We start from the raw sequence: 226,980 nt of genomic DNA on the forward strand, positions 1-226,980 counted from the left end.
ACCTGTTACTGTTTTCGGTTCTTTCGAACCGGTCGCTCACTCAAAGCTGACAGGAATATGAATCACTTCATAAACCTGACTTACTTTAGTGTGAGACTCTTGATACTTTCGCTATCTGATCCGAAGATCAGCTCGCTTCCATCAAGCGCCCACACTTATCGGCTGTTAATTTTTAAAGAGCATTTCTGCGAGGAACTTCGCGTTTCTCAGCAGCGCTGCGTTTTCAGCAGCAGAGAAGCGAGATTATCAACCGTTTTTTAAAACTCGTCAACAACTTTTTTAACTACTTCGTTGCGACGACTGCGGTTTTAAATCCGTGTGCGGTGGGGCTCTACAACCTGCCATCAACCGCACTGCTTCCCTTCTTTTCCCCCGCGCTCCGTTTCCGTTAGCGCGAAAGAGGCGTGATTCTATGCACCCGGACCCGTCTCTGCAACCCTTTTGTGAAAATTTTTTTACAAGCCGGGCCCGGGGCCCGTCGAGGCGCCCCAACCGGTCATGAAAGGAAAGCGGCTCGGCAGAGGCTGCGCACGATAAACCATGAACAACCCCGCCGGCGTCGGGCGTCCCCTTCCGTCGCTCACCTTCCCACCATCGCTCTCACTACCCCATCCCGCCGGATCAATCCGTGATAGAGCGCCGCCCCAAAGTGCGCGAGGAACGTCAGGAAGAACAGGTAAGCCAACACACGGTGGGCAACCCGGAGCCAGGCAAACGTCACCGGATCAGCCGAGACCAGCGCCGGCAACTGCACGCCGCCGCCCAGCGTCACTGGATACCCGCCAGCGGACAGCATCGCCCATCCGATCAGCGGCATCGCCAGCATCAGCGCATACAGCACCAGATGCGACCCATGCGCGGCAACCTTCTGCCACCACGGCAGATCCGCCGGCAACGCCGGCGGCTTCGACACGAACCGCACCACGATCCGCACACACACCAGCACCAGCACGGCAATCCCCAGCGGCTTGTGCAACGCCACCAGGAAATCGTGTCGTTCGGAAACCGATGCCACCATTCCCACGCCGACGAACAGCATCGTGAGAACCATCGCGGCCATCACCCAATGCAACACCCTCGCCGGCAAGCTAAACGTCGTAGCAGCTCTCATCACCGTCCCTCCGCACTCAATCGCGCCGCGCCGGCCACGCCGGCCTCTTCACTCGTCCTGCGCAGATACGAATCCGCATATGCCGCGGAGCGCGCCGCCAGCAACGGATCGCCCGACACCTGAATGCCCTGCGGGAGCACCGTCGGGTCGTAATTCACGTCCCGGCACGGCCCGCTGTCCTGCGGCGCCACGCGATCGAGCACGAGCGTGCCCGCGTCGATCGTCGTCCGCTGCGCGGGCCAGGTCTTCGTCGCGTCGTCCACCGGGTCGCCGGGCTCGGCCAGCGTGACCAGCAGCTTCCACTTCTGCGCACCGTCCGCGATGCGCCGCGTCAGGTCCTGCTGCAATACGTTCGGGTCGGCAGCCGTCGCGACGGCGCCGGCGCCGGCCGTCTGCTCCGGCACGACGCGCCACCGCACCGCCTGGCGCTTGCCGGCCGCGTCGACGAAGTAGAACGCGTTCAGCCCGTAATAGCTTTCGGTGACGTAGCTCGCGCTCGGCTTCGCACCCTTCACCCAGGCGAGGAACGCGGCCGTCTCCGGATGCGCGCCGAAAAACGCCTTCACCTTCGCCGGATCGGGCTTGCCCGTCGCCGGATCCGGCCGGGTCGCGAGCACCTGCGCGTAGAACGCCTTCGGCGTCGCCACCGGAAACACCGGCATCGCGTTCATCCCGGTCCGCCACTGCTGGCCGTCCGGTGCGGTGAGTTTCAGCGCGAGGCTGCGGATCGGCACGCTGCTGTCCGGCGCATACGGATTCCCGCCCGGCAGCGCGAAGCGGCCGACCACCGGCGTGCGCACCGCCTTGAAGAACGGCGCGACCGAATACGCGCTCGCCGCGCCGTTGCCTTCGAAGTAGCCGGTCACGCATACGCCCTTCGCGTGATTGCGCCGGTAGCCCGGATGCTCGCCGCCGGCCGTCTGCAGCGCGTCGACGAGCCGGTGCGGGGTCAGGCGCGCCGGCGCGAGCCAGCCGCCGACATACCCGAACGCCACGGCCACGCCGGCCACCGCGCCGCCGATCACGGCCCAGCGCCACAGCCCGCGCCCGGGCTCGCCCGGCGGCGAAGAAGAGGAAGGTTGCTTCATGGATGCACTCCCGATCGTCAGATCATTGTCGAACGCACGTAGGACGCCAGCCGGGCCACTTTATTCCATGAAGAAATTTTTTGTATGCTGAAGGAATAAGCAGCGCCGACCGGCGTCCTACGCAGCATCTCCACGCTTATCGGCTCGCGCCCCCCGGCCATGCCCTCAAACGCCCCCGACGACGACGCATTGCGCGAACTCATTCCGAGGCTGCGACGCTTCGCGCTCTGGCTCGCGCGCGACGTCCACGCGGCCGACGATCTCGTCCAGTCGACGCTCGAGCGCGCGCTGTCGCGCTGGACGAGCCGCCGCGACGACGCATCGCTGCGCAGCTGGCTCTTCACGATCCTTTACCGGCAGTTTCTCGACGGCAAACGAAGTGCCAAGCGCTACGCGTGGCTGCTGGGCCGCATCGGCACCGACGACGAGCTGCACTGGCCGTCCGCCGAACGCGAGGCGACCGCGCGCGCAACGCTCGAGGCGTTCGGCCGTTTGTCCGACGAGCAGCGCAGCTTGCTGTTGCTCGTCGCGGTCGAGGGCTTTACGTATCAGGAAGTCGCCGACCTGCTCGACGTGCCGATCGGCACCGTGATGTCGCGACTCTCCCGGGCGCGCCAGGCGCTGCGTCAGCTCAGCGACGGCGAGCTCCCCGCTCCTTCTCTCCGCTTGATGAAATGAACACCCTCCGTCCCGACGAACATGATCTCCAGGCCTATGTCGACGGCCAGCTCGACGACGACGCGCGCGCCGCGGTCGAGCGATATCTCGCGCTGCATCCGGAGAGCGCGGAACAGGTGAAGCAATGGCAGCAGGACGCGCAGCGATTGCGGGCCGCGCTCGAGAGCGTGCGGATGCCGGGTGAGAATCCTGAGCTCGATCCGGCGGCGATTCGGGCGCGGCGCGCGGAGCGCTCGCGGATGCGGTTCGCGATAGCGGCTTCGTTCGTGTTCTGTATTGGGTTGGGGACGTTTGGTGGGTGGCAGGCGCGTGGGTGGAACGCGCCGCCGGCTATCGCGCCAATGAGCGATGCGGTCGAGGCTTACCGGATGATGGTGGTCGATCAAACCGCGAAGGTGGATTTTCGGCCGACGAGTGCGGGAGATCTGCAGGGATGGCTCACCCGGCGCGTGGGGGCTTCGGCGAGGTTGCCGGATTTGAGTGCCGCCGGGTTCAGGCCCGTTGGTGGGCGGTTGTTTACGACGGATAGTGGCGCTACGGCTGCAATGGTGCTCTATCAGGACGATGCCGGACGGACGCTGAGTTTCTATCTGAGGCCCGCGGAGTCGAAACATCGGCTGCTGCCGGCCGGGCAACGTGTGGACGGGTCGTTGCTCGCGCGGTATGGGTCGGCGAATGGGCTCAACTTCGCGATCGTCGGGCCGGCGGATAGTCTCGGGCAAGGATCGGTCGTGCGGGCGCTTGATCAGCAGACTTGAGTGGAACTATGTGCGGCCTGCGGTCCGGCCGCTGCGGCTAGACCAGCCGGAAAGCGCTCGCGCTCACCGTTCAGGTCCACAGCGTTTGGATTCGCTTTAGTGGTGGTTATCCACATCGCGAACCTCGTCGCGGTGCGTTCGCAAATGGGCGTACCCTCTTCGGTTCCAGCGACACAGGGTTTGGTGTCGTTTGGATGCAGGATATCCACATCGACCGCAACGACTCGGCATGCCGTCGCATGTCGAACCGCTCACCTCGGATTCCACAGCATTTCGAGTGGCTTCGGGTGGTGATATCCACACCGTTCTCGTCGGGCCGATGCACAGAATTTCGATTTAGGTTGCGTTCGAGTTGTTCACATACGCGTGAGCAACCCTCATTGATGCTCACCGGTAAATTGCACAGCGTTTCTGATTGTTTTGCGTGCCGGTTATCCACACTCGAAGGCCAAGCGCTACGGCGACACGGACGTCACTTGATCGAGTAAGTCCAGAGAATCTCGCCGGTTTCCGGGGAAACCAAGTACTTGATCGACGTCCCGCGCAGGCTTGCATCGGCGAGCCCGCGCGGACGTCGGCCATCCGCCCGTCCTTCCGTTTCCATACTACGTACGCTTCACCAGACGCCACGTCACCCAGTGCACCTTGAGCTCGCCCAGATTGTCCCTGACCAGCATGTCCGGCATGGCCGCCCCGGCTTCGATGCGCAGCGTCTTGCCGCCGTATTCGTCCGTCTGCCATTCACCGGAAACCGGGCAGATATCGCCAGTGCGGACCTGCGCAACGGGGTCACGGTTTGGCGCCGGCGCTGATGGCGGCTCGAGGAAATACTGCGATTCGTCGGGGATGACGCCGTCCGCGTATCGCTTGTCTTCCCACAACAGTCGCCAGTGCGTGTTGACGGGCGTTCGCGTCTCGTCGTCCCTGAGGTTCGGCGCGCGAATGTCCCGAATGAAATAATTGAAGCAGCCGTTGTTGCGCAAGCTGCGATTGCCCACCGGCACGACGCCCAGCAACTTCGATTGCTCGACGGCAACGGGTTCCCAGATGCCGTCGCAAGGCACTTTGTCTCCGGACTTGATTACCGGTCCGACTGGTTCCGGAACCTCGGGCAGGTTCTCCGGAAACACCGGATACGGGAGCGTGTAGAAGGTGTATTCGTATGCTCCCGGTGACAGCAGCAGCCCTACCGAACGCAGTTGTGCGAGGTCGTTGTTCAAACTCGACGGCTCTAACGGAGCATTCTCCATCTGGTATTCCGATGCGTGCAGCAGTTGGGCCAGCGCATCGATCTTCGCCGGGTAGGCAGCCATCTGCGCACCGCGCTCCCAGAAATCCGCATGCGGGAAGAAATACGCGTTCAAATAGTCATACCGATCAATCGCGTATTCCAGCGGCTCGCCACGCTGCCACACGAATCGATACCCCCGAGCCAGTTCCGCCAATCCTCGATCGTAAGAAGCGAGGATTTCGAAGATGGTCGGCAAATGGTCTGCGTGCACGCGCTCGGGATCGTCTTCCGGCCAAGTCTTCACCGCGTTTTCATACTCGTTCGCGAAGATCGCAAAGGCATCGCGCTTGCGCTTCCAGAGCGAAAAGCTGGTCAGCCGTTGAAGCAGCCAGAAAATCCTGCGCCGCGTCGTGTCATCCGTCATGTCGTATTGCTTGATCGTCTTCGTCATCGCTGACCTTCATAACTCGCTGCCGATCGCGTCGTTGCGGTCACTTTGCTGTTGGTCGTCTTGGTCTGGATTTCGTCACTCGCCAGCCGGCGTGTCTTCGTCGAGTAGTGGATGTCGTCCTCGTACTTGCTGTAGCCGTAGACCTTCTCGACATTCTCCCAGTTCGTCTTGTGGAACTCGATCTTGACGCCATCGAACTCCCGCTCGACGTGCACATTCGCATGCCCGGTGAAATTCTCGAATTCCTTCTTGATCTTGTTTCCTTCTGCGGTCACATATTCCGACAGTTTGCCGAAGTCGACGACCAATTGATCGGCGCCGCCTTCAAGATATTGAACGGGCGTCACTGACCCATACTGCTCGGCAATCTTCCCTGCCCACGCATTGGCTGTCGGCATACGCTCGCCGAAATCGTGCGGCAACTGCATGACCACGATGAACCCGTTGCCGTTCCATGCATCCAGCACCGCACAAAGCCTGCGCCACTCCTCCGCGGTCTTCGGCGGCTCGCCAAATCCCCAGAACGCGGGGCTTCTGCCGCCCGCCGAGCTACCACCCGGGTACATCGCCAGTTCGGACGGGTTGCCAAAGACGCGAAACACCTTCTTGCCCGCGAGCTCCTTTGCAGTCAGTGCCTTGATCTCACCGCTGAACGACGCGACATCGGTAAAGACCTTGTCTTTGCCGAACATTGGCATCTTGCCTATCTTGGCAAGGATGTCCGGCCATCCCTGGGCAATTTTCTCGCCGTATTTCGCTCTAAGCCACGCCTCGACCTTACCTTCGTCAGCCAGGCATTGCGCCGACGGAAAGCGACCCCGACGAATATCGCGCGCAAGCCTGCGCTCCTGCAGATACGCCTCAGCCTCACGCTGGAGCTTCGGCACGCCGCCTGTCGCGATTTCATGCACCTCGCCGCGATAGACCATGTTCTGCAGCACCTTGAGCTTCGCGTTCAGCTCTTTGATCGCCTCCGGTACGATCTTGTCGGCCATGTCCTGAATCGCGTGGAAGCCGCTACTGACACGCTCAAGCGCGGCCCGCCACTTATCCGGCAGCATTCGACCGACGCGCGCATTGAGCGAACGCTCGATGGCCACGCGAACCGTCGCGCAAAAATCCTTCAGGCGGGAAATCGCTTGCGCCTGGTACTTGGCCAGGTCCAGTGCCTTCAACCACTTCGGTGCGTCGCCGTGCCCCATTCGATTCAGGAATTGCACGACCGCCTTCAGCAGCTCGGCATCTTTCGCGACATCCCCGGTGACCTTCAGCAGCAAACGCCCGACGCCCTTGATGACCCCGCCCACCACCGGAATCAGCGCAAAGATGAGTACGACCAGCAGCACGCGCTGCATCGTATCGTTCCGTTTGACCGGATCCTGACTCATACCAATGCTGACTGCCAGCAGATCCCGAACGGCGGTTGCGTCGCCCACGAGCGGAATCATGCCGATCACCGCATCGACGATGATCTGGCTGATCGTTTGCTTTTCGTTGAATGCTCCTTCCAGCGTTCCCCAGCACCACTGCCCGACTTCCAGCGACGTTGCCCTGAAATCCTCGATCGTCAAGCTCACGCTCACGCTCCCCCGTGCTTGTTGATGATTGAATCGATATCGGCGTCGGACAGGCTTTCTCCCTTGTAGTCGGGATTGGCGGTCGTATCCTTGCGCGCATACGCGCGCGCGTCCGGTCCGAGTTCAACCTTGATGGCGCCAGCCGGCACGTTCTCCAGATGCATCCGGCCGTGCGAATCGAGCACGCCCTCGCGCGTGGTGCCATCGGGCAGCGTCGCAACATACTTCGCGCCCTGAACGGGCTCGTTGTCGTGATACTGGTATTGCAGCGCCGCCGCATGCGTGGAAGTCGGCATTGCCGGCAGCGGATATGCCATGCTCGTCGGCCCCGCGAATGTATGCGATGCCCCTTTGATGTCGACCTTGCCGGGCGCATGAACCTCGACGTTGCCATCCTTGATCCGGATGTATGCGCCGCCGCTTGTCAGCACGATCCCCTGATCGGCTGCGATCTCGATCCTGTCGGTTGCGGACACAACCTTCACTGCCTTCTGCGCGGTCACCTCGATGTTGTCCGACTGCGCCTGGATCTCGACCTTGCCTTTGCCCGCGAACAGCTTCATCCCCGCGTTCTGCACGAACAGACTCAGCTTCTGCCCGATGCTGCCGATCAGCGACTTGCCCGTCGCGACATGCACGCTCTGCCCGCTCACGACATTCACGTGATCGTTCGCAACCATGTGCAGCGACTGCTGCGCCGACATACCGATTCCCGACGGGCTGCCGAACAGCATCACCGGTTCCTTGAACGCATTCGCGCTGCCCGTGCCGCCGCCGGCCGTCCGGCCGCCCGCGGTGCTGCCGGATACGTTGTTTTGCGTTGCGTCGGCAAATGCGCGCATCGTGTCATGCGCGTCCTTCAGGCTTTCTGCCTGATGCTGCTCGCTCACGCCCGATAGCGCTTCGACCAGGCTCTCGCCCGTCACGAGCTGCCGCTGCGCTTCCTTCACGTCGAGCGGCTGGCTGTTCACTGCCTTCGGATGCGTGGTGAAGTACAGGCCCTGGCTCGCCCGCACCGCGCCGTACGCGTCCGACCGCAGATCGAAACCGCTCCCGAGATACGACCCGCGCGAATTGCCGTTTTGGTCGATGATGTAGCCGAGATGCAGCAGGCTGTTCGCGCTGCTGCTCATCAGCTGCACGCGGTTCTGCCCGGTCGCGTCGTCCATCACGAGATGGTTGTAGCCGCTGCCGGAATACTCTTTCGATCGATAGCCGGAGAGGATCCCGTCGCTATGCCACTGCGGCTGGTTCGCGCCGTTGTACACGCGTCCGACCGCCAAGGGCCGGTCGCAGTCGCCGCCGACGTAGTCGATCAGCACTTCCTCGCCGATACGCGGCACATGCACGCCGCCATAGCCGCCACCGGTGTCCGACTGCACGACCCGCACCCAGCACGACGCATTCTCGTTGCCCGGGTTCAGGCGATCCCACACGAACTGCACGCGAATCCGGTTCAACTCGTCGGTATAGACTTCTTCGCCCTGCGGCCCGACGACGATCGCCGTTTCGAGATGCATCTCGGGCTTGGGATGTTCGAACGGGCTGCGATACGGGACGCTGGAGCGCTGCGCCTCGACCTCGACGAGGTAGAAGCCGACTGAACCGTCGTCATGCGGCACCCGCAGTCCAGGCGTGTTTTCGTATCGCGCACGTGTCCGGTCCAGCACGCGCGCCAGGCTATGCGGGAAATCCGAATCGGTGCCGGGTACCGGCAGATTGTTCTCGATCCACCAGGCGACTCCGATCGCGGCAAACTCGCGCTGCTCAGCGGTATCGCGATCGTGCTCGGGATGCTCTGCCAGCGTAAAACGCCGGCCGGCATCGACGCCGCGCACACCGCCCGACCCGAAGAAGCGCTTCGCCTGTGACTCCCATCCCTCCATCCGGATCTTCGACAGGTGATCGCCGCGCGACTGGTCCAGATACGTGTAGCCGCCCGTGTACTCGTACACCTCGAGTTGGTCGGGCAATGCCCCTTGGCCACCCATCGTCGGCAACGACGTACCCTTCGGGTTCGCGGACTGCGCCGGATTCTTGTAATCGAACGTACGTGTCGTCAGCGTCACGCTCTGCAACGTGCGCGTGCCGGACCATTGCGTGAACGCGTCTGCTTCACCCGCCGCGCCGCCGCGAAAGAAGCGCACGGTTTCCGGCGACATCGGCGTGAACGCCCGCAGGTTGTCGGTGATCACGAGGGTATGCGACTTGCCGTCGTCGGCCTGCTGCCACGCGCAGTAGAGTCCCTCGTCTTCCATCAACCGATGCACGAAGTTCCAATCCGTTTCGCTCTGTCGCGTGAACGACCGGTTCGGCAACGGTTGCGACAATACAAAGCGGAACTGCCCGCGTGCTTCCGGATGCGTGCCCAGCACGTCGGAAATGATGTCCTCCGCGTTCCGCTCGATCCAGATCTTCTCGTCCCGACGAAACCGCAGCACGTGCATCCACGCGTGCAGGTCAAGCTGATAAGTCGTCAGGCCGCCGTTCGCACCAAGTCGACGTGCGGTGTACAAGTAGCCGCTGATGGGCCGATACGAATCGTCGGCCTGCTGGATCCAGAGCGTCGCAGGCTGCGCGATCAATTTCTTGAGTTCGAGACCGTCGTCGCTCGAAATTACGTCGAGCGTAAACGAATAGTCTCGGCCGATCCGAGATCGGCCAACCGCGCGCTGTACGGCAAGTGCATTGGCGCCCAGCGGCGTATCCAATTTGAGCAAACGGTTCTGCTGAAGCAAGCCACCGCGAATCGCGGCGCCGATGTCCGGCATGTTCATTATCAGGCCCTTTTTTATTTCAGCACCCTCGGATGGTGTCTGTCTCGCTATCGCGCGGGATTTTACCGGTTTATCAGGGCTCTACCATTAATCATCATCGGCTGGAATGTTGAGAATCTTGAATTGGTGTCGTGCCTCACGCGTTATCGAGGGCCCCTGCGGTTTCGCTATTGGCCGGAACAAATTCGGCGACTCGTCGGGAATGACGCTGGCGTTTCATCGACGGCGGCCACGCTTCTTTCGCGAGCCACTCGACAATTTTCGCGATGCTCTCGCCGGACAACTGGTCGACACGCTCGACGAACACCCCGTAGTCGAGATCGAACTTCACGTTGAATCGCTCGCCCTTGTACCGACAACACAGGACTTCGGCTTCGGGTAGCGACACGCGTTGCTCGAACACCATGTTGCCCGGGTGTCGTTGCATTCGACGCGCGACGGCGTCGATATCGAGTACGTCAAGCCGGGGCGATGAGGATCACTCATCTGGTCATCCGGGCCGTCGGACTGCGCATCCGGAATCCCCGCGATTCTACAGACCAATCCTTTCTCTGATCGCCTGCCTGCCTGCCTCACAGCCCGCCGATCTGATTGTGCGCTCGTCGCACTTAGTGCATATCCTGCCCGGATCACAGTCGCCGGACTGTGCTTATCCAAAGGTGTTAACAGAGTTCGTATACATACGTAGTGATAGTTAACAAGCACGCCGCCTCACAGTGGATAACCTCCGTAACCTGCTGAATTTTCAGCGCGAAGCGGAATGCATAACCCCCGGCAATGCACAGGCAAATCTCTGTGGAGCACAGAACAACTTTTCGTCGATTCGCCGCCGCGCCAACATATCCTCAATCGTTCCACTGTGAATCCAGAGGCTTGCCGGACGGTTATCCATAGAGGGCTGTGGATAAGTTGCAGCGCAAAGTCGATTTGTCTAACGAACCATGGCGACGAGATACAACCCGCCGAGGATCATCGCGACGCCTCCCCATTGCACATACGACACACGCTCACCGAAGAGCACGATTCCGGCCAGAAAGACGAGCACGAACGTGAGTGCGGTAAACGGATACACGACGGTGAGCCCGGCCTTGCTCAATGCGAAGATCCAGAGCACGGTTCCCGCGCCGTAGCAGAGCAGCCCGAGCGCGACCCACGCGTTGATGAATTCGGCGAGTGCGTGACGACCGTCGGCGCCGACCTTGAACGCGACCTGGCCGGTCGCAGCCAGGAACACGCCGGCCAGAATGAGAACGTAGACGGACAGTTTCACCGGCCTTCCTCGCTGCGCTTCAATCGGTTGGCGACCATGCGGCTCTTCAACATGGCGATGCGGGTCTTCACGCGTACCGGCAGCCAGCGCAGCAGGAACTTGCGCGCCTTGTAGCCGATAGGCGATACATCCGATATCTGCGAACGGCTGTCAACGCGGTGTTGTCTGATGGCGTCCGGCAGCCGTTCCACTTCATCGGCGGCAACGAAAAAGAGCAGGTTGTAGCGGTACCACGGCTCGATGCGCGTGTCAGCGGCGACAAGCGGCCGTACGAAATCGAACAGCTGGTAGCCGCGGCGCGCGAACAGGTCACGCCAGAACCCGTAGCCCTGTTCGTTGATGTGGTTTTCGCCGCCCTGGCCGGGCACGGCAGCGGAAAACAGCACATGCTTGCCATGCCGGACGAGATTGTCGACGAGTATCTCGCTGGATGTCTTCGGTACGTGCTCGCCGACTTCGAGGCACTCGACGAGGTCGAATGTCCGACCGAGATCGAAGCGCTTCGAAATATCGGCCGGCACGAAGCGGGCGCGGTCGAACAGCAACACCGAACGATCCACGTAGTCGCCGTCGATGCCCGTCACGTCCTGCACGCCGAGCTCGCGATGCACGCTGAGCCATGCTCCGGCGCCGCAACCGACGTCAAGGATGCTCGCAGGCTTCAGCACTGCATTGACGCTTGGCAATACGCCGCGCGCGGATCGTACCGATCCCTCGCGCTGGTACCGGTAGAACGTCTCGTCATACGGCCGCGGCGTGTCGTCCGCGATGAATCCAGGTGGCATCGCAATCTCCCGATGGCGCGATCGGTGCATGGCATGGCGCGACGCTTCGCACCTCATGCGACGGCCGTGCAATCAATCGCCCCGACAAGCCTGCTTCTCATACACTGACCATTCGCCCGCCGTCTTCACGCGCACGACGCGACAGTCCGGATTGGCGAAAAACGCGTCCGGCAGCGGTGTTTCGGCGCGGACGAAGAAGTACCGGTACAGGCGCCCCTGGTGCCGCTGCCAGTTGAAGTGCTGGTACAACTGCTGCGGCGAGACGTCGGACGGCCCCACGCCGGGCAGCCGGTCGAGCCGGAAGCGGACGATCTGCGGCGGGAACCGTGCGGCATTGAAATCGACGAACCCGCGATGCTCGGCCTGATACCAGACCGGAAAGTTCTCGTAGACGAACGGATTATCCGCAGCCACGCTCGCCCGGTCGACGATGATCCCGAGGCCGCGCTGCGCCGGTTCGATCGTGTTGGCGACCAGGTCGAAATCAGCGCTCTCGTCGGCGAAGCGCAGCACGCGCACGCCTTGCTGCGCGACGAAGCCGGCGCAGATTCCGGCAAGGATCAACTGCGCCGTCAGCGCGAGCCATGGCGTCGCCCCTCGACCTGGCTCCGCCGGCATGGGCGCCCGGAACATCAATGCATAGAACGGAAACAGGAACAGCGCGAAGCGCGGAAACAGGAAGAACGTATTGATCGCGAACAGCGGCACGCCAAACCAGACAACGGTCAGGACGGTTGCCGGTACATAGGCGGTGACGTGTCGGTTTGCCCTCGACGCCATCAGGAACGGTGCGGCAACGATCAACAGGAAGGCCAGCAGCGTACCGTCGTCGGCGGTAATACCCCACGGATAGAACACGGCGGCAATCATTCGGGCCAGTGGATTGATGGTCCAGATCACGGTGAACGGATACATCGGGGCCAGATCGACGTCACGATGCAATAGCGCGTACAGCACCGTGACAAGCGCGAGCACCGCATACGGCCACGCGGCAAGCAGTGCGCGCGGAAACGTGCGGGGCCGGCGCACAAGCAGGAACAACGCGCCGATCGCGTTCGCGAACACGAAGATCAGCCCGTGCGAGAAAAACAGCGCAAGATTGACGAGCGTCAGTACAGTGCCGCGGCGAGCGGTCGGCTGCTCGGCATAGTCGAGCGCAAGCGCAATGAAGATCATCGCGACCGGCGCGGCGACCAGATACGAATAGAGGCCGAATTCATACGCGAAGCCGAAGAACCCGGGCACGCACAGCCAGTCGAGGCGCGGGTCCGTACCGAGACGCCGGCGTAGCGCGATGTACGCGGCGACGAAACCGTAGAACGACAGGGTCAGCATGACCTTGAACGCGGCAGTGACCGGCATCACGAACGACAGTGCGGCCGCCGCGCCATAGCCGAGCAGGTAGGGTGTAAAGAGGTTGATCCGCAGCAGCGGCGCCCAGGGCGACTGGCCAAGCAGCATGTCGTGCAGCGTGGCGACCTGTGCCGCATGTTGCGGAAGATCGACCATCGGCGGGTGCGGCGCGAGCCAGAACAGCAGGCCGGCCGCCGCGACCGTCGCAACGAACAGCGCCCGCAACGCACGATCCACTGCGCGATATGGCCACGCGTGCGGCAGGCGGCCGCTTACCGTGCTCTCATCCATTGCGCGAGTCCCCCGCGTGAGATACCGACGTCGCCGGCCACGTGCCGGATCGTTGCGGTACAGGACCGATTGCCCGTCATAGCGTCTTCTCGACGATGAAGCGCGGGCGTTGCTTCGTCTCCGAATAGATCTTCGCGACATAGCCGCCGATCACGCCGAGGAACAGCAGCTGCAGGCCGCCGAGAAAGTACATCGGGATCACGGTGGACGCCCAACCCGGCACCGAACGGTCGGTGAACAGCCGGATCGACAGTGCCCAGACGCCAAACACGGTCGAGGCCAGCGCGAGCAGGGCGCCAACATATGCGCTCCATTGCAGCGGCTTCGTCGAAAACGACGCGACACCGTCCGATGCGAGCAGGATCATCCTCGCCAATGGATATTTGCTTTCGCCGGCGAAGCGCGGCTGCCGGTCGTACCGGACGATCGCCGTCCGGAAGCCCAGCAGCGGCACGATGCCGCGCAGGAACAGATTGACCTCGCGGAAGCCGCGCAATTCCTCGATCGCCCGGCGACTCATCAGGCGGAAGTCCGCGTGATCCGGCAAGATGTCGACGCCGAAGCGGCGCAGCAGCCGGTAGTAGCCGCGCGCGCTGACGCGCTTGAAGAAGCCATCGCTGTCACGACGCTGCCGCACGCCGAATACGATCTCGGCGCCGGATTGGTATTCGCGCAGCATGCGCGGGATCGCATCGAGGTCGTCCTGGAGATCGGCGTCGAGACTGATCAGCACGTCGCCGTTCACCTTCATGAGGCCGGCGAGCAGCGCATTCTGGTGCCCGTGGTTGCGCGACAGCTTTAGGCCATGGATACGCGGATCGGCGGCATGGAAGCCTTCGATGAGCGACCAGGTCCGATCATGCGAACCGTCGTCGATAAACGTCACACCGCTCGCGCCGTCAATGACGCCTTCTCGGGCAAGCTGATCAAGCAGGATCGTGAGCCGGCGTACGGTTTCCGGCAACACGGCTTCTTCGTTGAAGCAGGGAATTACCAGATTGAGCGCGACCATACCCACCCCGATATCGTTACGCGTACGTTGCGGTCTGCCGTCGTCACGAGGGGTACTGGTTAGTGCAATGTGGCCGGCGCGTGGTGCGTCACGCGCGCCTGTTCCCCGTGGCTGGATCGGGCCGGTTCCTGCTCTTGATTATCGTTCGCGATCCCGGCCTGGATTCGCGACGAATCCATTATGACGGAACGTGCTCCGGCCCGGTGAGACGTCGCAGTGAGGATGAACCCGGATGCGATCGCGATTTGCTTTGCACACCGGGCGGTCCCCCTGGACACACGCTCGATTCAAAAAATTTTCACAAAGGGGCTTGTGCTCCTCAAAAACCCTCTCTATAATTCGCGGCTTCTTAGGCTCGTAGCTCAGTTGGTTAGAGCACCACCTTGACATGGTGGGGGTCGTTGGTTCGAATCCAATCGAGCCTACCAACGAACAAATGAAGGGGTCCGGCAGCACGCATTGCCTACAGGCAATCCGGCTCGCCAACATACAAACGCCACGCGGCAACATCGCGTGGCGTTTTTCTTTTTGCGGCCCAAACCGCGCATGCACGTGTCGATGAACGTGCGGGTCGCGCATGGCGAGCAGCGGCCGGCAATCGGCAAATCAGCACGCAGAGCAGGGGACGCGGGCGCCAGAAGCCCACCCGCCACCTTCAATGCAGATGCTTCAACTTGTCAGGATTCCGCACGACATAGATCGCGACGATCTTCCCGTCATCGATCTCGAGCGCCGTGGTCCGCAATTCTCCATCGGCTTCCAGCGTGACGAACCCCGGCAACCCGTTGATGAACCCCGCCCGCACGAGCTTCGACGCATGCGTGGCGAACAGCTCGGCCAGGTACGCGTGCACTTTCATCACGAGATCGAAGCCGAGCACCGGCTTGCCCGCAGCCGCGCGCTTGCCGCCGCCGTCCGAATGCAGGCTCACGTCCTCGGCAAGCATCGCGCCGAGCGCGCGCATGTCGCCGCTGCGTGACGCCGCGAAGAACGCCTCGGCCAGCTCGATCCCGCGCTGCTTCTCGACATGGAAGCGCGGCCGCGCGTCGCGCACATGCGTACGCGCCCGCGCGGCGAGCTGCCGGCAGGCGGCCGGGTCGCGCTGGATCGTCGTCGCGATCTCGTCGAACTCGAGGCCGAACACGTCGTGCAGCAAGAACGCCGCGCGCTCCAGCGGCGACAACCGCTCGAGCGCGAGCATCAACGGCAGCGTGACGTCCTCCTGTTCATCTTCCTCGACGACCGGCTCGGGCAGCCACGGGCCGATGTAGGTCTCGCGCAGGTGTCGCGCGGACTTCAGCTGATCGAGGCACATGCGCATCACCATGCGGCGCAGGAACGCCTCCGGCACGCGGACCTCGGTGCGATCGACGTCCATCCAGCGGATGAACGCCTCCTGCACCATGTCCTCGGCGTCCGCGACGGAACCAAGCATCCGGTAGGCGACGCGAATCAGCGTGCGACGCAGCGGGTCGAAACTCGACGCTGCATCAGCACGGTCCGCGGCGTTGCCGGCGCCCGAATCGACGCTCGTCATCAGGAGACCATCTTCGCGGCAGCGGCCTTCGCGTCGGCCGGATCGACCCACAGTCCGAAGCCGACGGCAAGCCGGTTCCAGCCGTTGATCACATTGATCATCAGCGTGAGTTTCACCTGTTCCTCCTGGCTGAAGTGATCGTTCAGCGCCGCATACGCGGCTTCGTGCGCACCGTGGCCCTCCGACAGCCGCGTGAGCGCTTCGGTCCAGCCGAGCGCCGCACGTTCGCGGTCGGTGTAGCAGGGGGCTTCGCGCCAGGCGGCCAACAGGTTGATGCGCTGCTCGGTCTCTCCTTGCTCGCGCGCCTCGACGGTGTGCATGTTAAGGCAGTTCGCGCACGCGTTGATCTGCGATGCGCGGATCTTGACCAGCTCGATCAGCGTCGGCTCGAGGCTCCCGGCAGCGGCGACCGACACGGTCATCCAGTTCTTCATCAACGCGGGGGCGGCGGCAAACGGATTGAGTTTCGCAGTCATGGTTCCTTCTCCTTTGGCGTGGGTTTCGCTGATATGACGAGCGAGCACCCCGCGCGTGTGACATCGACACGAAAAATTTTTCAAAGGCCGGGAAGGGTGTGGAGGGAAGGGCAGCGGAGCGTAGTGCCAATGCACCATGAGACCCGCGCGTCCGACGCAGCCAGTATTCGCACATGACGCCGTGCTGCCGCCGAGCCCCGCACCATCGACCTTTCATTGGCTCCGCGTGACTGTCATCGGGCGTCAGCAGTGCGGCCGCGTAGGCATGCGCATTGCTGTCGTCGGCCGAGCCCCGCCATGACGGGCATCGACAGCTCGGCATATCGCCGAAGCCCGCAACGCGCATGCTTTCATTTTTCTTTCGCCTTTGTTTCACCCGAAATCGGATTCGCGACGTTTACATTTCTGGCCCATACTGTTCTGCACGGGCAGATGAAGTGACGCCGCCTCAGCGGCCCGGCGCGCGCCGGCTGCCCGACGACGCAACAACGAAGGTCGCACGTCAGCCGCGCGCATTCGAGCGCAAGGCTTTCCCTTTTCCGGCAACGCAACGCAGCGAATCGCGACGTGGACGGTAAACCGATGAGCCTCCCTGCATCCCAGCTTCAGCGCCGTTTCCAGGACGTGCGCGCCCATAGCGTCGCGTTGACCGCGACGCTATCCGCCGAAGATCAGGCCGTGCAGTCGATGCCCGACGCGAGCCCGGTGAAATGGCACCTCGCGCATACGACCTGGTTCTTCGAAACCGTCGTGCTGATGCGCCGCGTGCCCGGCTACGCGCCGTTCAACGACACGTTCCAGTTCCTCTTCAATTCCTATTACGAAGCACTCGGCCCGCGCCATCCGCGGCCGCAGCGCGGGCTGCTCACGCGTCCGTCGCTGGACGAAGTGCATGCGTACCGCCTGCATGTCGACGAAGCGATGCTGCGCGCGCTCGATGGTGCCGATCCGGCATTGCTCGCCGCGATCGCGCCCGAGATCGAACTCGGCCTGCATCACGAGCAGCAGCATCAGGAACTGATCGTCACGGACATGCTGCATGCGTTCTCGTGCAATCCGCTGAAGCCGGCCTTCCGCCCGCGCAGCAACGCCGATACGCACACGGCACTGGCCGCCGGCGATGCCGGCCCGCTGCGCTGGCTGCATCAGCCGGGCGGGCTCGTCGAGATCGGTCACGACGGCGATGCGTTCTCGTTCGACAACGAACGGCCGCGCCATACGGCGCTCGTGCGGCCGTGCGAGATCGCGAACCGTCTGGTGACGAATGCGGAATTCGCGGCCTTCATCGCGGACGGCGGCTACGCGCGCCCCGAATACTGGTTGTCCGACGGTTGGGCGACGGTGCAGCGGGAAGGGTGGCAAGGGCCCGCGTACTGGATTCCCGACGATGACGGTGATCCGGCGACCGCCCACGCATGGCGCACGTTCGGCCTGCACGGCGTGGAACCGCTCGCGCCCGATGCGCCGGTGTGCCACGTGAGCTTCTACGAAGCGGCCGCGTATGCGGAATGGGCCGGCGCCCGCCTGCCGACGGAGTTCGAATGGGAAGCCGCGTTCGGCGCGGAAGGAATTCAACAGATGCTCGGGCACGTGTGGCAGTGGACGCGTTCGTCCTACGAGCCGTATCCGGGCTTTCGGCCGCTGGCCGGGGTCGCTGCCGAATACAACGGCAAGTTCATGGTCGGCCAGCAGGTCCTGCGCGGCAGCAGCATCGCGACGCCGCCGGGGCACGAACGGCCGACGTACCGCAATTTCTTTCCGCCGGCCGCGCGCTGGCAATTCACGGGGGTGCGACTTGCGCGAGACGTCTGACCTGACGGCCACGAGCGGTGGCCTGCAACCCGCCCGCGACACGCGGCCGAGCGCGTTCGAGCGCGACCTGATCGACGGACTGTCGCGCACGCCGCGCAGCATCCCGCCGAAATACTTCTACGATGCGGCCGGCTCCGCGCTGTTCGACCGCATCTGCGAACTGCCCGAGTACTACCCGACACGCACCGAGCTCGGCATCCTGCGCGATCGCGCAGCCGAGATCGTGCGGCGCGTCGGCCCGCATGCGGACATCGTCGAATTCGGCGCCGGCTCGCTCGAGAAGATCCGCGTGCTGCTCGACGCATGCGCGGACAACTACGCGAACGCGCCGGCGCGCTACGTGCCGATCGATATCTCCGCGGACTACCTGCACGGCGCGGCCGCGCGGCTGCGTGCCGCGTATCCGTGGCTCGACGTCGCGCCGATCGCGGCCGACTACACGAAGGCGGAGCAACTGGCCGAGCTGACCGAGACGCCGCGGCGGCGCATCGGCTTCTTCCCGGGCTCGACGATCGGCAACTTCTCGCCGGAGGAAGCCGACGCGTTCCTGCGCGACGCCGCGCGGCTGTTGCGCGGCGGCGGCCTGCTGGTCGGCGCGGATCTCGTGAAGGACGAGCGCACGCTGCATCACGCGTACAACGACGCGCAGGGCGTGACCGCGCAGTTCAACCTGAACCTGCTCGCGCGCGCGAACGCGGAGCTCGGTGCGGATTTCGATCTCGACGCGTTCTCGCATTGCGCGTTCTACGATCGCGAGCGGCAGCGCATCGAGATGCATCTCGTCAGCGACATCGCGCAGACGGTTCACGTGCGCGGCCACGCGTTCCGCTTCGAGGCCGGCGAGCGCATCCATACGGAGAATTCGCACAAGTTCACGATCGACGGCTTCCGTGCGATCGCAAGGCGGGCGGGATTCGAGCCCGACACCGTGTGGACCGATTCGGACAACCTGTTCAGCGTGCACTGGCTGCGCAGCGTCGACGACATCCGCGCGTAACGGCGTGGCGCGCCGCTCGCACGGGGTGCGGCGGTGCGGCCGACGCGTTCTCCGGCAAAAATTCCCGCTTTCACCGTATCGACACGCCGTTGCAACGACGTGTCGATTCACGCGTCATCCTTGTCCTGCAAGGCGCTACGCCCGCCCGTAAACGACCGTTACCGCTCTCGCACACCGGTTTCACCTGTGTCTGCCTCTGATGCCTACAGTGGGAACCGTAGTCACATCAAGCACGCCACGTGCAGGGAGTCGCGAAATGAGCAAGAAACTTATTCTCGGTGCAGTCCTCGGTGTAGCGGCGCTGGCCGCGTCGGGCGTCGCATCGGCCCACGTCGACCTGTCGGTCGGGATCGGCGTGCCGGGTGTCTACGCGGCGCCGGAACCCGTCTACGTCGCGCCGCCTCCGCCGGTGGTGTATGCGCCGGTGGGCTATCGCGATGACGACTGGCGTGCGCGTCAATGGCGCGAACACGAGTGGCGCCGCCGTGAATGGCGCGAGCACGAGTGGCGTGAGCGCCGCGACCACGGTGGCGGCTGGCGCGGCCGCTGGGACTGAGGCACGTGGCGACCGGCTGACGACGCGTACACGGATCACCACGGACAAAGGAGAGTGATCGCATGAAGCCCATTCGACATCTCAGGTTGTGTGCGACGGCTGCTGTCGTTGCGCTCGCAACCATCGGCAGCGCGCACGCGGCGGGCTGCATGAAGGGCGCGGTGGTCGGCGGCGTCGCCGGCCACTACGCGGGACATCACGGCGTGGCCGGCGCGGCCGGCGGCTGCATCGTCGGTCATCACATGGCGAAGAAGCACGAGAAGGAACAGGCCGCACAACGCAAGGCTGCGCACGACGATCAGGCGTCGCAGTAAGCGCACTCCCTGGCGGAACGGCGCAACGGCGCCGTCTCCGCCTCTCATCTTCATTGCCGGCCGACCACGGCCCCGCAGTTCACCACCGCGTACCGAATCCCCGTAAATTGATCTGACGAATGAGTGCCCCGCGTGCCGTTACGATCATTTACAACGCCGGATCGCACAACGCCCGCGCACTCCTAAAATGCAGTCACTCGAACGCGCTCCAGGGAGCAAACAATGAAAACGCAACGATATCTTTCCGTGCTCGCAGCTGCGCTGCTCGCACTCGGCGCCGTTTCCGCGAATGCGGCGGCCGGCGGCAATGGTGGCGGTGGCAACGGCGGCGGCCATGGTGCAGGTGGCATGGGTGGCAATGCGGGCGGCATGTCGGCCGGCCACATGAGCGGCGAAGCGCTGAGCAATTCAAACGGCATGCACGCGGGCGACCGCGACAAGGGCCTGGCACGCGCGGCCGACCGCTCCGATTCGATCGCCGACCGCGCCGGCGCGCAGCCGGGCCGCGGCCACGGGCGCTCCCATGGGCACACCGCCCACGCGTCGACGTCCACGCATCACGGGCATCGCAACGCATTCGGCCGCACGCTGTAAGCGCGGCGCACGCATGCGAAAGCAGGGCGCTTCGGCGCCCTTTTTTCATGGCCGTGGCGAAAAGTGCGTACGCAGCGTGTCGCACGCGAGCATCGCATCGACCCCGATTTGCAACCAGCCGTAACCGGGTTTGCGCACGCGCGAGGCTACGAATCGCTTTCACTCGAATGACAGCAGGATTCACCGGCGTCGAGACGGGGATCGCCGCAGCGTCGCGGCCCCTTCAATGAAAAAAGGGTGGCTCGTCGCCACCCTTCATTTCAGCGTCCCGTGCCCGTCAGCGGCGCGATGGATGCGCCGGGCTCGAACAACGCATCGGCCTGCCTGACGCGCACGAATCGCGCCGCGTCACCTCCATCCACCAGCGCGCGGAAATGCGCTTCGCCGCACGCGAGCTTCGCGCGCTCGTGCTCGCTCGTCACGTCGCCATCGGCGTTCGGCGTATCGACGACGAAGTACAGCCGCTCGCCGCCATCCTGCTCCGCCAGCACCGCCCAGTCCGGGTGATAGCTGCCGAGCGGAGTCGGCACGCGGAACCAGGCCGGCAGCTTCGCGTACAGCTTCACGCCGTCGTGCGCTTCCAGCGCATCGGCGAACGCGCGTTCCGCGTCGGTTTCGCATACGACGGCCTCGTGGATCGACTTGCGCGCATCGAGCCGCAGGTTGCGCAGATAGCCGGTCAGCGCCTCGTTCTCGAACGATTCGAGTGCATGCACGTGCCGTTCGCCGAGCTTGCGATACGCGATGCCGGCGACCAGCGCGAGCCGCTTGCAGCGATTGATCGCATCGGCGGCCAGCGCGATGAACTGCTGCGGATTCACGCGGAAATCGTCGAGCCGACCGCTGTCGGCAAGGATCGTCGCGAGCGAACGGCGCGTGAGTTGCGTGCGGTCCTGCAGTTCGGTGAGCAGGTCGGGCAGCGGCAACTCGCCTTCATCGATCAGCACCGTGCCGGCGCCGGCCACTTCGACCGCCTCGATGCCGGCCTTGCCGATGTCGATCTCGGCCTTGCGCCACTGCAGCCGTGCGCGCGCGATGTCCGGCGCGGCGCGCAGCGCGGCCGTGCAGTCGCGCACGAGCTTCGCGTTGTCGAACTCGACGCTGTACACGGTGCGATGGCGGATGCGGTCCCACAGCGCGCGGAAGTCGTCGCCGAACACGACGGCCTTGCCCGACGCGTCGCGCCGCAGCGCGATCGCGCGACGCTCGTCCGCATTGCGCACCGCGAAGCGGCCCGACAGCTTGCGCAGCGTCGCGACGATCGGCGCGCGCAGCGTCTCGAACGCTTCAGGCAGCACGAGCGCGCTCTGGCGCAGCGCATCCTTCAGCCGGTCGAGCACCTTGCCCTGCGCGTCGACGTAGCCCTGCTCATGCAGATGCGCCCACAGCACGCGCGACAGCTCGATGCCGAGCGCGTGCGCGGGCCCGTCGCCTTCCTGCACCGGCAGCGCCGCGAACTGGTGTTCCTCGACGATCCCGAAGCGAATGCCGGTGTCGGCCTCGATTTCCTTCTGCAGATTCTCGGCGAACGACTCGTAGCGCTCGGTCGCGATCACGGTGAGCGTGTTCACGCCCGGATCGCGCACGCGTTCGCCGTCCTGGTCGACGGCGAGGCGCAGCCCGCGGCCGAGCGTCTGGCGGCGCTCGCGTTCGGTCTGGATGTCGCGCAGCGTGCAGATCTGGAATACGTTCGGGTTGTCCCAGCCTTCCTTCAGCGCGGAGTGCGAGAAGATGAACTTCAGCGGCGTGTCGAACGACAGCAGCGCTTCCTTCTCGCGCATGATGAGGCCGTACGCACGCTCGGCGTTCTCGCGCGCCGCGGCGCTGCTCTCGCTCGTGTCGGTCCAGCCGCCCTTGCGGTCGATCGAGAAGTAGCCGTTGTGCGCGCGCTCGACTTCCAGCGCGACGTCGACGCCGTCGAACAGCGCACGGTAGGCCGGCACACGGGCCGCGCGCGCATATTCCTCTTCGAAGATCAGCGCGTAGTCGCCCTTCACGGGCATCCCGTTCTCGTCGTAGCGGCGATAGCGTTCGACCGAGTCGACGAAGAACAGCGACAGCACCTTCACGCCGCGCTCGGCAAGGCGCAATTCCTTGTCGAGATGCTCGCGGATCGTGCGGCGGATCATCTCGCGCTGCACGGCCAGCGTGTCGATGTCGCCGAATGCTTCGCCGAGCGACAGGAACGCCTCGCCTTCCGGATGGCGCAGCTCGACGTACTCGGCACCCTTCACCGCATGCACTTCGCCGATCCGCAGCCCCGCGTACAGCGCGCGTTTGGTCAAGCGCTCGAGATCGTCGCCGTCGGTCGCCGACACGATCTGGCGCTTCACGCCTGCCGCGGTCGCGACGTCGAGCTCGATGCGCGCGCTGATCGCGCCGCGCCGGTTCGACACGCCGACGAGCCGCACGTACGGCTTGTTGTGCGCATCCTCGACGATCGCCGATGCGATCTCGATCTGCTTGACCAGCTTGCGCTCGTACGCGTCGACCGCATCGAGCCGGTACACCATGTGGTGGCGGTCGACGTGCGTGGCCGAATAGCGCAGCGTGCAGAGCGGCGCCATCGCGGCGAGCGCTTCGCGCCCGCGCCCCTCGAGCCCGCCGTCGACACTTTGCGGCTCGTCGACGATCACGATCGGCCGCGTCGCGCGGATCAGGTCGATCGGCTTTTCGCCGCCGGTCTTCTCGCTGTCCTTGTAGAGATTGTTGATCTCTTTCTTGTTGATCGCGGCAACCGTCATCACCATGATCTGGATCGCCGCGCTCGCCGCGAAGTGGCGCACCTGGCCGAGCTTCGCGGAGTCGTACAGAAAGTAGTCGTACGGCACGCCCGCGTACAGCGAGCGGAAATGATCCTCGGTGATCGCGAGCGTCTTGTGCACGCCTTCCTTGATCGCGATCGACGGCACGACGATCACGAACTTCGTGAAGCCGTAGCGGCGGTTCAGCTCGAAGATCGTGCGCAGGTACACGTAGGTCTTGCCGGTGCCGGTTTCCATCTCGACGGTGAAGTCGCGCGAGCCGGGCAGGCCGGACGGCGGCAGCCCGCCGCGCAGCTGCACGTCGGCGAGATTGCGCGCGAGCGCGTCGTCGGTCAGCGACAGCCGGTTGCCGACGCCTTGCTCCGACACCGCGAAGCCGAGCGAGCCTTGCGCGGCGGCCGTGGTGCCGGGCGCGGCGTTCGCGAGTACGCTGAAGTCGCCGCGATACGATTCCTGACCGCGAAACAGGTCGCAGACGGCGTCGATCGCGTCGCGCTGATAGTCGAGATCCGCTTCGAAATGCAGCCGCATCACAGGCTCCGCACGCGCTTCACGCCGTGCTGTTCGAGCAGCGCGGCGAGATTGAGCTTCGCGACGTCGTCGACGAAGCCGCTGTCGCGGAACAGGCACGTGACGTCATGCGACGCGCCGGTCGCATCGAGCAGCTCGACGATGCCGTCGGCGAGCGGGCCCGCATCGTCGCGCGAGATGCGCGCATCGAAGCACGCGACGATCGAGCGGCCGATCAGGTGCACGGTCTTGCCGGCCACCGGGTGATGCTCGACCGGCGTGCACAGATCGAGGCCGAGCTTCAACGTGAGCTCGGCGAGCAGGTCGTCCTCGGTGCGGCCGGTCTTCACGTGCTCGACGGACGCGAACAGCGCGTGGTCGAAGTCGTCGCGGCGCGGATCCCATTCGATCACGTTGGTCGTGTCGAGCCGGTACACGCGGAAGCCGAGGTCGCCATAGCTTTCCGGATAGTCGCGCGCGACCTGCTGCGCGGTGCGGCGCAAGCGCTCCTTCGTGATTTCCGCGAGCGTCAGCGGCTTCTTCAGCTTCGCGCAGAACTCGGCGGCCGCCAGCTGCGTCTTGTCGCGGCGGTCGAGCGCCTCGGGCAGCTGCACGAGGATGTAGCGGCGCGCGCCGCCGTCGGTCGCGTTCACCTGCATCACCGCGTGCCCGGTCGAACCGGAACCGGCGAAGCAGTCGAGCACGATGTCGTCGCCGCGCGTGCACCAGCCGATCACGGCCGCCGCGAAGTCGACCGGCTTCGGCTGGTCGAACGGGATGCCGAGCGTCTTCAACAGCGCGTCGTCGGAGCCGGCGAACGGCAGCACCGACGGCACGTTCTCGTACATGTTCTCGTCGAGGTAGTAGATCCGCTGCGGCTGCGTGGTTTCATCCGGGCCGAATTCGATCTGGCCGCGCTCGATCAGCGCCTGCATCGTCGCGGGCGGATTGCGCCAGCCGCGCGCCGGCATCGCGCACGGCTTGCCGGTGACCGGGTGGAGCAGCGGCGTGAAATACTCGTCCGGCGCCTTCTTCTTGTTCGGCCACGCCATCGACACGAGACGGTACACGCGGCCTTCCGCCGACAGCCGGTCGTACATCACCTCGCCGCCGGACAGGTTGGTCTGCGCCTTCATCCACGCGCGATACGCCTTCTGCGCGTCCTTCGCGTTGCCGCTGCGGTACACCGCGTCGTGCGCGGCATCGAGCATGCGCTGCGCGTTGCGCTTCGGGCGCTTCAGCGGTGCCTGTTCGAGCAGCGTCTCGGCGTTGCGCGCGAACAGCACCAGCGATTCGTGCTGGTACGCGACGCCGCGCGCGTCGCCCTTCGGGTTGCGCTTGTCCCACACGGCGACGCCGAGCTCGTTCTCCTCGCCGAAGATCTCGCGCAGCATCAGCACGAGCGCATGCACCTCGTGCTCGTCGATGTGCACGGCGATCAGCCCTTCGTCGGACAGCAGCGCGTGCGCGAGCTTCAGGCGCGGATACATCATGTTCAGCCAGTCGGTATGGAACCGGCCGTTCGCCTCGGTATTGGTGCTGCGCTTCACGCCGGCGTCGGTCTGGCCCGTCATCGCCAGGTAGTGGCGGATGCTGTCGCTGAAGTCGTCCGGATAGACGAAGTCGCTGCCGGTGTTGTACGGCGGGTCGATGTAGACGAGCTTCACCTTGCCCGCGTAACTCTTGTGCAGCAGCTTCATCACGTCGAGATTGTCGCCCTCGATCACGAGATGGCGCGTGTCGTCCCACGCGACGCTGTCGCCGGGGCACGGGCGCAGCGTGCCCGTCGACGGCGTGAGCGCGGCCTGGCGCGCGCTGCGCTTGCCGTGCCAGTGGAAGCCGTAGCGCTCGTCGGCGTCGCCGACGGTGCGTTCGCCGACCAGCGCCTTCAGCACGTCGACGTCGACCGACGCGCCGTCCGGGCCTTCGGTCACGAGTTCGGGGAACAGCGCCTTCAGGCGCGCGACGTTGTCGGCGGTGAAATCCGTCGACATCGCCTGCGGGTTCGCCGCATCGAGTTTCTGCATCGTCTTTTCCATCGGAGCCCGGCCGCGTGCGCCAGGACGTCGGGCGCACTCACGGCTGCGGTGGCAACGGCCACCCGGGCAAACCCGAAACGCTAGCGAGTCGGTCGGCGCAGGTCAAGCACCGATGTGAGGCGATCGTGCGCGCATCGGCCGCGATCGCCCGCCCGACGGGCCGCAGGCGGCTTCGGGCCGCGTGTCGCGCGGGCCGCCCGGCGGGTGTTCCCGGGCATTCCGGTACGCGGCGGAGAAGCCGAAAAAAGGACGAAAAAAAGGGCACGGTCGGCGCGGTGCGCCGGCGTGCCCGTATGGAGAATCCCGGATGGAGGATGCGGCGGGGCTCGACGAGCCCCGCTGGTGGTCAGAACCGCGTACGGATGCCCGACGTCAGTTCGAGCTGGTTCTTCGCGCCGAACGTCGACGACACCGTGTAGCCGCCATGCAGCTTCATGTAGTCGCCGGCGAGGTACACCTCGGTGCGCTTGCTCAGGTGGTAGAACACCGACCCGTAGATCGTCTCCTTGAAGCCGTTGGCGACGCCGTTGGTCAGGCTGAACGCGCCGAGGTTGGCGTTCGGCGTGAAGCCGTCCGCGTTATTCGCGGCGTTCTTGATGCGCATCTGCTGGTAGCCGAGCTCGTAGTCGAGCGCGCCCTTCGGCGCGATCTTCATCGACACCGTCCACGAATCGTCGTGACGCTGGCCGAGCGGGCCCTGGTCGCCGTTGTAGCGGAAGTAGCCGGCATTCAGGCGCACGATGTCGAACGTGTAGTTGCCGCCGACCGAGAACGTCTGGTTCCGGAAGCCGTTGTGGTTCACGTGGTTGTAGAAGCCCGACACGGTGAACGGGCCACCGTTGTAGCCGAGCGCGGCCTGGTAGGCGGAGCCGGTCGCGAACGAGGTCGAGTTGCTGAACTGGTAGCCGGCGCTCGCGAAGATGCCGTTGCTGAACAGCTTCTTCCACGCGACGCCGTTGTTGTAACGGGTGCCGGTCGGGCCGGCCGCGTAGAAAATCATCTGCTTGAAGTTGTTCGAGTTGGTCCAGCCGCCTTCCTCGGTCGTCAGCTTCGACGAGCCGTACGCATCGCCGTAATTCGCCGATGCGTCGCGCGCGATCGTGTTCTGGAAGCCGGCCGTCAGCTTGCCGAAGCGCTCGTCCTCGACGCCGACCCACGCGTCGCGGTCGAAGATCTGGCCTTCGTCTTCCATCTGGCCGTTCGCGACCACGAATTCGCTTTCGAGGCGGAAGATGATCTTCGTGCCGCCGCCGATGTCTTCAGCGCCTTTCAGGCCCCAGCGGCTGCCGCTGAACCACGGCTCGCCTGCGTTACCCATCCCGATCACGTGATTGCCGTTCGCATCGGCGTGGGTCCGGTAGGTCGGAAAACTCAGGTCCATCAGGCCATAGAGCTGCACGCTCGACTGCGCGTACGCCTGGGTGCCGGCGCACAGGCCTGCCGCCGCGATGGAAAGGGCAAGGGTTTTTCGTTTCAAGATCGTCTCCTCCGAACTGCCGCATTTGAAATCTGTTTGTTGGCACTACGTAATGTGTGCCGAATAGTGCCGACCACAGCGAGAGGGCCGACGCATAGCATCGTAGAGGGTGCAATCCTTCACGCCGCTTTCCCGGAGGAAAGAATCGGATCGGTGAAAACACCGAACGCGCAACAATCGCGAATCGGGCTGGCGCGCCGGCAAGCGCGCGGCGCGCCGCGTCAGTCCTGGCTGCTCTTCGCGCGCAGGATGTAGCCGAGCCCGCGCAGCGTGATGATCTCGGCCGTGCTGGGCGCGAGATGCTTGCGCAGCCGGTGGATGTAGATGTCGATCGCGTCGGCGCTCGGCTCGTCGTCGAGCGCGAACACGCTGTCCATCAGCCGCGCCTTCGACACCGTCTTGTTCTGCTGCAGCATCAGCGTCTCGAGAATCGCATGCTCGCGGCGGCGCAGCGCGAGCACCGCATCGCCGCAGCGGAATTCGCGCGTACCGAACGCGTAGACCAGATCGCCGCACATGAGCTGCGTCGTGCCGACGCCAGCCTGCCGGCGGATCAGCGCACGGATGCGCGCGACCAGCTCGCGCGATTCGAAAGGCTTGACCACGTAGTCGTCGGCGCCCGCGCCGAAGCAGTCGACCTTGTCGTCGACCGAGCCGTGCGCGGTCAGCATCAGCACCGGCACGTTGTCGTTGCGGCGCCGCAATCGCGCGAGCACTTCCTTGCCGCTGATGCCGGGCAGCCGCATGTCGAGCAGCACCGCGTCGTAGTGTTCAGTCTTCAGCACCGTGTCCGCACGCTCGCCGTCGCCGACGCAGTCGACCGCGAAATCCTCGCCGCGCAGCAGGTTCACGATCCAGTGCGCGAGTTCGGCGTTGTCTTCGACCAGCAGGAGTTTCATGACGACATCTCTTCATTCAAAGGCGGGCAGCCGCACGGTCACGACGATACCGCGATTGCCGGGGCCCGGTGCGAGCGTCACGCTGCCGCCGTGCGCCTGCGCGATCTCGCGCACGATCGCGAGACCCAGGCCCGAGCCTTCGGTGTCGGCCGACACGCGGTAGAACCGCTTGAACACGTGCGGCCGCGCTTCGGCCGGAATGCCGGGGCCGTTGTCGATCACCTCGAGCACGACCGCGTCGCCGTCGCGCCGCGCGGCGACCGTCACGCAGCCGCCCGGCTGCGTGTAGCGCACCGCATTGTCGACGAGGTTCATCACCAGCGCGGTGAGCAGGCTGTCGCTGCCCGCGACGTCGAGCCGTTCGCCGAGATCCGCGCCGAGGTCGATGTCGCGCCGCTGCGCGAGCACGATCGTTTCCTCCAGCACGCTCGACACGACGGCGGCGAGATCGACGCGATGCGTGAGCAGCGTCGACGGCGTCGCCTCCGCATGCGCGAGCAGCAGCAGCTTGTCGGTCACGTCGGCCATCTTGCGGCTGCTGCGCTGCATGCTGTCGAGCACCGACGAGAGTTCATAATCGTCGTTGCCGCGCTGCTGCGCGTACTGGATCTGCGTGTCGAGCACCGCGATCGGCGTGCGCAGCTGGTGCGCGGCGTCGGCGATGAAGCGTCGCTGCGTGGCCGTGTGCGTATTGAGCCGCGCGATGCACTGGTTGATCGCGTCGACGATCGGCCGCAGCTCATGCTGGAGGCGCTCGGGGCGGATCGGCTCCAGTTCCATCGGCCCGCGGTCGGCGACGTCGTCCTTCAGCTTCATCAGCGGGCGCAGCTCGAGCGTGAGGCCCAGATAGACGAGCACGATCGCGAGCACCAGCATCAGCGACAGCCGCATGAGCTGCGGCCGCCAGATCGTCGCGACCATCGCGTCGTACGAGCGCGTCGTCTTCGCGACGATCACCGTGACCGGCTCGACCTGCCCCTCGTCGTACAGCTGGCGGTCGTAGGCCACCGCGCGCAGCGGCACGTCGTCGAGCGACGTGTCGTACAGCGTCGGCTCGACGCCGTGCTGGGCCGGTACGTCGAGCGTCGGGTTGCCGGCGAGCAGCCGGCCGTGGCCGTCGATCACCTTGTAGAACACCGAATCGCGCGACGGTGATTCGAAGATCTCGAGCGCGGCGGGCGGCACGTCCGCGGCCGGCATGCCGTTGCGCCACTCGACGTCCTCGCCGATCGTGCGCGCCGACGCGATCAGCGCGCTGTCCTGCACGAGCGCGGCCGTGGTCCGCGCGGTGCCGTACGACATCGCGCCCGCGATCACCACGAAGGCCGTGAGCGGCAGCAGCAGCCACCACAGAAGCCGCCCGCGCAGGCTGTGCGCCATTCCTTCTCCTCAATGCCGAACCGCGCCGGGGGCTGACCGGCGCGGTTCGGGTGGGTGATCCGATGCTGCGTGCGACGCTCAGAAAGCGGCGGGGCGCCACTTCAGCAAGCGCTTCTCGATCCGGGTCAGCAGGTAGTCGGCGGCCAGTGCGACCACGGCCAGCACGATCATCGCCGCGAACACGCCGCTCGCGTTGAACGCACCCTGGGCGGTGGAGATTAGCAGGCCGATGCCCTGCTTGGAACCCAGGAATTCGCCGACCACCGCACCGACCAGCGCGAAACCGAAGCTCACGTGCAGGCTCGCGAGAATCCAGCTGAGCGCGGACGGAATCACGACGGAGGTGGTGATCTGCCGGCGCGACGCGCCGAGGATCTGCGCGTTGGCGATCAGGTAGCGGTCGGCTTCGCGCACACCCTGGAACGCGTTGCCGAACACGACGAAGAACACCATCACGACGGCCAGCGCGATCTTCGACGCCATCCCGAGGCCGAGCGCGATCACGAACACCGAGCCCAGCACGACGCGCGGAATCGAGTTCGCGATCTGGATGTACAGGCCGAACACGTCGGCCATCAGCTTGTTGCGGCCGAGCACGATCCCGCAGATCACGCCGGCGACCGAGCCGATCAGGAAGCCGATCGTGGTCTCCTCGAGCGTCACCCAGACCTGCGTGAGCAGCGGCCCTTGCGACGTGCCGTTGACGAACCAGTCCTGGATCTGCGCGAAGATCAGCGTCGGCTGCGAGAAGAAGAACGAATCGATCCACTTCAGGCGTGCAGCGAGTTCCCAGCCGCCCAGCACGAAGACGAGCACGGCGATCCGCAGGCCGATGATGAGTTGCCGGCGGCGGCGCAGCCGGGTTTGAGCGGCGCGCGACTCGTCCTCGAGCGTCGTCGCCGGAAGGGCGGTGGGGGGTAGCGTCATGTCGGTCATGCTCCTGTCCTTGCTGTTTGTTGCCGTGGCTTGCGTGCGGCGTATGCGTCAGCCGATCTGCACTTCTTCGCGCAGGTCGTGCCAGATGTCCTTGGAAATCTCGATGAAGCGCGCGTCGTAGCGCACTTCCGACATGACGCGCGGGCGCGGCAGGTCGATCTCGTACACGCGCTTGAGCGTCGCGGGGCGCGCGGTCAGCACGAACACGCGGTCGGCGAGCGCGATCGCCTCTTCGAGATCGTGCGTGACGAACACGACCGAGCCCTTGTTCGCCGACCACAGCTGCAGCAGTTCGTCCTGCATCAGCGTGCGCGTCTGCATGTCGAGCGCGGAGAACGGCTCGTCCATCAGCAGGATTTCCGGCTGGTTGATGAAGGTCTGCGCGAGCGCGACGCGCTTCCTCATCCCGCCGGAGAGCTGGTGCGGGTAGTGCTTCGTGAACTTGTCGAGGCCGACCTTGCGGATCCATTCCTCGGCCTGCGCGTACGCGACGTCCTTCGAGCGGCCGCGGAACAGCGGGCCCGCCGCGACGTTGTCGATCACGTTGCGCCACGGGAATACGGCGTCGGCCTGGAACACGAAGCCGATGCGCGGGTCGATCCCGTCGACCGGGCGGCCCATCACGCGCACCTCGCCCGACGCCGGCTTGAGCAGCCCGGTGATCATGTTCAGCGTGGTGGACTTGCCGCAGCCGGTCGGCCCGACGATCGCGATGAACTCGCCGCGCGCGACGCTCATGCTGAAGTCGCGCAACGCGACGGTGGCCTTGCCTTCCGGCGAAATGAAGCGGCACGACACATTGCGAAACTCGATCGCCGGTGTGCTCGGGGAAACTGCCTGGTTCATTGCATTCGTCCTGCGGGTGAGGAGGGCGTCGCGTCGTGGCGCCGCCGGGCCGGTCAGCCGGGCCGGAACGGGGAACGCGCGGCGGCGGGATCGCCGCCGCCGCGCGTTGCGGCTTACTTCGCGTTCACGAAATCGTTGGTGTAGGTGCGCGCCAGGTCGATGTGCTTGCCCTTCACCGACGGGTTGAACGCCGACAGCACCTTCAGCACGGTTGCCGGGCCGTCGGCCGGCATCTTCGCGTCGGCGGTGTACATCGGCAGCGATGCCTTCAGCGCGGACACGTACAGCGCCTTGTCCTTCTGGTAGTCCGCCGGCATCTTCGCGGCAATTTCCTCGGCGCTGTGCGTGTGGATGAACTGCATCGTCTTCGCGAACGCGTGCGCGAGCTTGGTGGCCTCCGCCTTGTGCGAATCGGCCCATGCCGACTGCACGTACAGGCTCGCGGCCGGGTAGGTGCCGCCGAGCGCGGCGCGCGTGCCTTCCAGCGTGCGCAGGTCGACCAGCACCTTCGCGTCGCCCATCTTCTCGAGCGCGGACACCGTCGGCTCGGTCGTCATGCCGGCGTCGATGCGGCCCTGCTTGATCGCGGCGATGAAGCTCGCGTCGGCGCCGACCGGCAGCATCGTGTACTGCGTCGACGGCACGCCTTGCTGCAGCGCGAGGTATTGGGTGAGGAAGCTGGTCGACGAGCCGAGGCCCGTCACGCCGAGCGTCTTGCCCTTCGCGTCGGCCATCGACTTGAAGGTCGGCGCCGCCTTGGTCGACACCAGTTCGACCTCGCCCGGCACCTGGCAGAGTACGGCGATCGCCTTCACGTCCTTGCCCTTGCTCTGCAGGTCGACCGCATGGTCGTAGAAGCCGACGACGCCCTGCACGGCGCCCGCCAGGAGTTCGTTCTCGGCGTCGACGCCGGCCGGCTGCGACAGCAGCTCGACGTCGAGCCCTTCGGCCTTGAAGTTGCCGAGCTCCTGCGTGAGCCGCGCGGGCAGGTAGATCAGCTTCGCGATCCCGCCGACCATGATGGTGATTTTGCCGTCGTCGGCGAAAGCGGGGTGAGCGGCGAGCGCGCAGCTGAGGCTGGCTGCAACGGCGAGGGTGCGCAGGATGGGTCGCATCGGGGTCGTCTCCTTCGTTGTATTCGTATGGCGCGATGCTTGCTGCATCGTCATGACGAGTATAGGGAGGCGAAACCTTCCGGTACCTTTCGCGGGCGGCCGATTCCTTTAGGGGTTTTCCAGCAAGCGGGCGCGCAGGCGGCCTAGCGCCACGCCAGCAGCACCCGCCCCATCGCGTCGAGCCCCATGTCGAACAGGTGCGACACGAACGGCACGAGGTTCGGGATCATCAGTTGCACCAGCAACAGCCCGACCAGCATCGTGACCGGGAAGCCGATCTGGAAGATGCCGATCTGCGGCGCCGCGCGGTTCAGGATCCCGAGCGCGAGGTTCGCGATCAGCAGCGCGGCGACCACCGGCAGCGCGAGCAGCAGCCCCATCTCGAACACGGTCGCGCCGAATGCGGCGAGCGTGCGCCAGCCGGGCGCGTGCAGCAGGTCGGCCGATACCGGCAGCGTCTGGAACGACGCGGCCAGTGCCGCGAACACCTGCAGGTGGCCGTCCACCGCGAGGAACGCGAGCATCGCGATCGCGTTCAGGAAGCGGCCCATCACCGGCGTCGCGCCGTTCGAATGCGGATCGAAGAAGGTCGCGAAGCCGAGCCCCATCGACAGCCCGATGAAGTCGCCGGCCGCCTCGACGGCCGCGAACACGAGTTGCATCGTGAAGCCCAGCGCGATGCCGATCAGGAACTGCGTGACGACGATCCAGATGCCCGGCGCGGAGAACACGGTGACACCGGGCATCGCGCCGAGCGTCGGTGCAACGACGAGCGCCATGAACGCGGCGATCGCGATCTTCACGCGCACCGGCACCGCCGCGTGGCCGACCACCGGCGCGGTCGCGACGAGCGCGAGCATCCGCACGAACGGCCACAGGAAGGCGGTCAGCCAGCCGTTGAGCTGTGCGTAGGTAACCGAGAACATCGCGGGGAGACGGAGCCGGGCGCGTCGCTCAGCCGGCGCCGAGCGTCGCGACGTGCAGCAGCGTCTGCCGCAGGTAGTCGAGCATCGTCGTCAGCATCCACGGGCCGGCGATCACGAGCGTCGCGGCCACCGCGAGCAGCTTCGGGATGAACGACAGCGTCGATTCGTTGATCTGCGTCGCGGCCTGGAACAGGCTCACGACGAGGCCGACCGCGAGCGCGACCAGCAGCAGCGGGGCGGCGAGCAGCAGGCCGACCATCATCGCCTGGTGCGCGAGCGTCATTACTTGTTCAGGCGTCATCGGGGCGCGTCCTCCGCTTACGTGAAGCTCTGCGCGAGCGAGCCGATCAGCAGCTGCCACCCGTCGACCAGCACGAACAGCATCAGCTTGAACGGCAGCGACACGGTGGACGGCGACACCATCATCATCCCCATCGACATCAGCACGCTCGCGACGACCATGTCGATGATCAGGAACGGGATGAAGATCGTGAAGCCGATCTGGAAGCCGGTCTTCAGCTCGCTCGTGACGAACGCGGGCACCAGCAGCGACAGCGGCACGTCTTCCGGGCCCTGCATCGGCGCGGCCTTCGAGATCTTCGCGAACAGCGCGAGATCGGTCTCGCGGGTCTGCTTCAGCATGAAGGTCTTGAACGGCGCGACGCCGCGCTGCACGGCCTGCTCCATCGGCATCGAGCCGTCGGAGAACGGCTTGTAGCCGTCGGCGTACGCACGGTCGAGCACCGGCGACATCACGAAGAAGGTGAGGAACATCGCAAGGCCGACCAGCACCTGGTTCGGCGGCGTCGTCGCGGTGCCGAGCGCCTGGCGCAGCAGCGACAGCACGATGATGATGCGCGTGAAGCTCGTCATCATCAGCAGCATCGCCGGCAGGAACGACAGCATCGTGAGCAGCAGCATCGTCTGCACGCTCAGCGAATAGGTGGTGCCGCCGTTCGGGCCGGGGCTCGTGTTGAACGCGGGCAGGCCGGCCGCCTGCGCGCACGCAAGCGCCGGAGCGACGCCAAGGATCAGCACGGGCGCGAAGCGCGCCGCGCGACGCAGGAATTCGTGTTTCATCGGAATGCAGAGACGGAATTGGGGCGCGACGCCATGTCAGCGGTCCTTGCCGCGCCCGAAGCGCTTCGCGGCTTCGCCCGCGAGCGCGTCGCGAAACCGCGCGCCGAACGTGCCGGGCTGGCCATCGGCCGAAGCGTTGCCGGTGCCGGCGGCGGTGTCGGTCGAAGCCGACGTCGGCATCGTGGCGGCTGCCGAGCCGGCCGGCAGCGTATGCAGCAGCCGCACGTTGCCGGGCGCGACGCCCAGCACGAGCCAGGTGTCGCCGATCTCGACGATCGTCGCGCTTTCCTTCGCGCCGAGCCCGACGCTCGATACGACCTTCAGCGGGCCGCCGCGCCGCGCGGGCTGGAACCCGAAGCGGCGCGCGAGCCACGCGCAGCCGAACACGAGGCCGATCACGACCGCGAGCCCGACCAGCGTCTGCAGCACCGCGCCGACGCCGAGCGACGGCGCGGCCGAGCCGACCATCACGCTCGACGCGATCGAACCCGCGTTGTTCACCGCGTTCATGTCGGCGGCGCCGGCCGGCGCGCATGCGAGCGACGCGGCGACGGCGACCCCCGCCGCTGCAGCGTTCGCGAGAACGTACGCGCGGCGGCCGGACTTCGCAACCTTCATCGATTCAGTTTCCGGATACGTTCGGCCGGCGTGATGATGTCGGTCAGCCGGATGCCGAACTTGTCGTTGACGACCACGACTTCGCCCTGCGCGATCAGGCAGCCGTTCACGAGCACGTCCATCGGCTCGCCGGCCATGCCGTCGAGCTCGACGACCGACCCCTGCGCGAGCTGCAGCAGGTTGCGGATCGCGATCTTCGTGCGGCCGAGCTCCACGGTCATCTTGACCGGGATGTCGAGAATCATCTCGATGTCGTTGTGCGTCGAACTGGCCGCGGCCTTCGACAGCGGCTGGAATACGCCGGCGCCGGTCGCGCCTGCCGGCACGGGCTGATGGTTCTGCTCGGCGAGCGCGGCGGCCCAGTCGTCCAGGCCCTGTTCTTCCTCGCCCGCGGCCGCGGCCGGTGCGGCCTGCACATCGGCGGCCGAAGCCGCGAGGGCCGCGTCGGCCATCGCCAGGATGTCGTCGTCGGGCGTCTGGTTCAGCTCACTCATATCCACCTTCCTTCATCGTGTCGCTCGCGCTGATCATCTTCTGCACGCGCAACGCATATTGACCATTGAAAATGCCGTAGCCGCACTCCATCACCGGCACGCCGTCGACCTTAGCGGTGATCGTGTCGTCGATCTCCAGCGGCAGTACGTCGCCCGTGCGCAGGTTGAGGATCTTCTCGAAGGTCGACGGGATCTCCGCGAGATCCGCCGTCAGCTCGACCTCGGCCGACTGCACCTGCTGCGACAGCACGCGCACCCAGCGGCGGTCGACTTCGAGCGCCTCGCCCTGGATCGGTGAGCTCAGCACGTCGCGGATCGGCTCGACCATCGAGTACGGCATGCAGATGTGCAGCGTGCCGCCCGTCGGCCCGAATTCGATCGAGAACTGCGTGACGATCACGATCTCGTTCGGCGTCGCGACGTTCGCGAACTGCGTGTGCATCTCGGAGCGCACGAATTCGAACTGCAGCGGCCGCACGCTCTTCCACGCGGTCGCGTAGTGCTCGAACACCAGGTTCAGCAGCTTGCCGATGATCCGCTGCTCGGTGGCCGTGAAGTCGCGGCCCTCGACGCGGGTATGGAAGCGCCCGTCGCCGCCGAACAGGTTGTCGACCACGAAGAACACGAGGTTCGGATCGAACACGAACAGCGACGTGCCGCGCAGCGGCTTCACGTGCACCAGGTTCAGGTTCGTCGGGATCGGCAGGTTTCGGGTGAACTCGCTGTACTTCTGCACCTTCACCTGGCTCACGGAGATTTCCGCCGTGCGCCGCATGAAGTTGAAGATGCCGATCCGCAACAGACGCGCGAAGCGGTCGTTGATGATCTCGAGGCCGGGCATCCGGCCGCGGACGATCCGCTCCTGCGTCGCGATGTTGTAGGGGCGGACGCCCGACGTGTCGCGCTGCTCGTCGACTGCGTCGGTTTCGCCCGTGACGCCCTTGAGGAGGGCATCGACCTCCTCCTGGGACATGAACTCCTGGTGGCCCATGCGCGCTCCTTGTCCGGCCGCGTTACTGGACGACGAATTCGGTAAACAGCACGTCGTCGACCTTCGCGCGCTGGTTGCCCGGCTGGGTCGGCTGTTCGATCAGCTCCCGCAGTTCCGTCGCGAGCGAACGCTTGCCGTTCGGCGTCGCGAGATCCTCGGGATGCTTGTTCGACAGCGCGAGCAGGATCCGGCTGCGGATTTCCGGCATGCGCGCGGTCAGCTGCTCCTGCGCCTTCGGGTCGGTGAGCTTCAGCGACAGGCCGACGCGCAGGTAGTGTTGCGCGCCGTCGTCCGACTGCAGGTTCACGGTCAGCGGGTCGAGCGGGAAGAACACCGGTGCGGCGAGCGGCGCCGGTTCGGCCGGCGCGCTCGCATGGCCGACGCCTGCCTTGCTCAGGAACACGTACATGCCGCCCGCGGCGGCGGCAGCCGCGCCCAGCGCGATGACGGCGATGAGCGCGATGCGCTTGAACTTGCCGGATGAAGCCGGCTTGTCGGCGGTCGGGTTTGCGGTCGTGGAGGCCATGTGAATGCGTGCGTGATGTCTCGTAGCATGCATTGTTCGGCATCCGGGCCGAGCCCAATGGGCGGAAAAGAGGGGGGAATTGCGGCTATCTCAGCCGATTGTCGGCCGGGTGTCGGCTCGATGCAGGGTACGAACGGCGGGAAAGCAGTCGGACGGGGCGCGGCGGGCGCGAGCCCGGGCCGGCGGGAAAGGCAGAAAGGGCAGGGAAGACAGGAACGGCGGGCGAGCGGCGCCCGCCCGTGCATCGTCAGATCGGCAGCAGCGACAGCAGCGGCGCGATCAGCACCATCGCGACGCCCGCGATCATCATCGTGAGGCTCGACACGACCCCTTCCTCGCTGCCGATCTCGCGCGCCTTCGCGGTGCCGACACCATGCGCGGCGGCGCCGAACAGCGCGCCGCGCGCGAGCCGCGTGCGCATCGGCACCAGCGCGAGCACGATCTCGCCGAGCAGCATCCCGCAGATGCCGGTCGCGATCACGAACAGCGCGGTGAGGTCCTTCGGCGCGTGGATCTTGTCGGACACGGCGAGCGCGAACGGGGTCGAGACCGAGCGCGTCATCAGCGAGCGCTGCAGCTCGGGCGACAGGTGGAGCAGCTTCGCGAGGAGCAGCGACCCGCACACGCCCGCCGCGATCCCGACCGCGACGCCCACCGACAGCGACAGCCAATGGCGGCGGATCAGGTCGCGATAGTCGTAGATCGGCACCGCGAACGCGATCGTCGCCGGGCCGAGCAGCCACATCAGCCAGCGCGTGTCGCGGAAGTAGACCGAATACGGGATGCCGGTCAGCAGCACGAGCAGCACCAGCACGCCCGGCACGAACACGAGCGGCGAGAACAGCAGCGTCTTCTTGTACGCGTAGAGCCGCTTCGACGCGAAATACAGCGCGACCGTCAGCACGAAGCAGCCGACGGAGATCGCGGTATTCACCTGATCGGGGGACAGGTTCGACAGCAGCGGCAACATCGCAGGCTCCGGCTCAGTGCGCGGACACGGTGGCAAGACGCGCGCGGCGGCGTTCGGCGAACACGCGCTGCGCAGCGAGCCGGCGCTCGAGCTTCGCGGCGAGGTCGACCGCGACGGCCACCGCGACCATCACGAACGCGGTGCCGGCGAGCATCACCAGTGCGATGCGCCAACCGTCCTCGCGGAACAGCCCGCCGTACTGGACGGCCGCGACGGCGGCCGGCACGAAGAACAGCAGCATGTCGGACAGCAGCCAGTTCGCGCCGTCCTTCACCCATGCCGGCGCGACGCGGCCGGAGAACAGCAGCGCGAGCAGCACCGCGAGCCCGATCACGCCGGACGGCACGGGCAGTCCGACCTTGCGCACGGCCCAGTCGACGCCCATCCACAGCACGCCGAGGGCGGTGGCCTGCAGCACGATCCGGCCGGTGCGCGCAACGTTGCCGGAGGCGGCGGGACGAGCGGCGGCGGCGGTGGTCGGCTTGGTCATGGCGGGCTCCATACGGATAGTGCTGTCAATGGCCCAAGTATAGGGTTTCCCCTAACCATAAATAAAATGACTTGTCTCTATCCTTGTCATTCCAATTCGGAATTCCGGTGCGCGTGGCCGCACCAAACTGGGGAGTGATCGATGGAATTGCGCGCGCTGCGGTACTTCGTCGAGGTGGTTCGTCAGCAGAGCTTCACCGCGGCCGCCGACCGCCTGTTCGTCACGCAGCCGACCATCAGCAAGATGGTGAAAGCGCTGGAGGACGAGATCGGCTCGCCGCTGTTGCTGCGCGACGGCCGGCAGATGGTGCTGACCGACGCGGGGCGGATCGTGTTCCAGCGCGGCCAGGACGTGCTCGCCGCGCAGGCGCAGCTGCAGTCCGAGCTGAAGGATCTCGGCACGCTCGGGCGCGGCGAGCTGACGATCGGCATTCCGCCGCTCGGCGGGTCGCTGTTCACGCCGATCATCGCCGCGTACAAGCAGCGCTATCCGAACATCGAGCTGAAGCTGTTCGAGCAGGGCGCGCGGATGATCGAGGCCGCGCTGATGTCGGGCGAGCTGGAACTCGGCGGGCTGCTGGAGCCGGTCGACCCTGACACCTTCGACCGGCTGCCGATGGTGCGCGCGCCGCTGTGGCTCGTCGCGCCGCGCGAGTCGCGCTGGGAGGAGCACGCGGCCGTGCCGCTCGCCGATCTCGCGCGCGAGTCGTTCGTGTTCTACGCGGAAAGCCTCGCGCTGCACGATGCGGTGCTCGACGCGTGCCGGCAGGCCGGCTTCACGCCGTCGATCGTGAGCCGCAGCGGCCAGTGGGACTTCATGGCCGCGCTGGTGCATGCGGGCGTCGGCATCGCGCTGCTGCCGGAGCCGTACTGCCGGCGGCTCGACACGCGGCAGTTCACGTGCCGGCCGATCGTCGAGCCGGAGATCACGTGGGCGATCGCGCTCGGCTGGCTGAAGAAGGGGTATCTGTCGCACGCGGCGCGGGCATGGCTCGACGTCGCGCGGGCGACGCTGCCGATCGCGTCGGGCGACGATCTGGCGTTCGGGGGATTGCGGGGGCGGGAGTGAGGCCGGGCTGAGACGTTCAGCATTTCACCGCTCCGCGAGCCTGGGTCGGCCAGCTTACCTCTTTATCGTCGTGGCGGACGCCGCATGGCCGGCATATCCGGAACCCGAACGCGGCGACCTTCAATGCCCCATCGCCGGCCCGGCACCCTTCTTCGGCTTCGTGATCCACACGAGCGCCGCGAGCGCGATGAACACGCCCGCCGACAGGTGGAAGAAGTCGTTGGTCGCCATCATGAAGCCCTGCTGCGTGACGAGCTGGTTCAACTGCGCGTTGGCCGTCTGACCGACGATCCCGAGCTGCGCGAGCGCGCCCTGGTAGTCGGTCGTGTTCTGCGCGTAGATGCTCACCGATTCCGACAGCCGTGCGTGGTGGTAGATCGCATCGTTCTCCCAGAACGTCGAGCTGGCCGCGGTGCCGATCGCGCCGGACAGCGTGCGCAGGAAGTTCGACAGCCCCGACGCGCTCGCGAGCCGGTCGTCGGAAATGCTCGACAGCGTGATCGTCGTCATCGGCACGAAGAAGCACGCGACGCCGATCCCCTGCACGAGCCGCGGCAGAATCACGTGGTTGAACGGCACGTCGAGCGTGAACGTCGAATTCCACACCGACACGCCCGCGAACACGATGAACGCGAAACTCGCGACCATCCGCAGGTCGAGCCGGTGCATGTTGCGCCCGATCAGCGGCGACAGCACCAGCGCGAGCAGCCCGACCGGCGCGGTCGCGAGGCCGGCCTTGCCGGCCGTGTAGCCCATCACCGTCTGCAGCCACAGCGGGAAGATCACGACCGAGCCGAAGAACGCCATGAAGCCGAACGAGATGATCAGCGCGCCGAGCGCGAAGTTGCGGTCCTTGAAGAGCGACAGATCGACCACCGGCTCCTTCTCGGTCGCCTCCCACACGAGCATGAACGCGAGCGACACGACCGCGATCAGCGCGAGCGCGACGATGAAGCTCGAGTTGAACCAGTCGCGGTCCTTGCCGAGGTCGAGCATCATCTGCAGGCACGACACGCCGATCACGAGCAGCGCGAGGCCGATCGCGTCGATCCGCTGTTTCGACGTCTTCGTTTCGCGGCCGCGCAGCAGGAAATACGCGCAGGCCGCCGAAAAGATGCCGATCGGCAGGTTGATGTAGAAGATCCACGGCCACGTGTAGTTGTCGCTGATCCAGCCGCCCAGCAACGGGCCGAAGATCGGCGCGACGATCACCGTCATCGCCCATAACCCGAGCGCGAGCCCGCGCTTCGCGGGCGGATAGCTGCGCATCAGGATCGTCTGCGACAGCGGCACCATCGGGCCCGACACCAGGCCCTGCAGCAGCCGGAACGCGATCAGGGTCTCGAAGTTCGACGCGAGGCCGCACAGCGCCGATGCGATCGTGAACGCGAGCACCGACAGCGTGAACAGGCGCACCTCCCCGACCCGCCGTGCAAGCCAGCCGGTCAGCGGCACCGCGATCGCGGACGCCACCGAATACGACGAGATCACCCACGTGCCTTCGCTGGTCGCGACGCCGAGGCTGCCCGAAATGGTCGGCACCGCGACGTTCGCGATCGACGTGTCGAGCACTTCCATGAAGGTGCCGAGTGCGAGCCCCACGGTGAGGAGCGCGAGCGCGCCGCCGGTGAGCGGCGCGGGTTGGGCGGCAGGTTGCGCGGCGGATGCCGTGGTGGCGGACATCGGAATCTCCTAGACGGCGCGCGCACGACGCGCCGGCGCGACGCACGGGCACACGCTACTGCGCGGCCCGGCCGGTTGGAACGGGGAGGGAGCGTAACGGAGCACGTGCCTCGTCATCTTCTGCCCAGACAGAGAAATAAGCGAATGTTTAACCTAGACATCGTGCCTCGCGTGCTCAGCAGTCGGGTTCGTCGGGTTTCGGGCAGCCGGCGTCGCCGGGCCCGTTCGCGATGAAGCGTTGCAGCAGGCCGGTGAGCGTGTCGAGTTCGTCGGCCGAGAAGCCGGCGAGTTGCGCGTTCAGCGCGGTCGCGATCAGCGACGGCAGCGCGCGGGCCGCCTCGGCGCCGCGTTCGGTCAGCGTCAGCTCGATCATCCGGCGGTCCTGCTCGCTGCGCGAGCGCGCGACGAGGCCCTTGCGCTCGAGGCGATCGAGCATCCGGGTCATCGAGCCGCTGTCGTACGACATCTTGCGCGACAACTCGAACGGCGTGCGCGCATAGCCGCGCGACAACAGCAGGATCACGCCGATCTGCTGCGCGGTGAGGTCGTACGGCTCGAGCGCGCGATCCATGCGCTCGACGAGCGCCTGCCGGGCCTTGGTCAGGTAGTAACCGAGGCTCGTTTCCAGTGCGATGGTATCGGGATCGTAGAGGCCGCCGTTCATGCGATTGCGCGCGCAGCAACAGTGCGTTTCAGGTTAAAACGCGCCCAGTATCTTGAAAAATGATTGCATAGTCAATATTATTTCAGTCAACCAGTTACGACGTGCATGTTGCACTGCCGGAGACGATGTTCTGACCGCTTAGCCCGCACTGCCGGGCCCCCGAGGATGTTCGCGATGCTGTTCCTGAAAAATGCCGCCGGCGCGCTGCGCCGCAACCTGACCGATACCGCTCATCATGTGTTCTCCGGGCCGCACCGCGGCTGGAAGATCGCGCTGTACGTGACGATGCTGGTGGTACCGGGCGGATCGCTCGCGGCGCTCGGCTTCGCATGGTTCGATCATCGCCGGCAGCGCAACGCGAAGGGTGCCGCCCGCCGCACGGGCCGGCCGGTGGCCACGGAGTCGTCGACATGGCGGTCCGCCGCCGAACCCGTTCCTGCTCCCATTCCGGTGCGCTGCCACTGAAGCCGCGCGGTTCCCGTCATTCCCACTGACAGACTGAGCGACCGACCGACGAGTACGCCCGCGGCCGGTCGTCGTTCGTCGCCTATACCGCGATTCATTCCTGTCGCGGCGGCAAGCGCGCCGTAACGACCGGTAACCCGGCCGGCCGCGCCGGTAACACATGCGTGCGGCCGCACGCCGTACCCTTAGGGCTGCGCGGCTGTCCCGCCGTCAGTTACCATTTGTCCGCCAGCGGCCCACGACCGCACCGCATGACCGCACCGCGCGACACCGCTCGCCGGCCGTCGCGCCCAGACAGGAACATCACGATGCCGTACGCCTCCCTCCCGCGCGCCCTTCGCCCGCTGAGCGCCGCCGTCGCCGTTGCGACCGCCGTGCTGCTCGCCGGCTGCGCCGTCGGGCCCGACTACCACCGGCCCGACACGTCGATCCCCGCCGCCTTCAAGGAAGCGCCGGCCGGCTGGAAGGTCGCGCAGCCGGCCGACCGTGCCGACCGCGGGCCGTGGTGGAGCGTCTACAACGATCCGCAGCTCGACGCGCTGATCGGCAAGCTGAACGCATCGAACCAGACCATCGCTCAATCGGCCGCCGCGTACCGGCAGGCCCGCGCGCTCGTCTCCGAGGCGCGTGCCGCGTATTTCCCGACCGTCGGGCTGACCGCGTCGGGCTCGCGCTCCCGTACGGGCCGCGCGTCCACGTCGTCGAGTTCGTCGAGCTTCGGCAGCAGTTCGTCGATCAGCAACAGCTACAGCGTCGGGCTCGATGCGAGCTGGGAGCCCGACCTGTGGGGCAAGGTGAGCCGCAGCGTCAGCGCGCAGCGCGCCGGCGAAGCGGCCGCCGCGGCCGATCTCGCGAACGCGCGGCTGTCGCAGCAGGCGCTGCTCGCGCAGACCTACTTCCAGCTGCGCACGTCCGATGCGCTGCAGAAGCTGCTCGACGATACGGTGAAGTCGTACGGCGAATCGCTGAAGCTCACGCAGAACCAGTACGCGCAGGGCGTCGCCGCGCGCGCGGACGTGATCCAGGCGCAAACGCAGCTGCAGAGCGCGCAGGCCGCGTCGATCGAAAACGGTGTCGCGCGCGCGCAGTACGAGCATGCGATCGCGACGCTGATCGGCGAACCGGCATCGACGTTCTCGCTGCCGCCGAACCCGCTCACGGCGGAGCCGCCGATCACGCCGGTCGACGTGCCGTCCGCGCTGCTCGAGCGCCGGCCCGACATCGCCGCGGCCGAGCGCCGCGCGGCGGCCGCGAACGAGCAGATCGGCGTCGCGATCGCCGCGTTCTTCCCGACCCTCACGCTGTCGGCCACCGGCGGCTTCCAGAGCTCGGTATGGTCGCAATTGTTCACGCTGCCCGCGCGCTTCTGGACGGTCGGCCCGCAGCTCGCCGCGACGCTGTTCGACGCCGGCCTGCGCGCCGCGCAGACCGACGCCGCGCGCGCGACCTACGATCAGGACGTCGCCGCGTACCGCCTCGCGGTGCTCACCGCGTTCCAGGACGTCGAAGACAACCTCGCGTCGCAGCGCATCCTCGCGCAGGAAATCGACGTGCAGCGGCAGGCCGTCGACAGCGCCGAGCACTCGCTCGCGATCGTCACGAACCAGTACAAGGCCGGCACCGTTGCCTACCTGAACGTGCTGACCGCGCAGACCACCGCGTTCACCGCGCAGCAGAAGCTGGCGACGATCGCGGGGCAGCGGATGACGTCGTCGGTCGGGCTCGTGAAGGCGCTCGGCGGCGGTTGGGATGCGGCGGACATGACGCGCGAGACGGGCGACGTGGCGGCGCCGGTGCCGGCGTCCGCGAGCAGCGCGGCGGCCACGCCGGTCGCCCAGAAATGAATATCGCGCTCGCTTGAACGACGGCCTGGCATATCAGCGAGCGAGAGAATCGAGAAAATGAATTCTTTCGTTCACGTCCTAAAAGCCGATAATCGAATTCGACAAATTCCATATAAAGTTTGATTTTTGTCGTCTCTCGATTATCTCAAAATAAAATCATTGAACTTATTAAGGGCGCAACTTACGAATTCACTGCATCGACACCATGATGCGAATTCACCCTTAACAAGGAAAACGAAAAAATGATTGCACATATCGGACAAAAATGCCCGCAGGGCGGCACGTGGCATCCTGTTGGAAATCCGAATGACACACGCGCCATCGGTATCAACAACATCATGCCGCCCACGCCGAACGGCGAAGCGTACTGGGTTCTGAAAACGGCGACTGGCGACAAGTAAGTTGCATGGGCCGGCTTTGCCGGCCCTTCGTTTCATTGTCCGGCGGCTTGATATCTGAATCGAAGTAAAGGCCGGCGTATTGCAACCGTGCTGGCGGCGATTTCAGTAAAAATCATTCCGGTAGCTCGCACATTTGTGTGCATGTGCAATGCATCTGCGCGCACTCAGCGCGTCGCGTCGCCGAAGATCAGCGACACCTGGTTGTTGCCGATCGGATGGCCGAGCAGGTTCAGCAACCCCGCGAGGTTCGCCTGCTGCTCGGGTGCCGCATGCGCGGTGCCGCGGAACGATCCCTGGCCGGGGCCGAAACTGCCGTGTCCGTCGAGGAACAGCGGGCCCTGCGTCGTCGACAGGTCGAGATCGGCGGCTGTCCCCTTCGCCTGCAGCACCGCACGGTACGACCCGAGCGGCTTCACGCGCGACACGCGCGAACTCATCGAATCGATCGTCACCGTGAGCTGGCCGAATGCGTTGTGGCCGAGCATCCGCCAGTCGGTCCAGCCGAGCCGCACGTCGCCCTGCAGGTCGAGCGTGTTGAACGGTGTGCCGAGCCCCGCGAGCAGCGACGCAGGCACGGCCATCGAGCCGGCCGACAGCACCGCGCTGCGCCACGTGGCGTCGAGCGTGACGGCGTCGGGCATCGCTTCCGTCTGCCGCATGCGCATCTGCACGCGCCCGGTCAGCAGCGGCCAGAAGCGCGTCGTCCATTCGACCCGGCCCGGCAGCAGCGTCGCCGCGCTCTGGTCCGCGCCCGGCGCGAGCATCAGCGTGCCCGAGCCGTGCCACAGCGAGCCGTCCGGATCGACGAGGTTCACGTGGCCGCCGGTCGCGCGCGCGAACTGCGGCGCGATCCACGCGGCCGGCGCGAGCGCGACGAGCGTCAGCGCCGTCGCGAGGCCGCCCGCCGCCACCCACGGCAATGCGGCGACGAGCCGCCTGATCCCTGGCCTCATCGGCCGACCGTCGCTGGTTTCATCCACTGCGTCATTTCTGCGTCGAGGGTTGCATCACGGCCGTCAGGTCGACCTGGCCGTCTTCCTTCAGCGCGGTCACGTGCGCTTCGCCGACCTGCACCTTGAACTGCCGGCGCGCGTCGTCGAGCCATTGCGTCCACACCGGGAACGGCACGTTCTTCATCTGGATCTGCACGCCGTTGCCGACCACCTGTGCCTGCGCGCCCTGCAGCCCGTGATCGGACAGCGATGCGGCGAGCGCATCCTTCAGCGCGAGGCCGGTGGGCGCGACGCCTTGCGCGGCGACCGTCAACGACTTCGCCTCATTGGCTTGCGCGGTCATCTGCGCGAGTTCCTGGCGCATCGTCGGCAGCTCGCGCCGGATCCGCGCGCGGCCTTCCTGCGCGGGCGACCACAGCACCGAGTACGCGATCGCGACAGCCAGCACGGTGCCGCCCCAGCCGAGCAGCGTGCGTTCGCGCGGCGTGCGCTCGCCCCAGAACTGGGCGAGCGTCTGGTTCAGTTGTTCCATGTTCATGAGCGGCTCCGGATCGTCCATTTGCCGGTGCTGCTGTCGACTTCGCCGGCCAGCCCGTTGCGCGCGAGACGCTGCGGGAAATCGGGGTCGACCTTGACCTCAGGCTTGAAGCCGACGTCGAGCCGCCGGTCGTGATAATCGAGCGATGCGATTCCGTTCAGCGGCAGCGCGCCCATCGAGCGCGACAGCCCGCTCGACAGCGCGAGGAAATCGTTCGGCGACAGCTCGCCCGCCGCGACGCGCAGCTGGTCGAGCTGGCGCTGCATCTGCGCGGGCGGATCGAGCACCGTCGTGGTCTTCGGGAACGCCGACAACAGGGTTTCGGTGATCTGCGCGGACAGCGCATCGCGCTCGCGCGACAGCTTCCACCAGTGCAGGTTCATCCCGATCACCGCGATGCCGAGCGTGGCGGCCACGAGTGCGATCGGCACACGCAGGCGCTTCACCGTCGCGCGATCGAAGCGCCACGGCTGCGATTCGAATTCGAACTGGCACAGATCGAAGCGTTCGGCGAGCGCACGCCGCGCGAACGCGTCGAACGACAGCGGTTGCGCGCCCGGCAGCAGCGGGGCGTCGGTGCGGCCGACCGATGCGAGGCGCGGCTCCGCACCCGGTTCGCCGAGTTCGTACAGTTCGACGTCGGCGCCGCCCGAGAGCGCGGCGAGCGTGCCGCCGGCGCGCGACGCGGGCGCCGCGAAGCCTTCGCCGAGCGCACCGCGCGCGATCGCGAGCTCGAGACGCGGCGCCCCGGCCGCGGCCGGCAGCGCGCCGGCCTCGACGAGCACCGGTTCGACCACGGTCGCGAGGCCGAGCACCGCGGCCACCGCGGTCGGGCGCGCGGGGGGTTCAGCCGCGTGCGCGATTGCGGCAGCTTGCGTGGCTTCAGCGTCGACCGGTGCATCCGGCGCCGCTTCGGCCGCCGCAGCGCGCGGCACGGGCAGGCAGCGCGTCGCCGGCACCGCGCTCAGGTGCCGGTGACCGGCCGCGGTGAATGCGTCACAGATCGTGCGGAACCACGCGCGATCGACGACGGCCAGCACGCGTCGGCCATCGGGCAGCGCGACCGGATCGAGCGCGATGTGGCAGCCGAGCGGATCCTGGATCAGCTGATCCTCGACGATGTTGGGCAGCGCCTGGCGCAGTTTCGGCCCCTTGAGCGGCGGCACGGTCGCGGCCAGCAGCAGCACGTCGCGCGCGGCGACGATCAGCAGCGTCGCGTTCGCGCGCGGCAGCAGCGTGAGCGCGGCACGGCCCGCGCGCTGCACCTGGCCGGCCTTGTCCACGAGCGTGAACGACAGCTCGGGCCACTGCCATTCCTGCAACGGCACGGCCGGCTCGCGCGGCGGCAAAGAAACAATCAGCGTGCTCAAGAGCTCCTCTCCCGGATGGCGTCGTTATAGCTGGTCGCGGATGCGCACGACCCGCGTCGAGTGCGTGGTCGGATCACGATACACGAGCGAGGTGCGATCGACCTCCGCGCGATCGTGCTGGATCCGGCCATGCACGATGAAGTAACTCGAATTGACGTCGACGAGGCTCGAGTCGATCGTCGCGTTCGGCGCGCCGGCACCGCGCAGCGCGAGCTGCACGTCGCCGACGTTGCGGAAGAACACGGTCTCGCGGCGCGACACGAGCGCCTGCGCGGACGACACGCTCATCCCCGGCACCAGCGCCGCGATCACCTCGGCTGGCGCGGTGTTCATGTTCACCGGCGTCGTGGTCGGCAGCACGGTGACGAACGGGCGCAGCCGCGCGACCATTTCGGGCGTCACGCCGTCGACGTCGAGCAGGCTGTCGACGCCCGACATCACGAGCGGGGCAGGCCCGCGGTCGCCGTCGGACATCCCCGGTTCGTCGGTGATGTTGCCGGTCATGTCGCCGCCGGCCACCGGCGCGGTCGCGGCCGTCCCGGCGCCGGGCAGCGTGGGGGTCTGGAAACGCGTCGCCGAGTGCATCAGGGCCGCGCGCGTCTGCAGCGCGATGCGCTTCGCGAACGCGCCGTCGTAGCCGAGCGTCGTCAGCAGCCGCTGGAACGCCTGGAGCTGCATCACGTTGAGCTGCAGCACGCCGGGCGCCGGCGACGACACGAGGTTGCGCAGGTTGTACTTCGCCTGCGCGTCCTCGATCGATCCGGAAATGTAGGTATCTTCGCCGCCGTTGTCGTTGGGCGTGCCGATCCGGCCGAGGAAGTCCGACAGCTTGGTCTTCGCGATCGGCACGGCCCAGATCCCGCCGAGATAAGTGATGCCCGGCGCGGTGTCGCCTTCGGAGCGCAGGATCATGCGCGTCCAGTCGAGTGCGCCGCGCCCAACCCACTGCGCCTGCGCGATCACGCGCTGGTTCTCGATCCGGCGAATCTGCACCTGCTGGCGCCACAGCATCCCCGACACGAGGATCGCCGACAGCGCGACGACGAGGAGCGCGGTGATGATCGCCGCGCCGCGCTCGCGACGGGCGCGGGCCGGCGCGCGGGCGACGATCCGGGAACGGTGAAAACGCGCGCGCATCGTCATTCCCCGACCAGGAAGATGCGCGTGACGGGCACGCGCAGCGACGTCGCGCCGATGCTGACCTGCAGCCCCGTCACCGCGCGCGCCGGCGGCGCGTTGCCGATCTGCGGCACCTTCAGCGCATCGTTGTTCTGCGACAGCGCGTCGTTGGCCGTCTGTAGGTTGGTGGTCCAGCCGACGCGCGGCACGTACAGCTTCGCGTCGATCGCGCCGACGCCGCCCATCAGCGCGACCCAGCTCCAGCCCTCGACGCTGCTGTCCTTCAGCGTGTCGCGCAGGCGGTTCGCATCGGCGAGCGGCGGCGACGCATAGCGCACGACGCGCCCGCCGGCGATCCGGTAGCGCACTACCTGCAGCCGCGGCGCGGCGCCCGGCACGTCGAGCTCGCGGACGATCTGCAGCGTATTGCCGGCGACGCCGATCGCCGGCTGGCCGGCTTCGTCGTCGGTCGCGGCGAGCCGCGCGTCGATGCGCATCTGGTCGAACATCTGCGCGAACACGCGCTCGTCTTCCATCGCGGACGCCACCTTGTCGCGGCCGCGCATGATCTGGTCGAGCCCGCGCCACGACAGGATCGCGACGACGGCGAGAATCGCGATCGCGATCATCAGCTCGATCAGCGTGAAGCCGCGCACACGGCGCGCGCCGTCGGAACCTGCGGGCCGGCGCCGCAGCGGCGCGTCAGAGCGGACGGCTGGTTTCATTCGCGACCACCGTCACCATTTGCGCGAGCACGCCGGCGTGCCCGGGCGTGCTCACCGATACCTGCACGCGCCGGAACACCGGGTTCGGCGTCGTGCTCACGCGCTGCGTGCAGACGAGCTGCACGTTACCTTGCGAACAATCGAAACTCTGCTCGCCGACCTCCGGCCACGCATGCGTGAGGCGCAGTTGCGCGAGCGTGTTGTCGGCGCTCCAGCCGGCGAGCAGCCGGCGATGGAGATCGGACGCGTTGGTCGCCATCGTGCCGACCGCGCGGATCGACGCGGCGAGCGCGACCGCGATGATCGCGAGCGCCACCAGCACCTCGATCATCGTGAAGCCTCGGGAAGAAGCCGCGAACGGCAGGCGACGACGCATCGTCATTGCACCTCGTAACGGCCGTTGCCCGTGCCGACGATCGTCGCACTGCCGACCGCCGAATGCAGCGTCACGCGCACCGGCGTGTCGATGCTTTCCGTGCCGAACACGACGCGGCTCGCGCGCGTGTCTGACCCCGGATAATCGATATCGGCGCCGGTCACGCCGCCGTCCCAGTCGCGCGGGCGCAGCAGGTCGTCGCGCAGCGGACGCCAGCCGTCGGGCGAACTCACGTCGAACCGGAAGCCGTGCGCGGTCGGCTGCCACGCGATCGGGCGCGCGCGCACCTGCGCTTCGTCGCCGGCGCTCTCGAACAGCAGCGCGACGCGCTGCGCCTCCTCGCGCAGGTCGGTGCGCGGGTTGCGCGTGAGCGACAGCGACGCGAGCGACACCAGCAAGCCCGCGATCACGAGCACGACCAGCATCTCGAGCAGCGTGAAGCCGCGTGCGCGAGCGGAGCGCAAGGGCGTGCGAAGGGCGCGCATGAATGAAGAACGGGGACGAACGTCGGGCCGGTCAGCGCACGCTTACTGCCACGAGCCGATGTCGGTGTCGCCGCCTTCGCCGCCTTCCTTGCCGTCGGCGCCGTAGCTGAACACGTCGATCTCGCCGTGCACGCCCGGGTTCAGGTACTTGTACCCGTTGCCCCACGGATCGTTCGGCAGGCGCTCGAGATAGCCGCCGTCCTTCCAGTTGTTCGGGATCGGATCGGTGGCCGGCTTCTGGATCAGCGCGTTCAGGCCCTGCTCCTGGGTCGGATAGCGGCCGTTGTCGAGCCGGTACAGCTTGAGCGCCTGCATGATCGTGCCGATGTCCTGCTTCGCGGCGATACGGCGCGCCTCGTCGGGACGGCTCATGATCTTCGGCACGATCAGTGCCGCCAGGATCCCGAGGATCGCGACCACCACCATGATCTCGATCAGCGTGAAACCGCGCTGACGGCGCACGGCCGCATTACGGCGAGTGATCCACGTTTGCATGACTGACTACCTCTTTCCAAAAAATGTCATCGATTGAGTGTCGCACCCTGCGAATCGCGGCATGCCTGCCTGACGACAAGCTTCCGATACCCCGGGCGCGGAGCACGCATTGTAAGGCGCGCACTGCCGAGGGCTTTCACCCAACGCAAATTTCATATTGATCCGTACAATAGCGCGCATGAACGCGCTCTCGATCCGGATCCTCTCCCTAGCCCTCTTCGCGGGTTTGTGCGCGACGGCCACCTACTGGGTCGTCACGCTGTCCGCCCGCGAAGCGCCGCTGCCCGCCGCCGCCGCGCGGCTGCCGATCCGCACCGAGGACGCCGCCGCGCTCTTCGGCGGACAGCTCGACAAGAATCCCGTGCAGGACATCCACCTGTTCGGCATTCTCGCGCTCGAACATGGCGGCGCCGCGATCGTCGGCATCGGCGGCGAACCGCCGCGCGCCGTGTCGCTCGGCGCGGAACTCACGTCCGGCGCGAAGCTCGCCGAAGTCCGCAGCCGCTCGATCATCGTCGACCGCAACGGCGCCCGCGCCGAAGTCCAGCTCCCCGCCAACACGCCGTCCCCGGCGATCTACATGCGCTGAACGGCGCGCCGGCCTGGGCGCCGCTCAGGCCGTCATCACTGCACCATGTTGTTCAGCTCGATGATCGGCAGCATCACGGCCAGCACGATCACGAGCACGATCCCGCCCATCGCCAGGATCAGCAGCGGCTCGAGCAGGCTCGTCAGGAACATCGTGCGCCGCTCCAGCTCGCGTGCCTCGCCTTCGGCCGCACGGTCGAGCATCGTCGTCACGTCGCCCGTCGCTTCGCCGGAACGGATCAGGTGCACGAGCACCGGCGGAAACGTCTTCACGTTGTTCAACGCGCGCGACAGCGCGGAGCCTTCGCGCACGCGGACGATCGCATCGTCGATGTTCGCGCGCATCGCGCGGTTCGACAGCGTCTCGCCGGCCGCCTGGAGCGCGCGCAGGATCGGCACGCCGGCCGCGGTAAGAATGCCGAGCGTGCTCGCGAAGCGCACCGTGTTGTAGCCGCGCACCAGCTTGCCCGCGAGCGGCGCGGTCAGCACCCAGCGGTCGAACGCGAGCCTCGGCCCGGCGCGCGACAGCGTCGCCTTCACGAACCACACGACGAGCGCGACCGCGATCAGGATCGCCCACCACCAGTGCCGCACGAAATCCGACAGCGCCATCATCACGATCGTCAGCAGCGGCAGCTGCTGCTTCGTGCTCGCGAACACGTTGACGACCTGCGGCACCACGTAGCTCAGCAGGAACGTGACGATGCCGAATGCGATCAGCGTGACGATGCCCGGATATGTGAATGCGAGCAGGATCTTCTGCTTCAGCGCGTTGCTCTGTTCGATGTAGTCGGCGAGGCGCGACAGCACGATCCCGAGCTTGCCGGTGTGCTCGCCGGCCGCGACGAGCGCGCGATAGATTTCGGGGAAATCACGCGGATGCTGGCCCAGCGCATTCGCGAGCGAATGGCCGCCGAGCACTTCCGCGCGGATCGCGGCCATCAGCTCGCGGATGTAGTCGCGTTCGGCCTGCTCGGTGAGCACGCCGAGCGCCTCGTCGAGCGGCAGCCCCGCGATCAGCAGGCTCGCGAGCTGGCGCGTGAGGATCGCCTGTTCGCGCTGCGACAGCTTGCGGCCGAACGCGAGGCGCTGCGAGCGTGCGCCTCGGCTCGCGCTCGCGGCCGGTTCGACGACGAGCGGCGTCAGCCCCTGCGTGCGCAGCTGGCCGCGCGCGGCACGCGCGCTGTCGGCGTCGATCACGCCTTTCTGCGCGCGCCCCGCCGAATCGATTGCTTCGAAACGGAATGCCGGCATCGCGCTATGCGCCTCCCGTCACGCGCAGCACTTCCTCGAGCGACGTCGCGCCGGCCGCGAGCCAGCGCTCGGCGTCGTCGCGCAGCGTGCGCATCCCTTGCGCGCGACCCGCGGCGAGAATCTCCGCATCGGCCGCGTTGCGGTGAATCAGCGAACGGATCGAATCGTCGATCACCAGCAGCTCGTACACGCCGCGCCGGCCCGCATAGCCGGATTGTCCGCACTTCGCGCAGCCGACCGGATGCCACACGGTACGGCCGTCTTCATGCCGTTCTTCCTTGCAGACCGGGCAGAGCTGGCGCACCAGACGCTGCGCGAGCACGCCGAGCAGCGACGACGCGAGCAGGTACGGCTCGACGCCCATGTCGGTCAGGCGCGTGACCGCGGACGCCGCGTCGTTCGTGTGCAGCGTCGCGAGCACGAGGTGACCCGTCAGCGATGCCTGCACCGCGATCTGCGCGGTTTCGAGGTCGCGGATTTCGCCGATCATGATCACGTCCGGGTCCTGGCGCAGGATCGAACGCAGCGCGCGGGCGAAGGTCATCCCGATCCGCTCGTTCACCTGCGTCTGGCCGATGCCGGACAGGTCGTATTCGATCGGATCCTCGACCGTCATGATGTTGGTTGTCGCCGTTTCGAGCCGCGACATCGACGCATACAGCGTGGTCGTCTTGCCCGAGCCGGTCGGCCCCGTCACCAAAACGATCCCGTGCGGGCGGGCGATCAGCTTGTCGAACTGGCCGAGCGTGTCGCGGCCCATCCCGAGCGCCTCGAGGTTCAGCCGCTGCGCATCCTTTTCCAGGAGACGCAGCACCGCGCGCTCGCCGTGCCCGGTCGGCAGCGTCGACACCCGCACGTCGACCGGCCGGCCGCCGACGCGCAGCGTGATGCGGCCGTCCTGCGGCAGGCGTTTCTCGGCGATATCGAGCTGCGCCATGATCTTGATCCGCGAGATCAGCGCGCCGTGCAGCGCCTTCTTCGGGCGCACGACGTCGCGCAGCGTGCCGTCGACGCGAAAGCGCACGACCGACGCGTTCTCGAACGGCTCGATGTGAATGTCCGACGCCTGCTCGCGCGCCGCTTGCGTGAGCAGCGCGTTGATCATCCGGATGATCGGCGCGTCGTCTTCCGATTCGAGCAGGTCCTCGACTTCGGGGATGTCCTGCATCAGCCGCGACAGGTCGACTTCGCCTTCGACCTCGCCGACGATCTGCGCCGCGCTGCCGTCCTGGCGCGCATACGCGTGGTTGATCGCCTGCGCGAGCTCGTCGGCCGGCACGCGATGCACGGAGATCGAACCGAAGTTGCGCGCGATTTCGGCGAGCGCCGCGTCGTTCGTGCGTTCGCTGATCCACACCTCGAGCGTGTCGTCGAGCTGATGCGCGATCAGCACCTGGCCGCTCTTCGCGAAGCCGTACGGCAGCAGCCGAGCGGCGAGCGGCGACGGCGGCTGCCGTTCGCCGGGCGCGCCGTCCGGGGTGGAAGAGGTCGGCACGTCGCTCACTGCGAGGCTCCCGGCGTCGCGGTCAGCGGTTGTTGCGGCACCGACTGCTGCGGCACGCTTTGCGGCTGCGCGGGCGTAGCCTCGGGTAGCGGCTGCGCCGGCACCGGCGCGACCTGGCGCTGCAACTGCTGGCGACGCATCTTGTCGAGATCGAACAGGTTGCCCGCGGCCGTGCCGCCCTGGCTCGGGCCGAGCGGCATCGGCGGCACGACCGGATCGTCCTTGTCGCGGATCACGTTGTTGTCCGACTTGTACGCACCCGTCACGCCCTGGATGTAGTCGTAGCGGTTGGACGTGACTGCCTGCGCGGTGCCGCGGTCGGAGATGATCACCGGACGCAGGAACACCATCAGGTTGGTCTTCGCGCGCACCTTCGATTCCGAACGGAACAGCTGGCCGATCCACGGGATGTCGCCGAGCAGCGGCACCTTGCTGTTCGACACCTGGTAGTTGTCCTGCATCAAGCCGCCGAGCACGATGATCTCGCCGTTGTCCGCGAGGATCGTCGACTGGATCGAGCGCTTCGTGAAGGTCGGGCCGGTCTGCGCGTTCGTGGTACCGCTGACGACCGCCGAATCCTCGGTATAGAGCTGCAGCTTCAGGATCCCGCCGTCGGTGATCTGCGGCTTCACGTGCAGCGTGAGGCCGACGTCGCGGCGGTCGTAGGTATTGAATGCGTTGCTCGTCGTGCCGCTCGTCAGGTTCGAATACGAGCCGGTCGCGATCGGCACGTTCTGGCCGACGACGATCTTCGCTTCCTCGTTGTCGAGCGTGATCAGGTTCGGCGTCGACAGCACGTTCGCGTCGCTCACGCCCGCGAAATACTGCAGCAGCGCGCCGAGGCCCTGCACGCCGAACATGTTGTGCAGCCAGCCGATGTTGAGGCCTGGGGTCAGCGTAGCCAGGTTGGCCGCCAGGCCGGCCCCGGTGGTGCCCGCCGAGCCCGTCGTCAGATTGACGATGCTGTTGCCCATACCCAGTTGGGGGCTCAGGTTCGTGCCGCCGAGGAACTGGCCGCTCGCCACCTGCCACTGGATCCCGAGGTTGCCCTGCGTCGTCGAGTTCAGCTCGACGATCAGCGCTTCGATATAGACCTGCGCACGCCGCGCATCGAGCTGGTCGATCACCGAGCGCAGGTTCCGGTAGACCGGATCGGGTGCGGTGATGATCAGCGAATTGGTCGCCGAGTCGGCCTGGATCATCCCGCCCGGCTGGTTGTCGTCGCCCTTGTCCTTGTCGCCGCCGAGCAGGCCGCCGCTGCCGATGCCGCCGCCGCCCGACGCGCCGCTCCCGTAGGACGACGAAGAAGAGGAGCCGCCGAGGCCGCCGGACGGCAGCGGCGGGGTGCCGGACGTGCCGGTCGAGAAGTTGCCGCTCGATGACGAGCCGCCGCTCTGGTTGAAGCTGTTCGCATCGTTGGACGACGCCGACGAGCCGCTTTCGTTGCCGCCCTTGCCGAGCATCCCGCGCAGTGTTTTCGCGAGCTTCACCGCGTCCGCGTTCTTCAGCGGCACGACATGCATGTTGCCGGGCACCGCGCTCGGTGCGTCGAGCTGCTGCGCGAGGCGCTTCGCGGCGGCCAGGCGCGCGCCGCTCGACGCGCGCAGCATCAGCGAGTTGGTGCGCGGATCGGCCGTGACCGACACCTTCAGCGTCGCATCGCTGTTGCCGACCGCGCCCGGGTCGAGCATCTTCTGCATCTGCGCCGCGAGGTCGATCGCATTCGCGTTGCGCAGCGGCACGACCTGCACCTGCGCGCCCGCGGCGCTGTCGACGCCGGCGATGATCTGTGCGATGCGGCGCACGTTGTCCGCGTAGTCGGTCACGACGATCGTGTTGTTCGCCGGGTAGGCGGTCACCGTGTTGTTCGGCGAGATCAGCGGCCGCAGCACCGGCAGCAGGTTGTTCGCCGATTCGTTGTGCAGCTCGAACACCTGCGTGATGACCTGGTCGCCGCGCGCCTGCGGCGCATTGCCGACGTAGGTCGGCACGCCCTGCAGCTTCGCGTCGGCTTCCGGCACGACCTTCAGCACTCCGTGATCCTGCACGAGCGCGAAGCCCTGCATCCGCAGCGCCGACTGCAGCGTCTTCAGCGCCTGGCTTTCAGGCACCGGGCGTTCGGCCACGAGATTGAGCTGCCCCTTCACGCGGGGGTCGACGATGATGGTCTTGCCGGTCGCGGCGCCGATCGCCTTGGCGACCTGGTCGATATCCGCGTTCACGAAATTGAGCGTGACCTGAGCGTAGGCTGCCTGCGAGACGATGATGCCGGCGACGATCAGGGTCGTGGCGACGCGCCGCATAACGAAGCGATTTCTTGTCATGGATGATTGGGTCGATGCCGGCTCAGGCCACTTCCGGCGGTAGTGCTGGGATCCAGGTCCTAAAGGGGCGACATTAGCAGTTTTTCATGTCCGAAATATCACATTGATCCGAGGACTGTCTCACATACGACATCTATCCGGAGCGCTGTAGGCAACATGTAATATTTCGGCACCGCATCGGCATTTCGGCCATCGCCGTCGTTTTGCGATGAATCGACACGGAAATGCGGTATAAACGGGCTGCCGCCTTTCGTATGTGGCCCCGTGACGGACTGCCGTTATGATACGGGCGGCGCGTTCGCAGTCGTACGCGTAACGGCCACGGGTTTTCCCGATCTTTGCGTCATTTCCTTTCGTTTTCGCCCCATGAACAGACGGTTCGCTCCGATCGCGTTGATCGCCGCCGGCGTGTGGTTCGCCTGCGGAAACGCTCGCGCGGATTGTTTCGACGAGGCGGCCCGCTATCAGAAGGTGAATCCGCTGATCCTACGCGCGATCGCATGGCAGGAGTCGCACAACCGCCCCGACGCGCTGAACAAGAATACGAACGGCTCGGTCGACTACGGCCTGATGCAGATCAATTCGATCCACCTGCCGACGCTGTCGCGCTACGGCATCGGCCGCGACACGCTGATGGAGCCGTGCAAGAACGTCTATATCGCCGCGTGGCACCTGCGCCAGAAGATGAATCGCTACGGCAACACCTGGCAGGCCGTCGGCGCCTATCATTCGGAAACGCCGTCGCTGCGCGACAAGTACGCGCGGCAGATCGCCGGGATCCTGTCGCAGTGGAAGCTGCTGCCGCCCGCGCAGTAACCCCGCGCCGCTCGGCCGGCGCGCGTTTGATGCACAATGCGGGTCTCACGCTGCGGTTTTGACCGGCCGGAGCGACTGGCTCCGGGCGACAGCCTCCGGGCAACCGGCTCGGGCGACCGGCTTCGGGCCGATCGCGCCCCGGCAGGGCGCCGCGGCCGCTTTTTCATCCTTTCCGTTGGTGCAAATCGTTATGAATCCGGCAATGAACCAGCCGTTGCCCGTCACCGTGCTGTCCGGTTTCCTCGGCGCCGGCAAGACCACGCTGCTCAATCACATCCTCGCGAACCGCGCGGGGCTGAAGGTCGCCGTGATCGTCAACGATCTCGCGGCGGTCAACATCGACGCGTCGCTCGTGCGCGATGCGCAGGCGCTGTCGCACGTCGAGGAACGCCTCGTCGAGATGTCGAACGGCTGCATCTGCTGCACGCTTCGCGACGACCTGCTCGTCGAGATCCGCAATCTCGCGGCCGACGGCCGCTTCGATGCGATCCTGATCGAATCGACCGGCATCGCGGAGCCGATGCCGATCGCCGAAACCTTCACGTTCGTCGACGACGACGGCGCGTCGCTGTCGAGCGTCGCGCGCCTCGACACGCTCGTCACCGTGGTCGACGCATACAATTTCCTGCGCGACTACGGATCCGACGACGCGCTCGCGACGCGCGGCATCGCCGCATCGGACGAAGACGATCGCACGCTGGTCGAGCTGCTGATCGAGCAGATCGAATTCTGCGACGTGCTGGTGATCAACAAGGCCGACCTCGTCGCCGCGGACGAACTCGCGCGCCTGCAGCACATCCTCGCGCGGCTCAATCCGCGCGCGCACCAGGTCGTGTCGACGTTCGGCAACGTGCCGCTCGGCGAAGTGCTGAACACCGGCCGCTTCGATTTCGACGAAGCTGCGAACGCACCGGGCTGGCTCGCGTCGCTCGATCACGATCACGCGCATTGCGACGATCCCGAGTGTCACGATCCGCATCATGCGCACGTGCACGGCGAAGCCGACGAATTCGGCATCGGCAATTTCGTTTACCGTGCACGCCGGCCGTTCCATCCGGCACGACTGTGGGCGCTGCTGCATCAGGAATGGCCGGGCGTGCTGCGCAGCAAGGGCTTCTTCTGGCTCGCGACGCGCAACGACATCGCGGGTTCGCTGTCGCAGGCGGGCGGCGTATGCCGGCATGGCCCGGCGGGCCTCTGGTGGGCCGCGCAGGATCGCGCGGAATGGCCGGACGACGACGACCTGCTCGCGGAAATTCGCACGGAGTGGCAGGGTGAGCTCGACGACCGCTCGGTTGGCGATCGTCGTCAGGAGCTCGTATTGATCGGCATCGGGCTCGATGCCGCCGCATGGCGCACGAAACTCGACGCGTGCCTGCTCACCGATGCGGAGTTCGCGCTCGGTGCCGCGCAATGGACCGCGTTCGACGATCCGTTCCCTGCGTGGGATGTCGACGCACACGATGACGACGATCCCGACGCGCAGATCGTGCACGCGTAATACGCGGTAAAACGCCGTAAAACACGGTAAAAACGGCTTGCGAAAGCAACCGTTAAATCTTGCAAGAGCGGTGCGAACTGTGGCAAAAATGCCGCGCGCGCCCAACAAAAAACCCGCCGAAAGGCGGGTTTTTTTCCTGGGACAGGCGCTGAATCAACGCTTGTTGACGGCGTCCTTGAACGCCTTGCCAGCCGTGAACTTGACCGTCTTGGCTGCCGGGATCTTGATGGTTTCGCCCGTCTTCGGGTTGCGGCCCGTACGTGCTGCGCGCTTGCCCGAACCGAAGCTGCCGAAGCCGATCAGCTGAACCGCATCACCCTTCGACACGGCCTTCTTGATGACTTCGAGCAGCGTGTCCAGCGTTTCGCCGGTTTGAGCCTTGCTGGCGCCCGTTTGGGCGGCGACGGCGTCGATCAGTTCCTGTTTGTTCATTAAGGTTCCTTTTTCAGGTTAGGTTTGACACGAACAGCGCGAACGCGCCGATTATACGTGCGCGAACCGTGCCGTCGAGAGTCAGACTCCGACGACACAGCGCCGAATCCTGGCCCGCGCGACGTGCCGACCGGCTTGGCCGGCGGCCACCCCGCGGTACGGCGTTGCTATGATAGCGCAGCGCAAACCCAATAACGACAAGGGTTTCAAAGATTTTCATCGGTATTTCGCCGAATGAATCGTCGATTGCCCGTTTTTTGACCTGCGCCAACCGGGCAGGATACGCAGCCGGGTCCACCCGCGCGCAACCGCGTTGGTTTTTGCCAACGGAGCGCCGGACACCTCCGCGCAATCCCTTGCCAGGCTTGGCTGCCACGTTTTTTGTTTCGCATGCCCGACCGACTCGTTCCCGCCTCGCTCGCCTGCCGCGACGACGGCAATCTCGTCTCGCCCGAGTACGGCGAGCTCCCTCGCGACGCGTCGCGCGCACGTGCGCACGCGAACCGGATGCTCGCCGGCAACGGGCTGCCGGCCCGCTGGCAGGGCCGCCGCACGTTCACGATCGTCGAAACCGGATTCGGCGCCGGCGGCCATTTTCTCGCGACGTGGGCCGCGTGGCGCGACGATCCGGCGCGCTGCGAGCGGCTGCATTTCGTCGCGATCGAGCCGCATCCGTTCTCGCGCGACGACCTGCGCCGTGCCGTCTCGCATATCGTTGCGGACACAACCATTTCGGAACATGGCGCCGCGCTGGTCGATGCGTGGCCGATGCTCGTACCCGGCCTGCAGCGGCTCGAATTCGACGCGGGGCGCGTGGTGCTCACGCTCGCATTCGGTGCTGCGCGCGACATGCTGCAACGGCTCGTCGCACGCGCCGACGCGTTCTATCTCGGCAATGTCGTGTCGCCCACCTCCGGCGATTTGCTGTCGGCCGACGTGATGCGCACCATTGCACGCATCGCCGGCGAAGGCGCGACGTATGCGACGCATTCGCGCGACGACGCCGTGAAACAAACACTCGAGGAAACAGGTTTCACGAGCCGCGACGTCGACGATGGCGCAGGCGAACCGGCGTTGCGCGTCGGCGAATATGCGCCGCGCTGGAGAATGCGCCGGCACGAACCGCCGCGCGCGTTGCCGGTTGCGTCACGCGATGCGCTCGTGATCGGCGCGGGCCTCGCAGGTTGCGCGGTCGTCGAACGGCTCGCCGCGCGCGGCTGGAACGTCACGCTGATCGAGCGCCATGCGCGAATCGCGCAAGACGCATCGGGCAATCCGGCCGGGGTATTCCATCCGTTGATGACGCGCGACGACAACGTCGCGAGCCGCCTCACGCGCAGCGGCTTCCTGCATGCGCTCGCACGCTGGCGCGCGCTCGAACATGCCGGTCACACATTCGCGCGCAGTACGCGCGGGATGATTCATCTCGCGGAATCGGCCGACGATTTTGCGCGGATGCGCGATGCATTCGACGCGCTCGGCGCACCGTCCGATTATGTGTCGCTGCTCGACACCGATGCCGCGCGCGCGCACCTGAACCTGCCGGTCGCACACGGCGGCCTGCTGTTTCCACACGGCGGCGCCGTCTGGCCGGCCGGCGTGTGCGCCGCCCAAGTCGCGGCGGCCGGCGAGCGCGTCAAACTGCTGGCCGGGACCGAAGTCGCGCGGCTCGAGCGCGATGGCGATACGTGGCGCGCGGTCGATGCGGCAGGCGCGACGCTCGCCGCGGCGCCGGTCGTCGTGCTCGCGAACGCGGGCGACGCGGTGCGTCTCGCGGGCCTGCGGCATGTCGCGCTGCAGCCGGTGCGCGGCCAGTTGACGCTGCTGCCGCGCGGCAGCACGGCGCCGCTGCCGTGCCCGACGATCGGTGACGGTTACGCGGTGCCGCTCGATGACGGCACGCTGCTGATCGGCGCCACCTTCGAGCCCGACGAGCTCGAGCCGGCGATGCGCACCGCCGGGCATCTCGAAAACATCGAACGCGTGCGGCGTCTGCTGCCCGGCCTGATCGGCGAGTTGCCGGACGTCGATACGCTCGACGGGCGCGTCGCGTTTCGCTGGGTCGTCGCCGACCGCGTGCCGGTGATCGGCCCGCTCGCCGACGAAGCGCAGGCCGTCGCGAATGCCCGCGCGCTGAGCGGTGCGAAGGCGCGCGACCTGCCGCGCACCGCGGGCCTCTACGGCGCATTCGGGTACGGCTCGCGCGGCCTCGTATGGGCCGCGCTCGGCGCCGAGCTGATCGCGTCGCAACTCGAAGGCGAGCCGCTGCCGCTCGAGCGCGAACTCGCCGATGCCGTCGACCCGGCGCGGTTCCTGATCCGCGCACTGCGCGGCCGCCAGATCGGCTGATCCCGTCTGTTGAATCCTCACAGTCGTCCGATTTTTTCGCGCAAGGTTATCCACTCGATGCTGTGGATAACCGCGCGAAGTCCACGCGTACTTCGTGTGCAATCACAGTGGACGTAAACTGGGTAACTCGACACAGCTGTGCAGCGGCCCGAAAGTTGCTCAACTCGAACCGCTGTGAGCCAACAGACTGTGCAATGGGTTGTGGCCGCGCCAACGCATTGATCTTGTTACGTAAACCGAAGTTATCCACAGAACCGTGCGTGCCTTGTTAACTTCTACTATGTATATATACAAGTAAACCTTTGAAACCAAAGGCCTGTGGTGCCTCACAGCGCCGCGAGTCGATTCGGTCCGTTGCGGAGCGAAAAACCTGTGGCACAATCGGTTTCCTTCGCGTTCGTTCGGCCCAGCGCCGGACATGCATCAATGGAACGGTCGGCACGATTTCGAATCTGAATCTTCGAGACTGCGCAGTCCGTTCACACACCAGGCCGACAATCCAGATCGGCAGCCTGAACGACAGTCCGCCGGATGGCGGAAAAGGCGGATCCCATGTCCCGCCGTCGTCGACACAACAATCACATTCGGGGCGATACCCAGCCGGCGCGCATCTATTTTTCTGACGCTTGACCCGCGCCGCTGGCGATTGCTTCCAAAGGAGAAGTCACCACGATGAAGTCGGCGTTCTCATTCCTGCCCAACTGGCCGCTCGCGCCGGATGCCGTGTTCTGGGCCGGGCTCGCGCTGTTTGCGGCCGGCCTGTGCGGCGAGCTGTGCTATCGCGCATGGCGGCTGCCGCGCATCACCGGCTATGCGGTGATCGGCCTCATGGCTGGATCGTTCGGATTCGGCGTGATCGACGCGAGTACCGACGAAACCTCGCGCCTGTTGATCGACGTCGCGCTCGGCCTGCTGCTGTTCGAACTCGGCAGCCGTCTCGACCTGAAGTGGATTCGCCGCAATCCGTGGCTCATCGCGTCGAGCCTCGCGGAAGCCACGCTGACGTTCGTGCTCGTGCTGTTCGTGATGCTCGCGCTCGGCGTGTCGGGAATGGTCGCGCTCGTGCTGTCGGCGATCGCGATCGCGACGTCGCCGTCGATGGTGATCCAGCTCAAGACCGAGCTGCGCGCGGAAGGGCAGGTGTCGCAGCGTCTCATCACGCTCACGGCGCTGAACAGCGTGTACGCGATCGTGCTGACCAAGCTCGTCACGAGCTGGCTCCATCAGGAAGCGTACGGCAACGTTTTCGCGACGATCCTGCAGCCGATCTATCTGATCGTCGGCTCGTTCATCGTCGCGTACCTGGTCGCGCGTGCATGCAATTACCTGTTCCGCCACATGACCGCGACGATGCGCGACGAGCATTCGTTCGTCGCGCTGTTCGGGCTCGTGATGCTCGCGATCGCGGTCGCGCAGGCGCTGAAGCTGTCGACACTGCTCACGCTGCTGCTCGCCGGCATCATCGTGAAGAACCTCGAAGCGCGTCCGCAGCTTTGGCCCGAGCATTTCGGCACGGCCGGCTGGCTGCTGACGGTGACGCTGTTCGTGCTGACGCTCACGTCGTTCACGTGGGGCGACATCGCACTCGGCGGGCTGCTGGCGGTCGCGCTGATCGTCACGCGGCTTGCCGCGAAGCTGGCCGGCGTCGTCGTGTTCGCGAAGCCGAGCGGACTCGGGATGAAGCAGGGCGTCGCGCTCGGCATCGCGCTCACGCCGATGTCCGCGCTGTCGTACCTGCTCGTCGACGACACCTACCAGCTCTATCCGAATTTCGACCCGCACCTGCGCGCGATCGTGATGTGCACGATCGTGATCCTGCAGCTCGTCAGCCCGTTCGTCGTGTACCGCTGCCTGTCGGCGGTCGGCGAACGCAGTGACAGAAACTGATTCCGGAACCTGCCATGGCACTCGAAACCTTCGTCAATTCCGAACCGTTCACGTTCGGCGTCGAACTGGAGATCCAGGTCGTCAACACGCACAACTACGACCTGACCAAGGCTGCATCCGACCTGATGCGGCTGATCCAGGGCGAGACCTTCCCCGGCAACATCACGCCCGAAATCACCGAGAGCATGATCGAGCTGTCGACCGGCATCTGCCATTCGCACGAGCAGGCCGTGTCCGAACTGCATGCGATTCGCGACGTGCTCGTGAAGGCGGCCGACCAGCTCAACGTCGGGCTCTGCGGCGGCGGCACGCATGCGTTCCAGCAATGGAGCGACCGGCAGATCTACGACGCGCCGCGCTTCCAGTACATCTCCGAGCTGTACGGCTATCTCGCGAAGCAGTTCACCGTGTTCGGCCAGCACGTGCACATCGGCTGCCCCGATCCGGACAGCGCGCTGTTCCTGCTGCACTCGATGTCGCGCTTCATCCCGCACTTCATCGCGCTGTCCGCGTCGTCGCCGTTCGTGCAGAACGTCGACACCGGCTTCCATTCGGCGCGCCTGAATTCGGTGTTCGCGTTCCCGCTGTCGGGCCGCGCGCCGTTCGTGCTGACCTGGGACAGCTTCGAGGAGTACTTCACGAAGATGGTCAACACGGGCGTCGTCAACTCGATGAAGGACTTTTACTGGGACATCCGGCCGAAGCCCGGCTACGGGACGATCGAGGTGCGCGTGATGGACACGCCGCTGTCGGTCGACCGCGCGGCCGCGATCGTCTGCTACATCCAGACGCTTGCGCGCTACCTGCTGACCGACCGGCCGCTGAAGCTGTCGGAAGACGACTATCTCGTCTACACCTTCAACCGTTTCGAAGCGTGCCGCTTCGGGCTCGAGGGCACCTGCGTCAATCCTCAGACGGGTGAGCGCCGCACGATCGCGGAAGACATCCTCGACACGCTCGATCGGATCGCGCCGCATGCGGCCGCGCTCGGCTCGCGCGCGGCGCTCGACGAGATCGGCGCACTCGCGAAGGCGCGCGTAAACGACGCATCGTGGTTGAGAACCGTTTTCAAACAGGAAAAATCGCTGAATGAGACGGTTCGCCAGCAGTGCCTGCGCTGGCGCGAATGAAAATATGTTTTGCAGATTACAGGCTCGACCGCGCGGCGATTCACTGAACGCCGGTCGATGCCGATTGCTGCGCGCCACGTCGCCAGTCGTCCTGAAAATCTGTGGATAACAGCATATTCCGCTGAAAAGTCAACGCTCTGCGGGTGGGATAACCCGGTGGACTCATACCGTCGGCACACTGGCCGATCCGAACAGGAAAATGTTTTCGCGCACCGTCGCGCGGCCGTCAGCGATTGCCGGCACAACGAAAAAATCAGGTTATCCAGCGATTTTCCACAGAATGTGGGGGATAACTTAGCTGTGCGATTTTCCGCTCTCGCTTAGAATGTCGGCTTTGCGGACACCGGAACGACGTGTGTCTCACCGGTCGCCGCGAACGCGACCGCCGCGTGTGCCTCGCGACGGCCGTGTCGACGCTCTTCGATGAGCGTCTGTTTTGAGATAGACATTCGATCTCCACACTACGGCTGCTCGGCAATCCGGGCGGCGGCAAAGCGAAAAGACTATGAGCGAAGGCGTTTACGGGAATCAGGCTTCGGGACGTGTGACCCACAGCTTGCTGCGGTTGAGTACGGCCATGCGAAGCGAGGCATGGAATTGGGCGGAAGGCGCAGGCCTCACGCCGACGCAGGGCGAGATCCTCGTGCTGCTGCTGCAACGCAAGGGCCCGATGCGGCTCGGCGAGATCGCGCGCGAGACGCAGCTCACCGCTGCGACCACCAGCGACGCGGTCAGCACGCTCGAGACGAAGGGGCTCGTCGAGAAGCGCCGCGCGCTGGACGACGGCCGTGCGCTCGCCGTGCGCCTGTCGGCCCGCGGCCGTACCGCGGCGAAGAAAGCGCTGCAATGGCCGGAATTCCTGTCGAAAGCGGTCGGCAAGCTCGGCGCGGACGAGCAAGGCACGCTGTACCGCGCGCTGCTGAAGACGCTGCGCGAACTGCAGGTGGCCGGCGCGACGCCGCCGCAGCGCATGTGCCTGACCTGCACGCATTTCCAGCCGGGCAAGCATTCGAAGAAGACCGTGCATCACTGCGCGGCGCTCGACATGTCGATGAGCGACAGCGATCTGCGTCTCGACTGTTCGGTGCACGAAGAAGCCGACGCGGCGACGCAGAAGAAGACCTGGAAGGTGTTCGCCGGCTGACGTCCGTCGATCGACCGGGAGGCCGATGATGAACGCTGAAGTGGTGGCGATCCGCCACGTGCATTTCGAGGACCTCGGCAGCTTCGAGCAGGTGCTCGGGGAGCGCGGGCGGCGCGTCCGCTATGTCGACGTCGGCGCGTCGCGCGTCGAGGTGCTCGACGCGCTCCAGCCGTCGCTGCTCGTCGTGCTCGGCGGGCCGCTCAGCGTGTACGACGATGCGCAGTATCCGTCGATCGCGCCGCTCGCCGCGCTCGTGCGCCAGCGCATCGACGCAGGGCTGCCGATCCTCGGCATCTGCCTGGGCGCGCAGTTCATCGCCCGCGCGCTCGGTGCGCGCGTCTACCCGGCGGCGCAGAAGGAACTCGGCTGGACGCCGCTGACGCTCACCGACGCGGGCCGCGCGTCGCCGATGCGCCATCTCGACGGCACGGCGACGTCGATGCTCCACTGGCACGGCGATACGTTCGACCTGCCCGGCGGCGCGCTCCATCTCGCGTCGACACCGGCGTGCCGCCACCAGGCGTTCGCCTGGGGGCAGCACGTGCTGGCGCTGCAATGCCATCCTGAAATCCGCGTCGACCGCTTCGAACCCTGGCTGATCGGCAACGCGGGCGAAATCGCGTCGACGCCCGGCATCGACGCAAGCCGGTTGCGCGACGATACCGTCCAGCACGGTCCAGCACTCGAGACAGCCGCGCGACGCATGTTCGCGGAGTGGCTCGACAGCGTCGGGCTCTGATCTCGCGCGTGCGTCGCCGCCACCGCCACCGCAGATGACCGGCCTGCGGCCAATGCCGGCCGGCGCAGCGCTGCATCGCGCCGGCGTGCCATCTTGCCCCCGGCTTCCCGCCGGCCCCACCTGACCATCCGCTTACTGCCGAGCCGGCCGCCAGCAGGCTCCGCGCGTGCGTGCTACGCTCGTCCGCTCTTTCCCTTTCCTGGCGAGCGGCATCCATGACTGCGCTGTTTACTTCGTTCACGCTGCGCGGCGTGACCCTTCCGAACCGGATCGTGATCTCCCCGATGTGCCAGTACTCGGCCGAGCGCGGCGAGGCGACCGACTGGCACACGATTCACCTTGGCCATCTCGCGCTGTCCGGCGCGGGGCTGCTCTGCATCGAAGCGACCGCCGTCGAACCCGACGGGCGCATCACCGCCGGCGACCTCGGCTTGTGGGACGACGTGACCGAAGCCGCGCTCGAGCCCGTGCTGGCGTCGATCCGCAAGTACTCGCCGGTCCGCGTCGCGATGCAGCTGTCGCATGCGGGGCGCAAGGCGTCGAGCGAAGTGCCGTGGAAGGGCGGTCAGCTCGTGTCCGTCGCCGATGGCGGGTGGCTGCCGCATGGGCCGTCGGCGTTGCCGCACAAGGATGGCGAGACGCCGCCGCTCGCGCTCGACGCGGCCGGCCTGAACCGGATCCGCGAAGCGTTCGCGGCTGCCGCGAAGCGCGCGGCGCGCCTCGGCATCGACGCGATCGAAGTGCATGCGGCGCACGGCTACCTGCTGCATCAATTCCTGTCGCCGCTCGCGAACCAGCGCACCGATGAATACGGCGGCTCGCTCGAGAACCGGATGCGCTTTCCGCTCGAGATCTTCGAGATCGTGCGCGCGGCGTTTCCCGAGGATCGGCCGGTCGGCGTGCGCGTGTCGGCGACCGACTGGGTCGAGGGCGGCTGGGAGCTCGACGACACGATCGCGTTCGCGCACGAACTGAAGCAGCGCGGCTGCGACTGGATCGACGTGTCGTCCGGCGGCGTGTCGCCGCTGCAGAAGATTCCGCTGTCGCCCGGCTACCAGGTGCCGTTCGCGCAGGCGGTGAAGCGCGCGGTCGGGATGCCGACGATCGCGGTCGGCCTGATCAACGAGCCCGCGCATGCGAACCGGCTGATCGAGGCGGGCGATGCGGATTTCGTCGCGATGGCGCGTGCGATGCTGTACGACCCGCGCTGGCCGTGGCATGCGGCCGCCGAGCTCGGTGCGCAGGTGTCGGCGCCGCCGCAGTACTGGCGTTCGCAGCCGCGCGAGCACAAGGCGTTGTTCGGCGACATCGCATTCGGCCAGCGCTGAGCGCCAAGCGCGCGATATTGCGCGCGATGTTGAACGAAGCAATCGTGAACGTGTAGGATGCGGATGATTCGCCGCATCGCCCCGACGCGGCACCGCCTGGTGCCGCGTTTTCGTTTTGCGCGGCGCGGGGCCGACCGCGGCCGTCTTCCATTCAAGTCGTCTTCACAAGGATTCGTTCGATGAGTTCACGCAGGATCGCGGTGCGCCGCTCGGGAGTACACGGCAAGGGCGTATTCGCGGTGGAACCGATCAAGGCCGGCGAGCGCGTAGTGGAATACAAGGGCGAGCGGATTTCGTGGAAGGAGGCGCTGCGTCGCCATCCGCACGATCCGAACGAGCCGAACCATACGTTCTACTTCGCACTGGAAGAGGGCGGGGTGATCGACGGCAAGATCGACGGCAACAGCGCGCGCTGGATCAACCATTCGTGCGCGCCGAACTGCGAGGCCGAGGAGGTCAAGGGCCGCGTGTTCATCCACGCGCTGCGCGACATCGGGCCGGAAGAAGAGCTGTTCTACGACTACGGCCTCGTGATCGACGAGAAGCTGACGAAGAAGCTCAAGCGCGAATACGCGTGCCATTGCGGCGCGGAAGCATGCCGCGGCACGCTGCTCGCGACGCCGGACGACGAAGGCAAGAAGAAAAAGAAGAAGGACAAGAAGGACGGCAAGTCCGGGTCCAAGTCCGGGTCCGATACGAAGGACAAGAAAAAGAAGAAGTGACCGGAGCGGCCGCGCAGCGCGCGCGGCGCCTTCACCGGACGGCCGCTGCGCGGCCGTTGTTTCCCCTCTCCCTGCCGATGTGCGCGCCGGATGCGAGTCAGTGCGTCGGCGCGGCTGCCGGCGTTTCGTTCGCCGGCTTCCTGGTGCGCTCGGCGAGCGGCACGCGCACCACGAAACGCGAACCGCCTTCCGCCGCATCTTCGTACGACACCGTGCCGCCGTGCATCGCGATGATGTCGTGCACGATCGCGAGGCCGAGCCCCGCGCCCGTCTCGACGCCGTTGCCGCTTTGCGCATCGCCGCGGAAGAAGCGCTTGAACAGGTCGGCCTGCTGGTTGGCCGGCACGCCCGGGCCGTTGTCCTCGACGACGATCTCGGCGGCTGGCTGGCCGTCGTCGAGCGCGCCGCGCGCGACGTTCACCGTGATGCGTGCGCCTTCCGGTCGCGCGAGCGGCACGTACTTCAGCGCATTGTCGAGCAGGTTCGCGATCACCTCGCGCAGCAGCACGGGGTTGCCGCGCACGTTCAGCGTTTCGTCCTCGCCGGGATCGTCGCTGCGCTGGAAGCCGAGGTCGACGTGCGACGCGAGCGCGCGCGGCACCCACTCGGCGCCCGTCTCGAACGCCATCGTGGCCAGGTCGACGTCGACGAAACGCGCGGCCTGTTCGCCCGGCTCCGCGCGCGCCAGCGACAGCAGCTGGTTCGACAGCCGCACCGCGCGGTCGGCGGCCGCGCGCAGTTCGCGCACCGCGGCGTAGGTCTGCTGCGGATCGCGCGCGACGGCGGCCTGTTCGGCGTGCAGCTTCACGGCCGTGAGCGGTGTGCGCAACTGGTGCGCGGCATCGGCGATGAACTTGCGCTGCGCATCGAGCGCGGTCTTCAGGCGGCCGAGCAGCGCGTTCATCGCGCTCGTCAGCGGCCGGATTTCGAGCGGCACGTCGGTTTCGTCGACGGGCTCGAGCGACGTATGGGTCTGCCGGTTCAGCGAATCGGCGAGATGCGTGAGCGGGCCGAGCTGCTGGTTCACGACGCGCCACACGATGCCCCAGCCGGCGAGCAGCAACAGCAACAGCGGCATCATGATCGCGACGAGGAATTCGGCCGCGATCCGGTAGCGGTGCCGCACCGGTTGCGCGACCTCGACCACCATCGGCCGGCCGCCCTCGACCTCCTCGACCCGCACCTGCGCGACGCGCACCGCGCGGTTGTCGTACTCGGCCTCGAACACGTACGCGCGATGCATGCGGCGCACGTTGATGCCCCGCAGCGGCAGCTTCGGATCGCCGGCGAGTTCCTGTTCGCCGTCGCTGATCCGGTAGATCAGCGCCTCGGCCGGATCGGAGAACATCGCCTGCGCGAGTGGCGGCACCGTGAACGGCGCATCGGGGCCGGCGATCTGGATCTGTTTGGAGATGGCGGTCGCGAGATCGGCAAGCGAGCGGTCGATCACGTGCTGCGTGTATTGCCACGCGAGCCAGTAGGCGATCAGGCCGCTCATCAGCGCGAGCATCGACAGCGGGGCGGCGAGGCGCCTGAGCAGCGAGCGGCGCAGGCTGGTGGTCACAGCCGGGTCAGGAGACATTTCGACGGGCAAATGGATAAGCGCCGCTCACGGGGAGCGGCGCGGTCGTGCGTCGGACGGCGACGCGGGCAGGGCAGCTCGCCGACGGCACGCGGCCGGCCGGCGTGCGGCGCCGCTCAGACGCTCGCGGTCTGGCGGATTTCCTGCAGCAGGTAGCCGAAGCCACGCACCGTGACGATTTCGACACGGCACTGCTCGAGCTTCTTGCGCACGCGGTGCACATAGACTTCGATCGCGGTGTCGCCGAGATCGCCGCCGAAGTGCGTGAGGTGATCCTGCAGCTGGGCCTTGCTGACGACGCGGCCGTGGCGCAGCAGCAGCATTTCGAGCACCGCGAACTCGCGCGGCGACAGTTCGAGCGGCTTGTCGTCGTTGAAGATGCGACGATCGACACCGGACAGGCGCACGCCGCCGAGCGACACTTCCGGACGCGGCATGTCGCTGTGCGGGCCGCTGCGGCGCATCACAGCGCGGATGCGCGCTTCGAGCTCGGCCGGCTCGAACGGCTTCAGCATGTAGTCGTCGGCGCCGGAGTTCAGGCCCTGAATCCGATCGTTCAGTTCGTCGCGTGCGGTCAGCACGATGACGGGCGTGTGGCGGTTGGTCTGGCGGAAGCGCGTGAGCAGCGTCATTCCGTCGATGCCCGGCAGGCCGAGGTCGAGGATCACGAGTTCGTGGCGGTTTTGTGCCAGCGCCTGTTCGGCAAAGATGCCGTCATGCACCATGTCGACGGTGAAGCCAGCCTGCTCGAGGCTGCTCTGGATACCGCGTGCGATGGGGCGGTCGTCTTCGATCAGAAGGAGTCGCATGAAGTTCGCTCAAGTACAATGGGTTGGCGGTTCAGGCACGCGGACAGCACGACGCCGTTTCCACAGGGGCGCCGCATCGCCTGACATCAAGCATGGCGGCCAGCGAACGATTAAATCCAATCATGTCCGATATTTCGATCCACGACCTCGAAGCCGCGATCAATTTCTGGCGCGCCCGCTCGCCATCGAGCGGCGACGAACTCAAACTCTGCGAAGAGGCCAGCGCGCTCTCCAAGCCGTATGCGCTGCTGATTGTACAGCGCGCGAGCGCGCTACAACTGGAAGGTTTGGACCCCAAGGCGCGGAAAGCGTACGAGACTTACACACGCCTTAAGGATGGCTTGGAAAGCTGAAGGCTTTCGCTGAGTACATCCTAGGAAACGTTCAGCGAAATGAAAAGTTGACGCGCCGCGCGCCGAAAGACGCGCGGCGGTAGAGGAAGGCGTCAGGCGGCCGGCTGCGTGTGTGCGCACGCGTGGTCGATGAATTGCGCGAGTTCGATGTCGCGCTCGGTCAGGCCATCGGCATCGTGGGTCGACAGCGTCACGTCGACGCGGTTGTACACGTTGAACCATTCCGGATGGTGGTTCATTTCCTGCGCCTTGATCGCGACGCGCGTCATGAAGCCGAAGGCTTCGTTGAAATCGGCGAAGCGCAGGCTGCGCTGGATGGCGTCGCGTCCCGGCACGGCCGTCCAGTGGGGCAGGCCTTCGAGCCGGGTCTTGCGTTCTTCTGATGTGAGCTTGTGGATCATGTTGCACCTCGTTCGGTAACGGTGCCCGTGCGCGGCAGAAGCCGCGCGGCAAAGCCGGTACCGGTCATTGTTTCATGGTTGGGCGACGGGCGTACGGCGACGGGTATCGGGAGGCCGCCGCCGATAATCTCGTGTGGTCCCATCGGCCCCATCGCGCTATGCGTCCGCGTCGTCCGGCCAGCCTTCGCCCGTGCCGCGGTGCAGCACGAGATCGCTGTCGAGCACCGCGCCGGCCGGGAATTCGGGCAGCGCGGCCAGCCGGTCGGCCTGCGCACGGCCGTCGACGTCGGCGAGCGCGAACAACTGCGCGAAGTCGTCGATCACGAAGTAGGTCTTCTGGAACGTGTCGATCCGGTACTGCGTGCGCATCACGCGCTCGAGATCGAAGCCGAGCCGGTTCGGCGCCGCGCTTTCGAGGCTGTACAGGCTCTCGCCCTTGCTGGATACGATCCCCGCGCCGTAGATCGACAGCCCGTTCGTGCCGTTCGGGTCGCGAATCAACCCGAATTCCACCGTGTACCAGTACAGGCGCGCGAGCCGCGCGAGCGCCGCTTCGTCGCCGGCGACCGCGAGCGCGGTGCGGCCGTACGCCTGCATGTAGTCGGCGAACACCGGCTCGATCAGCAGCGGCACGTGGCCGAACAGGTCGTGAAAGCAGTCCGGTTCCTGCAGGTAATCGAGCTGGTCCGGGCGGCGCATCCACCAGGTGACCGGAAAACGCCGGTTCGCGAGGTGCTCGAAGAACACGCGATCGGGCACGAGGCCCGGCACCGCGACGATCTCCCAGCCGGTCGCCGGCTTCAGCTGATGGTTCACGTCGGCGAACGACGGCACGCGGTCCGCCGGCAGGTCGATCTTCCCGAGCCCCGCGACGAACGCATCGCACGCGCGTCCGCGCAGCAGCGCCGACTGGCGCGCATAGAGCTGCTGCCACACCGCGTGGTCGACCTGGCCGTAGCGTTCGAGCGGCTGGTCGATGGTGAAATCGGCGCGGGTTTCGAGGCCCGCATCGAACTGCTCCTGCAGTTTCGCGGTGACGACGGTGGACATGGTGAGGCGCTGCACGCTGGAGTTGGGAACCATGCAAGTGTAGAGCGGGCTCCGCGCGGAATGGGCGCAAAAATGGCGTTGATTCGCCAGCCAATGCGATAATCGCGCATCAAAACAGGAATCAATGCGGAGAATGCTCATGCTGGAACTGGATCACTTCGATCTCGCCCTTCTCGACGTGCTGCAGCGCTTCGGCCGCGCGACGCACCAGCAGCTCGGCGAGGAAGTGCCGCTGTCGCCGTCGCAGATCGGCCGGCGGTTGCAGCGGCTCGAGGCCGCCGGCGTGATCGAAGGCTATCGCGTGATGTTGCGCCCCGAAAAGCTCGGGTTGGGCGTCACCGCGTTCACGAGCCTGAAGCTCAAGCATCACGGCGATTCGATCATCGAGCAGTTCCAGCAGCAGATCGACGTGCTGCCGGAGGTGCTCGAATGCCACGCGGTGGTCGGCGATGCCGACTACCTGCTGCGGATCGTCGCGCCGGACCTGAACGCGCTGTCGCAGTTCGTGATGAAGAAGCTGATGCGCGTGCCGGGTGTCGACAGCGTGCGCTCGAACATCGTGCTGACGACCTTCAAGCGCAACGGTGCGCTGCCGCTCGCGCATCTGGCGCCCGGCGCCGCATGATGAGGCGGCCGGGCCGGCGGCGGGGCGCGAAGTGCCGCCGCAGATAGCGCCCGATCAGGCTGCTCCGCCGCTCAGGCCGCCTCGGATGGCGCGTCGGCGTTCAGCAGGTCGACGTACGCGACCGCGACGAGATCCTCCTGCGCGACGCCGAGCTTCGTGAACACGTCATGGGCTTCGGCTTCACCGCCGGCTTCGTCGTCGTCGGGGCCGAGCACCACTTCCAGTTCGATGAAGTCGCCGAGGCCGTCTACACGGTCCAGATGGATGCGCGTGCGGCCGACCAGATACACGTGGCGTTCCTTCGTCACGATCCCGCGCGTGGTCAGCGCGGTCGCGAGCAGCGAGTGCATCGCGTCCGCGTTCGTGACCGGGCTGCGCGTGTAGTACGACGCCTTCGGGCCGTCGCGATCGTCGCGCAGGTAGAAGATCAGTTCGGCCGGCGTGCCGTCCTCGAAGCGGCGCAGCTTGAGGCGGCCGCGCGGCACGTCGTAGAAGAAATCCTGCTGGCGGTAGAACAGCGGCGCTTCGGTCGCGAGCCCGGCCGCCTGTTCGCGCAGTCGGTCGAACTCACGGGCGCGGGCTTTGATCTCGATGTTGCGGGCCATGCGGGTCTCCTTCGATCAGGGGTCTCGCGGTTTGCGAACGCACAATCTAGCAAAAAGCTTGCGATGGTGGCGTGACGAGCGGCCGGTACGCGTCGATACGACGCCGGGCGGGCGGTGCGGGCGCGCGCGGTTTCTCATCGTGAGGCGGGGGAGTTGTCGTCAATCGGCAAGATGCGCAGGATCCGCGCGCCGCGTCAGTGGCCGAAGTCCCGTGCACGACGCGTCGCAGCGACATCAGCGTTGCTCATATCGCCCATTGGGTCTCGATCAGCCGCAGCGCGGCCGCGATTGCCGGTTCGTCGCGGCGCTCGGCGAGCGCGACGAAGGTGAGCTCGGTCGGCACCGTCACGCGTTCGACGATCGTCAGCGCATGCGCGTGCGCCTCGGCCAGCGCGGTCGAGTCGCGTGCGAGCGTCAACCCGATTCCCGATTTGACGAGATCCAGCATCGACTGCTCCTGGTCGACCTCCGCGACCTTCACCGGCTGAGCGCCGGCGGCCGCGAACAGCCGCGACAGCAGCCGGTGATGGGCGGACGCCGGCGGCGTCCAGATCCACGGCAGCGCGGCGAGGGCGCGCCAGTCGTGCGCGCGCTGCACGCGCTCCTTCCAGCCGGCCGGCGCGAGCACGCGGTACTGAAACCGCGTGAGCGTGACGGTGTGGAACAGCGCGTCGTCGCGCGGCTCGTCCTCGCCGGGCTGGCCGATGTAGTAGCCGACGTCGAGCGCCTGCGCGCGCACCTGTTCGAGCACCCAGCCCGACATCCCGTGCCGCAGCGCCGTCTCGATCTGCGGATGGGTTTCGACCAGTGCGCGCAGGAAGCCGCCGAGCCGCAGGAAACCGGGATCGAGGATCGTGCCGATCCGTAGCCGGCCGCGCACCTCGTGCCGCAGCGCAGCAGCGGCGCGCTGCACGTCCGCGGCCGCGGCGAGCGCGCGCTCCGCGTGCGGCAGCAGCGTCTGACCGTCGCGCGTGAGCGCGAGCCCGCGCGACGTGCGCGTGAACAGCACGACGCCGAGCGTTTCCTGCAGATGCTTGATCTGCAGGCTGACGGCCGGCTGCGTCAGGTGCAGGTGCGCGGCGGCGCGTGTCAGGTTGCCTTCGCGGGCGACCGTCGCGAACGCGCGGAGCAGGGTGAGGTCCATCGTCGTGATATGAGCGCGGCTTATAACGCAGTTCAGCATAACTCATTGGATGGGCGGCCGGCGCGCGGAGTACGCTTCACCGGTCGCGTCGTCCGCGGCGCACTATGCTGGAAACGACGCACGGGGCACCACCGCGCGGCGCACAACAAACAAGGAGACACGTCGTGACGACTCAACGCACGCTCGAGGGCGAATTCGATTACGTGATCGTCGGCGCGGGCACCGCGGGCTGCGTGCTCGCAAACCGCCTGACCGAGGATCCCGAGATCCGCGTGCTGCTGCTCGAAGCGGGCGGCAAGGACGACTATCACTGGATCCACATCCCGGTCGGCTATCTGTATTGCATCGGCAATCCGCGCACCGACTGGCTGTACAAGACGCAGCCCGAGGCGGCGCTGAACGGCCGCGCGCTGGCGTATCCGCGCGGCCGCGTGCTCGGCGGCTGCTCGTCGATCAACGGGATGATCTACATGCGCGGCCAGCGCGAGGATTACGACAGCTGGGCGCAGGAAACCGGCGACGCCGGCTGGTCGTGGGACAGTGTGCTGCCGATCTTCAAGCGCAGCGAAGACCACCACGCAGGCGCGAGCGACGCGCACGGCGCGGGCGGCTACTGGCGGGTCGAGAAGCAGCGGCTGCGCTGGGAAATCCTCGAATCGTTCGCGCAGGCCGCGCAGCAGACGGGCATTCCGGCCACCGACGATTTCAACCGCGGAGACAATTCCGGCGTCGGTTATTTCGAGGTCAACCAGAAGCGAGGCGTGCGCTGGAATACGTCGAAGGCGTTCCTGCGACCCGCGATGACGCGCCCGAACCTGACCGTGATCACCGGCGCGCATGCCCAGCGCGTGATCTTCGAAGGGCGGCGCGCGGTCGGCGTCGAGTATCGCGGCGGCGGCGCCGAGTACGTCGCGCGCGCGAGCGCCGAAGTGCTGCTGACGTCCGGCGCGGTGAATTCGCCGCAGCTGCTCGAGTTGTCGGGCATCGGTGCGGGCGCACGGCTGCAGGCGCTCGGCATCGACGTGGTGCAGGATCTGCCGGGTGTCGGCGAGAACCTGCAGGATCACCTGCAACTGCGGATGGCGTTTCGCGTCGACGGCGTGCGCACGCTCAATACGTTATCTGCACACTGGTGGGGCAAGCTGATGATCGGCGCCGAATATGCGCTGCTGCAGCGCGGGCCGATGTCGATGGCGCCGTCGCAGCTCGGCGCGTTCGCGAAGTCCGATCCGGACGATCCGGCGCTTACGCGCCCCGATCTCGAATACCACGTGCAGCCGCTGTCGCTCGAGCGCTTCGGCGAGCCGCTGCACGGTTTCAATGCGTTCACCGCGTCCGTCTGTCACCTGCGGCCGAGTTCGCGCGGCAGCGTGCATATCGCGAGCCCCGATGCGGGCGTGGCACCGTCGATCGCACCGAACTACCTGTCGACCGATCACGATCGTCACGTCGCCGCGAACGCGCTGCGCCTCACGCGCCGGATCGCATCCGCGCCGGCGCTCGCGCGCTACCGTCCCGACGAGATCCTGCCGGGCACGCAGTATCGGACCGAAGCCGAATTGATCGAAGCGGCGGGCGCGGTCGGCACCACGATCTTCCATCCGGTCGGGACGTGCCGGATGGGGCGTGCGGACGACGAACGTGCGGTCGTGGACAGCCGGCTGCGCGTGCGCGGTGTCGCCGGTCTGCGCGTCGTCGATGCATCGGTGATGCCGTTCATCACGTCGGGCAACACGAATTCGCCGACGCTGATGATCGCCGAGCGCGCAAGCGACATGATCCGTGCCGATCGGCGCGCGGCACGCGATGCGATGCAGGTGCGAACGGAAGCGGCGATGACGGCGGCGTGACACGGGGCTGACACGCGCGACAGCGGGCCGTCGTTCGCGCGCCCGCTGATTCGCTATGCGAAACAAGCGATGCAAGCGGCGCAAGCGACGCGCGTGGATCGCACCGCAACGGATGAGCGAATCGCGCGTGCAGCGTGCCATCAACCGCGTATTTCACGGCGGCTTTATTGTTCCACGATGACATGACGTGCAGCGTCATCTGTGTGCGTTCGTGCGGGCACGCCGCGTGCGCATGCGCGGCTCGTCATGATGCACGTGTCAAAAAAAACACGTCGCGAATCCGCGCTCAGCCGCGTCCGATATGGCGGCCAGCCCTATAAGTGCAAATCCCGATGATTGCACTGCACCAACGGGGCGACAATGTTGCGCAGTGTGCATACGCGTCGGCGCGGGAGACCACCCTCGATGCGTAATACGGCGTCCGGGGACAGCCCGCTCATCCGCTGAACTGCTCGCGGTCGCTGGCGCGAATCTTCCCGGTGCTTCGCCTGACTTCGTACGGAAGGGAACATGATTCTCGGCGACACGATTCTCGAAACACGCGGACTGACGAAGGAATTCAGGGGCTTCACCGCCGTGAACGGTGTCAACCTGCGTGTGCGCCGCGGTGCGATCCACGCGTTGATCGGACCGAACGGCGCGGGCAAGACCACCTGCTTCAACCTGCTGACCAAGTTCCTGACACCGACGGCCGGCCAGATCGTCTTCAACGGCATCGACATCACCGACGAGCGGCCCGCGCAGGTCGCGCGCCGCGGCATCATCCGTTCATTCCAGATCTCGGCGGTATTCCCGCACCTGACCGCGTTGCAGAACGTGCGCATCGGCCTGCAGCGCTCGCTCGGCACCGAATTCCATTTCTGGCGCAGCGAGCGCACGCTGCGGCGCCTCGACGATCGCGCGATGGACCTGCTCACGCAGGTCGGCCTCACCGATTTCGCGCACGTGCCGACGGTCGAGCTCGCATATGGCCGCAAGCGCGCGCTCGAGATCGCGACGACGCTCGCGATGGAACCCGAGCTGATGCTGCTCGACGAGCCCACGCAAGGGATGGGCCACGAGGACGTCGATCGCGTGACCGCGCTGATCAAGAAGGTCGCGAGCGGCCGCACGATCCTGATGGTCGAGCACAACATGAACGTGATCGCCGGTATCTCCGACACGATCACCGTCCTGCAGCGCGGCGAGGTGCTGGCCGAAGGCTCGTATGCGGAAGTGTCGAAGAATCCTTTGGTGATCGAGGCCTACATGGGCAGCGCCGATGCGGCGCTCACGGGGGCGCACGCATGAAGCGCAGCGAACGGGAGGAACGCGAATTGAGCGGCGTCGAAAGCGGCACGCCCGCGCTGGAGATCACGGGCCTGGAGGCCTGGTACGGGGAATCCCACATCTTGCACGGTGTCGACCTGAGCGTGCATCGCGGCGAGGTGGTCACGCTGCTCGGCCGCAATGGCGCGGGCCGCACCACGACGCTGCGCGCGATCATGGGCCTGACCGGCCGCCGCAGCGGCTCGATCAAGGTCGCGGGCAACGAGACGATCGGCCTCGCGACGCACCGCATCGCGCATTTCGGGGTCGGCTATTGCCCGGAGGAACGCGGCATCTTCTCGAGCCTGTCGTGCGAGGAGAACCTGATGCTGCCGCCGCCGATCGGGCCGCGCGAGCACGCGATGTCGCTCGACGAGATCTATTCGATGTTCCCGAACCTCGCATCGCGCCGGCAGAGCCAGGGCACGCGGCTGTCCGGCGGCGAACAGCAGATGCTCGCGGTCGCGCGGATCCTGCGCACCGGCGCGAACCTGCTGCTGCTCGACGAAATTTCCGAAGGCCTCGCACCGGTGATCGTGCAGGCGCTCGCGCGGATGATCGTCGCGCTGAAGGCGCGCGGCTATACGGTGGTGATGGTCGAACAGAATTTCCGCTTCGCCGCGCCGCTCGCCGACCGCTTCTACGTGATGGAGCATGGCCGCATCGTCGAGCATTTCCGTGCATCCGAACTGGAAGGCAAGATGCCGATCCTTCACGACCTGCTCGGGGTATGACGACGCCCCGTTGCCCTTGCCGCTGGCCGTGGCGGCCTTCGAACAACCACAACGCATCAGAACAACAGGAGCCGTCAATGAAAATGAAGACCCTCGCACAGGCTTGTCTCGCGCTCGCGTCCGCCGCATTCACCGCCGGCGCCGCACACGCCGCGGATAGCGTGAAGATCGGTTTTGTCACCGACATGTCGGGGCTTTATGCGGACATCGACGGCCCGGGCGGCCTCGAGGCGATCCGCATGGCGGTCGCCGACTTCGGCGGCAAGGTGCTCGGCAAGCCGATCGAGGTCGTGTACGCGGATCACCAGAACAAGGCGGACATTGCCGCGTCGAAGGCGCGCGAATGGATCGACCGCGGCGGGCTCGACCTGCTCGTCGGCGGCACGAATTCGGGGACGGCGCTGGCGATGGCCAAGCTCGCCGCGGAGAAGAAGAAGGTCTACATCAACATCGGTGCGGGCGCGGACACGCTGACGAACGAGGAGTGCACGCCGTACACGGTTCACTATGCGTACGACACGATGGCGCTCGCGAAAGGCACCGGCTCGGCGGTGGTGAAGCAGGGCGGCAAGAGCTGGTTCTTCCTGACCGCCGACTACGCGTTCGGCAAGGCGCTCGAGAAGAACACGTCGGACGTCGTGAAGGCGAGCGGCGGACAGGTGCTGGGTGCGGTGCGGCATCCGCTGTCCGCGTCGGATTTCTCGTCGTTCCTGCTGCAGGCGCAAGCGTCGAAGGCGCAGATCCTCGGCCTCGCGAACGCGGGCGGCGACACGATCAACTCGATCAAGGCCGCGAAGGAATTCGGCATCACGAAGACGATGAAGCTCGCCGGGCTGCTGATGTTCATCAACGACGTGCACAGCCTCGGCCTCGAGACGACGCAGGGCCTCGTGCTGACCGACAGCTGGTACTGGAATCGCGATGCGGCATCGCGCCAGTGGGCGCAGCGCTACTTCGGCAAGATGAAGAAGATGCCGTCGAGCCTGCAGGCGGCCGACTACTCGTCGGTGACCACGTATCTCAAGGCGGTGCAGGCCGCCGGCACGACCGACTCCGACAAGGTGATGGCCGAGCTGAAGAAGATCAAGATCAGCGACTTCTACGCGAAGGGCTATATCCGTCAGGACGGCAGCATGATTCACGACATGTACCTGATGGAAGTGAAGAAGCCGTCGGAATCGAAGGAGCCGTGGGACTACTACAAGGTGCTCGCGACGATCCCCGGCGACCAGGCGTTCGGTACCAAGCAGGAGACGCGCTGCGCGCTGTGGAAATAAGCGCGGCGCGCCAGCGCGTGGCGGCCGCAGCGGCGATGTGCCCGCTGCGCCGCCCGCGTGCACGGCGGCTTGAAACGTTGCACACGCAACGAAACCCAACCTGACGGCTAAGTCGATGGAAATCTTTGGCATTCCGTTGCCGGCGATGCTGAGCCAGTTGCTGCTCGGGCTCGTCAACGGCTCGTTCTACGCGATCCTGAGCCTCGGGCTCGCGGTGATCTTCGGGCTGCTCAACGTGATCAACTTCGCGCACGGCGCGCTGTTCATGCTGGGCGCGATGCTCGCGTGGATGGGGCTGTCGTACCTGGGGTTGCCGTACTGGGCGATGCTCGTGCTCGCGCCGGTGCTCGTCGGCGCGTTCGGGATCGTGATCGAGCGTTCGATGCTGCGCTGGCTGTACAAGCTCGATCACCTGTACGGGCTGCTGCTCACGTTCGGCCTCACGCTCGTCGTCGAAGGCGTGTTCCGCTCGATCTACGGTTCGTCCGGCCAGCCGTACGACGTGCCGTCGCAGCTGTCCGGCGCGACCAATCTCGGCTTCATGTTCCTGCCGAACTACCGCGCGTGGGTGGTCGTCGCATCGCTCGCGGTGTGTCTCGCGACCTGGTTCGTGATCGAGAAGACGCGCCTCGGTGCCTATCTGCGCGCCGGAACCGAGAACCCGAAGCTCGTCGAGGCGTTCGGCGTGAACGTGCCGATGATGATCACGCTCACCTACGGCTTCGGCGTCGCGCTGGCCGCGTTCGCGGGCGTGCTCGCCGCACCGGTGATCCAGGTGTCGCCGCTGATGGGCCAGCCGATGATCATCACCGTGTTCGCCGTGGTCGTGATCGGCGGGATGGGCTCGATCCTCGGCTCGATCATCACCGGGCTGCTGCTCGGCGTGATCGAAGGCTTCACGCGCGTGTTCTATCCGGAAGCGTCGGCCACCGTCGTGTTCGTGATCATGGCGATCGTGCTGCTGTTCCGCCCGGCGGGCCTGTTCGGCAAGGAAAAATGATGCAGAGAAAAGTGCTCTACGGCGTACTGCTCGCCGCACTGCTCGCGGCGCCGTTCATCGGCGCGTATCCGGTGTTCGTGATGAAGGTGCTCACGTTCGCGCTGTTCGCGGCCGCGTTCAACCTGCTGATCGGCTATACGGGGCTGCTGTCGTTCGGCCATGCGATGTTCCTCGCGACCGCCGGCTACGCGACCGGCTATACGATCCAGACGCTCGGCTTCACGCCGGAGCTCGGCGTGCTCGTCGGCACGTTCGCCGCGACGCTGCTCGGGCTCGTCGTCGGGCTGTTCGCGATTCGCCGGCAGGGCATCTACTTCGCGATGATCACGCTCGCGTTCGCGCAGATGGTCTACTTCATCTACCTGCAGGCGCCGTTCACGCACGGCGAGGACGGCCTGCAGGGCGTGCCGCGCGGGCACCTGTTCGGCGTGCTCGACCTGTCGAACGACGTCGCGCTGTACTACGTCGTGCTCGCGGTGATCGTCGCCGCGTGCGCGTTCATCGTGCGGATCGTCCACTCGCCGTTCGGCCAGGTGCTCGTCGCGATCAAGGAGAACGAGGCGCGGGCGATCTCGCTCGGCTACGACACCGACCGCTTCAAGCTGCTCGCGTTCATCCTGTCGGCCGGGCTCGCGGGGCTGGCCGGTTCGCTGAAGGTGCTGGTGCTCGGCTTCGAGACGCTGTCGGACGCGTACTGGACGATGTCGGGCCTCGTCGTGCTGATGACGCTGGTTGGCGGGATGGGCACGCTGTTCGGGCCGCTGCTCGGCGCGGCGCTGATCGTCGCGCTGGAGGACCGGCTCGGCGACATCGGCGAATGGCTCGCGTCGGCCACAGGTGTCGGCTGGTTCCGCTCGCTCGGCGAATCGACGACGATTGTCACAGGGCTGATCTTCATCGCCTGCGTACTTGCGTTCCGGCGCGGGATCGTCGGCGAGATGGTCGCGCGGGTCAAGACGCTCCGGCCGTCCTGACGTGGCGATTGCATCACGCGGGACGGTGCCGCGTGTTGATGCGAAGCACCATCCGGCGCGCTCGAAAGGGGCATTGCGGCGGCGTCCAGCCGGCGCCGCGCGGCAGGGCTGGTGCCCCAATTTCGTGCGGCGATGCACCATAGGGGTAAATGCTAAGTTGTCGCACGGTGAAAGGTCCTTTAATCTTCGTTTCAGTTCTGATGCACCGCGAAACGAATTTGCAGGTGGAGAACGAGGAGACAATCGAGGCACAAAGTGCCCGGACCCCAAAGCGCTGTTGGACGGAATCCAACAGCGCTTTTTCATTTGTGTGCGCGAAATCCATCGATCGTGCAGTCAAGCGGCGCTGCGTTCGTGGCGCTACTGTTCCGCGTCGCGTCGCCCGCGCTTCACGCCGTCCCCCCGTTTTCGTCCCAGTCTGCCGTTCGATCGCCTCGCGCCGGCGCGCAGCCACGCGCATGCCGTTCGGGCTTACCCGGTTGGCGTCCGCAAATCGCGTCCGTTACACTCAGCTTTCGCCGACCGAGCGGTCGGGAAAATCGGGCGGCAGTTCTCCTACAAGCAGAATGCAGAAGACGGAGTGCGGTTGGATGAGAAGCGCGGGACGATGGATCGGGGCACGAGGGGCGACGCTTGCCGCTCGTTCGGGGGCGCGCACGCACCGGTATGCCCCGGCTGTCGCGAGCCGTTCAGCGGCCGGTATGCTCGCTCCGGGTGGATTTGCCGGCACGGCGGTTTCCGCGGTCGTTGCGTCCGCATCCGAATTCGCGTTCGCCTTTCCCTTCATATTCGCATTCGCATGAACTGCCGGGTTTCCGATGCTGTGCCCCCGCGCGCGGGGCCGAACCAGGCCCGGCCCGTCGACTTTTTGGCGATCGTTGCCTCCGCATCGATCGGCGCCCGCGCCACGCCGCCTTTCTCCGCTTCCTTCATCCTGACGACATTGCCGCGACGCATCGTGGCGGTCGGACGACCGCTTCGGCGCGCGCGTTGCCGCGCGGCCGAGCGGTGTCGCCGGAATGCAGGCGGGGCGCCGGCGTTTCACGGGAAAACCAGCGTAGACGCAGTACGGCGAGATAGTTAATTTATTAACTTGTTTGAGGACCGGGAGCCGCCCGAGCGACCCGCGGATTTTTCAGGCAGCGTTTGGAGACAACCTAAATGAAGATGAATCGATGGATGGAGGTTCTGCTTGCAGCGGGCCTCGTGTGTGCGGCGGCCACGGCGTCGGCCCAGGTGAAGATCGGCGTGACGCTGTCGGCCACCGGGCCGGCCGCGTCGCTCGGGATTCCGGAAAAGAACACGATCGCACTGCTGCCGAAGGAAATCGCGGGCAAGAGCGTCCAGTACATCGTGCTCGACGATGCGTCCGACACGAGCCGCGCGGTGCAGAACGTGCGCAAGCTGATCGACGAGGATCACGTCGACGCAATCATCGGTTCGTCCGTCACGCCGAACTCGCTCGCGATGCTCGACCCGGTGTCGCAGGGCAAGACGCCGACGATCTCGCTCGCGGCGAGCGCGCAGATCATCGCGCCGATGGACGCAAAGCGCGCGTGGATGTTCAAGGTGCCGCAGAACGACCAGCTGATGGCTGACGCGATCGCGGGCTACATGGCGAAGCACGGCGTGAAGACGGTCGGCTTCATCGGCTTCGCCGACGCATACGGCGACAGCTGGTACAAGACGTTCGACGCGGCCGCCGCGAAGAACGGGCTGAAGGTGGTGTCGAACGAACGCTACAACCGCACCGACGCGTCGGTGATGGGGCAGGTGCTGAAGCTGATGGGCTCGAACCCGGACGCGATGCTGATCGCCGGTTCGGGCACGCCGGCCGCGCTGCCGGCCAAGACGCTGAAGGAGCGCGGCTACAAGGGCAAGGTGTACCAGACGCACGGCGTCGCGAACAACGACTTCCTGCGCGTGTGCGGCAAGGATTGCGAAGGCGAGATTCTGCCGGCCGGCCCGGTGCTCGTGACCGACCAGCTGCCCGATTCGAACCCGGTGAAGAAGCCGGCGCTCGGCTACAAGGCCGCATATGAGAAGGCGTACGGCGCCGGTTCGCTGTCGACCTTCGGCGGACATGCGTGGGATGCGGGGCTGCTGCTGCAGCGTGCGATTCCCGACGCACTGAAGAAGGGCCAGCCGGGTACCGAGGCGTTCCGCGAGGCGCTGCGCGCGTCGCTCGAGAGTGCGAAGGACCTGCCGGTGTCGCACGGCGTGATCAACATGACGTCGGCCGACCACAACGGCTTCGACACGCGTGCGCGCGTGATGGTGCAGATCGTCGACGGCAAGTGGAAGCTGCAGGCCGAGTAAGCATCACGTGAAACCGGCGGGCGCGGCGCACGTGGCGCCGTGCGCGCCGTCGGCAGCGCGGCGGGTTTCGCGGCCCGCGCTCGCGCCGCATGGAGTCTCCGGGAGCCCGCCGCGCGACGCCTGACACCCCAGTCTTGCCGTCCGCGCGCGGGCCGTTCCCGTCGCCGTTTCTCCGCAGCATTCTCGATACACGAAACGTATGGATCTCTCGATTGCGGCGATCCTCGCGCAAGACGGCATCACGACCGGCGCCATTTACGCATTGCTGTCGCTGGCGCTCGTGCTGGTGTTTTCCGTCACGCGGGTGATCTTCATTCCCCAGGGCGAATTCGTCGCCTACGGTGCGCTCACGCTCGCCGCGTTGCAGGCGCAGAAATTTCCCGCCACCTGCTGGCTGCTGTTCGTGATGGGCATCGCGTGCTTCCTGCTGGAAGTCGGCGGGCTGATCCGCCATCGCGAACGGCGCCATCAACTTGGCCGCACGCTCGCGACGCTCGGCAGCCGCTACGTGCTGCTGCCGCTCGCGGTATTTGCGCTCACCCGCAGCTTTGCCGCGCAGCCGTTGCCGATGCTCGCGCAGATCGCGCTGACGCTCGCGATCGTCGTGCCGATGGGGCCGTTCGTCTACCGGCTCGTGTATCAGCCGATCGCCGAAGGCACGACGTTGCTGCTGCTGATCGTGTCGGTCGCCGTCCATTTCGCGATGGTCGGCCTCGGGCTCGTGATGTTCGGCGCGGAAGGCTCGCGCACCAACGGCTTCACGGATGCAACGCTGTCGGTCGGCAGCATGACGGTATCGGTGCAGAGCATTCTCGTGGTCGTGACCGCGCTGGTGCTGATCGGCGCGCTCTATGTGTACTTCGGCCGCACGATCGCCGGCAAGGCGCTGCGCGCGACGTCGGTGAACCGGCTCGGCGCGCAGCTCGTCGGCATCGGCACGACCGAAGCAGGGCGGCTCGCGTTCACGCTCGCGGCGGGGCTCGGCGTGCTGTCCGGCATCCTCGTCGGTCCGCTGACCACCATCTATTACGACTCCGGCTTCCTGATCGGCCTGAAGGGCTTCGTCGGCGCGATCATCGGCGGGCTCGTCAGTTATCCGCTCGCGGCCGCCGGCTCGCTGCTCGTCGGCGTGCTGGAATCGTATTCGTCGTTCTGGGCGAGCGCGTACAAGGAAGTGATCGTGTTCACGCTGATCATCCCGGTGCTGCTGTGGCGCAGTTTCGCGACGCCGCACACGGAAGAGGAAGAGGAGTGATGCGATGAAGACGATGGTACGCAACAAGACCTTCTGCGTGTTTCTCGTGGTGCTGTTCGCGCTGCCGGTGCTGCCCGGCGCGCTGCAGGTGCCCGAGTACTGGATCACGCTGCTGAACTACATCGGCCTCTACGCGATCGTCGCGATCGGGCTTGTGCTGCTGACGGGCGTCGGTGGAATGACGAGCTTCGGGCAGGCCGCGTTCGTCGGCATCGGCGCGTATGCAACCGCGTTCCTGACGACGCGCTACGGCGTGTCGCCATGGCTCGCGCTGATCGTCGGCGTCGTGCTGACGGCGCTCGTCGCGCTCGTGCTCGGTGCGGTCACAATGCGCCTGTCCGGGCACTTCCTGCCGCTCGGCACGATCGCGTGGGGCCTCGCGCTGTTCTATCTGTTCGGCAACCTCGAAGTGCTCGGCAAGTACGACGGGATCAACGGGATTCCGGCGCTGAACCTGTTCGGCATCGAACTCGGAAGCGGCCGCAGCCTGTACTTCCTGATCTGGGCCGTCGTGCTGGCCGCGATCGTGTCGGTGCAGAACCTGCTCAACAGCCGGCCCGGCCGCGCGATACGCGCGCTGCGCGGCGGCGGCGTGATGGCCGAAGCGATGGGCGTGAACACCGCGTGGATGCGCGTCGTGATCTTCGTCTATGCGGCCGTGCTCGCGGCCGTGTCGGGCTTTCTGTACGCACACCTGCAGCGCGCGGTGAACCCGACTCCGTTCGGGCTGAACCACGGGATCGAATTCCTGTTCATGGCCGTGGTCGGCGGCGTGTCGCACGTGTGGGGCGCGGTGCTCGGCGCGGCGATCCTCACGGTGCTGCAGGACTACCTGCAGACGCTGCTGCCGAAACTGCTCGGCTCGGAAGGCAACTTCGAGATCATCGTGTTCGGCGTGCTGATGGTGCTGCTGCTGCAGTACGCGCGCCAGGGCGTGTGGCCGTTCGTCGCGAGGCTGTTTCCGCGCGGGCCGCGTGCGCACGTGCCCGACCAGGCCGATCCGCTGCCGCACCGTGCGAAGCCGGTCGCGGGCGAGCCGCTGCTCGTCGTCGACAACGCGCGCAAGCAGTTCGGCGGGCTGGTGGCCGTCAACGATGTCAGCTTCGACGTGAAAGCCGGGCAGATCATCGGGCTGATCGGCCCGAACGGCGCCGGCAAGTCGACCACGTTCAACCTCGTGACCGGCGTGCTGCAGCCGACCGGCGGCACGATCACGTTCCGCGGCGAGCGAATCGACGGGCTCACGTCGCGTCAGATCGTGCGGCGCGGGATCGGCCGGACGTTCCAGCACGTGAAGCTGCTGCCGACGATGACGGTGCTCGAGAACGTCGCGATCGGTGCACATCTGCGTGGCCATACGGGCGTGTGGCGCAGCATCGCGCGGCTCAATGCACACGAGGAGGCGCAGCTGCTCACCGAAGCGGCACGGCAGATCCACCGCGTCGGGCTGGAAAAGCACATGTACGACGAAGCGGGCAGCCTCGCGCTTGGTCAGCAGCGGATTCTCGAAATCGCACGCGCGCTGTGCTGCGACCCGACGCTGCTGCTGCTCGACGAACCGGCCGCCGGGCTGCGCTACCAGGAGAAGCAGCAGCTCGCCGACCTATTGCGGCGGCTGAAGGCCGAAGGGATGAGCGTGTTGCTCGTGGAACATGACATGGATTTCGTGATGAACCTCACCGACCGGCTGGTGGTGATGGAATTCGGCACACGGATCGCGGAAGGGCTGCCTCAGGACGTGCAGCAGGATCCGGCGGTGCTCGAAGCGTATCTAGGCGGGGTGGAGTGATGGCGGACACGACGATGCCGATTCTCGAGGTGCGCGGGCTGGCGGTGCGGTACGGAAAGGTGGAGGCGCTGCACGGCGCGGCGATCAAGGTCGGCGCGGGGCAGATTGTCAGCGTGATCGGCCCGAACGGGGCCGGCAAGTCGACGCTGCTGAACGCGATCATGGGCGCATTGCCGGTGACCGGGCATGCATCGGGCGCGGTCGTGTACCGCGGCACCGACGTGGGCGCGCTGCCGGTCGAACAGCGTGTCGCGCGCGGGATGTGTCTCGTGCCGGAAAAGCGCGAGCTGTTCAGCACGATAACTGTCGAGGACAACCTCGTGCTCGGGGCGTATCGCCGCAAGCTCGCGGGCGAGTCGAACTTCCTCGATCAACTCGATCATGTCTTTAGGCTGTTTCCGCGGCTCAAGGAGCGGCGCAAGCAGGCGGCCGGCACGCTCTCGGGCGGTGAGCGGCAGATGCTCGCCGTTGGCCGTGCGCTGATGGGCAAGCCGGATCTGTTGATGCTCGACGAGCCGAGCCTCGGGCTGGCGCCGCTGATCGTGAAGGAGATTTTTCATATCATCAGCGCGTTGCGCGGCACAGGCGTCGCGACGCTGCTGATCGAGCAGAACGCGCGGGCTGCGCTGCAGATCTCGGATTACGGTTATGTCCTGGAGACGGGCGAGTTTGCGTTGGAAGGCCCGGCGGGTGAGTTGGCGCGGAATCCACGCGTGATAGATACGTACCTGGGGCTGGCGAAGAAAACGGCCTGATGAATGGAGCGGTTGGCGGGAAGCAGGCGGCGTGTTTCACGTGAAACACGCCGTTTTTGTTTTGGGCAGCGGGGTGATGTGGCGGTGATTCGGGCGTGGGGATAAGTGCCGGAACAAAGAGCGGAAGCCCTGTGATGCGGGAAGGGTGCGCGGTGCGTGGGGCTGCACAGTGGAATGAACGGTTGTGTGGGCCGCCGTTCTAGCGACTAACGGGATTCAGTCGCACAGTGGATAAGCGCCGGACGGCCGATCCGAAATACTGTGACGCCGCAGCGATGTGGATCTCGGGAGTCATTGCCCGGTCCCCGGTTTTGCACAGCTTGACGATGTGCTGCGAGATCGCGAATAGGGCGGCGGAAACAGGCCCGACGGCACAGCTTGGCCGATCGACCGTAAAAAACTGGCCAAATGAACGGACCCTACCATTCGGACGGTCTTCGGGTGAAAAGCGAACCCGCTATAATTCGGCCCATACATTTCTCAGATAGGTTCGTGCGCAGTCTGCGTACGGAATCCACCATGCTTTTTCCCACAGAATTTGACGTCATCGTCGTCGGTGGCGGGCACGCCGGCACGGAGGCTGCGTTGGCCTCCGCGCGTATGGGTGCGAAGACGCTGCTGCTGACCCATAACATCGAAACCCTCGGGCAGATGAGCTGCAATCCGTCGATCGGCGGCATTGGCAAGGGCCATCTGGTCAAGGAAGTCGATGCGCTCGGCGGCGCGATGGCCGCCGCGACGGACGAGAGCGGTATTCAGTTCCGGATCCTCAATTCGTCGAAGGGCCCCGCCGTGCGCGCGACGCGTGCGCAGGCCGACCGCATCCTGTACAAGGCGGCGATCCGCCACCGGCTCGAGAATCAGCGGAACCTGTGGCTGTTCCAGCAGGCCGTCGACGACCTGATGGTCGAAGGCGACCGTGTGGTCGGCGCCGTCACGCAGATCGGCATCCGCTTCCGCGCGCGTGCCGTCGTGCTGACGGCCGGTACCTTCCTCGACGGCAAGATCCACGTCGGCCTGAACAATTACACGGGCGGTCGCGCGGGCGATCCTGCGGCCGTGTCGCTGTCGGCACGCCTGAAGGAGCTGAAACTGCCGCAAGGCCGCCTGAAGACCGGTACGCCGCCGCGTATCGACGGTCGTTCGATCGATTTTTCGAAGCTGGACGAGCAGCCGGGCGACCTCGACCCGATCCCGGTGTTCTCGTTCCTCGGCCGTGCGGAGCAGCATCCGCAGCAGTTGCCGTGCTGGGTCACGCATACGAACGAGCGCACGCACGACATCATCCGCGGCGGCCTCGACCGCTCGCCTATGTATACGGGCGTGATCGAAGGCGTGGGCCCGCGTTACTGCCCGTCGATCGAGGACAAGATCCATCGGTTCGCGTCGAAGGAATCGCACCAGATCTTCCTCGAGCCGGAAGGGCTGACGACCAACGAGTTCTACCCGAACGGGATCTCGACGAGCCTGCCGTTCGACGTGCAACTCGAGCTCGTGCATTCGATGCGCGGCCTCGAGAACGCGCACATCCTGCGCCCCGGTTATGCGATCGAGTACGACTACTTCGATCCGCGCGCGCTGAAGGCGTCGCTCGAGACGAAGGCGATCAGCGGGCTATTCTTTGCGGGCCAGATCAACGGCACGACCGGCTACGAAGAAGCCGCCGCACAAGGCCTGTTGGCTGGCCTGAACGCCGGCCGCTACGTGCAGGAGAAGGACGCGTGGTGCCCGCGTCGAGATCAGGCCTACCTTGGCGTGCTGGTCGACGACCTCGTCACGCGTGGCGTCGCCGAGCCGTATCGGATGTTCACGAGCCGTGCCGAGTATCGCCTGAGCCTGCGCGAAGACAATGCAGACATGCGTTTGACCGAGATTGGCCGCGAACTGGGGCTGGTTGACGACGCGCGCTGGGATGCATTCAGCCGCAAGCGCGACGCTGTTTCACGTGAAACCGAACGATTGAAGTCGACGTGGGTCACGCCGAAGACGCTCCCGCCGGAAGAGGCGACCGCATTGCTCGGCAAGGCGATCGATCACGAGTACAGCCTCGCCGAGCTGCTGCGCCGCCCGGGCATCAGCTACGACGGCGTGTGCAGCCTGAAGGGTGGCGAATGTGCGCCGGCGGAGCCGCTGGCTGACGATCCGGTGCTGCTCGAGCAGATCAAGGAACAGGTCGAGATCGGCATCAAATATCAGGGCTATATCGAGCGTCAGGCCAGCGAGATCGAGCGCAACGATGCGAACGAGAACACGCGGCTGCCGGACGGTATCGATTACCGCGAGGTGCGCGGCCTATCGTTCGAAGTGAGCCAGAAGCTCAACGAGTTCCGGCCCGAAACGATCGGACAGGCATCGCGCATTTCCGGCGTCACGCCGGCCGCGATCTCGTTGCTGATGGTGCACCTGAAACGCCGCGGCCTCGGCCGCCGTAACGGCACTGCCGCCGAGGCGACCGAGCAGGGGGACGGCACCGTCCCGACGCAACAATGACGGCGCGGCGCGCGCCGGCGGTTAATCGGGACGTACTTGAACAGATGCTCGTCGACGGCACGGCCGCGCTCGACATCGCCTTGACGGACGCACAACGCAATCAGCTGCTGGACTATGTCGCGCTGCTCGGCAAGTGGAACGCGGTCTACAACTTGACCGCGATCCGCGACCCGAAGCAGATGCTGATCCAGCACATTCTCGATTCGCTCTCCATCGTGCCGCACCTGCGCGACCGTGCATCGGCGCGCGTGCTGGACGTCGGCTCGGGCGGCGGGCTGCCCGGCATCGTTCTCGCGATCGTCCAGCCGGAATGGCATGTGACGCTGAACGATATCGTGCAGAAGAAGTCCGCATTCCAGACGCAGATGCGCGCGGAGTTGAAGCTCGCGAACCTGTCGGTCGTCACCGGCCGGGTCGAATCGCTGCGGCCGGGCGTCGAAGTGCCGGAAAAATTCGACATGATCGTATCCCGCGCCTTCGCGGATCTATCTGACTTCGTTAAACTTGCTCGACATCTCGTCGCGCCCGGCGGATCGATCTGGGCAATGAAGGGTGTCCACCCGGACGACGAAATTGCCCGGCTGCCTGAAGGCAGTCGCGTAAAGCAGACGATGCGGCTGGCGGTGCCGATGCTCGATGCCGAACGGCATCTGATCGAGGTCGCCGTCGACGACGCGAATTGAAGGCGCGCGATTGCGCGCCGTTTGTTTGAAGGTAAAGGGAACACACCAACGATGGCAAAGATCTTCTGCGTTGCGAACCAGAAGGGGGGCGTCGGCAAGACGACGACATCGGTCAATCTCGCCGCAAGCCTTGCAGCGCAGGAGCAACGTGTCCTGCTGATCGATCTCGACCCGCAGGGTAATGCGACGATGGGCAGCGGGATCGACAAGGCCGCCTGCGAGTCGACCGTGTACGAAGTGCTGGTCGACGGCGTATCGGTGGCGGACGCCCGCGTGCGTCCGGAAGGCGTCACGTACGACGTGCTGCCGGCCAACCGCGAGCTGTCCGGTGCCGAGATCGAACTGATCGGCATCGACAATCGCGAGCGCCGGTTGAAGGCCGCGCTCGAGCGCGTGGCCGACGACTACGACTTCGTGTTGATCGACTGTCCGCCGACGCTGTCGCTGCTGACGCTGAACGGCCTGTGCGCGGCGCATGGCGTCGTGATCCCGATGCAGTGCGAGTACTTCGCGCTGGAAGGGCTGTCGGATCTCGTCAATACGATCAAGCAGGTTCACGCGAACATGAACCGCGACCTGAAGATCATCGGCTTGCTGCGCGTGATGTTCGATCCGCGCATCACGCTGCAGCAGCAAGTCTCCGATCAACTGAAAGCGCACTTCGGCGACAAGGTGTTCGACGCGGTGATTCCGCGCAACGTGCGCCTGGCGGAAGCGCCGAGTTACGGGTTGCCGGGCGTCGTGTTCGACCGCAACTCGCGCGGTGCGCAGGCGTATCTCCAGTTCGGTGCCGAGATGATCGATCGCGTGCGCGCGTTCGAGGTGTCGTGATCCGGACATGAGCGAAGCGAGGAAGAAAGACATGAACGCGGTACCAAAGAAGAAGGGCTTGGGACGTGGCCTCGAAGCGCTGCTAGGCGGCAGTGCGGACATCACCGAAGCGGTGAAGATCGAAGGTGCACCAAACACGCTCGCGCTCGGCAAGCTGCAGGCCGGCAAGTACCAGCCGCGCACGCGGATGGACGAAGGCAGCCTGCAGGAGCTGGCGGCCAGCATTCGCGCGCAAGGCGTGATGCAGCCGATCCTGGTACGCCCCATTTCGTCTGACAAATACGAAATCATCGCCGGCGAGCGGCGTTTCCGCGCGGCGCGGCTGGCCGGGCTCGACGAAGTGCCGGTGCTCGTGAAGGACGTGACCGATCAGGCCGCCGCCGCGATGGCGCTGATCGAGAACATCCAGCGCGAGGACCTGAACCCGCTGGAAGAGGCGCACGGGATCCAGCGCCTGCTCGACGAGTTCGGTTTCACGCACGAACAGGCGGCCGAATCGGTCGGCCGGTCGCGCAGTGCGGTGTCGAACCTGCTGCGCCTGCTGAACCTCGCATCGCCGGTGCAGACGATGCTGCTGGCCGGCGATCTCGACATGGGCCACGCACGCGCGCTGCTCGCGGTCGACGCGGCGACGCAGATCACGCTCGCGCACCAGGTCGTCAACAAGCGCATGTCGGTGCGCGAGACCGAGAAGCTGGTCGCGCACACGACGAAGGAAGTGCCGGCGGTAAAGGCGCGTGCGAAGGATGACGGCGGTCGCGATACGCGCCGTCTCGAGGAGGAGCTGTCGGATCTGCTCGCGTCGACGGTGAAGATCAAGCTCGGCCGCCGCGGGCGAGGGCAGGTGATGATCGACTTCGGCAATCTCGATGCACTTGAAGGCATTCTCGTGCGCCTGCGCGGCAACGTCGCGGCCGAAGAGTAACGAGGCGCAATCGATGGAAAGTACGGGCGCACCGGCGCCGCGCCGGTGGCTCGGCTGGCTTTCGAAGGAGCCCGTGCTGACGGTGCTGGCCTTCGCACTGATTCTTCTCCAATGGTTGCGTCCGCAACCAATATCCGCATTGGCCGAGCTGGTCGACTGGCAGACCGTCGTCACGCTCGCCGGTCTGCTGATGCTGACGAAGGCGCTCGAGCTGTCCGGTTGCCTGATGTGGCTCGCTCATCGCATCGTGCATCACGTGCATTCCGAGCGCGGGCTCGCGATGCTGCTCGTCGTGTTCGCGGCGGTGCTCTCGATGTGGCTCACCAACGATGTCGCGCTGTTCGTGGTCGTGCCGCTGATGGTGTCGCTACGCGCGCTGACACCGCTGCCGTTCCGGCGACTCGTGATCGCGGTCGCGCTGGCCGTCAATGCGGGGTCGGTTGCGACGCCGCTCGGCAATCCCCAGAACCTATTCCTGTGGCAATTGAGCGGCGTGTCGTTCGGCCGTTTCGTCGTCACGCTCGGGCCGCTCGCACTGGCGCTGATGGTGCTGCTGCTCGGGCTGACGGCGTGCGCGTTTCGTGCGAAGCCGCTCGACTTGTCGGGAGACGTCGAGAAGGTCGCCGTGCAGCGCATGCATGCGCTGCTCGCGGCGGTGCTGTTCGGCGCGTTCGTGCTGCTCGCGGACGCGCACCATCCGGTGCCGGGCCTGATCGCCGTCGTGATTACGCTGCTGATTGCAAAACGCGACGCAGTCCTGAAGATCGACTGGCTGCTGCTGCTGATCTTCGTGCTGATGTTCATCGTGCTGCGCAGCGCGGCGGCGCTGCCCGTCGTTCACGAGGCGATCGCGCGCGCGCATCTCGATTCGCCGTTGCGCGTGTTCGCGGCAGGCGCGGTGCTGTCGCAGGGAATCAGCAACGTGCCGGCGGCGATCCTGCTGTCGGAATTCACGCACGACTGGCGGGCACTCGCGTTTGGCGTATCGGTCGGCGGCTTCGGCTTCGCGATCGGATCGCTGGCGAATCTGATCGCGGTGCGTCTCGCGAAAGAGCCGCGCATGTGGTTGCCGTTTCACGCGGTGTCGATTCCGTTCGCGCTGGCAAGTGCGACACTGGGTGCGTGGTTGCTTGCTCACGGTTGAGCGGTGCGTGCGCGCGGCGGTGAAGGCGCGCTGCAAGCTCGGCGGGGTGGGGCACAGCGTTCGCCGTCGTTGCGAAGCCGCGGCTGTTGATAAGTGTCGCAATTCACAGTCGATCTTCTGTGGTGGCGCAACAACTGATTGCCGGCATCGCGCGCTCGCGGCCGAGCGTATTTCGCGCATCGCGCGTGCGCGGTGGTCACAGGACTTCCTCTCTTCCGCGCCCTCCGGCCAGTCATTTTCAGCGATCGCGTCACAGCAGAATTCCTGCCGCGATCGCGCCGCGGCGGCCCCGCCCGCGCCAGGCATCGACTCTCGCTCATGGGCGCTCATCCCGCTTTTCGATGCAAGAAATACCGGTGCAAAAAGGCGACCTTACAACTGTCATCGTACGTCGCGGATTCGCGCGTTTTTTCACATGATGAGGCGTCGTTTTGCACAGGTTTTTGTCGCGTCTAAAGCCTTGAATCACTTGCAACTATCGCTTACAATCGCCCGGATTTGTTAGCTAGGCACCCCTGAAAGCTTTCAGAAAGCTTGGGGCCGGGTTCAAGGATTTTGCGGAAGATTGCGATGGCGGGTCAGGCGCCGAACGACGGGCACGATGATCACCGAGCGCAGCGCACCGCTTCAGCGGCCGGCGAACGGCGCGAGTCCGATGATGACTGGGATGCCGAGCAGCAAGATGACAACATCGTTCCGCTCACGCGGACGGACGCCGAGAGGCTGTTCGGTCCGAACGTGAGCAAGCCGTCGCGCGTGACCCCCTACAAGGTGGTGATCGCGCAGGTGGTCTTGTCCCTGGTTGCAACGCTGGCGTGGTGGCTGTTTTCAAAGTCGCCGGGCGCCGCTGCGCAGTCCGCGTTTCTGGGCGGGGCGATCGGCTGGGTGCCAAGCGCGTTGTTCGTGGCACGACTGAAGGCAGGTGGCTCGGCCACCGTGATGAGCTGGGTGATGGGCGAGGCCCTGAAGCTCGGCGTGACGGTCGGGATGTTCGCTGCAGTGGCGTACGGCTATGCCGGCGTGCACTGGCCGGCACTCCTCGTCACCTACCTCGTCGTGCTGAAGACGTACTGGATCGCGCTGGCCTGGCGGTAAAAAACAAGCGGCGTGCGGTTTCGACAACGAACCGCACCGGCCCGTTCCCGCAATAGCGTGTTGCGGAACGGGGCAAAACGATTTTCGACAATTTGGGTGGCATTAACGATATGGCAGCTAGCGAAGGCACGCGCGGTCCGGATCCGTCCGAGTACATTGCGCACCACTTGCAGAACTTCTCCACCTCGCATCAGACGTCGATTTTCGACATCCACGTCTGGAATCTCGACACGCTGTTCTGGTCGATCGTGTGCGGCATCGTGACGATCGTCCTGCTGCGCCTGGCCGCCCGCAAGGCGACCTCGGGCGTGCCGGGCCGCTTCCAGTGCGCGATCGAGATGCTGGTCGAAATGGTCGAAGACCAATCGAAGGCCATCGTCCACGGCAACCGTACCTTCATCGCTCCGCTCGCCCTCACGGTATTCGTGTGGGTCGCGCTGATGAACGCGCTCGACTTCCTCCCGGTCGACCTGCCGGGCCGCGTGATCGGCCTGCTCGGTCTGTCGGACGTGATTTCCCACCATCGCATCGTCCCGACGGCCGACCTGAACGGCACGCTCGGCATCGCGCTCGGCGTGTTCGTCCTGATGATCTACTACAGCATCAAGATCAAGGGCGCCGGCGGTTTCGTGCACGAGCTGCTGTCGGCACCGTTCGGTGCGCACCCGCTGCTGTGGATTCCGAACCTCGCGCTGAACATCGTCGAATACCTCGCAAAGACCGTCTCCCTCGGCATGCGGCTGTTCGGCAACATGTACGCGGGTGAGCTGTTGTTCCTGTTGATCGCCCTGCTCGGCAGCATGTGGAGCTTCGGTGGCGACGCAACGTTCCTCGGCTTCATTGGTCATGTGATCGCGGGTAGCGTCTGGGCAATCTTCCACATCCTGATTGTTCTGTTGCAGGCATTCATTTTCATGATGCTGACGCTGGTGTATCTCGGCCAGGCGCATGACAAGCACTAAGCGGCATTAAGCGCGGCGTGCAAAAAGAGTTTCCGTTTTAGTTTTTTAAATCTCAGTTCCAAGTCTTTTCACAAAGGAGTGATCATGCAAGCTTACATCGCCAACATCCAGGGTCTGACCGCCATCGGTATCGGCATCATCATCGGCCTGGGTGCAATCGGCGCCTGTATCGGTATCGCGCTGATGGGTGGCAAGTACATCGAAGCCTGCGCGCGTCAGCCGGAACTCATCAACCCGCTGCAAACGAAGATGTTCCTGCTGGCCGGCCTGATCGACGCTGCATTCCTGATCGGCGTTGGTGTCGCAATGCTGTTCGCGTTCGCGAACCCGCTCCTGTCGAAGCTCGTCGCAGGCTAAGGTTCCACGGAAATTTGCGTCCGGCGTGAGCCGGCGCAGGGCGGAACGGAGACTTGGGGCGCTGATCGAATGCAACTCGATGAGCGCCTTCCCGTTTCATTTTTCCGGAATAGCAGATAAGGAAACACCGTGAATCTCAACGCAACTCTGTTTGCGCAAATGGTCGTGTTCCTGGTCCTCGCGTGGTTCACGATGAAATTCGTGTGGCCGCCGTTGATCAACGCCCTCGACGAACGTTCGAAGAAGATCGCCGACGGCCTCGCCGCCGCGGAGAAGGGCAAGGCGGAACTCGACGCAGCGCACAAGCGCGTGGACCAGGAACTCGCGCAGGCCCGCAACGACGGCCAGCAGCGCATCGCCGACGCTGAAAAGCGTGCACAGGCGGTCGCCGAGGAAATCAAGGCCAACGCCCAGGCTGAAGCCGCCCGCATCGTCGCTCAGGCGAAAGCGGAAGCAGAACAGCAAATCGTGAAGGCGCGCGAAGCGCTGCGTGGCGAAGTCGCCGCGCTGGCCGTGAAGGGCGCCGAGCAGATCCTGAAGCGCGAAGTCGATCAAACGGCCCACGCCCAACTGCTGAATCAACTGAAAGCCGAGCTCTGATCATGGCCGAACTTGCAACCATCGCCCGCCCTTACGCAGAAGCGCTGTTCCGCGTGGCCGAGGGAGGTGACATCGCCGCCTGGTCCACGCTCGTGCAAGAGCTGGCCCAGGTTGCGCGTCTGCCGGAAGTGCTGTCGGTCGCGTCGAGCCCGAAGGTGACGCGCACGCAAGTAGCCGAGTTGCTGCTTGCTGCGGTGAAGTCGCCGGTCGCGGCAGGCGCCGAAGCGAAGAACTTCGTGCAGATGCTGGTCGACAATCATCGCATCGCGCTGCTGCCGGAAATTGCCGAGCAGTTCGAGGCGCTCAAGAACGAACGTGAAGGTGCAGCCGACGCCGAGATCGTGAGCGCGTTCCCGCTGAACGGCGCGGATCTCGAAAGCCTCGTCTCGGGCCTCGAACGGAAGTTCAAGCGCAAGCTGAAGCCGACGGTCGAAGTCGATTCGTCGCTGATCGGCGGCGTGCGCGTGACGGTCGGCGACGAAGTGCTCGACACCTCGGTTCGCGCGCGCCTCGCATCGATGCAGGCTGCCTTGACCGCCTGAGCGCCACGCCGGCACGCAACAGAATTGACTATCAGGAGCGAATAATGCAACTCAATCCCTCTGAGATCAGCGAGCTGATCAAGAGCCGGATCCAGGGCCTTGAAGCGAGCGCAGACGTTCGCAACCAGGGCACCGTGATCTCCGTGACCGACGGTATCGTGCGTATCCACGGCCTGTCGGACGTGATGCAGGGCGAAATGCTCGAGTTTCCGGGCAACACGTTCGGCCTCGCGCTGAACCTCGAGCGCGACTCGGTCGGCGCGGTGATTCTCGGCGAATACGAACACATCTCGGAAGGCGACATCGTCAAGACGACGGGCCGCATTCTCGAAGTCCCGGTTGGTCCGGAACTCGTCGGCCGCGTGGTCGACGCGCTCGGCAACCCGATCGACGGCAAGGGCCCGGTCAACGCCAAGCTGACCGACGCGATCGAAAAGATCGCTCCGGGCGTGATCTGGCGTAAGTCGGTGTCGCAGCCGGTGCAGACGGGCATCAAGTCGATCGACGCGATGGTGCCGATCGGCCGTGGCCAGCGTGAGCTGATCATCGGCGACCGTCAGTGCGGCAAGACCGCGGTGGCGCTCGACGCGATCATCAACCAGAAGGGCAAGGACCTGATCTGTATCTACGTCGCGATCGGCCAGAAGGCTTCGTCGATCATGAACGTGGTTCGCAAGCTCGAAGAAACGGGCGCGATGGAATACACGATCGTCGTCGCCGCTTCGGCGTCGGATTCGGCTGCAATGCAGTACCTGGCACCGTACGCCGGCTGCACGATGGGCGAATACTTCCGCGACCGCGGTCAAGACGCGCTGATCATCTATGACGACTTGACCAAGCAAGCGTGGGCATACCGTCAGATCTCGCTGCTGCTGCGCCGCCCGCCGGGCCGTGAAGCGTACCCGGGCGACGTGTTCTATCTGCACTCGCGTCTGCTCGAGCGTGCGGCTCGCGTGTCGGAAGAGTACGTCGAGAAGTTCACGAACGGCGAAGTGAAGGGCAAGAGCGGTTCGCTGACGGCACTGCCGGTCATCGAAACGCAGGCTGGCGACGTGACCGCGTTCGTTCCGACGAACGTGATCTCGATTACCGACGGCCAGATCTTCCTGGAAACCGACCTGTTCAACGCAGGCATCCGCCCGGCAATCAACGCCGGCGTGTCGGTGTCGCGAGTCGGTGGCGCCGCGCAGACGAAGGTCGTGAAGAAGCTGTCGGGCGGTATCCGTACCGACCTCGCGCAGTATCGTGAACTGGCCGCATTCGCGCAGTTCGCATCGGACCTCGACGAAGCGACCCGCAAGCAGCTCGAGCGCGGCCGCCGCGTGACGGAACTGCTGAAGCAGCCGCAGTACCAGCCGCTGCAGGTCTGGGAACTGGCCGTGTCGCTGTACGCCGCGAACAACGGCTACCTCGACGATCTCGACGTCAAGCAAGTGCTGTCGTTCGAGAAGGGCCTGCGCGACAACCTGAAGACCAGCCACGCTGACCTCATCAAGCGCATCGAAGACACCAAGGATCTCTCGAAGGACGACGAAGGCGCACTGCGCTCGGCGATCGAATCCTTCAAGAAGTCCGGTGCCTATTGATCCGCGAGTGACACACTGAGGCCGCGCGGGTGCTGATGCGCCCGCGCCGCTTCGGTCAAGGAGCAAGCTATGGCTGGAATGAAGGAAATTCGCGGCAAGATCAAGAGCGTGCAGAACACGCGCAAGATCACGAAGGCGATGGAGATGGTCGCTGCATCGAAGATGCGTCGCGCGCAGGAACGCATGCGCGCCGCTCGTCCGTATGCAGACAAGGTCCGTGCCATCGCCGCGCACATGAGCCGTGCGAACCCGGAGTACCGCCACCCGTTCATGGTGGCGAACGACGGCGCGCAGACGGCCGGCATCATCCTCGTCACGACGGACAAGGGTCTTTGCGGCGGTCTGAACACCAACGTGCTGCGTGCGACGGTGCAGAAGTTCAAGGAGCTGGAAGAGAAGGGCCAGAAGGTCGAAGCCACCGCGATCGGTAGCAAGGGCCTCGGGTTCCTGAACCGCTTCGGCGCGAAGGTGATGTCGCAGGTCGTGCACCTCGGCGACACCCCGCATCTGGACAAGCTGATCGGCGCCGTGAAGACGCAGCTCGATCTGTACTCGGAAGGCAAGCTGTCGGCGGTTTATATCGCTTACACGCGCTTCGTCAACACGATGAAGCAGGAAGCCGTGATCGAGCAGCTGCTGCCGCTGTCGTCGGACCACTTCGAAGCCGATGACGGTACGCCGGCCACGTCGTGGGACTACATCTACGAGCCGGACGCGCAGGCAGTCGTCGACGAACTGCTCGTGCGTTACGTCGAGGCGCTGGTGTACCAGGCCGTCGCGGAAAACATGGCGTCCGAGCAATCGGCGCGCATGGTCGCGATGAAGGCCGCGTCCGACAACGCGAAGACGGTGATCAGCGAACTGCAGCTCGTGTACAACAAGAGCCGCCAGGCCGCGATTACGAAAGAACTGTCGGAGATCGTCGGCGGCGCAGCCGCTGTTTAAGCGCGCGCCCGGGACGACAACTGCGCCTTTGCGCGAGTAAAGAATCAGGTATTTAAAGGAAAAGCGATGAGTACTGCTGCTTTGGTAGAAGGCAAGATCGTACAGTGCATCGGCGCCGTTATCGACGTGGAATTCCCGCGCGACAGCATGCCGAAGATCTACGACGCGCTCATTCTCGATGGCTCGGAACTGACGCTCGAAGTCCAGCAACAGCTGGGCGACGGCGTGGTCCGTACCATTTGTCTGGGTGCATCCGACGGCCTGCGCCGCGGCCTGACCGTGAAGAACACGAGCAAGCCGATTTCGGTGCCGGTCGGCAAGCCGACCCTCGGTCGTATCATGGACGTGCTCGGCCGTCCGATCGACGAAGCCGGCCCGATCGAGAGCGATGTGACGCGTTCGATCCACCAGAAGGCTCCGGCGTTCGACGAACTGTCGCCGTCGACCGAACTGCTCGAAACGGGTATCAAGGTCATCGACCTGATCTGCCCGTTCGCAAAGGGCGGCAAGGTTGGCCTGTTCGGTGGTGCAGGCGTGGGCAAGACCGTCAACATGATGGAGCTCATCAACAACATCGCGAAGGAACACGGCGGTTACTCCGTGTTCGCGGGCGTGGGCGAGCGTACCCGTGAAGGGAACGACTTCTACCACGAAATGAAGGACTCGAACGTTCTCGACAAGGTCGCGCTGGTGTACGGCCAGATGAACGAGCCGCCGGGCAACCGTCTGCGCGTCGCGCTGACCGGCCTGACGATGGCCGAGCACTTCCGTGACGAAGGCCTCGACGTGCTGTTCTTCGTCGACAACATCTACCGTTTCACGCTGGCCGGTACCGAAGTGTCGGCACTGCTCGGCCGTATGCCGTCGGCAGTGGGCTATCAGCCGACGCTGGCTGAAGAAATGGGCAAGCTGCAAGAGCGCATCACGTCGACCAAGAAGGGCTCGATTACGTCGGTTCAGGCCGTGTACGTCCCTGCGGACGACTTGACCGACCCGTCGCCGGCTACGACCTTCGGCCACCTGGACGCAACCGTCGTTCTGTCGCGTGACATCGCTTCGCTGGGTATCTACCCGGCGGTCGACCCGCTCGACTCGACGTCGCGCCAGATCGACCCGAACGTGATCGGTGAAGAGCACTACTCGATCACGCGTCGCGTTCAGCAGACGCTGCAGCGCTACAAGGAACTGCGCGACATCATCGCGATTCTGGGCATGGACGAACTGTCGCCGGAAGACAAGCTGTCGGTCGCACGTGCGCGTAAGATCCAGCGTTTCCTGTCGCAGCCGTTCCACGTCGCTGAAGTGTTCACGGGCTCGCCGGGCAAGTACGTGCCGCTGAAGGAAACGATCCGTGGCTTCAAGATGATCGTCGACGGCGAGTGCGACCACCTGCCGGAACAGGCGTTCTACATGGTCGGCACGATCGACGAAGCCTTCGAAAAGGCCAAGAAGATCCAGTAAGGGTCTGAGTGGGTCGCAAGCCGGCGTGTGCCGGCCGGAGCAATGAGTCAGCGATGACTTGTATGCCGGCCGCCCGCGTCGGCTGCAATACGCTCAACCTGTGGATGAGATCGGAGTCGATATGGCAACCATCAAAGTAGACGTCGTCAGCGCGGAAGAGCAGATCTTCTCGGGCGAGGCGAAATTCGTCGCGCTGCCGGGCGAAACGGGTGAGCTGGGTATTCTGCCGGGTCACACGCCGCTGATCACGCGGATTCGTCCGGGTGCGGTGCGCATCGAAGTCGAGGGCGGCAACGACGAATTCGTGTTCGTCGCAGGCGGCATTCTCGAAGTGCAGCCGGGCGCCGTGACGGTGCTCGCCGATACCGCGATCCGCGGCAAGGACCTCGACGCGGCGAAAGCCGAGGAAGCGCGCAAGCGTGCCGAGGAAACGCTGCAGAACGCGAAGTCGGACCTCGACCTCGCAAAGGCGCAATCCGAGCTCGCGACCGCGATGGCGCAGCTCGAAGCGATCCAGCGTCTGGCGAAGATTCGCAGCCGGCACTGAGCCGCGCGCGCGTATCCCGCGAAAGAAAGCAGCCTTCGGGCTGCTTTTTTTTTCGTCCGTCGGTTTCGTCTGTTTTTTTGCGGGCCGGACCGTTTCGTCCGGTCGTGCTATTTCATCCGTCCGCCGCGATTTGATGTCAGAGTGTCGTCAGCAGAGCGCGGCATCATTCGCGCAGAGGCTCGTCGCCGCGATCGCGTGGCGCAGGCGCGCGTGAGCCGCGTGTCGCAGCCGATCAGACAAAAACGGACGGAGACATCGATGGCAGCAGACCTTGGCAAGGGGGCGCTGATCGCGCCCGAAAACGGACTGTCGTACGTGCGCGGCGCGACCGACGTGCCGCTATCCGAAGCGACGATCAGCCGATTCCTGCTCGATACGGCAGGCCGCTTTCCCGATCGTCCGGCCGTCGTGTTTCGCGAACAGCAGGTGCGGTGGACCTGGCGTGAATTCGCGCACGAGATCGACGTGCTCGCAGCCGGCCTCGCCGCGCTCGGGATCGTGAATGGCGATTGCGTCGGCATCTGGTCGCCGAATCGCAGCGAATGGCTGCTCACGCAGTTCGCGACCGCGCGCATCGGCGCGGTGCTCGTCAACATCAACCCGGCGTACCGGCTCGCGGAACTCGAATACGCGTTGAACAAGGTCGGCTGCAAGGCCGTGATCGCGGCCGAGCGCTTCAAGAGCTCGGCGTACGTCGAGATGCTGCAGACCATCGCGCCGGAACTCGCGAGCGCGACGCCGGGCGACCTGCATGCGGCACGCGTGCCGAGCCTGCGCACGGTCGTGTCGATGGGCGAGGTCGCGCCGGCCGGCATGTTCCGCTTCGCCGACGTGATGGCGCGCGGCCGCGACACGCTCGACGTCGCGCGGCTCGATGCGATCGGCGCGTCGCAGGCGGCCACCGATCCGATCAACATCCAGTTCACCAGCGGCACGACCGGCAGCCCGAAGGGCGCGACGCTCACGCACCGCAACGTGGTCAACAACGCGCGCTCGATCGCGATGGCGATGCGTTTCACGGAGCAGGATTCGCTGTGCATCCCGGTGCCGCTTTATCACTGCTTCGGGATGGTGCTGGCCGTGCTCGCATGCGTGTCGAAGGGCGCCGCGATGGTGTTTCCCGGCGAAGCGTTCGACCCGGTCGCGACGCTCGCGGCGGTGGCCGAAGAACGCTGCACCGCGCTGCACGGCGTGCCGACGATGTTCATCGCGGAGCTCGATCATCCGGACTTCGCGAAATTCGACCTGTCGACGCTGCGCACGGGGATCATGGCCGGTTCGCCGTGTCCGATCGAGACGATGAAGCGGGTCGTGTCGCAGATGCACCTGTCGGAAATCACGATCGCGTACGGGATGACGGAGACGAGTCCCGTGTCGTTCCAGAGCTCGACCGACGATCCGCTGGAAAAGCGCACGACGACGGTCGGGCGCATCCAGCCGCATCTGGAGGTGAAGATCGTCGATCCGAGCGGCGAAGTCGTGCCGGTCGGCGCGACGGGCGAACTGTGCACGAAGGGCTATTCGGTGATGCTCGGCTACTGGGACGACGATGCGAAGACGCGCGAAGTGCTGATCGACGGCTGGATGCATACGGGCGACCTGGCGACGCTCGACGCGGACGGCTACTGCAACATCGTCGGCCGGCTGAAGGACATGGTGATTCGCGGCGGCGAGAACGTGTATCCGCGCGAGATCGAGGAATTCCTGTTCAGGCATCCGAAGATTCAGAGCGCGCAGGTATTCGGCGTGCCCGATGCGAAGTACGGCGAGGAGCTATGTGCGTGGATCGTGCTGCGCCCAGGCGAGCAGCTGACCGAGGACGACGTGCGCGCATTCTGCAACGGTCAGATCGCGCACTACAAGATTCCGCGCTACATCCGCTTCGTCGACGAACTGCCGATGACGGTGACGGGCAAGGTGCAGAAGTTCGTGATGCGCGAACGGATGATCGACGAACTGAAGCTCGACGTGCAGAAGACCGCGTGAGCGGTTTGGCGGCGGGAAAAATGCGGCGGCCGGCGGGCCGTCGTATGCGGCTCGCTGCGTTTTCAATGGACGAAAAAAAGCGGGCTTATTAGCCCGCTAAAAACCACACGCTACGGGGTTAGCGCGAGGAGACCAAAGATGAAACCGGATCCGGCGGGGGCCGGAAACGACTCCAACAGGGATGCCCCTCGGAAGGGCTTCGGTACGTGACCGACTGGCTCGCAGCGCTTCGCGTCCGCTCACACTTGGCACACGAGACCGCATCCGTGTTGAAACCGTTGAGGCCCATTGTGGGCGAATTAATGCCCCGTCGCGGTAACAAAGTGTTTCAGGTTGTAACGCCCGTCGGATAAGGCTTTCCGGGATTTTTTGCTGTTTTCGGGGTCCTGAAAATGGTCATATTTACTCATCTTTTCCGCAGAGTTTTCATCGGATGCGCGCAATGTGTTTTTCATGCGGTTTGGCATCGATGAATTGCCGATTTACACGCCCGAATGTGCATCGCGCGGCAGTTACCGCGTATGACGATTCAATCGTCGGAAAGATTTTGAAACGTGATCGATGCCGGCGATAGTCGGCCATTCGGCCAGTCGTCGCGATTTCATGCTTCGCGAGCCCCTGAGAAGGTGTAACGGCGGATCGCCGGCGAGTAGCCGGCACCACGCGCAGCGTCGCATGTAGCCCCGCCGCAACGCGGTCCGTGTCCGTTGTTTCGCCGCCGTTGGCTCGTGCGGGAAGGCTTGTTCAGCCGCTTACTTCAGCCACTTGTCGGAGATCGCCTGGTAATCGCCGGTCGACAGCGCGAGGTGCAGCCACTGGTCGACGTACTGCTGGAACGCGACGTCGCCGCGCGGCACCATATACGCCTTTTCGCCGAACTGGAACGGCTTGTCCGGATGCACCGAGCACAGGCCCGGATTCAGCTTTTGCTGCAGCTGCGTCTCGGACGCATCGGTCACCATCACGTCGGCCTTGCCCGCGAGGATCTGCTTGAAGATCGTCACGTTGTCTGGATAGACGGTGAGGTTCGCGTGCGTGAAGAACTGCTTCGCGAAGCGCTCGTTGGTGCCGCCAGGGTTCACGATCACGCGGGTTTCGGGCCGGTCGATCTGCGCGACGGTCTGGTATTTGTCGGCGTCCGCGCAGCGCACGATCGGCGTCTTGCCGTCGACCACGTACGGCTGCGTGAAGAACACGCGCTTCTGGCGCTCGAGCGTGGTCGACACGCCGCCCACCGCGATATCACACTTGGCGACGAAGTCGTTGGTCAGGTTCGACCAGCTCGTTTTCACGAACTCGGCTTTCACGCCGAGCGATTTCGCGAGCGATTCGGCCATGTCGATGTCGATGCCCTCGAAGCGCCCGTCGGTCCGGTGATACGAATACGGCTTGTAGTCTCCGGTCGTGCAGACGCGCAGCGTGCCGCGCGCGAGCACGTCGTCGAGCCGCGAGCCGGTGGCGGCTGACACAGGTGCCGGCGCTGCCGCGGGCGTACCCTGCGCGTGCGCGGCGGTGCAGCAAAACAGCGTGGCGGCGGCGAGCGTGGTCAGCGTGACGAATGTCTTCATCGGTCTCCTCCTTCGTTCGGTTTGATATCAGCGTCCGATCATAGCGGAGCCATCGCGCGCGTCATATGGCCGCCATCGCGTCGGCATACGCAGCCGGGCGGCTCCGCTCCGGTAAAATGCCGGTTTGCCCTCGCGACGTCGCTCCTACCGTGGCCCATACCCTGCTCAACGACACCTTCCTGCGTGCGCTTCTGCGCGAGCCGACCGACTACACGCCGATCTGGCTGATGCGCCAGGCCGGTCGCTACCTGCCCGAATACAACGCGACGCGCGCGCGCGCCGGCAGCTTCCTCGGTCTCGCGAAGAATCCCGACTACGCGACCGAGGTGACGCTGCAGCCGCTCGAGCGCTTCCCGCTCGACGCCGCGATCCTGTTCTCGGACATCCTGACGATTCCCGACGCGATGGGCCTCGGCCTCGACTTCCAGGTCGGCGAAGGGCCGAAGTTCGCGCATCCGGTGCGTACCGAGGCCGACGTCGCGAAGCTCGCGGTGCCGGACATCGAGGAGACGCTCGGCTACGTGACGGGCGCCGTGCGCGAGATCCGCCGCGCGCTGACCGACGGCCAGGGCCGCCAGCGCGTGCCGCTGATCGGCTTCTCGGGCAGCCCGTGGACGCTCGCGTGCTACATGGTCGAAGGCGGCGGGTCGGACGATTTCCGCACGGTGAAGTCGATGGCGTATTCGCGCCCCGACCTGATGCACCGGATCCTCGACGTGAACGCGCAGGCCGTGGCCGCGTACCTGAACGCGCAGATCGAAGCCGGCGCGCAGGCCGTGATGATCTTCGATACGTGGGGCGGCGCGCTGGCGGACGGCGCGTACCAGCGCTTCTCGCTCGACTACATCCGCCGCGTGGTCGCGCAGCTCAAGCGCGAGCACGACGGCGAGCGCGTGCCGGTGATCACCTTTACGAAGGGCGGCGGGCTGTGGCTCGAGGAAATCGCGGCGACCGGCGTCGACGCGGTCGGGCTCGACTGGACGGTCAATCTCGGCGCCGCGCGCGAACGCGTCGCGGGGCGCGTTGCGCTGCAGGGCAACCTCGACCCGACGATCCTGTTTGCGCCGCCGGCGGCGGTGCGCGAGCAGGCGCGGGCGGTGCTCGACAGCTACGGCAACCATCCGGGCCATGTGTTCAACCTCGGCCACGGGATCTCGCAGTTCACGTCGCCGGACCACGTCGCCGAACTCGTCGACGAAGTGCATAGCCACAGCCGCAAGATCCATAGCGGAGCCGCGGACTAAGCGCAAGCGCTGTCATGCTGCACTGCGGGATGGCGATGTTTCGTTTTTGAAACTAAACAGGGCGCAACCCCGCACCGGTTGCCGATTTCTTGCTTGTCAAGACTTGACTTATACACATTTCCCACGTTGCAGCGCGGTAGAGCCCTGTATCGGTCGGATTGTCTCGCTATGGTTTGGGAATTTGAATAGCAGCCTTATGGAATAAGGCTTCGCGGGGGGCGGCCGGCGGCGGCCCAAAGCAGCGGAAAGCGCGGCCCCGCGCGCTTCGCGGCTGTTGAACGCCGAGTTCTCAACAAAGTTATCCACAGGCTGGTCAGGGTATACGGCGATTCCTAATGCGAATCCAAAACTTAGCGCCGAATCTGAAGTTTTACTTTAAGTTCGCCACCGTGACGCGGGCGCGGGGGCCGGCCGTCCGCGTGGTCCCGACCGATATCGGCTCCGGAGCGCGGTAATGGGCGATACCTACCTGCGGGTCGCGCTCGACCATCCGCTCGCCACGCTGTTCGACTACCGCTGCGACGTCCAGCCGGCGCCCGAACCCGGCACGCTGGTCCAGGTGCCGTTCGGCAAGCGCCAGGTCGTCGGGCTCGTCTGCGAAGTAACGACTCACACCGACGTGCCGCCGTCCCGGTTGCGGGCAATCGACGCCATCTGCACCGAGCTGCCGCCGCTGGCCACCGACTGGCTCGCGCTCGTGTCGTTCGCGGCCGACTATTACCAGCGTGGCCGCGGCGAAGTCGCGCTGCCGGCGCTGCCGCAGGCGCTGCGCGACGCCGACCGTTGGGGACGGCTGCTCGCGCCCGAGGTGCGCTACCGGCTGACCGACGCCGGCCGGGCGGCGCTTCCCGACGCACTGCCCGCTCGCGGCGCCGCGCTGCGGCGGCTCGCACAGGCGCTCGCCGATACCGATTCGCTGACGTTGCCCGATGCGCGTGCGCTGCATCCGAAAGCGGCTGCCACGCTTGATGACTGGGCGGCGCGCGGCTGGGTCGCGATCGAGGAAATCGGCTGGGCCGATGCGCCTGTGTCCAAAGCTGTGGATAACCTGTCGACAACCGGTGGACGAACTGCGCCGCCGGCGCTCACCGACCAGCAGGCCGAGGCGCTCGACGCGATCCGCGCCGCGCAGGGTTTCGCGCCGTTCCTGCTGCATGGCGTGACGGGCAGCGGCAAGACCGAGGTCTATCTGCACGCGCTCGCGGCGCTGCTCGACGCGCGTCCCGACGCGCAGGCGCTCGTGCTCGTGCCCGAAATCAACCTGACGCCGCAGTTCGAGGCCGCGTTTCGCGCGCGCTTCGCGGGCACGCTCGCCGACGATGCGATCGTCACGCTGCACAGCGGACTCGCCGAGGGTGAGCGTGCGCGCAACTGGCTCGCCGCACACACGGGCCGCGCGCGGATCGTGCTGGGCACGCGGCTCGCGGTGCTCGCGTCGCTGCCGACGCTCGCGCTGATCGTCGTCGACGAGGAGCACGAGCCCGCATACAAGCAGCAGGAAGGGTTGCGCTATTCGGCGCGGGATCTCGCGGTATGGCGCGCGAAGCATCTCGGTATTCCGGTTGTGCTCGGTTCGGCTACGCCGTCGCTCGAGAGCTGGTGGCAGGCCGAGCAGGGCCGTTACACGCGGCTCACGCTGTCGCGCCGCGCGGTGGCCGACGCGACGCTGCCGACCGTGCGGCTGATCGATCTCGAAGAGGAGCGGCGGCGCGGGCGGGCGTCGCTGGGCGGGCTGTCGGGGCCGCTCGTCGCGGCGCTGAAAGCGCGGCTCGAGCGCGGCGAACAGAGCCTCGTGTTCCTGAACCGGCGCGGCTACGCACCGCAACTCGCGTGCGATGCGTGCGGTTGGGTCGCCGGTTGCCCGCGCTGCAGCGCCTATGTCGTGCTGCACAAGCCCGAGCATGCGTTGCGCTGCCATCACTGCGGCTGGGAAGCACGCATTCCGCGCTCGTGCCCCGAATGCGGGAACGTCGATATCGCACCGCTCGGGCGCGGCACGCAGCGCATCGAGGAGGCGCTCGCCGAGGCCGTGCCGGGCGCACGCATCCTGCGGATCGACGCGGACAGCACGCGGCGCAAGGGCAGTGCGCAGGCGCTGTTCTCCGACGTCCATGCCGGTGAAGTCGACATCCTGGTCGGCACGCAGATGATCGCGAAGGGGCACGACTTCCAGCGCGTGTCGCTCGTCGGCGTGCTCAATGCCGACACCGCGCTGTTCTCGCACGACTTCCGCGCGAGCGAGCGGCTGTTCGCGCAGCTGATGCAGGTGAGCGGCCGCGCAGGGCGGGCCGGGCTGCCGGGCGAGGTGCTCGTGCAGACGCGTTATCCGCGTCATGCGCTGTACCACGCGCTCGGCCGGCAGGATTACGTCGGCTTCGCGAATTCGCAGCTCGGCGAGCGCCGCGACGCGCACCTGCCGCCATTCGTCTACCAGGCGCTGCTGCGCGCCGAAGGGCGCACGCTCGATGCGGCGCTCGCGTTCCTGCTGCAGGCCGCGGCCGCGTTGCCGGGGCTGCCGGGCGCCGATCGCGTGACCGTCTACGACGCGGTGCCGATGACGATCGTGAAGGTGGCGAACGTGCACCGCGCGCAGTTGCTGCTCGAAAGTTCGTCGCGGGCCGCGCTGCAGCACGCGCTGCGCGCATGGCAGCCGGAGCTGCGCGCGCTGAAGGGCGTGCTGCGGTGGAGCCTCGAGGTCGATCCGCTGGATATCTGAGCGGAACATTGTGGCCGGGGGCCGGACAGCACGCGGTCACAGCACCCGCCCCCCGACCACCGCCAACCAACCCCCAGTGCAACCCGTTTTCCCCTCCCGCGCTACACGCGGAAGGTTGCCCACGCGCGTCAAATCGGCCCGATCAGGGAAAACACCGATCCGCCGACCACGGGCAACCCCTAGGTTGCAACCATCTAAGTGGCTGATTATATTGGCTAACTTGCGGGTGCAACCAATCTCTCAATTCGGTTGCACCTTTTTATTGCGTGCCGTAGGATTTCGCGCATCCTCTCACACCCTATCGCCGGGCCCGCACCGGCGCACGAACCCACCATGGCAAGCACGACTCTCGGCGTCAAAGTCGACGACCTTCTCCGCTCGCGCCTGAAAGACGCGGCGGCGCGTCTCGAGCGCACTCCCCACTGGCTGATCAAGCAGGCGATCTTCGCGTATCTCGAGCGGATCGAGCACGGCCAGCTGCCACCCGAGCTGTCGGGCAACAGCGGTGTGACGGAGCTCGCCGACGGTCAGGCGCCGGACGACGACGACAACTCGCCGCATCCGTTCCTCGAGTTCGCGCAGAACGTGCAGCCGCAATCGGTGCTGCGCGCGGCGATCACGGCCGCGTATCGCCGCCCCGAGCCGGAATGCGTGCCGTTCCTGCTGGGCCAGGCGCGCCTGCCGGCGAACCTGCAGGCCGACGCGCAGGCGCTCGCGACGACGCTCGTCGAGGCGTTGCGCGAGAAGAGCTCGGGCGGCGGCGTCGAAGGGCTGATCCACGAGTTCTCACTGTCGAGCCAGGAAGGCGTCGCGCTGATGTGTCTGGCCGAAGCGCTGCTGCGCATTCCCGATCGCGCGACCCGCGACGCGCTGATCCGCGACAAGATCAGCAAGGGCGACTGGCGCTCGCACGTCGGCCACGCGCCGTCGCTGTTCGTGAACGCGGCGACCTGGGGGCTGATGATCACCGGCAAGCTGGTGACGACCAACAGCGAAGCCGGCCTGTCGTCGGCGCTCACGCGCCTGATCGGCCGCGGCGGCGAGCCGCTGATCCGCAAGGGCGTCGACATGGCGATGCGCCTGATGGGCGAGCAGTTCGTCACCGGCGAGACGATTTCCGAAGCGCTGGCGAACAGCCGCAAGTTCGAAGCGCGCGGCTTCCGCTACTCGTACGACATGCTCGGCGAAGCGGCGACGACCGAAGAGGACGCGCAGCGCTACTACGCATCGTACGAACAGGCGATCCACGCGATCGGCAAGGCGGCCGGCGGCCGCGGCATCTACGAAGGCCCGGGCATCTCGATCAAGCTGTCGGCGCTGCACGCGCGCTACTCGCGCTCGCAGCAGGACCGCACGATGAGCGAGCTGCTGCCGCGCGTGCGTGCGCTCGCGCTGCTCGCGCGCCGCTACGACATCGGCCTGAACATCGACGCGGAAGAAGCCGACCGCCTCGAACTGTCGCTCGACCTGCTCGAGGCACTGTGCTTCGATCCGGAACTCGCGGGCTGGAACGGCATCGGTTTCGTCGTGCAGGGCTACCAGAAGCGCTGCCCGTTCGTGATCGACTACCTGATCGATCTCGCGCGCCGCAGCCGTCACCGCCTGATGATCCGCCTGGTGAAAGGCGCGTACTGGGACACCGAAATCAAGCGTGCGCAGGTCGACGGCCTCGAAGGCTATCCGGTCTACACGCGCAAGATCTACACGGACGTGTCGTACCTCGCCTGCGCGAAGAAGCTGCTCGCGGCGCCCGACGCCGTGTACCCGCAGTTCGCGACGCACAACGCGTACACGCTGGCCGCGATCTATCACCTGGCCGGCCAGAACTACTACCCGGGCCAGTACGAATTCCAGTGCCTGCACGGGATGGGCGAGCCGCTGTACGAGGAAGTCACGGGCCGCGACAAGCTGAACCGTCCGTGCCGCGTGTACGCCCCGGTCGGCACGCATGAAACGCTGCTCGCGTACCTGGTGCGCCGCCTGCTGGAGAACGGCGCGAACACGTCGTTCGTGAACCGCATCGCGGACAAAACCGTGTCGGTGAAGGAACTGGTCGCCGATCCGGTCGATGAGGCATCGAAGGTCGTGCCGCTCGGCGCACCGCACGCGAAGATCCCGCTGCCTCGCCACCTGTACGGCGATGAGCGTCCCAACTCGATGGGCCTCGACCTGTCGAACGAACACCGTCTCGCGTCGCTGTCGTCCGCGCTGCTCGCGAGCGCGCATCACCCGTGGCGCGCGGCGCCGATGCTCGCCGACGACGCGCTCGCCGACGCACCGGCGCGCGACGTGCGCAACCCGGCCGATCAGCGCGACGTGGTCGGCACGGTCAGCGAAGCGACGTCCGAACATGTGAGCGCGGCGCTCGCACATGCGGTGGCTGCCGCGCCGATCTGGCAGGCGACGCCGGTCGATGCGCGCGCCGACTGCCTGGTGCGCGCGGCTGACTTGCTCGAGGCGCAGATGCACACGCTGATGGGGCTGATCGTGCGCGAAGCCGGCAAGTCGCTGGCGAACGCGATCGCCGAAATCCGCGAAGCGGTCGACTTCCTGCGTTACTACGCGGCGCAGATCCGCGACGAATTCTCGAACGACACGCATCGCCCGCTGGGCCCGGTGGTCTGTATCAGCCCGTGGAACTTCCCGCTCGCGATCTTCATGGGGCAGGTCGCCGCCGCGCTCGCGGCCGGCAACACCGTGCTCGCGAAGCCGGCCGAACAGACGCCGCTGATCGCAGCCCAGGCCGTGCGCCTGCTGCGCGAGGCCGGCGTGCCGGCCGGCGCGGTGCAACTGCTGCCGGGCACGGGCGAGACCGTCGGCGCGGCGCTGGTCGCCGATGCGCGCACGCGTGCGGTGATGTTCACCGGCTCGACCGAAGTCGCGCGCCTGATCAACAAGACGCTGTCCGCGCGCCTCGACCCGGACGGCAAGCCGATTCCGCTGATCGCGGAAACGGGCGGCCAGAACGCGATGATCGTCGACTCGTCGGCGCTCGCGGAGCAGGTCGTCGCGGACGTGATGCAGTCGTCGTTCGACTCGGCCGGTCAACGGTGTTCGGCGCTGCGCGTTCTGTGTCTGCAGGATGATGTCGCCGACCGCACGCTGACGATGCTCAAGGGCGCGATGCACGAGCTGGCGCTCGGCAACCCGGACCGTCTGTCGACCGACGTCGGCCCGGTGATCGACGCCGAAGCGAAGCAGACGATCGACGCGCACGTCGCGGCGATGAAGGAAAAGGGCCACGCGGTCACGCAGCTGCCGACGCCCGACGCGTGCGCGCACGGCACCTTCGTGCCGCCGACGCTGATCGAGATCGGCAGCATCGACGAGTTGAAGCGTGAAGTGTTCGGCCCCGTGCTGCACGTGGTGCGCTATCGCCGCAACCAGCTCGACAAGCTGCTCGAACAGATCCGCACGACGGGTTACGGCCTCACGCTCGGCATCCACACGCGGATCGACGAGACGATCGCGCACGTGATCTCGAACGCGCACGTCGGCAACATCTACGTGAACCGCAACGTGATCGGCGCGGTGGTCGGCGTGCAGCCGTTCGGCGGCGAAGGGCTGTCGGGCACGGGCCCGAAGGCCGGCGGCGCGCTGTACCTGCAGCGCCTGCTCGCGACGCGTCCGTCGGGCCTGCCGCGCTCGCTCGCGGAGTCGCTTATCGCGGACGGCGCGGTCGATGGCGATGCACGCGGCAAGCCGGCGGCGGCGCTCACCGCGCTGCGCGACTGGCTGATCGAGCAGCGCGAGCCGGTGCTGGCCGCGCGCTGCGACGGTTATCTGGCACAGGTGCCGGCCGGCGCGACCGCGGTGCTGACCGGCCCGACGGGCGAGCGAAACACGTATACACTCGGCCCGCGCGGCACGGTGCTGTGTGTCGCTGCGACGCCGGGCGGCGCGCGCGCGCAGTTCGCGGCGGTGCTGGCGACGGGCAACCGCGCGTTGTTCGCCGGTGCGGCGGGCGAGGCGCTGGTGGCCGCGCTGCCGGCTGCGCTGAAGGCGCATGCGGCCGTGCGCAAGCAGGCCGACGCACCGTTCGACGCGGTGCTGTTCGAAGGCGACAGCGACGAACTACAGACGCTCGTGAAGGACGTCGCGCAGCGCCCGGGCCCGATCGTGTCGGTGCAGGGCGTGTCGGCGGGTGCGTTCGAGAACGGCGATGCGGAAGACTACGCGCTCGAGCGGCTGCTGACCGAGCGCTCGGTGAGCGTGAACACGGCCGCGGCAGGCGGCAATGCGAATTTGATGACGATCGGCTGACCATCCTTGCCGTTCGGATCAAACAAAGGAAGCGGCAAGGCGATCCCGAAGCCGCTCCATTTACCCTGGTACCAAGGAGATGCTATGCAACACACGATGAAAAAGCTGGCAGGCGCGACGTTCGTCGCTGTCATGTCGCTGGCGGGGACGGCTCACGCGGACGACGTGAAGATCGGTTACGCAGGGCCGATGACGGGCGCCCAGGCTCACTACGGCAAGGATATGCAGAACGGGATCGCGCTCGCGCTGGAAGATTTCAACGCGACTGCCCCGAAGATCGGCGGCAAGCCGGTGAAGTTCGTGCTCGAGACGCAGGACGACCAGGCTGACCCGCGCACCGGCACGACCGTTGCACAGAAGCTCGTCGACGACGGCATCAAGGGCATGCTCGGCCACTTCAACTCGGGCACGACGATCCCTGCATCGCGGATCTACGCGAACGCGGGCATTCCGGAAATCGCGATGGCGACGGCGCCGGAATACACGCAGCAGGGCTACAAGACGACCTTCCGCATGATGACGTCCGACACGCAGCAGGGCTCGGTGGCGGGCACCTTCGCGTCGAAGGATCTCGGCATGAAGAAGATCGCGATCGTCGACGACCGCTCGGCCTACGGCCAGGGTCTTGCCGACCAGTTCGAGAAGGCCGCGAAGGCCGGCGGCGCGACGATCGTCGACCGTGAATTCACGAACGACAAGGCCGTCGACTTCAAGGCGATCCTGACCAAGATCAAGGCGGCGAAGCCGGACCTCGTCTACTACGGCGGCGCGGATTCGCAGGCAGCACCGATGGTCAAGCAGATGAAGACGCTCGGCATCACCGCACCGCTGATGAGCGGCGAAATGGTGAAGACGCCGACGTTCTTGAAGATCGCGGGCAACGCGGCCGACGGTACGATCGCATCGCTCGCAGGCCTCCCGCTCGACGAAATGCCGGGCGGCAAGTCGTACGCCGAGAAGTACAAGAAGCGTTTCGGCGAAGACGTGCAGACCTACTCGCCGTACGCGTACGACGGCGCGATGGCGATGCTCAACGCGATGAAGAAGGCCGATTCGACCGATCCGGCGAAGTACCTGCCGGTGCTCGCGAAGACCGACATGGCCGGCGTCACGTCGACGCACGTCGCGTACGACGCGAAGGGCGACCTGAAGAACGGCGGCATCACGATGTACAAGGTCGAGAAGGGCGAGTGGAAGCCGCTGACGAGCATCGGCGGCAAGTAAGCATGACGTGAGTCGCGGGCGGCGTCGAAGGGCGCCGCTACAGCGGAGCACGATGATGCGAAAAAGCCATCGGGCCGTCGGGTCCGGTGGCTTTTTTTATTTGCCCCGGAGTCGCCGCTACTCGCGCCGCGTGCGCAGCAGGAACTTCTGCAGCTTGCCCGTCGGCGTGCGCGGCAGCGCCTGGACGAACACGAATTCGCGCGGGATCTTGTACGCGGCGAGCCGCTCGTCGCAGAACGCTTGCAGCGCATCGGCATCGGGCGCGGCGCCCGCGCGCAGCACGACGTGCGCGACGACCGTCTCGCCCCATTCCGGATGCGGGACGCCGACGACCGCGGCTTCCGCGATGCCCGGATGCGCGTCGAGCACGTCCTCCACTTCCTTCGAATAGACGTTCTCGCCGCCGGTCACGATCATGTCCTTCAGCCGGTCGACGATGAACAGGTAGCCATCCTGATCGATGCGCGCAATGTCGCCGGTGCGATACCAGCCGCCCGGTGCGAACGCGGCGCGCGTCGCGGCGTCGTCGTCAAGATAGCCGAGCATCATGCTGTCGGCCTTCAGCCAGATCTCGCCGGTGTCTCCCGGCAGCGCGTCGGCGCCATTGCTGCGCACGACCCGCAGGTCGACACCGGGGCCGCCGTGGCGGCCGATCGAGCCGGCCTTCGCGAGCTGCTCGTCCGGATACAGCGTGGTGCCGGCCGGGCCCGTTTCCGTCATCCCGTACACCTGGAAGAACGCACTGCTGCGATACGCGTGCATCAGCCGTTCGGCCTGCGCGGTGCCGATCGGGCCGCCGCCGTACAGCCACGCGCGCACGCTCGACAGGTCGAACGTCGCGAAGCGCTCGAGCGTGTCGAGCGGCAGCGTGTACGACACCGGCGCACCGAAATACAGCGTGATGCGCTCGCGCTCGATCGCCAGCAGGAACTCCAGCGGATGGTATTCGCGCAGCAGCACGACGGTGCCGCCCGCGTACAGCGTGCCGCCGAACCAGTTGTTCAGCGGCGACGAATGCCAGATCGGCATCGCCATCAGCGTGCGGTCGTTGCGGCCGATACCGATCGCGAGTGCCGCGGACATCGCCGCGAACGTGACCGTGCGGTGGCTGTGCACGCAGCCTTTCGGGCGGCCGGTCGTACCGGACGTGTAGAGGATCTGCGCGACGTCCCCATCGGCCGGCTCGATGCCCGCGACGCCGTCCATCGTCGCGCACATCGTGTCGAAGTTCGGCACGCCCGGCGCATCGCCTTCGGTGACGAGCCGCCGTGCCGGGTGCAGCACGCGCGTGAGCACCGGCGCGAGCGCCGCGTCGAACAGGATCACCTTGCTGCGGCTGTGTTCGAGCACGAAGTCGACTTCGGGCGCCTGCAGCTTGTGGTTGATCGGCACGAACGCGGCGCCGAGCCGCCACGCGCCGAACATCAGATCGACGAACGCGGGCGTGTTCAGGCACATCGCGGCGACCCGGTCGCCGGCCCCGACGCCGAGCGCGCTCAGCACGGCCGCCGCACGGTGCGAGCGCTCTCGCGCGGCGGCATAGCCGATGGTCGTGTCGTCGTGGATCAGGAACGGCTTGTCGGGCGTCGCGCGGGCGGCGCGATCGAGGGCGGCGACGAGGTTCATTGTGGCTCCGTGCGGCGGACGTGGCGGATGAGCGGGAACGCGGGCAGTCGGCAGGCGCAGGCGTCAGGCCGGATACGCGCGCTGCAGCAGCGCGCCGACGTCGAGCGCACGCGGATCGAAGCCGCCCGCGATGCGGCCCCAGTCGGGCGCGGCGAGCCGCGTCGCGACGAACGCGTCGGCGACGGCCGCAGGCGCGTCGCGACGCAGCAGGCACGCCTGCGCGACGAGCGCGAGCCGCTGCGCGAACACGCGGGCCGACGCTTCGAGCGTGTCGGCCGGCGCGCCGAGCATCGCGCGCAGCGTGTCGAGCGCCGCGCGGATGCGCGGTTCGCCGGCGCCGAGATCGGCCAGTTCGGCGAACAGCGCCGCGGCGGCATCGGGCTCGCGCGACACCGCGCGCAGCACGTCGAGGCACATCACGTTGCCGGAGCCTTCCCAGATCGAGTTCACCGGCGCTTCGCGGAACAGCCGCGCGATCGGGCCGTCGTCGACGTAGCCGTTGCCGCCGAACACCTCCATCACCTCGCCGGTCAGTTCGACCGCGCGCTTGCAGACCCAGAACTTCGCGGCGGGCGTGACGATCCGCTTCCACGCGCGCTCGCGCGGCGAGTCGTCGCGTTCGAACGCATCGGCCAAGCGCATCGCGAGCGCGAGCGCGGCCTCGCTTTCGAGCGCGAGATCGGCAAGCACGGTGCGCATCAGCGGCTGCTCGGCGAGCGCGCGGCCGAACGCATGGCGCTGGCGCGTGTACGCGATCGCCTGCACGGCACCCTGGCGCAGCATCGCCGCGCTGCCGAGCACGCAGTTCAGTCGCGTATGGGTGGCCATCTCGATGATGGTCGGAATCCCGCGGCCTTCGTCGCCGAGCATGATGCCCCACGCGTCGTTCAGCTCGATCTCGCTGCTCGAATTGCTGCGGTTGCCGACCTTGTTCTTCAGTCGCTGGATTTCGACCGCGTTCTTCGTGCCGTCCGGCCGCCAGCGCGGCACATAGAAGCACGATGGGCTGCCCGCTTCGGTGTGCGCGACGACGAGGTGCGCATCGCACATCGGCGCGGAGAAGAACCATTTGTGGCCGCGCAGCCGGTATTCGCCGCCGCGGCCGCCCGCGCCGAGCGCGGTCGCGAGCGTCGTGTTCGCGCGCACGTCGGAGCCGCCCTGCTTCTCGGTCATCCCCATGCCGAACCAGATCGAGCGCTTGTCGGCGACGGGCACGTCGCGCGGATCGTAGTCGTCGCCGTACAGCTTGTCGCGCAGCAGGTCCCACAGCGCGGGTTCCTTCTGCAGCACCGGAATCGCGGCCTGCGTCATCGTCGCCGGGCACAGCGTGCCGGCCTCGATCTGGCCGTGCAGATAGAAGCCGGCCGCGGTCGCGGCCCAGCGGCCCGGGCGCGCGTCGCGGAACGCGAGCGACACGAAGCCTTCGTGGCGGTACATGCCGAGCAGCGTGTGCCAGGCCGGATGGAACTCGACGCGGTCGATACGCCGGCCGCGCCGGTCGAACGCGTTCAGCTCCGGCGTGTGGCGATTCGCTTCGTCGGCGAGCCGCGCGGTGTCGGCGCTGCCGAGCCGCGCGCCGTACGCGTCGAGTTGCGGCACGGCCCAGTCGGCGCCCGCGCGGACGAGTGCCTCGCGCAGTGCGATGTCGGTGGCGAAGAGGTTATAGTCGACCAGTTCGTCGAACTGGTTCGTGACGGCATGGGTCGCTTCGGTCATCGGAGGGTCTCCGCGGGTTGTGCCTGCTCGCGTGCTGTGCGGTCGGCCGATTGGTCGGTCGATCGATTCGGCTCGTCGGGTGCCGCGCTGCCGGCGCTTGCGCATACGTGCCGGCTCCCGGTCAAACGTGTTTCCGCTGAATTCCAGAGTAGCAAATATGCCGCCGCGACATGTTCAGGTTCCGGCGCCGCCCGGCCAGCCGGCGGCGCAACCCGCGCCCGCATTGCGCCGCCGGCCGCGCCAGTCGCGCGCGCAGGCGACGTCCGACGCGCTCCAGCAGGCGTTCGTTCAGCTTTTGCTCGAGCGCGGCTACGCGAAGGCGACGATCCGCGAGATCGCGGCCGTCGCGGGCGTGAGCATCGGCACCTTCTACGAATACTTCGGCGACAAGCAGAGTCTCGCCGCGCTGTGCATTCATCGGCGCGTGCTGGCGCTGGCCGACCGGCTGCGCGACGCGGCGCACGGGCTGCGCGGCGCGCCGCGTGCCGAGCTCGCGGCCGCGCTCGTCGATCTGCAGGTCGATGCGATCGGCGCCGACGCCGCGCTGTGGGGCGCATTCTTCGCGCTGGAGCGGCAGGTGTCGCCGCTCGCCGCGTACCGCCGGCATTACGACGCGTATGTCGCGCTGTGGTGCGACGCGCTCGCGCACGCCACGGATCCGCCGCCGGCCGCGCGGCTCGACGCGATCGCCCGGATGGCGCATGCGGTCTGCTACGGCGGCCTCTCGCAGGCGCTGCTGACGGTCGGCCCCGAGCTCGACTTCGCCGCGTTGCGCACCGAGTTGCAGGCCGCGCTGCGCGCGTATCTGGCCGCTGCCGGCGAGTGACGCGCGGCGCGGCGGCCGTGCGCGTGTCAGGGAAATGCCCGATACGCATGCTTTGCGAGGGGTATGACCATGACTCCGGGGCTTCTGAATCCATGGTCATGAGAAATATGCATGGCCGCCATGACGAACTTTCGATTGTCCGCCGATATTGGCTGGGGCTAAATCACTTCCCATGAGCCGGGCTGCGCGCGCCGCGCGGGCACGCCCGACGGACCTCAGGAGGAGAAGTCATGCGAAGCGCCACCACGCCCCGTTCGAAGCTGCCGGACGTCGGGACGACGATCTTCACGGTGATCGGCCAGCTTGCCGCTCAGCACGATGCGCTGAACCTGTCGCAGGGCGCGCCGAATTTCGCACCCGATCCGGCACTCGTCGAGGGCGTCGCGCGCGCGATGCGCGACGGCCACAACCAGTACGCGCCGATGGCCGGCATCAAGTTGCTGCGCGAGCGGCTCGCGGAGAAAACCGAGGCGCTGTACGGCGCGCGCTATGACCCGGACACCGAAGTCACCGTGATCGCGAGCGCGAGCGAGGGCCTCTACGCGGCGATCAGCGCGCTCGTGCATCCGGGCGACGAGGTGATCTATTTCGAGCCGTCGTTCGACAGCTACGCGCCGATCGTGCGGATGCAGGGCGCGACGCCGGTCGCGATCAAGCTGTCGGCCGAGCATTTCCGCGTGAACTGGGACGAAGTGGCCGCGGCGATCACGCCGCGCACGCGCATGATCATCGTCAACACGCCGCACAACCCGACCGCGACGGTGTTTTCCGCCGACGATCTCGAGCGGCTCGCGCAGCTCACGCGCGATACCGGCATCGTGGTGCTGTCGGACGAGGTCTACGAGCATGTGGTGTTCGACGGTGCGCAGCACCAGAGCGTCGCGCGGCACCGCGAGCTGGCCGAGCGCAGCGTGATCGTGTCGTCGTTCGGCAAGTCGTTCCACGTGACGGGCTGGCGGGTCGGTCATTGCGTCGCGCCGGCCGCGCTGATGGACGAGATCCGCAAGGTGCACCAGTTCATGGTGTTCTCGGCCGATACGCCGATGCAGGTCGCGTTCGCGGAGATTCTCGCGCGGCCGGAAAGCTATCTCGGCCTGTCGGCGTTCTACCAGGCCAAGCGCGACCTGCTCGCGCGCGAACTGGCCGATTCGCGCTTCGAGCTGCTGCCGAGCGAAGGCTCGTTCTTCATGCTCGCGCGCTTCCGGCACTTCTCGGACGAGCGCGACAGCGACTTCGTGCTGCGCCTGATCCGCGATGCACGCGTCGCGACGATTCCGCTGTCGGCGTTCTACACCGACGGCACCGACGCGGGCGTGATCCGCCTCAGTTTCTCGAAGGACGACGCGACGCTGATCGAGGGCGCGCGCCGGTTGCGTTCGCTGTAATCGCGGGCGCGACCCGCACACAAGCAGGCGACGGGTACGTCGCACGTAAAGCCACCGACGGGACCGGAGTTCGTGCGGACGCACGGCGCCGACCGACCAGCCAGGAGATCACGATGAAACATGCACCTACCCTGAAACTCGCGTTCGCACTCGCGTGCGCGCTCGGCTCGGGCGCGGCAATGGCCGACGGCCAGACGCTGCGTTTCGGCCTCGAGGCGCAATATCCGCCGTTCGAGTCGAAGGCGCCGAACGGCGACCTGCAGGGCTTCGACATCGACGTCGGCAACGCCGTCTGCCAGACCGCGAAGCTGTCGTGCAAGTGGGTCGAGACGTCGTTCGACGGGCTCATTCCCGCGCTGCAGGGCCGCAAGTTCGACGCGATCAACTCGGCGATGAACGCGACCGAGCAGCGGCGCCAGGCGATCGACTTCACGACGATCATCTATCGCGTGCCGACGCAGCTGATCGCGCGCACCGGCAGCGGCCTGCTGCCGACGCCGGAATCGCTGAAGGGCAAGCGGGTCGGCGTGCTGCAGGCGTCGATCCAGGAAACCTATGCGAAGGCGCATTGGGAACCGGCCGGCGTGTCGGTCGTCGCGTACCAGGACCAGAACCAGGCGTATGCGGATCTGGTGGCGGGCCGCCTCGACGCGACGCTGGTGCTCGCGCCGGCCGGCCAGCGCGGCTTCCTGTCGCGTCCGGACGGCAAGGGTTTCTCGTTCGTCGGCCAGCCGGTGCGCGACGACAAAATTCTCGGCAGCGGGATCGCGTTCGGCCTGCGCAAGGGCGACGATGCGCTGAAGACGAAGCTCGATGCGGCGATCGACAAGCTGAAGGCGGACGGCACGGTGAAGTCGCTCGGCCAGAAGTACTTCGGCGACATCGACATTTCACCGAAGTAAGCGGGCCGGCGCGATGCAGAATCTGCACACGGCCGGCGTGCAAGACGGCCACGGCACCGCTGCGCCGGCGGAGGACGCGCTCGTGGCGGCGCTCGTCGCCGCGCTGGGTGACGCGCTCGTCACGCGGTCGGCCGACATCGATCCGCGCTACTTCACCGCGTACAACGAGCCGGCCGGCGCGCGTCCGCGCGCGCTGGTGCGGCCGCGCAGCGTCGACGACGTGTCGCGCACGCTCGCGCTGTGCACGCGGCTCGCGCAGCCGGTCGTGCCGCAGGGCGGCCTCACCGGGCTCGCGCGCGGCGCGGTCGCGCTGGGCGGCGAGATCGTCCTGTCGATGGAGCGTTTCGCCGGCGTCGAGGCGATCGATGCGGCGGCCGGCACGATGACGGTACGCGCCGGAACGCCGCTGCAGACCGTGCAGGAGGCGGCAGACGCGGCGGGCTTCACGTTCGGTGTCGATCTCGGTGCGCGCGGCTCGTGCCAGATCGGCGGCATGCTCGCGACCAACGCGGGCGGCACGCGCGCGATCCGCTACGGAATGATGCGCGAGCAGGTGCTCGGGCTCGAGGCCGTGCTCGCGGACGGCACCGTCGTGTCGTCGATGAACCGGATGCTGAAGAACAACGCGGGCTACGACCTGAAGCAGCTGTTCATCGGCAGCGAAGGCACGCTCGGCGTCGTCACGCGCGCGGTGCTGCGGTTGCATCCGAAGCTGGCCGAGCCAGTCACCGCGTTGTGCCGCGTGCACGGCTACGATGCCGTCGTCGGGCTGTGGAACCGCCTGCGCGCGCTCCCGGAGATCGTCAGTTTCGAAGCGATGTGGCCGGCCTTCTACGACTACGTCGCGCGTCATACGCCCGGTGTCGCCGCGCCGTTCGCAGGTGACGGCGGTTTCGCGGTGCTGATCGAATGCGCGACGAGCGCGCCGGGTGGCGATGCGCGCGTCGCGCTGGAAACCGCCCTCGCGGACGCATTCGATGCGAGCCTCGTCGACGATGCGGCGCTCGCGACGTCGGAGCGACAGGCGCGCGACCTGTGGACATTGCGCGAAGGCCTCGCGATCGATGCGCTGCCGCATCTGGTGAACTTCGACGTGAGCCTGCCGACCGGTGAACTCGGCACATTCGCCGCACGCTGCGAAGCGGCGTTGCGCGGGCGGTGGCCCGACATCGTGTGCCTGTTCTTCGGCCATGTCGGCGACGGCAACGTGCATATCGGCGTATCGCTCACCGGCATGCGCGACGCGGATGCGGACGAGATCGACGATTGCGTCTACGCGGTCGTACGGGACATGGGGGGCTCGGTGTCCGCGGAGCACGGCATCGGCGTGCTCAAGCGCCCGTATCTCGCGCACACGCGCAGCGACGCCGAGATCGCGCTGATGCGGCGCCTGAAGGCCGCGCTCGATCCGGTCGGCGTGCTCAATCCCGGCAAGGTGCTCTGATCGGCGCGGGCCTGGGAGTGATGAGTCAGCCGTCGACCCAGCGCAGCGCGCCGATCTTCAGGTGCTCGACGACGCTGCGCGCCCAGTCGAGCTCCGCGTTCAGCAGCACGAGCGCATGCTCGTTCTGCAGCAGGAACAGGCGCGGCACCTGATCGTTCTGCGCGGCGTTGCGCAGCGACTCGAGACGCTCGCGTTCGATGTCGAGCGCGGCGATGCGGCGCTCGAGCTGGTGGCGCGCATCTTCGGCGTCGAGCAGCGGCAGAAATGCGAGGCCGGCACCGAACGCCGGAAACTCGCGCGCGGGCTCGGACAGCAGCGCATGCAGCCACGCCTGGCCGGCCGTGTGCCCGGCCTCGGTGAGCGTGTACAACGTGCGTTCGGGAAACGCGCCGTCGCGCTCGGTGTCGTGCACGGCGATCAGCCCGTCGCGCAGCAGCCGGTCGATCGTCTGGTAGAGGCTCGTGCGCTGGCGCACGTTGACGACTTCGTCATAGCCGCGCGCCTTCAGCTGCTGCAGCATGCCGTACGGATGCATCGGCGATTCGGTGAGCGTCGCGAGAACCGCGAGTGCGAGCGGAGACGGCCGGCTCGTAGTCATGAATAGTTCGTTGATGTCTAGTAAAAGTATAACTAGTATTAACTAGACCATCACATTCCACAAGGGTTTCAGCCGAGGTGCGAGCGCTTCGCGGCCGGCGCGACGGTTTCCATCGTGGCGAGGCCATGCACGATGCCGCAGTCCTCGACCGAATGTTCGCCGACGCACTGGCGGCGCAATTCGGTGAGCTGGTCGCGCAGATGCATCAGTTCGGCGAGGCGAGCATCGACGTGGCCGATGTGTTCGTCGAGCAGCGTGTTGATCGAATCGCACGGGTCGGCCGGCGTGTCGGTGAGCCGCAGCAGCGCGCGGATCTCGTCGTGCGCCATGTCGAGCGCGCGGCAGTTGCGGATGAAGCGCAGCCGTTCGACGTGCACGTCGGTGTAGTTGCGGTAGTTCGAATCCGTGCGCTCCGCATCCGGCATCAACCCTTCCTTCTCGTAGAAGCGGATCGTTTCGGGCGTGCAGCGGGCCGCCTTGGCCAGTTCGCCGGTCTTCATGGCTTGCTCCTTTGTAAGGTAAGGCTTGACCTTGTAGTGGCTTCAGGGTGTTAACTCTACACCGTCAAGCCATACAAGGAGGTTGTGATGACCGACGCGCAGCGTACCCCCGACCCACGACACCGTCATGCCGACGGCGCCGCGACCTGCTGCGCCGGCGCGCGCGAGACGCAGGCGGCGACCGTTGCCGACGCGGCGCCGACGGCCGGTGAGCACGCGCACGGCGCCGGGGCCGCACGCGGTGCGCAGCCGCATCGGCGCGGGCATGACCATGACGACGATCGCGCCGCCGCGGACGATGCACACGATCCCGACCACGGCGACCCTGCCGGACACGCGCACGGCGACGGGCAAGTGCACGACGCCGCGTGCTCACACGATCACGCGGCGCATGGGCATACGGCGCACGTCCACGCGTCCCATGACCATGCTGGTCGCGACCACGACCACGACCACGACCACGACCACGACCACGACCACGACCACGACCACGCGGCCGGCGCCTGCTGCGCACCTGCCGCGCTGACGCTCGCGCCGCTGCCCGTCGCGCGTGCGACCGCATCGGGCCACGTGCGCTCCGCGTTCCGGATCATGCAGATGGACTGCCCGACCGAGGAAACGCTGATCCGCAAGAAGCTCGGCGCGATGCCGCAGGTGTCGGCGCTCGAATTCAACCTGATGCAGCGGATGCTGACCGTCGATCACGTGCCGGGCGCGCAACCGGCGCTTGAAAGCGCGATCCGCTCGCTCGGGATGACGCCTGAAGCCGCGTCGGCCGACGCGCCGGCGGCGTCCGTCGCGCCGCCGCCCGCGAAGCCGTGGTGGCCGCTCGCGCTGGCCGGCATCGGCGCGATCGCGTCCGAGGCCGTGAGCTGGGCCGGCCTGCCGGTGTGGTTGTCGGCGGTGCTGGCGCTTGCGGCGGTGCTCGCGTGCGGGCTGACCACCTACAAGAAAGGCTGGATCGCGATCCGCAACGGCAACCTGAACATCAACGCACTGATGAGCATCGCGGTGACGGGCGCGATGGCGATCGGCCAGTGGCCGGAAGCGGCGATGGTGATGGTGCTGTTCACGATCGCCGAGCTGATCGAGGCGAAGTCGCTCGATCGCGCGCGCAACGCGATCCAGGGCCTGATGCGGCTCGCGCCGGACACGGCGACCGTGCAGGACGCCGACGGCACGTGGCGCACGATCGAGGCCGCGCAGGTCGCGCTCGGCGCGATCGTGCGCGTGAAGCCGGGCGAGCGGATCGGACTGGACGGCGAAGTCGTCGCGGGCCGCTCGACGGTGAACCAGGCGCCGATCACGGGCGAGAGCCTGCCGGTCGACAAGACGGCCGGCGATGCCGTGTACGCCGGCACGATCAACGAAGCGGGTTCGTTCGACTATCGCGTGACGGCGGTCGCCGCCAACTCGACGCTCGCGCGGATCATCCATGCGGTCGAGGAAGCGCAGGGCGCGAAGGCGCCGACGCAGCGCTTCGTCGACCAGTTCGCGCGCGTCTATACGCCGATCGTATTCGCGATCGCGCTGCTGGTCGCGGTGGCGCCGCCGCTCGTGACGGGCGGCGCGTGGCACGACTGGACCTACCGCGCGCTGGTGCTGCTCGTGATCGCGTGCCCGTGCGCGCTGGTGATCTCGACGCCGGTGACGATCGTATCGGGGCTCGCGGCCGCCGCGCGACGCGGGATTCTCGTGAAGGGCGGCGTGTATCTGGAAGAAGGACGCAAGCTCGCGTGGCTTGCGCTCGACAAGACCGGCACGATCACGCACGGCAAGCCGGTGCAGACGGATTTCGACCTGCATGCAACGGACGTCGACGTCGCCCGCGTGCGTCACCTCGGCGCGAGCCTCGCGGCGCGCTCCGATCATCCGGTGTCGCAGGCGATCGCCGCGGCGGCCCGCGATGCGCGGGCGGCAGCGTTCGCCGATGTAGAGGACTTCGAAGCATTCGTCGGGCGCGGCGTGCGCGGCACGATCGACGGCGCACGCTACTGGCTCGGCAATCACCGGCTCGTCGAGGAGCTCGAACGTTGCTCGCCGGCGCTGGAGGCGAAGCTCGACGCGCTCGAGCGGCAAGGCAAGAGCGTCGTGATGCTGGTCGACGACACGCGCGTGCTCGGCATCTTCGCGGTGGCCGACACGATCAAGGATACCAGCCGCGCGGCGATCGCCGACCTGCACGCACTCGGCATCCGCACCGCGATGCTGACCGGCGACAATCCGCACACCGCGCAGGCGATCGCCCGGCAGGCCGGTATCGACGATGCGCGCGGCAACCAGTTGCCCGAGGACAAGCTCGCGGCGGTCGAGGAACTGTCGGCGGGCGGCGCGGGCGCGGTCGGGATGGTCGGCGACGGGATCAACGACGCACCGGCGCTCGCGCGCGCCGACATCGGGTTCGCGATGGGCGCGATGGGCACCGACACGGCGATCGAGACAGCCGACGTCGCGCTGATGGACGACGACCTGCGCAAGATCCCCGCGTTCGTGCGGCTGTCGCGCGCGACCCACCGCGTGCTGGTGCAGAACATCGGCTTCGCGCTCGGCGTGAAGGTCGTGTTCCTCGGCCTCACGGTCGCGGGCCTCGGCACGATGTGGATGGCCGTGTTCGCCGATGCGGGCGCGAGCCTGATCGTCGTCGGCAACGGGTTGCGGCTGCTGTCGAAGACCGGCGTGTTCGACGGCGCGGCGGCGGCGAAGCGATGAGGGGCGGGCGATGAGCTTTCTGAAACGGATCCTGGGTGGGCACGGTGGTGAGCATGGAGGCGGCCACGGCGGCGGACATGGAAGCGCGCATGGAAGCGGCGGCCATCATGGCGGGCAGCGTCGCGACGATCACGGCGGCCACGATGCGCGCGGCCGCGACCGGCACGGCTGGGGTTGGCAGCCGTCAGCCGACGCGCCGGGCGGTGGCGAAAGCAATGTGCCGCTGCGCCAGCTCGCGTGTGCCGGGTGCGGCGCCCTCAACGCGGCGGATGCGCGGTTCTGCGCGCAGTGCGGCGTCCCGCAGCGCGGCAAGGCGTGCAGCCGGTGCCACGCCGCGCTGGCCGCCGACGCGCGCTTCTGTCCGGGCTGCGGCACGCAGGCCGGTTAGGGGGCGATCGCCCACGGCCCGAGGCTCCCCGCTCAACGCAGCGGCAAATGAATCTCGGTGCGCAGGTCGGCCGGTGCCGCGTCCATCGGCGTATTCAGATACAACTCGAATGGCGGCGCGTCGGCGGCTTCTCGCCCCGAGTGACGCAGCCAGTCGCCGTACAGCCATTGGTAAGCGGTTTTCAGGTCCGCATACGGCCCCGTATGCAGCAACACCGCATGCTCGCCGCCCGCGATCGTGATGCGCTCGACCGGCGGCGCCGGCTCGACGTCCGGCGCGCCGGCGGCAGGCACGAAGCACGCCTTCGCGCGCAGTTGCGCTTCGGGCGTCGTGTCCGGATCGTCGTAGTAGATCCCGATCATCTTCGCGCCGGGGCCGATCAGCCCGTGCCGCCCGACCCACGCGCCGATCTGCCCGAACGCGTCGCCGATCTTCAGGTACGCACCCGTATGCGCCACCGCATACCCGCGCAGTTCCGGCTGCTGCCGGATCTCGACTTCATGCTTGAACATGTCTTCCTTTCCTCGCTGTAACGGATAGATCGGCCGGTGAACGCCGGCGCGCCGGTGTTGAATGGGCGGCACGCCATAAGCATCGCGAAATGCACGCGCGAACGCAGGCGTCGAACCGTAGCCCGCGCGCTGCGCGATCGCGTCGAGCGGCAGCGCCGTGCACACGAGATCCTCGGACGCGCGCACGATCCGCATCCGCCGCACCGTCAGCACGATCGACTCGCCGTACAGCGCGCGATAGACGCGCTGCCAGTGATACGGCGACAGGCACGCGATCTCGGCGAGCCGGTTCAGGTCGAGCGTGTCGTCGAGGTGCGTGCGGATGTAGTCGTGAACGCGCGCGACACGTGTCGCGTAACGGACCCACGCCGGCGTTTCGGCTTTCGTGTCGACGGTCATGGGCGATCCCCAGCAGCAATGGAGGCCACGGTAGCACGCCGCCGATTGATAAATCTTGCGGAGATAAGTAGCGCCCAGGTAGCGCCACAGCCGGCCGCTACATCAGTCCCTGTTTATTTCGCCGAAATTGGGTCTCGTCCCCGTCGATTCATGTCTAAAGTTAAAGACGGTGAAATCGGGTGATCGCGTCATTTTTGTCGGGTAAGTTGCTCTACGGCACGCACGGTTTTCGAAGTACGCAGGTAGTTCGTCGATGTTCAATCGCAACGCCACGTTTTCGGGAGAAGAAGAAATGGATGCTTCCAGCTTCATCACGTCGCTGCAGACCACGCTAGGCGGGTACCTGCCCAAGATCGCCGGGGCGATCGGCATCCTGGTGATCGGCTGGCTGATCGCCGTGGTGGTGCGGGCCGGCGCGCTCCGGCTGCTCAACGCGCTGAAGGTCGATCAGCGGATCAGCGAAAGCACCGGGCAGGCCGCGTACGTCGAACGCATCATCGCGGGCGGGCTGTTCTGGCTCGTGCTGCTCGTCACCGCGGTGGGCATCTTCAACGTGCTCAACCTGTACGCGGTCTCCAATCCGTTCTCGCTGCTCGTCACGCACATCGTCAACTACCTGCCGAACCTGATCGGCGGCGCGGCGCTGACGCTGATCGCGTGGCTCATCGCGTCGCTGCTGCGCAGCCTCGCGAATCGCGCGCTGCGGGCGAGCAAGGTCGACACCGCGCTGTCCGAATGCGCGGGCATGCAGCCGATGAGCGGCTATCTCGGCGACGTGCTGTTCTGGCTCGTGATCCTGATGTTCCTGCCGGCGATTCTCGGCTCGTTCGCGCTGTCCGGCCTGCTGTCGCCGGTGCAGGGCATGGTCGACAAGCTGCTCGCGATCGTGCCGAACATCTTCGCGGCCGCGGTGATCGGCTTCGTCGGCTGGATCGTCGCCCGCGTGCTGCGCGGCCTCGTGACGAATCTGCTGGTCGCGGCTGGCGCGGACCGCCTCACCGCGCGCCTGGACAGCCCGACGCCGGTGCGTTTGTCGAGCCTGATCGGCACGATCGTCTACGTGTTCGTGTTCGTGCCGACGCTGATCTCCGCACTCGATGCGCTGAAGATCGACGCGATCTCGATTCCGGCGACCAACATGCTGAACCAGTTCCTCGGCGCGGTGCCGGACATCGTCGCGGCGATCGTGATCGTGCTCGTCACGTTCTATTTCGCGCGCTTCGTCGCGTCGCTCGCGCAGCGGCTGCTGGAAGCCGCCGGCGTCGACGGGCTGCCGGCCGTGCTCGGCGTCGAGCGCGTGTTCTCGGGGATCCTGCAGCCTTCGGTGCTGGTCGCGCGGCTGATCGTGTTCTTCGCGATGCTGTTCGCGTCGGTCGAGGCCGCGAACCGGCTCGGCTTCACGCAGGTGCGCGACGTCGTCACGCTGTTCATCGAGTTCGGCGGCCACGTGCTGATGGGCGGCGTGATCCTCGTGATTGGCGTGTGGCTCGCGGGCCTCGCGCGCCGCGTGATCGAGCAGGCCGACCGCGAACACAGCGTGCTGTTCGCGAGGATCGCGCAGTTTGCGATCCTGGGCCTCGTGTTCGCGATGGGGCTGCGTGCGATGGGCATCGCCAACGAGATCGTGCAGCTCGCGTTCGGCCTCGTGCTCGGTGCGATCGCGGTGGCAGTCGCGCTGTCGTTCGGCCTCGGCGGCCGGGAAGCAGCCGGCAAGCTGCTCGACCGCTGGTTCAACCAGCGCAGCGGCGATCTGTAAGGGGCAGTTGCGCGTTGGCCTACCGGCCGCCTCGTGCGGCCGGGCAGCACATGACGGTTGGGGGCGGAGCGCAGGCTGCAGACCAGGCCGTACGGCCGCAGGCGGCTGACGAAGACGGCACACGGCACACGGCCGACCGCCGACCGCAACCGCAACCGCAACCGCAACCGCAACCGCAACCGCAACCGCGAGCGCAACCGCAACCGCAACCGCAACCGCAACCGCGAGCGCACCCGCAGACCGCAGACCGCAGACCGCAGACCGCAGACCGCAGACCGCAGACCGCAGACCGCAGACCGCAGACCGCACCCGCCATTACCCTCAGCGAAACGTCGGCCGTCATCTTTGCCGAATTTCGATAACACGTCGTTTAATGACTCTCTAGCATCGATTCTCAGTCGTGCGGGCCGACAGGCCGGCGCCTTTCAGGAGAATCCGATGAAAGCAGAGTCGAATGGCCGGCCCGCAGCCGGCGCCAAGTCGTCCGGCCAGCCCGCGTTGCAGCAGACGCTCGGGACCTGGCAACTGTGGGGTATCGCGGTCGGCCTCGTGATTTCCGGCGAATACTTCGGCTGGAGCTACGGCTGGGCCAGCGCCGGCACGTTGGGTTTCGTCATCACCGCGCTGTTCGTCGCGGCGATGTACACCACCTTCATCTTCAGCTTCACCGAACTCACGACGTCGATCCCGCACGCGGGCGGCCCGTTCGCGTACGCGCGCCGTGCCTTCGGCCCGGCGGGCGGCTATCTGGCCGGCGCGGCGACGCTGGTCGAGTTCGTGTTCGCGCCGCCCGCGATCGCGCTCGCGATCGGTGCGTACCTGCACGTGCAGTTTCCGGGGCTCGAACCGAAACACGCGGCGATGGGCGCGTATCTCGTATTCATGGCGCTGAACATCGTCGGCGTGCAGATCGCCGCGACGTTCGAGCTGGTCGTCACGCTGTTCGCGATCTTCGAGCTACTGGTGTTCATGGGCGTCGTATCGCCGGGCTTCGCGTGGAGCAACTTCACGAAGGGCGGCTGGTCGGGCGCCGATCATTTCAGCGTCGGCGCATTCCACGGGATGTTCGCGGCGATCCCGTTCGCGATCTGGTTCTTCCTCGCGATCGAAGGCGTCGCGATGGCCGCCGAGGAAGCGAAGAACCCGAAACGCTCGATTCCGATCGCGTACGTGGCCGGCATCCTGACCCTCGTCATACTCGCGATCGGCGTGATGGTGTTCGCCGGCGGCGCGGGCGACTGGACCAAGCTCGCGAACATCAACGACCCGCTGCCTCAGGCGATGAAGTACATCGTCGGCGCGAACAGCGGCTGGATGCACATGCTGGTGTGGCTGGGGCTGTTCGGGCTGGTCGCGTCGTTCCACGGGATCATCCTCGGCTATTCGCGCCAGATCTTCGCGCTGGCTCGCGAAGGCTACCTGCCCGAATGGCTCGGCAAGGTGCATCCGCGCTTCAAGACGCCGCATCGCGCGATTCTCGCGGGCGGCGTGGTCGGGATCGCGGCGATCTACAGCGACGAGCTGATCCAGTTCGGCGGCCAGACGCTCACCGCAAACATCGTGACGATGTCGGTGTTCGGCGCGATCGTGATGTATATCGTAAGCATGGCGGCGCTGTTCAAGCTGCGCCGCTCGCAGCGGAACATGGCGCGGCCGTTCCGCGCGCCGCTGTACCCGTTCTTCCCGGCATTCGCGATCGTTGCGGCCCTGATTTGCCTCGGGACGATGGTGTACTTCAACGGGCTGGTGGCGATGGTGTTCGTCGCGTTCCTCGCGCTCGGCTACGCGTACTTCCTCGCGACCCGTTCGCAGCGTGCGAGCGCGCCGGGCGACGCGCTGCTCGAGGAGTGATGATGGCGAGCCCGCACGGCGGGTCTTGACGGCAACCGGCGCGCCCCGTCGAACGGGCGCGCCGTCGCCGTCTCGCAAGGATGGGCAAGGACTGGCAAGGAGATTCGAACGATGTCCTACACGGAGACGATCGGCCCGCGCACGTACCGATTCGCGGACCTGAAAACGCTGCTCGCGAAGGCGAGCCCGCTGCGCTCCGGCGACCAGCTCGCCGGCGTCGCGGCGGCGAGCGAGGAGGAGCGCGTCGCCGCGAAGATCGCGCTCGCGGGCGTGCCGCTGAAGGCGTTCCTTAACGAAGCGCTGATTCCTTACGAACACGACGAGGTCACGCGCCTGATCCTCGACGATCACGACGCGGCCGCGTTCGCGGAGATCTCGCACCTCACCGTCGGCGACTTCCGCAACTGGCTGCTGTCGCCCGCCGCCGACGGCGCCGCGCTCGAGCGGATCGCACCGGGCCTCACGCCCGAGATGGTCGCGGCCGTGTCGAAGCTGATGCGCAACCAGGACCTGATCGCGGCGGCGCGCAAACGTCGCGTCGTCACGCGCTTTCGCAACACGGTCGGGCTGGCCGGCCGGATGTCGGTGCGGCTGCAGCCGAACCATCCGACCGACGACGTGAAGGGTATTGCCGCGTCGATGCTCGACGGGCTGATGTACGGCTGCGGCGACGCGATGATCGGCATCAACCCGGCGACCGACAGCCTCGCGGCGATCGTGAAGCTGCTCGCGATGATCGACGGGTTCCGCGAACGCTACGGCGTGCCGACGCAGTCGTGCGTGCTCACGCACGTGACCAACACGATCGCGGCGATCGAGAAGGGCGCGCCGGTCGATCTCGTGTTCCAGTCGATCGCGGGCACCGAGAAGGCGAACGCGAGCTTTGGAATCTCGCTCGCGCTCCTCGGCGAAGCGCACGAAGCTGCGTTGTCGCTGAAGCGCGGCACCGTCGGCAACAACCTGATGTACTTCGAGACGGGCCAGGGCAGCGCGCTGTCGGCGAACGCGCATTTCGGCGTCGACCAGCAGACCTGCGAGGTGCGCGCGTATGCGGTCGCACGCAAGTTCGACCCGTTCCTCGTGAACACGGTGGTCGGCTTCATCGGGCCGGAATACCTGTACGACGGCAAGCAGATCATCCGCGCGGGCCTCGAGGATCACTTCTGCGGCAAGCTGCTCGGCGTGCCGATGGGCTGCGACATCTGCTACACGAATCACGCGGAAGCCGACCAGGACGACATGGACACGCTGCTGACGCTGCTCGGTGCGGCCGGCATCAACTTCATCATGGGGATTCCGGGCGCGGACGACGTGATGCTGAACTACCAGAGCACGTCGTTTCACGACCAGCTGTACGTGCGCGAGGTGCTCGGCCTGCGCCGCGCGCCCGAGTTCGAGGAATGGCTGGAGACGATGGAGATCGCCGATGCGCACGGCGCGCTGCGCGCCGCGAGCACGCGCGTGCCGCTGCTCGCGGGGGCGAACGACTGGATGGGGATTTCCGCATGAGCGACGCCGTCGAGAAGAATCCGTGGGCGCAGCTGAAGTCGTTCACGAACGCGCGGATCGCGCTCGGCCGCGCCGGCAACAGCCTGCCGACCGCGCCGCTGCTCGCATTCAACCTGTCGCACGCGCAGGCGCGCGACGCGGTGCACCAGCCGCTCGATGTGGACGCGCTGCGGCGCGAGATCGAGGCGGCCGGCCTGCTGCCGACGCTCGGCGTGCAGAGCGCCGCGCCCGACCGCGACCACTACCTGCGCCGGCCCGATCTCGGGCGCAAGCTGTCGGACGACAGCCGCGGGCTGCTGGCCGGCTACGGCGCGGCGCTCGACGATGCGCCGGATGTCGTGTTCGTGGTTGGCGACGGGCTGTCGGCGTTCGCGGCCGCGAAGCAGGCGCTGCCGCTGCTGCAGGCCGTGTGCCCGCGGCTCGACGCGGACGGCTGGCGGATCGGGCCGGTGGTGGTCGCGACGCAGGCGCGCGTCGCGCTCGGCGACGAAATCGGCGAGCTGCTGCGCGCGCAGGTCGTCGCGATGCTGATCGGCGAACGGCCGGGGCTCAGTTCGCCGGACAGCCTCGGCGTGTATCTCACGTGGGCGCCGAAAGTCGGCTGCCACGACGCGCTGCGCAACTGCATCTCGAACGTGCGCCCCGAAGGGCTGCCGCATGCCGCCGCCGCGCACAAGCTGCATTACCTGATGACGCATGCGCGCCGGCTCGGGCTGACCGGTGTCGGGCTGAAGGACGACAGCGATGCGCTGCTGCCGCACGCGGAAGCCGAGCGGATCGGCGCGGCGTGAAGGCTTGTAGGCGTGAAGGTGTGGCCGCTTGCACGGCGGCTACTTGAACAACCGCTCGCACAGAAAATCGACGAACACGCGCAGCTTCGGCGACAACTGCCGGCTCGACGGCCACACGATCGAGAATTGCCCCGGTGCGATCCGGTAGTCGTCGAGCACCGTGACGAGCGCGCCGCTCTCCAGCGCATCGCGCGCGAGGAAGTCCGGCATGTAGCCGATGCCGAGCCCGGCCATGACCGCGCCGCGCAGCGCTTCCATGTTGTTGCAGGTCATCGCGGTGCGCAGCTTCAGCGGCGTGCCGTCGTCGGCGGCGAGCGCCCAGTCCTGCAGCTTGCCGGTGGTCGGGAAGCAGTAGCGCACGCAATCGTGCGCTTCGAGATCGTGCGGCGCCCGTGGCGTGCCGGCCCGCGCGAGATACGCGGGCGTCGCGCACAGCACGAAACCGAACGGGCCGAGCCGCCGCGACATCAGGCTCGAATCCGACAGCGGGCCGCTGCGGATCACCGCGTCGAAGCCGCCTTCGACCACATCGACCATCCGGTCGTTGAAATCCAGATCGAGTTCGACGTCCGGATAGCGCTGCCTGAATTCGGGCAGCACCGGCAGCAGGAACCGGTAGCCGATCACCGGCAGGCTCACGCGCAGCTTGCCGCGCGGGCGTTGCGCCGACGCCGTCACGGTCGCTTCCGCATCGCGAAAATCCTCGAGGATCCGCTGGCAGCGTTCGTAGAAATGGCGCCCTTCGTCGGTCAGCGTCACGCGCCGCGTGGTGCGGTTGAACAGGCGCACGCCGAGCGACTGCTCGAGCCGCGCGATCGTCTTGCCGACGGCGGAGGCCGAGATGCCGAGCGCGCGGCCGGCCGCGACGAAGCTGAGCGCTTCGGCGGTGCGGACGAACGCGGCGATGCCGTTCAGGTTTTCCATCGACGTAGGAGAGCGAGCGGGGCGCGAAGGCCCCGATTGAGGAATTTTAGTCCGTTATATCCGGAGTCTTGTGTTGTTTTTCCCAGATTGAATCGGATTTATCTTCGATCGTTCTGAAGGCGCATCCGCGCCGGCTTTTCGAGGAGCGATGATGGATCACCCGTTTTCAGCCGATTCAGCGATGGCGGCGCGCCGGCGCGCGTGGGTGCTGGCCGCCGTCTGCATGGCCGCCGTCGCGTTGCCGCTGTCGTTTTCGGGCGGCGCGGTCGCGACGCCGGCGATCGGCCGCGACCTGCACGGTGGACCGGTCGCGATGAACTGGATCACCAACGCGTTCATGCTCGCGTTCGGCAGTTTCCTGATGGCGGCCGGTGCGCTGGCCGACCAGTTCGGCCGCAAGCGCCTGTTCGCGATCGGCGTCGCCGGCTTCACGCTGATGTCGATCGCGCTCGCGTTCGCGCCGTCGATGGTCGCGGTCGACTGGCTGCGCGCCGCACAGGGCCTCGCCGCGGCCGCGGCGCTCGCCGGCGGCACGGCCGCGCTCGCGCAGGAGTTCGACGGCGCGGCGCGTACGCGCGCGTTCAGCTTGCTCGGCACGACGTTCGGGATCGGCCTCGCGTTCGGCCCCGTGCTCGCCGGCTGGCTGATCGAGCACTACGGCTGGCGCGCGATCTTCGTCACGGGCGCGGCGGCCGGCGCGTTGTCGCTCGCGTTCGGGCTGCCGCGCATGCACGAGTCGCGCGATCCGCACGCCACGGGGCTCGACTGGCCCGGCACCGCCGCATTCACCGCCGCGCTCACGCTGTTCACGTTCGGCGTGATCGAGGCGCCCGCGCGGGGCTGGGCGCATCCGCTCGTCGTCGCGCTGCTGGCCGGCGCGGCGCTCGGCGCGGGCGCATTCGTCGCGATCGAGACGCGGGTCGCGCGGCCGATGCTCGACCTGTCGCTGTTTCGGATTCCGCGCTTCGTCGGCGTGCAGGTGCTGCCGGTGTCGACCTGCTGCTGCTACATCGTGCTGCTCGTGGTGCTGCCGCTGCGCTTCATCGGCATCGATGGCTTCAGCGAAATCGACACGGGCTGGCTGATGCTCGCGATTTCCGCGCCGATGCTGGTCGTGCCGCTCGTCGCGGCGACGCTCACCCGCTGGCTGTCGGCCGGCGTGATCTCGGGGCTCGGGCTGCTGCTCGCGGCCGCGGGCCTCGTGTGGCTGGGCGTCGCGCTGCGCGGTGGCGCGGGGCAGGCGGCGATCGCGCCGATGCTCGCGATCGGCATCGGCGCCGGCATGCCGTGGGGGCTGATGGACGGGCTGTCGGTCAGCGTCGTGCCGAAGGAGCGCGCGGGGATGGCGACCGGCATTTTCAGCACGACGCGCGTGGCGGGCGAGGGCATCGCGCTCGCGATCGTCGGCGCGGTGCTGGCGACGCTCGCGCACGCCGATTTGCGGCAGGTGACGGCGACGGCCATCGGTACGTCGGACGCAACGCTGCGGGCCGCCGCGCGGCTCGCGACCGGCGATCTCGCGGGCGCGGCGGCCGTGTTGCCAGGTGTCAGTCGTGCGGCGCTGCTTGCGAGTTATACGCACGCATTCGATCGGCTGCTGATCGGGTTGGCGGCCGTGACGGTGTTGTGTGCGGCGGTGGTGTTTGCGTTTCTCGGGGCGCGGCCGGCGCCGGCGGAAGGGCGCGGCAATGAAGGTGCGCAGCCGCGTGACGGAGCGCCGGCGCGGCGCCGCGCGGAACCGGCGTGTGCGGACGCAAATGGGCGGTAAGCGCGGTGCCGTCGACGGCAGGTCTGCGCGTGCGGGTAACGCGTCCGGACGTTTCTGGATTCACGCCTATTCGCGCCCCGCACTGACGATCGGCCGCGCGCGCGAATGATCGTCGAGCGTGGCATCGCAGGGCACGCGTTCAATCGACCGCGGCACCGCCGTGCGTCTGTACGGATGGCTTATCAGGCTTGCGCCGGCGGTCGCAGTGCGTCACCGGCCCATCCGTGTCCGTGTGAGCGCGACGCTGGCATGGCGCGGCGCATCACCCGAGCACGAGCGGCGGCAGCGCCGCATCCGCCCGCGCATGCGCGCTTTCCACTTCGACGACGACATAACGCCGCGCATCGGGCCACAGGTGCGCGTGGCTTCCCGCCTCTTCATCGATCGTCGCGCGTCCTTGCAGTAGCCATGTCGTCTGCGCGACGAAATCGACGAACAGCAGCGCGATCGCCGGATTCACGAGCAGGTTGCCGATCGTATTGAACAGGTTGTTGCCCGCGAAGTCGGGCAGCACGAGGGTGCGGCGATCGGGCAGGTCGACCAGCGGGTCGAACGAACCGTCCGCGCGCGGCTGCCGGCCGCGATACGAGCAGTCGCTGTCGCCGGCCGCATTCGCGGTCGCGACGATCACGAATGCCTGTTCGCGGATGAATGCGACGGCGTCGTCGTTCAAGGGGGCCGGTTCGTTCATGGTGTCGGTCGGCGCGTGGCCGATGCGTGCGGGTCAGCATTGCGCACGCAAGCGACATGCCAAGCGCGACGCGGGCCGCCCAGCGACGCATGTCGAGTGCGCTGTGAAAAATCCGAACACCCGCCGCGCCGCTGTGCCGCCGCCGGTGTTCAAAATCGCCACACTTGTTTTCGACGCGCCGACACCGCCCCCGGCGGGCGGCCGGACGCACCGCTCCTGTTCCGTTTTCGTGCGGTTTGGCACGCATGTTGCGTAAATCGTGCAGCGCGATCCAACCGGCGCTGCATTCACACAAGCACGATGAACAGGAGACATGTATGAACCCGTTTGACCTGAAACAACTGGGCCTCGACGTCGAATATCCGTACCGTCAGCAGTACGACAACTACATCGGCGGCAAGTGGGTTCCGCCGGTGAAGGGCGAGTATTTCGAGAACGTGTCGCCGATCAACGGCAAGCCGTTCTGCCGCGTGCCGCGTTCGGGCGCCGACGACATCGAGCTCGCGCTCGATGCCGCGCACGCCGCGCGCCGCAAATGGGGCAAGACGTCGGTCGCCGAGCGCTCGAACCTGCTGCTCGCCGCCGCCGACCGGATGGAAAAGAACCTGAAGCTGCTCGCGGTGGCCGAGACGATCGACAACGGCAAGCCGCTGCGCGAAACGATGGCGGCCGACCTGCCGCTCGCGATCGACCACTTCCGCTATTTCGCGGGCTGCATCCGCGCGCAGGAAGGCGGCATCTCCGAGATCGACGACAACACCGTCGCGTATCACTTCCACGAGCCGCTCGGCGTCGTCGGCCAGATCATCCCGTGGAACTTCCCGCTGCTGATGGCCGCATGGAAGCTCGCGCCGGCGCTCGCGGCCGGCTGCTGCGTCGTGATGAAGCCGGCCGAGCAGACGCCCGCATCGGTGATGGTGCTGATGGAGCTGATCGGCGACCTGTTCCCGGCCGGCACGATCAACATCGTCAGCGGCTTCGGCAAGGAAGCGGGCGAGGCGCTCGCGACCAGCAAGCGGATCGCGAAGATCGCGTTCACCGGCTCGACGCCGGTCGGCAAGCACATCCTGCATGCGGCGGCCGACAGCCTGATCCCGTCGACGGTCGAACTGGGCGGCAAGAGCCCGAACATCTTCTTCGCGGACGTGCTCGACCAGGACGACGCGTTCCTCGACAAGGCGCTCGAAGGCCTCGCGATGTTCGCGCTGAACCAGGGCGAGGTGTGCACGTGCCCGTCGCGGATCCTGATCCAGGAATCGATCTACGAGCGCTTCATCGAGAAGGCGGTCGCTCGCGTCGAACGCATCAAGGCCGGCCACCCGCTGGACCTGCAGACGATGATCGGTGCGCAGGCGTCGCAACAGCAGCTCGACAAGATCCTGTCGTACATCGACATCGGCCGCGACGAAGGCGCGCAATGCCTGACGGGCGGCGAGCGCACGGCGCCGGCCGCGGAACTCGGCACGGGCTACTACGTGAAGCCGACGATGCTGTTCGGCAACAACAAGATGCGCGTGTTCCAGGAAGAGATCTTCGGGCCGGTCGCGTCGGTGATGACGTTCAAGGACGAGCAGGAAGCGATCGAACTCGCGAACGACACGTTCTACGGGCTCGGCGCGGGCGTGTGGACGCGCAACGGCACGCGTGCGTACCGGATGGGCCGCGAGATCGAGGCCGGCCGCGTGTGGACCAACTGCTATCACCTGTATCCGGCGCACGCGACGTTCGGCGGCTACAAGCAGTCGGGCATCGGTCGCGAGACGCACAAGATGGCGCTGTCGAACTATCAGCAGACGAAGTGCCTGCTGGTCAGCTACCAGGCCGAGGCGCTCGGGTTCTTCTGATCGCCGAAGCGGGAGGCGAAGTGCCGGGCCGGGCGGCAGGGGAGCGCTGCCCGGCGCGCGGTTGTCGGTTGCGGACGGCCGGTTGCGGACGGCCGGTTGCGGAGGGCCGGTTGCGGACGGCCGGTCGCGGCGATCGGCCGTCGTCCGGCACTTCGCCGTTTTTGCCTTGCGGCATGCAATACGCGGTGCCCGCGACGACGCCGACCGTCGCTCGTGAGCTTGCGGCCGCATGGCGCCCCTGATGGTCCCGACAGAATTCAGCAGCATGGCCGAACCGCCCCGATCCTTCCCGCGTCACCCGGTGTTTCACCCAGGCGAACTCGATGCGCATCACCGCTTCGGCGTCGCCGACGAAGCCGAGCGGATGAGCGACGTCGTCACCGCGCGGCTGAGCATCGGCGTGCGCCAGTTCGTCGAGTCGCAGCCGTTCATGTTCATCGGTACGACGAGCGGCGGACCGGCGCGCGTGACCTGCGACATCGTGCAGGGCATGCGCGATGCGAACGGCGATCTGTGGCCGGTCGTGCGCGTGATCGACACGAAGACGCTGCGTTTCGCGCTGCCGATCCATGATGGCGGTGACCGGCTCGACGCGCACGCATGCGACGGAAGCGGCGTCGGGTTGCTGTTCATCGATTTCGTGCGCGGCATCCGCTACCGGATCAACGGCCGCGCGACGCTGCGCACGGATCTGCCGGAAGCCGACGCGGCGCCTTGGGTCGCCGGTAGCCCGATCGTCGAACTGGCGGTCGCGCAGGCGTACGGCAATTGCGGCACGCGGGTCGTGCGGTTGCGGCCGGGCGCGTAGTGCGTCGCGTTCGGCCGACCGACCAAGCGACCAGGGGGCCGGATCGCCGGCAATGCGCGTCCCGCACCCGCGCGGTGCGCGCCACGCCGCCTCCGGGTGCGCCCCCATGGCGCATATCGGCCGTACAGCGTGGAATGACGGGCTTGTCGCCGGGCCGCGCGGTTCGGCACGGGACTTGCGTGATGGACGGGGCCCCGGGCAGGTGAGGAGAACACGATGGAGCAACGAGTGGAGTGCATGGACGAGCCGACGGCCGAGGACACGCGGTGCAGCGCGCAGGGTGACGACGCGCTGGCCGGCCAGGCCGTGGTCAGCGTCGCACACGACGCCGACGAGCAGGCACGCAACCTGATCGGCTGGCGGCAGACCTACGACCAGCTCGCGGCCGGCCGCTTCGTCGGCACGTTGACCGAGCTGCCGCTCGACACGATGAAGCTGTTCCGAGAATCGACCAGCCACCTGCTGCGGCAGGCGTGCGAGGTGCGCGGCGACGCGTACTGGTTCGGCATCCCGCTTGCGAGCGACGGCACCGCGCGCGTCGACGCGTGCCGCATCGGGCCCGGCGCGCTCGCGTTCCGGCCCGGCAACGTCGAATTCGAATTGCTGACGCCCGCGCAGTTCTCGATCTACGGTGTGGTCGTGCGCGGCGACGTGCTGCGCCGCTACGCGGAGGACGTCGAACACCGCTCGCTCGACGAGCGGCTCTTCACGCAGCGCGCGATCCAGATCGGCGATACGCGGCTCGCGCGGCTGTGCGCGCTGCTCGGCGGCCGGCTCGACGGTGCCGCGGCGGTGGGCGGGCCGTTGCCCGACGCGCAGCGCGACGAGTTGCAGGCCGAGGTGCTGGCCGCGCTGTTCGATGCGTGCGCGCAACCGACGGACGACGGCGCCGGCGGCGCGCCGTCGACCCGGCGCTGGCTCGTCGAGCAGGCGCGCGAGTACGTGCTCGCGCATCGCACGCGCCCGGTCGGCGTGCCGGAGCTGTGCGAGCAGCTACACGTGAGCCGGCGCACGCTGCAGTACTGCTTCCAGGACGTGCTGGGCATGGCACCGGCGACCTATCTGCGCACGCTGCGGCTGAACGGCGCGCGGCGCGACCTGTGCGGGCGGGCGGCCGGGTCCGTGCAGGACGTCGCGGAAGCGTGGGGTTTCTGGCACCTGAGCCAGTTCGCGACCGACTACCGGCGGCTGTTCGGCAAGCGGCCGTCGGAGACGCTGCGTGAGCGGGCGGCGATGGTCGCCGCTGGCTGAGCAGGGCGCCGGCGGCGCGTGGATGCTGCCGCGCGCTCCGGTCTTTCGGGCGACTTGCCGTCTTTCTATCCCGCTGTACAGAGCGCTGCCGGCGCGTGGATGCTGACGCGCGCTCCATCTTTCCGGCGACTCGCCCGTTTTTCTATCCCGCTGTAGCCGCCGCGTCGCGCGGCGTCGGCCACGGCATCGCATCCCAATCGATCGCCCGGTACGCGGCTTCGACCGCGGCGAGATCCTCCGGCCGCTCGCTACGATGCAGCCCCTGCAGTTCGGCCGGCATGTCGAGCGTGACCGGCACGCAGTGCGGATAGTCGCGCACGCGCAGCGCCGGCCCGATCGTCGTGAAACAGCCGAGCGTCGGCACGTCGAAACCGTCGGCGACATGCAGCGCCGCCGTGTCCGGCGCGAACAGCACGCTGGCACCCTTCACCCAGGCGATGAAGCGCGCGGTGTCGGCCGCGTCGCCGCTCACGTCGACGTACGCGGGATGCGCGACCGGGCCGAACCCGACCACCGGCAGCCCGTAGCGCTGCGCGAGCCGGTCGACGAAGGCCGCGCGCAGCGCCGGCGGCACACTGCGCACCGCGGTGCTCGCCGTCGGGCAGAACAGCACGTACGGCCGCTGCCAGTCGGTCGGCAACGCGGGCACGCGCAGCCGCGCGAGCCAGCGGTTGCGCTTCGCGGCGGCCGGCACCGTGGCCGGGTCCGCGCCGAGCGCGTCGAGGAAGAAGTCGATCATCGGCTGGCGCGCGAACGCAGGCCAGTACAGGTGATTGCCGACATCGATGCACGGCGCGTGCGCGGGCAGCGCATCGGCCGCGCTCGGCAGCGCCCGCGACGGCGCGACGACGTCGGCCGCGAGCGCATACAGCGCGTCGACGTAGCGCGGCGCACGAGCCGGCCGGTACAACGTGAAGCGCAGGCCAGGATGCAGCGCGCGCAGCGCGGCGAGCGCGGTCAGCCCGATCACCGAGTCACCGAGTGCGACACCCATCCCGTTGATCACGTGCACGTGCGGCACGCGCGCATAGTCGAGCCGGAACGGCGCGTGCGCGGCGTGCAGCAGGCCGAGCGCCGGAGCAGCGGGCACGTGATCGTCCGCAGGTCCGCTGCCGTGCTCCAGGTCGTACGGCGCGACGAGCGCGCCGTCGGGTGCGAGCAGCGTGCCGGGGTGGGCGAGCGCGCCGTCGCGCGACAGCACGAGATCGGCCGATGCGGCGCGCGGCGCCATCGTCATTCGCCGCGCGCGCGGCGGCCCTGCTCGCGGATCTGCTCGAGCGTGGCGGCCGGCGTGCTGGCGTCCTGCGGGATGCGGATCTCGATCAGCGCCGGCCGCCCGCAGGTCAGCGCGCGCTCCAGGGCCGACGCGAAATCGGCCGTGCGCTCGACCGTCTCGCCATGCGCGCCGAACGCGCGTGCATACGCGGCGAAATCGGGGTTCGTGAGCCCCGTGCCATGTACGCGCCCCGGATAGTTACGCTCCTGATGCATGCGGATCGTGCCGAAATGACCGTTGTTGACGACGATCGCGACGATGTTCAGCCCGTACTGCATCGCGGTCGCCAGTTCGTTGCCGGCCATCATGAAGCAGCCGTCGCCGGCGAGCGCGACGACGGGGCGCGCCGGATACAGCGACTTCGCGGCGAGGGCGGCCGGCAGCCCGTAACCCATCGCGCCGCTGGTCGGCGCGAGCTGCGAGCGGAAGTGCCGGTACGCGAAATGGCGATGCAGCCAGATCGCATAGTTGCCGGCGCCGTTGGTCAGGATCGCGTCGTGCGGCAGGCGTTCGCGCAACTGCACCATCACGTCGCCGAGCTGGACGTCGCCGGGCATCGGCAGCGGCGCGTGCCATTCGCGGTACGCGCGGTGCGCGTCGGCTGCCGAGCCGGCCCACGCCGGCTGCGCCGGCGCATCGAGCGCGGCCAGCGGCGCCGCGATTTCCGGCATTCCCGACACGATCGGCAGGTCGGCCGCATAGACGCGGCCGAGTTCGTCCGCGCCCTGGTGCACGTGGATCAGCGTCTGGCGTGTTTTCGGGATGTCGAGCAGCGTGTAGCCGCCCGTCGTCGCTTCGCCGAGGCGCGGGCCGAGCACCAGCAGCAGGTCGGCGTCGCGAATGCGCTTGCCGAGCGCGGGATTGATCCCGAGGCCGACGTCGCCCGCGTAGTTCGGGTGTGCGTTGTCGAAGGTGTCCTGGAAGCGGAACGCGCACGCGACCGGCAGTTGCCAGCGCTCGACGAAGGTGCGCAGGTTCGCGCACGCGTCGGGTGTCCAGCCGCTGCCGCCGACGATCGCGAACGGTCGCTCGGCACGCGCGAGCCGTTCGCGCAACTCGTCGAGCTGCGCGGCCGACGGCGATGCCGCGACGCGCTTCGCGGCCGGCACGACGGGCTGCGCGGCGCAAGCGTCGGACAGCACGTCCTCCGGCAGCGCGAGCACGACCGGGCCCGGACGGCCGGACGTCGCGACGTGGAACGCATGGCTCAGGTATTCGGGAATGCGGCGCGGATCGTCGATCTGCGCGACCCATTTCGCCATCTGGCCGAACATCCGGCGGTAGTCGATTTCCTGGAAGGCTTCGCGATCGAGGTGCTCGCGTGCGCACTGGCCGACGAACAGGATCATCGGCGTCGAGTCCTGGAATGCGGTGTGCACGCCGATCGACGCATGGGTCGCGCCGGGCCCGCGCGTGACGAACGCGATGCCGGGGCGGCCGGTGAGCTTGCCGACCGCCTCCGCCATGTTCGCGGCCGCCGCCTCGTGGCGGCAGACGACCGTCTGGATGCGCGCGGTGTCGTCCGCCAGCGCATCGAGTACCGCGAGAAAGCTCTCGCCCGGCACGCAGAACGCGCGTTCGACGTGATTGGCGAGCAACGCATCGACGAGCAGTCGCGCGCCGGTGGTGGCGCGCGGCTCGAGATCCTTGGAATGCGACATGGGCTGCCGTCTCCCTGGGTAGCGGGACGTACAGCTTACGCCGGTATGCCGGCCGCCGGCACGCCGGCCGGTGAAAAGTGTCGGAACGCGGGGGATTCGGGGCACGGGTACGGCGTCGATTGGCCGAATGGCCAGCTTGTGCGCGCCTGCGCGGCAGGGGAAAGTGAGCGCTATGGATGTCGGACCGGATGGCTGTCGTCCCCGGGAAGCGAGCTACCCAAATAACAATAAAGTGGGGTGCCGTTCAATAGTAAAATTTTGGCAATAGGACGAATAACGGAATCGGAAATCGCCATGACCACCGAAACGATCGATCAAAAGACGCTGACGAAGCTGGTCGAAGCCGGCGCCGTACGCGCGGCCCGCGTGGTCGGTTGCGGCAACGGCTGGGCGCTGTCGGCCCGTTGCGGCACGCACGAACGCTTTCTGTCGGCCAAGCGTGGCGACGTGCGGGTGTTTCGACGTTTTGAAACGCTGGTCGGCTTTTTACGCGACATCGGCATCAGCCGGTTCGATGTGGATGCGTCGGCGTACGACCCGGATGCGGCCGGCCGGGCAACACGGCCTGATCGCGCGGTTGCGTTGAAGGCGGCCCACGAGGCAGCGGCGCACGATCGCTGGTTCCGGGAGCAGGTGCAGCAGGCACTGGACGATCCGCGTGCGGCGATTCCCGACGCCGAAGTCAGCGCCGACTTCGCATCGCGCCGTGCCGCGCTGCGTGAGCGACTCGCGGGCAGGCGCGGGGACGCTTCTTGACGCTCGCGCTGCATTGGAACCCGAAGGCGTACGAAGATCGCGCCGCGATCATGGACTACATCGGTGAGGACGACCCGCTGGCTGCGCTCGAACTCGACGAACTGCTGGAAGAAAGGGCCGCTGCGTTGCCGACGCACGCCGAGTTGTACCGCCACGGGCGGGTGGCCGGTACCCGCGAGCTGGTGGTCGCGCCGAACTATGTGCTCGTGTATCGCGTCCGTCCGGCGGACGGCATCGTGGAGATTCTCCGCGTGCTGCATGCGCGGCGGCAGTGGCCGTGACGCGCGAGATACGTCGGCGGCTCCGTGGCCGGGAGAGGCGACGCGAATGGGCCGGTATCGTCAGGGCAACCCGATCCTGGCGGATGGATCGGAACGCCAACGGAGCATGCGTTATGTACACACATGGATTTACATTGCACACCGCGTCGTATAATGTACATCCTATGTACATCCGACGCGAGGTCGACATGCATACCACGAGGGTATTTCGGAACGGCAACTCGCAGGCCGTGCGAATTCCTGCGGATCTGGCCTATGAGCGCAGCGATATGGAACTGGAAATCGAACGCGTTGGTGATGAAATCCGTATCCGGCCGATACGGCGCCCGCTGAGCCGCGTGCTCGAAAAATTCGCAAAATTCGGGCCGGACTTCATGGCCGAAGGGCGTGGCGACCAGGAGCAGGCCGAACGCGAGGGTTTGTGATGCCGCGCTTCATGCTCGACACCAACATGTGCATCTATCTGATGAAGAATCAGCCGGAGCAGGTCGCGAGACGATTTGCGCAGTGTTACACGGGGGACGTCGTCATGTCGGCGATCACCTATGCGGAGCTCGAGTACGGCGTGACCGCATCTGCGAACCGCGCCCGCGAGCGCCGTAATCTCGCTGCATTGATCGAGGATATTCCCGTCGCGCCTTTCGACGCCGCGGCCGCGCAAGCGTACGGTCCGGTCCGCGAGGCAACCCGCGAGCGGAAGAAGGATCACCTCGACAAATTGATCGCCGCTCATGCGGTGTCGCTCGATGTCGTTCTCGTCACCAACAACGAGCGGGATTTCGTCGGCTATCCGGGGTTGCGCCTGGAGAACTGGCTGAACGATTAGCTGAACGACCAGCGCTGGGCGCTGTGGCCGACGGCAACGCGGGCTGTCTGTCCGCCCCGCGCTACCGCCGGAGCCGGCATCAGCACTCGACGATATTCACCGCCAGCCCGCCTCGCGACGTTTCCTTGTACTTCGTCTTCATGTCGGCGCCCGTCTCGCGCATCGTCTTGATCACCGAATCGAGCGACACGTAGTGCGAGCCGTCGCCGCGCAGCGCCATGCGCGCGGCGTTGACGGCCTTCACCGATGCCATCGCGTTGCGCTCGATGCACGGAATCTGCACCATCCCGCCGACCGGGTCGCAGGTGAGGCCGAGGTTGTGCTCCATCCCGATCTCGGCCGCGTTCTCGACCTGACGCGGTGTGCCGCCCAGCACGGCGGCGAGCGCGCCGGCCGCCATCGAGCACGCGACGCCCACTTCACCCTGGCAGCCCACTTCCGCGCCCGAAATCGACGCGTTGAGCTTGTACAGGATGCCGATCGCGGCGGCCGTCAGCAGGAAGTCGATCACGCCCTGTTCGTTCGCACCCGGCGTGAAGCGCGTGTAGTAGTGCAGCACGGCCGGGATGATGCCGGCCGCACCGTTGGTCGGCGCGGTGACGACGCGGCCGCCGGCCGCATTTTCCTCGTTGACGGCGATCGCATACAGGTTGATCCAGTCGACCATCGACAGCGGATCCTGCAGCGCGCGCTCGGGGTTGCCGGTCAGCGCGCGATACAGCTGCGGCGCGCGGCGCTTGACCTGGAACGGGCCGGGCAGGTTCCCGTCGGCCTCCGGGTTGCCGATTCCGCAGCCGCGCGACACGCACGACTGCATCACGGCCCAGATTTTCAGCAGCCCTTCGCGGGTTTCTTCCTCGGTGTGCCACGCGCGCTCGTTTTCCCACATCAGCTGCGCGATCGACTTGCCGGTCGACTCGGTCAGCGCGAGCAGCTCGGCGCCGGTGCGAAACGGATGCGTCATCTGTTCGGCCGCGCTCAGCACCTTCGTGTTCGGCGCGCCGGCCGTCACGACGAAGCCGCCGCCGACCGACAGGTAGGTGCGCTCGACGAGCACTGCGCCGTTCGCATCGGTCGCGCGCAGCTTCATCCCGTTCGGATGCTCGGGCAGCGCCTGCCGGTAGAACGCGATGTTCTCCTTCAGCACGAACGGCACCGGATGCGTGCCGAGCAGCGCGAGCTGCTTCGACGTGCGGACCGCTTCGAGCCGCGCGTCGATCGTCTCGGGATCGACGGTGTCGGGCGCGTCGCCGAGCAGCCCGAGCATCACGCCGCGGTCGGTGCCGTGGCCCTTGCCGGTCGCGCCGAGCGAGCCGTACAGCTCGACCTTCACGTTGGCCGTCGCGTCGAGCATCCCGTCGCGCTCGAGGCCCTGAACGAACATCAGCGCCGCGCGCATCGGTCCGACCGTATGCGAACTGGACGGGCCGATGCCGATCTTGAAGAGGTCAAACACGCTGACTGCCATTTTGATTTCTGCCTTGCTTGAAGAGTAGTGCTAGCGCGCCTGCAGTGGCAGGCACGCGGCCAGCCATGCGGGCGGCATGGGGGATAGCTGCCGCGCGACGCGGGCATAGCGCCCGTCGAGCCGCGCGGCCAGATGAAAGAGTTCGGTGGCGTTTTTCGGGTCCCACTGCCCCGTGTAACCCGGCAAGCCGGCTTCACGGCGCTTCGCGTCGAACGGCACCGGCGAATTCACGAATTCCTCGTGCGTCTTCTCGCCGAGCGCGTACGGCACGAGCCAGTCGAGCGCGGCCGCGAGCGTCGCGCCGTTCGCACCGCGCTCGCGCAGCCAGTTGCGGTTGAAGCGGCGCGCGGCCAGCGCGGCCGTCACCAGCGGCTGCAGGTCGTACACCGCGTAATGCAGCGCGTCGCGTTCGTCGAAATCCCAGGTCTTGCCGTCCGGGCCGATGTTGTCGGCGAGATGCTCGACGAACAGCCGCTGCGCGGCGTTCATCATCTTGCGGTCGCCGAGCGTGAACGCGGACAGCGCGACCAGCTTGATCCGGTGACTCTGCCAGTTGTTGCGCCACGTGCCGGTGAGCGGGCGCTTCTGCGCGTCGATCTGCGCGACATAGCCGGCACCGAGCTTGCCGATGAACGCCGCCGTCGCGTTGCGGGTCTTCACCGGCAGCGCGCTCGCGGTCATGTCGTACGCGACGATCAGGCTGTCGAAGCGCGTCTCGTCGATCGGGTTGAAGCTCGGCTGATAGGTCGACACCCACGCGGACAGGAAGCGGTCGACGAGCTGCAGGTAGCGCGGCGCGTTCGTCACGCGCCATGCGAGCGCGGCGTCGCGCATCAGCTCCATGTCCTTCAGCGCGTCGGCGCTCTGGTCGTAGATGCCTTCGTGCGGCAGCGTGCCTTCCGTGTGCACGCGCGGCATCGCCTTCGGCTGCTCGCCGATGCGCGCGTCGACGCTGCGGATCAGCGCCTGCACGCCCGGCTCGGCCTGGGTCGACTCGCTCGCCTGCAACGCCGGCGCCGCGCAGAAATTCATTGCCGCGTGCGCGCTGCCGGCCGAGCCGAGGCCGACGGCGGCAAACGACAGCGACGCGACGAGCAGCGGCACCAGGCGGCGCGTGGGCGGCCGCTCCTGCGTTGCACCCTGGCCCGGAAACATCGGACGCACCATGCGGAACTCCTTGATTGGCTGGATCGCGTGTGATGTTAGCCGGATTGGCGGACGAACGTGAACCGGTCGGCCGGCGGCGAACGCAAACACCGCACGCAACCGGCGGCTGCGTGCGGTGAGTTCACGTTCGGGGCGCTCCAGTGCGGGGCGAGCGTTATGCGTATTCCGACATCGGCACGCACGAGCAGAACAGGTTGCGGTCGCCATAGGCGTTGTCCGCACGGCCGACCGGCGGCCAGTACTTGTTCGTGCCGAGCGACGCGACCGGATACGCAGCCTGCTCGCGCGAGTACGCATGCGGCCATTCGTTCGCGGTCACGACGGCTGCCGTGTGCGGTGCATGACGCAGCGGGTTGTCCTCGCGGTCGGCGCGGCCTTCCTCGACCGCGCGGATTTCGTCGCGGATCGCGATCATCGCGGCGATGAAGCGGTCGAGCTCTTCCTGCGATTCCGATTCGGTCGGCTCGACCATCAGCGTGCCCGGCACCGGGAAGCTCATCGTCGGCGCGTGGAAGCCGTAGTCCATCAGGCGCTTCGCGACGTCGTCGACGCTGATGCCGCTCGTTTCCTTGAGCGGACGCAGGTCGAGAATGCACTCGTGCGCGACCAGCCCGCCCGGGCCCGAATACAGCACCGGGTAGTGCGGCGCCAGGCGCTTCGCGATGTAGTTCGCGTTGAGGATCGCGGTTTCGGTCGCGGCAGTCAGGTTCTTCGCGCCCATCATCGCGATGTACATCCACGAGATCGGCAGGATCGACGCCGAACCGTAAGGTGCCGCCGACACCGCGCCGATACCGTCTTCCGCGCGCGCGTAGCCGGTCGAACGCTGGTTCGGCAGGAACTTCGCGAGGTGCGCGCCGACCGCGACCGGGCCGACGCCCGGGCCGCCGCCGCCGTGCGGGATGCAGAAGGTCTTGTGCAGGTTCAGGTGCGACACGTCGCCGCCGAACTGGCCCGGCGCGGTCAGGCCGACCATCGCGTTCATGTTCGCGCCGTCGACGTACACCTGGCCGCCGTGCGCGTGCACGATCTCGCAGATCTCGCGGACGTTCTGCTCGAACACGCCGTGCGTCGACGGATACGTGATCATGATCGCCGCGAGGTCGTTCGAGTGCTGCTCGGCCTTCGCCTTGAGATCGGCGATGTCGACGTTGCCCTGCGCGTCGCACGCGACGACCACGACCTTCATGCCGGCCATGTGCGCGGACGCCGGGTTCGTGCCGTGCGCGGACGCCGGGATCAGGCACACGTCGCGATGCGCTTCGCCGCGCGACGCATGGTATGCGTGGATGATCAAGAGGCCCGCGTATTCACCTTGCGAGCCGGCGTTCGGCTGCAGCGACACGGCCGCGTAGCCGGTGGCCGCGACGAGCATTTCCTCGAGCTGGTCGATCATCTCGCGATAGCCGACGGTCTGCTCGGACGGCGCGAACGGGTGGATCCGGCCGAATTCCGGCCACGTGACCGGCAGCATTTCCGACGTCGCGTTCAGCTTCATCGTGCACGAGCCGAGCGGGATCATCGAGCGGTCGAGCGCGAGATCCTTGTCCGACAGGCTGCGCAGGTAGCGCAGCATTTCGGTTTCGGAATGGTGGCGGTTGAACACGTGGTGCGTGAGGTACGCGCTCGTGCGCTCGAGGCCGGGCGGCAGCGCGGCGACGCCGGCGAGGCCCGCGTCCAGTGCGTCGACGGTCGGCGCGGTGCCGCCCGCGGCTTGCGCGAACACGGCGAGGAGGGCGGCGAGGTCGTCGCGGGTCGTCGTCTCGTCGACCGACACGCCGACTTGCGTGTCACTCACGCGACGCAGGTTGATGCGCCTGACCTTCGCGAACTCGTGGACCTGCGCGGTGCGCGCGCCGGTGTCGACCGTCACCGTGTCGAAGAACGTGTCGTTGACGGTCGCGAAGCCGAGCTGCTTCACGCCGGCCGCGAACAGCGCCGCGATGCGGTTCACGCGCAGCGCGATCGTCTTCAGGCCGTGCGGGCCGTGGTAGACCGCGTACATGCTCGCCATGATCGCGAGCAGCGCCTGCGCGGTACACACGTTCGACGTCGCCTTCTCGCGGCGGATGTGCTGTTCGCGCGTCTGCAGCGCGAGGCGCAGCGCGGGCTTGCCCTGCGCGTCGACGGTCACGCCGACGAGGCGGCCCGGCATCTGGCGCTTGAATTCGTCACGCACGGCCATGTAAGCGGCGTGCGGGCCGCCGAAGCCCATCGGCACGCCGAAGCGCTGCGTGTTGCCGACCGCGACGTCCGCGCCCCATTCGCCGGGCGGCGTCAGCACGGTCAGCGCGAGCAGGTCGGCCGCGACGACGACATGGCCGCCGGCCGCGTGGATCGCGTCGGTGAGCGCGCGGTAGTCGCGCACGTCGCCGTTCACGCCCGGGTACTGGAGCAGCACGCCGAACGCGTTGGCTTGCGCGGCGTCGGCCGCCGGGCCCGTCTTGACCTCGATGCCGACCGGCAGCGCGCGCGTGCGGATCACTTCGAGCGTTTGCGGCAGCACGTCGTCGGCGACGTAGAACACGTTCGATTTCGGCTTGCCGGTGCGCTGCAGCAGCGTCATCGCCTCAGCTGCGGCCGTTGCTTCGTCCAGCAGCGATGCGTTCGAGATCGCGAGGCCCGTCAGGTCGGCGACCATCTGCTGGAAGTTCAGGAGCGCCTCGAGGCGACCCTGGGAAATTTCGGGCTGGTACGGCGTGTAGGCCGTGTACCACGCCGGGTTCTCGAGCACGTTGCGCAGGATCACGGCCGGCGTGTGCGAGTCGTAATAGCCCTGGCCGATATACGAGCGGAACACCTGGTTCTTGTCCGCGAGCGCACGCAGCGCGGCGAGGGCTTCGGCCTCGCTCTTCGGTTGCGCGAACGGGCCCAGCGGCAGCGTTTCGGCGCGGCGGATCGAGGCCGGGATCACGGCGTCGATCAGCGCGGCGCGCGACGCGAAGCCGAGCGTGTCGAGCATGGCCTGCTGGCTGGCGGCATCGGGGCCGATGTGGCGTTCTGCGAACGCGTCGTGCGTTTCGAGCGCGGCGAGCGAGAGGGGCGTGCGGTTCATCAGGCGGTCCAGGTGTTCGAGCTTCATGGCGTGATTCTGGTCCCGCGCGGGCCGGCTGCCCGGCCGCGCGCGGTTCGGGTAAGGAAAATTAGTCGATCAGCTTGCTGTACGCGTCGGCGTCGATCAGCTTGTCGGTCGATGCGCCGTCGGCGAGCTTGATCTTGAACAGCCACACGCCGTACGCGTCGCTGTTCACTTCTTCCGGCGAGTTGGCGGCATCTTCGTTGATGGCGACGATCTCGCCGGACACCGGCGAGTAGATGTCGGATGCGGCCTTCACCGATTCGACGACGCCGACGGCGTCGCCCGCCGTCACCGACTTGCCGACTTGCGGCAGTTCGAGGAAGACGATGTCGCCGAGCGTGCTCTGCGCGTGATCGGTGATGCCGACCGTCAGCGTGCCGTCCGCCTCGGTGCGGATCCACTCGTGTTCGTCGGTGTATTTCAGATCGGCCGGGACGTTGCTCATCGGATGCTCCTGGATAAAAGGTGTGTTCGTTATGCTGGCGCGCCGCCGGGGCGCGCCGGATGTGGTTGCGCCGGGCGCCATTTCCCGGCTTTGCCGGGACGCGGCCTGCCGGTCGCTTCCCGGTCGTTACGCAGCGAGGACCTTGCCGTTGCGCACGAACGGCAGTTTTACCACGCGCGCGGGAAGTTGCTTGTCTCGAATCTGCACCTGAACGGTGTCGCCGACCTGGACGGCCGCCGGCACGCGCGCGAATGCGATCGACTCCTGCATCGACGGCGAGAACGTGCCGCTCGTGATCTCGCCTTCGCCGTGCGGCGTGACGACTTTCTGGTGTGCGCGCAGCACGCCGCCCGCCTTGCCGTTTTCCTTCTGCAGGATCAGGCCGACGAATGCGGCGCGCGTGCCGCTGGCTTCCAGTGCGGCGCGGCCGACGAAGTCGCGCGGCGCGGTGAGGTCGACCGTCCATGCGAGGCCCGCGTCGAGCGGGGACACGGTCTCGTCCATGTCCTGGCCGTACAGGTTCATGCCGGCCTCGAGGCGCAGCGTGTCGCGCGCGCCGAGCCCGCACGGGCGCACGCCGTTTTGCTGCAGCGCGTTCCACAGCGCTTCGACGTGCACGGCCGGGACGATCACTTCGAAGCCGTCTTCGCCGGTGTAGCCGGTGCGCGCGATGGTGAGATCGCCGAACGGCGTGCCGGCGACCTGCGCGGCGTTGAACGGCTTCAGCTCGCTCGTCGCGGCGCGTGCGGCCGGCACCGTCGCCCAGGTTTTTTCGCGTGCGTTCGGGCCCTGAACGGCGACGATCGCGAAATCGCGGCGCTGCGCGATGGTCAGGCCGTAGCCGCCTTGCTGGTTGAGCTGGGCGAACCACGCGATGTCCTTCTCGGCCGTGCCGGCGTTGACGACGACGCGGAAGAAGTCTTCGGTGAAGTAATAGACGATCAGGTCGTCGATGACGCCGCCTTCCGGATTGAGCAGGCACGAGTACAGCGCCTTGCCGGGGGTCTTGAGCTTGCCGACGTTGTTCGCGATCGCGTGCTCGAAGAACGCGCGCACGCGGCTGCCGGTGAAATCGACGACGCACATGTGCGACACGTCGAACATGCCGGCGTCGGTGCGCACGGCTTCGTGTTCTTCGATCTGCGAGCCGTAGTTGACGGGCATGTCCCAGCCGCCGAAGTCGACCATGCGGGCATTGAGCGCGCGGTGCGCGGCGTTGAGCGGGGTTTGATTCAGTGCAGTCATCGAGGCCTCAGGCAAGGCGCTTGCGCGCGGGTCAGAACGGCCATGTGCGGAGCGTCGCGGCCTTGGCGGCCTGCGAAACGATCCGGTACATGCCCCTCTGTCCTCGATACCTGAGAGATTGCGCCGCCATGCCGGCGAGCGCGCGCCCCTTCGGTGGGCAGCTTGCCCTGCGCAGCATGTGCGCAGCGGGCTACTGCCGCTCTCCAGAGTGCGGGGAATGCGGCCCGCGCAGTGCGCGGACGGGATTCCCCGACGCGGTCGGTCCTTTTGCCTGAGAGTTTGCGGGTGTGCCCCTTCGGCGGCGCGACCGGCGTTGCTTAGCTACGCGGTCACACGCTCTCCCGACGCGTGCGGGCGACTGTACGCGAGCGGGTGGGCGTTGTCAATTTGAGCAAAAGAATGTCGCTTCGCGACAAGCGGCGCGCGTGGGGTGCCGCCGCTTTCGCGAGCGCGGGCCGGCGCGGTGCGGGCGCAGGCACGCCCGGATTATTCGCCGATCGCGCGCGCGGCCGTGTCGAGCTCCTGGTTCAGCACGCGCTGCTCGTCGCCGGACAGGCCGCCGTTGTGCTGCCCGGACATGTCGTTCGCTTCCTGGCGGATCACGTCGAGGCGGTGGTGCAGCTGCGCGCCGTACGGCGGCGGGTAGTAGCCGCCGTTCACGCGCGTGTCGATCCGGCGGTGCAGGTTGTCGATCCGGCCCTGGACCTCCTGCATGCGGTCATTCGCGATGACCTGCGGATTCGGTCGCGGCGGAGGCGGCGGGGCCTGCCGGGCCGGCCGCTGCGGCTGCACGACACAGGCCGCGAGCGAGGAAACCAGGACGCAGCATGCCGCTGCGCGAATCAACCGTTGCATCACATTCTCCTGACGGTTTGGTGTCGGATCGACTTTTTGAGAAACGCGTCAGACCGGCCGACCGCTGACTTTCGTTCCCGCACCATTTGTAACGGAATGTTGGGGATCGGCCCGGCGCGGCGGCTGACGCATGGCCGCGGCCGGCGCGCGGCGCGGCTCGGGACGGCCGCTGCGGCCGCGCCGGCACCGACCCGGCCGGCACCCGTCAGACGGTGCGGCGCACGAACGGTACCCGGCGGCCTTCGTGTTCGCTCTGCGCGGCGAGCTCGATGATCGTCATCACGTCGACGGCGTCCTGCGGCGTGACAGGGAACGGCGCGCCGTCGTGAACCGACGCGGCGAGCGCGCGATAGAACTCCGCGTACTGGCCGTCGAGCGTGGGCACCGGCCGTTCGACTTCGAGCTCGCCGTCGAGCACGCGCAGCACGCCGGGCGGGTTGCCGCCGCCGAACTCGACGTGGTCCGGCGTGAGCCCGGCCTTCAGCTGGTCCTCCTGCGTGTCGAGCCCGAACTTCTGGTAGCTGCCGCGCGTGCCGTGCAGCGTGAAGCGCGCGGGCTCGATCGCCGACAGCGCGCTCGCGTGCAGCGCGACGTCCTTGTCCGGATAGCCGAGCAGCACATGCACGAAATCGGGCGCCGTACCGTTGTCGCGGCGCGTCTTGACCGTCGCGCTGACCGTTTGCGGCAGCCCGAACAGCGCGAGCGCCTGGTCGATCAGGTGCGGGCCGAGGTCGAGCAGCAGGCCGCCGCCGCGCGCGGGCTCCTCGCGCCAGCGGGTGCGGGGGGTCGGGCGGAAGCGGTCGAAGTGCGACGCGAAATAGGTCACCCGGCCGAGCTCGCCGGATTCGACGACGCGCCGTAGGGTGAGGAAGTCGCCGTCCCAGCGGCGGTTGTGGAACGGCGCGAACAGGCGGCTGCGCGCGTTCGCGAGCCGCGCGAGCGCGAGCGCCTCGTCGGCGGTGAGCGTGACCGGCTTGTCGACGACCACGTGGCGGCCGGCTTCGAGTACCTGGCGCGCGAGCGTGAAGTGCGTGTCGTTCGGCGTGGCGATCACCACGCAGTCGATGTCGTCGAGGCCGAGCAGCGTGTCGAGATCGGGAACGATGCGCGCGCCCGGATACGCGGCGCGTGCGCGATCCGCCTGGCCGGTCGCGATCGCGGCGACCTCGGTGCGGCCGCTCGTGGCGATCACGGGCGCGTGGAACGTCGCGCCGGCGAAACCGAAACCCATCAAACCAATCCTGAGCAATGACGACATGGCAATCCCTGGCTGCGTACGAAACGAAAGAAGGGCGCGCCGTGAAGGCGCGAGGACGACCGGCTATTTTGGCATGGCGCGGCGGCATGCACCGTCGTCATCGGCAAAGTGCGCGGCGGGAGGCGGCATTTGCGCGGGTGCAGCGGGCGCGTGGCGCAAACCGGCGAGCGCAGGTCGCGGCCGGCCGGGTGGCAGATCGTGCAATCGGCGCGCTGCTGCGCGCCTTGACTAGCGCGGCCAACTTGCCCGTCGTGCCCGTAGCGCTTGCTGGTGCGACGGTCGTCCATTGTGGCCCAACTGGCCCTGAATGGGGCCCGATTGGCCGTCCGGACAAGGACTGAACGAGCATCGCCGGAAGCCAGAACAAGGACCGGAGAAGGGGGACAAAAAACGGGGGGCAAAACAGGAGCAAACCGGGGACAACACGGCAAGCCGCCTGTGCGGCCCCATCCGGCGGGGGCTCGCCAAAAGCGCGCCGCCGACGTGTTAACATGCGCGTCCTGCTTCGCGTGTCCGCCTGCATTCCAGGCCTGCCGCGCGCGGCATCCTCTCCCGGCGTTCGCCGTCAACCGCAACATCATCCGCCATCATGTCCGCAGGCCTCAACCCCGCTCAGAATGAAGCGGTGCGCTACCTCGACGGTCCCTGCCTCGTGCTCGCCGGCGCGGGCAGCGGCAAGACCCGCGTGATCACGCAGAAGATCGCGCACCTGATCGAAGCGAAAGGCTTCGAGCCGCGCCACATCGCGGCCGTCACGTTCACGAACAAGGCTGCCGCCGAAATGCGCGAGCGCGTGTCGAAGCTGCTGGAAGGCAAGACGCTCACCACGCCCGGCAAGGAAGGCCGCAAGGTGCCGGTCAACCAGCTCACCGTGTGTACGTTCCACTCGCTCGGCGTGCAGATCCTGCGCCAGGAAGCCGAGCACGTCGGCCTGAAGCCGCAGTTCTCGATCATGGATTCGGACGACTGCTTCGGGATGATCCAGGAACAGCTCGGCACCACCGACAAGGGTCTGATCCGCAAGATCCAGAGCATCATCTCGCTGTGGAAGAACGGCCTGATCATGCCCGACGAGGCGATGGCGATCGCGGCCAACGAGGACGAGCACCAGGCCGCGATCGTTTACCGTAACTACGTCGCGACGCTGCATGCTTACCAGGCGGTCGACTTCGACGACCTGATCCGCCTGCCGGCCGAGCTGTTCGCGAAGAACGAGCAGGTGCGCGACCGCTGGCAGAACAAGCTGCGCTACCTGCTGATCGACGAGTACCAGGACACCAACGCGTGCCAGTACGAGCTCGTGAAGCTGCTCGCAGGCAAGCGCGCCGCGTTCACCGCGGTGGGCGACGATGACCAGGCGATCTACGGCTGGCGCGGCGCGACGCTCGAGAACCTCGCGCAGCTCGGCAAGGATTTCCCGAACCTGCACTTGATCAAGCTCGAGCAGAACTACCGGTCGACCGTGCGGATCCTGACCGCCGCGAACAACGTGATCGCGAACAACCCGAAGCTGTTCGAGAAGAAGCTGTGGTCCGAGCACGGGATGGGCGACTCGATCACCGTCACGCCGTGCAACGACGAGGAGCACGAGGCCGAATCGGTCGTGTTCCGGCTGTCCGCGCACAAGTTCGAGCGGCGCGCGCAGTTCCGCGACTACGCGATCCTGTATCGCGGCAACTTCCAGGCGCGGATCTTCGAGCAGGTGCTGCGGCGCGAGCGGATCCCGTACGTGCTGTCGGGCGGGCAGTCGTTCTTCGACAAGGCCGAGATCAAGGACCTGTGCGCGTACCTGCGCCTGATCGCGAACGCCGACGACGATCCCGCGTTCATCCGCGCCGTCACGACGCCGCGCCGCGGGATCGGCAACACGACGCTCGAGGCGCTCGGCTCGTTCGCGGGGCAGGCCAAGGTGTCGCTGTTCGAGGCCGTGTACATGGGCGGGATCGAGGCGCGGCTGTCCGCGCGGCAGGTCGAGCCGCTCCGGATGTTCTGCGACTTCATCCAGCGCCTGACCGATCGCGCGGACAAGGAGCCCGCGACCGTCGTGCTCGACGACATGATGGAGGCCATCCACTACGAGGCCTACCTGTACGACGCGTTCGACGAGCGGCAGGCGCAGTCGAAGTGGCAGAACGTGCTCGAGTTCCTCGAATGGCTGAAGCGCAAGGGCACCAAGCCCGAGACGGAAGCCGTCGACGGCGAGGCGGAAGGGTTCCACAACGCGGACGGGCTCGCGGACACCGGCAAGAACCTGCTCGGCCTGATCCAGACCGTCGCGCTGATGTCGATGCTCGAGGGCAAGGAGGAGGATCCGGACGCGGTGCGACTGTCGACCGTCCATGCGTCGAAGGGGCTCGAGTATCCGCACGTGTTCCTGGTCGGCGTCGAGGAGGGCATCATGCCGCACCGCGGCGGCAGCGAGGACGACGGCCCCATCGACAGCGAGCGGATCGAGGAGGAGCGCCGGCTGATGTACGTCGCGATCACGCGCGCGCAGCGCAGCCTGCATCTGAACTGGTGCAAGAAGCGCAAGCGGGCACGCGAGACGGTCGTGTGCGAACCGTCGCGCTTCATCCCCGAGATGGGGCTCGACGAAGCGCCGCCGCCGACGCCGGAGGAGGCGCCGATGACGCCGAAGGATCGGCTCGCGAGCCTGAAGGCACTGCTGCAGAAGTGACGGGCGCCGCCGCTTCGGCACGGTAAAAGAAAACCCCTGCGATGCGTGAGCACCGCAGGGGTTTTTTCTTACCGGGCGGCGTTACTTCGCCGCGTTGACCATGTAGTCGACGGCTGCCTTCACGTCGGCGTCGGACGCATTCGACCCGCCCTTCGGCGGCATCGCGCCCTTGCCGTGCAGCGCGTAGTTGTAGACGGTATCCATCGACTCCCTCAGGCGCGGCGCCCAGTCTTCCTTGCTGCCGAACTTCGGCGCGCCCAGCACGCCGGCCGCGTGACACGCCTGGCACACCTGCGTGTACAGCGCCTTGCCGGCCGATGCGGCGTCGGCGCTGGTCGGCGCGGCCGCGGGCTTTTCGCCGGCCTTCGGAATCGCGGCGATCGCGGCCATTGCCGCGGCGGCCTGTGCATTCGATGCGTCGGCGCCCGATGCGCTTGCGGTACCGGCCGCGCCGCTCGCGGCCTGCGCCGCGTTGGCGGCCGGTGCGGCCGGCTCGGGGAAATTCGCGCCGTCGTTGTTCGCCATGTAGACGATCGCCCGCGCGATTTCATAGTCGCTGACGTCGTCGGGACTCGTGCCGCCGCGCGGCGGCATCGCGCCCTTGCCCGACAGCGCCGTCTTCAGCAGCGTGTCGAAGCCCTGCGAGATGCGCGGCGCCCAGTCGTCCTTGTTGCCGACCTTCGGCGCGCCGGCGGCGCCGGTGCCGTGACAGGTCACGCACACGGCCTTGTAGACTTCCTCGCCGGTCTTGTATGTGCGCGGCGCATTGGCGTCCTTCACCTCGACCTGGGCGATCGGCGCGATCCGCGCGGCGACCTGCTGGTCGGATAGTGCATCGGTGCCCGCGCCCGAACGGAACGCATGGTTGGCATAGGTGGCAAACAGGACGATCACCACGATCGGAATCGCGAACGACGCGATGATGACGGCAATCAGCTGACCGGGAGTTTTGACGGGAGATTCGTGGGGTGCTTCGCTCATGCTTGCCTCGTCTCCGTGAATAGGAATTGTGAGCGCGGTGCAACGGCAAAAGGGCAGTCCAATGAAGCTCGGACGATTATAGACGGAACGTTTACATCACGGCGAGCGGTCCGGAGGCGCGTGTTTACCCGCAGGAATGGGGGCCTGACGACGATTCGGCGCGCAAGGTGGACGCGTCATGGGAAACCGGGTATCCTTGCCGTCTTGCCAATGGTGGGCGGCCGGTTTATCGGGGTCGTTTCACTGTCGCACTGTCATATGCGCCCGTAGCTCAATGGATAGAGTACTGCCCTCCGAAGGCAGGGGTTGCTGGTTCGATCCCAGCCGGGCGCGCCAAGCCTGATAAGGCTTTCAGCAGTTCTTCCCTCCGTCGGACAGTCTCATTGCAGCTAAATTGCAGCTAGCGTTGGCGCCGGCTCGATCATTAGCGGTGCGGCCCACTGCGCCAAGTGGTCTGCCGACAGGTGCGCGTACCGCTGGACCATTTCCAACGTTTCCCATCCACCGAGCTCCTTAAGTACCTGGAGCGGCGTGCCGCGTTGCACATGCCAACTCGCCCACGTGTGGCGTAGATCGTGCCAGCGGAAATCACGGATCCCGGCACGTTTCAAGGCCTTGCGCCAAGCAGCCGTCACGGTCTGATACACCGGTCGGCCCTGGTACACGAACACGCTATCGACGAACTCGGGTGCGCGTTTTTTCGCACGCTGACGCAGCAGCACTGCGATCGCCGTATCGGACAGGGGCACCGTGATCGCCTTCTTTGCCTTCGCCTGATCTGGATGGATCCATGCGACGCGCCGCACGATGTCGACCTGTGACCACTGCAACCCGGTCACGTTTGAGCGCCGCAAGCCCGTCTCGAGGGAGAAGCGGGCCATTTCGGCCAAGTGATCCGGCAGTTCCGCAAGCAGCCGCTCGGCCTGCGGTTGCGTCAACCAGCGGATCCGCTTCTGCACGACCTTTGCGTTCTTCGTGACCGGCACGCGGTCCAACCATTCCCACTCGACGGCCGCGTTCAGTACGGCTTTCAACACGCCAATTACGCGCGTCACGGTGCCAGCGCTTACATGCTGGTCGGTCGTTACGACCCCGCGCTTCGTGCGGATGACCTTTGGTTCCCTCCTTTTCGCTTGGGCGATCGCGTCGATTCGGTCGCGGTCGATGTCGATCAACGCGACACCAGACAGATGTTGATCGAGCCATCGCAGATGAGTCTTCGACGTTTCCAGGCTCGGTAGACCTTCGCGGTCGCTAACGTAGCGGACGACCGCGTCGTTCCAGGTGTATCTCGGCTTCATGCCGAGTCGAGCTTGGTTCCACAAATCCACCTTCAGCCGGTCGTGGAATTCCTGCGCTTGCTCTTTGTTACTTGTGCCAGTGCTTCCCTGTAGCGGCGTTCCGCCGCCAGGGGGGTACAGCTTGTATTGCCAGTTTGGACTGGTCTTTCGTTTATAGAGCGACATTTTTTGACTTCCTCCTGCTGATCGCCCTGCACAACTCGCGGGACCCATTCTCCGGCGAGGTAGCGCTGCAGAGCAACTATCGAGAACTTCCAGCGCTTGCCAACCTTGCAACCCGGCAGCATGCCGGCCTTGGCTTTCATGCGCACCGTCTCGGGATGTGCGCCGAGTAGTGCAGCCGCTTGCGCAAGATCAACGGTGCTCAAAGGACCATCTTCCGGTCGTGACGCAAGAGAGGGACACGCAGAACAACCCGTGGATCCGTGGCATGTGCTGTTTTTCATGGGTAAGTTATTGATTGGTAAGGATTTCATGTGCCACGGATTGCCACGAAAAACCCGTGGTGAGGCCTGCTAACCCGTGGCTCAAAAAATAGGCAGGTGTCCAAACCCGTGGCAAAACGGCCATAACCTGTGGCGTCGCGTCTGGGTCGAGTTTTTGCACTTCTCCGCCTTCTTTCTTCTTCTTTTTCAATGATTTAAAGAGAAGAGAGAAAGGGGCTGCGGCGATCGGCGAGGAAACCGGACACGTGGCAAAATCACCCCAACCCGTGGCAAATTCGGGGTGACCTGTGGCGGGTGTCCTCTCAACAATCAAGGACTTACGAGAGCAGACCCCCGAATTCCACGGTTTTTTTGCGCTGCGTGTGCTTTCCCGATGGCGAAATATGCCCGTGCAGCGTCGCGACGCCATCGTTGCCGGCGTTTGGCGGCGGACGAGCGGTGCCGGAGCCCGGACAGCGGCGCGCAGACGGTCGGTTGACCACGAGGGCGTTTTCGCGCGGCGAATGGGCTGCACGGTCATGCGCGGGTTCCCTGCACGGCGTCGGTGGCCAGATCGTCACGGACCGCCACATACAATCCGAACGTGGCGAGCCGCTCGAGCGAGATCGGCATCAGGTGCGCGACGCGACGGGTGTAGATGCGCCGCTCGACTTCCTTCTCACCCACCACGACGCCAGCGTGCTTGAGCTGCGCCTTGAACACGCGGTCGGATTTCACCGGCAGGCCGTTCCATTTGTCGCGCAGTGCGCTCGTGTGCGCGAGGTGGTCCATTACGTGACCCGTGCGCAGCAGGAGGCAAAATTCGCCGTCGACGGTGTCGAACGTGAACGGGTGCTTGTAATTGCCGCTGTCGATCTCCGACAGGATGGTTTCCATGATCCAGACCCACGGTTCGCGATCGGCGCTGGTCTCGGCGATATGGCCGTTCATCTCGGCGAGCAGATCGCGCGGGAAGTCGCCTGCGGCCGGATCCACACCCGCGAACTCGGTCAGGTAGCGCCAGGCGAGCGCCACGGCCGCATAGTTGCCGGCCATGCGCCGGGCACCGTCGTCCTCGCCGCTCGCCCGACAGTTGGCGAGCGCCTCATCGAGCAGCGTCCCGTACTGTTCACGTACCGCCCGCTTGTCCAGGCTCGCGAGAAACTCGAGCCAGGGCCGCACCGGGAAGCGCGGCAGATCGTCCGGCATAAGCGGCCCGCGCTTGCTGGTCAGGGTGGTGCGCACCAGCTTGCCGAGCAGGCTCCTGACCGGCACGTCCTCGCCGGCGAGCATCACCGGCGCGCACAGCAGATATTCGGTCATGTCGCTGCCGCGGCGGGTGACGGTGTACTGGTAGTTCTCCTGCAGCAGGCCCACGGCCTTGTCGATCACGTCCTGCCGGCGCGCGGACAGCTCTTCCCAGCCGACCGGGTGACTGGTGTGGCTGATGCTGGTGAGCAGCCGAAATTCGGTCTGCAGGCTCTGGCCGGAGAACATCGTGAAGGCGATCGACCGCTCGAGCCGCTTGATCAGTGTGGACTTGCCGGCACCCTTGTTAGCCTGAATCGTCAGATGCGGCCAGAAGCCCAGCAGGGCCTTCAGATGGCCGCCCAGCGCCCACACGAGCGGGATCGTTGCGGCGTTCTGCTTGAAGGTCGTCTGGTACGCGCTGATGATGCGGCGTGCATCGCTGACGGGACCACTCGGAAACGTCAGGTTGTGATACGGACACTGCTTGTCCGCTTCGGTGAAATAGCAGTCGGGCCCTTCGTTGACGATCAGGCGCCCGTCGCGCCACGCCAGGCCGACGAAGTTCGCGGCCTGGCGGGCGCCCAGGTCGGCGCCGCGCTCCAGGATGTTGACCATGCGCTTGAACGGTGCAGGCGCAAAGATCCAGCCGAGTTTGGCCCACTGGTCGATGTTGTTGAACTGCTCGTCGGTCATGACGCGCCGGATGAGCGTCGGCCCGTGGCGCGCCGATTGGGCGCTCACGGCAAAGTACACGGTGGGGGCCTGGTCGGCGTCACCGGTCATCGTGGAGGTGGCACTGGCCACAGATACGCGGCTCATGCCGGCAATCCGGAAGCCGCATAGATCGGTCATAACGGGCGTCTCGACGCCTGATTCCTCGTTACGGTCCATTTTGGTGATGTAGCTCGTGAAGTCGGGCCGTACACGAAAGCGCCAGTACTGCGCGAAGTCGTGCGACGGCAGGAACAGACGCGGCCGGCCGCGGCGGGTGGCGTCGCCGGCTAGACCCGCGATCAGCCAAGGCTCGAACTGCTCGAGCGCGCGGGCGAGCTCAGCAGGCCCGCGCAGCTGCAGGTAGTCGTTCACGTCGTTGATGGGTTTGGGTGTTTTCTCACCATCCGCGAGATCGGCCAACCACCCGGCCTGATCGACCAGCACGGCGCTGATGTTCAGGCTCGTGAGCCGCTCGTAGAGCGCCCACGCAGCTTCCGGCCCGGGCCGGTGCCCGGCACGCGGATGGCCGTCGGGGAAGGGCGCGTCGTTGTCCAGGCAGATCACGACCTGCTTGCCGCGCAGGAACGCGAAATCAATTGCCTCGACGTTGGCCAGGCCGCGCAGCGCGAGTGCGGCCACACCTGGCAGTGCACATGTATCGACCGACAGCGCATTGATCGCGCTCTCGAGGAGATAGACGCGCCGGGCCCGCTCGAGCCGGCGCGTGTCGGCACTCCAAAAATAGCCGGTCTTCTCGCCCTGAGTCTGTGTCTTGACGCCACCGTTAAGCACCGGATCGACATAGCGCAGGTCGACCGCGACGATGCGCGCGTCACCAGGCGCACGCACGATGAACGCCGCGGCGGGCCCACCGTGGCCGACGTCACCTGCGGCGACCTTCGCGCTGGTCCAGGTGTTGAAGCCAAGCGTGCGGGCCCGGATGGCGGCATCGATCGCGGCGCCCGAAATGCTGCGGCCGACGAGATAGTCGCGCACCGATTCACGCTCGGCGAGACACCGATCGGCGATGTATTCGACGGTAGACTTGTCGCGCCGCTCGGCCGGTGCCGGCCGGTCAAGTGGCAAGCCATATGCGTCGTGCAGGAAACGCACCGCGTCGGCAACTGAGCCCCCGCGGCTATACATCACCAGATCAATGCACGAGCCACCGGCGCCGGCGCTGTGATCCCGCCAACCGGTACCGTGCTTCGGGTGGTCCACATAGATCGACAGCGACGGGTTTTTATCGTCGTGCTGCGGCGAGTGGTAGAGCGCGCGCTCGCCGCCGCGGCCGCGTTTCAGGCCGAGGCGCTCGGCCAGATCGTGCAGGTCGATGCGCTGCTTGAGTTCGTCGATGGTGGCCATCGTCAGCGGACCTGCTCGCCAGAGGGCGGGAATACCGCGAGCTGATTGGCGGCGAGCTGGCACATCGCGACCTGCAGTTCTGTGCGCGCGGTGATCGCATCGTCGAGCATGGCGCGCAGTCGCCACCGATGCTGATCGAGATTGCGGTTCGCGTGCGCGATCGCGAGGATACGCGACGCGCCGGTGCCGGCCGGCACTCCGGAGGCCAGATGCGTGACGATCCATTTGTCGGGATGACCGTCCGGTAACGCCGATTCGGCGTGCAGACCGAACACCGCCCCGACCTCGTTCGGTACGCTCACCGGCTCGCCGACGACCGTATGGAGCCCCGTATCGGTCAGCAGCTCGTAGCGGATCGTGAATGTGTTGGACATGGTCATCACCCTCGCGGCGGCACGGACCAGGCGAGCGCGCTCACCAGGACAACAAGACCGGTGAGGTCGAAGGCGAACGCAATCCCGTGTGGCTGACGCACACTGAGCCGGCACAGGGCCGCTGCAACCAGCGCGTGGATACCGGCGCAACAAAACACGAGCATCAGCAGCGAGCCGATGCCGAAAACGTAGGGCTTCATGGTGGAGTTCCTTGTAAGCGCCGGCCGGCCAGCCGGCGCGGCGTTATTCGTCGAGGTCGTTGGCGGCCGAGCGCTTGACGTCGAATGCGCGTCGCGAGCGGACCTGTTCGCGCTCCTGCATCGCGCGGGCGGCGGATTCGACGACCAGGCGGACCGCGCGGTGGCGCATCGACGCCTCGAAATCGCCGACCATGCGCAGGCGGTGCCAGGCCGCGCGCAGGTCGAGTTCGGTGAGCGGGGCGCGCATCGGCTCAGTGCAGCAGGATCGACGTGAGGACGGGCATGCCGGCGTCGAAGTCCCAGCGACACTCGAGCGCATCGCCCAGGCGCCGTGCGATGTCGACGAACACGAACGGGTCGACGTTGGCGCGCCAGAGCGTGCACAGGTAATCGTGGCGCTGGTCGAGCGACAGGGTGTCCAGATCGAACGCAAGCGTGACCGGATCGGCAGCAGAGCGGGCCATGGCGGATGTCTCCTCAGGCGACCAGTGATTGCTGTTTGAGGGCCGGCGCAACGGTTTCGAGCGCGCAGACCGGCATACCGAGCAGGCGGGAGACGTGCTGCAGGTTCGCGTAGAGCTCGAGCGCAAGGCCGCGCTCGGTCACGCGGGACAAGTCGCGGGCCAGCGAGCCGCGATAGCGCAGGGCAGCCAGCCGTTGGGAGACGGTGAGGCGGCCGGTCTGCTGCGGCACGAGCCGGCCCTCGAGCACATCGAGCACCCACGCCCGAAAAGCCTTGGCGCGATCCGTGCGGGCGAGCATGCCGAGCAGGTAGCAGCCGCGGGGGCTGAAGATACGTACCGGCTGGCGACCGCCGGCAGTGTCGAGCTCGACGACTTGGGTCATCGCGTCGGTGAACTCGTCGGCGTTGCGGTCGTACAGCTTCGAGATTGCAACAGGTGCATCCGAGTAGCCTAAGGCGTCAGCAATTTGCTTACCCCTTAGCCACGGGACGTTGCGGATATCGACGACGTCGAACTCGACGGATTCGAACACGAGGACGGCAGAAGAAGCGGGGTGCCGCATGGGGATCACTCCTTTTACGGGTAAAGAAAGCCCCTCGCGCCGAATAGGCACGATGCAGGGGGAGCAACACAAAGGTGGTTAGGGCGTTAGCCGAGGGGCGCGCGAGTTCGGCAACGGGTTGTCGACGTGCGCCGGCGGGAGATCATCGATTTGGGAGCGCGCATCGTGAGGGAGGCGTTCGAGCACTCGAAGGCCTTACCAGTCTGGTAACCCCTCTGCCACCTCACGTGATACGCGGTGATGACGTTGAGCTCGAAAGTTGCGGACCTGAGGGCGGTAGATTCAACGCGGTACGGCACGAATGTCTCCTTTCTTCGGGCAAAACAAGGCCCTCGCGCCGTTCGGGCACGATGGTGGGACAACAGCTAAAACAGTTACGGGGCTAGACGGGTAACTCGAGCTGCTGCTCGAGGCGCTCGCGCACGTGGGGTGAAAGAGGGAGCTTCAGCGCGAGATTGGGCGTCGCGGAGGGCGACAGGGTGCGGGCGAATTCCATGTTGACGATGTATGTGTGGCCGCAGTCGACGTTCGTGCACTGGTACGTGACTTCCCGCAGCGTCAGCGACAACTCGCGACTGCTGCGTGCGTTCGCGCGGGTGCGGCAGTGCGGGCAACGGTTCAGGATTCGCATGAATATCTCCGGTCGGGGCGACATTCGCCGTAGCCGCGGCGGGCGCACTCACAGTGCACGCCGACTTCGCCGAGCGTTGCGACGGCATCGAGGTATTTGCGGGTGACGAGGACAAAGCCGATGGCGGCAACCAGCTTGTCGATCTTGTCGATGACGACGCCCTGCGTTCCGCTCAGGAAACGGCTGATCTGGGAATCGTCCCAGCCGAGCGCGATTTGCACGTCGTGACGCCTGGGGCCATGCAGCGCCTGGCGCAGTGCCGGCTCGATGAGCGCAGGGGTTCGCATTGATCAACGGTCCTCAACGGGAGTTGCGGGCGCTTGAGCGGCGCTTCCCATAACCTTGTCGTGGTAGGGGCCCAGGCCCTGTCGGAACACGGCACTGGCGGTACGCGACAGGGTGCAATTCGTGCGGGCCGCGAGTATTTCGAGCATCTGACGCTCCTCGGGCATCAGGCGAAACAGTACCGGTTGAGGAGATAAAACCCCGCGCGGCTGGCGGCGACGGCCTTGGTAGTCGGTCATGGCGGCTATACTTTCATCCAGTAGTAATACGTTACGGTAAGGCAAGTGTAATGGGCTCGAAAGCGCCCGTCAATACGTTTTGGGATCAGATGAGCACAATAGGCTCCCGATTGCGGGAAGAGCGCTTACGGATTGGGCTAAGCCAAGAGGAATTCGCAGCAGTGGGCGGCGTGCTGAGGCGTGCGCAATCGAACTACGAGTCGGACGAACGATCGCCAGACGCTAGGTACCTCACTGCCGTAGCGGAACTAGGCGTCGACGTGCTGTACGTTTTGCGCGGCATAAAGGCCGGGCATGGTGGAGAGGCTCCTACTGCAACCTCGTTCGACGCGGACGAGAGAGAACTCATAGAAGACTATCGGCAACTCAACCCCGCCGGCAAAGCCTCGCTCCAGGCCTTTCTCACCAGTTGCTTTAACTCGGGAGTGATGCTTCAGACGGATGACTCGCCTCGGCGGGCAAAGCGCCTTGCCGAGAACCGGATGGCAGGTCTAGACGAGCGTTCGGCCGATATATTGCGTCGCGCGAAAGCCATGATTGACGAGCATCGGGCCACGCAAGGAGGACGTAAGGCGAGGCAACCGAAAGGAAACAGCAGCGATCCCGACTAACGCACCGTCAGTTCGCGAGCGGCATACGATCGGTAACGTAGCAAAGGGGGAAAGCGCTCACGCGGCGTTTTCCATAATCTTTCGCGGTAGGAGCCGGGACGCTGAAGGAACATGGCACCGGCGGTACGCGACAGCGTGACTCAAATGGTTATGCCAATTTCAGGTAATGACGTCTTGAATGGTGTTGGGAGAAGACTTCGGGAGGAGCGCATGCGAATCGGGCTCAGCCAAGCCGAATTTGCTGCGCTCGGTGGCCTGCAACCGCGCGCGCAACTCAATTACGAATCCGGCGCGCGGTCGCCCGATGCGAACTATCTCGGCGCGTTAAAAGACATTGGGGTCGATGTTCTGTATGTCTTGACGGGCGAGCGCACTGCGGCGGTCCTGTCGGACGATGAGAACGAAGTGGTTGGTGGCTACCGTCAACTGGGCCAAACTGGGCGGACGGCAGTCCAGCATCTGATCCGCACGTTTTTGGCGAACAGTCCCGCGAACGCCGCGAATGAGTCCGGCGTTCCGGCCGAACGCCGAGTGAAGCGGCTCGCCGAAAACCGGATGGTCGGACTGGACGATCATGCGGCTGACGTGGTGCGTCGAGCAAAAGTGGTGGTCGAGCAATTCAAGGCCGAGCGGGCTGGGTGCAAGGCGAAGGGACCGACGGGGCAAGGCGGTGATTCCGAGTGATCTGTACCAGCGGATCATGGCATATGGTCCGCCCCGTATACATCAACACTGCAGAGTTCGTGCACATAGGAGGACGCATATGGTCAATGCACCTGTGACGCAACCAGAGGACATCAAGCGGTCCGTAAAAGCAGATGCCTCGTCCAAGGCGACGCGCAAATCCACGAACGTATCGCTTCCAGCAGATTTGCTCGAGCGCGCCAGGGAACTGAACGTCAATCTATCGCGGGCCAGCGAACGTGGTTTGCGTGAAGAGATCATGGCGGCCGAGGCGCGCGTCTGGGCCGACAAGAACGCTGACTTCATTGCCGAAATGAATGCACGCATCGAGCGTGACGGCTTGCCTTTGGAAGACGGCCGGATGTTTTGATGGCGCGTTTCGACCTTTACAAGAACCCGTCGACACGATCCAGGATCACGTCCCCGTTTCTGCTCGATGTGCAAAGCGATCACCTGGGCGACCTCATCTCGCGCGTCGTCATTCCATTGACGCGTGTGGTCGGCAATTACACTCCGAGCAAGGTCGCGCAGGATCTCTCGCCGATCATTTATATCGCGGGGGAGCCATTCGTGCTGGAGACGCCGTTGCTTGGCGCGTTCAGGACAAGCGAGCTGGGCCGGGCGATTGGCACGCTCAAAGATGAGCGCGACAGGATCAGTGCTGCACTCGAACGCCTATTTGGCGCTTACTGATCCCTCTCCGTTACGTTGACGAGCCGCCAGCATCTTGCTGGCGGCGCAATTCCCGCAGTGCGTCGCCGAGGTCCTTCAATGCGGCTTCGGCCAGTTCGAGCGCTGTTGCGCCGTCGTCTGCCGCGGACTGGGGCAGTGTCCGAATGACCGCGAGACTGCGGTCGAACTCCCAAATGACATGTCGCAACGCGATGCCGCGGCGGGTGAGTCGCAGGCCGTTGCGCCCCGGCGAGCGTTGCACGAGCCGGAAACCGAGTAATCGCTCTAGCTGAGCGATCTTGCGACTGATGGCTGCCCGTCCGATGCCCGTTGCGTTTGCGGCGGCCGCAAAGGTTTCGTGGCTGACGATTTCGCGGAAATCCCGCAGCAAATTCCAGTTAAATTTTTCACGACGTTTTTGGATCGCCATGTCGCGAGAACCCTTACGCGGCGGGCGTTTGGGCGTGTTGGTTTCGACCCATTGAGCATAGAAAGGTGACTTTACAGTCACGTTATGTTGACTTTTACGATCCGTTTTCAACTGTTAAGAATTCTGTCTTAATGGCGGGTAACCGTTTTCCGTGAGACCGGTGTTTCACGGCGAGTGGTTTCCAGGTGTTTTTGTCAGGCAAGACAAGGTTGGTAGGAGACATTGAATGAAGGAACAGCGCGAGCATGTCGGGAATGGCAAGACCATTTCATTCGAACAAGCCCATGTCATCGAAAAGCAGGCTGCGCAGTCAGCGGCCGACAATTCTCGCGAGCATGTGGATGCGGCGAGTTCTATATTGCATGACGTCCGTGCCTCAGCGCTGGCGTGGATGGATGTCACAATGCAGATGATTCTCAAGATTGATGCGGCTCAGGCGTTACTGAACGGGAGGTCGCAAAACGCGATTAAACGGCCCATTTCAATTGATGACGCCGCGATGGAGAAAGCAGAAAACGAACGTCCAGACGCACATTCAGTAGCGGCGAGTGATTAATTTGAAATAGCAATTGACGGAGAGAAATCCCAGGTAATTCGCCGGTCAGGCAAAAAAATCATATAAAAAACGCTTACCCCAGCGCCTCGGATTTTTCCCGTCCCGTCCCTTCACGCCGCGACCGGCACGCAGGCCTCGCATCTAACTCCTACAAACGCCCTCAAGACCGGCGGAAATGGCTCCGATGCCGGGCGGTCGTCGGATCGTCCCGCATTTCCAGCTCGAGCGCGGTAGTGAAACCGCCCTCGCCGTCGATGGTATGCGTGGCCTGCTTCACGAGCCAGGCGGTTGCATCGATCTCGGGCTTGAAACCGGACACGGTCACGGGCATTTCGGGAAAAAGCTCCGCGCGCCCGCGCGCGAGCGTATAGGCGAGCGTGGCCTGACTGCGCTGAATGCGCTGGAACTCGGCCTGGGCTGCAGCTTGCGCATCGGCCTGCGACGCGTAGTCCTCGGGCAGCACCTTCACGTTGTGGTTGTTCTCGCCGCCTACGATCACTGATTGGCGCCGCGCCTTGCCGTGCGCGTGGTAGTGCGCGCGCACGGCCGCGTAGTGCTCGCGCTCGGACACGTGATAGCGGTGCTGGTCGCCATCGGCGCGCGTCAGATTCAAGACCTCCAAGGGCTGGCCGCTAGCGGTGCGGCCGGTGCCGATCGGCATAAAGAGCAGGCGCAGGTCCTTCACGTTCATGACGGCGTCGTAGCGGCGGGCGAGCCGCGTGAGGAACGACAAATCGCTCTCGTGGGTCTGGTCGATATGCGCGATTAGCACGTCGGCGAGCGTATTGCCCACGGCGGGCGTGAGTGCGTAACGCGTGGCGATCGTACGCACGATCGTGCCGAGCGTCTGGCCATGCCAGCTGCACTCGCGACGCGCCTGCATGCCGCGGGTCATCGATGCCGACCGGGCACGCACGACGAGCGTATCGGGCGTGCCGTGATGCTCGAACTCGGTCACGATAAAGCGGCCCTTGTCGACGAGTGCGCTGCCTACCCAGCCGATCGCCACACGGATCGCGTCGCCACGCTTCGGTAGCGCCAGCTCGCCGCGCGTATCGTCGAGCACCAGGTCGACGGTATCGGCCTCGTCGGTGCGCGACTCGGTCAGCGTCAGCGACACGAGTCGAGGGCGCAGTCGTGGCGAGAGGTCCCGATCACCGAGCGTGATCCGATAGTCGGCCATCGGCACCACCCGCGGTACTCCTCGCACCTGCTCCGCACGATCCATTGCCCGAGTCGTCATGCCTTGGTGCCCTGAGCCGCACGTAGCACGTCGTCGTCGACCCGCTCGAGCGTGAGCGTGAAGGCGATCTTGCGCGGGATGCCGTCGGCGGTGTGATGGGTCTGCGTCTCGTCCAGACCAGTGATCAGATACGCGCCGTACACGTTGCCCAGGCCGTCGACGAGCACATATGCGTCGCCTGTGTCGGCCATTTCGGCGAGCCGCGCGATCGACGCGATCGAGCCGATCGACTCGGGCGCGACCAGCCCGTTCAGCGTAATCGTGTCGTCCCCCTGACCCGTGTACTGGCGCGCATCGCGCACGCCCACGCGCGCATGCCGGGCATGCTTCCAGTTGCGCCGCCGCTGCAGCTCGCTGAACGGCGCGGTGGTGAGGCTAAACACAAATTGATCGAGCGACATCAGCATCAGTCGGCCCCGTAGTCAGTCAGAAAGCCGAGCGCTGGCTCGGGCGCGCTGCGCACGCTCGCGGCGATCGAGCTCGGCGGTGACCGCGCGCGCGATCGCCTGCGGATCGTCGCCCGGCCGCGGGTGGATGTGAACAGTGATCGTCGTGGGCGCGGTGGAGGAAACGACTCCTGCCCCCGACGCGGCCGAAGCAGCCGACGGCGCCATGATCGGCGGGCGCTGATCAATCGGCACGGTGGCCTGTACGATCGGCGCGGGCTTCGCGAACGACGGCAGCCCAAAACCGGCCACCGCGGCCGTGGCCAATCCGAGCGCGGCACGCCGGATCGGGCGCACCTGGCCGGCCATGCCGAGCGCCGCGCCTTGCCCGACATACTGGCCGAGCGCCACAAACACGCGGCTTGGACTGCGGATCTGGAGCTTGTCGCGAAACCAGCCCACGGCCGAGTCGGCGACAGTGCGAATCGCCTCCTTCACGGCCGACAGACGGCTGCGGATCCCGTCAACGAAGCCGTCAACGAGGCGCACGCCCATCTGAGCGAACTGCGCGCCGAGACTGCCGAAACTATCGAGCACGGACCGCAATCTACCGAGCAACCTGGCAAGCAGGGCGTTCCACCTGGCGCGAACCGCATCGAGTGCCGCCTCGCAGGCCGCGCCAATCGTTTGCCACAGCGCGGCGAACTTCGGCCCGAGCGTATCCCAGTGCTGCCATACATAGACGGCCGCCATCGCGAGCAGCGTCACGAGCGCCAGCAACGGATGCGCAAGGGCGAGCCGCCCCAGCACCAGCAACGCGCGCCCCACCATCGCGAGCCCGCGCAGCAGATTGCGCCCAAGCCACGCGGCCAGCATCCCGAACCCGCGCGCGAGCCACGCGATGCCCTGAGCCGATCGCGCCAGCGCCCGACCCAGGCTCCCGCGCAACAGCGACGCCAGCGCGCCGAACACGCCGCGCACGATACCGCCCTTAACGCCGAGCACTGTGAGACTGAAGCGCACGATCGCCAGCGGCCCCAAGAGGCCGGCCAGCGCAATCGCGACGCTGCCCAGCACGACGAGCAGCGCCGCGAGCACGGCCAGCACCGTCACGATCGCGCGCGCGGCGCGCGGGTGCGCCTGGATCGCGCCGATCAGGCGCTCGGTCAGCGCGCGCGTCTGATCAAGCGCAGCGTTGTACAGAGGCGCGACCCGCTCGCCGATCTCGCGCTTGAGGTCCCGCACCTTCGCGAGCGCATCGGCCTCCTTGCCCTGGGTCTGGGTACTGGCGAGCTGCGCGGCGTCGTCGATGCCGTACGCGCCGGCGTTCAGGCGCGCATTCTTGTGGATCTGCTCGCGCTGCATCACCATCGTCGTCATCAGGTTCGCCGCGGTGCGATTGGTAAAGACAGTAGCGATGGTGTCCTTGATCCGGTCCTCGTCGGTGATGCCGCGCTTGGCCAACTGCGGCAGGAATACCTGTTCCAGCCATTCGAGAGGCGAGGCTTTGAGCAGCGCGCTGCCCTTGAGCGCGCCGGTCTTGAAGTGGTTTACGAGCCCCATTTTGTTGTACTCGATCCCGTCGGCGTTGATGAGCCCGAGCTTCACGAGCTCGCGCGCGGCTTTGACGGTGGTCTTGCCCTGATAGACGTTGTTGTACGCGGACATCAGCCCCGTGCCGACCGCGTGTCCGCCCATCTCCTGGATGAGCGGCTCCATCTGGTAGTAGAACGCGTCGGGCCGCATCTGCTTGGCGGCCACACCTCCTGTCTGAATGAAGTTGCGCCACTCGTCACCGCCTACGCGCCCGCCCGTGGCTGAGAGCACCTGCTGGACCCGGTTAGCCTCGGCGCGGAAGGTCGCCTCATCTTTCGTGCCGCCGCGCAGTTCGATGACCTTGAGCATGTTCATGAACTTTTCTTCGGCAGCGTGCGCGTCTTCTGCCCCAAAGAGCGCCTCATTCGCAAATTTCATTTTCGCGAGCGTGGGCATCACCATCTGCGCATGATGCTCGTCCGCAAAGATCGATAGCGCATCGCGCATCAGCGTCAGATTATCGGTCGTGCTCACGCCCATCGTCTTCATCGCGCGCACGTAGCGCTCGGCGGTGGTCGACACAGTGTCGCCGAGCCCGAGCGCCGTGATGCGCGCGCGCTCGTTCGCCAGGTGCTTGGCTTCGCCCAGCGTCTGGCCGAGATTGCCCAACAGGTGCGAGCCGCTTGCGCGCGCCGCATAACCGCCCAGCGCCATGCCGCCCGCCACGCCCTGCACCGCATGCATCTTGCTGCGGGCGGCCGCGAGCCGCTTTTCCCGGGCGGACAGCGCCTCGAGCTGCTGCATCTGCGCGTGCATCGTGGCGGTGGTCGCCGCCAGGTTCGTGCGCAGCGTACGCTCGTGCGTGGCGAGCTGCTGCGTATCGATGCCGGCTTGCGCGAGCGTGCCGCGCAAACCGTCGACCGCGCTCGTCTGGCGCTTGTGCTCGGCACGCAGGCGCGAGGCGGCCGCGCGGGCCCGGGCGAGCTCGGAGACCATCTGCTGCGAGGGCGGACCGAATGTGCGCAGTGAACCCGCCAGCGCCTTGACTTTTTCCTGGGCCGCTGCGAGCTTCGTGGTGGTCGAGGCGAGGTTTGAGCGCATGTCGCGAAACGACGCGACGGCCTTCTGTTGCCGGGACAGTGCAGCCAGCTCGCCGCGGGTGTGCTTGAGCGACTGCGCAAGACCCCGGTTGCCATGGAGCACCTGTTTGAGGGGCCGCGTCCAGCGATCGATCATGTCGAACATGACGCGCAGTTTGAGGGTGTGGTCCATGCTCATGCGGCCCCGCCACGCAGGCGCGCGCGCTCGCGCCAGTCCATCAGCTCGGCAAGCGTAAAGCCGTCCATGTCACGCGGCGTCCAGCCAAACACGGTTGCGATATCGGCCATCGCGTCCTCTACGCGCTCGGGCAGTCCATGCTCGCCTTGAGCGCCTTCGGCATCAAAAAACCCGCAAAGATGCCTCCGAGTGCGACAAGGTCGGCCGGATCCATCAGCGTGACATCGGCCTCGGTGAGGGTGGGGGTGCTGATGCGCGGCAGCACGCGGCGCAGCGCATCGACCTCGAGGTTCACCAGCGCCGCGAGTGACGTGCCGCGCAGAGCGCCCGCCGACGGCTTGGACAGCGTCACTTGCGTGATGGTTTGCGTACCGCGCACGAGCGGCGTGTCGAGCGTGTGCGTGTTCGGATCTGGCGTTTCGAGCTGCTGCGCGGCGATATCGATGTCCGTGTGAGCGTGTTGAGCGGTGGATGCTGGGGCGTGTTGATTCATAGTGAATTCCTGATATGGGGGTTACGGCAATGCCGCGATGGGACGCTGGAACTTACAGTCCGATCGCCTTGCGCAGGCCGGCGAGTAGATCATGACCGTTGATGCGCTCGACCATGTTGATGAAGTCCATCTCGATGATGTCCTCGCCGTTGATCGAGAGCTTGTAGTAGCTGGCGACGGTGGTGACCTTGAAGTCGGTGTCCTCGCGCGGCTTGGCCGTGCCCAGGTCGATCTCCTTGTGGCGGCCGCGCACGACGATCTCGAGGCTGTCGTAGGCGGGTGAGTCCTCGCGCTGATAGCCGCCTGCAAAACGCAGCTGGACGCCGTCGTGGGTCGTGATGCCGTACACCCGTAGCACTTCTTCCATTAAGCCGCCACAGGTCCATTCGAGCTGAATCGCTTCCTGGCCGTAGTCGATCGAGATCGGCCCGCTCATGCCGCCGCCTTGCCACTCTTCCATCTTGCGCGAGAGCTTGGGGAGCTGGATTTCCTTGGTCTGGCCGAGGAAGTGGGTGCCGTTGTGGAACAGGTTGTAGCCCTTCAGTTTGCGGGGCATGCCCATGCGTGTTCTCCTGGTTGAATGGCGCAGGTTGCGTTAGGCCGACACGCGCGCCGCAAAGTCGGCGAGATAGCGCTCGGTGATGCGCTGGCGCAACTGAAGATTTTCCAGCGGCGGCACCGGCGTGTAGTCGTAGTCGATCGCGAGGGTGCCCGCGGCCAGCGCGTCGGTCGTGTTCGGCTCCGGGTCGTACCAGGCGCTGCCGCCGATCAGATAGCCGTTGGCCACCTGGCGCCGAAACCAAGCATTGATCGTCTCGATGATGTCGCGCGCGAGGGAGGGATTCAGCGGCCCATCAACGACGCCCATCTGCGCTTCGGCGATCGTGTCGGCGATCACCTGCGCGGTGCGCGTGCTGCTCTCGAACACGAATCTGGAGTCGGCATCAGCGGTGCGCGAGCCCCAGAAACGGAAGCCGTTGCGGTTCACGAGCGTCGTGACCTCATGCTCGTTCAGATAACCCGCGTCGGTGGCCGGATCCTGCAGATCCCACGACACGTCCGCACTGATGCCGGTCACGCCGTTGACCACCACGTTCGAGAGGGTCTTGTGCCAGCCGACGAGGTTGTCGATCCTGGCGCGCAGGCCCACGGCGATCGCGGGCGCCGGAATCGTGACGGTGCTGTTGGTCACGTCATCCCACCCGAGCCAGTCCGGCCAGATCACCATGATCTCGCGCTGGCCGAACTGCTTGCGGTAGGCGAGGGCTTCCTCCTTGGTCTTGCAGCCGTGCGCGGCGACGTACGCAAACCCGCGCAGCGCCTGCGCAATGGGCACCAGGGCGCTGGCAACGGCCACCGTATCGAGCCCGGGCGCGGCCAGGATGCGCGGTTTGACGCCCAGCTTGGCCTGCGCAGCCAACAGCGCCTTCATGCCGGTGTAGCGGCCCTCGGGGGTGACGGTGCCGATGACGTTGGTGGTCGTCGCCTCGGCATCCTTGCCGTCGGCCACGCGTACGACGACGGTAAGCGGCTTCGTCTGCTTGCCGATTGCCTCGAGCGTGCGCGAGAGCGTGCCCTGTGTGCCGGCGCGGGCCCGTGCGGCGATCACATTGGTGAGCAGTACGGGCGTGTCGAGCGGAAACGCGGCCGCATCGGCGTCGGCCGCGGTGCATACGATGCCGAGCACAGCGGTGGAGACGGTGCGAATCGGTCGACCGCCGTTGTTCAGTTCGATGACGCGAACGCCATGATGGTAATCCTGCGGCATGGGGTACCAGTCCTTGTGAAGGTGAGGAAAAACGGGAGCGCGGGCGCGCGCCAATCAGGGATGCGCGTCGGGGGCTGGGTCTGCGGGCGGACTTTCCGCCGGCACATCCGGCGGTACATACGGCCCGGGTTCGTCGGGCCATACCACCGCATCCGGAAACGTATCGGCCTCGATCGCGGCGACGAGCGCCATCTGGTACGCGGACCAGGCTTTAAACAAGTACGTCCCTTCGTCATCGAGCAGGCCCGCCGCATACGCATCGGCCTTGCCGGCGTTGGCCCGACGCGCACGCGCCATCCGCTGTTCGAACTCGACCATCGCCGCGTCCCGCCGCTCGCGCGCGAGGACGGCAGGCGGGATGCGCCAGGCACCGTCGAGCCACGCGTGACGCGGTGACGGCGGAGCTTCGACGGTGAGCCCCAGTTCTTCAGGCGTGAGGCCGGCGGTGGCGATCTCGACCGCCTCGCCGGTATCGGTGCGGTAGCACAGCAGTCCGCGGTAATCCGGCAGCAGGCACCACACACCGTCCCGATAGAACGGCCAGGTGGTCGGCGTGCGCGCCGGCGGCGCATCGAGTGTCGCGCCCGCCGGAATCAGCCAGCGCTCGGCGTTGCGTGGATCAACGTCGGGCTGACTGCTGCTCAGGTAAGCGCCGGTGGTGCGGTCGTAGTGGTGGATCAGCATGGAAATTCCTTGATTCGATACGCTGGTTCAATACGCGCGGATCATCGCGAGCAGCGCGACGTTGCGCGGACGCGCTTCGTTGCCGCCGTCGCCATTGACCGTGATCGTGTGCACGTGACGGCCAGCCCCGCCGATGCCGACGTTGTGGCCGTGGTTGCCGGCGTCCCCGATACCGATGTTGGTAGCCGCAGCCTCGGTGCCATGGACGTCCTGCCTGTCCCAGTTGTACGGCCCCCAACCTTGGCCGTAAGACGTCGCGACCACGCCAACGCGCCCCATTCGAACGCCGTGGCCATGACCCGGGTCATGCACCACGTGCCCGTGCTGCCCCTGCGCATCGGTCCAGGCCGGGTGCACGTGCTCGCCGGATTCGCTCGAGTACGCGTCATGCTTGTGATGTCGGTTCTGATCGCGCTGGAACGAGCCGATCATGCGCTGCGGGTCGGTGTCCGATCGGTCGTCGCTCCAGCACCGGATAAACTCGCCGCGCAGCTCGGGCAGCCTGAAGGTGGTCGCGCCATCGCCGCTCGAGAAACAGCCCCAACGCCCGTCGTGCCACACGTCGTCGGCCACCAGCGCACCGCTTGCCTGCGCGTACGCCCACAAGGCGGGGTAGTCGGCGCGCTTGAGCACCGCGCCGTTGGCTTTCAGAAAGCCGGCCCGCACGGTCGTGCGCGGCTCGAATACGATCTGGCCGATCGCGGTCGTGCCCAGCGCGGCCAGCACCCATTCGGTGGTCGCCACGCGCGTGGAGCGGTCGCCCGCGGCCGGTGTCGGTGCGGTGACCGGCCGCTCGAACGTCGTCTGCGTGGGCGCAAACCGCACCACCGCAGCGCCGTTGCACGACACGCCGAACTGGCCGTCAGCGGTGTGATACAAGCCCGTGTCCAATGCCCCGTCACGCTCGAACGTCAGCGACGGCGCACTGGCCGAGCCGGGCGCGAGTTTGAGGCGTTTGCCCGGCGCGAACGCGAGGTCGCCCGCGAGCGTGCCGCCCTTCTTTTGGTCCAGCGGCGTGACGTTGCCCGCATGCCAGGCAATCTTGCCGTCGATCCGGAACGTGCGGTCCGCAAACAGGTACTGGAACGAACCATACGAGGGCGAGTAGAACCCGACGCTTTTATCGTCCCCAAACAGATAGCCATCGTTGGGCCCGAGCAGCAGACGCCCAGACCGTTCGTCCGAGTAGCGATCGATCGCAATGCCGCCATTCACCTGAAGCGCGGCCTTGAGCGCGCCGAGTAGCGGTGCGCCAATCGCCAGGCGCTTGCCCGGCTCAAAACGCACATCGCCCCGCAGTACGCCACCGGCCAGCGGCAGGTACTCGGCAGGATCGAAGTTGCCCGCATCCCACGCGAGGTGACCGTCAAAACTCGGGCGCTTGACCAAGTGGACCGTACCGTGTTCGCGGGAGATCGCCATCACCCCGCCTGCCCACTCGCCGTCGTCGGTGAAGCTGATCAGCTTCAAGTCCGAGCCGCGGCCGCCGCCGCGTTCGGGTGCGTTATCGATACCGAAGAACCAGCGCATGCGACCGGCGGTCTTGCAGGCGACACCCCGAAAGCGCTCAGCGGGCCCGTCCAGGACCACGTCCGCGCCATCGAGATGCACGTCGCCGGTAAAGCGCGCGCCGGTGAGCGCCGCATAGCGTTGCGCGGCCGTTCTGGGCGTTACGGCCCGCGTGTCGTCCTCGCCCGCATCGACCTCGGCTTGCGTGGCGAGCTTGACCACGCCGGCGCGCTCGGTGGTCGCCGGCGGGTTCACGAACGTGGTGTCGCCGAACACGAGCTGGGCCGCATCAATCGTCGCGAACTGGATGTCGACCGACAGCAGCAGGATGGCCGCGGGCGACTTCTCCAAGATCGGGGTGGCCTGCCCATAGACAGCGGCCAGCACACCGTTCTCCAGGTATAAACCTAAGCCGTACAGTGGGTACTGCTCGGCGCTGTCGTCCTGCAGCGTCACGTGGATCGTGTCGGGTGCGACGTTCACCCCGCCGAAGGTCGTGATGCGCTTGTGCTCGTGCGGTAGCTCCTTGAGATCCTTGGCAGGCGCGAACGGCGCGGTCGCGAGCCCGATGGCCGTGACCCGGTGCGCGTTCGTGCCGTCGTGGCCGGGTGTGACCAGCGCGGCACGTCCCGCGTCGGTGATCGTGATGAGCATTCCCATAAACCGCTACCGATCAGAAAGAGCCAGACGACCATAAACCGCCACACGCGCGACTGCCCCAACGCGTTGCGTGCCGGCGGCGCTCGCGCCCTGCGTGAAGGTGTAGTGCGCGGTGCCGCGCTTGGCACGATCGACCTCGGCCATGATCTCGGCCACCAATGCGGCCGTGGCCGGCACGCCTTCGTGGGATCCAGCGCTCAGCACAATCTCGAAGGTGCCCGGCTTGCCGCGCGGGCACATCTCGAACCACTCGCGCATCACGACGTGTGCACCGAACGACGCGCACACCTGGCGCACAGCCTCGGCCGTGCCTTTCAGGCGCGCGATGCGAATCGCCGCCTTCACACGTGCGCGCTGCACGTGTTCGGGCCAGTCGGCGTGCCAGGTGTCGACGCCGACGTGCCAGGCGAGCCACGGCAGGAACGCGAGCGGAATCGCATCGGGGTCCATCAGCGTGCCGAGTGCGACGGGCAGCGCGCTGATGGCCGAATTGACCTGCGCGAGGCGTCGCTCGAGCACGCTGGCGTTGGGCGGAAGGAGCGTCTCGGGCGCCTTATTCATCGGCCACCCCGCCGTCGATCAGCTCGATGCCTGTGCAGTACGGCGCCTGGTCCGCGGTGACGGGCACACCGTTCGGGAGCGACTCGATCAGCACCTTCTGTACGCCGGCCACCCGCATGGCTGCGTGCAGCCCGTCGAGCGTGACTTCGCGGCCGATGCGGTGCATCTCGATCGTGAAGGCTGCGGTGCGGCGCCGTGCTTCGGTAAGCGCCACCGCGCGGTCCGGTCCCGAGAAGAAGCGCAGCGTCGCGCGGATCGCATACGGCACGATCGTGGCGCTTTGCACGATCACTTCGTCGGTCTGCGGGCGCACCTTCTGCAGCGCATTGCGCACGATCGCGATCAAATCGTCGGGTGCGGTTCCGTCCCCCTCGCGTGAGAGGATCGTGACAACCATTACGCATGGCTCGGGCGAGTAAGCGGTGGCCGAGCGTACGCGCCCGTCGGCTGCGCGCGCATGGAACACATAGGCTTCGTTGGGGCCGGCGACCGAGAAGCCGCGCGGGGCGAGCTGCACGCGCTCGCGCAGGCTGTCGTTATCCTCGACGACGGGTTCGAGCCCGTGTTCGGGGTCTCCCGCGGCGATCACCAGGCGCTCGACATCGAAGAGCGCGGCCAGATGATCGAGCGTGGTGCCGCGCGCATAGGCGAGCAGCAGGCCGCGGGCGCGATCGTTGATCAGCTGGCGCAGCAGGACCTCGCGATAGGCGTTCTCCTGCAGCAGTCGCACCATCGGTTCGGATTCGAGCGCGAGGGTGGCGGCGATCTGCGCCTGCTGCGCGAGCGGATAGAGCGACACGAGGCGCGCCTTGCGCTCGGCCAGCAGTGTTTCGAAGTCGAGCGGCTCGACGATGTCGGGGGCGGGCAGACGCGACAGGTCGATCGGTGTGGTTCTCATGCGGCGCCTCCGTGCGAGGACGTTGCCTGCGAGACCGGCACAAGCAGCGACACCGGCTCCTGACCGGAATTCAGTCGCGCATCGGTCCAGCCGTCGACGTCGACGCACTGCGCGCCCGGCTGCGCGGCGTCAGGCACGACGAGCTGCACGCGCGTGACGGTCAGACGCGGTTCCCAGCGCATCAGGGCAGTGGCCACTGCCGCATACAGACGAACGCGCGTTGCGCCATGTGCGGGCGCATCGATCAGCTCCGGCAACTCGGAACCGAATGCGCGGCGTTGCAGACAGGAGGCGAGCGGCGTGGTGAGGATCTTGCCGACCGATTGCGCCAGGTGATCGACGCCGGAAAGCGCCCGGCCGGTGGTGGCGTTCATGCCGATCATGCCGGTCATACATTTCCCCCAATCGGCGCGGAGGTACGCGCGAACTCGCCGTGCGCCTCGTGCGCGTGCTCGATCAGGCTAACGCCGTCGGCGACCACGTCGCCCGTCAATGCCGCACTACCGTGGATCATCAGCACTGCATGGGAACCGCCCTCGGCGTGCTTGCCGGTCATGCCGGACTCGAAGGTGAGGGCGCCCTTCACCTGCAGTGCGCCGGTGCAGATTGTCTCGTCAGCGTCGAGCGTCACCATCTGTGCCTGGATCGTCGCGTGCTGCGTGTCGATCGTGATGGACCCCGGCGAGACGATCCGCACGGTTCCGCCCGCGGGCAACTCGGCCGTGAGGGCGTGCGCGTCGTGATCGTAGCGAAGCCGGGCGCCGTCTGCGTAGACGCGAGTGTGCGTGGTGGCCGCCCGATCGGGCGCGGGGGCTGCATCCGAGTAGAGTCCACGCAGCACCACCGCTTGCGCGAGATCGCCCATCGGCGCGAGCAGCACGACCTGCTCACCTTCGGTAGGAGGCAGCCACTCGCGTGTGGTGCCGGCTGCGGGCACAAGCCATGGAATCCAGTCCGTTTGCAGGCCATCGTCGTCGGTGGCGCCCACCGTCACGCGGCAGCGACTTGCCGCATGGTCGACCGCGAGAATCGCGCCTTTGCGCACCACGTTGCGCGCCTGCCGTTGCATGTCGTTCGTATCCATGCCGCCCATGGTGCCCACGGCCCGCGCGCGAGGCGAGCGCGCGCATATGTGGCGCCTGCGGGTACGCTTACCGATCAGCGAGACAGATAATGCAGCAAGCGCTCGCGTACCCGCTCACGATCGGCGGGCGCGAGACCCAGCACGACCCGCGCCGGATACTGTACGAGCGGGCCGCCAGGCGCGACCGGCGCGAGCTGCCCCTCCTGGTGCACGCGGGCGATGCGCGAGACGCGTGCATCGAACCCGATGGCGAGGCCCGTGTCGTCGACCTCGATTCTCAGATGACGCGCGGTGCGCAGTTTGCGGAACATCGTGGCGCGTTTGATCCGCCCGGCTTTGTCTCGTAGGTGAGGGTTCAATGAGCGCTCGCGGGCCGGGCGGGCCTTGCGCGGCACATACGCATGACCATCCGGGTTTTGCTGTGCGGCAATGCGGGCCTGCTGCGCACGGCGCAACTCGCGCGCGAGCTCGCGCAACAATTGCCGGCGCGCGGGCGGCGACAGCTTGGCGAGCAAACCAGCGGCCCAGCGCTCGATTGCCTCGAGCTCGTTCATGGCGCGATCCACCGCTCGGCTGCGTCGTCCACGTGCGTGACGGTGCGCCGCCCCTGCTCATCGGCGCCGACCACTACGCTCTCGGTGAGCCTGAGCTTGATCGCGAGATCGACCGCCTGGTTCGACAGGATGTCGGCGACGAAGGTCATGCCATCGCGGCGCGCATTGGCGTTGGTGACGAGATCGGGCTGGTGTGCGCGCGCCCATTCGATCACGGCGATCATGACGTCGTCGGCGCTACCGATGAAGTCGCGAATCAGCAGCTCGCACTCGTAGCGATACTCGAAGGAGGGCGTGCATGTACCGGTCGCGACGATTTCGCCGTCGTTGATAAAGACCGCGAGCTGGTCGGGCGCGGCGGCCAGCGCCGGGAGGGCTGCGACGAGCGCCGCGCGCAGGTGGTTCGGTTTATTCATGCGTAGAGCGCAAGGGTTCGGCCTCGGGTTGCGTGTGCTGTTCAGCCCGCAGTCGAGCCTGACATGCCGCAATCATGTCGACTTGCGCGGCGCACCGCGCCCAAGCCGCGCGCGTGGCGATCAGTGCCTCGCTTAACTCACCGTTGGTCCTGGGTGCCATTGCCGGCAGCGTGCAGCGCGTCACGCTCGGGCAAAGCGTCGGTAGCAGCACCGGCGCCGGTGAGCTCGGCGCTGTCGTGCAGGCGCACAAGGGCATCAGGCAGGCGAGTAAGCGCCCACGCGCGAACGGTATCGTTCTCATTGATCAGGGTATGCAATTGTGTTTGATCGGCCGCGAGCGTCGCGTCGATACGCGCGCGCGTGCGCTCGAGCTGCGCACGCTGGGCGTCGCGTTCACGCGCGTCAGTGAGCAGCCGCGCGATGATCGCATCACGGGTGTCGAGCGCCAGCCGGGCATCGCGGGCCGTAGCTTCGGCCACATTTAGCCGCACCTGCAGCGAGCGGCCATGCTGCAGGCCGGCTGCGACGGCGATCAATGCAGCGAGCGCCATGCCCGCCCGGAAGCCGGCCAGCATCATGGCGTCTTCGCATAACGCGCGTAAGCTTGCGCAAGCCGGGCGTCATACAGATTGCGGGCATAGTCCGGACCGTTATAGCCCTTCGCGAACACTGCCCACTTGCGGCCCCTGAGTGCGGCGAGTAGCCCCGTGTCGGCCGCAACGAAACGCACGAACGCGTCGAGCTGCTCGCCTTCGCTGAGCTCCATGCACGCGACGAACGCGTCCACGCTTTCGTAGCCCAGACGCGCCCAGTGCAGGCCCATCACCTGGAACGCGCCCCAGCTGGCCGACGCATAGGCCGCGGCCGCGTCGATGCGCGCCGCGGTGTCGAGCCGCACGTATTCGGCCGCACCGCCCTGGTAGCCGCCCGGGCTCGGATGAACGACGTTCGGAAACTGCTGCGCGTGGCGATCGGCATCCTGCACACCGAGGACATCCACGAGCTGCCGGTACATCACGTGCCGCTCGAAGAGGATCACGGGCCGGCCGTTCTCCAGAAAGCCCGCGCCCCGCGACTCGACCTCGGCCACCGCCCGCACACACGCGATCGACACGCCCAGCGTATCGGCGGCCCGCTGCAGGTCCGCTTCGGTCAGATGCCGGCGATCGCGCTGACCTGCTGCGAGTGCCGCGAGCGTATTGGGGCCTGCGACGCCGTCGATGGCAAGGCCCATGGCCGCCTGCAGCGCCTTGACCGCTTGCTCGGTCGTCTCGTCGTAGAGGTGCGTGGGCGCGAGCGGATAACCGGCGCGCGCGAGTCGTCGCTGCAGCAGGCCGACCTCGGCGCCGCGATCGCTAAAACGTAACAGATTCACCGAGAACCTCCCAACAGGCGCGCGATATTGCCGCGCGCCGTGATCACCATGACGGCAAGCATGACGGACTGCATCGCCTGGAAGATGCCGAGCTTGCCGCCGAGCAGCTCGATGGCCCCGCCGCACGTGAGCGCAATAAGCAGCCACGCGCTCCACGCCACACCTGCGCGGTGCCGCGCGCCGCGACGGCGATAGGTCAGCACGCGCACAATCAGCACACCGTGCGCGGCCAGCGCAATCAGAACCGCGATTTGCGTCATGCCAGCCATCTCAGCCTCGCTTCCGGAAGAACGCGCCGAGTTCGATCCCCTTGACGCGCTCGATCAGCGTGAGCGTCACGGTGATCACGAGCGCCGCTGCAAAGAACGCCGCGACGCCGCTCGAGTGGATCGGCACGAGGATCACGATTTCGGGGGCGGCAAGATAACCCATCACGAGCGAGATGACGAGGTACGCGGCGCGTTTAACGAGGCCCAGCTCGCGAGAGGTGACGACCACGAGCGCAGCGCCCGCGAACGCGCCGATCAGTGCATCGCCGTCGATGCCGGGCGCGATGCCGGCCAAGCCCACCGCCGCGGCAATCGCGGCAGCAGAGGAGGTGTTCGGTTCAGCCATGTCGAGCTCCGCTCAGTCGAACAGTTGCAACAACGCCCGGGTTGGCGCAATCGTTTCCCGCGAGGGCAGCGCCACCACGGTTCCCATCGGCAGCACGGGCCCGAGTTCGGCCAGGCCGGGATTCGCCTCGAGCACGGCTTCGACAGTGCCGGCCGTGCTGCCGTAGTGACGCCAGCACAGCGCGTCGAGCGTGTCCCCTTGGTGGACCCTCACGTATTCCACGGCAGGCTTCATATCAACGCCACCGTCGAGCGACCAATACCCAGCAAATCGCTGATGGCCCAGCGCGCATTGCGGCGCGACGTGTCGATCGTGTCGGCGAGGTGCTCGGCCGCCTCGCCGCGCTGTGTGACATCGAAGCCGCGGTATTGCTCGGTCACGTCCGCGTGCGTGAGGCAATACACGGCGCGCCGGTAGTGCGCCACGTGCGCGGGCGACACGTCGGCGAGCGCCGCGCAACCGTTTGCCCGCTGCTGCGCGCGCCAGGCGGCCAGTTCGGCGTTCACGCTGAGCATTGCCGCACGGGCTGCGTGCATGAGTCGCTCACGCGTGACGGTACCGTCCAGGCGCATCGCATCACGCAGCGCGGCAAGCTCGATGTCCGGGAAGAATCCATCGTTCTCGAGCGTGCCATCGATGGGCAACGCCGAAACGGCCGGCGCCGCGGTGGCCACGAAACTGTTCATCGTCGATCCAGGGAAAAGCACAGTAAAAGGGCGGTGGACCGCAGGCCACGGCCGTTGAGCACGAGGCGTACGACCGTGCCTGCGGTGCCGCCCTGCCGGGGGCAAGCTAGGTGTGTGGGGTCTCGTCCGGGCGATCTTCAGGCGGGCCCGACGCCTCGAGCTGCTTGGTGAGCCGCTCGATGTCTTTCTTGACGCCAACCCGGTCGTTGAGTACCACTGCACGGCGCAAACAGGCGAGCGCGCGTGGCACGTCGTGTGCCTGCAGTGCGTATCCGAGCGCCTTGAGCAGTTTGGCGCGCACCGGGTCGGGCATGTCGGCCTCACCGGTGAGCGCATCGACCTGCTCCAGGCACGCGGCATCGAACGTGCCACCGTCCAGGAACGCGCAGAGCGCCGCTTCCGCGAACAGCTCGGCCACGAGCGTGGCGAGCGTGCGCTCAAACACGTCCGGCAGCGTCAGCCCGTGCGTGAGCGCGTAGGTGGCGATCGCCAGCGCCCCGTCGTAGTCGCCCGTGTCGATGCGCCACACCATCACGGTGACGAGCACATCGTCCTGCGCGCCACGCCCGCGCTCGAGTACACCTGCCACATAGTCCGCATACTCAGGCAGCAGCGTGCGCTTGAGCGCAGCCTTCCGTATGACCGACTGCACGCCCTTGAGCGCACGACGATCGGTGGCCAGCTTGGCGAGCATCAGCTCGTAGGGCGTGGCCCCGGCCATCGTCTGGCCCGGGTCTGCAGCCGCTGCCGCCTGGGCAGCGGCAATACGCGCAAAATGGGCGCGTGCCGGGGTGCGGATCATCGGTCGTCCTTCGTGTCAGCGGGTTCAATCAGGCTGATGTTCTCCGCCACGCACCCGCACCCAAAATCCTCGACCACGTATGCGTCGTTGGACGATTCGTAGTTCTCGATGCGGTCGCGCTCGGGCACTTCCTTGAGCGTGCGCCGGCGTGCACCTTCCTGGTAATAAATCGACAGGTTCGCGAGCTTGGTGACCATCAGCGCGTGGCGCGGGAAGAACGGCACGCGCACGGCCGGCAGGTTGCCGATGCGCTTTTGGCTGACGATCAGGTCGGCCGCGAGCCGCTCGGTGGGCGCCTGCGTGGCGTTCACGATCGGGAAATACTTGTCGTGCAGCAGCTCGCGCCCGCAGATCACGACGAGCCCCGTGTCTTCCTGGAACCACGGGTCGAGCATCGAGGACACGAGATCCATCACGAGCGCGTCAAGGTTCGCGTAGTCACCGCCCTGGCCGATTAGCACCTTGCCCGTCTCTTTGCCACCTTCATGCAGCACGCGCTGCGTCGCGCGCGCGCGGTACTGCTGCAGCCAGCCGATATTGACGTCCTGCAGCAGCGGATGTGCGCTACGGTCGGTCGTCGGTGCGGCCCGCTCACCGTTCCAGCCGATCATGATCCGGTCCAGCGCCGCTTGCTGCACGATCACGTCGCGTATGCGCTGCTGGAAGTCGGGGAACTTGGCCCACGCGTCGAGCTTACGGTACGGGATCGCCGTGTCGTAATCAGTCTTCTCGCAGCGGTAGCGCTGGCTGTCCATCGCACTCGGATCCACCGGCTGGCGCGCGGCCTTGGTGGTGTCGGTGCGGCTGGCGATGGGGCCGGCGATCGTGAGGCCGAGTTTTTCGCCTTCGAGCTCGGTCACCGGCAGGATATTGATGCGGTTCAGGAACGCGCTCGATTCCTGGATCTTGGTTTCGAGCGTCTGCTGCACCGACGGCTCGACCGCGAACTTGTGCGACACGTCGTCGGTGTCGTTCAGCCGGGCGATTTGCGCGACGTACTTGCGGTACGCGTGGCGCGTTTGCTTCTTCATGAGGGAGATTCTCCGGGGATGAGCGGGGAAGGGATCAGCAGCGATCAACAATCGGTGACGAGCTCGCCGCTCGAGCCGGTCGAGGGCGGGCGGTGCGGTGCGCCGTTCTCGGCGGCTGAGAGTTTCGCGGTAAGCGCGTCGATGGCTGCGAACGCTTCGTCGGCGCGCTGCTTCGCGTCGGCAGCGGTTTGCTGCGCAGCGCTGAGCTCGGAGCGCAGCGCCGTCACTTCGCGGCCCTGCTGGCTGGCGAAGCCGGCAATTTCCTCAACCGCGCGCCGCACGTCGGTGTCACGTTGATCGTCAGACGAGCGATTGCGCGCGAACATGGCCTTGACGATCGACAGCAGGCTCGTCGATTCGGGCTCGCCCTCGAACTCGATCGACGTTTCGCACGCGGCCGAAAAGAGGTTGTTCGAACGGCGTGCCGCAAATTGCAGCGCTTCGGTGCCGAGGCTGGCCGGGTCGTCAGTCGCAGCCAGCCCCACCAGATATGCTTCGCCCAGGTCCGCGAAATCGGGATTGACCTCGATTGAGGTATAGAGCTTCTGGCGCTTGCGCGATAGCGTGACGAGCTCATCGGTCGGATCGATCTGCGCATACAGCGCGAGCTTGCCCTTGAGCGGCCCGTCTTCGATCTCGGCCGCCTTCAGCGCGATCACGTCGCCATACGCGCCGAACGGGGCGTGTGAAGACATCGGCGCGACTCCCTTGATGTGCTCGACGTTCAGGCGCGCGTTGTAGAGCGTCGGGTCGTAGTGTCGCGCCATCTGCGTGAGCCATTCGCGCTTGATCTCGCGACCGTCGACGGTCGCGCCTTCGACCGCGACGCGAAAGAATTTGGTTTTGTTGCTTGCCATAAGGCGCTCGAACCGTGGGTCAGTGACAATGCTGCCCATGGTCGGCCTTCGCGCGCCGCGCTTCAACGCACGGCGAACGTGCCCGAGCCCGGCACGCAGTGTGCCGCGTGCTCGCGCGTGCGCGGCGCCCTACGCTTGCCGCATGCTCGAGACTGCCGACCCGACTCACGCGACCGATCACCCGGACACCCAGGTCCGTACGCTTGCACGCGCACTCTACTGGCAGGGCTGGCGCGTCGCATCGATCGCGCGGCATCTCGAGCTGAAGGCAGCGACCGTGGCGTCCTGGTGCCGCCGGGACAAATGGAAAGACGCGACGCCGCTCGAGCGCATTGAAGCGGCGGCCGAGACGCGGCTGATGGTGCTGATCGCAAAAGACAGGAAGGACGGCGCCGATTACAAGGAAATCGACCTGCTCGGTCGCCAGCTCGAGCGGTTCGCGCGCGTGCAGAAATATGGGGAAACGGGTAAGGAAAGCGACCTGAACCCGAACATCGCCGCGCGCAATGTCCGACCCAAGCGCAAGCCCCCGCGCAACGACATCAGCGACGAGCAGCAAGCACAGATTGCGACGGCGTTTCGTGACTCGCTGTTCGACTACCAGAAGGTCTGGTACCGCAACGGCGATCAGGCCACGCGCAATATCCTCAAATCGCGCCAGATTGGCGCGACGTGGTACTTCGCCCGTGAGGCGTTCGTCGACGCGCTCGACACCGGGCGCAACCAGATCTTCCTGTCGGCCAGTCGCGCGCAGGCGCACGTCTTCAAGCAGTACATCGTGCAGTTCGCGCGCGAGGCGGCCGACGTCGAGCTCACCGGCGACCCGATCGTGCTGCCCAACGGCGCGATGCTGTATTTCCTCGGGACGAACTCGCGCACCGCGCAGTCGTATCACGGCAACCTGTACTTCGACGAATATTTTTGGGTGCCGAGATTCCACGAGCTCAATACCGTGGCCTCGGGCATGGCGATGCACAAGCGCTGGCGGCTGACCTACTTCAGTACGCCGTCGAGCATGACGCACGAGGCCTATGCGTTCTGGAGCGGTGCGCAGGCGAACAAAGGGCGCGCGCCCGGCGAGCGACTGCAGATCGACACGAGTCACGACGCGTTGAAGGGCGGCCGCGTGTGCGCGGACGAGCAATGGCGCCAGATCGTGACGGTGCTCGATGCGGTCGCGGGCGGCTGCAATTTGTTCGACCTGGAGCGCTTGCGTCGCCGCTATAGCGCGGCAGACTTTGCGAACCTGCTGATGTGCCAGTTCATCGACGATTCGGTGTCGGTGTTCAAGCTGGTCGAGCTGCAGCGCTGCATGGTCGACTCGTGGGACGAATGGGCCGACGACTACTCGCCGTTGCTGCTGCGTCCGTTCGGCTACCGCGAGGTGTGGGTCGGCTACGATCCGGCGCTCACCGGCGACTCCGCGGGCCTGGTCGTGGTGGCGCCACCGCGTGTCGAGGGCGGGCCGTTTCGGGTGCTCGAGCGCCAGCAGTTTCGCGGCAACGATTTCGAGGCGCAGGCCGCCGCGATCGAGCAGATCACGCAGCGCTATACAGTCGGCTATATCGCGATCGATACGACCGGCATGGGGCAGGGCGTGTATCAGCTGGTGCGCAAGTTCTACCCCGGCGCGGTCGCCCTGAACTACTCGCCCGAGGTCAAGACGCGTCTGGTGCTCAAGGGGCAATCAGTGATCCGCAATGCCCGGCTGCAGTTCGACGCGGGCTGCACGGACCTGGCGGCGTCCTTCATGGCGATCAAACAGACGATGACGGCAAGCGGCCGGCAGGCGACCTACACGGCCGATCGCAACGACGAGACGGGGCATGCGGATCTCGCGTGGGCGTGCCTGCATGCGATCGATCGCGAGCCGCTCGCCGGCGGCGACATCCACGCATCCTCTTTTACGGAGTTCTATTCATGAGCAAGCGCCGATCACGAGCGCCCCGCACGTTCTCGGCCGCGTCGAGTTCGAGCACCACCTGTGCGGCGCCGGCGCGCGCCGAAGTATTTACCTTCGACGATCCGACGCCGGTCATGGACCGCGCCGAAATCCTCGACTACATCGAATGCTGGTCCAATGGCGAGTGGTTCGAGCCGCCGGTAAGCTTCGCGGGCTTGGCGAAATCGTTTCGTGCGAGCACGCACCACAGCTCGGCGCTGTACTTCAAGGCCAATGTGCTGGCCTCGACCTTCCGGCCGCACCGGTGGCTGTCGCGCCAGGCGTTCGAGCGCTGGGCACTGGATTTTTTGATATTTGGGAACGGCTATCTGGAGCGCCGGCGAAACCGGCTCGGCGACACGCTGCGCCTCGAGCCGGCCCTGGCGAAGTACACCCGGCGCAAGGCGGACCTGAGCGGCTTCGTCTACGTGAACGGCTGGCAGCGCAGTGGTCACGGCGTACACGCGTTCGAGCCGGACAGCGTGTTCCAGCTGATGCGCGCGGACATCAACCAGGAGGTGTATGGATTGCCGGAATACCTGAGCTCGTTGCACTCGGCGTGGCTGAACGAATCGTCGACGCTGTTTCGGCGCAAGTACTACGAGAACGGCAGCCATGCGGGTTTTATTCTGTACATGACGGACGCGGCGCAAAAGCAGGAGGACGTGGACAACATGCGCGACGCGCTGAAGCAGGCGAAGGGCCCGGGCAACTTCCGCAACGTGTTCATGTACGCGCCGAACGGCAAGAAGGACGGCATCCAACTCATTCCGGTGTCGGAGGTGGCGGCGAAGGACGAGTTCTTTAACATCAAGAACGTGACGCGTGACGACCTGCTTGCTGCGCATCGGGTGCCGCCCCAACTGCTCGGCATTGTGCCGGGCAACACGGGCGGGTTCGGTACGCCCGATACGGCTGCACGCGTGTTCGGGCGCAATGAGATCAAGCCGCTGCAGGCGCGCTTTGCCGAGCTGAACGAGTGGCTGGGCGAGGCGGTCGTGCAGTTCGACGACTACGAGATTCCGCCGGCGCCGGTAGCCACGTGAGCGGGTCATGGTGACCCGCGCCGAAGATCGTCGGCTTTCGCACTTGGGCGATTCTGTCTCGTGAAAAGAAAGCAATTTGTCGAATCTCGAAGATTCTAAAAGATCGAGGTCGCAAATTTGAAAACGTACTATGCTCGATCGCGCAAGTGTGATTCCTCGCACAGTAGTATTTTGCTCGCTTGGCGCGGGCATTCTTTTGCGCGCTAAGTGGCCAGCTTGATCGTCCTCCAGGCCCCTCCAACAAACCTCCCTGCGAGGGGCCTTTGGGTCCGCCTTCGGGCGGGCTTTTTTCTGCATATGGTCGTGACGACACATATTGTCGCTACCACTTTCGCCCGAGACATCTGGCGATCTTCGTACAACCTTGTTGGTTCTCGAGGTGTACCGATGAGTTCTCTGCTATTACGGTGTGGTGCCAATGTGTTCGTGGCGTGGGTTCTGTCCGTGAGTTTGACAGGAAATGCCGCCACTGAACTGCGACCTGACTGCCGAGGCGTGCATTGCGGCGCACATGAGCTCGGCTTCACGGGACGTGGTCCCGGTATCTGGACGTACCGCAACGATGGCGCGCAAGCAGAGCATCTGAAAATCTCTCTGTCAGGTCTGCATCGAAACACTGTAACGCTAGTACTCACGAATGCCGGCACGCAACCGCAAGCGATGCCAAAAGGCCTGCGTGACCACGCCCCCGGCACGCTGCCGGATGCACCATTTATCCCTAATCTGGTCGACCCGCTCCCGGGACCAGCAGCCACGACGCTGATAACCGGGCAGTCGCGCATCTGGCAGGTCCCTCAGGTAGGGCGGTCCAATGTGACGGCCGTACCCCGTCCGACGCGGGCTTCCGTGCGTGCCCAGGCCCGCATCGACGGGTTTCGCTACCGGATATGGGTGGCCGATGAAGCGTGGACGCCGCACATGCAACGCCAATTGCCGCTGCTGGCCGGTCTACTGTTCGGCACGCCTGGCTACGACGGCATTATCGACCAGTACATCACGGATTTCGGGATACAGCCGTGGGGACCACGGCCAGCAAGCGCCGACAACGACGGGCTCATCCCTGCCGAAATCCGCGATATTGACATCGTGATCGCACCCAACGGGGCCGGAAATATCCAGTTTTTCGACAACGCGCAACTGCGACGCAAGCCGACCAGCAACGAGGCACTGGCGCTTTTTATAGGCAGCGATGGTCTCGCATGTACCCAGGGTAACGAGGCGTTGTGCGTGAATCTTGCGTCGCGTGAGATTGTGTTCGCACTCGCGAACAACTTGCTGCACGAACTCACGCATCTCGTGCACTACTACTATCGCGCGGTTCGGCCGGGGGAAGCACGGCGCTACGAGACCTGGCTGGAAGAGAGTGTTTCGTCGGCGCATGGATATATCGTTGCGATGTCGCGCTTTCCTCACACGCCGGTTCAGATGACGGAGTTTCTGCCGTGGTTTGGCGGCAAATATGTGTGCTCCCTGACGTCGATCGATGGTTCTCCGGGGACGTCACTTACCGGTCCATGCGTGCAGAACTATTACCACGGTGGACAGGCGTTTATCGTGTTTCTGGCGCACGAATACGGCACGCGGATCTTCCGGGCCTTGCTTAACGCTCACGGTCGAGGAGCGGATGCGCTCGACGAGGCGATCCGCGCGTGTGGCGGCGCAGGCTTTGCCGATGCATTTAGGCGCTGGGGCAGTCTACTGGCGATACTACATGGTCCGATGCCGGCGGGTTACGCCATACCCGCGGTACGGGTCGGTAGCCATGTTGTGCCCGCATTCGATGCCACGAAGTTTGCACCGTTTCGGAAGCTGCCGGCGCCAATACCTGACGCAATTGGGCCGTACAGCCACTTGCCAATCATGGATGGCCAGCACTCCGGCGACTACCGGCGCGAGCTCGATATCGCACCCGGCGTCGCAATTACGCTATACGCGCAGTGACTAGATCGATTCGAGGCGAATCTTCACCCGGATGGTGAGCCCCAGCCGACATCCGCAGCGGACCGCGCTTGTTACGCATGGGCTGGTTCGGACGCCGCGATGGTCAGATGCAGGCCCAGTGCGCCGACAACCTTCATGATGGTCGCGAATTCTGCGTTCCCACCTTCCGAAAGCGCGCGATATAGCGCTTCGCGCTTCACGCCCGATTCACGCGCAAGTGCCGACATACCGCGTGCTTTCGCGACGTTCCCGAGAGCAACCTGGATCAGGCGCGGATCGCCATCCTCGAACGCCTGCGCGAGATACTGGCGAATCGTTTCATCATTTTTCAGATACTTCGAGCCGTCGAATTCGCTCAGTTCGCTGATTTTCATACTCAGTCCTCCAGTTCGCCAGCAATCTGTTTCGCCCGCTTGATGTCCTTGCTCTGTGTTGCCTTGTCGCCCCCGCACAGCAAGACGATGACGATTTTGCCCCGCCGTACAAAGTAGGCGCGATATCCCGGCCCTACATCGATTTTCATCTCGCAGACCCCCTCTCCAACCGCGCGCCAATGTCCGAGGTTGCCGAGCTTTGCGCGCTCGATGCGCAGGTTGATCGCTGCGCTGCCGATCGGATCATGAAGTGCGTCGAGCCATACGTCGAACTGGGGTGTCGTCAGGACCTTGTGCATAGCGCATTGTAACCCATGGGGGACGATTCGCGCAGAGGCTTTCGAAAATTGCAAGTCCTGCCGTCCGCGCGGATCGGTATGCGGTTCTGCACTTCGCCGGTCAACCGGAGTTCAGTACTGGCAACCCCGGGGCGGTGGGCCAATTTCGGAAGCGGCACAATAGGCGATCGTTACGGCGAGAACGGCACAAGTAGGTTTGATAATGTCCGCTCACGTTCCAGTCGTGCGGTGACCTCACGGATGATGTCCGTGTGTGGGATGTCATGCGGCAACTCAGCGGCGATTCTTATGCGATCGTTACAATCTGGGAGCGTTGACAACTGTTCGATAATGTGCGCAGGAAACTGCAAGCCACGCAGTGCGTTGCTGTATCTTACGAGGCTATCAACGGTCTGGTATCCATGCCTGCGCGCTGCAATCGTGACGATCTGATCAATGGTTAGGCCGAGGCCGGGCTTTGGGCGGTACGTGGGCGGATTGGACAATGCGGCATGATGATTCACGATACTTGTCAGCGTGAAGTTCGCATCGAAGCTGGCAAGCTGCGTGACATCGGCATGCCTGTAACCCATCTCCATCAGCGCATCATGATGCTGGATTGCGGAATAGATGTAAGTTGCCCGGGTGTTGCCGCACGCCATGGTTGCAACCTGGTATGGCGAGTATTCGAGTTCCATGAATTTTGGGTGGTACTGCAGCAGGACCTCAAAAACTTCAGCGTGCGAACGCCGCTGGCCAAGCTTGCTGAGCAGGTTGCGGGGGTATTCAAGCGCGAGCAGCGTATCCAGGGCCGGACTCCACGGCGGAACGGGCAAGGCCACCCATGCCACGGTACTTGACCTGCGGGATTCGGGAGCGTCGACACGAGCAGGCTGCAACACAGACTGAATCCACGTCTCAAGCGCAGCGGGCGTTTTAAGTTCCCTTGCGATTGCCACAACCTCATCACCAGACAGACCCACTCCCCTGACCGAACCCGCTACAGGTTGCAGGTGGGCGATGAGCAGTGGGGCAAACCAGCGTATGACGTGGCAAATTTGGGGCGCCTCTTTGAGGGCGGCGAGCTCCGCAATCTGCGGGCAGGTATAGCCTTGGCCGCTCAAAATAAAGTGATATCTCCGCACTGCCTCAAGTCCGTCACCTTCGGCGAGACTGGCGTCGATCAACCGGATTTGGTTGTCCGTATATCCCCAGTTGACCAGTTGCTGACGAACCCGATCCGAAACATGTCTATGCGGTACGCGTTCGAGTTCCTGCCTCAGGATTGACTTGAGGCCGCCCAGCGCCACGGCGGCGAAAGGTAACCGTTCGGAATCGACGGGCGGGTCGGCGGCAAGCGGTGCGGCCCCGCCAGCCATCATTTGCTGGGCGTGGCCAATCAGATCGACCACGGGCACGGATGATCTCAAGCTCACGGCCGCAGGCATGTTGGACGATTCTCGGTTCTGATCGTATGCGCGGAATGAATGCGCTGGAACGATGTCAGCGGTAGGCCATGTTGTCCGGCGCGAGTTTGCCGCGTTGTCTTCGGGCCATCTCGTGGGGAACTGACCGTGGAACGGATCGGCTTCATACGGGGCGGCCATCCATGCAGCGTCGTCTGCCGCGGTCCAGACGCGCGTGTCTGTAGCCGCATGCGGATTCTCGATCCCGGTTATGCTCGCGGCCACGTTCAGGTGGGGGGGCTCCATGTTGAGAAATCCACCGGCATCCGGGCCAGTTCCGACGGGTTCCCATTCGAGCACGCCAGGCGCACCGGGCTCTCGCCCGTCGTGACTCGTGATGAATTCAATAATCTCCGGCGTCTCACACGCGGGGTGCAGCGATGTGAACTCGTGCCTGAGCGCGAATTCACGATTGTTGTCTGGGACTCCCGGAGCGGCGACCTGATACATTGGCTCGTATTGTGCGCCATCGATCATGACATGGCCCGATACGGGCACAACGTGTCTTGTGCTTTTCTGATAGTCGACCGGCGACTCAAGCAGAGGCTCGCCTGCGCAGATCAGGTTTGTGTACTGCTGTACGGCTTGATGATCCCGGTCCAGGCCGGTGAGATCCTGTACGAGAGTCTGAATGATTGCGCGCTCCACGCTGGAACCATCGGCCGGCAACAGAAGGTCACGCCGCCCATCATGCATCAGCCATAGGACATTCCGGACCTCCCCAGCTCCGTTCACGCTCATCCCATTCCCGTAGCCGTCGCCCGGCACCAGGATCGGACGCGGGCGCACTGCGTTGCCATCCTGCGTACCGTGGAGAAGGCCGTCCAGCCGGTGGTTCACCAGGCGTCGGAATAGCTGGTTTCCCTCGTAGGCCTTCGACACTAGTTCCCGGATCGCGTTGTCGCATGCAGGATCGGACTCCCATGAACTCCATCGATGGATGACCTCGCCTCGCGGGTGGCGCAGTTCAGTGTCCAGCGCTTTTCCGTCCAACTCAAGCCGCTCCAGTGCGGGATTGGCGGCGATGTCATCCAGAACCGCTTTGCTCGGAGGATGTTGGTTGTACACGGGACGCAGCGCGTCCACATCGTGAAGTGCGCGCGTTCTGGCGTCGACCTCGGGAGCCTGCGTAGCGACACTTTGGGTGCCAGATCGCACTCGATCAATCGTAAACATGGAATGGGACTCGACTTTGCCACTGTACTGCGACAGCAGCGAGGTAACTGGAAGTGGGGAAACCCGTGCGGCGATGAAGATGTTCGCTTCTTGGTGAATGCAATGCTTGCCGGTTTCGTGCATGCAGTTGCGTAGTCAGCCGAATGCGGCATCGGGTAGTGAGTGGGCGCCGGTCACCTAAAGGGCGGTTGGTGTCGCAGTGTGCGAACCGGATGAGGCAGCAACTGCGGGGACGCCGTCGCTGCCGTCGCTGCCGCCGCTGCGCGGTGCCCCCCTCCCCTGCGGGGCTCGCTTAAGTGGGCACTTTCGATGCACCCTCGGACCGGGCGCTGAGGCCCTTGTGGCAAGGAACACCGGTCGATTTGCGGCTGCAGAAAATCGTGCGTTTTGACGCACTGCGTTGCGAGCCGATGCGCGACTGAGCTGTGCTGTCGCGCCGGTTGACGGTGCCGTCCGGCATCAATATTTCGAACACAATAAAGGTAGGCGCCCGATTCTGAGGCGCGAGTGCGACTTTGGTCCCGCGCGCAAGTGTCCTGCGCAGCTTCTCGGAAGAAGGCGAGAATCTACGCAGGAGCACGATCTAAACAGCAGCCCGGAACTGGCCATAATGCACATACGCCCCCACATCAAACTGGACTCATACGGGAACGTCTATTTCGGCTGCGCGCAGACATCGATATGTGATGCGCTCACATCGCGACGCATTTCGTCGCACATATCTGTCTATCCGCTAAGACCCGCTATACGTACCCGTGCCGAAGGACGGGGTGGTAGGAGGTGGCGGAAGGCGCGTGCCGGCCGTCACAGTAATGAAGCTTTGGAAATGTCGTCCAGCTGCCGAAAGACCTACAAAATCATCCGGTTCGATTACAAAAGAATTCGGAACTGCCAATCCATTTGGATTTACTGAATACGAAATATTAAGTGTCACCACGTCTCCACTATTATAGCTGACGCTTGATTCGGCCTTGAAGGACAATGGTATTGCCCCAAATGCTCCGGTATTATTTGCCGAGCTACTCGAGCTGTATTGGGTTCCAACCGCATGCTCTTCGGAGGCGAATGCATTCCCCTTGCCGTCGGTTACGGTAAAGGTTGCAATCGGCCCAGATGTCCCAAAGTCGAGGCCCAAGCCTCGATTCAGCAACTGACCCGATACGTCAACGTAACACGGACAACCGCTGGGCATAGTAATAGTTTGCGTGAAGAATTGGTGCAGCGAGTTATCCATCGTGAACGTCAGATTATTCGTTAGATTTGTTGTGGATTGTTGTGTCGTCGACACTTGCGCCATCACGCTGATCGGTGAGAAAGTTGCCGATGCAGTTAAGACGGCAAAAGTAGACAGCGATACCTGCGCTAGTCGGCTGGTAAGCATCCGCCGCAAGCTAATTTTTTCCAGATTCATGGCTTCTCCATTCGATTCGAGTGAAAATAAGAATTCATTCAATGCCCACTAGAACGAGGCTCACTGGGGGCGTCGCTTGTTGTCACATTTCTTAATATCTATGTTGCGCTATCTATAAGCACTCTGCCCAAGGTCTGATTTGCAGCAAGTGCTTCAGTTCGAGGTTGGCAATCGTGAGTACTAGGCTGATGAATGGGCTTGGGTAAGATGCCTATCGACTTGTGGTGATGTAGAAATGCATATAAAGCGACTGATTGCCGGCAGCTTTACTGTAGGTGATATTTTTAATAATATCGCGCGGGTTTAAATTTTTAATCGTCTATCGATACTCTTACAATATTCGCTGACGTTGGCCACGTATGTAATTTGAATTAATCGAAAGCAAACTGTCAAATATGTGCTCGCTAAAGAGTATCTTCACAGCCTCGTGCCGATATTGGGTTGATCGCACCTGCGGTGATACGAACCACGAGATGGAGTGGCAGGGGTGATGATGGACTCGTTGCATAAATCGAAAGTCATTCGAAGCGGCTCCGGGAGCTGCGACCTCGCTCTGCCCATCCGCGTGGCCGTAACCGCCTCCTGCGAGTAGTAGGATCGGCTTGCGATGCCGACGCCGATGACCCGCTAACGGACCTACGGCGCGAGAATGGCTCGCTATGAGTTCGGGATCCACCGAGATTTGCGCCATTCACGTCGTTATTGGAGTTTGGTGCGACCGCTCTCGTCAGGCAAGGCAAGCGGGGAGCTGGCGGAGCGATATAAAAGGCCGCGCGCATCTCGTCTCCGTAGGTGGCTCCCGACGGGGCGACAGGACGCGCATTTGCGCCCGATGTGTGCAGCTAAATTGCAGCTTTGACTACCGGGATTTGCGCCGCTAGGCCCTGCGTCGGATTGGTTATACGGATTGCGAGTTGTGTAGGACTTTGATTTTTAATGAAATGTGGCGTGTAGGTAACGCTCCGAAGGCAGGGGTTGCTGGTTCGATCCCAGCCGGGCGCGCCAAATGGCCTGATCAGGCTTTCGCGAATTTCCCCGTTTTTATGCTCCCCGGTGCAGCTGAATTGCAGCGCGCGTCAGGCGTTTCCTGTCGTGCCTGTCTCCGGTTATTCCGGCCAAAAAAATGCCCGCCGAACCGGGTTCAGCGGGCTTTCATCGCGTGCGTCGCCTGCGGCGTCTCCAGATCCAATCGGCCAGCGCGACGCATGAGCCACGAAGGCCGTGCCGCGCGAACGTGGCCGGACTCGAGGCGCGCGTTATTCGAACGACTTCAGGTTGTTCAGCGGGACCAAGTGCCACTGCTGGGCCGGCGAACCGTTGATCGGATAGAGCCAGAGCGGGTTCCCGTTGCTGACGACGCGGCCCTTGTCGTCGAGGCACAGGGTCTCGTCGGCCCGCGGCACGATGTATCCGGGATGCGAGAAGAAATCCCACTGGATCGCGGCCGAGCTCGGTTTGAGCTTCAGGAGGGCTTCGGGCGCGATCCGGTCGGCGCCGATGGCGAGCACACCACCGCTCGCGTTCAGCGAGATGATCCCGGTGTCGAAGTTGACGTCCCAGAAGGCGGCGCGAGGCGCCAGCCCGTTCTTGCTGCGCAGTACGACCCCGCTGTCCTGCGATTGATCGGTAACGCCAATCACATAAGTCGGATCTTGAGCATATTCAATAATATAGACACCCATTTTTACTCTCCTGATCGATCTTTGAAAAATTGACCCCGGTGATGTGGTATTTGCCGCGCCTCAATGCGCTCGGCAAACGAATATTAGGCGGGGGATTGAAAAATGCTACCTGTCACATATCGCAGCATTTATGGATGTAAATAATCGATTGGATTTTTGTTTTTATGCGGTGTGTATTAAATCGGCTCGGATCGTTTATGGGCACAATTGGCCGGTTAATTCAGTGCGGTGACTCGAAGGAAAGGTTAAGTATGTGCTTGATTTAAAGCGGCAAGCTTTGCCTGGGCGTGAGGAGGATCGAGCTGCTTGGCGGTAAGCGCTCCAATAGCATCATTGATGCATAAAGCCGACATCATTTCGCCGTTCATTGAGTAAAATTCCGCAACGATATTGCTGGGAATATCGTTTTGTGAAGTTTATAAAATCAGTCGTGTGAGAATAAATTTGAGCGATTCGGTTCCATGGGGAAATAAAAGGGGCCTGGGAAAATAAATCTCCCGTCGTCGTTTTGCCGTTGACTCATTGCCAGTACCCGGACCCTCCGATTTACCGCCCCGCCTTCCGTCGCCCGACCGCTTCTTCTCCGCCGCCCATTCCGCATATCGATGTCGCGCCGTCATTGCGTCATGCGAGATTTCCCCGCAACGACAACTCCAAGCGTCGATCGCGGCGGCCGTCCGCGCATCGCGCCGATTATCCCGATGGCAGCCATCCCGTCTCTCCCGAGCGCAGGCGATGCCCGCGCCTCCCCGTCAGTCGATCGCGGCGTCCGCGATCGCCGTTTCGGGCGCGCCGGCGTCCGTCTCGATATCCGCCGCGTCGATGATCGCTACCCAGTCGAACGCAGGCATCGCGGCGAGCTGATCGGCGGTGGCCGCGTATTCCTGCGTCGACGTGCTGACGTAACGCAACCGATCGGTCCACTCGGGCAACGGGCCGGGCGCCGTCGTCAGCACGACGCTCAGCAGATCCTGTTCGGCGCGCGACGCGACGATGCGCAGCGCGGCCTGCACGCGTTCGGCGTCGCCATCGGCATCGAGGATCAGCGCGCCGGGAATCGGCGTATCGCGCGGCGGCAGCTGGACAGCCGTGCCTTCGCGTTCGACGCACCGCCGGTAGACCTCGCGAATCAGCGGCAGGCGCGCCTGCAGTGCGTCGTGCTTGCGCACGCGGGCCTGTGCGGTGCGCGCGATCCGCCGGCGCAGCGCGGGCTGCGCGACCATGCGTTCGAGTGCGTCATCCCACGCGTGCGCGGCATCGCCCGCGAGCAGCGCGTCGTCGCCGTCGTTCAGTGCGATGCGCAGGGCCGGCCGGTCGCTCGCGACGATCGCGATGCCGGCAGCCGCGAATTCCTGTCTTTGAACCGCGCTGGCCGCGGCGTCGTCAGCGTTGGCGAGCGGCATCAGCGCGACGTCCCAGTCGAGTGCGCGCAATTGCTGTGCATACGCGCGATACCCATCCGGCGCGGGCCGGAATTCGGCAGCCGGATGCTGTTCCCAGCCGGCCGGCACTTGCGCGCCGAAGAATTGCACGGCGATGCGGCCGGCATGACGCTCGCAGAGCGCCCGCAGCGCGGCGTCCACCAGCGCGAAATTGGCCGGCAGCAGCGCTGCGCCGGCGACACCGATCGTCACGCGTGCGTTGCCGCGCGCCGGCACCGCGCGCAGGAACAGGTCGAGATCGACGCTGTCGGGCAGCACGAACACGTTCGGATTCCACGGCCGGTACTGGCGCGCGAGATCCGGCGTCGGGACGATGATCGCGTGCGCATTGCCGAGCGTGAACGCAATGCCGATCCACGTCGGGTCGGTCTGCATCGACGACGGTGCGGCGAGCGGAAGGTCGGTCGCGTAGATCACCGGCTTGTCGAATTCGAAGATCGCGCCCAGCGCCTTCAGCGACAGCAGGCCCGGCGTGTGGCGATCGAGCAGCACGGCATCGGCCGTGGCGATCGCCGCGCTGTCGGCCAGCCCGCTGACGAGCGCCCAGTCGTCCTCGAGCCGCGCGAACGGCAGCGCAAGACGGCGCTGCACGGACGCGCCGTCGACTGGATCGATCGCATAGGCGACGAGGCGTTTCTTCTGTTGCGCGCGCGGCGCAGGCGTGCCGCCGGTTGACGGCGCGGGCGCCTTTGCCGTCGCCGCGGCCGGCCGTCGGCCCTGTTCGGCGAGCCTTGCATACAGCGCGCCGTGGCGGGCCGGTTCGGCATCGGCGGGCAGCGCGTGTACCGCCGCATTGACGTGGCGATACGTGAGCGCCATCGCGTCCGATTGCACCACCAGTGCATCGGCGCGCCGGATCGCATCGCGCATCGCGGCGAGCCGGCGTGCGCTGCCGGCGAGCTCCGGGTCGTCGAGCGAGATCGCATCGAACGGCCGGTCGAGATCGCAGACCACCGGCTTGCCGAGCGTGAACAACTGCTCGAGCGCGGCGCCCGACAACAGGCTCGGCGTCGCGCCGTGCAGCACGATCACGTCGGCGCGTTGCAGCGCGTCGAGGTCGATGCCGTTGGCGGCGACGGGAAAGTCCACCGTCCATTCGCGCTCGAGCGCGCGGAACGGCGCGACGAACCGCGTCGCGATCTGCGGATCCGTGGCCGGCGCTGCGGAAACGACCGCCATGCGTCGCGGGGCGGCAGCAGCCGCAGCCGGCCGGGCGATGGCCGCGCCGTTCTGGCCGGGCTGCGCATCGAGTTCGTTCGCGCGCGCCTGGGTCTTGTCGACGAACTGCCGCAACTGCTGCCAGAACGTCGCTTCTTCTTCGCGATACACGTCGCGCGCTTCATGCACGGTCGCTTTAGCGTGAGCGATTTCGTGCGGATCGAGCCCCCACGCGATGCCCTTGCCGCCCATCACCCAGCGTTCCGCATTCGGCATCGACGCGTCGTTCAGGATGCAGACGACCGGGCAGCCGCACAGCAGCGCCTCGAAGGCCGCGGTGGACCACTCGTACAGGTACAGGCATTCGACTCGCCGAAACAGTTCGGCCAGTTCGTGTGCGGAGCGCTGCGCGACACGGCTCGAGATCTCGATCGATTCGGCGGTCGCCGGATGCAGGCTGCCGCCGCGGCGCAGATGGCGATTCAGGAACACGGCCGTGCCGCGGCGGGTTGCGTCGTCGACGCCGTCGCAGTGGAAGATGCGCGTATCGACGAGCGGGATTCTGAGCAGGTCGGCCTGCCAACCTTCCGGCACGATCGACGGCCCGAACGTGAACACGAGATCGGTCGGCGCGCGGTCGATCGGCTTCCCGTTGATGCGCCCGGGCTCCGCAAGCAGGTAGCGCGCGACACAGCGTGCGTTGAACGGATTGCCTTCGACGATCTCCGGATACACGGCGACCGGACTGCGGCCTGCGGCGAAGTGCGCGTGCGCGATCTCCTTCGTCAGCAACGGCGTGCGCAGCTCCGGGTGCACGTCGGCCGTGTTGATATAGGCCTCGCAGCCGAGCACGTTCAGCGCGTGACACAGGTAGTGCATCGCGCGCACCCCGCCGGACGTCTGCAGGTACGGCGGCGCGGACACGTAGTACGGATGGCCGAGCGGCGCGAAGATGCGGGGCGAATCGTTCATGGAGCGGAGGGCACGAGGTGCGATGAAGGGCGACGGACAGCCGGTCGCGCGGCCGTGCGGTAGAAGTCGGATACCACCTGAAGGACGCGGTCCTGTTCGGCCTCGCTCATCGCGTGGTACAGCGGCAGGCGCACGAGCCGGTCGGCGACGTCGTCGGTCACCCGCATGCCGGAGCCGCAGCGGCCGTAGCGCTGGCCTGCCGGCGAGCTGTGCAGCGGCACGTAGTGGAACACGGCGAACACGCCCGCGCCGCGGATCCGCTCGAGCAGCGCCGTGCGCTCGCCAAGATCGCGCGCGAGGAAATAGAACAGATGGCCGTTGCCCGCTTCGCTCAACGGCACGGCGGGCAGCGTCAGATGACCGGCGTCGTGCAGCGGCCGCAGCGCATCCTCGTACCGCTTCACGGTCGCGCGCCGCTGCGCGGTGATCACGTCCGCGTGCTCGAACTGCGCGTACAGGAACGCGGCGATCAGTTCGCCGGGCAGATAGGACGACCCGAGGTCGACCCACGTGTACTTGTCGACCTGGCCGCGAAAGAACTGGCTGCGGTTGGTGCCTTTCTCGCGGATGATCTCCGCGCGCTCGACGAGGCGCGCATCGTTCACGAGCAGCGCCCCGCCTTCGCCGGCGATCACGTTCTTGGTCTCGTGGAAGCTGAGGCACGCGAGATGCCCGAGGCTGCCGAGCGGCTTGCCTTTCCAGCTGGATTCGATTGCCTGCGCGGCATCCTCGACGACCCACAGCCGATAGTCGTCGGCGAGATGCGCGATCGTATCCATGTCGCACGACACGCCCGCGTAGTGAACCGGCACGATCGCGCGCGTGCGCTCGGTGATCGCGGCGGCCACCAGCTTCTCGTCGAGGTTCAGCGTATCGGGGCGGATGTCGACGAACACAGGGGTCGCGCCGCGCAGCGCGAACGCGTTGGCGGTCGATACGAACGTATAGGACGGCATGATCACTTCGTCGCCGGGGCCGACGTCGGTGAGGATCGCGGCCATCTCCAGCGCAGCCGTGCACGAGTGCGTGAGCAGCGCGCGATGACAGCCGATGCGTGCCTCGAGCCACTGGTGACACAGCTTCGTGAACGCCTGGTCGCCGGCGAGTCCGCCCTGTTCGACCGCCTTCGCGATGTAGTAGAGCTCCTTGCCGACGATGAACGGGCGGCCGAACGGAATGCGGTCGAGATTGGGAGGAGCGAACATGGCGAAACTCCGCGAAGGCGTGAAGAGGGGCTATGGGGCCGGCGGCTTGCGCATGGGCGCTTAGCCGTCCTTCCGGACGAGCATCGTGAATTCGTACAGCCCGTAGTCGTGCAGCAGCGCGACGTGGCGCGAGTAGCGGCGCTTGCAGCGGTCGAACAGCGCGCACGGATCGGCGTAGTACAGCCGCTCGGGGCGCATGTGCGGCGGGTCGGAATACGACGTCAGGCAGTTGAACGCGAAGCCGGCGCGGCTCGTCTCGTGCAGCGTGTCGAGCGTCGCGTGGATGTAGTCGAGCCATGCGTCGTCGCCGTGGCCGCGATGCACGTTGAAGATGCCCGACGCGATCCCGTAGTCGGCGACCGACTGCGGCGCGTCGCCAACGTGGAACGCCACGTCGGCGCGCTTGCGATAGCGCTGCCGGGCTGCATCGATCATCTCCGGCGACACGTCGTTGCCCGCGTACGCATGGCGGCGCCCCGCCGCCTGCTCGTCGAGAAAGTCCACCAGCGCGCCGTAACCGCAGCCGAGGTCGTTGACGGAGAAGCCGTCGGCGCCCGGCGCGACGATCTTCGTCAACTGCGCGAACCGCAGCCGCTGGCCGTCCTCGCCGTTCCAGTCCACGCCGCGCGCGGTCTCGCCGTGCTCGGCCAGGCGCGCGCTGTAATAGGCGGCGACGTCCGCCAGCAGGCTCGAATGTCGGGAATCGTGCATCGCGTCGCTCTCAGGTTCGGTCGGTCACGACATGCCGGCGCGCATCCGGGCCGCAGTGAAACAGCACGTCGAGCACCGTCACGCCGTGGACGAATTCGCCCCACAGCTGCGCGTACGGCGGATAGGCCGGATAGTCGAACCAGCGCACCGCGACCTGCGCGGCCGCGAAGCGGCTCTCGTCGAGGTAGTCGCGCGCGGCCGGGCCCGACAGGTATTCGGTTGCGCCGGCCTGCAGGCACAGGTTCAGCAGCTTGTCGGTGCGGTCGCCTTCCACCGTGTAGTCGGACGACGACGAAATCCGCGTGGCGATGCCGAGCTGCCGGTTGATCCAGCTCAGCAGCGCGCGGTTCAGCGCGCTCAGCGTGTCGTGCCGGGCGTGCAAGTAGAGCGCTTCGAGCTCGTCTGCGTAGCGCGCGAAATGCGGCGCGCGCGCATAGTTCTGCCGCAGCCGCGTCCAGTGCTGCGCGGCCCACTCGGTGCCGTCGATCTCGGTGTCGCGGATGCTCTGGTGATAGCGGCCCTTCACCTTGACCGGCACGGTCAGCCACTGCACGCCTTGCGGCGTCTTGATCTGGTTGCGGTTGCGCCAGTCGCGCCGCGTGTATTGCGCGTCGTCGTACAGGATGAACTCGTCGGTCGCGGCGATCAGGTCGAAGTAGCCCTTCCACGGGATGTAGTTCGACTGGACGATCGCGATGCGTTTGGGCTGCGCAGTCATGTCGTTCAGGCCGGGATGTGACCGTACCGGTACATGTCGACGAGCTCGGGCGGAATGCCCCAGTCGGTCGCCCCGAGCCGGTCGTGCAGCGCCTCGAGATCCGTGCGGATCGCGCGCTCGAGCTGCTCGACCATGCGATTGCGCGCAGGCACGAAGTCGTGCTGGTAGGCGGCGTTGATCTGGTGGCGGACGGTCTTCGCGATCGCCGCCTCGCGCGACAGGTTGCGAATCAGCGGCCGCTCGGGCGCCAGCTCCGCATAGCGCGGATCGATCGGCTGGCCGCGCATCGCGGCGACGAGGTCGCGGCACAGCACCGGCGACAGGTGGAAGCCGTCGCGCTTGGTGCCGCCGAGAATCCACAGGTCGCGCACGCTGGTTTCGCCGATCAGCGGATAAAGGTCGGACGTCGTCGGCCGCCAGCCGACGTTCACGTTGACGAGGTTCGCACGCGAGAATCGCGAATTGATCTGGTCCATCGCCGATTTCAGCAGCGTGTACGCGCTGCCGGCGTGTCCGTGCTCGTGCGGCACCGGGCTGATGTAGTTGCTGGCGCCGACGAGCGTGCGGTCGGGGCCGTACGGCGCCGAATACACGCCGCATGCGAGCCCGCGGTTGGTCGTGCGCACGCAGTGCGTATGCACGCTCTCGCTGCTCTGCAGTTCGATCGACATGCCGATCCCGTAGAACAGCCGCTGCACCGGCAGCTCGGGCAGGCTGGCCTGCAGCACCTTCGTCAGGTTCGCGCCGTTGCACAGCACGAAGCGGTCGGCGTCGAGCGTCGTGCCGTCGCTCAGCCGCGCACCGGTGACGCGTCCGCCCGAGACGCCGAGGCGCTCGACTTCGGCCGACACGAACGCGACGTTGCCGGCCGCGGCCACGCTGGCCTGCAGCGCGTCGAGAAACTGTTTCGGGTTCGCCCAGCCTTCGCGCTTCAGATACACCGCGTTGAGCGCGCGGAACTGCGGTTGCGGGTGATAGTTCGGGATGCTGGACGGATCGACGGCTTCGCACGGTTCCTCGAACTCGCGGCAAAAGCGTCGCATCGCCGCAAAGTTCTCGTCGTCGAGCGCGTCGGTCGCGGCGTTGTTGAGCACGTAGGTGCCGAAGCCGTGCGCGACCGCGCGTTCCGGCGTGCAGATTTCCGCGAACACGTCGGGCCACGCGGCCGTCGCCGCGCGGCTCAGTTCGAACTTGAAGCGGTCGATCGGCGTGCCGAGCGAATCGCCTTCCAGTTCGGTGAACGAGTTGAGCATCGCGGCGGCCGCGCGCGTCGCCGAGCCGGGACGCTGCGCCGGGCCGACGACGACGAGTTCGATGCCCGGCTCGGCGCGTAGCCAGGCACGGGCCGTCATCAGCCCGAGGATGCCGTTGCCGAGGATCGCGATCTTCATGAGCGCGCCCCGCCGCCTTCCGGGAAGGTGAGATAGCACAGCGACGGATACGACTTCGCCTTGTGGATCCGGTGCGGATACTTGCCGAGCAGCTCGCGCACGTAGTGGATGCCTTCGGCCGGCGTCTGGCCGCCGCGCGTGAGCTGCCAGAACGCGACGACGCCGCCCGGCACGAGCCGCCGCATCACCGTCTCGAACGCCTGCCGGGTCGGCCCCGGCACGTTCAGGTCGAACCACGCGAGCGCGACGGGTTCGCCCGGATGCGCTTCCTCGTAGGCGGCGAGCGTGTCGCGGCAGTCGCCTTCCCATACGTGATGCTTGCCGTTCACATGCCCCATCGCGTTGTTGCGCTCGTGCAGCGACAGCAGGTTGCGCAGCAGATCCGCATAGTCGCCGGCGAGCGAGTACGTGCCGTCGGAGAACAGCTTGCGGTCGCGCGAATCGTTGTCGGAGAAGCCCGCGTAGCCGGTGAACGTATCGAACGCGTGGATCCGGCGCTGGAAGTTCAGCGGCTCGAGGATCGCGCGGAAGTTCTCGCACAGCACGGCGGTCTGGCCGCGCCAGGTGCCGAGGTCGAGGATCGAACCCGGCAGCGGCACGATCTGCTCGTAGACCTCGAACGTCGCGAGTATCCGCGCGAGCAGCGACCCGCGCACGAACAGGCCGAGCGAGCGTTCGAGCTCCTCTTGCGTCGCGGGATAGGTCTGCATCAGGTCGAACAGCTCGCGCCGTGCGGCGAGCTGGTCGTCATTCGAGTTGGAGATGATTGAGGACTCGTGCATACACATGGCTCCAGGCGCTGAGGGGGATTCGGGGCATCCCCGGCCGCGGGCCGGCAAGCGGCTTGCGCCCGGCGCGATCGTCCGCGCGATGGACGCCTCCAAGTCTGTGCCCGAGTCTATCGATCCGCGCCCGGATCAAATGGCGGATTAGCGGGCCGTTTCCCCCCGCATTTCCATGAATGCCGGCGCGTGCCCGAGCCCGGCGACCGGCAAGCGGGCGCGGGCGCGCAGCGCCAAACCGTTGACGGACAAGGCTTCTCGCGACTGGGCGATGAATCGCCGGCGCGCTCGACGGGCGGCCGCGCGCACGAACTGCGGCCTTGATCGTCGTCAAGCCGGTGCCCGCGCCGTCACATGAAAAGCGACCAAATCCGCCACCTGCTCCGCCGATTGGAACGGCGACCCCGCGCCGAGAATGCTGGCATGTCGAGGGCCGTCCACGCGTGCGCGATGCCGGCCTCCGCGCGTTTGCGCGCTCCGTATCGAACCCACGCTGGCTTACCACGATGACTGATCTCACGCTGTCCGACTCCCCCGTCGCCACGATCGAAGCGGCGCTGGCGCTCCATCAGGCCGATCGCCTCGAAGAGGCCGAGACGCTGTACCGCCGGATCATCGACGCCGAGCCGCGGCACGCGGACGCGCTGCACCTGCTCGGCCTGATCGGTCACCAGTACGGTCGCTATCACGAGGCGTCGGAGCTGATCATGGCGGCGATCGAGATCAAGCCGAACGCGATCTACTACTACAACCTCGGCAACGTGATGCAGGCGAGCAACCGCCCCGCCGCCGCCGCCGAGTGTTTCCGTCTCGCGATCGAGCTGCGGCCCGGCTACGTCGACGCTTACAACAACCTGGGCAACGCGCAGCGGCTCGCGGGCAACGCGCGCGCGGCCGTCGACGCGTTCTGCCAGGTGATCGCGCTGCAGCCCGACCACGGGCAGGCATACAACAACCTCGGCAATGCGCTGCTCGACCTGAACGAGATCGCGGCCGCGCTCGAGGCGTACCAGCACGCGATCGCGCTGCGCCCTGAGTTGCCGGAACCGCGCAGCAACCTGCTGTTCGCGTATCACTACAGCGAAGCGTTCGACCCGCACGCGTACCTCGCCGAGGCCGCGCGCTTCGATGCGCTCGTCACGCAGCACGCGCAGCCGTACTCGACGTGGCGGGTCGACCTCACCGCGCGCATCGGCCGGCCGCTGCGCGTCGGCATGGTGTCGGGCGACCTGAAGGCGCACCCGGTCGGCTATTTCATCGAAGGGATGCTCGCGCACCTGAAGCGCGAGCGCGTCGAACTGCACGCGTATGCGACGCGCGACGTCGAGGACGACGTGACCGCGCGCATCAAGCCGCGCTTCGCGTCGTGGACGTCGCTTGCCGGCCTCGACGACGCAGCGGCGGCCGCGCGGATTCGCGACGACGGCATCGACGTGCTGATCGACGCGTCCGGCCACACGATCCACAACCGCCTGCCGCTGTTCGCGTGGAAGCCCGCGCCGCTGCAGGTGAGCTGGCCCGGCTACTTCGCGAGCACCGGCATGCGCGCGATCGACTACGTGCTCGGCGACCGCTACGTGATGCCGGCCGACGAGGCCGAGCATTTCGTCGAACGCGCGTGGCACCTGCCCGACAGCTATCTGTGCTTCACGCCGCCCGCGATCGAACTCGACGGCGGCCCGCTGCCGATGCTCGCGAACGGCTATCCGACCTTCGGCTATTTCGGCAAGCTCGCGAAGCTCACCGATCACGTGATCGACGTCTGGTCGCGCGTGCTGCGCGACGTGCCGAACGCGAAATTGTTCGTGAAGGCGCCGCATCTCGACGACCCGCGCGAGCAGGATGCGCTCGCGGCCCGCTTCGCCGCGCACGGCATCGATGCGGCGCGCCTGCTGTTCGAAGGCCGCTCGCCGCGCGACGAATACCTGGCGGCCTATCGGCGCGTCGACCTGATGCTGAGCCCGTTCCCGTACCCGGGCGGCACGACGACGGCCGAAGCGCTGTGGATGGGCGTGCCGGTGCTCGGCCGCCGCGGCGCACGCTTCCTGTCGCACATCTGCGAAAGCCTGCTGCACGCGGCGCGCCTGCACGAATGGATCGCCGAGGATGACGAAGCCTACGTCGCGAAGGCCGTCGCCTTCGCGCGCAATCCGGCCGAGCTGGCCGTGCTGCGCACGACGCTGCGTGCGCAGGTGCTCGCGTCGCCGTTGTGCGACGCGCCCCGCTTCGCGCGTCATTTCGAGGAGGCGCTGCACGCGATGTGGGCGCAGCGCGTCGACGCCGCACCGGGAATCGCATCGTGAGCGGCCAGTCGATCCTCGTCACCGGCGGCGCCGGCTTTCTCGGTTCGCACCTGTGCGAGCGGCTCGTGCGCGCGGGCCACGACGTGATGTGCGTCGACAACTTCCACACCGGCAGCAAGCGCAACATCGAGCACCTGATCGGCCAGGTCAATTTCGAGCTGATTCGCCATGACGTGTGGCTGCCGCTCTACGTCGAGGCCGACCGCGTGTTCAACATGGCGTGCCCGGCGAGCCCGGTGCACTACCAGAGCGACCCGGTGTCGACGGTGAAGACGGCCGTGCTCGGCGCGATCAACATGCTGGGGCTCGCGAAGCGCTGCGGCGCGCGCATCCTGCAGGCGTCGACGAGCGAGGTGTACGGCGACGCGCAGCAGCATCCGCAGCAGGAAAGCTACTGGGGCAACGTGAATCCGAACGGGCTGCGCGCGTGCTACGACGAAGGCAAGCGCTGCGCCGAGACGCTGTTCTTCGACTATCACCGCCAGCACGGCGTCGATATCCGCGTGGTGCGGATCTTCAACACCTACGGGCCGCGCATGCGCGCCGACGACGGCCGCGTCGTGTCGAACTTCATCATGCAGGCGCTGCGCGGCGAGCCGATCACGCTGTACGGCGACGGCAGCCAGACGCGCTCGTTCTGCTACGTCGACGATCTCGTCGAAGGCCTGATGCGGATGATGGACCAGGACGACGACACCGGCCCGATCAACCTCGGCAATCCGAGCGAGATCACGATCCGCGAGCTGGCCGAATGCGTGCTGCGCCTCACCGGCTCGAAAAGCCGCATCGAATATCGCCCGCTGCCGGCCGACGATCCGCTGCAGCGCCGCCCCGACATCGGCCGCGCGCGCCAGCGCCTCGACTGGCAGCCCGGCATCGCGCTGGAGGACGGCCTGAAGGAGACGATCGCCCATTTCCGCAAACAGGTGAATGCATGACTCCCGACCTGATCGACGCGCGTTGCCCCGTCTGTGCGCATACCGTTGCCGCGCCGTTCTTCCCGGCCGGCGAACGCACGCTCGCGACGCTCGCATGGCCGGAATCCGCCGAAGCGGCGCGCGGCCTGCCGCGCCACGCACTCGATTTCGTCCAGTGCCCGCAGTGTTCGCACGTGTGGAACCACCGCTTCAGCTACGACGCGATTCCGTACGAGCGCAACCCGAACCGGATGTTCAACAGCGGCGGCATCTGGAAAGGCCATCTCGCGGCGACGCGCGACCTGCTGCTCGGCGCGCTGCCGGCGGAACCGACGGTCGTCGAGATCGGCTGCGGCGAAGGCCATTTCGTGCGCGGCCTCGCGCAGGCGAGCCGCGGCGGCCGGTTCGCCGGCTTCGATCCGAACGCGAGCGCGGGCACCGGCAACGGCATCGAATTCCACGCGCGGCTGTTCGCACCGCTGGCCGACATGCCCGCCTTCCGCCCCGACGCGATCGTGATCCGGCACGTGCTCGAACACCTGACCGAACCGGCGAAGCTCGTCGAGCAGCTTGCCTGGGGCGCGTCGCGCCAGCCGAACGCGTGCTGGCTGTTCGCGGAAGTGCCGTGCATCGACCGCGTGTTCGAAACCCATCGCCTCGCCGATTTCTTCTACGAACACGTATCGCAATTCACGACGGAGTCGTTCCGCACGCTGATGGCGCGCGCCGGCGAGATCGTGTCGCTCGCGCACGGCTACGACGGCGAAGTCGTCTATGCGCTGGTGCGGCTCGGCGTGCCCGCGCAAGCGCGCTCGCGCGCGGACGCGTCGCTGCAGTTCGCGGCGCGCACGGTCGAGCACCGCGCGGCGATCGCCGGGCAGCTCACGGCGCTCGCCGAGTCCGGGCGGCGCGTCGCGATCTGGGGCGGCACGGGCAAGGCCGCCGCGTTCATCCATCACTTCGATGCCGATGCCGCGCGCTTCCCGCTCGTCGTCGACTCCGATCCCGACAAGGTCGGCACCTATGTGCCGGGCACCGGCCAGAAAATCGAATTCCGCGACGCGCTGAAGGCGGCGCCGGCCGACGTGATCATCATCCCGACGCAATGGCGCGCGCGCGACATCGTCGCGGAGATGTCGCGCGAAGGGATCGCGGCCGCGGCCGTGATGATCGAGCACGACGGCCGACTGATCGATTTCGGGCGCGAACCGCATCCGTATTGAGCAGCGCGCCATGGAGCCGATTGAACTGCAGCTGCACGATGCGCTCGCGCATCATCAGGCCGGTCGTCTCGCGGAAGCGAAGACGCTGTACGACGCGATCCTGCACACGCAGCCGGGGCAGCCCGACGCGATGCACTTCCTCGGCCTGCTCGCGTGCCAGCTGCAGCAGTACGACGCGGGCATCGTGCTGATGGAGCGCTCGCTCGTCGCACGGCCGGACGCGTCGTACTTCAACAACCTCGGCAACATGCTGCGCGAATGCGGGCGGCTCGACGACGCGATCGCGCATTACCGTCGCGCGGTCGCGCTGCGTCCCGACTATCCGGAAGCGCACAACAACCTCGGCAACGCGCTGCGCGATGCACGCGACCCGGCCGCCGCGATGCAAAGCTGCGCGCGCGCGATCGAGCTGCGCCCCGGCTATGCCGAGGCGTACAACAATCTCGGCAACGTGCTGCAGGACCTCGGCGAACTGGATGCAGCGGCGGCGAGCTACGGCAAGGCGATCGCATTCCATCCCGCCTATGCGGAAGCGCACAGCAACCTCGGCAACGTGCTGCGCGCGCGGGAGCGTCACGCGGATGCGATCGCGCACTACCGCCGCGCGCTCGCATCGAGCGCCGCGCTTCCCGCTGCTACTCATGGCCTCGGCCTGTCGCTGTGGGCGCTCGGTGAGCTCGGTGAAGCCGCCAGCGTGCTGCGTGCCGCCACGGCCGAATCGGCCGACGCCAGCCTGCACAACACCTACGCAGGCGTGCTGCGCGACGCGGGCGACCTCGACGCCGCCGCCGCGCACTACGCACGCGCGATCGCGCTCGATGCATCGATGGCCGCCGCGCATGCGAACCTGAGCGGCGTGCGCCGCCGTCAGGCGCGTTATGCGGAAGCGCTCGTGCACGCGCAGGACGCAATCCGCCTCGCACCGGATCTCGTCGATGCGCACAACCAGGCGGGCAACGCTCACCACGGGCTCGGCAATCTCGATGAAGCGCAAGCGTGCTACCGCACCGCGCTGGAACTGAATCCGGCTGACGGCGGCGTCTGTCACAACCTGTCGGTCGTGCTGCTCAAGCGCGAGCAGCATGCCGACGCACTCGCGTATTGCCGGCGCTCGCTTGCGGCCGGCCGCCCGACCGTGTCGATGTACGTGAATCTCGGCGACATCCTGCGCGCCCAGGGCAACGTCGACGCCGCGGTGCCCGCGTATCGCGACGCGCTTGCGCTGGTGCGCGACGAAGCGAGCGACGAGGCGGCGGAGGTACTCGGCCGCCTGCTGTTCGCCGCGGCGGCATCGGCAACCGTCTCGCCCGCCGACTACCTGAGCGACGCGCGCTGCTACGGCCGACACCTCGCGGCCCGTTCGACGCGCTACATGCACGACGTGCGCGAACGCACGGCCGGGGCGCGGCACCGTGCACTGCGGGTCGGATTCGTGTCGGGCGACTTGCGGCAGCATCCGGTGGGGATCTTCATCGAAAGCGTGTTCGCGCATCTCGACCGCACGCGCATCGCGCCGTACGTGTACACGACGTCGGACGAAGAAGACGCGATCACCGTGCGACTGAAGCCGCACGCGGCCGTCTGGCGCTCGATCGCCGGATGCGATTCGCAGGCCGCCGCGCGCACGATCCATGAAGACGGCATCGACGTGCTCGTCGATCTCGCCGGCCATACGCAGGCGAGCGGCCTGGCGGCGTTCGGCTGGAAGCCGGCGCCCGTGCAGGCGAGCTGGCTCGGCTTCTTCGCGTCGACGGGTAGCGACGCGATCGACTATTTCATCGGCGACGCACACACGTTGCCGGCCGCCGAACGCGACCATTTCGTCGAAGCACCGTGGCGGCTGCCCGACAGCTACCTGTGCTTCACGCCGCCGTCCGACGACGTCGCGGTCGGTCCGCTGCCGATGGCGGCGAACGGCCATGTCACGTTCGGCTGCTTCGGCAAGCTCGTGAAGCTCGGCGACGACGTCGTGCGCGTGTGGTCGCGGATCCTGCATGCGGTGCCCGGCGCGCGGTTGCTGCTGAAGGCGCGCGAGCTCGAACAGGCGGCGGTGCGCGATGCGACTGCCGCGCGCTTCGCCCGGCACGGGATCGACGCTAGCCGGCTGCTGTTCGACGGCGCGTCGCCGCGGGCGGCGTATTTCCACGCGTACAACCGGATCGATGTCGCATTGAGCCCGTTCCCGTACCCGGGCGGCACGACGACGGCCGAGGCGCTGTGGATGGGCGTGCCGGTGCTCGGGATGACGGGCGGACGGTTCGTCACGCACATCTGCGAGAGCCTGCTGCACGCGGCCGGGATGCCCGACTGGATCGCCGGCGACGAGGACGACTACGTCGCGAAGGCGGTCGCGGCCGCACAGGACGGCGCGAAGCTCGCGGCATTGCGCACGACGCTGCGCGAACGCACGCTCGCGTCGCCGCTATGCGATGCGGCGCGCTTCGCACGCAATCTCGAAGATGCCTTCGTCGGCATGTGGACACGCTATACGGAAACAGCACAGACAGCATGAACGATATCCAGCAGGCCTTGCAGCAGGCACTCGCGCACCACCAGGCCGGTCGTCTCGCGGAAGCGAAGACGCTGTACGACGCGATCCTGCATACGCAGCCGGGGCAGCCCGACGCGATGCACTTCCTCGGCCTGCTCGCGTGCCAGCTGAAGCAGTACGACGCGGGCATCGTGCTGATGGAGCGCTCGCTCGTCGCACGGCCGGACGCGTCGTACTTCAACAACCTCGGCAACATGCTGCGCGAATGCGGGCGGCTCGACGACGCGATCGCGCACTACCGTCGCGCGATTGCACTGCGTCCCGACTATCCGGAAGCGCACAACAACCTCGGCAACGCGCTGCGCGACGCACGCGACCCGGCCGCCGCGATGCAGAGCTGCTCGCGCGCGATCGAGCTGCGCCCCGGCTATGCCGAGGCGTACAACAATCTCGGCAACGTGCTGCAGGACCTCGGCGAACTGGATGCGGCGGCGGCGAGCTACGGCAAGGCGATCGCATTCCATCCCGCCTATGCGGAAGCGCACAGCAACCTCGGCAACGTGCTGCGCGCGCAGGAGCGTCACGCGGAAGCGATCGCGCAATACCACCGCGCGCTCGAACTGAACCCCGCGCTGCGCGTCGCGCATCGCGGGTTGGCCATCGCGCTGCGGGCGACGGAGGATTTCGACGGCGCGCTCGCGCATGCGCGTGAGGGGCTCGAACCGGACGACGCCGAAGGTCATTGCGCGCTCGGGCGCTCGCTGCGCAGCATGAACGATTTCGACGGCGCGGCGCGTCTGTTCGAGCGCGCGTGCGAGATCGACCCCGGCTACGCGCCGGCATGGTGCCGGCTCGGCGAGCTGCGTTGCCAGCAGGGCGAATACGAAGAATCGATGCGGCTGTGCCGGCACGCAATCGAGCTCGACCCGATGCTCGCGGATGCGTACAACTTCCTCGGTCTCGCGTATCACAACCTCGACCGCATGGCAGCGGCGGAACTCAGCCATCGCCACGCGATCGACCTGAATCCCGACGACGCGGACGCGCACCACAATCTCGCGGCCGCGCTGTTCCGCCTCGACAAGCTCGACGAGGCGATGAGCGAATACCGGATCGCGCAGGAGCTCGGCGTCGATCCGGTGAAGATTCAGCTGACGCTCGGCGACATCCGCTGGGCCAAGCGTGATTTCGCCGGCGCCGTCGAAGCGTTTCGCGCAGCCGTCGACGACGATCCGCACCGCGCCTACGCACGGCTGCTGTTCAACATGTCGAGCTCGCCGGCATTCGCGCCGGAGGACTGGATCGCCGATGCGCAACGCTACGGCGACTATCTGGCGCGCGACGCGCGGCAGCTGCCGCACGACCGCGACGAACGCGCGCGGCAGGCGCGCGGCCGGCCGCTGCGGGTCGGCTTCGTGTCGGGCGACCTGCGCCAGCATCCGGTCGGGATCTTCCTCGAAAGCGTGCTCCGGCATCTGGATCGCACGCGCATCGAGCCGCATGCGTACGTGACCTTCGTCGTCGAGGACGAGGTCACCGCACGGCTGAAGAAAGGCTTCGCGAGCTGGAAGAAGCTCACGTGCCTGAATCGCGACCAGGCCGCGCGAATGATTCGCGACGACCAGATCGACGTGCTCGTCGACCTGGCCGGCCACACGAACTGGAGCGGGCTGCCCGTGTTCGCGCACCGGCCGGCGCCCGTGCAGGCGAGCTGGCTCGGCTTCTTCGCGACGACCGGCTGCCGCGCGATCGACTACTTCATCGGCGACCCGCACACGCTGCCGGCCGACGAAGCCCATCACTTCGTCGAGCAGCCGTGGCACCTGCCCGACAGCTATCTGTGCTTCACGCCACCCGCGTATGACGTCGCGGTCGGTCCGCTGCCGATGGCGAGCAACGGCGGCGTGACGTTCGGCTGCTTCGGCAAGCTCACGAAGATCAGCGACGACGTGATCGCGCTGTGGTCGCGCCTGCTGCTCGCGCTGCCTGACGCCCGGCTGATGCTGAAGGCGCACGAGCTCGGCGCGAGCGACCTGAACCGCGCGACGCTCGAGCGCTTCGCGCGGCACGGCATCGGCGCGCACCGGCTGATCCTCGAAGGCGGGTCGCCGCGAGCCGAGTATTTCAACGCGTACAACCGGATCGACATCGCGCTGAGCCCGTTCCCGTATCCGGGCGGCACGACGACGGCCGAAGCGCTGTGGATGGGCGTACCGGTGATCGGGATGAAGGGCGGCCGCTTCGTCACGCATATCTGCGAAAGCCTGCTGCACGCGGCCGGGATGGGCGACTGGATCGCGGCCGACGAAGACGCGTATCTCGCGAAGGCGATCGCGTTCGCGAGCGACCGCGACGCGCTGACGACGTTGCGCGCGACGTTGCGCGAACGCACGCTCGCGTCGCCGCTGTGCGATGCGGCGCGCTTCGCGCGCAACCTCGAGGACGCGTTCCACGGGATGTGGGCCCGCTACGTGGCCGGCGACACGGACGGGACACGCACATGACGAGCGCTGTCGCGGAGCGACTGAACGCGGCGTTCGTGCACCACCAGGCCGGGCGCTTCGACGACGCGCGGGTGCTGTACGAGGCGATCCGCCGCGACGAGCCGGAGCAGCCGGACGCGACGCATTTTCTCGGGCTGCTCGCCTGCCAGCTCGGCCAGTTTGCGGCCGGCCTCGCGCTGATGGAGCGCGCGATCGCGCTGCGTGCCGATCCCGTCTACCTGAACAACCTCGGCAACATGCTGCGTGCCCACGGCCGGCTCGGCGATGCGATCGCCGCATACCGGCGCGCGATCGCGCTCGCGCCCGACTATGCGGAGGCGCACAGCAACCTCGGCAATGCGTTGCGCGACGCGGGCGATGCGGATGCCGCGATGCTGAGCTGCGCGCAGGCGCTCGCGCTGCGCCCCGATTACGCGCCGGCCTTCAACAACCTCGGCAACGCGCTGCAGGACAAGGGCGAACTGGATGCCGCGGCGCGCGCGTACGAGAAGGCGATCGCGCTCGATCCAGGCTACGCGCAGGCACATTTCAATCACGGCAACGTACTGCGCACGCAAGGCCGGCCCGACGCCGCGATCGCGTGCTATCGCCGAGCGATCGCGCTGCAACCGGCGCTGCATGCCGCGCATCACGCGCTCGGCGTGCTGCTGTTCGAGCGTGACGGACTCGGCGAGCGCGACGAACTCGACGCGGCGATCGCGAGCCTGACCGCCGCGGCCGAATCGGGCGAAGTCGACTGTCTGTTCCATCTCGCGGCCGCGCTCGAGCGCGCGGGCGATCTCGACGGCACGGTCGCGAGCCTGCGGCGCGCGCTGGTTGCGGCGCCGGATCGCGCCGACCTGCACCACCATCTCGCTCAGACACTGGTCCGGCAGGGCAAGCGCCGCGAGGCGCTCGACAGCTGCCGTATCGCGCTGTCGCTGCCGAACCCGACCGCGCAGATGCATGCGGTGATGGGTGACATCCTGTGCGCGCTCTGGCATCTCGATGCGGGCCTCGCGAGCTACGATCGCGCGCTCGAACTCGATCCCGCGTACCGCAACGCGCACTCGGGCCGCATGTTTCACGCGGCGGGCACCGACCGCTTGTCGCCGGCGCAACTGCTTCGGCGCGCGCGCGAGTTCGGCATGCAGATGGCCGCGCAGGCGTCACCGCGCACGCATGCGCCGCGACCGGCTGCCGGGCGCGTGCTGCGCGTCGGGTTCGTGTCCGGCGACCTGAAGTCGCATCCGGTCGCGGTGTTCCTGTTGAGCGTCGTCGCGGCGCTCGATCCGTCGCGCATCGAAGTGGTCGCCTACGCGACGCAGTCGGTGGAGGACGACACCACCGCCGCGCTCAAGCGCCATTTCGCGCTGTGGCGCGACATCACCGCGCTCGACGATCGTGCGGCGGCCGACCTGATCGCGGCCGGCCGCATCGACGTGCTGATCGACCTGAGCGGCCACACTGCGTCGAACCGGTTGCCGTTGTTCGCATGGAAGCCGGCGCCGGTGCAGGCGACGTGGCTCGGCTATTTCGCGACGACGGGCATCGATGCGATCGACTACGTGATCGGCGATCGCCACGTGCTGCCCGACGATGAAGCGCATCACTTCGTCGAGCGGCCGTGGCGGCTGCCGGACAGCTACCTGTGCTTCACGCCGCCCGCGCAACCGCTCGAGGTCGGCCCGCTGCCGGCCGAGCGCGAAGGTGTCGTCACGTTCGGTTGCCTGAACAACGCGAACAAGATCGGCGATGCGGTCGTCGCGCTGTGGTCGCGAGTGCTGCACGCGGTACCGGGTTCGCGCCTGCTGTTGAAATCGCCGCAGTTCGACGAGGCGGCGCTGCGCGCCGGCATGGCCGCGCGCTTCGCCGCGCACGGCATTGCCGGCGAGCGCCTGCTGCTGCGCGGCGGATCGAAGCGGCTCGCACACATCGGCACGTACAACGAGATCGACATCGTGCTCGACCCGTTCCCGTATCCGGGCGGCACGACGAGCATGGAGGGATTGTGGATGGGCGCGCCGTTCGTCACGCGCCGCGGCGACCGGTTCCTGTCGCATATCGGCGAAAGCATCCTGCATACGCTCGGGATGCCCGAATGGATCGCGGCCAACGACGACGACTACGTCGCGAAGGCAGCCGCGTTCGCGCGGGACCTGTCGCACGTCGCCGCGGTGCGGGCCGGACTGCGCGAGCGGCTGCTGCGCTCGCCGCTGTGCGATGCGCCGCGCTTCGCGCGCCATCTCGAAGCGGCGTTCGCGCGGATGGTCGATGCGGCGGCTGCCGCGCGATAGACGCGCCGCGCGGCCGACCCGGCACGGTGCGGATCCGCATCGTGCCGCTTTTTCCCGGTAAAAAAATAGCCGCCCGAAGGCGGCTCGATGCTACGACATCGGCGCACCCTCGATGGCGGCGCGCGTTGTTGTTCGTGTGCTTACAGCATGCCGGTCGCCTGGTAGAGGCCGGCCGCGCGAATCCGCTCGCGCGATTCGGTGAACTGCTGCGCGAGCCGGTCGCGATCGGACTGCGCATCCTGCGCAATCGACGCGTCGATGGCCATGATCTGGCGGATCGTATCGAGCGCATCCGGCGTCTGCTCGGGCGACAGGCCCATCAGCAGCGGCGAGCGCGCATCCGCCAGCGCCGCGACGCGTTCCCAGTCGCGCAGTGCGGTGGCCGACTGCATCGCCTGGGTCAGGTGGAGCGCTTGATTCAGCGTATCGGTCGTCATGGTCGTCGTCCGGATGCGTCGTGCGAGAAAGCGGCTTACTTGTTGGTGGCGAGCGCACCGGCGCTGTTCGAGCCGCCGAACAGCTGGGTCAGGTACTTCGTGTTGTTCGCCATCGTCGCCATCAGCGTGTTCAGCGCGGTGAACTGCGTGTTGTACTGCGTGGTCAGCTGGTCCGAGTAGTTCTTCAGCTGCGTCGCCTGGTCGGACAGGTTCTTCAGGTCCGCATTGAGCGCGGTGGTGCGCTGGTCGATCAGGCCATTCGTCTGCGTGTACGTGTTGACCAGCTTGTTCAGCGTCTGGCCGACGCCGTTCGTCGTGTTGAACAGTGCGCCGACGGCCGGGCTGTTCGACGTCAGTGCGGTGTTCAACGCGGTCGAGTCGACCTGCAGCGTGCCGTCGGACTGCAGGCTGATGCCGATCGCCGCGAGCGAATAGGTCGCGCTGCCCGTCTTGACGCCGCCGCTCATCGTGGTCGCGAGGCCGTTCGAGATCGTGTTCAGCATCGAGTCGCCGAGCAGCGGACCGGCCGTCGATGTGTTCGGATCGTACGACGACAGCGACTGCGCGGTCTTCACGTAGTTGTTGTATGCATTGACGAACGCGTTGATCGCGCTCGTCGTGGCCGTCGTGTCGGGTGACAGCGTGACCGTTTGGGTCGTGTTCACCGCCGCCGACGTCAGGTTCAGCGTGACGCCGGTCAGCACGCCGGACACGCTGTTCGACGCGCTGCTCACGGGGGTGCCGTCGACCGTCAGCTTGGCGTCCGCCGCCGGCGTCACGGTCGTGTAGCCCGACGTCAGTTTCGAATTCACGCCGGTACCGGTCACCGACACCGTGTTGGCCGCGCCGGTGTTGTTCGACTGGATCACGAGGTGCTGGCCGTCCGAGCCGGTGATCACCGACGCGGTGACGCCCGGGTTGCCGGCCGTCGTGTTGATCGACGACGCGATGTCGGACAGCGATGCGCCGGCCGCGACACTGACGTTGAAGGCCGCATTGCTACCGAGCGTGATGCTCAGCGAGCCGGCCGCGATCGTGTCGCTCGACGTGACGCCTGCGGACGACAGCTTGTTCGCGGTCGCGAGTTGCGTGACGTTGACCGCATAGGAGCCGGCCACCGCACCGCTGCCGCTCGCGACCGACGCGGTGATACCGTTGCCGCTCGCGGTGGCCGCGAGGCCGCTCAGCGTGGTGCCGTTCGCGAGGCCCGCGATCGCGGTCTGCAGCGCGGACAGCGTCGATTTCAGTTGGCCGACCGCCGACAGCTCGGTGTTGTCTGCCGTTTGCTTGGTTTTGAGGGTTTGGGTCTGACCGGCCGTTTTCGCGGTGACCATTGCCGACACGAGCGAATTGACGTCGAGCGTCGAATTGGTAGCGCCGCTGATGATCGATTGCCCGGCCTGCGCCAGAAGGCTGCTGATATCGGTCGTGCTCGTGCTCGTCGTGGTCATGCGGGTGCTCCAGTCGTTTGCGCGGTGGCGCGCGTTCCGGCGGGTCGCCGTACTTCGAATTCAATGCAAGCAGGGAGGCGAGCCTCCCTGACGTATCGGGTTCGATGAATCGAACCGGCGTCGTCGCGCGCCGCAACGCGGACGACGCCATGCGCGCGGGCGATTCGCCCGGCGCGGAGGTACCCGATTACTGCAGGAGCTTCAGGACCTGCTGCGGCAGCGAGTTCGCTTGCGCGAGCACCGAGATGCCGGCTTGTTGCAGTACTTGCGCCTTGCTCAGGTTCGCCGTTTCCGTCGCGAAGTCGGCGTCGGTGATCTGCGAACGCGCTGCGCTCATGTTGGTTGCCTGCGTTTGCGTCGTCGTGATTGCAGCCTGGAACGTGTTCTGTGCTGCACCCAGCGTTGCCTGGAAGGTGTTGACGTTCTTCAGTGCCGCGTCGATCGACGTGATCGCCGACTGTGCGCTCGTCTGGTCGCTGACCGACAGGCCGCTCAGGCTCAGGCCTGCGCCCGTGCTCGTCCACACCGTCGCGCCGAAGTTGACGGCAACCGTCTGGTTCGCCGATGCGCCGATCTGGAACGTGACGTTGCCGGCGTTGCTCAGGATGGTCTGGCCGTTGAACGTCGTTTGCGTTGCGACGCGGTCGATTTCGCCGAGACGCGTCGTCACTTCGGATTGCAGGTTTGCACGTGCGTTCGAGTCCAGCGAACCGTCGCCCGCTTCCTGTGCCAGCGTACGGATACGTTGCAGGTTGTCGACGGTCGACTGCAGCGCGCCGGCTGCGGTCTGGATCATCGAGATACCGTTGTTCGCGTTCGAAACGCCTTGCGTCAGCGCGTTGATCGCGGCCGTTTGCGTCGTCGAGATCGCGAGACCTGCCGCGTCGTCGGCTGCCGTGTTGACGCGCTTGCCGGACGACAGGCGGTTGATCGCTTGCGACAGTGCGTTTTGCGAGCCCGACAGGTTCGTCTGCGTCGTCAGCGAAAGGATGTTGGTATTGATGTTCAGCATTTGCTTCCTCGTTTTGGAAAATGCCTGAGTACAGACAGGGTCGTTATCGGCGTTGCGCTTTATCGCGAGTGGCGCTGCCCGCCTTTCCTGGTTGACGGCGGCACCCGGCGAAAACTTTAGAGAGATGTTCGAGGAAATTCGGGACCGAAGAGTGCCGTCGCCGTGGAATCCACGCCGGGCATGGCTTGCAGCGATTTTGACGAGGGTCGCGGGAGGCGCTCGTGGGACGACATGTCCGGCCGCACCGCCCCGGACGGCGAACCGGGACCGACAAAAGGATAGTTTTGTCTGTGATTTCCTGATATGATGGCGGGCTGAATTGAGATTTTCTGTCACGCCTATGCCGGTTTCGGCATGACTGCTGGCAGTCAAACGCGGCGCTGCACGTGGCTTGTGAAGCGTACTCGCGGTGCTTTCCGCCTCTCTTTTCCGGCCTCCGAGGCCGTATTTCCGCTCGTTTCGCCTGTTGTGGGGACGCCCGGATGGCCGGTGCGTGGCGCTTGGCCGCTACGTTTTTGACCGTTTAAGCAATTTAGGAACGACATGACGACGATTCTTCTGAAAGAAAACGAGCCGTTCGAAGTGGCGATTCGCCGCTTTCGCCGTGCTATCGAAAAAAATGGCCTGATCGCTGAACTGCGCGAACGCCAGTCCTACGAAAAGCCGACTGCAGTCCGCAAGCGCAAGAAGGCAGCAGCCGTCAAGCGCCTGCACAAGCGTCTGCGCAGCCAGATGCTGCCGAAGAAGCTCCACTAAGAGCGTCTGACGGTTCGCCGCGAAACGGCGGAGCGTGCTTCGAAAGAAGCCGCTCCGCCGTTTTGCTTTTCGGGTCCGGAAAAGTGTCGGGCCTTCGGTGGTGTGGGGCCTTCGGTGCCGGCGCTTCGGGCGCCGGACGCGGGAACGGGAGTAAGGAGGCGCGGCCGGTTTGGCCGCGTGAGACGGCGCCGCGGCGGGTTCGGCCGGGCGCTTGCGCGCAGTGCGCGGATCGCGAATACGTCGCTGGGCTTGTACGGCCGGCGCGCGTCGCATTCTTCCGACGTGACGATGGTCGTCGAGAACGGTGTGTCGAGTGGCGCTGCGTGCCGGCCGCGCCGCTCGAGATCTCGGCGCCCAGGTGGGTGAATCGGGTCGGCCCTGATGGCCGGCAGCGTGGCTGCGTCGCCGGGCAAATCGTCCGCCGGGACGGCCGGCGCGGCCGTCAGCCCGCTTTGCGTTGCCGTGCCGGTTGTTGCTTGCCGCCGAGCGCCGCGCATTTGTCGTGACACGGGCAGCCGGCCTCGTGATCGTTGACCATCCCGGTGGCCTGCATCAGCGCATAGCAGATCGTCGAGCCGACGAACTTGCAGCCGTAAACCTTCAGCGCCTTGCTGAGCGCATCCGACTCGGCGGTCGACGCGGGCGCGTCGCGATATGACTGCCACGCGTTCTGCACCGGCGTGTGATCGACGAACGACCACAGGAATTCCGCGAGCGACCCGTGATCTTCCCGAATGCGCTGCACGGCGCGCGCGTTGGTCACCGCGGATTCGACCTTCGCGCGATTGCGCACGATGCCCGGATTCTCGAGCAGTTTCTCGATCCGCTTCGGCGTGAAGCGCGCGACCACGTCGACATCGAAGTCGGCGAACGCCTCGCGATAGCCGGCGCGCTTGTTCAGGATCGTCGACCACGACAGTCCCGCTTGCGCACCTTCCAGAATCAGCATCTCGAACAGATGGCGATCGTCATGCGACGGCACACCCCACTCGGTATCGTGATAGTGAGCATCCGCTTCCGTCTTTACCCAGTTGCACCGCTGCGACATCGTCAGCCTCGTTCCAGTATCGATTCGATCGTGCCAGCATAGCGGAAGGCCCATTCGCGGGGTAGCTGGCCGAACGGCAGATGGGCGCGCGGCGCCGATCCGGTTAAGCTTGGCGCCTGTTCGAATCAGCGGGATCTACGCATGACGGCATTACTTTTTGCGATCGGCATCGACGGCGGCGGCACCGGCACCCGCGCGGTACTGGCAGACCGGCAGGGGCGCGAGCTCGCGCAAGGGCGTGGCGGGCCGTCGGGGCTCGGCCTGGGCATCGAACGCGCCTGGGCGTCGATCGGCGCGGCCTGTGCCGACGCATTCACGCGGGCGGGGCTCGCGTTCGACTGGTCGCAGTGTGCGCTCGGCTGCGGGCTCGCGGGCGTCAACAATGCGGCGTGGCTCGCCGCGTTTCGCGCGCAGGCGCCGCTTGCCGCACTGGCGGTCGAGAGCGACGCCTATACGACCGTCGTCGGCGCGCACGGCGGCGCACCGGGGCTCATCGTCGCGCTCGGCACGGGCAGCATCGCGGCGGCGCTCGATGCAGCAGGCGACTGTCGCATCGCCGGCGGCTTCGGCTTCCCGTCCGGCGACGAAGCGAGCGGCGCATGGCTCGGCGTGCGCGCGCTGGCATACGCGCAGCAGGCGCTGGACGGCCGCGCGCCACGCGATGCGTTCGCCGGCGCGCTGCTCGCGGAAACGGGCGCGCACGATCGCGACGCCCTCGTCCAATGGTCGTGCGACGCGAACCAGACGATCTACGCGCGCCTCGCGCCGATCGTGTTCGCGCATCGCGACCATCCTTATGCAGCCGCGCTGATCGCGCAGGCCGGCGACGAGATCGGCAAGATGATCGACGCACTCGATCCGCAGCACGCGTTGCCCGTCGCGCTGTGCGGCGGGCTGGGCGACGCGTTGGCGTCCGCCGTGCCGGAGCGCCACGCGGCCCGGCTGCGCGCGCCGCTCGATGATTCCGCGCATGGCGCGTTGCGGCTCGCGCTCCAGGCGCTGATGGCGGCTGAAGCGGCATGAGCCGTTCACGTGCGCGGAGCGTGGCGAACCCACCTCCACCCGACCGCGCACCTCCCCGAACCGCCCCGAACCGCGCCACTCCCGCCCCCATTCCCAACCATCCGACGCCCCATCGGCCACGACGTTAAAATAGCGTTCCCGCAGCATCCTGCGCGCCAATCACCCGCCTCCATGTACAAAGTCATCGCCACTGATCTCGACGGCACCCTGCTGAACAGCGATCACCAGCTCGATCCGTACACGGTCGAGACCGTCCGCCGGCTCGACCGCGACGGCGTGCAGTTCGTGATCGCGACCGGGCGCCACTACGCGGACGTCGCCGGCATCCGCGACGTGCTCGGCATCCGGCCGTACCTGATTACATCGAACGGCGCGCGCGTGCATGCGCCGGACGATACGGCGATCCATGCGCAGGACATCGATCCCGCGATCGTCCGCGGCCTCGTGCAGCCGGGCGTCACCGGTGCGCACGGGCGCGTGATCGTCAACCTGTTTACCGACCGCGGCTGGCTGATCGACCGCGAAGCACCGCACCTGCTCGAATTCCACCAGGATTCCGGTTTCCGGTACGACGTGATCGACATGGCCACGCACGACGGCGCCGATATCGCGAAGGTGCTGTACATCGGCGAGCCGGCCGATCTCGCGGTGGTCGCCGAGCAGATGCGCGTGCGGTTCGGCGATGCGCTGTACGTCACGTACTCGCTGCCCGACTGCCTCGAGGTGATGACCGCGAACGTGTCGAAGGGCCGCGCGCTGCGTGCGGTGCTCGCACGGCTCGGCGTCGACGCCGGCCACTGCATCGCGTTCGGCGACAACATGAACGACATCGACCTGC

At 66.4% G+C, this 226,980-nt stretch carries 209 protein-coding genes, 2 tRNA genes, 1 pseudogene and 2 riboswitches (1 of these 214 only partly in view); of the genes and pseudogenes, 91 read left to right on the forward strand and 121 right to left on the reverse strand.

The genetic code is table 11. From position 1 onward, the window contains the following. Window positions 1–580: 580 nt before the first annotated feature. Both C7H84_RS18245 and C7H84_RS18250 read right to left on the reverse strand, forming a co-directional pair. Window positions 581–1,111, reverse strand: a complete 531-nt coding sequence (locus C7H84_RS18245; RefSeq protein ID WP_121860102.1) for a cytochrome b — start codon at window positions 1,109–1,111, stop codon at window positions 581–583. Further along, window positions 1,111–2,199: a catalase family peroxidase gene (locus tag C7H84_RS18250; RefSeq protein ID WP_121860103.1), complete on the reverse strand. Its 1,089-nt coding sequence runs from the start codon at window positions 2,197–2,199 to the stop codon at window positions 1,111–1,113. Before C7H84_RS18250 ends, C7H84_RS18245 begins: the two co-directional genes overlap by 1 nt. Before the next feature lie 159 nt (window positions 2,200–2,358). Between C7H84_RS18250 and C7H84_RS18255 the strand changes: the two genes are divergently transcribed. Both C7H84_RS18255 and C7H84_RS18260 read left to right on the forward strand, forming a co-directional pair. Further along, window positions 2,359–2,877 carry a sigma-70 family RNA polymerase sigma factor gene (locus C7H84_RS18255; RefSeq protein ID WP_121860104.1) on the forward strand — a complete coding sequence of 173 codons (519 nt, stop codon included), beginning with the start codon at window positions 2,359–2,361 and terminating at the stop codon, window positions 2,875–2,877. Further along, window positions 2,874–3,635 carry an anti-sigma factor gene (locus C7H84_RS18260; RefSeq protein WP_121860105.1) on the forward strand — a complete coding sequence of 254 codons (762 nt, stop codon included), beginning with the start codon at window positions 2,874–2,876 and terminating at the stop codon, window positions 3,633–3,635. Before C7H84_RS18255 ends, C7H84_RS18260 begins: the two co-directional genes overlap by 4 nt. 605 nt (window positions 3,636–4,240) lie before the next feature. On the opposite strand, the gene C7H84_RS18265 is transcribed toward C7H84_RS18260, so the two are convergent. The 8 genes from C7H84_RS18265 to C7H84_RS18300 form a co-directional block, all read right to left on the reverse strand. After that, window positions 4,241–5,317, reverse strand: a complete 1,077-nt coding sequence (locus C7H84_RS18265; RefSeq protein WP_121860106.1) for an Imm72 family immunity protein — start codon at window positions 5,315–5,317, stop codon at window positions 4,241–4,243. Further along, complete coding sequence (locus tag C7H84_RS18270; RefSeq protein ID WP_121860358.1) at window positions 5,314–6,894, reverse strand: hypothetical protein; 1,581 nt, start codon at window positions 6,892–6,894, stop codon at window positions 5,314–5,316. The genes C7H84_RS18265 and C7H84_RS18270 overlap by 4 nt, the downstream gene beginning before the upstream one ends. A 2-nt stretch (window positions 6,895–6,896) precedes the next feature. After that, window positions 6,897–9,671: a type VI secretion system Vgr family protein gene (locus C7H84_RS18275; protein ID WP_121860107.1), complete on the reverse strand. Its 2,775-nt coding sequence runs from the start codon at window positions 9,669–9,671 to the stop codon at window positions 6,897–6,899. A 136-nt stretch (window positions 9,672–9,807) separates the two neighbouring features. Further along, a complete protein-coding gene (locus C7H84_RS37180; RefSeq protein ID WP_240462048.1) occupies window positions 9,808–10,077 on the reverse strand; it encodes a hypothetical protein in 270 nt (89 codons plus the stop codon). Between the two features lie 525 nt (window positions 10,078–10,602). Next, a complete protein-coding gene (locus C7H84_RS18285; protein ID WP_121860108.1) occupies window positions 10,603–10,941 on the reverse strand; it encodes an EamA family transporter in 339 nt (112 codons plus the stop codon). Further along, window positions 10,938–11,783: a methyltransferase domain-containing protein gene (locus tag C7H84_RS18290; protein WP_240462049.1), complete on the reverse strand. Its 846-nt coding sequence runs from the start codon at window positions 11,781–11,783 to the stop codon at window positions 10,938–10,940. The genes C7H84_RS18285 and C7H84_RS18290 overlap by 4 nt, the downstream gene beginning before the upstream one ends. A 15-nt stretch (window positions 11,784–11,798) precedes the next feature. Next, entirely contained in the window at window positions 11,799–13,370 is a 1,572-nt protein-coding gene (locus C7H84_RS18295; RefSeq protein WP_121860110.1) for a hypothetical protein, read from the reverse strand. Window positions 13,371–13,446: 76 nt separating this feature from the next. Next, window positions 13,447–14,382 (reverse strand): glycosyltransferase family 2 protein, encoded by a 936-nt coding sequence (locus tag C7H84_RS18300; RefSeq protein ID WP_121860111.1) that lies wholly within the window; start codon window positions 14,380–14,382, stop codon window positions 13,447–13,449. A 351-nt stretch (window positions 14,383–14,733) separates the two neighbouring features. On the opposite strand from C7H84_RS18300, the gene C7H84_RS18305 reads away from it, so the two are divergent. Next, window positions 14,734–14,810, forward strand: a tRNA-Val gene (locus tag C7H84_RS18305). Between the two features lie 227 nt (window positions 14,811–15,037). Here the strand turns inward: C7H84_RS18305 and C7H84_RS18310 are convergent. Both C7H84_RS18310 and C7H84_RS18315 read right to left on the reverse strand, forming a co-directional pair. After that, the gene (locus C7H84_RS18310) at window positions 15,038–15,919 is read right to left on the reverse strand and encodes a sigma-70 family RNA polymerase sigma factor (protein ID WP_121860112.1); all 882 of its coding nucleotides are present in this window, start codon (window positions 15,917–15,919) and stop codon (window positions 15,038–15,040) included. Further along, a complete protein-coding gene (locus C7H84_RS18315) occupies window positions 15,919–16,395 on the reverse strand; it encodes a carboxymuconolactone decarboxylase family protein (protein WP_121860113.1) in 477 nt (158 codons plus the stop codon). The genes C7H84_RS18310 and C7H84_RS18315 overlap by 1 nt, the downstream gene beginning before the upstream one ends. A gap of 297 nt (window positions 16,396–16,692) precedes the next feature. On the opposite strand from C7H84_RS18315, the gene C7H84_RS36440 reads away from it, so the two are divergent. The 6 genes from C7H84_RS36440 to C7H84_RS18345 all read left to right on the forward strand — a co-directional run bounded on the left by C7H84_RS36440 (window position 16,693) and on the right by C7H84_RS18345 (window position 20,668). Further along, on the forward strand, window positions 16,693–16,836 hold the full coding sequence (locus C7H84_RS36440) for a hypothetical protein (RefSeq protein WP_162999309.1): 144 nt from the start codon (window positions 16,693–16,695) through the stop codon (window positions 16,834–16,836). Between the two features lie 141 nt (window positions 16,837–16,977). Continuing rightward, a complete protein-coding gene (gene egtB / locus C7H84_RS18325; RefSeq protein WP_121860114.1) occupies window positions 16,978–18,207 on the forward strand; it encodes an ergothioneine biosynthesis protein EgtB in 1,230 nt (409 codons plus the stop codon). Next, window positions 18,191–19,204, forward strand: coding sequence for an L-histidine N(alpha)-methyltransferase (gene egtD / locus C7H84_RS18330; protein WP_121860115.1), 1,014 nt, complete (start codon window positions 18,191–18,193; stop codon window positions 19,202–19,204). Before egtB ends, egtD begins: the two co-directional genes overlap by 17 nt. Before the next feature lie 256 nt (window positions 19,205–19,460). Then, window positions 19,461–19,760, forward strand: coding sequence for a hypothetical protein (locus C7H84_RS18335; protein ID WP_121860116.1), 300 nt, complete (start codon window positions 19,461–19,463; stop codon window positions 19,758–19,760). A 62-nt stretch (window positions 19,761–19,822) separates the two neighbouring features. Next, window positions 19,823–20,074, forward strand: a complete 252-nt coding sequence (locus tag C7H84_RS18340; RefSeq protein ID WP_121860117.1) for a hypothetical protein — start codon at window positions 19,823–19,825, stop codon at window positions 20,072–20,074. A gap of 222 nt (window positions 20,075–20,296) precedes the next feature. Next, entirely contained in the window at window positions 20,297–20,668 is a 372-nt protein-coding gene (locus tag C7H84_RS18345) for a hypothetical protein (RefSeq protein ID WP_121860118.1), read from the forward strand. Between the two features lie 260 nt (window positions 20,669–20,928). Here the strand turns inward: C7H84_RS18345 and C7H84_RS18350 are convergent, their stop codons facing one another. The 17 genes from C7H84_RS18350 to C7H84_RS18430 form a co-directional block, all read right to left on the reverse strand. Beyond that, the gene (locus C7H84_RS18350; RefSeq protein ID WP_121860119.1) at window positions 20,929–23,964 is read right to left on the reverse strand and encodes a DEAD/DEAH box helicase family protein; all 3,036 of its coding nucleotides are present in this window, start codon (window positions 23,962–23,964) and stop codon (window positions 20,929–20,931) included. Beyond that, entirely contained in the window at window positions 23,964–25,982 is a 2,019-nt protein-coding gene (locus C7H84_RS18355) for a site-specific DNA-methyltransferase (RefSeq protein WP_121860120.1), read from the reverse strand. The genes C7H84_RS18350 and C7H84_RS18355 overlap by 1 nt, the downstream gene beginning before the upstream one ends. Window positions 25,983–26,328: 346 nt before the next feature. Next, window positions 26,329–27,459 carry a porin gene (locus C7H84_RS18360; protein WP_121860121.1) on the reverse strand — a complete coding sequence of 377 codons (1,131 nt, stop codon included), beginning with the start codon at window positions 27,457–27,459 and terminating at the stop codon, window positions 26,329–26,331. Window positions 27,460–27,680: 221 nt separating this feature from the next. Next, window positions 27,681–28,358 (reverse strand): response regulator, encoded by a 678-nt coding sequence (locus C7H84_RS18365; protein ID WP_121860122.1) that lies wholly within the window; start codon window positions 28,356–28,358, stop codon window positions 27,681–27,683. A gap of 12 nt (window positions 28,359–28,370) precedes the next feature. Continuing rightward, window positions 28,371–29,738: a sensor histidine kinase gene (locus C7H84_RS18370; RefSeq protein WP_121860123.1), complete on the reverse strand. Its 1,368-nt coding sequence runs from the start codon at window positions 29,736–29,738 to the stop codon at window positions 28,371–28,373. A gap of 78 nt (window positions 29,739–29,816) precedes the next feature. Beyond that, a complete protein-coding gene (locus tag C7H84_RS18375) occupies window positions 29,817–30,674 on the reverse strand; it encodes an ABC transporter permease (RefSeq protein ID WP_121860124.1) in 858 nt (285 codons plus the stop codon). Between the two features lie 48 nt (window positions 30,675–30,722). Then, complete coding sequence (locus C7H84_RS18380; RefSeq protein WP_121860125.1) at window positions 30,723–31,520, reverse strand: ABC transporter ATP-binding protein; 798 nt, start codon at window positions 31,518–31,520, stop codon at window positions 30,723–30,725. A gap of 113 nt (window positions 31,521–31,633) precedes the next feature. Then, on the reverse strand, window positions 31,634–32,635 hold the full coding sequence (locus C7H84_RS18385; protein ID WP_121860360.1) for an ABC transporter substrate-binding protein: 1,002 nt from the start codon (window positions 32,633–32,635) through the stop codon (window positions 31,634–31,636). Between the two features lie 143 nt (window positions 32,636–32,778). Then, window positions 32,779–33,561 (reverse strand): flagellar biosynthetic protein FliR, encoded by a 783-nt coding sequence (gene fliR, locus C7H84_RS18390; protein ID WP_121860126.1) that lies wholly within the window; start codon window positions 33,559–33,561, stop codon window positions 32,779–32,781. Window positions 33,562–33,589: 28 nt separating this feature from the next. Continuing rightward, the gene (fliQ, locus tag C7H84_RS18395; RefSeq protein ID WP_006750427.1) at window positions 33,590–33,862 is read right to left on the reverse strand and encodes a flagellar biosynthesis protein FliQ; all 273 of its coding nucleotides are present in this window, start codon (window positions 33,860–33,862) and stop codon (window positions 33,590–33,592) included. Window positions 33,863–33,879: 17 nt separating this feature from the next. Further along, window positions 33,880–34,641, reverse strand: a complete 762-nt coding sequence (gene fliP / locus C7H84_RS18400; RefSeq protein WP_121860127.1) for a flagellar type III secretion system pore protein FliP — start codon at window positions 34,639–34,641, stop codon at window positions 33,880–33,882. A 36-nt stretch (window positions 34,642–34,677) separates the two neighbouring features. After that, window positions 34,678–35,259, reverse strand: coding sequence for a flagellar biosynthetic protein FliO (gene fliO, locus C7H84_RS18405; protein ID WP_121860128.1), 582 nt, complete (start codon window positions 35,257–35,259; stop codon window positions 34,678–34,680). Then, entirely contained in the window at window positions 35,256–35,753 is a 498-nt protein-coding gene (gene fliN, locus C7H84_RS18410) for a flagellar motor switch protein FliN (protein ID WP_121860129.1), read from the reverse strand. The genes fliO and fliN overlap by 4 nt, the downstream gene beginning before the upstream one ends. After that, window positions 35,746–36,744 (reverse strand): flagellar motor switch protein FliM, encoded by a 999-nt coding sequence (fliM, locus tag C7H84_RS18415; RefSeq protein WP_121860130.1) that lies wholly within the window; start codon window positions 36,742–36,744, stop codon window positions 35,746–35,748. Before fliM ends, fliN begins: the two co-directional genes overlap by 8 nt. Before the next feature lie 22 nt (window positions 36,745–36,766). After that, window positions 36,767–37,303 (reverse strand): flagellar basal body-associated protein FliL, encoded by a 537-nt coding sequence (gene fliL / locus C7H84_RS18420; protein WP_121860131.1) that lies wholly within the window; start codon window positions 37,301–37,303, stop codon window positions 36,767–36,769. A 214-nt stretch (window positions 37,304–37,517) separates the two neighbouring features. After that, window positions 37,518–38,240 (reverse strand): LrgB family protein, encoded by a 723-nt coding sequence (locus C7H84_RS18425; protein WP_121860132.1) that lies wholly within the window; start codon window positions 38,238–38,240, stop codon window positions 37,518–37,520. 13 nt (window positions 38,241–38,253) lie between these two features. After that, window positions 38,254–38,730 (reverse strand): CidA/LrgA family protein, encoded by a 477-nt coding sequence (locus C7H84_RS18430; protein WP_121860133.1) that lies wholly within the window; start codon window positions 38,728–38,730, stop codon window positions 38,254–38,256. Between the two features lie 141 nt (window positions 38,731–38,871). Between C7H84_RS18430 and C7H84_RS18435 the strand changes: the two genes are divergently transcribed. Further along, complete coding sequence (locus C7H84_RS18435; RefSeq protein ID WP_121860134.1) at window positions 38,872–39,798, forward strand: LysR family transcriptional regulator; 927 nt, start codon at window positions 38,872–38,874, stop codon at window positions 39,796–39,798. 120 nt (window positions 39,799–39,918) lie between these two features. On the opposite strand, the gene C7H84_RS18440 is transcribed toward C7H84_RS18435, so the two are convergent. Then, on the reverse strand, window positions 39,919–41,481 hold the full coding sequence (locus C7H84_RS18440) for a DHA2 family efflux MFS transporter permease subunit (protein ID WP_121860135.1): 1,563 nt from the start codon (window positions 41,479–41,481) through the stop codon (window positions 39,919–39,921). A 175-nt stretch (window positions 41,482–41,656) separates the two neighbouring features. Then, complete coding sequence (locus C7H84_RS18445) at window positions 41,657–42,145, reverse strand: MarR family transcriptional regulator (RefSeq protein WP_121860136.1); 489 nt, start codon at window positions 42,143–42,145, stop codon at window positions 41,657–41,659. Between the two features lie 174 nt (window positions 42,146–42,319). Here C7H84_RS18445 and C7H84_RS18450 point away from each other — a divergent pair, with 174 nt between their 5' ends. From C7H84_RS18450 to C7H84_RS36445, 3 genes are all read left to right on the forward strand, one after another. Beyond that, window positions 42,320–42,610, forward strand: coding sequence for a multidrug ABC transporter ATPase (locus tag C7H84_RS18450; protein ID WP_121860361.1), 291 nt, complete (start codon window positions 42,320–42,322; stop codon window positions 42,608–42,610). Window positions 42,611–42,918: 308 nt separating this feature from the next. Next, window positions 42,919–44,454 carry an efflux transporter outer membrane subunit gene (locus tag C7H84_RS18455; protein ID WP_121860137.1) on the forward strand — a complete coding sequence of 512 codons (1,536 nt, stop codon included), beginning with the start codon at window positions 42,919–42,921 and terminating at the stop codon, window positions 44,452–44,454. Window positions 44,455–44,696: 242 nt separating this feature from the next. Continuing rightward, the gene (locus tag C7H84_RS36445; RefSeq protein WP_162999311.1) at window positions 44,697–44,855 is read left to right on the forward strand and encodes a hypothetical protein; all 159 of its coding nucleotides are present in this window, start codon (window positions 44,697–44,699) and stop codon (window positions 44,853–44,855) included. Window positions 44,856–45,019: 164 nt separating this feature from the next. Here the strand turns inward: C7H84_RS36445 and C7H84_RS18460 are convergent, their stop codons facing one another. Genes C7H84_RS18460 through gspG form a run of 8 tightly spaced genes read right to left on the reverse strand, consistent with a single transcriptional unit; the run spans window position 45,020 to window position 50,916 of the window. Then, window positions 45,020–45,808: a type II secretion system protein N gene (locus C7H84_RS18460; protein ID WP_121860138.1), complete on the reverse strand. Its 789-nt coding sequence runs from the start codon at window positions 45,806–45,808 to the stop codon at window positions 45,020–45,022. Window positions 45,809–45,839: 31 nt separating this feature from the next. Continuing rightward, window positions 45,840–46,346 carry a type II secretion system protein M gene (locus C7H84_RS18465; protein WP_121860362.1) on the reverse strand — a complete coding sequence of 169 codons (507 nt, stop codon included), beginning with the start codon at window positions 46,344–46,346 and terminating at the stop codon, window positions 45,840–45,842. After that, entirely contained in the window at window positions 46,343–47,716 is a 1,374-nt protein-coding gene (gene gspL, locus C7H84_RS18470; protein WP_121860139.1) for a type II secretion system protein GspL, read from the reverse strand. The genes C7H84_RS18465 and gspL overlap by 4 nt, the downstream gene beginning before the upstream one ends. Window positions 47,717–47,740: 24 nt before the next feature. Continuing rightward, window positions 47,741–48,853, reverse strand: coding sequence for a type II secretion system minor pseudopilin GspK (gene gspK, locus C7H84_RS18475; RefSeq protein ID WP_121860363.1), 1,113 nt, complete (start codon window positions 48,851–48,853; stop codon window positions 47,741–47,743). Window positions 48,854–48,855: 2 nt separating this feature from the next. Further along, the gene (locus tag C7H84_RS18480) at window positions 48,856–49,560 is read right to left on the reverse strand and encodes a prepilin-type N-terminal cleavage/methylation domain-containing protein (protein ID WP_121860140.1); all 705 of its coding nucleotides are present in this window, start codon (window positions 49,558–49,560) and stop codon (window positions 48,856–48,858) included. Further along, window positions 49,538–49,936, reverse strand: a complete 399-nt coding sequence (gene gspI, locus C7H84_RS18485) for a type II secretion system minor pseudopilin GspI (RefSeq protein ID WP_121860364.1) — start codon at window positions 49,934–49,936, stop codon at window positions 49,538–49,540. Before gspI ends, C7H84_RS18480 begins: the two co-directional genes overlap by 23 nt. Window positions 49,937–49,938: 2 nt before the next feature. Continuing rightward, window positions 49,939–50,421: a GspH/FimT family pseudopilin gene (locus C7H84_RS18490; protein ID WP_121860141.1), complete on the reverse strand. Its 483-nt coding sequence runs from the start codon at window positions 50,419–50,421 to the stop codon at window positions 49,939–49,941. A gap of 42 nt (window positions 50,422–50,463) precedes the next feature. Next, window positions 50,464–50,916: a type II secretion system major pseudopilin GspG gene (gene gspG / locus C7H84_RS18495; protein ID WP_121860142.1), complete on the reverse strand. Its 453-nt coding sequence runs from the start codon at window positions 50,914–50,916 to the stop codon at window positions 50,464–50,466. Window positions 50,917–51,094: 178 nt separating this feature from the next. Between gspG and C7H84_RS18500 the strand changes: the two genes are divergently transcribed. Next, entirely contained in the window at window positions 51,095–51,505 is a 411-nt protein-coding gene (locus tag C7H84_RS18500; protein ID WP_121860143.1) for a general secretion pathway protein GspC, read from the forward strand. 35 nt (window positions 51,506–51,540) lie between these two features. On the opposite strand, the gene gspF is transcribed toward C7H84_RS18500, so the two are convergent. Genes gspF through gspD form a run of 3 tightly spaced genes read right to left on the reverse strand, consistent with a single transcriptional unit; the run spans window position 51,541 to window position 56,586 of the window. Continuing rightward, window positions 51,541–52,758, reverse strand: coding sequence for a type II secretion system inner membrane protein GspF (gene gspF / locus C7H84_RS18505; RefSeq protein WP_121860144.1), 1,218 nt, complete (start codon window positions 52,756–52,758; stop codon window positions 51,541–51,543). 4 nt (window positions 52,759–52,762) lie between these two features. Further along, window positions 52,763–54,262, reverse strand: a complete 1,500-nt coding sequence (gene gspE / locus C7H84_RS18510; RefSeq protein ID WP_121860145.1) for a type II secretion system ATPase GspE — start codon at window positions 54,260–54,262, stop codon at window positions 52,763–52,765. Next, a complete protein-coding gene (gene gspD / locus C7H84_RS18515; RefSeq protein ID WP_121860146.1) occupies window positions 54,259–56,586 on the reverse strand; it encodes a type II secretion system secretin GspD in 2,328 nt (775 codons plus the stop codon). The genes gspE and gspD overlap by 4 nt, the downstream gene beginning before the upstream one ends. 366 nt (window positions 56,587–56,952) lie before the next feature. On the opposite strand from gspD, the gene C7H84_RS18520 reads away from it, so the two are divergent. Together C7H84_RS18520 and C7H84_RS18525 are read left to right on the forward strand one after the other, a co-directional pair. Further along, window positions 56,953–57,402, forward strand: coding sequence for a lytic transglycosylase domain-containing protein (locus C7H84_RS18520; protein WP_121860147.1), 450 nt, complete (start codon window positions 56,953–56,955; stop codon window positions 57,400–57,402). Between the two features lie 190 nt (window positions 57,403–57,592). Further along, entirely contained in the window at window positions 57,593–58,903 is a 1,311-nt protein-coding gene (locus tag C7H84_RS18525) for a GTP-binding protein (RefSeq protein WP_121860148.1), read from the forward strand. A gap of 153 nt (window positions 58,904–59,056) precedes the next feature. Here the strand turns inward: C7H84_RS18525 and C7H84_RS18530 are convergent, their stop codons facing one another. Then, window positions 59,057–59,335 carry an HU family DNA-binding protein gene (locus tag C7H84_RS18530; protein ID WP_006401505.1) on the reverse strand — a complete coding sequence of 93 codons (279 nt, stop codon included), beginning with the start codon at window positions 59,333–59,335 and terminating at the stop codon, window positions 59,057–59,059. A 390-nt stretch (window positions 59,336–59,725) separates the two neighbouring features. Between C7H84_RS18530 and mnmC the strand changes: the two genes are divergently transcribed. The 7 genes from mnmC to C7H84_RS18580 all read left to right on the forward strand — a co-directional run bounded on the left by mnmC (window position 59,726) and on the right by C7H84_RS18580 (window position 68,634). Then, on the forward strand, window positions 59,726–61,684 hold the full coding sequence (gene mnmC, locus C7H84_RS18535; protein WP_121860149.1) for a bifunctional tRNA (5-methylaminomethyl-2-thiouridine)(34)-methyltransferase MnmD/FAD-dependent 5-carboxymethylaminomethyl-2-thiouridine(34) oxidoreductase MnmC: 1,959 nt from the start codon (window positions 59,726–59,728) through the stop codon (window positions 61,682–61,684). Between the two features lie 672 nt (window positions 61,685–62,356). Continuing rightward, entirely contained in the window at window positions 62,357–63,571 is a 1,215-nt protein-coding gene (locus C7H84_RS18550; RefSeq protein WP_121860151.1) for a cation:proton antiporter, read from the forward strand. A gap of 14 nt (window positions 63,572–63,585) precedes the next feature. Continuing rightward, complete coding sequence (locus C7H84_RS18555) at window positions 63,586–64,701, forward strand: YbdK family carboxylate-amine ligase (RefSeq protein ID WP_121860152.1); 1,116 nt, start codon at window positions 63,586–63,588, stop codon at window positions 64,699–64,701. 505 nt (window positions 64,702–65,206) lie between these two features. Further along, complete coding sequence (locus C7H84_RS18565) at window positions 65,207–65,845, forward strand: MarR family winged helix-turn-helix transcriptional regulator (RefSeq protein ID WP_121860153.1); 639 nt, start codon at window positions 65,207–65,209, stop codon at window positions 65,843–65,845. Between the two features lie 28 nt (window positions 65,846–65,873). After that, on the forward strand, window positions 65,874–66,584 hold the full coding sequence (locus C7H84_RS18570; RefSeq protein ID WP_121860365.1) for a glutamine amidotransferase: 711 nt from the start codon (window positions 65,874–65,876) through the stop codon (window positions 66,582–66,584). Between the two features lie 215 nt (window positions 66,585–66,799). Continuing rightward, the gene (locus C7H84_RS18575; protein ID WP_121860154.1) at window positions 66,800–67,912 is read left to right on the forward strand and encodes an NADH:flavin oxidoreductase/NADH oxidase; all 1,113 of its coding nucleotides are present in this window, start codon (window positions 66,800–66,802) and stop codon (window positions 67,910–67,912) included. Between the two features lie 179 nt (window positions 67,913–68,091). Then, window positions 68,092–68,634 carry an SET domain-containing protein-lysine N-methyltransferase gene (locus C7H84_RS18580; protein WP_121860155.1) on the forward strand — a complete coding sequence of 181 codons (543 nt, stop codon included), beginning with the start codon at window positions 68,092–68,094 and terminating at the stop codon, window positions 68,632–68,634. Between the two features lie 97 nt (window positions 68,635–68,731). On the opposite strand, the gene C7H84_RS18585 is transcribed toward C7H84_RS18580, so the two are convergent. Together C7H84_RS18585 and C7H84_RS18590 are read right to left on the reverse strand one after the other, a co-directional pair. Then, the gene (locus tag C7H84_RS18585) at window positions 68,732–70,216 is read right to left on the reverse strand and encodes a sensor histidine kinase (RefSeq protein WP_121860156.1); all 1,485 of its coding nucleotides are present in this window, start codon (window positions 70,214–70,216) and stop codon (window positions 68,732–68,734) included. Window positions 70,217–70,332: 116 nt separating this feature from the next. Further along, entirely contained in the window at window positions 70,333–71,025 is a 693-nt protein-coding gene (locus tag C7H84_RS18590; RefSeq protein WP_006401494.1) for a response regulator transcription factor, read from the reverse strand. 122 nt (window positions 71,026–71,147) lie between these two features. Here C7H84_RS18590 and C7H84_RS18595 point away from each other — a divergent pair, with 122 nt between their 5' ends. Beyond that, entirely contained in the window at window positions 71,148–71,378 is a 231-nt protein-coding gene (locus C7H84_RS18595; RefSeq protein WP_121860157.1) for a DUF3717 domain-containing protein, read from the forward strand. Window positions 71,379–71,470: 92 nt separating this feature from the next. On the opposite strand, the pseudogene C7H84_RS18600 reads toward C7H84_RS18595, so the two are convergent. Beyond that, window positions 71,471–71,788 (reverse strand): annotated as a pseudogene (locus C7H84_RS18600) (4a-hydroxytetrahydrobiopterin dehydratase); the annotation flags it as partial. Between the two features lie 147 nt (window positions 71,789–71,935). Continuing rightward, a complete protein-coding gene (gene phhA / locus C7H84_RS18605; RefSeq protein ID WP_205611439.1) occupies window positions 71,936–72,862 on the reverse strand; it encodes a phenylalanine 4-monooxygenase in 927 nt (308 codons plus the stop codon). 106 nt (window positions 72,863–72,968) lie between these two features. Between phhA and C7H84_RS18610 the strand changes: the two genes are divergently transcribed. Continuing rightward, window positions 72,969–73,454: an Lrp/AsnC family transcriptional regulator gene (locus tag C7H84_RS18610; protein WP_006408082.1), complete on the forward strand. Its 486-nt coding sequence runs from the start codon at window positions 72,969–72,971 to the stop codon at window positions 73,452–73,454. Between the two features lie 71 nt (window positions 73,455–73,525). Here the strand turns inward: C7H84_RS18610 and C7H84_RS18615 are convergent, their stop codons facing one another. Next, on the reverse strand, window positions 73,526–74,059 hold the full coding sequence (locus tag C7H84_RS18615; protein ID WP_121860160.1) for a class IV adenylate cyclase: 534 nt from the start codon (window positions 74,057–74,059) through the stop codon (window positions 73,526–73,528). A 244-nt stretch (window positions 74,060–74,303) separates the two neighbouring features. Beyond that, complete coding sequence (locus C7H84_RS18620) at window positions 74,304–75,203, reverse strand: LysR family transcriptional regulator (protein WP_121860161.1); 900 nt, start codon at window positions 75,201–75,203, stop codon at window positions 74,304–74,306. 164 nt (window positions 75,204–75,367) lie between these two features. On the opposite strand from C7H84_RS18620, the gene C7H84_RS18625 reads away from it, so the two are divergent. The 25 genes from C7H84_RS18625 to C7H84_RS18750 all read left to right on the forward strand — a co-directional run bounded on the left by C7H84_RS18625 (window position 75,368) and on the right by C7H84_RS18750 (window position 104,618). Continuing rightward, window positions 75,368–77,053 carry a GMC family oxidoreductase N-terminal domain-containing protein gene (locus C7H84_RS18625; protein WP_121860162.1) on the forward strand — a complete coding sequence of 562 codons (1,686 nt, stop codon included), beginning with the start codon at window positions 75,368–75,370 and terminating at the stop codon, window positions 77,051–77,053. Window positions 77,054–77,563: 510 nt separating this feature from the next. Then, window positions 77,564–78,343, forward strand: a complete 780-nt coding sequence (locus C7H84_RS18630; RefSeq protein ID WP_121860163.1) for an ABC transporter ATP-binding protein — start codon at window positions 77,564–77,566, stop codon at window positions 78,341–78,343. Next, window positions 78,340–79,095, forward strand: a complete 756-nt coding sequence (locus tag C7H84_RS18635; RefSeq protein WP_121860164.1) for an ABC transporter ATP-binding protein — start codon at window positions 78,340–78,342, stop codon at window positions 79,093–79,095. Before C7H84_RS18630 ends, C7H84_RS18635 begins: the two co-directional genes overlap by 4 nt. A gap of 77 nt (window positions 79,096–79,172) precedes the next feature. Next, the gene (locus tag C7H84_RS18640; protein WP_121860165.1) at window positions 79,173–80,372 is read left to right on the forward strand and encodes an ABC transporter substrate-binding protein; all 1,200 of its coding nucleotides are present in this window, start codon (window positions 79,173–79,175) and stop codon (window positions 80,370–80,372) included. A 115-nt stretch (window positions 80,373–80,487) separates the two neighbouring features. Next, a complete protein-coding gene (locus C7H84_RS18645) occupies window positions 80,488–81,372 on the forward strand; it encodes a branched-chain amino acid ABC transporter permease (RefSeq protein WP_121860166.1) in 885 nt (294 codons plus the stop codon). After that, entirely contained in the window at window positions 81,372–82,346 is a 975-nt protein-coding gene (locus C7H84_RS18650; protein WP_162999312.1) for a branched-chain amino acid ABC transporter permease, read from the forward strand. Before C7H84_RS18645 ends, C7H84_RS18650 begins: the two co-directional genes overlap by 1 nt. 1,161 nt (window positions 82,347–83,507) lie before the next feature. After that, a complete protein-coding gene (locus C7H84_RS18660; RefSeq protein ID WP_121860169.1) occupies window positions 83,508–84,665 on the forward strand; it encodes an ABC transporter substrate-binding protein in 1,158 nt (385 codons plus the stop codon). Window positions 84,666–84,864: 199 nt separating this feature from the next. Next, window positions 84,865–85,920 (forward strand): branched-chain amino acid ABC transporter permease, encoded by a 1,056-nt coding sequence (locus C7H84_RS18665; RefSeq protein WP_121860170.1) that lies wholly within the window; start codon window positions 84,865–84,867, stop codon window positions 85,918–85,920. Between the two features lie 4 nt (window positions 85,921–85,924). Next, entirely contained in the window at window positions 85,925–87,709 is a 1,785-nt protein-coding gene (locus C7H84_RS18670) for a branched-chain amino acid ABC transporter ATP-binding protein/permease (RefSeq protein ID WP_121860171.1), read from the forward strand. Then, entirely contained in the window at window positions 87,709–88,464 is a 756-nt protein-coding gene (locus tag C7H84_RS18675) for an ABC transporter ATP-binding protein (RefSeq protein ID WP_121860172.1), read from the forward strand. Before C7H84_RS18670 ends, C7H84_RS18675 begins: the two co-directional genes overlap by 1 nt. Window positions 88,465–88,983: 519 nt before the next feature. Next, window positions 88,984–90,954, forward strand: coding sequence for a tRNA uridine-5-carboxymethylaminomethyl(34) synthesis enzyme MnmG (gene mnmG, locus C7H84_RS18680; protein WP_121860173.1), 1,971 nt, complete (start codon window positions 88,984–88,986; stop codon window positions 90,952–90,954). Continuing rightward, window positions 90,951–91,637 carry a 16S rRNA (guanine(527)-N(7))-methyltransferase RsmG gene (gene rsmG / locus C7H84_RS18685; protein ID WP_121860174.1) on the forward strand — a complete coding sequence of 229 codons (687 nt, stop codon included), beginning with the start codon at window positions 90,951–90,953 and terminating at the stop codon, window positions 91,635–91,637. The genes mnmG and rsmG overlap by 4 nt, the downstream gene beginning before the upstream one ends. A 51-nt stretch (window positions 91,638–91,688) precedes the next feature. After that, complete coding sequence (locus C7H84_RS18690) at window positions 91,689–92,468, forward strand: ParA family protein (protein ID WP_121860175.1); 780 nt, start codon at window positions 91,689–91,691, stop codon at window positions 92,466–92,468. 31 nt (window positions 92,469–92,499) lie between these two features. Next, window positions 92,500–93,393, forward strand: a complete 894-nt coding sequence (locus C7H84_RS18695) for a ParB/RepB/Spo0J family partition protein (RefSeq protein ID WP_121860176.1) — start codon at window positions 92,500–92,502, stop codon at window positions 93,391–93,393. Between the two features lie 13 nt (window positions 93,394–93,406). After that, window positions 93,407–94,537 (forward strand): SLC13 family permease, encoded by a 1,131-nt coding sequence (locus tag C7H84_RS18700; RefSeq protein WP_121860177.1) that lies wholly within the window; start codon window positions 93,407–93,409, stop codon window positions 94,535–94,537. Between the two features lie 570 nt (window positions 94,538–95,107). Next, on the forward strand, window positions 95,108–95,632 hold the full coding sequence (locus tag C7H84_RS18705; RefSeq protein WP_121860178.1) for an ATP synthase subunit I: 525 nt from the start codon (window positions 95,108–95,110) through the stop codon (window positions 95,630–95,632). 110 nt (window positions 95,633–95,742) lie between these two features. Then, complete coding sequence (gene atpB / locus C7H84_RS18710; protein ID WP_121860179.1) at window positions 95,743–96,594, forward strand: F0F1 ATP synthase subunit A; 852 nt, start codon at window positions 95,743–95,745, stop codon at window positions 96,592–96,594. An 84-nt stretch (window positions 96,595–96,678) separates the two neighbouring features. Then, entirely contained in the window at window positions 96,679–96,951 is a 273-nt protein-coding gene (atpE, locus tag C7H84_RS18715; protein ID WP_021160442.1) for a F0F1 ATP synthase subunit C, read from the forward strand. Window positions 96,952–97,080: 129 nt separating this feature from the next. Beyond that, a complete protein-coding gene (locus C7H84_RS18720) occupies window positions 97,081–97,551 on the forward strand; it encodes a F0F1 ATP synthase subunit B (RefSeq protein WP_006477283.1) in 471 nt (156 codons plus the stop codon). Window positions 97,552–97,553: 2 nt separating this feature from the next. After that, a complete protein-coding gene (locus C7H84_RS18725; protein ID WP_014895498.1) occupies window positions 97,554–98,093 on the forward strand; it encodes a F0F1 ATP synthase subunit delta in 540 nt (179 codons plus the stop codon). A 44-nt stretch (window positions 98,094–98,137) separates the two neighbouring features. Then, window positions 98,138–99,679 (forward strand): F0F1 ATP synthase subunit alpha, encoded by a 1,542-nt coding sequence (atpA, locus tag C7H84_RS18730; RefSeq protein ID WP_014895499.1) that lies wholly within the window; start codon window positions 98,138–98,140, stop codon window positions 99,677–99,679. A gap of 69 nt (window positions 99,680–99,748) precedes the next feature. Next, a complete protein-coding gene (gene atpG / locus C7H84_RS18735; protein WP_121860180.1) occupies window positions 99,749–100,624 on the forward strand; it encodes a F0F1 ATP synthase subunit gamma in 876 nt (291 codons plus the stop codon). A gap of 66 nt (window positions 100,625–100,690) precedes the next feature. Continuing rightward, window positions 100,691–102,085: a F0F1 ATP synthase subunit beta gene (gene atpD, locus C7H84_RS18740; RefSeq protein WP_121860181.1), complete on the forward strand. Its 1,395-nt coding sequence runs from the start codon at window positions 100,691–100,693 to the stop codon at window positions 102,083–102,085. Window positions 102,086–102,206: 121 nt separating this feature from the next. Further along, entirely contained in the window at window positions 102,207–102,632 is a 426-nt protein-coding gene (locus tag C7H84_RS18745; RefSeq protein WP_006477288.1) for a F0F1 ATP synthase subunit epsilon, read from the forward strand. A gap of 258 nt (window positions 102,633–102,890) precedes the next feature. Next, window positions 102,891–104,618, forward strand: a complete 1,728-nt coding sequence (locus tag C7H84_RS18750; RefSeq protein ID WP_121860182.1) for an AMP-binding protein — start codon at window positions 102,891–102,893, stop codon at window positions 104,616–104,618. A 752-nt stretch (window positions 104,619–105,370) separates the two neighbouring features. Here the strand turns inward: C7H84_RS18750 and C7H84_RS18760 are convergent. Continuing rightward, window positions 105,371–106,186 (reverse strand): transporter substrate-binding domain-containing protein, encoded by an 816-nt coding sequence (locus tag C7H84_RS18760; protein WP_121860183.1) that lies wholly within the window; start codon window positions 106,184–106,186, stop codon window positions 105,371–105,373. Window positions 106,187–106,335: 149 nt separating this feature from the next. Between C7H84_RS18760 and hemE the strand changes: the two genes are divergently transcribed. From hemE to C7H84_RS18780, 4 genes are all read left to right on the forward strand, one after another. After that, window positions 106,336–107,430 (forward strand): uroporphyrinogen decarboxylase, encoded by a 1,095-nt coding sequence (hemE, locus tag C7H84_RS18765; RefSeq protein WP_346428386.1) that lies wholly within the window; start codon window positions 106,336–106,338, stop codon window positions 107,428–107,430. 454 nt (window positions 107,431–107,884) lie between these two features. Continuing rightward, the gene (locus tag C7H84_RS18770) at window positions 107,885–110,146 is read left to right on the forward strand and encodes a primosomal protein N' (RefSeq protein WP_121860185.1); all 2,262 of its coding nucleotides are present in this window, start codon (window positions 107,885–107,887) and stop codon (window positions 110,144–110,146) included. A gap of 333 nt (window positions 110,147–110,479) precedes the next feature. Then, window positions 110,480–114,409 (forward strand): trifunctional transcriptional regulator/proline dehydrogenase/L-glutamate gamma-semialdehyde dehydrogenase, encoded by a 3,930-nt coding sequence (putA, locus tag C7H84_RS18775; RefSeq protein ID WP_121860186.1) that lies wholly within the window; start codon window positions 110,480–110,482, stop codon window positions 114,407–114,409. An 84-nt stretch (window positions 114,410–114,493) separates the two neighbouring features. Continuing rightward, window positions 114,494–115,633, forward strand: coding sequence for a branched-chain amino acid ABC transporter substrate-binding protein (locus C7H84_RS18780; protein WP_121860187.1), 1,140 nt, complete (start codon window positions 114,494–114,496; stop codon window positions 115,631–115,633). Between the two features lie 117 nt (window positions 115,634–115,750). Here the strand turns inward: C7H84_RS18780 and C7H84_RS18785 are convergent, their stop codons facing one another. Both C7H84_RS18785 and C7H84_RS18790 read right to left on the reverse strand, forming a co-directional pair. After that, window positions 115,751–117,259, reverse strand: coding sequence for an AMP-binding protein (locus C7H84_RS18785; RefSeq protein WP_121860188.1), 1,509 nt, complete (start codon window positions 117,257–117,259; stop codon window positions 115,751–115,753). A gap of 63 nt (window positions 117,260–117,322) precedes the next feature. After that, window positions 117,323–118,975, reverse strand: coding sequence for an acyl-CoA dehydrogenase family protein (locus tag C7H84_RS18790; protein ID WP_121860189.1), 1,653 nt, complete (start codon window positions 118,973–118,975; stop codon window positions 117,323–117,325). Between the two features lie 157 nt (window positions 118,976–119,132). Here C7H84_RS18790 and C7H84_RS18795 point away from each other — a divergent pair, with 157 nt between their 5' ends. From C7H84_RS18795 to C7H84_RS18810, 4 genes are all read left to right on the forward strand, one after another. Next, window positions 119,133–119,801, forward strand: a complete 669-nt coding sequence (locus tag C7H84_RS18795; RefSeq protein ID WP_121860190.1) for a TetR/AcrR family transcriptional regulator — start codon at window positions 119,133–119,135, stop codon at window positions 119,799–119,801. A 230-nt stretch (window positions 119,802–120,031) separates the two neighbouring features. After that, window positions 120,032–121,186, forward strand: a complete 1,155-nt coding sequence (locus tag C7H84_RS18800) for a pyridoxal phosphate-dependent aminotransferase (protein ID WP_121860191.1) — start codon at window positions 120,032–120,034, stop codon at window positions 121,184–121,186. A 113-nt stretch (window positions 121,187–121,299) separates the two neighbouring features. Beyond that, window positions 121,300–122,088 (forward strand): ABC transporter substrate-binding protein, encoded by a 789-nt coding sequence (locus tag C7H84_RS18805; RefSeq protein WP_121860192.1) that lies wholly within the window; start codon window positions 121,300–121,302, stop codon window positions 122,086–122,088. 13 nt (window positions 122,089–122,101) lie between these two features. Then, window positions 122,102–123,532 carry an FAD-binding oxidoreductase gene (locus tag C7H84_RS18810; protein ID WP_121860193.1) on the forward strand — a complete coding sequence of 477 codons (1,431 nt, stop codon included), beginning with the start codon at window positions 122,102–122,104 and terminating at the stop codon, window positions 123,530–123,532. Window positions 123,533–123,557: 25 nt separating this feature from the next. On the opposite strand, the gene C7H84_RS18815 is transcribed toward C7H84_RS18810, so the two are convergent. Next, window positions 123,558–124,130 carry a PadR family transcriptional regulator gene (locus tag C7H84_RS18815; protein WP_121860194.1) on the reverse strand — a complete coding sequence of 191 codons (573 nt, stop codon included), beginning with the start codon at window positions 124,128–124,130 and terminating at the stop codon, window positions 123,558–123,560. A 68-nt stretch (window positions 124,131–124,198) separates the two neighbouring features. Continuing rightward, on the reverse strand, window positions 124,199–124,630 hold the full coding sequence (gene cadR, locus C7H84_RS18820) for a Cd(II)/Pb(II)-responsive transcriptional regulator (protein ID WP_121860195.1): 432 nt from the start codon (window positions 124,628–124,630) through the stop codon (window positions 124,199–124,201). 87 nt (window positions 124,631–124,717) lie between these two features. Between cadR and C7H84_RS18825 the strand changes: the two genes are divergently transcribed. Together C7H84_RS18825 and C7H84_RS18830 are read left to right on the forward strand one after the other, a co-directional pair. Continuing rightward, window positions 124,718–127,339 (forward strand): heavy metal translocating P-type ATPase, encoded by a 2,622-nt coding sequence (locus C7H84_RS18825; RefSeq protein WP_121860196.1) that lies wholly within the window; start codon window positions 124,718–124,720, stop codon window positions 127,337–127,339. Window positions 127,340–127,349: 10 nt separating this feature from the next. Beyond that, a complete protein-coding gene (locus C7H84_RS18830; RefSeq protein ID WP_121860197.1) occupies window positions 127,350–127,727 on the forward strand; it encodes a zinc ribbon domain-containing protein in 378 nt (125 codons plus the stop codon). Window positions 127,728–127,759: 32 nt separating this feature from the next. On the opposite strand, the gene C7H84_RS18835 is transcribed toward C7H84_RS18830, so the two are convergent. Next, entirely contained in the window at window positions 127,760–128,638 is an 879-nt protein-coding gene (locus C7H84_RS18835; protein WP_121860198.1) for an AraC family transcriptional regulator, read from the reverse strand. Between the two features lie 292 nt (window positions 128,639–128,930). Here C7H84_RS18835 and C7H84_RS18840 point away from each other — a divergent pair, with 292 nt between their 5' ends. From C7H84_RS18840 to eutC, 4 genes are all read left to right on the forward strand, one after another. Next, a complete protein-coding gene (locus C7H84_RS18840; RefSeq protein ID WP_121860199.1) occupies window positions 128,931–130,394 on the forward strand; it encodes a mechanosensitive ion channel in 1,464 nt (487 codons plus the stop codon). 438 nt (window positions 130,395–130,832) lie between these two features. Beyond that, window positions 130,833–132,245 (forward strand): ethanolamine permease, encoded by a 1,413-nt coding sequence (gene eat / locus C7H84_RS18850; protein WP_121860200.1) that lies wholly within the window; start codon window positions 130,833–130,835, stop codon window positions 132,243–132,245. A 111-nt stretch (window positions 132,246–132,356) separates the two neighbouring features. Continuing rightward, window positions 132,357–133,754, forward strand: a complete 1,398-nt coding sequence (locus tag C7H84_RS18855) for an ethanolamine ammonia-lyase subunit EutB (RefSeq protein ID WP_121860201.1) — start codon at window positions 132,357–132,359, stop codon at window positions 133,752–133,754. Next, on the forward strand, window positions 133,751–134,545 hold the full coding sequence (gene eutC, locus C7H84_RS18860) for an ethanolamine ammonia-lyase subunit EutC (protein WP_121860202.1): 795 nt from the start codon (window positions 133,751–133,753) through the stop codon (window positions 134,543–134,545). Before C7H84_RS18855 ends, eutC begins: the two co-directional genes overlap by 4 nt. Window positions 134,546–134,584: 39 nt before the next feature. Here the strand turns inward: eutC and C7H84_RS18865 are convergent, their stop codons facing one another. Then, complete coding sequence (locus C7H84_RS18865) at window positions 134,585–135,469, reverse strand: LysR family transcriptional regulator (protein WP_121860203.1); 885 nt, start codon at window positions 135,467–135,469, stop codon at window positions 134,585–134,587. Between the two features lie 151 nt (window positions 135,470–135,620). Here C7H84_RS18865 and C7H84_RS18870 point away from each other — a divergent pair, with 151 nt between their 5' ends. Beyond that, entirely contained in the window at window positions 135,621–137,237 is a 1,617-nt protein-coding gene (locus C7H84_RS18870) for an MFS transporter (protein WP_121860204.1), read from the forward strand. Between the two features lie 262 nt (window positions 137,238–137,499). Here C7H84_RS18870 and C7H84_RS18875 read toward each other — a convergent pair whose 3' ends face one another. Next, complete coding sequence (locus C7H84_RS18875) at window positions 137,500–137,910, reverse strand: pyridoxamine 5'-phosphate oxidase family protein (protein WP_240462050.1); 411 nt, start codon at window positions 137,908–137,910, stop codon at window positions 137,500–137,502. 335 nt (window positions 137,911–138,245) lie between these two features. Between C7H84_RS18875 and C7H84_RS18880 the strand changes: the two genes are divergently transcribed. The 3 genes from C7H84_RS18880 to C7H84_RS18890 all read left to right on the forward strand — a co-directional run bounded on the left by C7H84_RS18880 (window position 138,246) and on the right by C7H84_RS18890 (window position 141,831). Continuing rightward, window positions 138,246–139,772, forward strand: a complete 1,527-nt coding sequence (locus tag C7H84_RS18880; protein WP_121860206.1) for an aldehyde dehydrogenase family protein — start codon at window positions 138,246–138,248, stop codon at window positions 139,770–139,772. A 265-nt stretch (window positions 139,773–140,037) separates the two neighbouring features. Beyond that, on the forward strand, window positions 140,038–140,580 hold the full coding sequence (locus C7H84_RS18885; RefSeq protein ID WP_121860366.1) for a hypothetical protein: 543 nt from the start codon (window positions 140,038–140,040) through the stop codon (window positions 140,578–140,580). A 216-nt stretch (window positions 140,581–140,796) separates the two neighbouring features. Further along, entirely contained in the window at window positions 140,797–141,831 is a 1,035-nt protein-coding gene (locus C7H84_RS18890) for a helix-turn-helix domain-containing protein (RefSeq protein WP_121860207.1), read from the forward strand. 142 nt (window positions 141,832–141,973) lie between these two features. Here the strand turns inward: C7H84_RS18890 and C7H84_RS18895 are convergent, their stop codons facing one another. Together C7H84_RS18895 and C7H84_RS18900 are read right to left on the reverse strand one after the other, a co-directional pair. Next, window positions 141,974–143,068 carry an ADP-heptose--LPS heptosyltransferase gene (locus C7H84_RS18895; RefSeq protein WP_121860208.1) on the reverse strand — a complete coding sequence of 365 codons (1,095 nt, stop codon included), beginning with the start codon at window positions 143,066–143,068 and terminating at the stop codon, window positions 141,974–141,976. Continuing rightward, a complete protein-coding gene (locus C7H84_RS18900) occupies window positions 143,065–144,768 on the reverse strand; it encodes a thiamine pyrophosphate-binding protein (protein ID WP_121860209.1) in 1,704 nt (567 codons plus the stop codon). Before C7H84_RS18900 ends, C7H84_RS18895 begins: the two co-directional genes overlap by 4 nt. A gap of 294 nt (window positions 144,769–145,062) precedes the next feature. On the opposite strand from C7H84_RS18900, the gene C7H84_RS18905 reads away from it, so the two are divergent. From C7H84_RS18905 to C7H84_RS18920, 4 genes are all read left to right on the forward strand, one after another. Then, window positions 145,063–145,524: a hypothetical protein gene (locus tag C7H84_RS18905; protein WP_121860210.1), complete on the forward strand. Its 462-nt coding sequence runs from the start codon at window positions 145,063–145,065 to the stop codon at window positions 145,522–145,524. After that, window positions 145,521–145,805, forward strand: coding sequence for a type II toxin-antitoxin system RelE/ParE family toxin (locus C7H84_RS18910; RefSeq protein WP_121860211.1), 285 nt, complete (start codon window positions 145,521–145,523; stop codon window positions 145,803–145,805). Before C7H84_RS18905 ends, C7H84_RS18910 begins: the two co-directional genes overlap by 4 nt. A 188-nt stretch (window positions 145,806–145,993) precedes the next feature. Then, window positions 145,994–146,230, forward strand: coding sequence for a type II toxin-antitoxin system VapB family antitoxin (gene vapB, locus C7H84_RS18915; RefSeq protein WP_121860367.1), 237 nt, complete (start codon window positions 145,994–145,996; stop codon window positions 146,228–146,230). Beyond that, window positions 146,230–146,631, forward strand: a complete 402-nt coding sequence (locus C7H84_RS18920; RefSeq protein WP_121860212.1) for a type II toxin-antitoxin system VapC family toxin — start codon at window positions 146,230–146,232, stop codon at window positions 146,629–146,631. The genes vapB and C7H84_RS18920 overlap by 1 nt, the downstream gene beginning before the upstream one ends. Window positions 146,632–146,710: 79 nt before the next feature. Here the strand turns inward: C7H84_RS18920 and C7H84_RS18925 are convergent, their stop codons facing one another. The 7 genes from C7H84_RS18925 to C7H84_RS18955 all read right to left on the reverse strand — a co-directional run bounded on the left by C7H84_RS18925 (window position 146,711) and on the right by C7H84_RS18955 (window position 156,148). Beyond that, a complete protein-coding gene (locus C7H84_RS18925; protein WP_121860213.1) occupies window positions 146,711–148,099 on the reverse strand; it encodes an L-serine ammonia-lyase in 1,389 nt (462 codons plus the stop codon). A 30-nt stretch (window positions 148,100–148,129) separates the two neighbouring features. Further along, window positions 148,130–149,266, reverse strand: coding sequence for an alginate lyase family protein (locus C7H84_RS18930; RefSeq protein ID WP_121860214.1), 1,137 nt, complete (start codon window positions 149,264–149,266; stop codon window positions 148,130–148,132). 154 nt (window positions 149,267–149,420) lie between these two features. Then, on the reverse strand, window positions 149,421–152,348 hold the full coding sequence (gcvP, locus tag C7H84_RS18935; RefSeq protein WP_121860215.1) for an aminomethyl-transferring glycine dehydrogenase: 2,928 nt from the start codon (window positions 152,346–152,348) through the stop codon (window positions 149,421–149,423). A gap of 61 nt (window positions 152,349–152,409) precedes the next feature. After that, window positions 152,410–152,790 carry a glycine cleavage system protein GcvH gene (gcvH, locus tag C7H84_RS18940; protein ID WP_121860216.1) on the reverse strand — a complete coding sequence of 127 codons (381 nt, stop codon included), beginning with the start codon at window positions 152,788–152,790 and terminating at the stop codon, window positions 152,410–152,412. Window positions 152,791–152,916: 126 nt separating this feature from the next. Continuing rightward, window positions 152,917–154,035, reverse strand: a complete 1,119-nt coding sequence (gcvT, locus tag C7H84_RS18945; protein WP_121860217.1) for a glycine cleavage system aminomethyltransferase GcvT — start codon at window positions 154,033–154,035, stop codon at window positions 152,917–152,919. An 87-nt stretch (window positions 154,036–154,122) separates the two neighbouring features. Next, a riboswitch (glycine riboswitch) is annotated at window positions 154,123–154,252 on the reverse strand. 31 nt (window positions 154,253–154,283) lie between these two features. Then, a riboswitch (glycine riboswitch) is annotated at window positions 154,284–154,389 on the reverse strand. A gap of 132 nt (window positions 154,390–154,521) precedes the next feature. Next, on the reverse strand, window positions 154,522–154,890 hold the full coding sequence (locus C7H84_RS18950) for a hypothetical protein (RefSeq protein WP_121860218.1): 369 nt from the start codon (window positions 154,888–154,890) through the stop codon (window positions 154,522–154,524). Between the two features lie 205 nt (window positions 154,891–155,095). Then, on the reverse strand, window positions 155,096–156,148 hold the full coding sequence (locus C7H84_RS18955; RefSeq protein WP_121860219.1) for an oxidoreductase: 1,053 nt from the start codon (window positions 156,146–156,148) through the stop codon (window positions 155,096–155,098). A gap of 589 nt (window positions 156,149–156,737) precedes the next feature. Between C7H84_RS18955 and C7H84_RS18960 the strand changes: the two genes are divergently transcribed. Continuing rightward, on the forward strand, window positions 156,738–158,825 hold the full coding sequence (locus C7H84_RS18960) for a UvrD-helicase domain-containing protein (protein WP_121860220.1): 2,088 nt from the start codon (window positions 156,738–156,740) through the stop codon (window positions 158,823–158,825). Between the two features lie 81 nt (window positions 158,826–158,906). Here C7H84_RS18960 and C7H84_RS18965 read toward each other — a convergent pair whose 3' ends face one another. Next, on the reverse strand, window positions 158,907–159,806 hold the full coding sequence (locus C7H84_RS18965) for a c-type cytochrome (protein WP_121860221.1): 900 nt from the start codon (window positions 159,804–159,806) through the stop codon (window positions 158,907–158,909). A gap of 260 nt (window positions 159,807–160,066) precedes the next feature. On the opposite strand from C7H84_RS18965, the gene C7H84_RS18970 reads away from it, so the two are divergent. Then, a tRNA-Arg gene (locus C7H84_RS18970) sits at window positions 160,067–160,142 on the forward strand. A gap of 53 nt (window positions 160,143–160,195) precedes the next feature. On the opposite strand, the gene C7H84_RS18975 is transcribed toward C7H84_RS18970, so the two are convergent. The 12 genes from C7H84_RS18975 to C7H84_RS36455 all read right to left on the reverse strand — a co-directional run bounded on the left by C7H84_RS18975 (window position 160,196) and on the right by C7H84_RS36455 (window position 167,617). After that, window positions 160,196–161,227: a site-specific integrase gene (locus C7H84_RS18975; RefSeq protein WP_276208407.1), complete on the reverse strand. Its 1,032-nt coding sequence runs from the start codon at window positions 161,225–161,227 to the stop codon at window positions 160,196–160,198. Next, the gene (locus C7H84_RS37185) at window positions 161,140–161,583 is read right to left on the reverse strand and encodes a helix-turn-helix domain-containing protein (RefSeq protein WP_121860223.1); all 444 of its coding nucleotides are present in this window, start codon (window positions 161,581–161,583) and stop codon (window positions 161,140–161,142) included. The genes C7H84_RS18975 and C7H84_RS37185 overlap by 88 nt, the downstream gene beginning before the upstream one ends. Next, window positions 161,561–162,073, reverse strand: a complete 513-nt coding sequence (locus C7H84_RS36450; protein ID WP_162999314.1) for a hypothetical protein — start codon at window positions 162,071–162,073, stop codon at window positions 161,561–161,563. The genes C7H84_RS37185 and C7H84_RS36450 overlap by 23 nt, the downstream gene beginning before the upstream one ends. Beyond that, window positions 162,070–164,862 (reverse strand): toprim domain-containing protein, encoded by a 2,793-nt coding sequence (locus C7H84_RS18985; protein ID WP_121860224.1) that lies wholly within the window; start codon window positions 164,860–164,862, stop codon window positions 162,070–162,072. The genes C7H84_RS36450 and C7H84_RS18985 overlap by 4 nt, the downstream gene beginning before the upstream one ends. Before the next feature lie 2 nt (window positions 164,863–164,864). After that, window positions 164,865–165,236 carry a hypothetical protein gene (locus C7H84_RS18990; RefSeq protein ID WP_121860368.1) on the reverse strand — a complete coding sequence of 124 codons (372 nt, stop codon included), beginning with the start codon at window positions 165,234–165,236 and terminating at the stop codon, window positions 164,865–164,867. Window positions 165,237–165,241: 5 nt separating this feature from the next. Then, window positions 165,242–165,436, reverse strand: a complete 195-nt coding sequence (locus C7H84_RS18995) for a hypothetical protein (RefSeq protein ID WP_121860225.1) — start codon at window positions 165,434–165,436, stop codon at window positions 165,242–165,244. A gap of 43 nt (window positions 165,437–165,479) precedes the next feature. Next, a complete protein-coding gene (locus tag C7H84_RS19000) occupies window positions 165,480–165,683 on the reverse strand; it encodes a hypothetical protein (RefSeq protein ID WP_121860226.1) in 204 nt (67 codons plus the stop codon). Between the two features lie 4 nt (window positions 165,684–165,687). Beyond that, window positions 165,688–165,900 (reverse strand): hypothetical protein, encoded by a 213-nt coding sequence (locus C7H84_RS19005; RefSeq protein ID WP_121860227.1) that lies wholly within the window; start codon window positions 165,898–165,900, stop codon window positions 165,688–165,690. A 13-nt stretch (window positions 165,901–165,913) separates the two neighbouring features. Further along, window positions 165,914–166,462, reverse strand: coding sequence for a Bro-N domain-containing protein (locus C7H84_RS19010; RefSeq protein ID WP_121860228.1), 549 nt, complete (start codon window positions 166,460–166,462; stop codon window positions 165,914–165,916). A gap of 382 nt (window positions 166,463–166,844) precedes the next feature. Beyond that, window positions 166,845–167,093 (reverse strand): ogr/Delta-like zinc finger family protein, encoded by a 249-nt coding sequence (locus C7H84_RS19020; protein WP_121860230.1) that lies wholly within the window; start codon window positions 167,091–167,093, stop codon window positions 166,845–166,847. Then, a complete protein-coding gene (locus C7H84_RS19025; RefSeq protein WP_121860231.1) occupies window positions 167,081–167,380 on the reverse strand; it encodes a DNA-binding protein in 300 nt (99 codons plus the stop codon). Before C7H84_RS19025 ends, C7H84_RS19020 begins: the two co-directional genes overlap by 13 nt. A 3-nt stretch (window positions 167,381–167,383) precedes the next feature. Beyond that, window positions 167,384–167,617 carry a hypothetical protein gene (locus C7H84_RS36455; RefSeq protein WP_162999315.1) on the reverse strand — a complete coding sequence of 78 codons (234 nt, stop codon included), beginning with the start codon at window positions 167,615–167,617 and terminating at the stop codon, window positions 167,384–167,386. A gap of 89 nt (window positions 167,618–167,706) precedes the next feature. Between C7H84_RS36455 and C7H84_RS19030 the strand changes: the two genes are divergently transcribed. From C7H84_RS19030 to C7H84_RS19045, 4 genes are all read left to right on the forward strand, one after another. Further along, a complete protein-coding gene (locus tag C7H84_RS19030) occupies window positions 167,707–168,228 on the forward strand; it encodes a helix-turn-helix transcriptional regulator (protein ID WP_121860369.1) in 522 nt (173 codons plus the stop codon). Between the two features lie 210 nt (window positions 168,229–168,438). Beyond that, the gene (locus C7H84_RS19035; protein WP_121860232.1) at window positions 168,439–168,912 is read left to right on the forward strand and encodes an XRE family transcriptional regulator; all 474 of its coding nucleotides are present in this window, start codon (window positions 168,439–168,441) and stop codon (window positions 168,910–168,912) included. 79 nt (window positions 168,913–168,991) lie between these two features. Further along, window positions 168,992–169,282: a type II toxin-antitoxin system CcdA family antitoxin gene (locus C7H84_RS19040; protein ID WP_121860233.1), complete on the forward strand. Its 291-nt coding sequence runs from the start codon at window positions 168,992–168,994 to the stop codon at window positions 169,280–169,282. Continuing rightward, a complete protein-coding gene (locus tag C7H84_RS19045; RefSeq protein ID WP_121860234.1) occupies window positions 169,282–169,605 on the forward strand; it encodes a CcdB family protein in 324 nt (107 codons plus the stop codon). Before C7H84_RS19040 ends, C7H84_RS19045 begins: the two co-directional genes overlap by 1 nt. Before the next feature lie 10 nt (window positions 169,606–169,615). On the opposite strand, the gene C7H84_RS19050 is transcribed toward C7H84_RS19045, so the two are convergent. Beyond that, window positions 169,616–170,014: a LysR family transcriptional regulator gene (locus tag C7H84_RS19050; protein ID WP_121860235.1), complete on the reverse strand. Its 399-nt coding sequence runs from the start codon at window positions 170,012–170,014 to the stop codon at window positions 169,616–169,618. Window positions 170,015–170,240: 226 nt separating this feature from the next. Here C7H84_RS19050 and C7H84_RS19055 point away from each other — a divergent pair, with 226 nt between their 5' ends. Then, a complete protein-coding gene (locus C7H84_RS19055) occupies window positions 170,241–170,570 on the forward strand; it encodes a hypothetical protein (protein ID WP_121860236.1) in 330 nt (109 codons plus the stop codon). Window positions 170,571–170,730: 160 nt separating this feature from the next. Here C7H84_RS19055 and C7H84_RS19060 read toward each other — a convergent pair whose 3' ends face one another. The 25 genes from C7H84_RS19060 to C7H84_RS19175 form a co-directional block, all read right to left on the reverse strand. Beyond that, on the reverse strand, window positions 170,731–171,813 hold the full coding sequence (locus C7H84_RS19060) for a phage late control D family protein (protein WP_121860237.1): 1,083 nt from the start codon (window positions 171,811–171,813) through the stop codon (window positions 170,731–170,733). Further along, entirely contained in the window at window positions 171,810–172,220 is a 411-nt protein-coding gene (locus C7H84_RS19065) for a phage tail protein (RefSeq protein ID WP_121860238.1), read from the reverse strand. The genes C7H84_RS19060 and C7H84_RS19065 overlap by 4 nt, the downstream gene beginning before the upstream one ends. A 15-nt stretch (window positions 172,221–172,235) precedes the next feature. Next, on the reverse strand, window positions 172,236–175,007 hold the full coding sequence (locus C7H84_RS19070) for a hypothetical protein (RefSeq protein ID WP_121860239.1): 2,772 nt from the start codon (window positions 175,005–175,007) through the stop codon (window positions 172,236–172,238). Window positions 175,008–175,009: 2 nt separating this feature from the next. Further along, complete coding sequence (locus tag C7H84_RS19075; RefSeq protein ID WP_121860240.1) at window positions 175,010–175,123, reverse strand: GpE family phage tail protein; 114 nt, start codon at window positions 175,121–175,123, stop codon at window positions 175,010–175,012. Between the two features lie 8 nt (window positions 175,124–175,131). Then, window positions 175,132–175,506 carry a phage tail assembly protein gene (locus tag C7H84_RS19080; RefSeq protein ID WP_121860241.1) on the reverse strand — a complete coding sequence of 125 codons (375 nt, stop codon included), beginning with the start codon at window positions 175,504–175,506 and terminating at the stop codon, window positions 175,132–175,134. A 52-nt stretch (window positions 175,507–175,558) separates the two neighbouring features. After that, window positions 175,559–176,068, reverse strand: coding sequence for a phage major tail tube protein (locus tag C7H84_RS19085; RefSeq protein WP_121860242.1), 510 nt, complete (start codon window positions 176,066–176,068; stop codon window positions 175,559–175,561). A gap of 33 nt (window positions 176,069–176,101) precedes the next feature. Next, window positions 176,102–177,274 carry a phage tail sheath protein gene (locus tag C7H84_RS19090; protein WP_121860243.1) on the reverse strand — a complete coding sequence of 391 codons (1,173 nt, stop codon included), beginning with the start codon at window positions 177,272–177,274 and terminating at the stop codon, window positions 176,102–176,104. Window positions 177,275–177,328: 54 nt separating this feature from the next. Next, window positions 177,329–177,958, reverse strand: coding sequence for a tail fiber assembly protein (locus C7H84_RS19095; RefSeq protein ID WP_121860244.1), 630 nt, complete (start codon window positions 177,956–177,958; stop codon window positions 177,329–177,331). Between the two features lie 27 nt (window positions 177,959–177,985). Further along, on the reverse strand, window positions 177,986–180,121 hold the full coding sequence (locus tag C7H84_RS19100) for a phage tail protein (protein ID WP_240462053.1): 2,136 nt from the start codon (window positions 180,119–180,121) through the stop codon (window positions 177,986–177,988). 12 nt (window positions 180,122–180,133) lie between these two features. After that, entirely contained in the window at window positions 180,134–180,688 is a 555-nt protein-coding gene (locus tag C7H84_RS19105; protein WP_121860246.1) for a phage tail protein I, read from the reverse strand. Further along, on the reverse strand, window positions 180,681–181,586 hold the full coding sequence (locus C7H84_RS19110) for a baseplate J/gp47 family protein (protein ID WP_121860247.1): 906 nt from the start codon (window positions 181,584–181,586) through the stop codon (window positions 180,681–180,683). The genes C7H84_RS19105 and C7H84_RS19110 overlap by 8 nt, the downstream gene beginning before the upstream one ends. Further along, complete coding sequence (locus C7H84_RS19115; protein WP_121860370.1) at window positions 181,583–181,969, reverse strand: GPW/gp25 family protein; 387 nt, start codon at window positions 181,967–181,969, stop codon at window positions 181,583–181,585. The genes C7H84_RS19110 and C7H84_RS19115 overlap by 4 nt, the downstream gene beginning before the upstream one ends. A 5-nt stretch (window positions 181,970–181,974) precedes the next feature. Then, entirely contained in the window at window positions 181,975–182,670 is a 696-nt protein-coding gene (locus C7H84_RS19120) for a phage baseplate assembly protein V (protein ID WP_121860371.1), read from the reverse strand. Between the two features lie 74 nt (window positions 182,671–182,744). Continuing rightward, on the reverse strand, window positions 182,745–183,224 hold the full coding sequence (locus tag C7H84_RS19125; RefSeq protein ID WP_121860248.1) for a phage virion morphogenesis protein: 480 nt from the start codon (window positions 183,222–183,224) through the stop codon (window positions 182,745–182,747). Beyond that, entirely contained in the window at window positions 183,221–183,640 is a 420-nt protein-coding gene (locus C7H84_RS19130) for a phage tail protein (protein WP_121860249.1), read from the reverse strand. Before C7H84_RS19130 ends, C7H84_RS19125 begins: the two co-directional genes overlap by 4 nt. Beyond that, window positions 183,633–183,896, reverse strand: a complete 264-nt coding sequence (gene lysC, locus C7H84_RS37190) for an Rz1-like lysis system protein LysC (RefSeq protein WP_240462054.1) — start codon at window positions 183,894–183,896, stop codon at window positions 183,633–183,635. Before lysC ends, C7H84_RS19130 begins: the two co-directional genes overlap by 8 nt. Then, window positions 183,778–184,218: a LysB family phage lysis regulatory protein gene (locus C7H84_RS36460; RefSeq protein ID WP_162999317.1), complete on the reverse strand. Its 441-nt coding sequence runs from the start codon at window positions 184,216–184,218 to the stop codon at window positions 183,778–183,780. The genes lysC and C7H84_RS36460 overlap by 119 nt, the downstream gene beginning before the upstream one ends. Further along, on the reverse strand, window positions 184,215–185,015 hold the full coding sequence (locus C7H84_RS19140; RefSeq protein WP_121860251.1) for an N-acetylmuramidase family protein: 801 nt from the start codon (window positions 185,013–185,015) through the stop codon (window positions 184,215–184,217). The genes C7H84_RS36460 and C7H84_RS19140 overlap by 4 nt, the downstream gene beginning before the upstream one ends. Then, window positions 185,012–185,275, reverse strand: a complete 264-nt coding sequence (locus tag C7H84_RS19145; RefSeq protein ID WP_121860372.1) for a phage holin family protein — start codon at window positions 185,273–185,275, stop codon at window positions 185,012–185,014. Before C7H84_RS19145 ends, C7H84_RS19140 begins: the two co-directional genes overlap by 4 nt. Window positions 185,276–185,285: 10 nt before the next feature. Next, entirely contained in the window at window positions 185,286–185,630 is a 345-nt protein-coding gene (locus C7H84_RS19150; RefSeq protein ID WP_121860252.1) for a putative holin, read from the reverse strand. Window positions 185,631–185,642: 12 nt separating this feature from the next. After that, the gene (locus C7H84_RS19155; protein WP_121860253.1) at window positions 185,643–185,864 is read right to left on the reverse strand and encodes a tail protein X; all 222 of its coding nucleotides are present in this window, start codon (window positions 185,862–185,864) and stop codon (window positions 185,643–185,645) included. Beyond that, window positions 185,861–186,316, reverse strand: coding sequence for a head completion/stabilization protein (locus C7H84_RS19160; protein WP_121860254.1), 456 nt, complete (start codon window positions 186,314–186,316; stop codon window positions 185,861–185,863). The genes C7H84_RS19155 and C7H84_RS19160 overlap by 4 nt, the downstream gene beginning before the upstream one ends. Before the next feature lie 106 nt (window positions 186,317–186,422). Further along, window positions 186,423–187,118: a terminase endonuclease subunit gene (locus C7H84_RS19165; protein WP_121860255.1), complete on the reverse strand. Its 696-nt coding sequence runs from the start codon at window positions 187,116–187,118 to the stop codon at window positions 186,423–186,425. Beyond that, window positions 187,115–188,149 (reverse strand): phage major capsid protein, P2 family, encoded by a 1,035-nt coding sequence (locus C7H84_RS19170; protein WP_121860256.1) that lies wholly within the window; start codon window positions 188,147–188,149, stop codon window positions 187,115–187,117. Before C7H84_RS19170 ends, C7H84_RS19165 begins: the two co-directional genes overlap by 4 nt. A 44-nt stretch (window positions 188,150–188,193) precedes the next feature. Next, on the reverse strand, window positions 188,194–189,006 hold the full coding sequence (locus tag C7H84_RS19175; protein ID WP_121860257.1) for a GPO family capsid scaffolding protein: 813 nt from the start codon (window positions 189,004–189,006) through the stop codon (window positions 188,194–188,196). Between the two features lie 142 nt (window positions 189,007–189,148). On the opposite strand from C7H84_RS19175, the gene C7H84_RS19180 reads away from it, so the two are divergent. The 3 genes from C7H84_RS19180 (at window position 189,149) to C7H84_RS19190 (ending at window position 193,935) form a co-directional block, all read left to right on the forward strand. Next, entirely contained in the window at window positions 189,149–190,930 is a 1,782-nt protein-coding gene (locus C7H84_RS19180; RefSeq protein WP_121860258.1) for a terminase ATPase subunit family protein, read from the forward strand. Next, window positions 190,927–191,994, forward strand: a complete 1,068-nt coding sequence (locus C7H84_RS19185; RefSeq protein ID WP_121860259.1) for a phage portal protein — start codon at window positions 190,927–190,929, stop codon at window positions 191,992–191,994. The genes C7H84_RS19180 and C7H84_RS19185 overlap by 4 nt, the downstream gene beginning before the upstream one ends. Before the next feature lie 387 nt (window positions 191,995–192,381). Next, window positions 192,382–193,935, forward strand: a complete 1,554-nt coding sequence (locus tag C7H84_RS19190) for a hypothetical protein (RefSeq protein WP_162999318.1) — start codon at window positions 192,382–192,384, stop codon at window positions 193,933–193,935. A 71-nt stretch (window positions 193,936–194,006) separates the two neighbouring features. On the opposite strand, the gene C7H84_RS19195 is transcribed toward C7H84_RS19190, so the two are convergent. The 12 genes from C7H84_RS19195 to C7H84_RS19250 all read right to left on the reverse strand — a co-directional run bounded on the left by C7H84_RS19195 (window position 194,007) and on the right by C7H84_RS19250 (window position 208,701). After that, the gene (locus tag C7H84_RS19195) at window positions 194,007–194,309 is read right to left on the reverse strand and encodes an addiction module antidote protein (protein WP_121860261.1); all 303 of its coding nucleotides are present in this window, start codon (window positions 194,307–194,309) and stop codon (window positions 194,007–194,009) included. 2 nt (window positions 194,310–194,311) lie between these two features. Then, window positions 194,312–194,608, reverse strand: a complete 297-nt coding sequence (locus C7H84_RS19200; RefSeq protein WP_121860262.1) for a type II toxin-antitoxin system RelE/ParE family toxin — start codon at window positions 194,606–194,608, stop codon at window positions 194,312–194,314. Between the two features lie 170 nt (window positions 194,609–194,778). Next, a complete protein-coding gene (locus C7H84_RS19205) occupies window positions 194,779–197,352 on the reverse strand; it encodes a hypothetical protein (protein WP_162999319.1) in 2,574 nt (857 codons plus the stop codon). A gap of 610 nt (window positions 197,353–197,962) precedes the next feature. After that, the gene (locus tag C7H84_RS36465; protein WP_162999320.1) at window positions 197,963–198,640 is read right to left on the reverse strand and encodes a hypothetical protein; all 678 of its coding nucleotides are present in this window, start codon (window positions 198,638–198,640) and stop codon (window positions 197,963–197,965) included. A gap of 1,256 nt (window positions 198,641–199,896) precedes the next feature. Next, a complete protein-coding gene (locus C7H84_RS19220) occupies window positions 199,897–200,322 on the reverse strand; it encodes an RICIN domain-containing protein (RefSeq protein WP_121860265.1) in 426 nt (141 codons plus the stop codon). A 245-nt stretch (window positions 200,323–200,567) separates the two neighbouring features. Then, window positions 200,568–200,690 (reverse strand): hypothetical protein, encoded by a 123-nt coding sequence (locus C7H84_RS37585; protein WP_276208405.1) that lies wholly within the window; start codon window positions 200,688–200,690, stop codon window positions 200,568–200,570. A gap of 384 nt (window positions 200,691–201,074) precedes the next feature. Then, a complete protein-coding gene (locus C7H84_RS19225) occupies window positions 201,075–203,894 on the reverse strand; it encodes a glycosyltransferase (protein WP_121860266.1) in 2,820 nt (939 codons plus the stop codon). Then, on the reverse strand, window positions 203,891–205,099 hold the full coding sequence (rffA, locus tag C7H84_RS19230; RefSeq protein ID WP_121860267.1) for a dTDP-4-amino-4,6-dideoxygalactose transaminase: 1,209 nt from the start codon (window positions 205,097–205,099) through the stop codon (window positions 203,891–203,893). The genes C7H84_RS19225 and rffA overlap by 4 nt, the downstream gene beginning before the upstream one ends. Window positions 205,100–205,159: 60 nt before the next feature. Beyond that, window positions 205,160–205,810: a class I SAM-dependent methyltransferase gene (locus C7H84_RS19235; protein ID WP_121860268.1), complete on the reverse strand. Its 651-nt coding sequence runs from the start codon at window positions 205,808–205,810 to the stop codon at window positions 205,160–205,162. A 10-nt stretch (window positions 205,811–205,820) separates the two neighbouring features. Then, window positions 205,821–206,528 carry a WbqC family protein gene (locus C7H84_RS19240; protein WP_121860269.1) on the reverse strand — a complete coding sequence of 236 codons (708 nt, stop codon included), beginning with the start codon at window positions 206,526–206,528 and terminating at the stop codon, window positions 205,821–205,823. Between the two features lie 5 nt (window positions 206,529–206,533). Continuing rightward, the gene (locus C7H84_RS19245; RefSeq protein ID WP_121860270.1) at window positions 206,534–207,919 is read right to left on the reverse strand and encodes an FAD-binding oxidoreductase; all 1,386 of its coding nucleotides are present in this window, start codon (window positions 207,917–207,919) and stop codon (window positions 206,534–206,536) included. Then, a complete protein-coding gene (locus tag C7H84_RS19250; protein ID WP_121860271.1) occupies window positions 207,916–208,701 on the reverse strand; it encodes a class I SAM-dependent methyltransferase in 786 nt (261 codons plus the stop codon). Before C7H84_RS19250 ends, C7H84_RS19245 begins: the two co-directional genes overlap by 4 nt. Window positions 208,702–209,207: 506 nt before the next feature. Between C7H84_RS19250 and C7H84_RS19255 the strand changes: the two genes are divergently transcribed. From C7H84_RS19255 to C7H84_RS19280, 6 genes are read left to right on the forward strand one after another with little or no spacing between them, the layout of a single operon-like run. Further along, window positions 209,208–211,004 carry a tetratricopeptide repeat protein gene (locus C7H84_RS19255; RefSeq protein ID WP_121860272.1) on the forward strand — a complete coding sequence of 599 codons (1,797 nt, stop codon included), beginning with the start codon at window positions 209,208–209,210 and terminating at the stop codon, window positions 211,002–211,004. Beyond that, on the forward strand, window positions 211,001–211,942 hold the full coding sequence (locus C7H84_RS19260) for a UDP-glucuronic acid decarboxylase family protein (RefSeq protein ID WP_205611441.1): 942 nt from the start codon (window positions 211,001–211,003) through the stop codon (window positions 211,940–211,942). Before C7H84_RS19255 ends, C7H84_RS19260 begins: the two co-directional genes overlap by 4 nt. Continuing rightward, entirely contained in the window at window positions 211,939–213,144 is a 1,206-nt protein-coding gene (locus tag C7H84_RS19265) for a class I SAM-dependent methyltransferase (RefSeq protein WP_121860274.1), read from the forward strand. Before C7H84_RS19260 ends, C7H84_RS19265 begins: the two co-directional genes overlap by 4 nt. Before the next feature lie 10 nt (window positions 213,145–213,154). Further along, window positions 213,155–215,656, forward strand: a complete 2,502-nt coding sequence (locus C7H84_RS19270) for a tetratricopeptide repeat protein (protein ID WP_121860275.1) — start codon at window positions 213,155–213,157, stop codon at window positions 215,654–215,656. Next, window positions 215,653–218,139 carry a tetratricopeptide repeat protein gene (locus C7H84_RS19275; protein ID WP_121860276.1) on the forward strand — a complete coding sequence of 829 codons (2,487 nt, stop codon included), beginning with the start codon at window positions 215,653–215,655 and terminating at the stop codon, window positions 218,137–218,139. The genes C7H84_RS19270 and C7H84_RS19275 overlap by 4 nt, the downstream gene beginning before the upstream one ends. Further along, window positions 218,136–220,415, forward strand: coding sequence for a tetratricopeptide repeat protein (locus C7H84_RS19280; RefSeq protein WP_121860277.1), 2,280 nt, complete (start codon window positions 218,136–218,138; stop codon window positions 220,413–220,415). Before C7H84_RS19275 ends, C7H84_RS19280 begins: the two co-directional genes overlap by 4 nt. Window positions 220,416–220,555: 140 nt before the next feature. Here C7H84_RS19280 and C7H84_RS19285 read toward each other — a convergent pair whose 3' ends face one another. From C7H84_RS19285 to C7H84_RS19295, 3 genes are all read right to left on the reverse strand, one after another. After that, window positions 220,556–220,852 (reverse strand): flagellar protein FliT, encoded by a 297-nt coding sequence (locus tag C7H84_RS19285; protein ID WP_121860278.1) that lies wholly within the window; start codon window positions 220,850–220,852, stop codon window positions 220,556–220,558. Window positions 220,853–220,887: 35 nt separating this feature from the next. Beyond that, window positions 220,888–222,303 (reverse strand): flagellar filament capping protein FliD, encoded by a 1,416-nt coding sequence (gene fliD, locus C7H84_RS19290; RefSeq protein WP_121860279.1) that lies wholly within the window; start codon window positions 222,301–222,303, stop codon window positions 220,888–220,890. A gap of 187 nt (window positions 222,304–222,490) precedes the next feature. Continuing rightward, entirely contained in the window at window positions 222,491–223,315 is an 825-nt protein-coding gene (locus C7H84_RS19295) for a flagellin domain-containing protein (protein WP_121860280.1), read from the reverse strand. Window positions 223,316–223,858: 543 nt separating this feature from the next. On the opposite strand from C7H84_RS19295, the gene rpsU reads away from it, so the two are divergent. Beyond that, entirely contained in the window at window positions 223,859–224,071 is a 213-nt protein-coding gene (gene rpsU, locus C7H84_RS19300; protein WP_006401410.1) for a 30S ribosomal protein S21, read from the forward strand. A gap of 442 nt (window positions 224,072–224,513) precedes the next feature. Here the strand turns inward: rpsU and C7H84_RS19310 are convergent, their stop codons facing one another. Further along, a complete protein-coding gene (locus C7H84_RS19310; RefSeq protein ID WP_121860282.1) occupies window positions 224,514–225,119 on the reverse strand; it encodes a DNA-3-methyladenine glycosylase I in 606 nt (201 codons plus the stop codon). A 141-nt stretch (window positions 225,120–225,260) separates the two neighbouring features. On the opposite strand from C7H84_RS19310, the gene C7H84_RS19315 reads away from it, so the two are divergent. Continuing rightward, window positions 225,261–226,142, forward strand: coding sequence for a BadF/BadG/BcrA/BcrD ATPase family protein (locus C7H84_RS19315; protein WP_121860283.1), 882 nt, complete (start codon window positions 225,261–225,263; stop codon window positions 226,140–226,142). A gap of 171 nt (window positions 226,143–226,313) precedes the next feature. Then, a protein-coding gene (locus C7H84_RS19320) for a Cof-type HAD-IIB family hydrolase (RefSeq protein ID WP_121860284.1) crosses the window boundary here: on the forward strand, window positions 226,314–226,980 show its 5' portion. Its footprint extends 167 nt past the window's final position; the window shows 667 of its 834 coding nt (coding positions 1–667); it begins with the start codon at window positions 226,314–226,316; its stop codon lies beyond the right edge, outside the window.

The organism is Burkholderia sp. Nafp2/4-1b, assembly GCF_003635165.1.
GTDB lineage: Bacteria > Pseudomonadota > Gammaproteobacteria > Burkholderiales > Burkholderiaceae > Burkholderia.

Bases quoted from the DNA above. Each gene is read 5' to 3' on its own strand.
- C7H84_RS18245 (WP_121860102.1), bottom strand. From the start codon at position 1,111: ATGAGAGCTGCTACGACGTTTAGCTTGCCGGCGAGGGTGTTGCATTGG.
- C7H84_RS18250 (WP_121860103.1), bottom strand. From the start codon at position 2,199: ATGAAGCAACCTTCCTCTTCTTCGCCGCCGGGCGAGCCCGGGCGCGGG.
- C7H84_RS18255 (WP_121860104.1), top strand. From the start codon at position 2,359: ATGCCCTCAAACGCCCCCGACGACGACGCATTGCGCGAACTCATTCCG.
- C7H84_RS18260 (WP_121860105.1), top strand. From the start codon at position 2,874: ATGAACACCCTCCGTCCCGACGAACATGATCTCCAGGCCTATGTCGAC.
- C7H84_RS18265 (WP_121860106.1), bottom strand. From the start codon at position 5,317: ATGACGAAGACGATCAAGCAATACGACATGACGGATGACACGACGCGG.
- C7H84_RS18275 (WP_121860107.1), bottom strand. From the start codon at position 9,671: ATGAACATGCCGGACATCGGCGCCGCGATTCGCGGTGGCTTGCTTCAG.
- C7H84_RS37180 (WP_240462048.1), bottom strand. From the start codon at position 10,077: ATGGTGTTCGAGCAACGCGTGTCGCTACCCGAAGCCGAAGTCCTGTGT.
- C7H84_RS18290 (WP_240462049.1), bottom strand. From the start codon at position 11,783: ATGAGGTGCGAAGCGTCGCGCCATGCCATGCACCGATCGCGCCATCGG.
- C7H84_RS18295 (WP_121860110.1), bottom strand. From the start codon at position 13,370: ATGGATGAGAGCACGGTAAGCGGCCGCCTGCCGCACGCGTGGCCATAT.
- C7H84_RS18300 (WP_121860111.1), bottom strand. From the start codon at position 14,382: ATGGTCGCGCTCAATCTGGTAATTCCCTGCTTCAACGAAGAAGCCGTG.
- C7H84_RS18310 (WP_121860112.1), bottom strand. From the start codon at position 15,919: ATGACGAGCGTCGATTCGGGCGCCGGCAACGCCGCGGACCGTGCTGAT.
- C7H84_RS18315 (WP_121860113.1), bottom strand. From the start codon at position 16,395: ATGACTGCGAAACTCAATCCGTTTGCCGCCGCCCCCGCGTTGATGAAG.
- C7H84_RS36440 (WP_162999309.1), top strand. From the start codon at position 16,693: ATGACGGGCATCGACAGCTCGGCATATCGCCGAAGCCCGCAACGCGCA.
- egtB (WP_121860114.1), top strand. From the start codon at position 16,978: ATGAGCCTCCCTGCATCCCAGCTTCAGCGCCGTTTCCAGGACGTGCGC.
- C7H84_RS18335 (WP_121860116.1), top strand. From the start codon at position 19,461: ATGAGCAAGAAACTTATTCTCGGTGCAGTCCTCGGTGTAGCGGCGCTG.
- C7H84_RS18340 (WP_121860117.1), top strand. From the start codon at position 19,823: ATGAAGCCCATTCGACATCTCAGGTTGTGTGCGACGGCTGCTGTCGTT.
- C7H84_RS18345 (WP_121860118.1), top strand. From the start codon at position 20,297: ATGAAAACGCAACGATATCTTTCCGTGCTCGCAGCTGCGCTGCTCGCA.
- C7H84_RS18350 (WP_121860119.1), bottom strand. From the start codon at position 23,964: ATGCGGCTGCATTTCGAAGCGGATCTCGACTATCAGCGCGACGCGATC.
- C7H84_RS18355 (WP_121860120.1), bottom strand. From the start codon at position 25,982: ATGGAAAAGACGATGCAGAAACTCGATGCGGCGAACCCGCAGGCGATG.
- C7H84_RS18365 (WP_121860122.1), bottom strand. From the start codon at position 28,358: ATGAAACTCCTGCTGGTCGAAGACAACGCCGAACTCGCGCACTGGATC.
- C7H84_RS18370 (WP_121860123.1), bottom strand. From the start codon at position 29,738: ATGGCGCACAGCCTGCGCGGGCGGCTTCTGTGGTGGCTGCTGCTGCCG.
- C7H84_RS18375 (WP_121860124.1), bottom strand. From the start codon at position 30,674: ATGACCGACATGACGCTACCCCCCACCGCCCTTCCGGCGACGACGCTC.
- C7H84_RS18380 (WP_121860125.1), bottom strand. From the start codon at position 31,520: ATGAACCAGGCAGTTTCCCCGAGCACACCGGCGATCGAGTTTCGCAAT.
- C7H84_RS18385 (WP_121860360.1), bottom strand. From the start codon at position 32,635: ATGCGACCCATCCTGCGCACCCTCGCCGTTGCAGCCAGCCTCAGCTGC.
- fliR (WP_121860126.1), bottom strand. From the start codon at position 33,561: ATGTTCTCGGTTACCTACGCACAGCTCAACGGCTGGCTGACCGCCTTC.
- fliQ (WP_006750427.1), bottom strand. From the start codon at position 33,862: ATGACGCCTGAACAAGTAATGACGCTCGCGCACCAGGCGATGATGGTC.
- fliP (WP_121860127.1), bottom strand. From the start codon at position 34,641: ATGAAACACGAATTCCTGCGTCGCGCGGCGCGCTTCGCGCCCGTGCTG.
- fliO (WP_121860128.1), bottom strand. From the start codon at position 35,259: ATGAAGGTTGCGAAGTCCGGCCGCCGCGCGTACGTTCTCGCGAACGCT.
- fliN (WP_121860129.1), bottom strand. From the start codon at position 35,753: ATGAGTGAGCTGAACCAGACGCCCGACGACGACATCCTGGCGATGGCC.
- fliM (WP_121860130.1), bottom strand. From the start codon at position 36,744: ATGGGCCACCAGGAGTTCATGTCCCAGGAGGAGGTCGATGCCCTCCTC.
- fliL (WP_121860131.1), bottom strand. From the start codon at position 37,303: ATGCATGCTACGAGACATCACGCACGCATTCACATGGCCTCCACGACC.
- C7H84_RS18425 (WP_121860132.1), bottom strand. From the start codon at position 38,240: ATGTTGCCGCTGCTGTCGAACCTGTCCCCCGATCAGGTGAATACCGCG.
- C7H84_RS18430 (WP_121860133.1), bottom strand. From the start codon at position 38,730: ATGACCAAGCCGACCACCGCCGCCGCCGCTCGTCCCGCCGCCTCCGGC.
- C7H84_RS18435 (WP_121860134.1), top strand. From the start codon at position 38,872: ATGGAATTGCGCGCGCTGCGGTACTTCGTCGAGGTGGTTCGTCAGCAG.
- C7H84_RS18440 (WP_121860135.1), bottom strand. From the start codon at position 41,481: ATGTCCGCCACCACGGCATCCGCCGCGCAACCTGCCGCCCAACCCGCG.
- C7H84_RS18445 (WP_121860136.1), bottom strand. From the start codon at position 42,145: ATGAACGGCGGCCTCTACGATCCCGATACCATCGCACTGGAAACGAGC.
- C7H84_RS18450 (WP_121860361.1), top strand. From the start codon at position 42,320: ATGCTGTTCCTGAAAAATGCCGCCGGCGCGCTGCGCCGCAACCTGACC.
- C7H84_RS18455 (WP_121860137.1), top strand. From the start codon at position 42,919: ATGCCGTACGCCTCCCTCCCGCGCGCCCTTCGCCCGCTGAGCGCCGCC.
- C7H84_RS36445 (WP_162999311.1), top strand. From the start codon at position 44,697: ATGATTGCACATATCGGACAAAAATGCCCGCAGGGCGGCACGTGGCAT.
- C7H84_RS18460 (WP_121860138.1), bottom strand. From the start codon at position 45,808: ATGAGGCCAGGGATCAGGCGGCTCGTCGCCGCATTGCCGTGGGTGGCG.
- C7H84_RS18465 (WP_121860362.1), bottom strand. From the start codon at position 46,346: ATGAACATGGAACAACTGAACCAGACGCTCGCCCAGTTCTGGGGCGAG.
- gspK (WP_121860363.1), bottom strand. From the start codon at position 48,853: ATGCGCGCGCGTTTTCACCGTTCCCGGATCGTCGCCCGCGCGCCGGCC.
- C7H84_RS18480 (WP_121860140.1), bottom strand. From the start codon at position 49,560: ATGAAACCAGCCGTCCGCTCTGACGCGCCGCTGCGGCGCCGGCCCGCA.
- gspI (WP_121860364.1), bottom strand. From the start codon at position 49,936: ATGCGTCGTCGCCTGCCGTTCGCGGCTTCTTCCCGAGGCTTCACGATG.
- C7H84_RS18490 (WP_121860141.1), bottom strand. From the start codon at position 50,421: ATGCGCGCCCTTCGCACGCCCTTGCGCTCCGCTCGCGCACGCGGCTTC.
- gspG (WP_121860142.1), bottom strand. From the start codon at position 50,916: ATGCAAACGTGGATCACTCGCCGTAATGCGGCCGTGCGCCGTCAGCGC.
- C7H84_RS18500 (WP_121860143.1), top strand. From the start codon at position 51,095: ATGAACGCGCTCTCGATCCGGATCCTCTCCCTAGCCCTCTTCGCGGGT.
- gspF (WP_121860144.1), bottom strand. From the start codon at position 52,758: ATGCCGGCATTCCGTTTCGAAGCAATCGATTCGGCGGGGCGCGCGCAG.
- gspD (WP_121860146.1), bottom strand. From the start codon at position 56,586: ATGACAAGAAATCGCTTCGTTATGCGGCGCGTCGCCACGACCCTGATC.
- C7H84_RS18520 (WP_121860147.1), top strand. From the start codon at position 56,953: ATGAACAGACGGTTCGCTCCGATCGCGTTGATCGCCGCCGGCGTGTGG.
- C7H84_RS18525 (WP_121860148.1), top strand. From the start codon at position 57,593: ATGAATCCGGCAATGAACCAGCCGTTGCCCGTCACCGTGCTGTCCGGT.
- C7H84_RS18530 (WP_006401505.1), bottom strand. From the start codon at position 59,335: ATGAACAAACAGGAACTGATCGACGCCGTCGCCGCCCAAACGGGCGCC.
- mnmC (WP_121860149.1), top strand. From the start codon at position 59,726: ATGCCCGACCGACTCGTTCCCGCCTCGCTCGCCTGCCGCGACGACGGC.
- C7H84_RS18550 (WP_121860151.1), top strand. From the start codon at position 62,357: ATGAAGTCGGCGTTCTCATTCCTGCCCAACTGGCCGCTCGCGCCGGAT.
- C7H84_RS18555 (WP_121860152.1), top strand. From the start codon at position 63,586: ATGGCACTCGAAACCTTCGTCAATTCCGAACCGTTCACGTTCGGCGTC.
- C7H84_RS18565 (WP_121860153.1), top strand. From the start codon at position 65,207: ATGAGCGAAGGCGTTTACGGGAATCAGGCTTCGGGACGTGTGACCCAC.
- C7H84_RS18570 (WP_121860365.1), top strand. From the start codon at position 65,874: ATGAACGCTGAAGTGGTGGCGATCCGCCACGTGCATTTCGAGGACCTC.
- C7H84_RS18575 (WP_121860154.1), top strand. From the start codon at position 66,800: ATGACTGCGCTGTTTACTTCGTTCACGCTGCGCGGCGTGACCCTTCCG.
- C7H84_RS18580 (WP_121860155.1), top strand. From the start codon at position 68,092: ATGAGTTCACGCAGGATCGCGGTGCGCCGCTCGGGAGTACACGGCAAG.
- C7H84_RS18585 (WP_121860156.1), bottom strand. From the start codon at position 70,216: ATGTCTCCTGACCCGGCTGTGACCACCAGCCTGCGCCGCTCGCTGCTC.
- C7H84_RS18590 (WP_006401494.1), bottom strand. From the start codon at position 71,025: ATGCGACTCCTTCTGATCGAAGACGACCGCCCCATCGCACGCGGTATC.
- C7H84_RS18595 (WP_121860157.1), top strand. From the start codon at position 71,148: ATGTCCGATATTTCGATCCACGACCTCGAAGCCGCGATCAATTTCTGG.
- phhA (WP_205611439.1), bottom strand. From the start codon at position 72,862: ATGGTTCCCAACTCCAGCGTGCAGCGCCTCACCATGTCCACCGTCGTC.
- C7H84_RS18610 (WP_006408082.1), top strand. From the start codon at position 72,969: ATGCTGGAACTGGATCACTTCGATCTCGCCCTTCTCGACGTGCTGCAG.
- C7H84_RS18615 (WP_121860160.1), bottom strand. From the start codon at position 74,059: ATGGCCCGCAACATCGAGATCAAAGCCCGCGCCCGTGAGTTCGACCGA.
- C7H84_RS18620 (WP_121860161.1), bottom strand. From the start codon at position 75,203: ATGGACCTCACCCTGCTCCGCGCGTTCGCGACGGTCGCCCGCGAAGGC.
- C7H84_RS18630 (WP_121860163.1), top strand. From the start codon at position 77,564: ATGATTCTCGGCGACACGATTCTCGAAACACGCGGACTGACGAAGGAA.
- C7H84_RS18635 (WP_121860164.1), top strand. From the start codon at position 78,340: ATGAAGCGCAGCGAACGGGAGGAACGCGAATTGAGCGGCGTCGAAAGC.
- C7H84_RS18640 (WP_121860165.1), top strand. From the start codon at position 79,173: ATGAAAATGAAGACCCTCGCACAGGCTTGTCTCGCGCTCGCGTCCGCC.
- C7H84_RS18645 (WP_121860166.1), top strand. From the start codon at position 80,488: ATGGAAATCTTTGGCATTCCGTTGCCGGCGATGCTGAGCCAGTTGCTG.
- C7H84_RS18650 (WP_162999312.1), top strand. From the start codon at position 81,372: ATGCAGAGAAAAGTGCTCTACGGCGTACTGCTCGCCGCACTGCTCGCG.
- C7H84_RS18660 (WP_121860169.1), top strand. From the start codon at position 83,508: ATGAAGATGAATCGATGGATGGAGGTTCTGCTTGCAGCGGGCCTCGTG.
- C7H84_RS18665 (WP_121860170.1), top strand. From the start codon at position 84,865: ATGGATCTCTCGATTGCGGCGATCCTCGCGCAAGACGGCATCACGACC.
- C7H84_RS18670 (WP_121860171.1), top strand. From the start codon at position 85,925: ATGAAGACGATGGTACGCAACAAGACCTTCTGCGTGTTTCTCGTGGTG.
- C7H84_RS18675 (WP_121860172.1), top strand. From the start codon at position 87,709: ATGGCGGACACGACGATGCCGATTCTCGAGGTGCGCGGGCTGGCGGTG.
- mnmG (WP_121860173.1), top strand. From the start codon at position 88,984: ATGCTTTTTCCCACAGAATTTGACGTCATCGTCGTCGGTGGCGGGCAC.
- rsmG (WP_121860174.1), top strand. From the start codon at position 90,951: ATGACGGCGCGGCGCGCGCCGGCGGTTAATCGGGACGTACTTGAACAG.
- C7H84_RS18690 (WP_121860175.1), top strand. From the start codon at position 91,689: ATGGCAAAGATCTTCTGCGTTGCGAACCAGAAGGGGGGCGTCGGCAAG.
- C7H84_RS18695 (WP_121860176.1), top strand. From the start codon at position 92,500: ATGAACGCGGTACCAAAGAAGAAGGGCTTGGGACGTGGCCTCGAAGCG.
- C7H84_RS18700 (WP_121860177.1), top strand. From the start codon at position 93,407: ATGGAAAGTACGGGCGCACCGGCGCCGCGCCGGTGGCTCGGCTGGCTT.
- C7H84_RS18705 (WP_121860178.1), top strand. From the start codon at position 95,108: ATGGCGGGTCAGGCGCCGAACGACGGGCACGATGATCACCGAGCGCAG.
- atpB (WP_121860179.1), top strand. From the start codon at position 95,743: ATGGCAGCTAGCGAAGGCACGCGCGGTCCGGATCCGTCCGAGTACATT.
- atpE (WP_021160442.1), top strand. From the start codon at position 96,679: ATGCAAGCTTACATCGCCAACATCCAGGGTCTGACCGCCATCGGTATC.
- C7H84_RS18725 (WP_014895498.1), top strand. From the start codon at position 97,554: ATGGCCGAACTTGCAACCATCGCCCGCCCTTACGCAGAAGCGCTGTTC.
- atpA (WP_014895499.1), top strand. From the start codon at position 98,138: ATGCAACTCAATCCCTCTGAGATCAGCGAGCTGATCAAGAGCCGGATC.
- atpG (WP_121860180.1), top strand. From the start codon at position 99,749: ATGGCTGGAATGAAGGAAATTCGCGGCAAGATCAAGAGCGTGCAGAAC.
- atpD (WP_121860181.1), top strand. From the start codon at position 100,691: ATGAGTACTGCTGCTTTGGTAGAAGGCAAGATCGTACAGTGCATCGGC.
- C7H84_RS18745 (WP_006477288.1), top strand. From the start codon at position 102,207: ATGGCAACCATCAAAGTAGACGTCGTCAGCGCGGAAGAGCAGATCTTC.
- C7H84_RS18750 (WP_121860182.1), top strand. From the start codon at position 102,891: ATGGCAGCAGACCTTGGCAAGGGGGCGCTGATCGCGCCCGAAAACGGA.
- C7H84_RS18760 (WP_121860183.1), bottom strand. From the start codon at position 106,186: ATGAAGACATTCGTCACGCTGACCACGCTCGCCGCCGCCACGCTGTTT.
- C7H84_RS18770 (WP_121860185.1), top strand. From the start codon at position 107,885: ATGGGCGATACCTACCTGCGGGTCGCGCTCGACCATCCGCTCGCCACG.
- putA (WP_121860186.1), top strand. From the start codon at position 110,480: ATGGCAAGCACGACTCTCGGCGTCAAAGTCGACGACCTTCTCCGCTCG.
- C7H84_RS18780 (WP_121860187.1), top strand. From the start codon at position 114,494: ATGCAACACACGATGAAAAAGCTGGCAGGCGCGACGTTCGTCGCTGTC.
- C7H84_RS18785 (WP_121860188.1), bottom strand. From the start codon at position 117,259: ATGAACCTCGTCGCCGCCCTCGATCGCGCCGCCCGCGCGACGCCCGAC.
- C7H84_RS18790 (WP_121860189.1), bottom strand. From the start codon at position 118,975: ATGACCGAAGCGACCCATGCCGTCACGAACCAGTTCGACGAACTGGTC.
- C7H84_RS18795 (WP_121860190.1), top strand. From the start codon at position 119,133: ATGCCGCCGCGACATGTTCAGGTTCCGGCGCCGCCCGGCCAGCCGGCG.
- C7H84_RS18800 (WP_121860191.1), top strand. From the start codon at position 120,032: ATGCGAAGCGCCACCACGCCCCGTTCGAAGCTGCCGGACGTCGGGACG.
- C7H84_RS18805 (WP_121860192.1), top strand. From the start codon at position 121,300: ATGAAACATGCACCTACCCTGAAACTCGCGTTCGCACTCGCGTGCGCG.
- C7H84_RS18810 (WP_121860193.1), top strand. From the start codon at position 122,102: ATGCAGAATCTGCACACGGCCGGCGTGCAAGACGGCCACGGCACCGCT.
- C7H84_RS18815 (WP_121860194.1), bottom strand. From the start codon at position 124,130: ATGACTACGAGCCGGCCGTCTCCGCTCGCACTCGCGGTTCTCGCGACG.
- cadR (WP_121860195.1), bottom strand. From the start codon at position 124,630: ATGAAGACCGGCGAACTGGCCAAGGCGGCCCGCTGCACGCCCGAAACG.
- C7H84_RS18825 (WP_121860196.1), top strand. From the start codon at position 124,718: ATGACCGACGCGCAGCGTACCCCCGACCCACGACACCGTCATGCCGAC.
- C7H84_RS18830 (WP_121860197.1), top strand. From the start codon at position 127,350: ATGAGCTTTCTGAAACGGATCCTGGGTGGGCACGGTGGTGAGCATGGA.
- C7H84_RS18835 (WP_121860198.1), bottom strand. From the start codon at position 128,638: ATGACCGTCGACACGAAAGCCGAAACGCCGGCGTGGGTCCGTTACGCG.
- C7H84_RS18840 (WP_121860199.1), top strand. From the start codon at position 128,931: ATGGATGCTTCCAGCTTCATCACGTCGCTGCAGACCACGCTAGGCGGG.
- eat (WP_121860200.1), top strand. From the start codon at position 130,833: ATGAAAGCAGAGTCGAATGGCCGGCCCGCAGCCGGCGCCAAGTCGTCC.
- C7H84_RS18855 (WP_121860201.1), top strand. From the start codon at position 132,357: ATGTCCTACACGGAGACGATCGGCCCGCGCACGTACCGATTCGCGGAC.
- eutC (WP_121860202.1), top strand. From the start codon at position 133,751: ATGAGCGACGCCGTCGAGAAGAATCCGTGGGCGCAGCTGAAGTCGTTC.
- C7H84_RS18865 (WP_121860203.1), bottom strand. From the start codon at position 135,469: ATGGAAAACCTGAACGGCATCGCCGCGTTCGTCCGCACCGCCGAAGCG.
- C7H84_RS18870 (WP_121860204.1), top strand. From the start codon at position 135,621: ATGGATCACCCGTTTTCAGCCGATTCAGCGATGGCGGCGCGCCGGCGC.
- C7H84_RS18880 (WP_121860206.1), top strand. From the start codon at position 138,246: ATGAACCCGTTTGACCTGAAACAACTGGGCCTCGACGTCGAATATCCG.
- C7H84_RS18885 (WP_121860366.1), top strand. From the start codon at position 140,038: ATGGCCGAACCGCCCCGATCCTTCCCGCGTCACCCGGTGTTTCACCCA.
- C7H84_RS18890 (WP_121860207.1), top strand. From the start codon at position 140,797: ATGGAGCAACGAGTGGAGTGCATGGACGAGCCGACGGCCGAGGACACG.
- C7H84_RS18895 (WP_121860208.1), bottom strand. From the start codon at position 143,068: ATGACGATGGCGCCGCGCGCCGCATCGGCCGATCTCGTGCTGTCGCGC.
- C7H84_RS18900 (WP_121860209.1), bottom strand. From the start codon at position 144,768: ATGTCGCATTCCAAGGATCTCGAGCCGCGCGCCACCACCGGCGCGCGA.
- C7H84_RS18905 (WP_121860210.1), top strand. From the start codon at position 145,063: ATGACCACCGAAACGATCGATCAAAAGACGCTGACGAAGCTGGTCGAA.
- vapB (WP_121860367.1), top strand. From the start codon at position 145,994: ATGCATACCACGAGGGTATTTCGGAACGGCAACTCGCAGGCCGTGCGA.
- C7H84_RS18920 (WP_121860212.1), top strand. From the start codon at position 146,230: ATGCCGCGCTTCATGCTCGACACCAACATGTGCATCTATCTGATGAAG.
- C7H84_RS18925 (WP_121860213.1), bottom strand. From the start codon at position 148,099: ATGGCAGTCAGCGTGTTTGACCTCTTCAAGATCGGCATCGGCCCGTCC.
- C7H84_RS18930 (WP_121860214.1), bottom strand. From the start codon at position 149,266: ATGGTGCGTCCGATGTTTCCGGGCCAGGGTGCAACGCAGGAGCGGCCG.
- gcvP (WP_121860215.1), bottom strand. From the start codon at position 152,348: ATGAAGCTCGAACACCTGGACCGCCTGATGAACCGCACGCCCCTCTCG.
- gcvH (WP_121860216.1), bottom strand. From the start codon at position 152,790: ATGAGCAACGTCCCGGCCGATCTGAAATACACCGACGAACACGAGTGG.
- gcvT (WP_121860217.1), bottom strand. From the start codon at position 154,035: ATGACTGCACTGAATCAAACCCCGCTCAACGCCGCGCACCGCGCGCTC.
- C7H84_RS18950 (WP_121860218.1), bottom strand. From the start codon at position 154,890: ATGCAACGGTTGATTCGCGCAGCGGCATGCTGCGTCCTGGTTTCCTCG.
- C7H84_RS18955 (WP_121860219.1), bottom strand. From the start codon at position 156,148: ATGTCGTCATTGCTCAGGATTGGTTTGATGGGTTTCGGTTTCGCCGGC.
- C7H84_RS18960 (WP_121860220.1), top strand. From the start codon at position 156,738: ATGTCCGCAGGCCTCAACCCCGCTCAGAATGAAGCGGTGCGCTACCTC.
- C7H84_RS18965 (WP_121860221.1), bottom strand. From the start codon at position 159,806: ATGAGCGAAGCACCCCACGAATCTCCCGTCAAAACTCCCGGTCAGCTG.
- C7H84_RS37185 (WP_121860223.1), bottom strand. From the start codon at position 161,583: ATGAAATCCTTACCAATCAATAACTTACCCATGAAAAACAGCACATGC.
- C7H84_RS36450 (WP_162999314.1), bottom strand. From the start codon at position 162,073: ATGACCGTGCAGCCCATTCGCCGCGCGAAAACGCCCTCGTGGTCAACC.
- C7H84_RS18985 (WP_121860224.1), bottom strand. From the start codon at position 164,862: ATGGCCACCATCGACGAACTCAAGCAGCGCATCGACCTGCACGATCTG.
- C7H84_RS18990 (WP_121860368.1), bottom strand. From the start codon at position 165,236: ATGTCCAACACATTCACGATCCGCTACGAGCTGCTGACCGATACGGGG.
- C7H84_RS18995 (WP_121860225.1), bottom strand. From the start codon at position 165,436: ATGAAGCCCTACGTTTTCGGCATCGGCTCGCTGCTGATGCTCGTGTTT.
- C7H84_RS19000 (WP_121860226.1), bottom strand. From the start codon at position 165,683: ATGCGCGCCCCGCTCACCGAACTCGACCTGCGCGCGGCCTGGCACCGC.
- C7H84_RS19005 (WP_121860227.1), bottom strand. From the start codon at position 165,900: ATGGCCCGCTCTGCTGCCGATCCGGTCACGCTTGCGTTCGATCTGGAC.
- C7H84_RS19010 (WP_121860228.1), bottom strand. From the start codon at position 166,462: ATGCGGCACCCCGCTTCTTCTGCCGTCCTCGTGTTCGAATCCGTCGAG.
- C7H84_RS19020 (WP_121860230.1), bottom strand. From the start codon at position 167,093: ATGCGAATCCTGAACCGTTGCCCGCACTGCCGCACCCGCGCGAACGCA.
- C7H84_RS19025 (WP_121860231.1), bottom strand. From the start codon at position 167,380: ATGCGAACCCCTGCGCTCATCGAGCCGGCACTGCGCCAGGCGCTGCAT.
- C7H84_RS36455 (WP_162999315.1), bottom strand. From the start codon at position 167,617: ATGACCGACTACCAAGGCCGTCGCCGCCAGCCGCGCGGGGTTTTATCT.
- C7H84_RS19030 (WP_121860369.1), top strand. From the start codon at position 167,707: ATGAGCACAATAGGCTCCCGATTGCGGGAAGAGCGCTTACGGATTGGG.
- C7H84_RS19035 (WP_121860232.1), top strand. From the start codon at position 168,439: ATGCGAATCGGGCTCAGCCAAGCCGAATTTGCTGCGCTCGGTGGCCTG.
- C7H84_RS19040 (WP_121860233.1), top strand. From the start codon at position 168,992: ATGGTCAATGCACCTGTGACGCAACCAGAGGACATCAAGCGGTCCGTA.
- C7H84_RS19045 (WP_121860234.1), top strand. From the start codon at position 169,282: ATGGCGCGTTTCGACCTTTACAAGAACCCGTCGACACGATCCAGGATC.
- C7H84_RS19050 (WP_121860235.1), bottom strand. From the start codon at position 170,014: ATGGCGATCCAAAAACGTCGTGAAAAATTTAACTGGAATTTGCTGCGG.
- C7H84_RS19055 (WP_121860236.1), top strand. From the start codon at position 170,241: ATGAAGGAACAGCGCGAGCATGTCGGGAATGGCAAGACCATTTCATTC.
- C7H84_RS19060 (WP_121860237.1), bottom strand. From the start codon at position 171,813: ATGACGACTCGGGCAATGGATCGTGCGGAGCAGGTGCGAGGAGTACCG.
- C7H84_RS19065 (WP_121860238.1), bottom strand. From the start codon at position 172,220: ATGCTGATGTCGCTCGATCAATTTGTGTTTAGCCTCACCACCGCGCCG.
- C7H84_RS19070 (WP_121860239.1), bottom strand. From the start codon at position 175,007: ATGGACCACACCCTCAAACTGCGCGTCATGTTCGACATGATCGATCGC.
- C7H84_RS19075 (WP_121860240.1), bottom strand. From the start codon at position 175,123: ATGGCCGATATCGCAACCGTGTTTGGCTGGACGCCGCGTGACATGGAC.
- C7H84_RS19080 (WP_121860241.1), bottom strand. From the start codon at position 175,506: ATGAATCAACACGCCCCAGCATCCACCGCTCAACACGCTCACACGGAC.
- C7H84_RS19085 (WP_121860242.1), bottom strand. From the start codon at position 176,068: ATGGGCATGCCCCGCAAACTGAAGGGCTACAACCTGTTCCACAACGGC.
- C7H84_RS19090 (WP_121860243.1), bottom strand. From the start codon at position 177,274: ATGCCGCAGGATTACCATCATGGCGTTCGCGTCATCGAACTGAACAAC.
- C7H84_RS19095 (WP_121860244.1), bottom strand. From the start codon at position 177,958: ATGCTGATCCACCACTACGACCGCACCACCGGCGCTTACCTGAGCAGC.
- C7H84_RS19100 (WP_240462053.1), bottom strand. From the start codon at position 180,121: ATGCTCATCACGATCACCGACGCGGGACGTGCCGCGCTGGTCACACCC.
- C7H84_RS19105 (WP_121860246.1), bottom strand. From the start codon at position 180,688: ATGAATAAGGCGCCCGAGACGCTCCTTCCGCCCAACGCCAGCGTGCTC.
- C7H84_RS19110 (WP_121860247.1), bottom strand. From the start codon at position 181,586: ATGAGAACCACACCGATCGACCTGTCGCGTCTGCCCGCCCCCGACATC.
- C7H84_RS19115 (WP_121860370.1), bottom strand. From the start codon at position 181,969: ATGATCGGCATGAACGCCACCACCGGCCGGGCGCTTTCCGGCGTCGAT.
- C7H84_RS19120 (WP_121860371.1), bottom strand. From the start codon at position 182,670: ATGGATACGAACGACATGCAACGGCAGGCGCGCAACGTGGTGCGCAAA.
- C7H84_RS19125 (WP_121860248.1), bottom strand. From the start codon at position 183,224: ATGAACGAGCTCGAGGCAATCGAGCGCTGGGCCGCTGGTTTGCTCGCC.
- C7H84_RS19130 (WP_121860249.1), bottom strand. From the start codon at position 183,640: ATGAATAAACCGAACCACCTGCGCGCGGCGCTCGTCGCAGCCCTCCCG.
- lysC (WP_240462054.1), bottom strand. From the start codon at position 183,896: ATGCCCTTGTGCGCCTGCACGACAGCGCCGAGCTCACCGGCGCCGGTG.
- C7H84_RS36460 (WP_162999317.1), bottom strand. From the start codon at position 184,218: ATGATGCTGGCCGGCTTCCGGGCGGGCATGGCGCTCGCTGCATTGATC.
- C7H84_RS19145 (WP_121860372.1), bottom strand. From the start codon at position 185,275: ATGACGCAAATCGCGGTTCTGATTGCGCTGGCCGCGCACGGTGTGCTG.
- C7H84_RS19150 (WP_121860252.1), bottom strand. From the start codon at position 185,630: ATGGCTGAACCGAACACCTCCTCTGCTGCCGCGATTGCCGCGGCGGTG.
- C7H84_RS19155 (WP_121860253.1), bottom strand. From the start codon at position 185,864: ATGAAGCCTGCCGTGGAATACGTGAGGGTCCACCAAGGGGACACGCTC.
- C7H84_RS19160 (WP_121860254.1), bottom strand. From the start codon at position 186,316: ATGAACAGTTTCGTGGCCACCGCGGCGCCGGCCGTTTCGGCGTTGCCC.
- C7H84_RS19165 (WP_121860255.1), bottom strand. From the start codon at position 187,118: ATGATCCGCACCCCGGCACGCGCCCATTTTGCGCGTATTGCCGCTGCC.
- C7H84_RS19170 (WP_121860256.1), bottom strand. From the start codon at position 188,149: ATGAAGAAGCAAACGCGCCACGCGTACCGCAAGTACGTCGCGCAAATC.
- C7H84_RS19175 (WP_121860257.1), bottom strand. From the start codon at position 189,006: ATGGCAAGCAACAAAACCAAATTCTTTCGCGTCGCGGTCGAAGGCGCG.
- C7H84_RS19180 (WP_121860258.1), top strand. From the start codon at position 189,149: ATGCTCGAGACTGCCGACCCGACTCACGCGACCGATCACCCGGACACC.
- C7H84_RS19185 (WP_121860259.1), top strand. From the start codon at position 190,927: ATGAGCAAGCGCCGATCACGAGCGCCCCGCACGTTCTCGGCCGCGTCG.
- C7H84_RS19190 (WP_162999318.1), top strand. From the start codon at position 192,382: ATGAGTTCTCTGCTATTACGGTGTGGTGCCAATGTGTTCGTGGCGTGG.
- C7H84_RS19195 (WP_121860261.1), bottom strand. From the start codon at position 194,309: ATGAAAATCAGCGAACTGAGCGAATTCGACGGCTCGAAGTATCTGAAA.
- C7H84_RS19200 (WP_121860262.1), bottom strand. From the start codon at position 194,608: ATGCACAAGGTCCTGACGACACCCCAGTTCGACGTATGGCTCGACGCA.
- C7H84_RS19205 (WP_162999319.1), bottom strand. From the start codon at position 197,352: ATGCACGAAACCGGCAAGCATTGCATTCACCAAGAAGCGAACATCTTC.
- C7H84_RS36465 (WP_162999320.1), bottom strand. From the start codon at position 198,640: ATGAATCTGGAAAAAATTAGCTTGCGGCGGATGCTTACCAGCCGACTA.
- C7H84_RS19220 (WP_121860265.1), bottom strand. From the start codon at position 200,322: ATGGGTGTCTATATTATTGAATATGCTCAAGATCCGACTTATGTGATT.
- C7H84_RS37585 (WP_276208405.1), bottom strand. From the start codon at position 200,690: ATGAACGGCGAAATGATGTCGGCTTTATGCATCAATGATGCTATTGGA.
- C7H84_RS19225 (WP_121860266.1), bottom strand. From the start codon at position 203,894: ATGAACGATTCGCCCCGCATCTTCGCGCCGCTCGGCCATCCGTACTAC.
- rffA (WP_121860267.1), bottom strand. From the start codon at position 205,099: ATGTTCGCTCCTCCCAATCTCGACCGCATTCCGTTCGGCCGCCCGTTC.
- C7H84_RS19235 (WP_121860268.1), bottom strand. From the start codon at position 205,810: ATGCACGATTCCCGACATTCGAGCCTGCTGGCGGACGTCGCCGCCTAT.
- C7H84_RS19240 (WP_121860269.1), bottom strand. From the start codon at position 206,528: ATGACTGCGCAGCCCAAACGCATCGCGATCGTCCAGTCGAACTACATC.
- C7H84_RS19245 (WP_121860270.1), bottom strand. From the start codon at position 207,919: ATGAAGATCGCGATCCTCGGCAACGGCATCCTCGGGCTGATGACGGCC.
- C7H84_RS19250 (WP_121860271.1), bottom strand. From the start codon at position 208,701: ATGCACGAGTCCTCAATCATCTCCAACTCGAATGACGACCAGCTCGCC.
- C7H84_RS19255 (WP_121860272.1), top strand. From the start codon at position 209,208: ATGACTGATCTCACGCTGTCCGACTCCCCCGTCGCCACGATCGAAGCG.
- C7H84_RS19265 (WP_121860274.1), top strand. From the start codon at position 211,939: ATGACTCCCGACCTGATCGACGCGCGTTGCCCCGTCTGTGCGCATACC.
- C7H84_RS19270 (WP_121860275.1), top strand. From the start codon at position 213,155: ATGGAGCCGATTGAACTGCAGCTGCACGATGCGCTCGCGCATCATCAG.
- C7H84_RS19275 (WP_121860276.1), top strand. From the start codon at position 215,653: ATGAACGATATCCAGCAGGCCTTGCAGCAGGCACTCGCGCACCACCAG.
- C7H84_RS19280 (WP_121860277.1), top strand. From the start codon at position 218,136: ATGACGAGCGCTGTCGCGGAGCGACTGAACGCGGCGTTCGTGCACCAC.
- C7H84_RS19285 (WP_121860278.1), bottom strand. From the start codon at position 220,852: ATGACGACCGATACGCTGAATCAAGCGCTCCACCTGACCCAGGCGATG.
- fliD (WP_121860279.1), bottom strand. From the start codon at position 222,303: ATGACCACGACGAGCACGAGCACGACCGATATCAGCAGCCTTCTGGCG.
- C7H84_RS19295 (WP_121860280.1), bottom strand. From the start codon at position 223,315: ATGCTGAACATCAATACCAACATCCTTTCGCTGACGACGCAGACGAAC.
- rpsU (WP_006401410.1), top strand. From the start codon at position 223,859: ATGACGACGATTCTTCTGAAAGAAAACGAGCCGTTCGAAGTGGCGATT.
- C7H84_RS19310 (WP_121860282.1), bottom strand. From the start codon at position 225,119: ATGTCGCAGCGGTGCAACTGGGTAAAGACGGAAGCGGATGCTCACTAT.
- C7H84_RS19315 (WP_121860283.1), top strand. From the start codon at position 225,261: ATGACGGCATTACTTTTTGCGATCGGCATCGACGGCGGCGGCACCGGC.